This is a genomic window from Planococcus chinensis (assembly GCF_042681545.1).
Classification (GTDB): domain Bacteria; phylum Bacillota; class Bacilli; order Bacillales_A; family Planococcaceae; genus Planococcus; species Planococcus chinensis.
Genome location: NZ_JBHUFW010000005.1, coordinates 112280 through 342965 on the forward strand (window position 1 = coordinate 112280; position 230686 = coordinate 342965).

A 230686-nucleotide genomic window follows, 5' to 3' on the forward strand; every position below is an offset into this window, starting at 1 on the left:
ACTTTCGACAGCGAGCCGATATGGATGACCCGGTTCCCGCGGTCCAGCGCCTTCAACAGGCGCGGCGCATCTCCAAAGTTCAATTCTCCATATGCATCATCTTCCAAGATCAAGAACCCGTACTCTTCAGCAAGCTCGATCAGGCGCGCGCGGCGCTCTAAGGTCATTGTTGTGCCCGTCGGGTTCTGCGACGACGGAATCGTGTAGAGGATGCGCGGCAGCGTCAGCCCTTCCCGTTTCCGATTCGCCAGCATTTCCGCAAACCGGGTGGTATCCATGCCGTTTTCATCGACCGGTACGTTCATGAAATGCTCCGTATAATTCCCGAACACTTCGAGCGCTTCCATATAGGTCGGTGCTTCAAGTGCGACAACGGCTTTCGAATCCAGCAGGACGCGGGACACTAGATCAATGGCCTGGCATGCGCCGGATGTGACCAAAATCTCCTGTTCAGTCAAATCAACCCCGCGCTTCGCCATGCGTTCCTGGATCATCGCAGCAAGTTTCGGCATTCTTGGGCTGCCTTTATAATGGAGCGGCAGATCGCCTTCCTCATCAAGCAGGCGCACTACCGCAGATTTCACTTCTTCGACCGGCACCAGCGATGGCTCCGGGTAGCCGGAACTCAAGCGGATGCAGCCCTCCGGCAAATCCAGCAGCCAGGATCCGGGCGGCTCGTTCTTGAAGGCCAGGGCAATATCTTTGGAAAAAGGGATTTCTTCTTTCACAACAGTCGTGCTCCTTTCCGGGTTCAAGTTTCTCTTGTATATGTCCATTCTACAGATTCTGCCCCGGTTTGAACACGATGAACCCAGAAAGCCGGACGTCTGTGGCGTTATGAGCGTTCGCCTGGAGCTTATGAGCGTTCAGGGACGGGTGATGAGCGTTCGCGGCTTGCCGATGAGCGTTCAAGCAATGGTTATGAGCGTTCGGCTAGCTTGAGTTTGCTCTATAAAAAAGAACACGGTGGCTGCACCGTGTTCTAGGGGTTATTGCACAATACTATAATAGATCCGCGATGTTACCCGGTAAATCATCCAGTAAACCGCGGCAAACGCAACGACCACGCCGGTGAATGAAAGAAGCCAGGTGATGTCGTTCGTGACACCGAAGATCAATAGAAGCTTCCGCACAATCGGATAAGCGAAAATCACATGGATTGTTGCAATGACAATCGGCAGCAGGAACATCCAGACAATCTGGGAACGCGTCGACTCCTGGATCATTTCCTTATCAAGGCCGACTTTCTGCATGATCTGGAATTTCTCCCGGTCATCGAAGCCTTCGGACACTTGCTTGAAGTACGTGATCAGCACCGTGCCAATGGTGAACAAGAGCCCGAGAAAAATTCCGAGAAACAGGAAGCCGCCGTTGATGCTGAACCATTCTTCCCGCTGAAGGATGCGGGATTCGTAATTGGTGGCACTGACTCTGCCGATGCCGTATTTCTCGCGCATCGCTTCCCCGAATGCCCGCTTTTCTTCTTCGGAACCGGTCGTGTTCCAGCCGATCTTGACGTCGATCGTCGAGAAGGTGTTATCCGGAAACTGCTGCTCGAAAGCCCCTTTCAGCCGCTCAAGATGCGAAACGTCCGGCAGCACGAGCGCGATCGATTCGGTGAGTGCCATGTTTGCGCTGAACTCGTTGTCAATAGCGGTCAGCTTGTAGGTCTGTCCGCCGATTGCCAGCTCATCCTCAGAATAGGTTCCGGTTGAATGGTAGAACAGCGCTTCGTCGTCTGCCAATTCATACGAATTGCCGCTCATTTGGTTGAAGTCCTCAAGCGGCAGGACATCCATGAATACCGGAAGGTCCGAACCCGGGGAGCTTTGTTCAAACTTGAATTCTTCCCCTTCCAACCGGCCGAACATATTCAAGTAGCGATAGCTCTCGATCCCTTCGACTTGGAGCCCCGCCGCTTCCGTTTCCTCCCGCGCCTGCTCCTGCATTTCCTCGAAGCGTGCATTCATTGCCCCGATGTTTTCGGGATCGCCGAAGAGCGAGAGATTGTTCTCATACGGGTAACGGTTCTCCAACGTTTCTTCCGCGCCGATGAACATCGTTGCAGTCGTCGAAACCGCAATGATGACCATCGATGCCAAAATGCAGATGTTCGCCAGGCCGACCGCGTTCTGCTTCATGCGGTAAAGCATGCCGGAGATGGAAATGAACGCCCCCGGCTGGTAATAAATGCGCTTGTTTTTCTTCATGGCTTTCAAAATGAAGATCGAGCCCGAAACAAACAAAAGATAGGTGCCGATAATGACCAGCAGCACCGCAAAAAAGAAGCGGGAAAGCGCGCTGAGCGGATCCGGGATCGTCAGCGAAATGCCGTATCCCCAGGCAAGGAAGATAAGTGACAAGATAAATAGGATCACCGATCCCCGGGGCTCCTTCTCCCCTTCCTGCTTCCCTTTCAGCAGCTTGATCGGATTCGCGAAAGTGAACTGGCTGACGTTATAGAGATACGTGATGCCGAAGATGCCGAGGAAAAGGGCAGCGGTCACCCCGGCGCTCAAAAGCGACGTCGAATAGGCGATGTCAATCGGCAGCCGCAGCAAATAATTCAGCAGCATGAACACAAGCCGGCCGAAGATGACGCCTGCCACCAGTCCCGCCGCAATGCTCAACACGCTGGTGAACACCGTTTCAAAGAACAGGATTTTCGCCACGTGCTTTTTCTCGAGGCCCAGAATCCCATACAGGCCGATTTCCTTTTTTCTACGCTTGATGAGAAAGCTATTGGTGTAGAGGATGAAGATAAACGAAAAGATGCCGATGACCACAGCACCGATCAAAAACATCATCGGCAGCGAACTGGAGCGCTCCTGGACGAATTTATTGGTCAACAGGGACACCATCAGGAAAAACATTGTAATGATCGTGGTCGATGACAATAAATACGGAATGTACAATTGCCGGTTCGACTTGATGTTGCGCAGCGCGAGCGATGAGAAAAAGCGGTTATTCATCTCGCTCACCCCGGCTCGACAGCACTTTCAGCGACTGGGCGATGCGGTCCATGAATACATCCGCCGAGTCATGGCCCCGGTAGATTTCGTGGTAGACGGCACCGTCCCGGATGAAGAGGACGCGTTTCGAATAGCTCGCTGCCCGCGTGCTGTGGGTTACCATCAAAATCGTCTGGCCGGTTTCATTGATGCCCCGTAAGGTCTCCATCAAATTCTGCGACGCTTTTGAATCGAGCGCGCCGGTCGGCTCATCCGCCAGGATGATTTTCGGCTGCGTGATCAGCGCCCGCGCGACAGCGACACGCTGTTTCTGGCCGCCGGATACTTCATACGGGAATTTATTGATATGCGCTTCGATCCCGAGGTTCCGGACCACCGGTGTGAGGCGTGCTTCCATTTCGGCCACCGGCGTCTTCGACAGCACGAGCGGCAGCAGGATGTTGTCTTTGATCGTAAAGTTGTCGAGCAGGTTGAAGTCCTGGAAGACGAAGCCGAGCGTGTTTCTGCGGAACGCCGACACTTCCCGGTCCTTGATCCGCGACAACGGCTGACCATCGAGGAAGACCTCGCCGCCCGTCGCATCGTCGAGCGTGGAGATGATGTTCAACAGCGTCGTCTTGCCGGATCCCGACTCGCCCATGATCGACACGAACTCCCCTTCTTCCACAGAGAAATTGACGGCCGCCAAGGCTTCTGTCTGCTGATTCGAGAAACGTGCTGTATATACTTTTTTCAGATTCTTGATTTCCAATAAGGTCATTGCTAACCCCTCCTTGCAATTAATGATACGGGACGGGTGAAAGGGGTGCCTGTACCTATTCTTACAATGGGCAAAGGAATCTTACGATTTCGTAAGATAGGAAGTTTCGGGATACGGTGAAATAGGGGTTTGTAATAACCGATATTCCGCAAAACAGCTGCGCTTGCCTGCGGGCGAGCGCCAAGCCTCCTCAGCCGCGTTGCGGCTTGCGGGGTCTCGGCTTTCTCGCTTTCCCGCGGGCGTCTCCGCTGTTTTGCTTCATATCTCTGAAAGTACTGCTAACCAGGTGAAGTGTTCAGGCTTCAATGAATTAGACCAGCGCCGGCGCGTCCAGGGGCTAGGCGAAGCAATGAGACGGGTGTCCTTCCCGGCTCATTGTGGGAGCCATGCCCAAAGCGCCGAAGCGGCCTATAACTCTTCGCTTCATTAATGCACTGTATCCCCATACTGTCGATTAAATTTCAAATAGCGTCGATTAACTTCCGGGTACTGTCGATTAACTTCTGAGAAGTGTCGATTAAAACTCAGATAACGTCGATTAAAATAAAATATGGATTTTCTCCTCGCTCCCACTCAATCAAAAACCTCGATTTCATCCCGCGACATATTGATCAGTACGCGGGTCCCTTTGCCGGGTTCCGATTCGATGTCGAGCTTGTGCCCAAGACGCTCACAGATTTTCTTGCTAAGGAAAAGGCCAAGCCCGGTCGATTTTTCGTGGAGGCGGCCATTGAAACCGGAATAGCCTTTATTGAAGATTTTCGGCAGGTCTTCCGGCCGGATGCCGATGCCGGTGTCTTCGATGACGAGCACCCCTTCTTTTCCGGGGGCCGTATAAATGGAGATGGTGCCGCTCGCTGTGTACTTCAGGCTGTTCGACAAAATTTGCTCCAGGAGATTCTGCAGCCATTTGCCATCCGACAATACGCGCATGCCGGCCGGTTGATAGTCGAGCTTGATGCCTTTGTAGATGAAAAGGATGGAATACTTTTTGATCGCCCCTTTGATGATGGGATCGAGGTCGACTTCCGCCAGGTCCAGCTCCGCGCTGGAATCTTCAAGTTTTATGTAATTGAGCGCCATATGGGTATAATCTTCGAGCCGCAGCAATTCCTGGGAAATCTGCTTGGCCTCTTTCGACGGTGACCCTTGATTCAGCAAGCTGATGCCCGCAATCGGCGTTTTGATCTGATGGAGCCACAGCGTGAAGTAATCGAGCTGATCGGCTTGCCGCGCCGCATGCAGGTTTTCGAGTTCCCGGTTTTCCTGAAGCAGCGAAGCCAGTTTTTCCTCATAAAGCGCATCGATGGGGTCGGCACTTTTTGAAAGGTCCTCCAGTGTCCGCGCGTTCGCCGGCTGGAGGTTCTTGATGGCCTTGTACCTGCCCTGGTAGCGGGTGTATTGGACGATCAAATAGATAAGCAGCAGGAACGCGGCCAACTCCGCACCGTACAGAAATAACCCGAAAGGCTGCCGGTTGAACACGAAAATCATGCCGAACACCGCAAGGACCCCGAAAAAAACGAAAAGCTGGGAACGCGTAGCGAGCAAGAAGCTCTTCAGAATTTCGTTATTCATGCGCCGCCTCCTTGTTGAGGGCATACCCGACGCCTTTTTTCGTCACGATAAAGTCGGGCAGTTCCGCCTTCGCCAGTTTTTTCCGGAGCCGGGCAATGTTGACCGCCAACGTGTTGTCGTCGATGAACGATTCATCTTCCCATAATTTGACCATGATTTCCTCACGGGCCACGTACTCGCCTTTCTGCAGAAACAATTGCTCGAGAATCCGCAATTCCGTCCGCGTCAAATCGACTTCCCGGCCTTCATTCAGCAACTTCGACTCCCCGGGCTTCAAAACGGTCCGGTTAAAATGAAGGAAGTTTTCCGCTTCCTTGAAATCATATGTCCGTCTGAGCAATGCCTGCGTCTTGGCCACCGCTACCGTCAAATCGAACGGTTTGGAAATGAAATCATCCGCGCCCATCTGGATGGCCATGACAATATCCATGTTTTCATTGCGCGAGGAGATGAAAATGATGGGCACTTGTGACACCTTGCGGATTTTTTGGCACCAGTAATAACCGTTGAACGACGGCAGCGAAATATCCATCAGCACCAGCTGCGGCGCCTGTTCTTTAAAGTCTTCCATCACCCGGCTGAAATCCTCGACGAGCACTGCTTCGTGGTTCCATTTCCGCAGCTCTTCTGCAAGCACGCCGGCAATTGTAGCATCGTCTTCTACGATCATGATCTTAAACATTGTCTCATCCCATTCCTCTTTGTCTCCCAATTCTTCTTCCAGTTTATCGGAAATTCCGTCCGCCCACCAGTTTGCATGGACGCTGCTCCAACGGAAGTTTCAAAAAAAATCTAGAAAACCGTGAACCTTTTCCTTATCCCATCAGTATAGTAAGTAACAATAAAAACCAAAAGGGGTGTACATAATGGGCATGGGATGGATAGTATCATTAGCCGTAGCAGCTATAATGACGGCCATCATTCTTTCAATCGCTATTCCGATGGATCGCAGACACGTGGTGCGGGAAAAAGGGAGGATCGATTATAAAAAGACGGTTATTTATTTGAGATGGAATGTTTTTGACACCATGACGCTCAGCTTGGCCATTTACACAATCGTATGCGTGCAAGCCTTGAATTTTCTCGTTTCCAATGGCTTTACTGTCGAAAATGCCTACGTCCAGTTTTTCACAAATCAATCGCAGGTTTGGACACTCGTCACCATCCTCTATTTGGTCAGCCGGGTATCAATCACGTTGAAGACGATCAAGGAACGGTGGGGAGACGATATTGGAGGCGTGTGAAGAACGTTTGATGATGGCCTATCAGCAAGGAGATGCGGATGCGCTTGACGGTATTTACCGGCTGATGCAAAAGCCGCTGTACTCGTTCATTTACCGGTATACACGCGACGAGCAATTCAGTATCGATGTTGTGCAGGACACATTCATGAAATTGCAGGACCACAGGGACCGTTTTGATGCGGAAAAAGGGAGCTTGAAGAACTTCCTTTTCCAAATCGCATACCGGCTGATGATTACGAAATTGAACCGCCGAAAAAAACTCCAGAGCCTGTTGCCGTATTTGATGCCGCGGGCTAAAGAGGCCGTTTCGAGCGCAGACCGGCTGACCATACGCGAAGCTGTCGCAAAACTTCCTGATATTGAGCGGGCGGTGATTTTACTGTTTTATTACCACGATATGAGCCAGGAAGAAATGGCGAAGGTCCTCTCGATTCCAAAAGGAACAGTCAAGTCGCGTCTGCACAGGGCGACGAAATTATTAAAGAACGAATTGGAGGGATATTACGATGCATCAGAATCCGCTCGATAACGAACCGCATGTGCGTGCGCGCCTCGATGAATACCACATCGAAGTGCCCGACTTCCCGGCGAAAAGCACCAAATGGAATCGTTTCCTCCAGTTTCTCGGGTCGCCCGCGAAAGATCCGTTTGAGTCGCTTGCTTCGACCGAGCGCGGAATTTTGGCAATGAAAGTGGCGCCTGCTGCCGGTGGTGCAGGATTAATGCTCTTGCAAGTGCTTTTTTTCGTATAGGGCAACTCGACTGATAATTTTCATTTCTTTATAAACAGGAAGAACCGCGCCTTCTCTTCAGGCACGGTTCTTCCTTCAATCCATTTTTTTCACCGGAATCCAGACTTCGCTATAGACGTTCATTGGATCCGCGAAATCTCCGTTGAATGAAACTTCAGGTCCATCCACGAGTTCGTAATTTGATGAAGGCAGCCATTCGGAAAAAATGTTTGCCCACATCTCCTGGAGCGCTTGCGGGAAAGGGCCTTGGGTACTGAAAATTGCCCATGTACCTCCAGGCACTTCCAAAACATCGAACTCTTCAAAATCTTGATCAAGTGTCGTGATCGAGCCGATCAGGTGATCAAGCTCCCCCTTTTCTTCCAAGCGTCCGTCATCAAAATGGGAAGATGCATTGACAACTGTTTTGACGTCGGTGTTGCGCATTTTCTGCAGCCGCTCCCGCTGCTCCTCCGTAATCGATTGCGCCATTTTCATGATGTCCGGATTTTGCCCTTCGAACACGATGGGCACCCGCTTTTGGATACCCACCAACTTGAACGCATCTTTTTCTTCAATGCGGTATTCCATCTCCATTCCTCCTTGCAGAGTCAATTGGAAAGCGAGGCGCGGAAACACCTTGAACACAGAGCTGTCCTTCACATCCGAGGGGTTGATTCCGGACCATTCCCGGAATGCACGGCTGAAGCCGTCCGCCGAATCGTAGCCGTACTTTACGGCAATATCTACTACCCGCTCACTGCCTTGCTGCAGATCAACAACCGCTTTTGACAGCCGCCGGTTCCGGATGTACGCGCTTAAGCTCATCCCTGACAGGTAGGAAAATAGTTTCCGGAAATGATATTCGGAAACACCGGCGAGCAAAGCCACTTTTCCAAAATCGATGTCATCCTCAAGATGCTCTTCAATATACTTCAGCGCATCATTCATGTTATTCAGCATATTCATGTACCGGCCTCCCTTCTTTTTTATCTTACTCGCCATGCAATGTCGCCATCCGATTTTACCTATACGGGGAAAGTCGGCCATATAGCCTGATTATCCGCACTGGCCGCTTTATCCATTATTTTCATCCTACATTCCCTGATAACACCCCTGTCTTCCCCGGCTCTTTCCCATCAACATGAAAGTGGGTTAAAATAAAAGAATCGTGCAAAGATTTAGGGGAGGATAACGTGTTCAATTTCATCAAGCAGCTAGCCAAAACATTGTTTCCGGGCTATTTTGCTTTTGTCATGGCGACTGGCGCCTTATCAATCAGTGCCTTTCTGATTGGCCTGGAAATATTGGCCGATTTTCTGCTGTATCTTAATATCGCAGCTTATTCCGTACTGTGGCTGCTGACATTGGTCCGCATCATTCACCATCCCGGACGCGTCTTCAGCGACCTCACGAGCCATACGCTTGGCTCGGGTTTTTTCACTACAGTTGCCGGGACCTGTGTGCTCGGAAGCCAAATGATTATTGTAGCCGGCCACTATAGTGCCGCTTTTCTGCTTTGGGCATTCGCTATATTGCTATGGGTGCTGATCATGTATACCTTCTTCACCGCCGTAACGGTTCGCCGCAATACACCGACATTATCCGAAGGGATCAACGGCGCTTGGCTGATTGCTGCAGTCGCTACACAGTCCGTATCGATCCTCGGAACATTGCTGGCGCCTCAAATGGCACAGGGAAAAGATGTTGCCTTGTTTTTCACTCTTTGTATGTACTTTCTCGGCTGTATGCTGTATTTGAACATTATCACGCTGATTTTTTACCGTTTCACATTCCTGCAGCTTAAGTTTTCAGCATTTGCGCCGCCTTACTGGATCAACATGGGGGCTGTCGCCATCACAAGCCTTGCCGGCGCCACACTGATCAAGCATGCCGGCCAATGGGGGCTGCTCACAGAAATCACACCGTTTATCAAAGGCTTCACGTTGTTCTTTTGGGCGGCCGGCACGTGGTGGATTCCGCTGCTCTTCATTCTTTGGTTCTGGCGCCATGTTTATAACCGCTCTCCGCTTGAATACGGCCCCCAATGGTGGGCGATGGTCTTTCCGCTCGCCATGTACACCGCCAGTACCTGGGAACTTGCCGAAACGCTCGGCACCAGCTTCCTGAAAGCGATCCCTCATTTCATGATTTATATAGCGCTGGCCGCTTGGCTTGTAGTTTTTTGGGGCCTGCTGCGCCATCTGTATTTTCGCGCTGTCCATTTTTATCGGAGCAATAAAACCTGATGTCTCGCATTCCTATAAAATGGAATGCGTTTTTGGTGTCTGCATACTTCGGACAATAGATTTAGTAAAACCAGGGTGCATTTCAAAAATGCCGCGAGGTTTTATTTCCTGGCTCCGTTGAATTGAACTAAAAAAATCCCTTCAAGCAATCGCTTGAGGGGATTTCTGATTCACCTTACACCGTCAAATCCCGTTTCGGGTGCGGCTGCGTGATATCGACCGCATAGACTTTGATCCTATTGACCATCAAGTCGCGGATGCCGTAAATCGGCCGTTCGCGTTGCTGGATATCTTCGATGTAGGCGTTCAACCGCTCCTGCAGGAACACGCCGACCGGCGTCTGGCCATATCTTTCGCCCATCGAATCCGCCGAACTTTCGAACGACAGCTCGAAATACAGGTTCGATACCTCGAGGGCTTTCAATGTGTCCCCGTCCGTATGTAGACCGACCACTTTGTAATAATTCCCGTATTCATCCCTTACCAGATCATCATCCGTTATGTGCTGCATGCTCATGCATACCCGCTCCTTCCATTGCGCTTTAACTGCCTTCTCTCTTTCCTATACACCTAAACAGCCTGAAACAAACACGATCCTTGCTTTCAATAAAAATCCCAAGCAGCTTTCTCCGCCATCAGCCCCGTTCGGATACCGTGAAGCCGCTTGCAAATGCCTGCAGGATATTGATCAGTTGCGACGTGATTTCTTTCGGTGACTCCAGGTAGCCGTTTCGTGCCCAGTCGAGGACCAGCCCCGCAGTGCCATGCGCCATATACAATTTAAACTGTGGGGAGTTGATGTCGTGCGCACCCACTGCAGTGAACGTGAACTCTTCCTGGAGCATTTCGAAAATGGCCTGCGGCAATTCCTGATACAGCCCGGGAATCGTGTCTTCCAAAAGATAGAGATTGAAAAATGAACGGTTGTCGTAGATGAACGTGACCAGTTCGAACGAATCCGTGTTCATTGCTTTGGTGTCGATCCGCCTGCCCGGCGTATACAGCTCCATGCCGGTCCGCTTGATCTGCTGGAACATCTCCTTTTTCAATTCTTCCGTGATGTGCGGCTTGTCCAGGTAATGGAGATAGAACGTCGCCCGGTTGTACTGTGCCCGTTCGACAATGTCGGTGACCGAAACATGGCTGAACCCTTTCTCGTTGATCAGATCGGTGAACGCCTGTTTCAAATGGTGTTTGGTCCGTTCGTTTTGCGGAGAATTTTTCCGTTTATTAGCTTTCATCGCCTTTTGCCTCCATTGAATAAAATCGACACTTTCATGTAAAGTGTCGACTTATTCGACACCTCCAGCTTTTCTACTGATTGAGCCCGCTTTTTTTACGGATTACACTTAGAGTGTACATTAAATTCAGTCTTTTATTCCAAGGAAAAGGAGCGATTCAGAAATGATTGATTTCACAGGCAAAGTTGTATTGATTACAGGCGGCGGTTCAGGGCTTGGGCGCGCGGCAGCACTCGCAATTTCCAAGCAAGGCGCGAAACTGGTCCTGGTCGACATGAACAAGGACTCCCTCGAAGAAAGCAAGAAAGAGGTGCTCGCAGCAGCGCCAGACGCAGCGGTTGAAATCTTCGAAGCGAACGTTACGAATGAAGAAGAAGTGCAGAACTACGTCAAGTTTACACTCGATAAATTCGGCCAAATCGACGGCTTTTTCAACAACGCCGGCATCGAAGGCAAGCAGAACCTGACCGAAGATTACGGCTCCGATGAATTCCAGAAAGTTATCAGCGTCAACTTGAACGGCGTGTTCTTCGGCATGAAGCACGTCTTGAAAGTCATGAAAGAACAAGGTTCCGGTTCCATCGTCAACACAGCTTCCGTCGGCGGCATCCGCGGCGTCGGCAACCAGTCCGGCTATGCGGCGAGCAAGCACGGCGTCGTCGGCTTGACGCGCAACTCCGGCGTGGAATACGGCCAGTACGGCATCAGCATCAATGCCATCGCGCCAGGCGCCATCATGACGCCGATGGTCGAAGGTTCCTTGAAGCAGATGGCTGGCGACAACTGGGAAGCGGCCGGCAAGGAATTTGTCAGCGTCAACCCGATGAAACGTTTCGGCCAGCCGGAAGAAGTCGGAAACCTGGTCGCTTTCCTGTTGTCCGACAGCTCCCGCTTCATCAATGCTTCCGTCATCACCATTGACGGCGGCCAGTCGTACAAATACTAAAACCACTAAACGTGTTGAAGATTGCGCTTCCTCTTAGCTGCCGCTGAGAGGAAGCGTTTTTTTCCTGTCCATTTCAAAGCTTAGAACCGAAGAAAAACGGGAAAGTTCGCTATAATGTCCCTACATAAAGGAGTGACCGAACATGCACCTAGAACCCATCCCCGACCACCTGCAAGAAGGATTGAAAATCCTTTTTGTCGGATTCAACCCGAGCATCCGCTCGTCCGAGACCGGCTTCCATTACGCCAACCCGACGAACCGCTTCTGGAAGATCCTCCACGAGGCCGGGCTGACGCCGAGAAAGTTTGCGCCGCACGAAAACCGTGAACTGCTCGAGCTGGGCTACGGGCTCACGAACATCGTCGACCGGCCGACAAAGGAAGCAGCGGAGATCACCAAGGAAGAATACAAAGAAGGCGCCGCGCTGCTGCGTGAGAAGATCGAAGCATACCGGCCGAACGCCGTGTGCTTTGTCGGCAAAGGCGTCTATAAGGAATTCAGCCGCAAACGGAAGATCGATTGGGGCGTCCAGGATGAACCCGTCGTTCCCGGCATGGTCGAATTTGTTGCCCCGTCATCCAGCGGATTGGTGCGGATTAAAATGAATGATATCGTGGATGTGTATAGAGGATTGAGTAAATATCTGTAGCTTTCTATGAATTCCGGGAATCTGGCGCCACTTCCACTCAATGCCCTGCCCGTAAACAGTTTTCAAGCTTCGCTGGTTGACTTGAGATTCCGAAACCCCTATCATAAACTATTATTCCGACTATATTGATAGGAAAAGGGTGTTATTGATTTGACTACTACAACGAGCGTCCAACCTGTGGACGAGACAAAAGGGCCGATTGCGCGAGACGGCCTTGCATTGAATCCACCGCAAAAAGTACTGATCGGCGGCGGCGTCATCGCTGCCATCCTGCTGTTTGTTTACCTGCTGGCAACTCAGCACATCTCCCAACCCATGCTATTGGGCATCGGCTTGCTGTTGGGCTATACGCTATTCCATGCCCGCTTCGGCTTCACGTCTGCATTCCGCCGGATGGCGTCTGTCGGCAATGGCCAGGCAATGCGCTCGCATATGCTGATGCTGGCAATCGCGGTGACGCTGTTTGCACCGATTCTCGCATATGGCGCAACCTTCTTCGGTGGTCCGGTTGCCGGATACGTGTCTCCCGTTGGCGTTAGCCTGGTCGTCGGCGCCTTCATCTTCGGCATCGGCATGCAGCTCGGCGGCGGCTGTGCTTCCGGCACACTCTACGCTGTGGGCGGCGGGCGCACGGTCATGTTCGTGACGCTTGTATTCTTTATCGTCGGCGCCACAATCGGCGCTTATCACTTGCCGTTCTGGACAGAAGAAATGCCTGCATTCGAACCCGTTTCACTGGCGACGTCCACTGGTCTCGGCTACGGCGGTGCATGGCTCGTGTCCATTGCGCTATTTGGCTTTATCGCTTGGCTGACTCTAGTCATCGAGAAAAAGAAAAAAGCGCCAAAAATGGCGCCGCTTCCGACTGAAAAAGGATGGAAACGGATTTTCCGCGGATCGTGGCCCCTATTTGCCGCTGCGATTGTCTTGGCGGTCCTCAACGCCTTGACCCTCATGACGCGCGGTACGCCTTGGGGCATCACTTCCGCGTTCGCCTTATGGGGTTCCAAAATCGCCAGTGCATTCGGTGTTGACGTGGCAAGCTGGGGCTATTGGCAAGGCGCCAATGCCGCATCGCTGCAAGCGTCTATTTTCGCGGATTCCACCACGGTCCTGAACCTCGGCGTCATCATTGGGGCGTTTATCGCTTCAGCTGCCGGCGGATTGTTCAAATTCACCAAAGTCACTGCAGGTAATTTTGCGGCATCCGTCGTCGGCGGACTGCTGATGGGCTACGGTGCGCGCTTGGCATTCGGCTGCAACATCGGCGCGTACTTCGGCGGCATCGCTTCCTTCAGCCTCCATGGCTATATTTGGGGCATCCTTGCCCTGGCCGGAACGTTCGTCGCGTTATACATCCGGCCCCTGTTCGGGTTGTCGGTTCCCAAATCAACTGATTCCGTGTGCTGACGAAATTAACATCAGTCAAAAAACAAAAGGATTGAGCGCCGCAAACGGCACTCAATCCTTTTATTTATGGGTTCATGTCGAAATGAATTCAAAAGCAAGAAAGTGGTTTGAACACATTAGCTTTCGATCTTTCATAATCGGTGAAACGAATTCTACAAAATCCATCGTTCCATGAGCTGAACGCTCTTTTTCGCCGCATCGAGTCTGACCGTCCGTCCGATAGGCATCGTCAGCATCGGATGGGTATGGGCGCAATCAAAATCGGCAAGTATCGGGATATTCTGCTCCCCCAGAACTTCCAGCAGAATATCATACGGCTTTCTTCCGGTGCCTTCATCGTCGAACAGCTCATGTTTTCCTAACAGGATTCCCGCCACCCGATCAAATACGCCGTTCACTTTCAATAAGTTGAAGTTTTTCTCTACAACGGAAGCTGTTTTCATCGAATCCTCCAGCAATAGAATATCTCCGGTATTTATGGCCGGCATATAAGGGCTGCCCCAGAATCCTGCCATGGTGTTCAAGTTCCCGCCAATCAACCTGCCTGTGGCAACACCTTCCCTTGCACAATGCCAACGGTTCTGCCTCTTTTCCTTCTCCACCGTTTTCATTTCCCAATTCACCGGCTCATCAGTCCAATAGGCCGGTATCGGAACCATAAACGGAGCCTCTTGTTCTTCCATTAAGAAAGTGGAAAAGTACTCATATGTATAATCGACAAACGGTTCGAGTTCTCCGAATGAAGGAACCAACGCCGGCCCGTAAAAAGGCGGAATTCCAGTCTTCGCATAGATGCCGAGCAAGATTGCTGTTGCATCTGAATAGCCAATCATGATTTTCGGGTTTTCCAGAAAAGCTTTGTAATCGATATAAGGCAGGAGCGCATTTGAATTTGTCCCGCCGATGGTGGACATGATGCAGCTGATTTCCGGATTTCGGATAAGCTCATTCAACTCTTCTGCCCGCTCCTGGATCGTCCCGGAACGATAGAAATCCCTTTTGCCGGTCAAACTGCCTTCTATTACTTCAAACCCCTTTGCTTCCAAGAAGGTTTTTGCCCGGGCATAGCGGATGGGCGAAGTATGGGTCACAGGAGAAGAAGGGCTGTAAATTCCGATTTTATCCCCTTTTTTCAAGCGATGTAAAAGTGTCATCAATAAACCTCTCCTTGGACGGACCGATTTTCCGCTGCCGATTTTTTCAACATTTCTCGTCCTTCCTCTTCTATAAAAATGGCTTAATTCAATTTAAACAAGTATTCCTGCAATTAAAAAAACACTGAGCCTTAAGAATACCCCGAATTGACAGCGTCTGTAAATTGCATTCGCTTCCATGCTCCCCCTTCTTCCTTGTAATTCGTTGGAAAACAAAAGGATGCCCCAATAGCCTGGCTATTGGAACATCCTTTTTATTGGCACGATAAATTATTGGCTACAATTTACATGGTGCTGATATCGATGACAAAACGGTATTTCACATCTGAGGCCAGCACCCGTTCATAAGCTTCGTCAATCCGGTTAGCCGAAATCACTTCAATGCTTGGCGCAATATTATTTGCTGCACAGAAATCGAGCATCTCCTGGGTCTCGCGGATCCCGCCGATCAAAGAGCCTGCAAATGAACGGCGTCGGCCGATCAGGTTGATGGCTCTCAGCGACAACGGTTCTGCCGGTGCCCCTACGTTCACCAACGTACCATCAAGAGCCAGCAACCCTAAGTATGCGTCCAAATCGAGCTGGGCACTTACGGTATTGATGATCAGGTCGAAAGATTCCGTGAGTTTTTCGAATGTTTCCGGATCGCTTGTGGCGTAGTAGTCTTTCGCCCCAAATTGCAAGCCGTCTTCTTTCTTTTTCAGCGACTGGGACAGAACCGTCACTTCGGCGCCCATGGCGTGTGCAATTTTAACGGCCATATGGCCGAGTCCGCCAAGGCCAACAACCGCTACCTTCTTGCCAGGGCCTGCTCCCCAATGGTTCAATGGCGAAAAAGTCGTGATTCCGGCACAAAGAAGCGGTGCTGCGGCATCCAGTTCAATGTTATCCGGAATTCTCAAGACAAAGTCCTCAACAACGACAATGTGTGTCGAATAGCCGCCTTGGGTCGGCTCGCCGTATTTATCCACGCCGGCATAAGTAGGGACGTTGCCCTTCAAGCAGTATTGCTCTTCGCCTTGTTGGCAGTTCTCGCATTCGCCGCAGGAATCCACCATGCATCCGACCCCTACCCGGTCTCCGACTTTGTACTTCGTGACTCCGGCTCCTACTTCGGTGACGATACCGGCAATCTCATGGCCAGGAACCAATGGATAATTCACCGGCCCCCACTCGCCATGTGCCGTATGGATGTCCGAATGGCAGATGCCTGCAAACTTGATTTCAATCAGCACATCATGTTTATCAAGTTCGCGCCGTGTGATTTCGGTCTTTTGAAAAGTTTTGTCTGGGCCGTAAATAGCCCGTGCTTTAACAGTCGACATCAATAAACCTCCTAGGAAAAAAAGATTTGCTAAAACCCTGCATCCGTGAGGCTGCTGAAAGGGTTCAAGCTGAATTCCCTTCATTGCATCCGCCCTTTGCTTTTGGGTCTTGCAAACCCATCGTAATCCTTCTAGTTAACTCTAGGTCAAGTATTATGGTCAATCAAATGAGCCATATTCCCAAATTCCGGTTTTGACCCGGCACTCCGTTCATGGTATCCTGTCGATTCCTAGAGCTTGCTCGAAGTTTAGAAATGGATGAATAGGAGGAAATAAAAGATGGCCACTTATACAATCGGTGAAGTTGCGAAACAATTGAATCTTTCTGTCTACGCCTTGCGCTATTACGACAAAGAGGGCCTTATGCCATTTGTCGAACGGACTGCCAGCGGAATCCGTTCATTCAAAGAATCCGATATCAGCGCTTTGAAAATCATTGAATGCCTGAAAGCGACAGGAATGCCGATCAAGGAAATCAAGCATTTTATCGATTGGTGTTCCGACGGCGATGCCACGCTTCAAAAACGATACGATATGTTTATGGAGCGTAAGGCGCTTGTAGAGGCTCAGATGGAAGAATTGAAGAAAACCATGGCCGTGATTGACCATAAATGCCAATACTATCAGGCTGCCTTGGATGCAGGTACGGAAGATATCCATAAAGCCGATAAAATCGAGATTTCCTGACCGATACAAAAAGGGACTGACTCCGAAGCGATTTACTTGGCTTCGGAGCCGGTCCCTTTGCTTTTATTCCGCCACCGAACGAAGCAGCTTGATCAACGGCCCTTTTGTTTCAAAGCCGATTCCTGGGACATCCGGTAGGCCGACATAGCCGTCCACGACCGGAATGTCATCCGCAAATCCGCCAAACGGCTCGAAAATTCCCGGATACGATTCGTTTCCGCCAAGGCCCAGCCCTGCAGCGATATTCAAGGACATCTGATGGCCCCCGTGCGGAATGCACCTGCGGGAAGACCAGCCATTTTCCTTCAGCATCTCGAGGATCCGCAGATATTCCACAAGCCCGTAGCTTAATGCGCAGTCGAATTGGAGGTAATCCCGGTCCGGACGCATGCCCCCGTACCGGATAAGGTTGCGGGCATCCTGCATCGAAAAGAGGTTTTCCCCTGTTGCCATCGGATTTTTGTAATGCTTGGCCAGCTCCGCCTGGAGTTCAAAATCAAGCGGGTCTCCTGCTTCTTCGTACCAGAACAGATTATACGGCTCCAGCTTCTCTGCGTAGGCGACAGCTGTTTTCAGATCGAATCTTCCGTTGGCATCCACAGCGAGCGATTGCCCGGACGGCACCACTTCCAACACCGCTTCGATCCGTCTGATGTCTTCTTCCAACGAATTGCCGATTTTCATTTTCACCACTGAGTACCCCATGTTTAGGTATCCCGTCATTTCATCTTGCAGCATCTTGTCATCTTTGCCTGGCTGGTAGTAGCCGCCAGCCGCATAAACAAAGACTTTATCATCCGGCTTGCCATCTCCGTAGCGCTCTGCCAGCAGCTGATACAGAGGCTTCTCTTCGATTTTCGCGACAGCGTCCCATACCGCCATATCGAGGGTCCCTACCGCAACCGACCTTTCGCCGTGGCCGCCTGGTTTTTCGCCTTTCATCAGGATGTCCCAGATTTTATGGGGGTCCAGATTGGTGCCTTCGTCATTCAGGACATCATTCGTTTCCGCTTCCAACAAGCGGGGGATGAACCGTTCATGCAGGATGCCGCTCGGGGCATAACGCCCGTTGGAATTGAAACCATACCCTACGACCCGTCTGCCGTTCTTGAAAACATCCGTCACAATCGCCACAACCGAAACTGTCATTTTCGTAAAATCGATATACGCATTGCTGATGCTCGACTTGATCGGCACTACCTGTTCTTTGATATCTACTATTTTCATCTTGAAACCCCCACTTCCGAATTTAAAATCTAAGTAAAGAATACATTAAAGTATACGTAAAAGTCAAATAAATGCGTAAAAAATGAAGTTAATAATTAAAATCGCTTAATTACGTATACTTTATTTTCATAAAATAAAAAACGCTCCTGTTAAGAAGCGCTTCATCCCGTTTGATATTCCTTCATTTACTGTCGATGATTTTCAAGATCTCCTGGTTTCCGCGATGCCGATGCGAAAGCATCAGCATTTGCACCGCTTTGCTGTCCCTTGCCCTCATGGCCGCAACGATTGCCCGGTGCTCCAAAATGGAGCGCGTAGGAAGTTTCCGTTCATTAATCGTAAACAGCCGGGCACGATACAATTGATCGGAATGGCTGTCCATCACCGTTTTCAGCCGTTTGTTCTGGGAATAATCCACAATCAGATTATGGAATTGGTCGTCTATATCGGTGTAAGCCTTTAAATTATTCTCGTGCAAATGCTTTTCCTGCTGATCAATTAAAGCTTCCAGCGTTCTAAAGCGTTCTTCATCCATATTCTGCGTAGCCAGCTCCGCTGCCACTCCATCCAACGCTTCGGCAATTTGGCAGATTTGCTCGATATTTTCTTTGATGATCGGTTCCACGCTAAACCCTTTGCGCGGCATCAACTTGATCCAGCCATCCATTTCCAACCGGATCAAAGCCTCACGGATCGGCGTTCGGCTCATTTCCAGCATGTCCGCTATTTCTAGTTCCAAGAAAGCTTCGTCGGGCTGCAGCTGAAGGTTCCGGATCGCTTTGCGGATGATGAGATACGCCCGTTGCGGCAATCGGTCTTCGTTTACTTCCTCTTTGTAGGATAATAAGGTTTTCTTTAACCCGGGTTTATCGTTGCTTCGTTTATCGTTTTCCTTCATGCGGCTCACCAAATTTCAATTTATTTAAAGTGCCGATAATGAATAAATTATATCAGATATCCAATTGAATGAGAGAGATTTCACTGACACCTCCGGCATCCAAGTGAAAGAGGAAGAGCAGTGGCATTTCAGCATTGCTCTTCCTCTTTCTTACTTTGAAATTGTAGCGGATTCTGCTTCGAATAAAGCATCACTGACCTGCTTGAAAATCTCATAGGAACGAATTTCCTTTTCCAGGTCATAGATATTGGATAAAGCAATGATCTCATCCACCTGGTAGGCCTGCTGGAAGTTGATCACTTCGCGGCGAATCGTTTCTGGATCACCCATAATGGTATAGCCCAGGCGGTGGTGGAGGATTTCCAATTCAAATTGGGACAACGATTCCAGGAAATCCTGGGTTGGCGGGATCAACTGGCTTAAATTATTCGTATAAATATCGATATACACTTGCAAATGACTGGCGGCAATAAAAGCGGCTTCTTCCATTGAATCCGCTGCAATGACATTAATGGCCGCAATCACATAAGGCTCCCGCAAATAAGCAGACGGCCGGAAATTTTCCCGGTAAATGGCGAGCGCTTGCTCCATCGCCTCTGGTGAAAATTGCGCTCCGAACGCATAAGGCAATCCCAGATTCGCAGCAATTTGGGCTGAACCGGTTGAGGAGCCTAAAATCAGGACCGGCACATGGGTCCCGATGCCAGGGTAGGCGCGCACTTCTCCTTGTTCTTCTGCATCCCCCAAATAACGCAGAATATCGCGCACTTCCCGTTCAAAGAAAAACACGCCATTGTGATTGGAACGCCGAATCACATCCGCTGTCTTTTGATCCGTCCCCGGCGCCCGGCCCAACGCCAAATCCACCCGGTCCGGATACAAGGTTTCCAGGGTTCCAAATTGTTCCGCGACCACTACCGGAGAATGGTTCGGCAGCATGATCCCGCCGGACCCTACGCGAATGTTTTCTGTATGGGCCAATATATGCTGAACGATTGTTGCGGTGGCGGCACTGGCATAGGCATCGTGGTTGTGGTGTTCCGCAAACCAGATCCGTTTATAGCGCATCTTATCGACCGCTTTTGCCAACGACACCGCAGAATCAATTCCTTGCTTCATCGTTTCGCCTTGTCTTAACGGAGCAACGGATAACACGGATACATCAAATTTCTTCATCTATTTCACCTCTAAATTTTTTTTGCTTTAGCAATGTGCCGAGCGGCTTCTCTTTTTCCATTCGGGTAGTCGGTTCGTCACTTCTCATGCCCTTTCCTTTAAACTTCTTTAATTCCAAACTATTTGATTCACATTTCTGCAGACGATGTGATGTGCGGCTTGAACACGGAAAAAAGCAAAGCCCCTGCAAAGTTCTCCAGTAAAGCGTAGAATTCATCGATCTGGACTTTGCCTCCTTGCACCATCACCTCATACAAGCTCCAGCGGTCTTGGTACAAATAAGTGGAGCCCTCATACCCATTCCGGACATAGAACTTTCTTCTCGTTGCCCTTTGCGCATAATTGTCGGCAGTCTCATCCACGACTTCTATATTGAGGATGATGCGGTTGTCCGGGTACTTCTCTTTGATTTTGGCGAGCGCCCGGCCGCCGTACCCTTTTGACCGCGCATTGCCATCGATTGCGATATACAGCACATAAGTCAAATTTTTATGGGTGATCAAGTACGTAAAACCGATATATTCGTCCTCATCGTAGATCACGAGAAAGTCGACAAACGCCCGTTTTGCTTTCCACATCAACAGGTTCATGGGAATCCGTTCATTTTTAGGGAAGGAACCATAATACAACTCTTTCACTTTAGCGAATTCGCTTTGATTTTTTGTTAAAGGTTCCAGTTTTAAACTCATATCATTTACTCCTTTAATTGCTCTTTTTAAAGCTTAATAAATCCAAGCATGGATACTTTGTTAAAAAAGCTCTGGCAAAACAAAAGAGATCATGGAAGTGATGCATTCCGCGACCTCTTTGTCTTTGAATTAAAAATACGCAAGCATCGTAAACTGTTCATTGCCCTTCAGGTCATTCTTATTCTTCGATCAGGCGCTTCCGGCCATTCTTTTCTTTTTTTCCATACAACACGTAATATAGGAAAGCTGTGGCAATTACGGCCGCGCCAAGCCCCATATACATAGCCGGATAGCCGGTTATCGGGATCACCAGTCCTAAAAGAGAAGGGCCGAATCCATTGCCGATGTCGAAAAAAATGAAAAATGTCGCAGTCGCGAGGCCCATCCGGTGAGGCGCAGCAGCTGAAACTGCAATCGTCTGGCTGATAGAAGAAATATTCCCGAATCCGATTCCGATCAGTGCCGCTGCGATTAAAAGAGCGGCAGCGCTGTTTGCGCTGCCAAGGAGAACCATTCCAGCACCGAACACCATAAATGCCGGATACATGATGTAATTCGGTCCGATCCGGTCCATCAAGCGCCCCGTGAACGGCCGGGATACCAAAACAGACACCGTGTAGACGATGAAGAAAAAGCTGGCTGTGCTCACCAGATCCAGCTCAATCGCGTAGAGGTTGATATACGAAAGAACACTGGAAAAGCAAAACGTCATCAGCAGCACAATGAAACTGATGGGAAGTGCTTTCGGCTCGATAAAGTTGGAAAGCCTGAAGCCTTTGCCTTCCCTTTCCACTTCAGCCTGTTCCGTATTGGCCACATGGACGAAGAAGCCGATCACCGTACTCACTATTCCCAATAGCAGGCATAAGATGAAAATCATCTTGAAATCGGTGTGCTGGGCCATATACAGGCCAACGAACGGACCAAGGCCCGTCGCCATCGCGGTGCTGACAGCAAAATAGCCGATGCCTTCCCCTCTTTTAGCGGATGGCAGCGCAAGGACCACAAGGGTCCCGATCACTGTCGTCGCCACGCCAAGTGCAGCGCCATTTAAAAATCGGCTGAAAATGAAAAACGAAAGGCCGAAATCCGCCAGGTATAAAAGGATTGTCATCGTGAAGAAAACAAGTCCGATCATCATCAAGCGCTTGTATTGGATTTTGGCTATGATCCCTCCGGCCAGCAGCCGCCCTGCCAAGGCACCGATGATGAAAATGCCAGCTGTTAGGCCTGCCTGCCCGGTCGTTGCATCGAATTCTTCGAGCGCATAAAGCGCGATTGTCGCATTTAACAACAGGTAAACAAAGATCAAGAAAAAATTCACTAAAGAGAGAATGATGAAGTCCTTGGTCCATAGTGTCGGTTTTGATTGCTTCATCACTTTACTCCTTCTCTCTAGCATCTTGTTCGTTTATTTTCTTAGAATGTATACGATTCGCCGTCTGCCGGCACGAAAATCTGTGAAGACAAGCCTTTTTCAGCCGCAGACTTTCTCAATTCCTCTTTCGATAGCGCCCAGTGGTTGACTGCTTCCATATGGACGGAAATGATGATTGCTTCGGGTGCCGCTTGATGCACTTCAAAGATATCTTCTTTCCCCATGACGAGGGAACCGCCTTCGACGAATTGGTTGTCGCCACCGTTGACTACGATGACTTCAGGATTATGCGCATCGAGGGCTTCCTGTACCCCTTCGTACCAAACAGTATCACCCGCTACGTAGAGTGTTTTTTCGTCCTGGTGTTTAAGGACTACGCCGCACACCAAGCCGGCAAGTTTCAATATTTCCCCTCTGCCGTGTTCGCCTTTTGTCTTGCTCAATTGAATGCCTTCAAAGATTGTATCTTCCTGCAGAACCTCCACGTTTTGGAAGCCGGCATTTTGAACCTCTTTGGCATCTTCTTCGTTTTGGGTGAACAGTTTGATGTCTTTCGGCAATGCCTCTTTGGCGGCATCGTCCCAGTGATCCAAATGCAAATGCGTCACGATGACAGCGTCGACATCTTGGATGATTTCATTGATCGGGATTGGCAAGCCAACAAGCGGGTTGTTTTGGTCTTGCCTTGCTGAATTCGGGAACGGCGGATAAACCCCTTTCTCGCTCAAGAACGGATCTACTAGAAACTTTTTCCCTGCGTATTCGATGACCAATGTTGCGTTTCGGATTTGTTGTATGTTCATATTCTTAACTCCTTTAGTTTGAATTACGATAAGTGTATACTAAGAGCACTTTAGAAATACACAGCATAAATCAAGTCTTTTCCCCCTTTGACTTTATTATTGAAAGGATATGAAATAAATGTTGGATAATACGGATTTGCAGATATTAGATGAACTCTCCAGGAACAGCCGTATTTCGATGAAAGAGCTGGGACAGAAAATCCACCTAAGCGGGCCTGCCGCTTCGGCCCGAGTGGAGAAGTTGGAAAGCAGCGGAATTATCGAAGGCTATACCGTCAAAATCAACCAAGTAAAGTTGGGATACCATGTGCACGCCATCATCAGTATTTATACCAAAAGCACGCATCACCAGCCCTACCTGTCTTTTCTGAAAACCCAGGAGCCATACGTGCTCAACAATTACAAAATCAGCGGGGACAGCTGCTACCTGCTCGAATGCAAATTCCCATCCAACGAAGAACTGGATCAATTCCTGGTCAAGTTGAATGAGCATGTAAACTATCAACTTTCCATTGTGATCAATAAATAGCCTGGCTAATATCGGACTTGGTGTAATGAGTACTTTTCTATCGTATTCATTGCTCCAAGTTTTTTAATTACCGTTTTAGGCAATCGCATTTTAATAAGCGTCTGTAAAAGTATGCATTCATGGACAAAAAAAGAGCAGGAACTTAAACAAAGCTCCTACCCTTTTCAATATTTATGATATGTAAACTATGTACTGATTTCCTGCTAATATTCATGTTGATTTTTATGAAACGATGGGATGGAAGCCTTGCCACGCTATCGTTTCTTAAGCTCAAAAACCTTGTACCAGTATAACGTAATATCGATATTCGGATTTGCGTGCTGCTTCATCGTATCAGCACCGCCCAGCACAAACCCTTCATTCTCATAAAAACGGCCTGCAATCACATTGTCATTCTGTGCTTCAAGGGATAGGCCGATCAAAGACTTGTCCTGCGCCCATGTTTCTGCAACTTTCAGCAGCATGCGCCCAACCCCGCTTTTCCGAAAACTTTTGCGGACGGCGATATTTTCAATATAAGCAAAGCGGTTCCAGTCTTTCACCAAGCGAATCTGCCCAATGCATTCCTCTTCATGGAACGCCAAAAATACCGCTTTCTCCTCGCTGTCGATGTACTCTTTCCATTGAAGCTGGTCATCCGGAAATCGCGTTTCCGACTTGGTGTCATATAACTGTTCTTCGTATGACCAGGCACCGTCTAAAAAGCGAGGGAGAATTTTTCCGATCACCGGAAAAGGCTCGTTTGCTTTATTCACAACTCCTATAAGTTTTTCCTCCAAAGGTTTGATTGTAATCTCTTCTTTTTGTTCCATAGATCTCACCTTTCAATATAGATTAACAATGTCAGTTTTCATTAGAAAGAGAGGGAAGATGTGTTGGAATCATCCCCTCCCTTCCTTTCTGTTTATGCAGTTGCCAATTGCTTAATCCTTCTTTTTACCGGAAACAGCTACAGTATGAAAACCCCTTGAAGTCGGGCCTTTTATTAATCCGACTTCGGAAAATCCTTGGCCCTTCATAAGCGGCATCAATTGATCCTCTACCATGCGGTCTATGCCTTCCCACTTCTCCTCGTTCTTGCCATTACTAAGCGTAATGATGCATTCCCCGCCAGGTTTTAAGACCCGAAATATTTCAGTTACTGTGGCAGATAGTTCATCCCAAAAATAGATCGTGTGGATGCTGAATACTTTTTCGAATTGTTCGTCTTCACAAGGTAACCTATTCACATTTCCCTGGACTAACTTCGCTTTTCCTTCTTTTAACGCTTTTTTATTTCTAATAGCAGCTGATCGAATCACAGCCGGCGAAAGGTCCAACCCTACTATCTCTTTAACTATGTTTTTCTTCAGAATAAGTTTCATGGCGTAGCCAGCCCCACATCCGAGTTCCAATACACTGTCTCCTGGCTGAAGATTCAACCGTTCAATTGTCCATAGTGTTTCCGGTTTATGCTGCACGACCATCTTTTCGCCGATATAAGTCCCGATCAAGCCCTTTGGAGTTTTGTATTGGTTATCAATAAACTTTTTAATTTTATCCTTTAGCTCCACAATTCACCAACTTCATTTTTTAATAAGTTCTATATTTACCTAGTTCTCTTGGAGGCATCTAATTTCCTGCTTCACCGCTCTTGTCGTAAAGCATGTAAAACAAGCGGTCTGAAAAGTACAGTTCTTCAAACTAAAAAGACAATAAGTTCATGATAAGCAAAAATTTTTGCCCAAGAAGAATAAGTTATTTATTTTTTGTTTTTCAGTTCTAAAAATATGGGAGCTATATTCAATAAAATCGATGTAATCGTCAAAACCCATAACGCCACTGCCATGATAGGCACCACATCCAGTAAAGCAGACCAATCTTCTGCCCTTACCCAATCAGCCACCATGCTGTAATCTGCCACGACTGTTAAAGCTGTAAACGATAATCCCAGTGCCATTGCCAATTTATAGTCTTTGCCAGTAGCATACATATAAAGATTTAAACAAGTCGCTGCTATTGCAATAAGACCGAGTATGAACCACATGATTACGCTTCCATTATTTTTATTTGTTATGAATATCTAATAAAAATATCAAATAGTTCAGTCGCATCCTTTTTAAAAACTAATCTCATTTGGCAGAAAGTTTATATACTCTTTATTAACGACATAAGGTTACAAAAGTTTCCAAATTAAAGCTTGAATAAGAATAGCCGTTTTAATAAGCGAATTCCAAAAATTAAAAGGAAGAAAGAATACCAGCATTCTCTCTTCCTTTTATTCAATGATATTATATTCTTTGCGGTTACCGATAATCCCTCATATGTTAACTTAAAAATAAATATCTTAAAAATTGTATTTATTCCTTGAACCTTACGTAGGGTAATGTTTTATAGTAAAACTAACTTACTTTTGTAAAGGAGGAACGGTTATGCAAGATACCATTACTAAGGCATTGATCTATGAAGCGCAGATTCGTTTATATCTTATCGATAATACCCAGCTGCTTCAAAATATCTTTGCTTTAAACCAGGAACTTCCTAGATCTCATAAACTGCTATTAGGCAAAACGATATCAGCGATGAGCATACTCTCTGGTACGCTCAAAGGGAACCAGCGAATGAGCCTCCAAGTAACGTTGAGTAACCCTCGACATAAAATTTTTGCAGAAGCCGAAGCGAACGGTAATGTCCGAGGATACCTGAACGGAGAACTTTTAAGATCTTCTGAAATAGCAGAAAAGTCGATGCAAGACTTGATCGGACCATCTGGAATGATTCGTGTCATAAAGGGCTCTGAGATGAATCAATTCACCAGCATTACTGATATGCCAAATCAAAATGTCATTGATGATATTGCCAACTATTTTGTGCAGAGTGATCAGACGCCGACCTATCTTTATTCCGACATTCAGTTGGATAATGAAGCTTCCCTTCTTTCCAGCCATGCACTATATGCACAACTGCTTCCCGGTGCACCACCACACCTGCTTTCAGAAGTGAAAATGATTGTGAAAGCCAATCCAGATATTTTCAGCAAACTGAACGCTGAGGAGACAAGTGACAGCGAAGCAACATTAATCCAGTTGTTTGGAGATGCAAAAATCATCGGCCATAGCTCCAGTCAATTTTTCTGCGGATGCAGTAAAGAAATGTTCCATGGCATGCTTTATTCATTGAGTGAAGAGGAAATCAAACGGAGCATTGAACGAAATGAAGACATTGAAGCTTTTTGCCATATTTGCGGGAAAACCTACACGTTCGAGCAAAAGGAGATGCAGCAACTCCTCTAACTTAGAATTTCTCGTTTTTAGTTGGTGAATAGAAATGTTGTTAAATGGAGGCTAAGCGGAGGAAGGAACATTGGAAAGTCGGAGAAGTTGCAGAATTGGCGGGTTTAACGATTCGAACCTTACGCTATTACGATCAAATCCGTTTATTTTCACCTTCTCAGTATACGGAGTCAGGGCATCGGATTTACACGAAAGCAGATTTGGTACGTCTTCAGCCAATCTTGTCCTTAAAGCAGATGGGAATGTCGTTAGAAGAAATACAGCTTCTGTTATCTAATCCGGAGGAACAAACTGTTGCGGAGATTTTGCAAACCCAAATTTCTCGGGTCAAAAAAGAAATAGAGGTTCAGCAAAAACTAGTAGCCGAGTTGGAAAATGCGTTATCGGCTGCACACAGAAATCGGACCCTCTCGATTTCAGAACTTACTAAATTAATGGAGGCGCTAAAAATGAATAAGGAAAAATACTTTTCGAAGCAGCAATTGGCTACCATGGAAAGCAGATATGAAAATGCCGACAAACAACTTTTAAAGCAGGCAGAGCAAGAATTTAACGGTCTTATCAAGGAAATTCGATTGGAAAAAGAAAAAGGCGCTTCTCCTTCCGATGAAAAGGTACAAGATTTAGCGAAAAAATGGAATGACATTGTGAATGTCTTTTCCGAAGGCGATAAGGCTTTCCGCAAGCAAGCCGAACGTTTTCATGCTGATAACCCCGGAAACGAACTGCAATATGAAATAGATGGCGAGCTATACCAATTTATCAATCAAGCGTTGAATCCTAAGTGATTTTATAAGAAAGGAAGAGGAAAAGCTGATAAGTAGGCCTTCCCTCTTCCTTTCTTGTATTTGTTTTTAGATAACTGCCGATAAATTCATGATATGTAAACTAAATTATTTAATATAACGTTTCACTTTTAATTCTTCTCTTTAAAATTTTATCAATGTAAAAGAAATTAGTATTTCTTCTCCAGCAAACAAATTAATTGCTGTTTTACAGTACTCCACTCTGTATCGATGATGCTGTAAAACACATTATCATGTATAGTTCCATCTGCCTTTACCCGATGCTTACGAAATGTCCCTTCTTTTACTGCGCCTATTCTCTCTACCGCTTTTTGCGACCGGAAATTTTGTCCACTGACAGAAAATTGAACACGATTTACTTTCATCTCTTCAAAACAATATTGAAGCAAAAGGAATTTACATTCCGTGTTGACCTTAGTTCCCCAATATTCAGGAGCGATCCAAGTCCAACCAATTTCAACATTTTTATTTACATGATCAATATCGCCAATTCGAGTAGAACCGACGACCTTTCCAGTAATCTTATCTTTTATTAAGAATGGCAGATGCAGCCCCTTCTTTTTACTCGAAATAGCTGCACTTACAATTTCTTTAATATCTTCTAGAGATTCAACTTTTCGCCATGTATATTCCCAGACTTCTGGACTTTTTAAAGCCTCATATAAAGTTTCGGTATGTGAGATTTCAAGAGGAAAAAGGCAAACTGCATTCCCATCTAATATTACATCTGTCTTCATATGTCCATAGTTCCCTTCTGCTAAGTTTTTTTGTCTTCTCTTGCCTATTCAGTAAGGCGAAGAAAACAAAACCTTCTAATTATTCATAAGTAAGTGTATCATTTTACATTTTTTGAGGTAACAGATCTTTCTCAAACTAAAGATAGTTTTTCAAAGCGTTCGTAAAAGTACACCTTTCCGAACGCTTTAAAACAACCGAAAATGTACAAAAAGAACGTTCGTTAATGTGCCAAAACATTTTACGGACGTTCGTTAATTTACAGCCATGTTTACGAACGCTTTCCAACTGGAATTCAAGAAAATTCTTTACACTTGGTAGCAAGAAAAATCCGGCGACGAAGATCCACAGCTGAACAAGAACTATTAAAAATGGGAAAACCGCCTTCCTTTGAATAGGACGGCGGTTCAGATTTTATTCCTTCAGTTCTTTCATCAGTTCATGGATTTTCCGCACTGAGTTCACATTGCGGATGGTGACAAGCTTGTACAGCTTGGTGCCGACGATTTTTGCCATGCCGCTCCGGGTCACATTGTCCCGGTCCACCGACCACAGGATGGCGCCGGGCACATAATGCGCGCGGTCGATCTCCGGCTTCAGCGGCAGTTGCTCCAACACCGCTTCTTCATCCGCTTCTTCCCATAGGAACAGCACATCGCTTTTCAGCCGGTCGTCGTTCGTCCAGCCATCCGGCACCGCCTCGGCGATGCGCGTGTATTCATCCATTGAGTACACCAGCACTTTGATGCGCAGACCGAAATGGGCGAAAATGGCCTCTTCCAATACAGCCATGATTTCCTGCTTGGAGCGGCCCGCGTCCACAAAGACGATGTTCCCGGAATTGATGTACGTCTTGACCGATGTCATCCCTGCTTCTTCGAAAACCTGCTTGAGCTCTTTCATATTGACTTTGTTATTGCCTCCGACATTGATGCCTCTGAGCAGTGCAGCGTAAATCATGCGCCCATCCCCTTTTCAAAGATTATAGAAACCGCTGTTCAATTCTCCCGGAAACCGGTATCGCGCATGATTGCGCCGTACGCACGCCCTGGCAGCTCCCGCTTCAGCTCGCCCATCAGCCGCTCCAATTCAACTGAGAAGACCTCGTACTCCTCTTTTGCCAAGAGGAGCCGCAGCACACTCACTACCGAATACACGGTGCCTTTTGCAAGGCTGCCCCCAGCCAAGCGGAGGCTCGCTTCAACGCCGTCCAATTTTTCCGGATGCGGCAGGCGGAACCGGTACAGCACTTCTTCATGTGCGGATTTGTTGCGGTACGGGAACACGAGGCGCAGGATGGCATCGAGCTCTTCCGGCTTCAGCCGGGCCGGTTCGTATTCCTCGCTGAACTCTTCGGCGAAATCCTGTGCAATCCGCTCCCGCAACCCTTCGTCGATGACGGAATAAAAGTTCGTGATCTGCCCGAGCGACAGGAAATTCACCAGCACCCAAAGCGGCACGTTCCTGTGCTTGTCGTAAAATTCCCGGATTGCCGGATACCGGACTCGGTCCCGCTTTTTATGGCTCTTGATCAGGTTCGCAAGCGTCGAGATGATGCGGTCGCGCTCGTGGTGATGCGCCGGATCCAGGCTGTAATGGACCGCTTCCAAAAAGCTGTCGGCATCCCGAAACTTTTCGGAAAAGCGGTACGCCACTTTCGACTTGATGTTCTTCTCGAATTTCAGCAGCTCGTTGAGCAGCAGCATGCGCAGCTCACGGTCGAAACGGTACAGCGCATAGAGATGCCCGAACTCGGCCCCTTTCTGGTATTGCTCCAGCCCATACGGATTCAGCCGTTCGTCGTGTTCCAAAAAAGGCTCTTTGTAGCCGTCGACCAGGGCGTAGTAATTCTCGCGCGACAGTATACGCTTCGCCTCTGCCTTGTCCGGCACCAAGAGGCCGCGGTTTTGGAGTATGGTGATCTGTTCATCGTGCGAAGCGAAAGCTTTCATCCGGCTCATCCTCATCTTTTCATCATTTTAAATACAGCAATGCCTTGTCGAGCGGCTCGTGCCAGCCCGTCCCTTTGAAATACCCGAAATGGTCCTTCTCGACCGGAATCGACGGCATGTGGGTTTCGTTGATTTTCGTCATGTTCCCGCTATGTACGATCAGGTCATGCGGCGCGCCTTCGAAATGCCCGGCGAGCGAAAAGTATTTTTTGCTGTAATGCAGCCGGTCATTTGCATTGAGTTCGCTGATGAACGCGCTTTTGTTCGCCAGGTCATCCAAGCCCCTCAGCTTCTTTGAGACGATGAGCTGGCGCAGATCTTCGCTCTTGATCGGCAGCAGCTTCATGAGGCTCCCCAATAGGAAAAGGTTCCGGACCAGGTTTTGGTTGCTGACGAGGAGCGAGCCGCTGTTCGGGGTCCCAGCCATGATGAGCTGATCGATTTCGGCGCCATGCACCACTTCCGCCGAGCGGGCGACCAGCCCGCCCATGCTGTGGGCCACGATGAGCACTTCACTTTCCGGGTATTTCGTTCTGAGATTCTTGATATTCTCGGAGAGCCCCTTGCCGCTGTCGGCAATCGGCTGATTGATCGTCAGGTAATCAAATCCGAAAACATGGTAGCCTTCCCGCTCCAGATGGATCGCCAACTCATGGTACGCTTCCCGGATCCGTGAAGCGAGCCCGTGGACGATGATGGCGATTCGCTTCAGGCCGTCTCCCGGGATGTCCGGCACTTCCCCATCTTCGAGTTCCCGGAACCCCGCTCCGTCGAATTCAAGGAAGCTCGTGCCTTTGCTGCTAATGGTCTCTTCGGATTCCTGGAATTTATTTAGCACCAGGTAAAAGCGGTTTTGGATCGAACCCTCCGGCGCGTCCGCTGAAATTTCCAGACTTCCTGCCTTAAAACGCTTCGCCAATTTCTCCCTTTCCGCTTCGGTGCGGTTCAGCAGGTGCCGCACATTTCCTGCAGAAATTTTCGAAACATGCGTGCCGCCGACCGTTTCCGGCACTGGCAATTCCACCCGTGGCGACAGGAGCGTCCACAATTCCGCATCATCGACTTCCCCGTCGTCAAGCAGGTGCAGATACTCTTCCTGGATGGAATAGAAGAACTCGTCCTCTTGGCAGATTAGGTTCATGGCGAAGCCTTCCCTGCTTCCATGCGTATCTTTCAAGCCTTCCTTGATTTCCACACGGTAAACGGTCTTGCACGTTGCATGGAGCGGGTGATTGATCTTGCTGTCGGGCAGAGCCGTTTCCTCTATTGTCACATGGCCGCCCAGATAGCTCCGTTGCCCAAACGCTTCAAGCGCCGGTGCTGCCAATGTGTTGATCGTGATGGCATTGCCTTGTTCACTGATAAACCTTTCAGCCATTTTTACCGGCTCCTTTCATGGCAGGCTCTTTGCCTCCAGTCTTCTCGCCAACTCAGAGTTTCGACAATTCATCAAGCAATGCCGGACGGTTCGGATAGGCAAAACGGATTTCTTCCACCAGCCGCACTGCCGCTTCTCGGCCCAAGGCTTGTCCGAACTTCCTGATTTTCCCGCAAGCTGCTCTGTATTGCGGGCGCCCGCCCGCTTCCCGGATGGATTGATAAATATACGCTGTGAAAATCTCTTCCACTTCATGAGGATAAATCTCTATCAAATGAGGATATAACTTTTCGATTTCCCTCAGGTTCGAGCGGCAATGCTCGAGCAGTTTTTCGGTCATGCCTTCGGTAATGAGGATTGATTCATATAGGGCTTGCTGCCAATATCCGTTGGCCAGCTTCGAAAGGAGCCTTTCTACGGTATCTGGCCATGATTCCGCCGGCACCAGTTCTTTCAATCGATGGTAATATTCTTCGTTTCCTGCAGCAGCCAAATCGAAAGCAAGATCCCTCATGTGCAATTTATATCCCGCTTGCCGATAGGCATCAAAACGCATCATTTTCCAGTCCTGCACCAATCCCGGAAAAGCGGCATCCATTTCTTCATACGTTTTGCACAACCGCACCGCTCCATCGGTATCCCCGGCGTCCATTGCCCGCTGCACTTCCGCTTTGCGGATGCGGGGATATTGGCGGTGATTTTTGATGAACGCCTCAATTGCCTGCCCGTCCTGTTGGCGGCAGAGGATATCCAGCTGAAACATGCGCAGCCGTTCCGCTTCATAGTGATAGGTTTTATTTCTAACCGCATCGCTCACAGCGATGTTCTCGATAACATCAAAGATTTTTTGGCTGAGCGGGAAACGCTCAACCCATTGCACAGCCGAATCCATGAGCGACATGGGCGCGTCGCCCATATCTAGTTTGATGTGATTCAGGATATGGTCGGACAGGAGCTGCAGCATGCTGTCTATTGTGGGTTCATCAAATTCCACCGGCCAGACCTCCATCACTTCTCCAATCGCGTCCAGACTCGCTGAAATGACGCTTCCAATCGTACCGGACGAATCATCCGCCATCTTTTGAAGCTCGACGCATTCCTTTACTATGGTCAAATACAGCCGGATCATTTGCTCGCCTGTTCTTAACGGATCCATTTTCTCGGCATAATCATAGACTTCCCAAGCCCCTTCCACCGCTTGGTCCACCTCATCCCACTCAATAAACCTTCTGCGGATTCCCCGAGCTGCCGATTTGCGGATGATGCGCCTGGCAGCCGCTTCGTCCAAGCCAGCCGACCGTGAAAATTTATTTATCAAAAACGTCTTTGCGGCAGGCTCTTGCTCCGTCAGTTCCTCCAGGATTGCCATCAGCTCCGCTTTTTTCAAACTCTTTAATTGCTGAAGAATTTCCACTTCTGCAACTTCTGCCGGACCGTTTTCTTCAATATAATGGCTGATGGCCAAACAGACCGCCACTTCATGTTTGCAGAGTGAATCCGATTCGAATGGGCACGTGCACGATGTCGAAAGAATCATCCCCGCATCTTTGAGGTAGACCGAGACATGGTAGTCTTCCGTCCCCTCTACTTTTGCATACCAGTGATTCGGGAATTCTTGTTTCAACCCTTGAACAGAACCCTTAATGAAATAATCCACTCCGCGGTTATAGATTTTTGCCGGCACATTGCGCTCCAAATTATCCAGGTTCATATTCGCTCCCCCTCTATTGCCCTTATTATACCAATTAGAACGATGGAACCGGCAAAGAAATCAAGGAATGGACCGCTTCCAAAATGGACACACAATGGACACTTACGAGGTCCAGACCCGTTTTGCTATAGTTTTCAACAGGCTGCAAATGTACTTGAAACCAGTGTAGAGAAAGTCGAATAAACGAAAGCCGAAAGGAAGAAAAAAATGCATTTAGAAAAACGATTGCCCCAAAACGGGAAAGAGGGTCTGCTGTATGGCGGCCTCATCTCCACCATGACCGTGCTGTTCATGACTACCTACAGCGCCATCTATTTTGCCGGGACGTTCAACGGAGAGGTTTTATGGAGCATCGTCAAAATGGTGCCGATCATGTGGATCATTGTCATGATCATCGAACCTGTCATTTTCGGACGCTTGGCTGAAACCTTGACCGCGAAATTCACGAAGCCATCCGACAGCTTCAATGCCAAAATCCTCTTCCGAATCTTGTTTACTGTGCTCGGGATGTCTGCTGCAATGACGTTGATCGGCGACGTCGTCGGCAACGGCTTCCACTCGGAGCTCTTCAGCAACTGGGTGACGAGCTGGCCGCGCAACTTCGTGATTGTCCTGATTGCTGAGAGCCTAGCCATCCAGCCGATCGCCCGCTTTGCGATGGTGAAGCTGCACGAGGCACAGGATAAAAAAGCTGGAATTGCTGCCGAACTGGAAGTTGCATTAAAAGCAGAAACTCGCTAAACGGAAAGCGCCAGGACAATCCCATGTCCTGGCGCTTTTTCTTGTCTTCTTTTGGAAGGCAAGCAGTGGCGCCAATCTTCATTTCAATTTAATGAAATCGATCAGCTAGCCAATCGTGTTTTTGCCTACTAAAACTTACCGGGATACGGAGAAGTAGTGATTTTTCATTCTCGATATTCCGCAAAACAGCTGCGCTTGCCTGCGGGCGAGCGCCAAGCCTCCTCAGCCGCGTTGCGGCTTGCGGGGTCTCGGCTGTCTCGCTTTCCCGCGGGCGTCTCCGCTGTTTTGCTTCATATCTCAGACAGCACTACTAAAAAGGTAAGCTTATCCGTTTTTAAAGAATGATACCAGCGCCGGCGCGTCCACGGGCTAGGCGAAGCAATGAGACGAGCGGTCTTCTCGGCTCATGGCGAAAGCCATGCCCAAAGCGCCAAAGCGGCATATCAACCATCTTTCATTAATTCACCGTATACAGATACTATCCTTTACAACCCGTCACCTCATATTTTAGAAGCAGCTTCTATTGTAAAGTTGAAAAGAATTCGATATCATTCAAAGTTTTTTAACAATTATGATAGTTTAATTGTTAAACTGATTCTAATACATAATTCTCAAATAGACAGGAGGAACATCATTTATGGCAGAAAAGAAAATCGCCCCTTACGGAAGCTGGAAATCTCCCATAACCACGGATCTGATCGTGCAGGATACCGTCAGCCTTGAAGCGTTGTCATTTGCAGGCGAGGTGCTGTACTGGCTTGAGTCGCTGCCTTCCGAAGGCGGGCGCAGCCGGGTGATGAAGCAGGCGCCGCATGGGTCAGCAGAAGAAATGACGCCTGCCCCTTTCAATGTCCGCACACGGGTCCACGAATACGGCGGCGCGCCGTATATCGTCCACGGCGAAGAGCTTTTTTTCTCAAACTTCAAGGACAATCTGCTCTACAAGCGGGATGAAAGCGGCGACGTCCGGTCCCTCACATCCGATTCGAACCGCCGCTATGCGGATGCTGCAGTCGATGCATCAAGGGGGCGATTGTATTGGGTGCGGGAAGACCATACGGAATCGGCCATTTTTGCAGAAACCACCCTTGTCGCGATGGATTTGGACGGCAGCAACGAACGGGTCGTGGCTTCCGGCAGCGATTTCTATTCGAATCCCCGCATCAGCCCGGACGCCAAAAGAATCTCCTATCTCACATGGCAGCATCCGAACATGCCTTGGGATGCCACCGAACTGTGGGTCGCTGACTTGAACGAAGACGGTTCCCTCACCAACAACCAACAAGTGGCAGGTGGGCCAGGTGAATCCGTCATTCAGCCACGCTGGAGCCCGGACGGCTCGCTGTATTTCCTTTCCGACCGGACAAATTGGTGGAACCTCATGCGGTGGAACGGCAAAGAGCCGGAAGCCCTCTGCCCGATGGAAGCGGAATTTGGATCCCCCAGCTGGACATTCGGGCGTTCGGATTATGATTTTATTGATGCGAATACCATTGTCGCGGCTTTTACGAAAAACGGCATGCGGCATTTGGCTACGATCGATGTGCAAACCTGCGACGTGGTGCCCGTCGATATCCGTTTTACGTCATTCTCCTCCATCCATGCAAACGGTGAAGAGTTGGCCTTTATAGCTGCCTCGCCGACGGAGTTTTCACGCATTGTCAAAATGGATGCGAATTCGGCCAAGGACATCCGTCTGTCTTCCCGCCTGGAGCTTGACCCGAATTATTTATCGCAGCCAGAAGCCATTGAGTTCCCGACCGAAAACGGCAAGACAGCGCACGCCATCTATTATGCGCCGGCCAACCCGGATTTTGCGGCGCCAACGGGTGAAGTCCCTCCCCTTCTCGTCCATATCCACGGAGGGCCGACCAGTGCTGCATCTGCAGCGCTTTATTTGCCGATCCAGTACTGGACGAGCCGCGGTTTTGCGTTTGTCGACGTGAATTACGGCGGCTCTACCGGCTACGGCCGGGAATACCGGGAACGGCTGAAAGGCAATTGGGGCATTGTCGATGTGGAAGATGCGGCCAACGCTGTCCGGTTCCTGGTGGATCAAGGCGTTGCCGATCCGGAGCGTGTGGCCATCACCGGCGGAAGTGCCGGCGGCTATACCACGCTCGCTTCCCTCGTATTCACCGATGTCTATAACGCGGGAGCCAGCCATTTCGGCTTGAGCGAGCTCGAGATTTTCGCACAGGAAACCCATAAATTCGAATCGCGCTATCTGGAAGGCCTGATCGGTCCCTATCCGGAAGCGAAAGAAACGTATTTTAACCGGTCGCCAATCAATTTCACCGATCAATTATCATGTCCGGTGATTTTCTTCCAAGGGCTTGATGACAAAGTCGTGCCGCCGAACCAGGCTGAACTCATGGTCGATGCGCTGCGGGCAAAAGGGCTGCCGGTTGCATACCTCGCTTTTGAAGGCGAAGGCCATGGCTTCCGAAAAGCGGAGAACATCAAGCGTTCCATGGAAGCGGAGTTTTATTTCTACAGCAAAGTGTTCGGCTTCGAACCTGCCGATGCCATTGAACCGGTCGAAATCGAAAACCTGGGCTGAACTTGATTTCCCAAATGGAGATTAAATTTGCCCTGGCAGGGAAAACACTTAGTAATGATGGAAAGGATGATTGAAATGAAAAACAAAACCGTGGCCGGTCTGCTGGGGATTTTCCTCGGAGATTTCGGGATCCACAAATTCTATCTCGGCAGACCCGGAATGGGCATTCTGTATCTCTTGTTCTCCTGGACGGCAATTCCCGCCGTCATCGGCTTTATCGAAGGCGTCATCTACTTATTGTCGTCGGAATCCGAGTTCCAGGAAAAACATGGCAAACGCTACTAAACCGCCAATGGCAAAGCATGGACCCTGCAAAAGGTTCATGCTTTTTTCGTTGGGCAGATGATGGGCCTGATGGGAATCAAGGAATACTTAAATTGCCTCATCGGCTGGTCGGCAATGATAACGACGGGCTTGCTTGTGAAAGTCTCTGAACTATAAAAATAAAGTGATGAGGAATATAATGCAAGTAACCGGTCGACTCATCTTGAAAGGTCTTTCAGAGTTCACCGCCTGATAAAACTCCAGCCTAATCGCATCTTGATTTTAGGAGGCCCTAAAATGAAAATTAAAGGCGTGGCTTTGATTATGCTAGCAGCTGTAGGTTGGGGCATCGGCGGGATAATCGCTGATATTTTGTTAGACAAAGGCTGGAGCCCTATTGTGATTTCGCTTTACCGGGGAATGATCGGCTTTCTTATTTTTTTCGCCTGGCTCCTGCTTCGTTATAAGGCACATTGGTGTGTTACGGCCCGCACATACATTTGGCCGTTAATCGCCGGGATAGGGGTTGCCGGAAATTCCACTTTTTATTTCTGGAGCATTCAAGCTTCGAATGTGCCTGTCGCGGTTACGTTAATGTATACCGCTCCTATGTTCGTTTTGCTGATTTCTTTTCTATTGCGGATAGAGAGTGCCACCTGGTTTAAATGGAACTGCATAATTGGTGTGTTATCCGGGGTCATCCTGCTTACCGGCGTTTATAAACCGGACTCCATTATCGTCGGTTTTTCAGGGATTGCAGCTGGGCTCGCTTCCGCGCTATGCTATGCATTGTTCATTTTTTCCTTAAAAAAAGCGTCCGCAAACAGAAAGCCGCAGTTCACATTGACGGTCGCTTTTTTTTCATTGTCCTTGGTGCTGTTAGTGTTTACAGACTTTAAGGAAGGAGCTGCCGTGCTGGCTTCTGCTGATATCGGCTGGTTTTTTCTATTAGGCATCGTAGGGGCTGGATTTTCTTTTATCTTGTATATTGCCGGGATCCGATTGGTTAGTGCAGCAACGGCCTCAGTGGTTGCAATGGCGGAGCCGTTGATCGTGTCTTTGCTGGGTGTTCTGCTCCTCGGGGAGGCAATAGCCGCCATCCAGCTTCTGGGAATGGCCATCATCCTAACCGCGATTACAGCCCTGAGTCTACATCGCTCCTTTTGACGCCTCTTACCGGACTCTTTCCGCTAGGGGCTTTTTATCATGTTCCGGCGCCGGGCTTATTGGACGAATCCATTGTCCTGCCAGATCCCCTTCCCTCCTTGAAACTTTATTGATAGAATAGTCGTACTAATAAAGAAGGAAAAAATTAGCAGGAGGAACGCGCATGAAACTCAGAATCATACATACGAATGACGTTCACAGCCATTTCGACAATTTTGCCCGGGCCGTGACGGTGATCCGCGAATTGAAGGATGAAAACTCCATCGTTCTCGACGGCGGCGATTTCGCCGACTTTAAAAGCATTGAACTGCAAGGAACGCGCGGCATTGCCGCTATAGAGCTGCTGCAGTCGGCGGGCTATGGCGCCCTGACCATCGGCAACAACGAAATGTTCAACGGCATGGACACGCTCGAACTCATGGCGTCGAATAGCCCCTTCCCCTTCATCAGCAACAACTTGCTCAAAAAAGACGGGACGAAGATCCAAGGCGTGGTAAGAAGCGCGCTTCTCCAAAAGAACGGGCTGCGCATCCTGATCACCGGCTCGTCCCCCGACCTGGGCGTATTCAACGACGGACTCGGCATCCGGGTAATGGACTATCAGGCAATGATTGAAGAAGAAATCCAGAGCCGAAAGGGCCAGTATGATGTGTGCATCCTGCTCAGCCACGTCGGCACGTTCGCCGATGAACCGCTCACCGCTGCTATTCCAGAAATCGATGTTGTCATTTCCGCACACGACCACAAGCTTTATCCGGAAGCGAAAGTCCTCAACGGCGTCATCATGAACAGTGCCGGCAATTACGGCGAACATGTCGGCGTGGTCGAACTCGAAGTAGCGGATGGGAAAACGGAGCTCCTCCATTCAGCAACATTGCCGACCCGGGACGCCGAAATGGATTCGGAAATCATGGACATCCTCAAAGCCAATAAAGGCAAGGCCATCGCCAATCTCAGCGAACCGCTCTATACCTTGCCGCGTCCGCTTTGGCATGACGTCATCGAGGAAAATCCCCTTGCCAACCTGATTGCGGATGGCCTGCGGGACATGCTCGGCTGCGACATCGGCTTGATCAACAGCGGCATCGCCAGCGCCGGCCTGTTCGATTTTGTTTCCAATAAGAAATTGATTGAAGTCTGTCCTTCCCCGCTGAACCCGACATCGTTCGAAATCCAGGGGGCAGCCTTGCGGAAAGCCATCGAAAGTTCGCTCGATGCCCAAACTTGCCTCGCAGACGGGCGTGGCCCTGGCTTCCGCGGGAAATTTGCAGGCCGCCTGCATGTGTCTGGTGCCGCAGTCACCCATGACGGCCATAGTGTCCGTGAGATTTTGATCGGCAATGAACCGCTTCAGGAAGAGCGGTGGTATTCAGTCGCCAGTTCCGATTACCTGCAGCGCGGCTCGGGCTATCCTTCTCTTGCCGACAATCGGAATGACGCTTACCGGGCGGAAGAAATCAAAGATGTCATCCGGACATACGCGAACAAAGCTGAGTTTGTCGAACGTTCATATGAAATGCGCTGGAAGGCTGCATCCACTGCGCCCGTTCAGTTGTAAGGGATTCCTTCCGCAAGAAATAACGAAAACGCCTTCGGCCCTTGCGGCTGAAGGCGTCTGTTTTTTTACAGAATCAGTCCAATAATTCCACATAGCCGGCGGACCCGTTGATGCGGATCCTCTGTCCGTCCCGGATGGCCGCAGTGGCACGGTGGACGCCGACCACAGCCGGCAGGCCATATTCACGCGCAATCACGGCGCCGTGCGTCATCATGCCCCCCACTTCAGTCACCAAACCGGTCAGCGAAACAAACACGGGCGTCCAGCTCGGGTCCGTATAAGCGGTTACGAGAATATCGCCTGGCTCGATGCGGGCATCTTCTATCTTAAAAATGACCCTGGCCCGCCCTTCGACCGTGCCGGCCGAAACCGCGATGCCGGCAAGCGCGCCGGCTGGCAGCTTATCTGTGCGGTAGCTGCCGAAGATTTCCTCGCCTTCCGAGGTCATGAGCCGCGGCGGGGATAAATTTTCGTAATACCGGTACGCCGCTTTCCGCTCCTCGATGATCTCCCGCTCCACATGCCCCGTTTTGACCGCTTCCCGGAATTCCTCGAACGACAGATAATAGACATCCGCTGCCGCATCGATTGCGCCAATTTCTGCCAGCTTGGCCGCCTCTTTCATCAATGCTTCTTTATACAGCCCGTAGCGCTTGATGAATGCGAACTTCGGATATTCCCGGTACCCGAGAAAATTCTGCAGGAGGCTGATCATATGCTTCGTCTTTTTGATTTTTCGTCTTGCCCCCGGCAGCTCCTGAAGGCGCGCCAGCAATTCCTGCTCTTTTTGTTTGGCTTTCCCCTTCCCTTCTGCGACTTTTGCTGCGTGCGCACCCGGCCCGAAATTTTTGATGTTGGCCAGGATGATCGGAACGAGGATCGTCGGATCTTCATTCCAGCGCGTCTTGGTGATATCGATTTCTCCAGCACAGCGCATCCCGTATTTGTCCAGGTATTCCCGAAGGGCCGCACTGACCGCTTCTCCTCCGTGGAGGGGTTTTAGATCCTCGAAAAACGACGTTTTGCGGGGATGGTCAAAATAGGCCTGCACTTCCGGATATTCCCGCACCACGTCTGCCACATCCAATAATTCTAGCCCCATGTCGGATGTCACATTATTGGCAACCGATCGGCTCAGGACATCCGCCACGTTTTTTTCACCCAGCCATTTCTCCATTTGTTTATTGAGCCAGTTGACCGCATAGACGCCGACCACGATTACGCCGAGGCTTTCCGTGTTGTAGAGGTCTTTTTTCAATTGTTTTTGGTCTTCCTGGATGAAGCTGAACAGGTCGTCCCCTGAAACCGATTGAATGCGCCATGCCGCCTCACGGATGGAGGCTTCATTGAAATTCATGAGCTGGCCTGGCAGCCGGCGGTCGTTCTTCCGGTACAGCTTTACGATTTCCGCCGGAAAGTTCCATGGAAACGGTTCAGCCCCTAATTTGAACATCCGTTTCCCTTTCGGAAGCGGCGGTTTCCGTTTCATGAAGTTTTCCAGCGCATCTTTCATCAAAGGATCGTTGAGCCCTGAAGTCGACATGATAAGCGTACGGCTCGAAAGGGAGGCGAGCTCATGCGAAAGATCAATGAACAGCCGACCGCCGGCACGCGCCATCCCGTAATCGGTCAAAAAGCCGAAAAACGACATCCCGAGCGGATAGATCGGTTCGGTCATCATTTGCCGATGGCCCACAGACATATACAGCCGGTACTGGCCATCGCCCTTTTCGGGCAGCGGATACAGCGTAGTGATCGGCCGGCTCTGCACGATAAAAATCCGCCCGTCTGCTATGCACCATTCGATGTCCTGCGGCTGTCCGAAGTGGGTTTCAATCTCGCGTCCCATGCGTTCGAGCGCCAGAATCTCTTCATCGGAAACTGCCTGTTGCCCTTGCTGCGCCTCCGGGATCTCCCGCTGTTTCGTGCCGCCGCCGCTCTGTGGATAGACCGCAATCTTCTTCGTCGATATTGCCTTTTCAATGATCCGTCCGTTCCGGACTTTGTAATGGTCTGCAGAAACAATGCCGGAAACAAGGGCCTCCCCTAACCCGAAGCTCGCATCGATCGATACCACACTGCGGTTCGATGTCACCGGGTCGGCTGTGAACAGGATGCCCGCTGCATCCGGAAAGATCATTTGCTGGACGATGACCGCCAAATGGACTTTCCGGTGGTCAAAGCCGTTCTTGATGCGGTACACCACTGCCCGTTCCGTGAACAAAGAAGCCCAGCACTTGCGGATATGCCGCAGAAGCTGCTCTCTGCCGTGGATATTCAAAAAAGAATCCTGCTGGCCGGCAAATGAGGCGGTCGGCAAGTCCTCCGCTGTAGCGCTTGACCGGACCGCATAAGCTGCCGAAGTCCCAAGCCCTTCAAAGGCATCGGTGATTTCCTGTTTGATCTCTTCCGGTATCTTCGTCTCTTCGATGGCATTGCGCAATCGTTGGCTGATGGCCCGTGCCTTTCCCCAATCCCCCGGCTCGACCTCGGCCAATTGCTCCATCAACTCGGCCGTGACCGGATTGTTTTTGACCATGCGCTTGTATGCGTCCGTCGTCACGCAAAACCCCGGCGGCACCCGGATGCCCGGAATTTCGGCCAGCTTCGCCAGATTTCTCCCTTTTCCGCCTGCCCGCAACCCTTTCCGTGCTTCCACTTCTTGAAAATCCAATACGTATTTTCGCAAAATGTCCACTCCTTCACAGCTTGCCTGTAATGTGTTACCTATTAAGTTCGCCGCACGCCGAGGATTCCCTTTCACCTATTCGGACAATAAAAAACACATCCGCCAGTTGCCTGGCCGGATGTGTCCGTTTCTTGCTCTATAGAGATGGATTTTATTCGCCCGCTGCTTCCAATTCGTAGACCCGTGCCTCGAACGGCTGCAATTGCTTCGGATCAAGCCCTTCGTAATTGGCGAGCCGCACTTCGGCGCCTGCCGGCTCATTCCAATAGCATGGGAATTCTGTCAAGTTGGTGATGATCAAAAATGTCTTTCCTTCGTGTTGCCGCGTATAGGCATAAATCGATTCATGTCCGGCGTCATAAAGTTCATACGTGCCGTAAATCAGCACATCGTTATGCTTGCGCAGCCAGATCATGCTCTTATAGAACCACAGGATCGAGTGCGGGTCCTGCCGCTGCGCTTCGACGTTCAGATGCGTATAGTTCGGATTGACCCGCAGCCACGGCGCCGTTTGTGAAAAGCCAGCGTTCAAGGTGGCATCCCATTGCATCGGCGTCCGGGAATGATCGCGGCTCGTCGCATTGATCAGCGTCATCACCGCTTCGTGTTCCATTCCTTCCGAACGGTTCAAGTGGTACATATTCTTCGTTTTGACGTCGTTGAAATGGTCAAGCTCTTCGAACGGCGCATTCGTCATGCCGATTTCCTGGCCCTGGTAGATGAACGGCGTACCTTGCATGAAAAAGTACATGCAGGCGATCGCTGTCGCACTTTCCCGCCAGCGTTCGCGGTCATTGCCCCAAGTCGAAACAACGCGCGGCCGGTCGTGGTTTTCGACAAACAAGGCATTCCAGCCATGGCCTTCGACCCCTTTTTGCCATTTCGTCAGCACTTCCTTGAGCTTCGGCACATCGATGCCGGTGGTGGAGTCATTCGACCACAAGCCGAGGCTCTCGAATTGGAACACCATATTGAACTTGCCGTCCTCTTCGCCGATCCATTCTTCGATGTCGCCGACCTTGACGCCATTCGCTTCACCCACGGTCATGATGTCGCGCCCAGCGAACGTCTTATCGCGCAGCTCCGTCAGTAGCGGCTGGATTCCGTTGACGTTCATCATCTTGTCCCATGCAGGGGCGTACAGGTTCTGCTCCGGATCCTCGATATCCGTCAGGTCCTTTTTGATGTGGCTGATGGCATCGACGCGGAAACCGTCAATCCCTTTATCGAGCCACCAATTGACCATGTCGTATAAAGCCTTCCGTACTTCCGGGTTCTCCCAGTTCAAGTCCGGCTGCTTTTTGGAGAATAAATGCAAATAATATTGTTTCGTTTCCTGGTCATATTCCCATGCCGAACCGCCGAAGATGCTTTCCCAGTTGGTCGGCTCATCGCTCCAGATATACCAGTCGCGCTTTTCGCTGTCGCGCGATGTCCGCGATTCCATGAACCACGGATGCTCATCGCTCGTATGGTTGATGACAAGGTCGATGATCAGCTTCATGCCGCGCGCATGGACTTCCTCGAGCAGGCGATCAAAATCCGCCATCGTCCCGAATTCTTCCATGATCCCTTGGTAATCGCTGATATCATAGCCGTTGTCATCGTTCGGCGATTTGTACATCGGACAAAGCCATATAACATCGATGCCCAGATCTTTCAGGTAATCCAGCTTTTCTGTAACCCCATTGATGTCGCCAATACCGTCGTCGTTCGAATCTTTGAAGCTCCGTGGATACACTTGATATGCAACTGCTTCTTTCCACCAATTTCTTTTCATAATCGATCCCTCACAAGACCCCAGCCCACTCCCCGCCCAATCTATCTGCATGTACTACTGATGTCAGCCGAAGGTGTCTTTTGTCGATTTTGTATTGTATAGTTTTTCCATTAACAAGCAACAATTATTTTAAAAAATCAATTAGGATGACAGTGTAGCAGAATTCCACAGGAACACCAATACTTTGAACCGATATTTCGCTAAGAGTTCATATTTTTTGCGGGTGGACCACCTTTCGCCTTTTAGGTTTCTTACTATATAACCACTGCGTGGATAAAAAAACCTGAATCCAGAAGAAAATAAAACTTTTTTAAACCCAATGAGAACTGTCGTGAAACAGCTGAATTCACGATTTATTCGAAAGCAAAAAAACCCTTTCACATCTGGAAAGGGTTTAACGAATTCATTGGATTTCGATTTGTTCTAAACAATCGAGGCTTTCAGCCTTTTGCCTCTTCTTCCTGATCGGGTTCTTCGTTCGGCGGATAGACGATAGTGCCGTCTTTTTTCTTTTCTGCCGGTGCTCCCCAAATTGCCAGCTCATGATCCACCAATTCCACTGCGCCGCCCTTGCCGTCAATGATGTGTTTGACCTGATGGCCGTTCGCCACAAGCCAATTGCTGATTAGGAGCCGGTGACAGCGAGCAGGATGCCGTTCCGAGCAGCAGTACGCCACTTTCTGTTTGGCGGCCCTGTCCAGAAGCTCCTCGATGCCTTCCTTGAATTCTTCTGTCAGGGTGTAATCTGCGTAATTGTGGAACGACTGGTTGCGCCAGCCATCATTCAGTTCCGGCTCCACGTCCTTCGATTTCCGGCGCCTGCCGCCGAGTTTCGGAAAATGCTCATAGGTGATGCCTTCCGCTTCGAGCCATTTCGGAAAAATGTCTTTTGAGAATTGCGGCCACTTCCGGCTGCCCGGAAACGCGCGGACGTCTGCTAAAAGTTCGATGCCCGTTTCTTTCAGCATCGTTTCAAAAAACTCTTTGGAGTGGCTTGAATGGCCGATCGTATAAACTATCATGTACCGTCCCTCCTATGTGTTCTTATTTCACCTATTCCTGTAAGGCATGGGCATTAAACATCACGCCAACAACAAGCAAACACACACGAAAAATAATTTTTCGTGTGTGTTTTATTTTAAGAACCATTCACTTTTTGGTTTTCTTCTTTCATCTTGTTCACTTTTTCCTGCAATTGCTCCTTCATTTCCTTGCGGATGGTGTCTTTGCGCTCTTTTTCCTGGTCGAAATATTGAGCGATTGTCTCATGGCGTATATCAAGCAGTTCTTTATAGCGCTGTTCAGCATCTTCACCTTTGAATTTCTCCAGCTCTTTGAATTGGTAAAATAAGAAGTCCATTTCATTTTTAGCAGCCAACGATTTGCCGTAGATGTCATTATTGTAAGTCATCAATTCCAAGTTAATGTCATTGCTCTGCTCCATAATTTCAAGCGTTCGGTCATTGCTCCACGCCATCCATTCCAAGTACAGGCGGCTGTGTTCCTGCTTCAGGAAATCATTCAATTCGCTTTCGGAATAAACCGATTTATACTGCCCTTTTCCTGCTTTCGCCACGGCTTCAAGCTGCTTTTGCCCTTCATTGTCGACATCAAAGCCGATGATGTTCACTTCCGCCTGAATATCCGATTCACTTAGTGCAGCTGCAGCTGCCACCGGATCGCCGCCGCATGTTTCGATGCCGTCGCTTACTACATAAACCGCATTTTGCACATGCTCGCCTTTTTGCCCTTGCAAATCCTGCTGTGCCGCTTGGATAGCTCCTGCTAGCGGCGTCCAGCCTGCGGGTGAAAACTGTTCAAGCGACTTTCCGAATTGCTGTTCATCATAAGCACCCAATTCATAGACCACTTCGTTGCTCTCGCACGACATTTCTTTATCGGCGTCGGTACCGGTTCCTTTATGGCCGTAAACGCGAAGCATAACATTCGATCCTTCCGGCAGGTCCGAAGCGTATTGCTGGATCGCTTGTTTTGCAAGCTTCATCTTTTGTCCGCCGCTCACTTCCCCGCCCATGCTGCCGCTTGCATCGAGCAAGATTGCCACATTGACCGTTTCCTCTTCCGGCAGCACAATCCCGTCTTCCGGCGTCTCGGAAGCTATGGTGATGACCGGATCTATGGCTTTGAATTTCCGGGCTTCTTCTTCGATGTCAGCAGCGAGCAGCGAAACTGCAATCGAATAGGCTTGTTCGCCGGTCAATCCTTCCGGTGCTTTTTCAATTTCAGCCAAGATCTCCTCTTTCTGAGCTGCTGTCGTATGTCCTGGCACATATCTTCCTTTTTCTTTCACAATTTCCTCTACATTATGTATGGCAGCTTGCGGAATCTCCGATTTCTCCTTCGGTTCTTTTTCCGGTTCTGCCGCTGCTTCCGTTTGCGGTTGTTCCTGTTTCGGCTCCGTCTTTTCTGATAATGCAGATTCCTCTTCGCTGCAGCCGGCCAGCATCAACAGACTTAATGCACCGCCAAGCAGTTTCCATTTCATACTATTCAACCTCATCGCGCTCCCCTCCGATTATCCCTGTTCATTAACTAGTTTACGAAATGTAGAATAGAAAGTTTCATAAGCGGAAATATTAGAGTCTTTTTTCCTTCTTCCATTGAGATACCCAATTACCATTCACCTAATCAATCGAGCCTTGCTTAATTATAAGAAAAATTAAAATTTTACTTGTAATTCGATTATTCAGTAATGTATAGTCTATACAAGAATGAATAAAGGAGACGTTTACATGAATACGCTGTTCCTGCTCCCTAATATGGACGAAGAAATTATGGATACGTATGACGAAGACATCATCGTCACCACTAGAGAAGGACGAATTCTAAAAACCACGCAAATTACGGGTGAAAAATATGGTGTCGCTTCTGCCGACCTTCTTGGCAAATCCGTATTGGACCTTGAGGCAGAAGGCGTCTTTTCACCGGCCGTCACGCCGCTCGTTGTCGAGAAAAAGAAGAAAGTCGTCACGGTTCAGAATACCGCATCCGGCAAGAAAGTTCTGATTACTGGAATTCCCCTGTTCAACGATGCAGGAGAAGTGGAATTCGTCATCAGCTATTCCTATGAATTGTCGGAGCTCATGGTGATGAAAGAGTACTTGGAGAACCTTGAAACAGAGATGTCCAAAGTCAAAGAGGAGTTAGCCCACCTTCGCGAGCAACAGATCCATATGGAGGGCTGCATCACGGAAAGCAATTCTTCGCTCCGTGCCGTAAAGACAGCCGCAAAAGCAGCTCGCCTGGACGTGCCGATCGTAGTCCAGGGAGAACCCGGAACCGGCAAGACGTCGCTTGCCAAATTCATTCATGCCAAAAGCACCCGGAGTGAACAGGCTTTCATTGAAGTCAATTGCACGGCACTCCCGGAATCGGTTTTTGAAATCAGCTTTACCGGACTTGAGGGCGCACAGCCGAGCGGATATCTGGAATTAGCTGCAGGCGGTACGCTCGTGTTGAATGAAATCGACCGGCTGCCGCTCGCTTCCCAGGCCGCCTTGTTCAAAATCCTGCAGAAGCCGCACTCCGCCCGCATCATCGCCGTCAGCGAATCCACTTTAGAGGAATCGGTCGCAAACGGCACGTTCCGTGAAGACCTGTTTTACTACCTGCATCTCGTTTCCATCCAATTAAAGCCGCTGCGCGAGAGGCCCGAAGACCTAGACAGTGCCATCGCCAAGTTTTTGGATGAATTGAACAGCAAGTACGAAAGCCGGAAAACCCTTACCGACGATCTGTATTTTCACTTGCTGCGATTGACTTGGCCTGGAAATTTCCGCGAACTGCGGAATGTCTTGGAACGCAGTTTGATCGAGAGCGAGTCATCGGCCATCACCCTTGATGACCTGCCCGTGAAGTACCAGCCGGATGCCGGCGAGCGGATCGGCCTAGAACTGGACGGCCAGACGCTCCCCCATATCCTGGAGACAGTGGAAAAGAAAGTATTGCTGAATGCACAAAAGCGTTACCGGACCACAACCGAAATGGCGAATGTCCTCGGCATCAGCCAGCCATCCGTCGTCCGCAAGCTGAAGAAATACTCAAACTTACCTTTAGGAGATGATCTGGAATGACAACCATCCAACAGCAGCAAGACTGGCAGCACCTCGTCGGATCGATCGGCAATTTTCTGGCGCCGAGCATGGCAAAAGACCATCCTAATTTGCCGGTGATCAAAGCGGAAGGCTGTTATTATTTCGGCGTCGATGGCCGGAAGTATTTGGATTTCACGTCCGGCATTGCGGTTGAGAATGTCGGCCACCGCCATCCGAAAGTCGTCCAGGCGATCAAAGACAGCGCCGACCACCTCGTGCACGGCCCGTCCGGCGTCATCATTTACGAATCCATCCTGAAGCTGGCATACGAACTTCAAGGAATCATGCCGCCGAAACTCGATAACTTCTTTTTTGCCAATAGCGGAACTGAAGCGATCGAAGGGGCCATCAAACTGGCGAAGTACGCTACCCAACGTCCCTATACTGTATCGTTCACCGGCTGTTTCCATGGCCGCTCGATCGGCGCGCTCAGCGTCACCACATCAAAAAGCAAATACCGCAAGTTTCTGCAGCCCTCCTGGCTGACGTACCAATTGCCGTATGCGCACCCGGAAGATTTGCCGCATGGTGCAGCACCGGAAACATTCTTCCCCGAAAAACTGGAACGGGATTTTGAAAAGCTTTTCGCGCATCAAGTCACTCCGGAAGAAGTGGCTTGCGTCATCCTTGAGCCGGTACTCGGCGAAGGCGGCTACATCATTCCGCCGAAGGAATGGCTCGCGAAAATCCGTGAAATCTGCGACCGCCACGGCATCCTTTTAATATTTGATGAAGTGCAGACCGGTTTCGGCCGCACCGGCAATTGGTTTGCAGCCCAAACCTTTGGCGTCACGCCGGACATCATGGCGATTGCGAAAGGCATTGCTGCCGGCCTGCCGCTCAGCGCTACGGTTGCTTCCAAAGAATTGATGGCCCAGTGGCCGCTCGGCACACATGGCACGACTTTCGGCGGCAACCCGATCGCCTGCTCGGCCGCACTGGCATCCCTTGAAGTGCTGAAAGAAGAAAAGCTACTCGAGAATTCACGAAACATGGGCGCTTACGCCTTGCAGCAGCTAGAGCAATTAAAAATCAAACACAGCACCATTAAGAACATCCGCGGCGTCGGCTTGATGATCGGAATCGAATTGCAGGATCCGGATACTGGAAAGCCTGACGGTGCAGCAGTCATGGGCGTCTTGGATGAATGCCTCCAGCGCGGCGTCTTGTTCTACCTCTGCGGCAATTCCGGAGAAGTGATCCGCATGATTCCGCCGCTGACGATCTCGAAAGAACAGATTGACGAAGGCATCGAAGTCCTGGACCAAGCGTTGACAGTCTATACATACAAGGGGGAAAAATCATGACATTGCTACAAAGCGAAAAGAAAGCCATCTCTCCATCAGCCACCTGGAAATTCCTGATCCCGTCATTGATCGGCGCCTTGCTGTTCTTGATGCCGATTTCCTATAACGGCGAAGTGACGATCGGCGTCGGCATCCTGGCGTCGTTCCTAATGAAAACATTCGGTTCGGTCATCCCGGCATTCATCCTGTTCCTGCTCGGCTTTTCTGCCATTGCGAGCCTCACCGCAACTGCCCTGAAACCGGAATTCGTGAAAAAGTCGCCGTTCTTGCGTGCGACATTCATCAACGGGCCCTTCGGCCTTGCGGTACGGGTCCTCGCTTTCGCATTCGGCATCATGGCGTTTTATGAAATCGGCCCGGAAGCCATCGCTTCCCGCAATACAGGCGGCGTCGTTTTATACGACCTGGCTCCTGTATTGCTCACCTGGTTTTTGTTTGCCGGGATTCTATTGCCGCTCCTTGTGGAGTTCGGCTTGATGGAATTCGTCGGCGCGCTGGTCAATAAATTCATGCGTCCGGTATTCACATTGCCGGGCCGTTCATCGATCGATGCCATGGCTTCATGGATGGGCGCAGCGCCGGTCGGCGTATTGGTGACGATGAAGCAGTATGATAAAGGCTATTATACGGAACGGGAAGCTTCCGTCATTGCGACCACCTTCTCGATTGCTTCTGTCGCATTCTCTTTGGTCGTCGCAAACGTCGTCGGCATCGGCCATTTGTTCCTGCCGTTCTACTTGGCCGTATCGGTTGCCTGCCTGGTCGCAGCGATCATCATGCCGCGCATTCCGCCCCTGTCCCGCAAGAAGGACGAGTACTACGCGCCGGTCGGCAAAAGAGTCGACGACACGATTCCGGAAGGTGTGTCCTTGGTAAAATGGGGCTTTGACGAAGCACGCCGCAAAGCGAACAGCGCCGCAAGCCCGAAAAAGCTGACGCAGATCGGCATCGAAACCGTACTCGACATCTGGCTGGCATTGATTCCTTTGGTGATGGCACTCGGCACGATTGCGCTAGTGGTGGCGGAATACACGCCGCTCTTCAAAATCATTTCCTATCCGCTGATCCCGGTCCTGACATTGCTCGGATTGCCGGAAGCGGCAGAAGCTGCGCCGACTTTCCTTGTCGGATTCGCGGATATGTTCCTGCCGGCTGTCCTTGGCAGCGGCATCGAAAGCGAATTGACGCGCTTCGTCCTAGCGGGTGTATCGCTGACGCAGATCATCTACATGTCGGAAATCGGCCTGTTGATTCTGCGCTCGAACATCCCGGTGAAGTTCTGGGAACTTGCCGTGATCTTTGTTCTTCGTACCATCATTACATTGCCGATCCTGGTTGTGTTCGGCCATCTATTCGTATAACAGCAAAACCCCTACAGTGAACGCTATGTTCAATGCAGGGGTTTTTAATGTGTGCTTATTCGATTCACCCTTCAAAAAGAACCTTTTCCGTTTCCTTCAGCGATGCAAAAGACCGGAGCACACGATTGTGGTGGCCGATGATCTGTTCAGCGCTCAAGGAATCGGCATCCCATGTGCCATGGCCGTCTTCGACGAGCGTCAAGCGGTAGCCGAGGCTGAAGGCACGCCGGGTCGTCGTGTCTACGCAATACTCCGTCTGGTTGCCAGTGACAACGAGGTGTTCGATGCCTTTTTCCTGCAGTACCTCTTGCAGATCGGTTTCATGGAATGAATCCGGTGTCCATTTCTGGATGACCGCGTCGCCTGCTTCTGGGCGGATCGACGGATGGATTTGCCAGTCATGCGTCCCTTCTACAAGCGCTTGGTCATTGTGCTGGACGTAGATGACGGGCGCTCTGGATGCGCGCGCTCCTTGGATCAGGATTTGAAGGTTTCGGATCAGCTTCTCGCTGTTGAAAACCGGGTTCGCTTCGGCAAACATTTCGTTTTGTACATCGATGACCAATAAAGCCGTTTTAGACACGTTCAGCCCTCCTCTTTTCAGTGATATCCTCGGACACTTATTCGACTTAACCTCCGCTCTTCCCTTCCTGCCTTCAATAAAAAATAGGGAGTTGCCCATGAACAAGTAGCTGCTCACAGCTCCGACATCGCAGGTGTGGAAATATTGGAGCGGCTGTTTGGCAGGAAAGGAGAGGAAACACCGCGAATTGTATTATTGGAATAAAAATGGTAACCATATGCAAGATAGCTAGATGGAGTCTGTCCTTGCAAGGCTGTATTCTATACCAAATAAATAGTTGGGGAGTCGGTTGTCTTGAAGAAAATAGGTACACTGTCACTTATCGGTCTGACAGTGATGGCGGTCCTGTCGTTCGCAAACTTTTCAGGCACAAGCATCGCCGGGCTTGCTGTCATTATTGGCATCATTTTCTTTTTCGCCGTTAAAAAGCTGGAGAAGCAACCCGCCCGCGCAAGTGGATTGGATTTCCGGTCCATCGGACGGGACTTGAAGAAAAAGAGCATCTGGTTCTGGCTCATCTTGCCGGTGGTCATGAATGCTGTCAGCATCGGGCTTGCCCTCCTCTTTTTGCCGGAATACCTGGAATACGTCGTCGCCCGTACAGAGGCTTTCCTTTCCTGGAACCTGTTGTTCCTCATGATTCTCCAACTGGCTGTTTTTGCCTTGGGCGAAGAAATTGCCTGGCGCGCATTTTTCCAGAATCAAGTGAGCAAAATGCTGCCGCTTGTTCCGGCGCTTCTGTTGTCATCGCTGCTGTTTTCACTCGGCCACATCGCATTCGGTGCACCCATCGTGGTGGCGTACGACCTCTTCTTCGTTTTCGTCAACAGCTTCCTCTACGGCGTCGTTTTCTACAAAACCAACAACGCATGGACCAGCGCCATCGCCCATTTCTTAGCGAACCTTTCTTCCGTGTTTTTCTTTTTGTGGATTTATTGAAGGGAAATGATAAGAAGTACCGAGGCGTGCTTGAGTAGGGAAAAGTGAAAGATGTCAATCAAGATTCCAAAATTGAAGGCCAAGAAAGAAAAGCAGTGCTTTTCTCTCTTGGCCTTTTTCATATTCTATATCGGCTGATGGGAATGGAGGCGGCGACTCCAGCGGGACAGCGAAGTGCCGAAATCCACTCGGACGCAAGTCCGAGTTAGTTTGGCGCGAGCCCGCGGAACGCGTCCGCCGTAATGGACAGCAGCCTTTCTAACAATTCTATTGAAGTTCAGAAAATGATTAAGAGTTCACCAGTTCGTTGGCCGGCATCGGTTTTTTCCGGCGGAACCAGGCGAACACGATCGCCGCGATCAAAGCGAATCCTAAGTAGCCCATGACCGGATACACGGTTCCGACCAGCGTGACAAACCCAACAAAACTTGACCCGAAGGCAACAGCTCCGAAGATCCCGACAGACATTTTGAATTTCGGCGAATCGGGTTTGACGATGCGGGCAGAGAACGCGTACAGCATGCCGACTGCCGTGTTGTAGATCATGCCGAGCAAAATGACCGACATCAAGCCGCCAAGCATCGGGCTGATGTTATTGGCGAGCACCAGCATCGGCATCGGGACAGCCGCGAGTGCTTTCAGATCCGTCAGCATCGAGATGTTGATGAGCAAGATCAGCAAGCCGAGTCCGAGTCCGCCGATGATGCCGCCCCACCCAGCCACTTTCTCATCTTTCACCGTGCCGCCCATGACTGTCATCATGGCAGCTCCGGCAGCCAGGTTATACGATACGTACAAGAGGCCGCCCATCAGCCAGTTCGGCGCCGCCTGGTTGGCTGATGCTGCCGCGAAGTCAGCAGAAGCGAAATCGAAATTCACCAGGGAGTAGCCCGTGATGACAATCACCGCAAGCAGCAGGAACGGCGTGAAGGCACTGATCAGGGCGATGACTTTTTGAACGCTCATCAGCACGGTTGCGATTGTCAATACCGCCATCAACAGGTTGCCGACGGTTCCCGGGATGCCAAATTGCTGTTCAAAGATGGCACCCGATCCGGAAAACATGACCACGGTGACACCAAACAAGAAGAACGTGATGATGAAATCGATTGCCGTACCAAGAACACGTCCGCAAATGTGGTAAATAACATGCTGGTGCGACTTGGTCTGGAGCCGGCTGCCGAGCTGCATAAGATTCATGCCCAGAAAAGCGAACAATGCCGTGGCGATCACCGTGCCGAGAATCCCCAGCATCCCGAAACTAGTAAAAAACTGCAATACCTCTTGGCCCGATGCGAATCCGGCGCCAACGATGACGCCGATAAACGCGCCACCCATCTGAAAACTCTTTTTCATCTTCTTTCCCCCGTCCTTCTGGTTTTCTTCTATTTTTCTTAGGCTGTGCGGTTAGTTTTTAAATTGCCATTTCTCGACCGTGAAACGGTCCAATGCTTCCTGATTGATGCCGTAGCCGATGCCGTGTTCCGTCGGCACCGTGATGAATCCGTCTTCCACCGTCACTTCCGGGGTGATGACGTCCTCTTCCCAATAGCGCGAGGAACCGGCTGTGTCGCCTGGCATCACGAAGTTCGGCAGCGTCGTCAAAGCGACGTTGTGCGCGCGTCCGATGCCGGATTCGAGCATGCCGCCGCACCAGACGGGAATGTCCTGTGCCAGGCAGTAATCATGGATCTTTTTCGCTTCGGTCAATCCGCCGACGCGGCCGATTTTGATATTGATGATTTTCGTGCTGCCGAGTTCCACCGCTTTGCGGGCATCTTCCAGCGAGTGGATGCTTTCGTCGAGGCAGATCGGCGTTTTCAGTTCGGACTGGAGTTTCGCGTGGTCGATGATGTCATCAGAAGCGAGCGGCTGTTCAATCATCATCAGGCCGAATTCGTCCAATTGCTTCAGCACACCCAGATCTTCCAACCGGTAAGCCGAGTTGGCATCCGCCATCATCGGCATGTCCGGGAACTGCTTGCGCAGCTCGCGCATCACTTCTACATCAAAGCCGGGTTTGATTTTCACTTTGATGCGCTTATAGCCTTCCTCGATAAAGCCGCGCACCGTTTCGACCAGTGCATCCATGTTTTCATTGATGCCGATCGAGATGCCCACTTCGATCCTTTCGCTTTTGCCGCCAAGTGCTTCAGCAAGCGTCATTCCGTTGCGTTTGGCGTACAGATCCCAGATGGCACCTTCCACAGTGGATTTCGCCATATTGTTCTTCCGCAGATTGGCGAAGCGTTCGCTGACTTCGTCCGGATGGCCGATTTCCCCTTCCAACACAAGCGGCGCCAGAAAATCGCGGATCATATGCAAATTCGTTTCAACCGTTTCTTCGCTGTACCAAGGGGAATGGAACGCAACGGATTCTCCCCAGCCGGAATTGCCGAGCTCGTCTTTCACTTCCAGCAAAAGAAAGTCCTTTTCCTGGAAAGTGCCGAAACTGGTGGTAAACGGATGCTTCATCGTCATTTTCATTTTCCGTACGTTCACTTCTTTGATTTGCATAAGGTTCTCCTCTTTCTGTTTATGGTAAGGGAATCGTATCCCGTGGAACGAATTGATAATAATGGATGCCGCCTTCGGCTTTGCGTACACCGACAAGGGCAAAACCGTTTGCGAATAAACGCTGGAAAGCCTCGCGGATTTTCAGGCGCCAATCGAGTGCGAGCGCCGCATCCTCCCTTTTGATCGTCTGGAAATTCTCCGGCACCGGAACTTCGATGGCTTCCGCGTGAAGCGGCAGCCGGTCCAGCCCGCTGTCAATATACGGGTGCCCGGAGGCGGTTTTCCCGACGCCGAGCGGCTGTGTGAACTGCGCGTGCTCTGGCTGCCAGCGGTCTTCGACGCGGCTGCTCGATATCCACCATTCAATCTGCAGGCGGTCCGTCGGCAGGCCCCGGTTCAAGCCGTCGTCCATTTCGCCGTAGCAATTCTCGAGATACGTGCTGCAGATGCCGTACAATCGTGTTGTATTCAAATAGGCGTTGCGGCTCTCCAAGGGATCGAACGTCCAGGTGATCAAGTCGTAGCCGATGGCCTTGGCGAGCGAACGCTGCTCTTCTTTCAGCAGGTAGCCGATGCCTTTTGACTGATGGTCGGGGTGGATGCCCATCATGTGCGAGCAGAGGTACGATTTCCCGTCCTTGAATCCCGCAAAGCCGTAGCTGAAGCCAATCAGTTTGCCTTCGAAAAACGCTCCGACCAGAATGCCGCCGTTTTTCGACGCTGTAAATGTCTGATGCGTCGGGATCGGCGCCATGTCCCAAACTTCGCGTTCCAGGACTTGGATCAACCGCATGTCGTCATTGGTTTCCAGCCGCCGGATGGTGATTCCATTTCCCATCGTTTTCACTCTCCTTGCGCCAATCTTTCGAATGTCCCCTGCACCGTCCGGGCAAGGATTTCAATACCGGGAATGAGGCTCTCCCGGTCGAACGTCATGGCCGGATGATGGAGCCCTGGCGCAAGATTGCATCCGAGGCCGAGCATCGTCGCTTTGACCGACGGCCGCTCGAGCGTATAAAAGTGGAAATCCTCGCCGCCCGGTGTGACAATCGGCGGGACGAGGGCCTCTTCGCCCAAGGTGTCCGCAATCGCACGCGCCATGAGTTGCACGGCTGTTTCGTCCACTTCCGCAGCAGCGATTTCCGCTGCCGTCTCTGTGGTGATTTCGACGCCTGCCAGAGCCGCAACCGAAGTGATTGCGTGCTTTACACTTACAAACAATTCTTCCATCGCGCCGTTCGTCTGTGCCCGCAAATCCAGGCTGAACGTTGCCGTGCCCGGGATGATGTTGGCCGATTCGCCGCCTGCCTGGAACATCGTCATCTTCGCTGAATGCGGCACCATCGGATCGATGTGGATCGAACGGATCGCCTGCACGAGCTGCGCCATCACTTCAATGGCGTTTTGCCCTTGGTGGGGCCGGGCGCCATGTGCATCGGTCCCGTTGATCCGTCCACGGAGCATTTTTGCCGAACCGTGCATGATCGCAGGTGCTGCATAACCTGTTCCGATTTCCTGGATCGGCCGCAAGTGGACGCCGTATAAATAATCGACATCATCGACAATGCCCCTTTTCACAAACGACAAAGCCCCGGTCCCTTTTTCTTCTGCCGGCTGGAAAATCACTTTCAGCCGCCCCTGTTCCGGAACCCCCAGTTTTTTCAGCACGAGCAGGGTGCCGATGGCAAGAGCCATATGCGCATCGTGGCCACAGGAATGGTTCGCCTTGTACTCGCCGTCCACTTCCTGCCACAGTGCGTCGATATCTGTGCGGAGGCCGATGCACGGGCTGCCGCTTCCAACCGTTGCCACGAGGCCCGTCGAATCACCGAAGGTTTCCACCTCCACCCCTTCCGCTTCCAGAAACTCTTTCAGGTAGCGGGTCGTTTCAATTTCCTGCCAGCTGATTTCGGGATGGGCGTGCAAATGCTCGAATACCGCTTCCACGACCGGTTTTATTTCCTGTACCACTGCTTTCATTTTTTCCCCGCCCCTTCTATGAATAAATAATCGCTGTCGAGCGCCCGGTATTTTTCCTGCCGCTGCCCGAATGCCTCTTTTTCTTTGACCACCAAACCTGCTGCCAGCGCGTTCATAAATGAAAACAATGACGCTGTCGCATCAAGCGTTGACTTGTTGGGCGAGTAAATCGGAAAGAGCACATCGCTCGCTGCATGGATCGGAGCCAGCTGCGAATCGCTGATGCCGATGACAAAGCAGCCCTGCTCTTTTGCCAGTTCCGCAATCTTCACAGTTTCTTTCAGGTAGCGGTGGAACGAAATCACGATCAGCACCGACCCGCTGTCCATCTCGCTCAAGGTCTGGATGACGTCTTCGGTTTCCGGCCGGATCAATTGGACCTCGCTCCGGACCAGGCCAAGCGTATAGCTCAGCCAGTTCGCTGCGGCGAACGATGAACGCAAGCCGAGCACATGGACCTTTCGGGCTTGCGATAAACGTTCGACCGCCAAGTCGTAATCCGCTTCCTCGATCCCTTTCGCCGTCTCGGCAATGGCCGCACGGTCCTGTTCCATGACCTGGGCAAAAAAGTGCGGCTGCTGCTGCAGCTCCACTTTTGCCTGCTGGTAGGCCGACAAACTGCTTTCCGGCGACAGCAGCTGCTCCCGGATCGCTTTTTGCAGTTCGGTGTAGCCGGAAAACTCGAGACTGTAGCAAAAACGGATCACCGTCGTTTCGCTGACGCCGATCGCTTCGCCCATTTCCTGCGCCGAACTCAGCGCCACTTGCCTTGGGAAATCCAGAATATGCGTCGCCACTTTCTTCTGGCTTTTTGATAAATCATCGAATTGACTGTGGATTAATTGTTTCAAGTCCATTTTTTGCCCTCTTCTTGAAGTTGTGACGTCTTTTTATTAATTTTTGAAGTTCAAACTTCAAATTATTCTGTTAAATTTATCACACAATTCAGCTGTATGCAATATATCGTTCAAAATTTTAAAAAAATTTAATTCATGCTTTTGTATGCGAACTCGGTATAGACACATTTCCACTTGTAAGGGATGAATTCCCCTTGCCACTCCCGAGTTCCAACTAAACCTCGGTGAATTCCAACTAAACCTCGTTGAGTTCCCACCAAAACATGTTGAATTGCCACTAACCACTGTTGAATTGCCACTTGGCTTCTTTTCCTGCGGCAAGCGCCGGCAAAATATCTCAATCCGTCTACCCCTTTGTTTTTAAAAGGATATCTATGTTTGATAAGCCAAATAAAAGCGCCGTCTGGAATGGATCCAGGCGGCGCTTAAGTGTTTTAGATTGAGAAGAAATTGCGATCTCAATCAACTTTGAACCATTTCGTATTCTTTCTGTTTACATTCGTCAAACCAGCTTCTGGCCGCAATTCGGGCAGAACTTCGTGCCCTCGATTTTCTGGCCGCAGTTCGGGCAGAAGTTCGGGATCGCCTTCTCACTGCCTGCAGGCTGCGGGCTCGGGCTGCCGGTATTTTGCCCGCCGCCAGAATCTGCTTTCTGGTTCTCCATCATTTCCTTCGCGATGTTCATGCCCATCATCATGCCGGCCATGTCCGATGCGGTGCCGGAACCCTTGCCCGCTGCCATGGCGTCTGCGACCGAGATCTGCTGGTATTTCGAAACGTCGCCGACCATGCCGTGGGAAGCGGTTTTATTGATCATGTCCTGGATCTCTTTCGGATAGTTGAAGCTCATGACCTGGAATCCGGTGACTTTCATGCCGTCATCCATGAGCTCCATATTGAGGTCGTCTTGGATGCCTGCCCCGATTTCGCGGGCATTGGCCTGCAGGTTGAACATGTCCTTGCCTTCTTTTGTAATCCAGCGCATCAAGAGCTGGTCGAGGATGGCCGTGATGCGGATCTTCACGTCTTCCACCAGATAGCTGTCCCGGACGCCTGCGATTTTGTCGATCAGCCCCACATAATCGTTGACCTTAAATTGGAACGTGCCGTTCGCCCGGATCGGCATACCACCCGGCAGCTGCGGAGCGGGGATATTGATCGGATTCTGCGTGCCCCAGCGGACGGTGAATTCCTTCGTGTTCACAAAAAGCACTTCCACGCGCATGCCGCTATTGAAGCCGAAACGGAACCCTTTCAAAGTCGATAGGAACGGCACGATTTCAGATTCAATGTCGTACTCGCCTTCGTCTTCGAAAACGCCCTCGATTTTGCCGTTATTGAGGAAGATGGCGTCTTGTCCGGGCCGGATGATCAGCCGGCTTCCTTTTTTCACTTCGTTGTTATGCCATTTCCAGAAAATCATATCATCTCTGAATTCTTCCCATTCCACTACATCCGAAAATTGATTGCCGAAAAAGCCCATACTATTCATTCCTTCCTTTAATCACTTAACACTCTTTGCCCTAGTGGAAAAAAACCGAAGCGTCTCGAGCGGATAGGCACTGTATCGGTATACGGTGAAGTAGGAATTTTTTATTCCCGATATTCCGCAAAACAGCTGCGCTTGCCTGCGGGCGAGCGCCAAGCCTCCTCAGCCGCGTTGCGGCTTGCGGGGTCTCGGCTGTCTCGCTTTCCCGCGGGCGTCTCCGCTGTTTTGCTTCATATCTCAGAAAGCACTACTATAACGGATAAAGTTATCAGCTTTTAAAGAGCTAAACTAGCGCCGGCGCGCCTACGGGCTAGGCGAAGCAATGAGACGAGTGGTTTTCTCGGCTCATTGCGGGAGCCATGCCCAAAGCGCCGAAGCGGTATATCAACCATCTCTTCATTACTTCACCATATACCGAAACTAAAGAGAAAGCCCCAAAAGCCCTCTTGTCTCTACTACTAGAAACCGCGCCCGCCGCCGCTATAGGAACGGCCGCCTCCGGTCATGCCGCCGCCGCCGAAACCGCCGCCACCGCCGCCTTTGTTCTGCGGAATTTTGCTCCGCGTCACGGTCTTGTTGCGGAAGCGGTCTTCGCTGCTTCTTACCCGCGTATGGTCGCTGTCCATATAGGTGCGGGACGAAGTCGTGATGCGTCCGCCTGAATTATAGAGCATCGTGCCGACCACGATTCCGCCAAGCAGCAAAGCGACTGCTGCCTGGAACCAGGTTTTCAGGAAGATGCTTTCCGGGTTGACGCCCGGCCGGTACTCCATATAGCGGTTTGATGTCGCAACAGTTTCCCGGAAAGCAGCGCCGTAATCCCCGGCCTGCATATACGGCACGATGCGGTCGAGCACCATGTCGATTCGTCCGTCGTCCAGGCGTTCTTCCGCCGTTCCGAAACCGGACAGGAAGATTTGCCGGTTGCCCATATCGACCGTCAGCAGCACGGCATTTTCCTGGTCGTTCTCAACGGCCCAGATGTCGAAAAAGTCGCCCATGTATGTCTCGATCGGTTTCCCGTCCGTACTGTCTGTCGTCAAAAAAATAAAATCGGTGCCGTGCACCCGGCTTTGCTCCGCAGCGAAAGCTTCAAGTTCAGCCGCTTCCGGCTCGCTCAAGAGCCCCGCATTATCGTAGATGTGCTGGTCTGCAACCGCAAAGGCAGCACCGGTGCCGGCCAATAAAAACAGCAGCTGCGCCAGGATCAACACCGGCAGTTTCCGATTAAACCTCTTCACCATAGGACACCTCCCATGGCATAAGCGATGCCTTTCAACACGGCAAACGTAACCCCCGCAACGCCTGCGAACCAGGCGAAGACTTTCGCGCCGCTGATCGGCGGCTTACCGACCACCTTGCCGGTCTGGCCGTTCATCGCAAAGGTATGTTCCTTGTTCTCAAAATCGTAATAGACCATCCAGACCGGAAACAGCGTATAGTAGACGCGGCGTTTATTCGCCAGAATCTGTTTGTTCGTATAGCTGACGGTCGAATAGCCCGAGATCGTCGTGCCGATATAGGAATCGATGTACGGGACGATCTTCGATTCCACGCGTGAAAACAGCGCTTCGTCGTCGAAATCGTATTTTTCCGCCAGAAATCCGGAAAGGTAAGGCATCCGGAAATCTTTCAGCTCCCCGTAATCGTACGGTTCCAGCTTGTCCATGAGTTCATCGTCCATCTTCTCCGACGCATCCGCCGGCACTTTCAAATAACTCAGGTCAATTTCCCGGTAGACATCGTAAAAGTCGGTCTCTGTGTAAATGGTGTCGCCGCTCGTATAGGAGCGTACGCGCGTCCCGATCGCCGCCACTTCCGCGGTGCCGTCAATGTCGTAAAGCCAGAACGGCACATACATCCCGGTCATTTTCTTGATCCGGTTGCCGCTCATGAAGCCGGTCGGGGTGAGCCGCCCGTTTTTCGTCCATTTCCGGAATGCGGCCTCAGCTTCGTCCTTGCTGATGGTAAATGGAATTACTTTCGCAGGGGCAAGGTCGCCGGTCAGCCTGTCGGCCAGCACGACTGGCGCACCGCAGAAACTGCAATGCGTCGCAGTCGTCTCCGACTCGGTGACAATCACGGCGCCGCAGTTCTCGCAGTGGTATTCCTTCGCTTCCTCGGGATCGAGTTTCCGAAGGATGTTCTCCTCCGGAAACGTTTCGATCTCATCCTGCCTTCCGCAGTTCGGGCAGGACAGATGGCCTGACTCGGCATCGAACGCCATGTCCGACCCGCAGTTCGGGCATTTGTATTGAACGATCATTCCATCTTCCTCCCTTTCTGCAGGGTTTCTTCATCTCTGCCCGCGGCCATTATTCGCCTTTGTTCAGCTGGCTTTTCAGCGACTCAAGCTCATCGTCCACATTGATGCCCGATTTCAATGAATCCAGTTCAGCGTCCACATCTGCATCGCTGCTGTATTTTTTCGTCAGGTCGTTGATGTCTGTGCCGGAACTTTTGTTCAACTCCGACATTGCCATCGCTTCGTCCAGTTCCTGATTGATTTTCTCTTCCATCTTGTCAAAGGCCGAGATGCGTTCGCCGGAACTGTTGATTGATGAACCCATATCGTTCATGCGCTTCTGCGTTTTGGCGACTGACGCCTTGCCTTTCAATTCTGCACGGCGGGATTCAAGTTCCCCAATATCCGATTCAAGCTTGTCGTGCATCTGGCGCATTTGCGTGGTATTCGCTGCGGCGATTTCGACCGCCGTCTTCATCGTTTTCTCCTTCTCGGCGAGTTCCGCTTTGCGCTGTAAAAACTTGCGGGCGTCGTCTTCGTTATTCGCTTCGAGAGCCTTCACCGCATAGCGCTGCATATCGTCCATCTCCTGCTTCAGCTCATCCAGTTCCCGGCGCTCGCGCTTCTCGGCTGCCATGATCGCGGCCGTTTCCGCCTTCACTTTCCCAAGGTCGCTGTTCAAATCACGGAGATACTGATCAATCATTTTTTCCGGATCTTCCGCTTCATCCAGCATTGCGTTGATATTGCTTGCCATAATGTCTCTGAACCGTTTTAGGATTTCCATCATCATTCTCCTTTTTGTTTGCATTATTTTTTTGCGGCTGCCGGGCAGCCTCTTAAATTCGAAATACCCTTTCACCCGCGGCTTTAACCATGGCAATCGCAGCCGTCAAAGCCGGCCCTTCCCCAAATTATTACACTATCTTCCACTGGAAACGGACAGGAATTTTCCCTCCGCTGTCGAATTTTACAGAAAGCTAGAGGAAAGGGAGGCAAAGCGAGCCATGAAACTGAAGACAAAGATCAAGTCGAAGCTGTCGCGGACTTTTTCCGGCAATTTCCCGGAAGCTTATAAAAAGTTCACGATGAGCCACATGCATGACTACACCGGCATGCCGGAAACACGTTTGCACAAGCCACTGAGCGAATGCAAAGTTGCCCTCCTGTCGACCGCGGGCATCCATCTCGTAACGGATTCTCCATTCGACGTGGATAATCCTGCCGGGGACCCTACATTCCGCCTCATACCGGCGGATGCGCAGGAAGACCAATTGACGGTGACCCATCTTTTCATCGATACCAAGCATGCCAAATCGGATCCCACAATTGTCTTTCCGCTTCCCCAGCTGAAGGAATTGGCAGCCGACGGAATGATCGGATCCGTCTCCCCTATCCACATCGGACTGAACGGCGGCATCCTCGATACGGCGGAAGTGGAACGCGAGTGGATTCCGAAAGTGGTAGAACTGTTGCGCCGTGAGGAAATCGATGTCGCGCTCCTTGTGCCCGGCTGAGGATCCTGCCACAACGTACTCGGGCTGTATGCCCGGGCTTTAGAAGCATCCGGCATTACAACCGCCATGGTGACGCTGTTCCCGGAAGTGACCGATAAAGCAGGCGTCCCGCGGACGCTGCAGGTTCCTTTTAAAATGGGACGGCCATGCGGCGACCCATTCGATTTCGAGACGAGAAAGCAAGTGGTTGAAGCGCTTCTTGGACTCACCGCTCTTCCATCTGGCACACGGGAACTCTACAAAGACGTCCCCTTTCTGCATGGGCAATGAAAACAGAAGACAGCGTGCCGGGAGATTCCTAGCACGCTGTCTTCTTCATTTCCGATCTGCATTCACGCACCAAACAGAAAGCCCTAAAAGGCGATTCCAAAAGAGTTTTAAGCAAGTATACATAGGCATTTTTCCTGATACACGAACTATATATGGTATTTTATATCTAATTGTTCGCATTCAGGGTTGACGGCAAAGTTTCGGGTTGCTATAGTTGCGAAGTGTCAAAAACAAGCTTAATCATTCTCGTATATGCCTGGTAATATGGTCCGGGCGTTTCTACCAAGTCCCCAAAAACGGACTGGACTACGGGTTGGAGCAGCAGCTGCCGCAACATCCGATTTACCTTGGAAAAGTGCGGCAACTGGTTTCGACTTGGCGGGTCCGAAAGGTGGAGTATATTCTGCCGCATTCGGCCTTTTTTTATTGGTTAGGCAACGGGAAAAGCGACAACTAGGAGGAACACATCTTGAAAAATCTAAAAGCTTTTCATCTTTTATCCCTGCTTCTGGCTATCCTATTGAGCCTTGCAGGATGTAGTTCGGCTGCTGAAACTGAAGCGAAAGAACAACCGCAACGCCCGATTCTGATCCAAGGGCCGATGCCTATTGAAGCGGAGAAGTTTGCAGAACGCCTGGAAAATGTGGAAGTGGTAACTTCGGGCTCTACATATGAATTTTATATTGGAACAGTGGAAGGGTATCCGGTAATTGTTTCGAAGACGGGGAAAGGCATGGCCAACACTGCCGCGGCTACTGCAATGGCGATTGAGAAATACAATCCTGCCGCAATCATCAACCAAGGGACTTCAGGCGGCCACGATCCCGAGTTGGAGGTATTCGATATTGTGCTCGGCAAACGTTCCGTTAGCGTTGGGGCCTTGAAAACGGGCGATTTGAAAGAAGGCGCAGGAATTGAACCGACCCAATGGAAGCCTATGGACCTGATGGCGTCAGAAGGCAGCGCGGGAGAAGATCCGAATGCCGAAAACATCCGCTACTATGATGGGGATGAAGGGTTGCTGGCTGCAGCCCGCACTGTGAAAGACACGCACACAGAAGGCAAGGTCGTCGAAGGCACCATCGGTTCCGCTGATGTCTGGAACAACGAGGTGGACCGGATCAAGTGGTTCCACGAAAAATACGGCACCTCAGTCGAAGAGATGGAAACCGCTTCCGCTGCCCAAATCTCTGCAGCCTATGAAATCCCATTCCTAGGCATCCGGATCCTTTCGAATAACAAGACGAACAACGGAGCTTACAATCCGGACACGGCAGCGGCCAACCAGGATTATGTCTATGAAGTCGTAAAAGAATATATTTCGTCCCTTTCAGAGAACTGATCCAAGCCTCTTTCCGAACAGTGGAAGAGGTCAAGCGATAAGCCATAAAGCTCGCAATGCCCTTGCTCCAAAGTAGAGCAAGGGCATTATTGTATCGGTAGACCTCTTGCGCCATGGCGGCTTCAATGAGACGAGGGAAAACTAAAAGCCGCATAACAGATGCGGCTTTTACCGTTATGCTGTTCATTTTGCCCAGTGATGCAGGATGAAGTAAGCCATGATCAGCACAACTACAATGGCGGAAAGGATGAGCATCGGCACAAGCCCAAAGGTCGGTTCCATAATTACTCCTCCTCCTTTTATCTCCATCATATACCCATTGAACGAAAATGAAAATACTCTAATTTGATTATTCAGATAATATTTCATCACCCAAAGAACCCCTCCGATTCTCGTGATTCGGAGGGGTTCTTTGGCAGTATCTAAAGAAATTATTTCGACCCATCGGGCATCGTGTCATACATCGTATGGCCGCCGGGGATTTTCTTGAAATTATCGTCCTTGCGGAAATTGCCCATGACTTCCATCGTTTCGCTGATGCTGACGAATGCGTTCGGGTCGACCGCTTTGATGAGCGGGCGCACGTACGCGAGTTCATAGCGCGAAATGACGCTGTAGAGCACTTTGACTTTATTGCCCGAGTACGCGCCTTCGCCGTCTGTCACGGTGATGCCGCGGTAAAGGTTCTCGATCAATTGCTTTTTGACGGCATCGCCTTTGTTCGTGACCACCATCAAGCTCAGCTTGATGTGGCGGGTGTGGATCCGGTCAACGACCAGTCCGGTAATGTAGATCGATGCCATCGTGTACATCGCAAGCTCCCATGAAAAGATGAAGCTTGAAACGAAGACGACGAGGCTGTTGAGGCCGAACACCAAAAAGCCGAGCGGGATGTCGCGCTTCATCGTCAACAGCAGGCCGACAACGTCAAAGCCGCCCGTCGAACCGAAAAAGCGGATGATGAAGCCGACGCCGACACCGACAAGCACGCCGCCGAATACTGAAGACAATAAAGCATCCTCTGTCAGCTTCATGACCGGGATGTAAAGCATCGAAATTGACGTCACCGCTACCGAATAGATGCTGTTGAGGATGAACATCTTGCCAAGCTTCATCCAGCCGAGCACCAGGATCGGGATGTTCAGCACGATCAGCCAGATTCCGGCGTTGACCGGCACCATCAAACTGAAGATCATCGCGATCCCTGTAATACCCCCTGATAAGATTTCGTGCGGCAATAGCAGCATGTTGAATGCAAATCCAAGCAGCACCGATCCCGCGAAGATGATTAATGCGCTGTATAGTTTATCCATGTAAATTCTCCGTTCTTCCATATACTCTTGCCAGGAAAAATCCATCAAAAAAAGGCCGGCACGTTCCGCTCGGACCTTTCTGTCTCTGGCACAATAGAACAAATTATAGGGGATGCGGAGGACGGAAAGCAAGCTTTATTTACCGGTAAACCGCAAGACTTTCTGTGCACCGGCGGAATCATCGGCCCGTTTGGAACGCTTGAAGCCTTCCTGTTTTCCAGCCTTTATCATAACTACTAGCCGGCTTCGATAATCATGCATCTTCACGGACTGATACCAAGGTCCGGCCTTTCTTTTATGCACATAGATGAATAGACAGTTAACGGAACAGGTTCAATATCTGCGTTCAACATATCGACAAGAACCGGTCTCTTCCCCAAGAAAAAACGGCAGCGCTGATGGCTGCCGTCCCCCTCTTTATGAACCGGCGATGGATGCCGGATTTTATTCGTTCAACGCTGCCATGAATTCTGCTTCGTCGTTCACGCCCATCGCTTCGATGGCGGTCGATCCGGCCGGGCTCATGAGCAGCGGGTCTGCCCCGTTTTCCACAAGCAAGCGGGCCATTTCAAAATCTTCATATAGCACAGCCGTTTCCAGTGCAGTCGAATAATCATCGCTTGTATTGACTTCCGCTCCCGCTTCGATCAGCCGTTCAGCGATTGCCGCTTCCCCGCCCTGGACAGCGTACATGAGAGCATCCGCTCCATCCACATCTTTGGCATGGAGATCTGCCCCATCCGCCAGTGCGGTTTCAACTGCGTCCATCTCGCCGTTATAGGCGGCGCTCATCAACGGCGTTTCGCCTTCAACCGCTAAAAAGGATTCATCTGAAAAAGCATTTGGAAGGAGCTGCGAATAGACAAGCCCGCCGCCTGTAAACAGCGCGATGCTGCCGATGTAGACGCCGAAGAAGACAGCCGCTAAAATGCCGGCCCCTACGGCGATCTTGCCGGTATTCGGTTGGTAGAGATGGCTTTCCCCGCCGGCAAACGCTTCGACCGACTGGATGCGCTTCGGCAGGTGCGGATGCGTCGAGAGCACTTCGCTGAACCAGACGATGCCGTTCGATTCGGTTTCGATCTGTTCGCGGTAGGCGTCTTCGTTCACTTCCAAGTACATTTTCTTTCCGATGCCGAGCAGCGTCAGCGCGCGTTTGGCCGCTGCCGCGTTTCCGATGGTATATGCCGCGTGCCGGTCGCATGTATATTCGCACGAACGGCTATAAGCTTCCGCTAGGAATGGAATGAACCCTGCCGGAATGATGAGAAGATTTTTCCAGACGTGGCGGCGTTTGATATGCGCCAATTCGTGGGCGATGATAAAGTCCAACTCATCCTGCCCCTGCTCGCGCGCCAGTTCGAACACTTCCGAATAAAGGACGACCATGTCGCGACCCCAGAAGCGGGTCGCAAACGCATTCAATGCGCCTTCCGACTGGATGACGAAAACGTCGGGTACTTTCTTCAGCCCCATTTCCTTGGATAGTGCCTGGACGCGGCTGTAGACATCGCCGAATTGCCGCTCATGGATGCGGACCCCGTTGCCGCGGATTGAGCCCATCATCATGGCATTTACATAAAGCATCAGTGCAAAAACGATCAGCACAATGGCGATGCCGAAAATCGACACAGCCGCCAGGATGTAAACCAGGACACTGGCAATTGCGCTGAATACAAAATAAAGCGTTTCTCTTTCAGATTGAATCTTTGAAGCGTTCATCATATCTTCCTTCCTTGCTTTTCGCTTCAATTATAATAGCACGGAGAGATTATATTACATACATTATTTTCAAATTTTTTATTGTGTTTATCTTTTATTTTTCAAACCTTAAAAGACTTAATATTCTTTTATTTCTCTCCTTCCGGAATGATGTGTATAATCATAAATTGTAATCATTACGTTTTAAGAAAAGGAGTGTTTCACATGCATCATTCATTCAAAACAAGTCTGGCTCTTCTCTCGCTCACCGCTTTGCTCGCTGCCGGATGCCAGCCAACCGGTTCTGCCGATGCGGAACCGGATACTGCCGCAAGCACAAGCGCCGTTTCCGATTCCACCGAAACCGGCGAACAAGGGGCCGAATCGCATTCTCATGAAAATGAGTCTGATCACGACCATGACCACGACGCTCATTCAACTAGCGAAGAATCCCAGAAAATCTACGACGGCTTTTTTGAAGACAGCCAAGTCGAAGACCGGCCGCTGTCGGATTGGGCAGGAGATTGGCAATCCGTCTATCCGCTCCTGCAAAATGGCACACTTGATGAAGTGTTTGCGGATAAAGCCCTGCACTCGGACGACATGACAGCTGAAGAGTACAAAGCATACTATACCGAAGGCTATCGGACCGATGTGGAACGCGTCGTCATAGAAGGTGATCGTGTGACGTTCTTCAAAAAAGGCGAAGAACTTGCAGGCGACTATACATACGATGGCTATGAGATTCTGACATATGAAGCAGGCAACCGCGGCGTCCGGTTCGTTTTTGAATTGACCGGCGGAGCAGAAGGCCTTCCGCAATTCATCCAATTCAGTGACCACGGCATTTCCCCGACTGACGCTTCCCATTACCACCTGTACTGGGGCGACGACCGCGAAGCGCTGCTCGAGGAAGTTGTCAATTGGCCGACCTACTACCCTTCCGATATGGACGGCCACGATATTGCCCATGAGATGATGGCGCATTAAAGCACTCCCAATAAAAGAAGGCCGGGGATTTCCCCGGCCCTCCCTATTAGTAAAATCCGTACCTGATCAGCCGCCTCTTCGTGATGTATTGACCGGTTCGGTATAATCTTTTATCTTCACTAATTTAATATCGTCTTTGTTGAACAAGTTCCATTCGCCAAAAACATCTTCGAACTGGACGATCTGTTCCGACAGCGCCATTTCGGCGACTTCTTCCCGTGATCCGGCTTCCACCGTCCGTTCAACTGTGAGTCCTTTTTCTAAGGTATACTGGATGACATATTTCTTCATCATTTCACCTCCCTACCCTTTTACATTCTCGGCTTCCGCCAAGAATCCTTCCTCGATTTCAAAACCGGGATGGCATTTGTGCTATCTTAAGTGCCCGGCAGGCACGCCACTCCATAAAAAAACCTTCCGGCACCGGTTTGTTCACCGAATACCGGAAGGCTTCTCTTACGAGGTCATTCCGCTTCCTGGACACTGATCATTTTCACTTCTTCAAGTTTGAATTGGTAATAGGTTTCGTTTTCTCCAAGGAATTCTTTCAAGCCTTCCTTATCCAAAATAGTCGAAGCTTCTTTATGGCTTCCGGCTTCGACGATCTGGGCAGCTTCCACTCCTTGCCCTAAATGATACACGACGCGGTATTTCCTGGTCTCTGCGATGGGAGACGCCTCCTTTTTACTGGAATTCATACTATAAAAGCTCCACAAACATCGTTTATTCCACTACCCGTTCAAGCTTCTGCCGCTTCTTCGCAGATTACTCGCCAGGCTGAGTATCTCTCGACTTTTGTTCCTGCGGTTTTTTCGAATACTCTTTAGCATCTTCCATTTCGCCTTTGCCTTTGACTTCCTCGTATTCCGTTGCTTCGTTGTCGCCGTCAAAAACTTCTTTGGTCTTTTTTACGGCCTTGTCGATTCCGGATTCAGTCGAGCCTAACTGCTTTTCGGGCATCCGCCCGGCTGTGCCTTTTCGCGCCATTGCTGTTCCTCCTCTAAAACGTTTACCTACAGTTTACCCGCTGCGGCCAAACGTAATCCCTTTCCGGCATTTCGAAAGTTGCAAAAGCCGAATAAAAAAGGGAGTGTCCAAAAAGGGGCTGCTGTCCATTGCGGCGGACGCTTTCCGCGGGCTTGCGCCGAACTAACTCGGACTGGCGTCCGAGTTAGTTCGGCACTTCGCTGTCCCGCTGGAAAAACCGATGCTCCTGCATCGCTTCGCTGCTTCGTCGCAAACAAATTGGCCGAAGTGCCTTCGTCCAACCTGTTCGCCGCCTCCATTCCCATCAGCCGTTATAGAATGACGAAAAGGCCAGAGGAGAAAAGCATTGCTTTTTCTCCTCTAACCTTTTTGTTTCAGGCTTTTTAGATAGCCTCTTACCAGCCGTTTGCCGGCTGGGGTTAATTTGTTCCGACCAATTCCTCGGCCAGTTCATCAATCTCTTCATAGGCCGGTTCAAACAGCGGTTCTTCAGCGATCAACTCCAAAAAGTCATCGCCATCTTCTTTCTTGAACAGCTGCCGGAGCGTCCGCAATGCGCCACGCTTGTCGCCTTGCATCATTTGGCACCGGGCCAGTTCATAGAATGCCGGCAGGAAGTCGGGTTCTTGTTCCGTGAGCGTGCTTAAAATTCCGTTCGCTTTTCCGGCTTCGTGCTGCATCATCCATCTTCTGCCGCGGGCCAGTTCGACCCACTCATGGAATTGCAGCTCTTCCGGCATCTGCGCAGCGACGGCCTCTATCCCTTCCGGCCGGTGTTCCGGCAGAATGTGCAGGACCCGGATGTACACTTCGCCGTTGTATGGCTGAAGGCGGAGAACGTGGTCGAACTTTTCGAGTGCTTTGTCAATCTCGCCAAGTTCCAACAATGCATCGCCCCAAGCAATCAGGACGGCGGCATCGGCCGGCTGCTCTTTATGGAGGCCACGTGCCAGGTCAACAGCTTTCTCTTGAAGCTTCGGCGATCCCTTTTCCTCCGCCAGCTGGAGCACTGCCTGCAGGTGCAGAACAGCGGCTTCGTAATTGCCGGTCCGTTTGACGAACGGCGCTAATTCATCGACGGCTTCTTCTGCCATGCCGCGGCCCAGATAAACCGAAGCCAGGCGGATTACCGGCACCTCGCTTTCCGGGAGGCGTTTGGCTGCTTCTTCGTAAAGCGTGATGATTGTAGAAATCATCCGCAGCTGCCGGGATTTCTGGTACAGCTTGCCGAAAAAGCCTTTTTTCTGCCTCGCTTCTTCGGCCTCTTCCACATGCTCATCAAACCACAATGCCAGCGCATCGGCGCTGTGGGTTTCGGCAATCGCCAGCTCTTCCGCGCCCAGCCATTTTTTCAGGCGCTTGCTGATTTCATGCGTCTTGCCGGTTTCCGCCAAGGCACGGATGTATTCTCCGTAAAGCCTTTCGTCTTCTGGACGCTCCGCGATCAACTCTTCAAGAAGCAGCGCGGCGCGGTCAAACTGGCCTCTGCGGATGCAGAACTCGACATGCTGGTAGCGGGACGGAAACGCACCGTTGACGGCTTTCGCCTTTCCGAACAGCGCTTCCGCGTCATCGAGCCGCCCTTCTTTTTCTGCGCAAAGCGCCTTCGCGGCGAAGAGCCACTCTTCCGGCACCTGTCCTGCGACATCATCAAGTGTTTTCGCTATCGCCGTGACGGCTTCTTCTGTCGCTGCCAGGCTGAACAATTCCTTGAAATCGGCTTCGAGCGGATCGTGCCGCAGAACGTGTAGCGCCGCTGCAAATGCCGCTGCCCGGTTGCCAGTTTCCGTATAAGCCCGCATGAGCCCTTCGCGGGCCGCGGTATGCCCCGGGTCTAGTTCGACGCAGCGACTGAAGTGCTGCACCGCTCCTTTCGGTTCCCCGGCTTCTTCATCCATTAGCCCTAGGCGATAGAATGCCGGCGGGTGCTGCGATTTCTCCGCGGCCTCTTCGTAAAGCGAACGGGCAAACCGGTTGTTGCCGGCTGCTTCGTGCAGCTGCCCTTCCAGGCACAGCAGCGTCTCATCCCGGCTTTCCTCCCGCAGCGCTTTAAATGTCAAAAGCACACGGTTGAGAAACTGCGGGTCTTCCCCGAATTCCGCATAGGTCTCTGCCATAACCAGATAATCTGCGAGTTCACGGTTTTCGAGCCCTTTTTCCAGCAAGCTTGCCGCCTGCTCCCTTCCGGCATGGGCCGGCCATTCCTCCCACAGCATCGTTGCTGTGCGAATGAAATAAGCGGAATCCCCTTTTTCAGCATATTGGCCGATGAGCTCAACCGCTTCCCCGAAGCGTTCCTGCTTGACCAAGGAATGAGCGATATAGGTCACCGCAAACAGATCTTCCGGGTCGAGCTCGAGCGCCTTCCGGTAATCGGCTTCCGCTTCTTTGAACCGGTCCCGCTCTGTGGCGATATGCCCCCGGTAGACATGGAGAATGTCCGTCTGCGCCGCTCCTTCGATGCCCTGGTTGATGACCTCTTCGGCAAGCTCCCATTTCTCGGCTTCCATATGGATCTCCGCAATCCGCAAATAGGAGAACGGCAGCGCCGGGTCGAGTTCGACAGAGCGTTCAAAAGCCGCCATCGCTTCTTTTTTCTCACCGAGCGCGAGCAGGCAGCGGCCAATTTCGTAAATGAAATAGCCGTCCTCCGGCGCATCTTCGCTCAGCTTCCGGAATCGCGCCAACGCGCCTTCATAAGCACCGGTTTCATATTGGACCAAGCTGTGCGTAATTTGGATATAGTCGTCCGACGGGACCTGCTCAAGCGCGATGCCTGACCATTTGAAAGCCTGGTACAGCTTGCCGGTTTCCATATAACAGCGGGCCAAATGGCTGTAGGCGGCCGGCTGGTAATGATCCAGTTCAATGGAACGCTTCAGCAGCGGAATCGCCTGAGAATGGCGGTCCTGGCTCATGAGAATGACGGCACGCAAGAACAAGGCATACGGGCTTCGGCGTTCATCGACCGCTTCCAAACTCGCCAGCGCCTGAGGCAATTCGTTCTTCTGGTAATGCATATGCGCCGTCAACAGCGCAAGTTCCGCATCGTCCGCACCCAAATCCTCTCGCAGCCGTTCGAGCCAGACGCCGTGGAGCTCTTTGGCCCGCTCTGAAAACAGGGCGGAAATTCCGATCACCGCGGCGTAGCGCTCTTCCTGATGGGCTTTCAAGAACGCGATGAACGCTTCGCTTTCGCCTTCCTCTTCTTCATCAAGAAACTCATACAGTCCGCTAAAGAAGCGGTGCTCGCCTTCATCGAGCAGCTCCAGCAGGTGCTCCTGCTCTTCTTTCAGGAAGACCATGCTAAGCGAATCCGACATCTTATAGGCATTTTTCATTTCGCCGTACGGCATCAGGAATGGCGACTGGTCGTTTGGATCCTGAATGATCATCGCCTGGAGCCGGTCGTCATATCCCGCTACGACCTGCACATGCGCTGTGTTTTCGATCATCATGCTGAGCAGCACCGGCACGCCGGCATCAAGGATCGTTTTATAGACGTCCACCGACCCTTTGAAATAGCGGGCTTTCATTCCGCGCGATTCCATATAGGTCATCGTGGTCCGCAATTTGGTGCCCGTCACATCAAAGATATGCGAAGCGATGTCGTCCTGGCTCGCCTTTTCCCCGTATGCCTGAAGCATCATCGAAAGTGAAGCCGGCACGCAGTAATCCAGCTTCTGCACAGTCGGCGTCAGCTTCAATTGCTTTAATGCACCTTCACGCCGGATGGCGGTTTTTCCGTAGATCGTCCGCTCCAGCACGTCTTTATGCTCCGCAATCCATGCCTCCAGTTCGGCCCATTTCTCCAGCTTGTACAAGCTCTCCGCCGTCAAGAAGATGTAATGTTCCCGGTTGACATGGAACGGATTTTTCGCGTTGATCTCTTCGATCAGGCGGATCGTCTCCCCGTATTGGCCCAGGTGGAACAGCCGCTTCACCTGCTCCATAAGGAAAGCCCAGTTTTCCGGATCCTTCGCGCGCCCTTCCCGAAGCACTGCGAGGGATTCCGCTTGGCGGCCGTCCATTGCCAGGTAATCGGCGTACAGCTGGCGCGCGAACTCGTTCCGCACTTCGGTTTCTTCAGCCAGCGCAGTTTTCAGCAGCGCTTCCGCTTTGTCCCACTCCCCGCTGTGCAGGTAGTAATAAGCTTCCAAATCCGCCCACACGAACCCTTTGGCTTCCCGGATTTTCTCCAGCTGCTCTTTCGCTTCCGTCAGGCGGTTCAACTCGCAGAACACCCGCAGCAGGAGCTGATGGGCCGAAGCGCGTTCTTCCGGCGCGTATGTTTCTTCCGCGATCCCCTGGAGCCGGCCATTCATGCGCTCTTCCGCTTCCAGGCTCTTCCCGGTCTCCAGAAGACGCGTGCAATGCCAGGCAAACGGGCGCAGCGTCCCGAAGCGCTTGTAGGCGTGCGTCGACAATAAATTGCTGTATTTATAGAGGTCCGCCTGATCCGCAAGTCCGATCAGCCGGTAATAATCTTCTTCTGTTTCGAGTTCCCCAAGCCATTCGTGCAGCCGGCGGATCGAACGCGCATCCCATAACCCGCGGATCGCTTCGATCAATTGCCCGGCTGTCTTGATTTCATTTGCTTTCATAGCACTGCCAAACCCCATTTCTCTCTCATCCACCGCTTGTGCGGTTGATTTATTATATTCTGGAAGATTCTAGGGCGCAAGAGTCTTTCTGATTGGAAGCAGAAAAGCGTCTTCCATTAAAAGAATGCCCAGATAAAAAGCACATTCCCTTTTTTGGAATGTGCCAATCCAAATGCGTCCGGCGACATTAAAATCTACCGGCAACACTTAGTTCTCACGGTTGCAATAAGCGCCCACCACCGCCGCCATGGCTTTCGCACTGATCAGCAGGCTTCGCTCATCGATGTCGAATTTCGGGTGATGGTGCGGATGCCACTCGCCTTCGGGTTTTGCGCCAACGTAGAAAAAGCAGCCCGGTTTTTCCTGCAGGTAATAGGCAAAATCCTCGGACGGGGGCTGCGGCTCAACTTCGGCGACGGCAGTGACTTCAGGGAGTGCTGCCTGCACGAGCGCTTGCCGCACTCTTTCCGTCGCAGCCGGATCGTTATAGAGGACCGGATAGTCGTTTTCATATTCCAGCACGGTCTCCACGCCAAACGACGCTTCCAGCCCTTTGGCAAGATTTCGGACTTCCGCTTCGACGAGTTCGCGGGACGCCTGTGACATCGTCCGCACGTCGCCTTCAAGTTCGACGGCGTCCTTGATGACGTTGAACTGCCCCTTGCCGTCAAACGAGCCGATCGTGACCACTGCTGTATCAAACGGATCCACCCGCCGGCTGACGATGGTCTGGCAGTTCATGACAAACGAACTCGCTGCAACGATGGCATCGTTCGCCATGTGCGGCGACGAGCCGTGCCCGCCTTTCCCTTGGACGCGCAGCTTGAAGCGGCCCCGTCCGGTCTGGGTGTTGCCGCTCCTGTAAAAGATTTTCCCGGTTTCCATCGTCGACATGACATGGATTCCGAAGACCGCATCCACTCCGTCGAGTACACCTGCCCGGATCATGCCGATTGCGCCGCCCGGCGGCATTTCCTCGGCCGGTTGGTGGATCACTTTCACCGTTCCGGCCATACCCGCCTTCCCCTCAGCCAGCGTTTCTGCGAGAATCAGCATATACGCAGTGTGCCCGTCGTGGCCGCAGGCGTGCATGACGCCCGGGTTTTCGGAAGCGAACGGCAATCCCGTTTCCTCCTATATCGGCAGCGCATCAAAATCGGCACGGATGGCAATCGTCTTCCCCGGCTTTTCTCCGTTGATCGTCACGACGATTCCCCGGTGTCCGCCGACATTCGTTTCTACCTTGTCCACCGGCACGCTCTTATAGAAGTCTTCGATATAGGCGGCAGTGTTCTCTTCTTCAAACGACAGCTCCGGATGTGCATGGAGAAAGCGGCGTATTTCGATGATGCGCGCTTCTTTCGCATCCAGCCTGTCCATCACTTCTTGGGTCCACATTCCAATCACTCCTTTCCTTGACTCTACCCGTTCCGGCAAAGAACAATGCTTGTTTTTTATTTGCGCAGAAGGAATAATCTGGATGCACAGCGAATCCCTTTAGGGCTAGGAGAACAGAGAAAATGGGAGGAATGAAATGTGCCGGTAAACCCGAAAATCCAATTTTATCTAGACCAGATGAACACCGTTCCGATATCGTTTGAACGGCTTACCCCGGAAGCGATGCGCAACTCCGAGAACGCCGCCCTTATGGCCTTGCAGAAAGAGCCCGTCGAACGCGTCGAAGACCGCACCATTCCCTTGCACGGGCGCGAAATTCCGATTCGCATCTACACGCCGAAAGGCACTGCGCCATATCCAGTGCTCGTTTTCTACCACGGCGGCGGCTGGGTGCTCGGCAGCATCGAAAGCCATGACGCCATCTGCCGCGAACTGGCGAACCTCGCTTCGTGCATGGTGGTTTCCGTGGAATACCGCTTGGCGCCGGAACATAAATTCCCGGCCGCTGTCGAAGACGCCTATGAATCGCTTGAGTGGCTCGTTGCCCATGCAGACGAACTCGGAATCGATGCCGACCGGATCGCCGTCGGAGGCGACAGCGCAGGCGGCAACCTTGCGACCGTCTCCTGCCTGATTGCGAAAGAGCACAGCGGCCCTCGCGTCGTCCACCAGCTCCTGCTGTATCCGTCAGCCGGTCCTGCAGCCGACTACCCGTCCATGGAAGAGAATGCTGAAGGGTATCTTCTGACACGCGACATGATGGGCTGGTTCCAGCGCCATTATTTGAGCTCTCCAGAAGACCGGCACCATCCGTATCTTTCGCCGATCCTCTCCGATGAACTTGAAGGGTTGCCGCCGGCGACGATTTTGACCGCCCAATACGATCCCTTGCGCGACGTCGGGGCCGCTTATGCCGAAAAGCTGCGGGCGCATGGCGTCGAAGTCTATTACAAAAACTACAGCGATTTGATCCACGGCTTCGCGAACTTCTCGAGTTTTGTGCCGGAAGCGCGGGAGGCCGTCGCCGAAGGGGCTCGCGAGCTGAAAAAGGCATTTGAAAAATGAACCAATAGAAAAGCCGGACCTTCCTGGAGAGGAGGTCCGGCTTTCTTTGCTATTCCAATACTTCAATATTCACATCTTGCGCTTTGATTTTCACTTCGACCATCGGGCCGTCGAACAGCACACGGAGATCGAATCCGCCGTCTGCCAGATAGATTTCATTGTACAGCCAGGACGCACCGGCAAAGTCGTCCGGCAACTCGGCTTCTGTCACGCCTGTGAACGTCACCAGAATATCGGTGAAGTAATGGAATCCGCCGCTCATATCGAGCTTGATGGCGAGCGTTCCTTCCGACTTCTCGACTGAAAGCACTTCCGCATCATGGAGGCTCTGCTCCATCAACTGGACGGCGCCTGAAGGCAGCTCCCCTTTGATGGATTCGTAGTGGCGGCTGTAGTCGTCGCTCAGCGCTTCAAGCCGCGCTTCGTGCTCCAACTCCCACTTTTTCGCCAGCTCGCGCAATTCCTGCGGCGGGAAGCCGTGGCCGATCGTGCCGTCGTAGATGTACGGATGGAACGGTTCAGGAAGGAACTTCAGCAAATCTTCCCGCATGTCTTCGAGGTTGTTGCGGTTCGCCTCTTCGTAATCGATGCCTTCTTCTATATAGTAGGCAAGCTCTTCTTGCCATTCTTCCAACGTCTCATGGTAGGCCAGATAACCCGATACCTGCATTTCGTCATACCATTGTTTTGTAAAATATTTCATTGTGTTCCTCCTGCCGATTCTTCCGGCCAGTTTATTCTTGCTCTCCTATTTTACATGGTTCTGCCCGGTAGGGGTACAGAAAATATGCAAAACTTTTTCATGAAAAGCAAATTCTTAAAAAAGAAGCATCCCAGTAGACCGGCACAACCGGTCGCTAGGACGCCTCTTGGATCGTTTATTCCTCTTCTTTCACCGGATCTCCCAGGTAATTGTAATCCGCCGGGTCGATCGGGGTGAACCCGGACGGTGTATAGAACCGCAAGAGATCGCTGTTGACGACGCGGTCCGACAGCTTCAGTTCGTAATTGCCGAACTTCTGAAGCTCCTCGGCCGCTGGAATCTTGCTTTCTTCAAGCGGCAAGCCCGTTTCCGGATTGTAGAACGTGTCGCCGACCGCGTAAACTTCAGGGCTTACAAAATCGCCGTTCCGGAAAGTCACGGATTCTTCGTGTTCAGGCGACAGAAGATCCGTCCCGAACTGGATGTTGTTCTGCGTTTCTTCGCCAAGCAGATGCATGACGGTCGGCAGCAAGTCGATCTGGCCGCCGTACGTGTGGTTAACGCCGCCTTCCATGCCCGGCACTTTGATGAACAATGGCACCCGCTGCAGCTTGGCATTTTCAACCGGCGTGATTTCTTTTCCAAGCACCTGCGCCATCGCTTCGTTGTGGTTGTCGGAGATGCCGTAATGGTCGCCGTACATGACGATCATCGTGTTGTCCATAAGCCCCGACGCTTCGAGCTCTTCGAAGAACCCTTTAAGCGCTTCGTCCGCGTAGCGTGCCGTTTGGAAGTAGTTGTCAACGCTCGCATCCCCTGTCGTCCCTTTGCCGATCGTCGTCAGCTCAGGATCGATATGGTAAGGGAAATGGTGCGATACGGTGATGAACTTCGTGTAGAACGGCTCCGGCAAGGTTTTGAGAAGCTCCGCCGATTGTTTGAAGAACGGTTTGTCCATTACGCCGTATTCCGCCATGTCGGCTTCGGTCAGGCCGCTATACGATTCGATGTCGAAGAAATGGTCATAGCCGAATGATTTATAGATTTCCGAACGGTTCCAGAACGTTCCGTTATTGCCGTGGAAGACGGCGGACGTATAGCCCTCGTCTTTCAGCAACCCTGGAGCGGCCTGGTAGGTGTTCTGGCCTTTCGTGATGAACGCCGATCCTTTCGGCAAGCCGAACAGGGAGTTTTCGAGCATGAATTCCGCATCCGCCGTCTTGCCTTGTGCCGTCTGGTGGAAGAAATTATCGAAATACATCGTGTTCTGGTCCTTGGTCAATGAATTCAGGAACGGCGTCACTTCTTCTCCGTTCAATTTGTAATTCATCAAAAACGTCTGGATTGATTCCAGGTGCAAGTATACGACATTCATCCCTTCCGCTTTGCCGAAGTAAGCTTCGTTCGGCGAGGCGTAATTGGATTTCGTGTAGTTCAGGACTTCCGTCACTTCGTCGCTGTCTGCGAGCACGCGCTGGGAAGAGGACTTCACCGTCTCCGCCGTGTCATACAGCGCGTAATTGTACATGCCCAGGTATTTCACGATATAGCTCCGGTCAAAGCCGCGCGTCAAGAGTTCCGGGCGATCCGCTTCCGCGAGCGCCAAATTGAAGAACGAAATGGCCAGTGCAGCGGTGATGACGGGAATCGCCACTTTCTTCTTGAAGTTCCGCGAATCTTTCTGGATGCGTTTTGAGAACACCAGGAAGCCCAGGAACAGGACATCCACAAAAAACAGGATATCGGTCGGCTGGATCAGCGTCATGACGCTGCCGCCAAGGTCGCCGAAATTCTGCGTCTGGAAGAGTGTCGGGAGCGTGATGAAATCGCTGAAGAAGCGGTAGTACACGGCATTCGCGTACAATAGCACCGACATCAGCGAGTAGACGCCAAACAGGACAAGGTATTTCCGCGTGCCTTTAAAGAAAAGCGCGGCGCTCAGGAACAAGAGCGCAGAGCCGAGCGGGTTGATGAACAGCAAAAATTCCTGCAGCGCACCGCCGACTTCCAATTTGAATTGCGTTTTTTGCGTGACATAGGTTTTCATCCACAGCATGAACACGGCCAGCAGAAACAGCGGCGCGAATTTGCTGAGGGTCTCTTTAGTGGGTTTCGTGATTGTTTTCATATTACACCTTCTCATAGTTGGTCTTCAGATGGTTCTTCCGGAGGCGGGATTAAAAAAAGCCTGAAGCCCTTTAACCCCAAGCAAGTGCTTCTTTAAAAGAATGACATGTTCTATTTTACTAAATATCTATAGAAATTGATAGTTTAAAGATTATTCGAAATGCGGTTCAAATGTGATAATTCCGCGGTTTTATCAGCTTTTTCTTGATACTGCCTGGAAATCCGCTGGAATAAAATCTGTTCTATCCACCCTATTTAGGACGGAATGGAATAAAAAAGGTTTCAATTGAGGAATAAGAAAACTGCATATTATGTTGATGTTAAAATATAACGTCTACAAACCGCTTCGGCGCTTCGGGCATTGCTTCGCCCAGCCCGTTGACGCGCCGGCGCTGGCGTTGCTCTTTGAGAACTAAAAACGCCTTTTACCCAGAATAACGGTTATGAACTTCTTTAGTTCAATTGATGCCGTTTTGGAATCTTTCCCCTAATGCACACCATTTTTCGCTATACTGAAAACATCAGAAGAAATAACTTTGAGGAGGAATTTTTCATGGCCAAGACAAATGGCGAGCAGGCGACAAAAGAGTTGGACGCTGCAGCGCGCGAAGAGCTGATCAGCACTTTGAAAGAGCGTTTCGAGGAAAACATCCACCGCCACGAAAACTTCGTCTGGGCGGAAGTCCAAGCCAAGCTTGAAAAAGATCCAGAGAAACTGTGGTCGCTCCATGAAATGGAGCGGACCGGCGGAGAGCCGGATGTGGTCGATTACGACGCGGAAACGGGCGAATATGTCTTCTTCGATTGCGCAGCGGAAAGCCCGGCCGGCCGCAGAAGCGTCTGCTACGATCCGGAAGCTCTCGAGGCGCGGAAGAAAAACAAGCCGGAACACAGCGCCATCGGCATGGCGCGTGAAATGGGCATCGAGCTGTTGACGGAAGAGCAGTTCCGGTTCCTGCAGACACTCGGGCATTTTGACCAGAAAACATCAAGCTGGGTGCAGACGCCCGATGAAGTCCGCACCCGCGGCGGCGCTTTGTTCTGCGATTACCGCTATGGCCAGGTATTCCTCTACCATAACGGTGCCGACTCGTATTACGGAGCGCGGGGGTTCCGCGGTGCACTCCGGGTTTAATGAAAAAAGAGCTTCTAGAGGCCTGCCCTCCGGAAGCTTTTCTTCGTTTATTCGGACGTGCCGCTTTCTCTCCACTCATATTTAATGTCCGGCAAGTTCTCCTCGTTTTCATAGCCCCGGCCAATCTCGACGAAGCCGTTCTTTTCATAAAAGCGCTGGGCATTCCTATTCACTTCGAATGTATAAAGGAATAGGCTGCCGCCGGAATGGGCTTTCGAGAAATCGAGCAGCTGCTGGCCAATCCCTTTCCCCTGATGTTCAGGCGCAACATAAAGCTGGTTCAATTCTTCCGCATTGAACACCACCAGCCCCACAACCTCTTGGTCCTCAAACGCCAAATGGATCTGATACGCCTTCGGCAGCATCTCGTCCAAAAAGTGGACGTGGCTTTCAACGGAATGGATCTCCTTTTGCCCGATTGCTTCTTCCTTGCTCGCGCGCCACAGCCTGACTACTTTTTCCGCGTAGGCAGATTCATAAGGCCGAATCACCGTTTCCCCCATCGAACTCCCTCTTTTCTATTTATTGAATGAAGCTATAAAATCCTATTCGCTTTGGATTTTCAAAACTCCTTTTAAACACAATGGTTCTTATAGAAAAAAGACCAAGAAGTTATTCTTGATCTTTGACAATTATAATTATTATTTGTACTCATTCACAATCGTTCCGGTAAGAACTCTCATAACTTGCCCCTTGAATAAATCTGGTACGGACCCGCCAGTTGGATCTTTGTAATACAGCAGATCGGTTTCCTCGTAATGGGTAAAGCCCATTCCTACTAGTTCCGTGACCATTGTCTCCGGCAGTTCGCGACTGCCGGTCAGGCTCTCAAAATACGGCGTTGCGTAGATGGAGACGTCTACATCATCCAAACTGGATTCCAGGATGAACAAATCCGTATCACTCTTCAAAATCCATTGGCCTTTCGAAAGGATTCCTAACTGTATATGCTCAAGCGCCGAAATGCCATCCAAGTTCACTCCAAAAATAACATTGATCAGTTTGCGGCTTTCAGCACCGGTAAGGCTGTAATCGCGCTCTTTGATGTAGCGGTCCATCACGGCGTTTTTCGTCAGATCCATGATGCGGGCGTCCTGCTCGGTGGAATCCGGTGCCACGTTGAATGAAGCACGCAAGCTCTCCATGATAGGAGCCGGGTAGATAGACAGTTTTGACCCGTAATCATTTTTCGATACCACATCCAAGTCGATATCGAAAATCTCTTTTACAGCCCGGCGGATTTCATTGCCCTTCACCTTTTTGCCGAATGACGCAAGGTACAGATCCATCACTTGGAGTTTCGGCATTGTCTCGATCTTGCTGTCCAATTGTGTAGACTTCGAATCGACGCCTAGGCTCTCTCTTACTACCCGCATTATGTGCTTCGAATACTTGGTGTCCTGCTCCACATGCTGCACTTCGTAAGACTGCGGGCTGGCCGATGCTTGCGCAAAGGTGCTGCCGGCTCCGCCAGTCAGCGCGATGCTCGTCATGATGCTGACTAAAACCGCTTTTTTAGCTGTTGTCTTGAATTGAATTTTCATTTCTGTCCCTCTTTCTGCTTGTTGATTTTTGGTGCTCCGATGATTTTCCGCTGGCCCAACTGAACCTTTACGACTATTATTTCACATTGAGTAAATAGTATCATTAAAGAAGAAATAAAGAAATGTATAAATTCCATATACATACAACTCAAGGTCCGTATGTCACGATTTACTCAAAATTACTTCAGGCGAACTTATGGATGAAAGGAGTTTTCTTTTAATAGATGCACAGGAGAAGTCAGATGGATGGAGGTTACAGTTTTCGGATGAAGAAACGGGAGCATAAACAAAAAAGAGGCTTTCCCCTGGCCATGTGGAATGACCGAAGGAAAGCCTCTTGCTAGTACCGTTGAAAATTTATACTCCCATCCCTCAAATGAAAAACGGGATAAACAGACTGGCGAGCAGCAAAATCAATGCGCCGCCGAGGCGGGAAGAAATCTGCGCAAATGGCATCAATTCCATTCTTCTGGCTGCGGATAATACGGCTACGTCGCCGGTTCCGCCCATGTTCGCCATGCAAAGCCCGGCGGTGATGGCTGCTTCGATCGGATAGAAGCCCATGAATTTCCCGACCACGCCGGAACCGATGATGGCCCCGATCACGACAGCGAGCACAATTAGGACATACTCGATGCTCAACGCATTAAGGACTGCCGCCAAATCAGTATAGGCGACCCCGATGCCGACAAGAAGTGCGTTTGTCCAGTTGCGCGCCACAAATTCATACCACTGGCTCGCCCCTTCGACAATCACTTCCGGCATGACGTTGGCCACTTTCAGGAACGCGACCAGCACAATCATGATGGCGTAAGGATGCAAAGGAATAAAATCACCCAGGATATTGCCCAGGATATAGAACGACACGGCCGCCAGCACGCCAATGCCCATCTTCGCCAAATCGTACGCCGGCGACTCTTTTTTCTCGTAGTGGAAATTCCGGATCAACTGGCCGTTGCCTGTCAAACTCGGGTATTTATTGCCGATCATGTGCAGGACGCTCGCCAAAATGATGGCGAATACGTTTCCGAGCGCCAAAGCCGGCACCAGGATCGATAAATAATAGCCCGGGTCATTGCCGAGCATTTCAGAGTAAACCTGCGACATCGGCACAGCGCCTGCTCCCATGCCGCCGCCCATAATCGGCATTGCGATAACCAGAACCGCTTCCTGGACGCTGAATCCAAGGACCATGCCCACGAGTGCTGCAAGCAACACTGCGCCCAATACAGAAGCCAAAAGCGGCAGTGCATAGCGGACGCCGGCCTTCACCAGAATCTTCGACTCCATTCCCAAAATACTGCCGGTAATCAATGCGGCGATATAGAAGTTCAGGAAATCCCCGTCTTTCATGAATTCCGAAATGGCAGTGGTTGTGCTCTCAGGCATCAGTCCGCTGTAGACCATGTACGCGGAAGCGAAAATGGCGACAATCGCCCCGCCGCCCAAGAACGTGCGGACGATCGGTGTATGGTTGCCCAGCCAGCCGAACAGCTCCCCGAGCACCATCATGATCAGCAAGCCGCCAATCATGCCAGCAGGCAGGTTTTCCGTATACATCGCATAAATGGCAATGGCGGCAAAGATGCCGAACCATAGAACCGGCATGCTGAAAATCGTAAACCGCCCGCCCGTCTTCTTCATCGGCACTTCCGGCGGTGCCTGTTGAGTTGTTTCTTTCATATTGTCCACCTCTTCATCTTTTATTCAAAATGCGTAAGCGCTTTCAGTTCGTAGTTTTCATATTAGATAAACTTTCAGACAACTTATAGCTTTTAAAAGTATTGATAATATTGTAATTAAAAAAAGCAGCCGCATGGGCTGCTTTTCATATGTACGGATCGAGGCGGTGTGAACCTTTCGAATCCAGCCGGTATTGGTAGATTGGACGGCCGACGCCGTATATCAGGTTTTCTTCGAGATAGCCGATTTCGGTCAGGAATTTCAAATACTTCCTCACCGACACCCGGGAAATGCTGACGGCTGTTGCCAGCTCTTCTGTCGAGAATGTTCTTTCCCGGTTCAGCAAAATCACGTCGTTGATCGTTTGCAAGGTCGTTTTCGTGAGCCCTTTCGGCACTGCCTGGACGTTTGGCAGCTCCGCCACGGCTGCACTTTTTCTCCGGAGCAGCCGGTCCAATTCTTGCTGGCTAACCCGTTTGTCCTGATTGAATTTGTCGTAATTATTTCTGTACTGGAGCAGCGCTTCCTGGAAGCGGCTGAATTCAAACGGTTTGATCAAATAGTCCGCTGCCCCGAGGCGCAACGCCTGCTGGATTTGAGCGATTTCGGAAGCGGCTGTGATCAGGATGACATCTAGATCCTGCTTTCGTTCCCGGATCCATCCCAAAAACTCCATGCCGCCCTTTCCCGGCATGTGGATGTCGAGCAAGATCAAATCGACATCCGTTTCAGCCAGAAACGCCATCGCGCTTTCCGCATTCTCTGCAATGCCGCTGAGTGCAAAGCCTTCGACTTTTTCAAGGTATTGCCGGTTCAGCGCCGCCACCATCGGGTCGTCTTCCACAATCATCACTTTAATCATCGCTGTCACCTCCCGCTTCATAAGGAATTATGATTTCGAATGTCGAGCCTTTATTCGGCTCCGAACGCACTTCAACCGAGCCATCGAGCTTCTCCACAGCCTTTTTCACCAAGTAAAGGCCGTATCCTCTGTCATGCCCCACCTTGTTCGAAACCCCTTTTGTGAAAATGGCATCCTGCTGTTCTTCCGGGATGCCTGTTCCGTTATCCGTTATGGTCATCGTCAGCAAGTCATCAATATAGGAAAACGAAGCCTGGATGCGCCCGCTTTCCTTACCAGAGACATTGTCAATCGCGTTATCGATGATATTGCCGGCAATCGTAATCAGTTCATGGGTCACTTCCGGATTCCCGGGCTTCGGAATTTCGGTTTCACAGCCTACTGACAACTCGACATGCGCTTCCCTGGCGTAGCTGATTTTGCCGATCATAAATCCGGCAAATACCGCATCTTTGAGATGGTGGGCAATCGTCCCGACTTCGTGGGCCTGATGGTCGACGAGTTTCGCGATAAAGCCGGCCACTTGCTCATACTCCTCCAATTTTATCATGCCGAGCACGACATGGAGCTGGTTCATGAACTCATGGGACTGCGCGCGCAGCGTCTCTGCATACATCTCGACGCCGGTCAGCTGCTCGGCCAGCCGGTTCAGCTCTGTTTTGTCGCGGAAGGTGATCATTGCGCCGATGACACCATCGTTCACCAAAAGTGGAACCTGATTGGAAATGATCGATAAACCGTTGAGGTTCTGCTCTTCGTTTAGCACCGTCTTTTTCTTTTCCAGCACGCTGTCGAGTGTAGCGCCCGGCAGAATTTCACCGATTGGCATGCCGACCGGCTCCTTCCCCCTCAGGCCTGCTTTCTGCAAAAGCTGTCTGGCGGATTTATTGGCCAGCACGATGTTGCACTCCTTGTCGATTGCAATGATCCCCTCGTATGCCGAGTGGAGCATCTGGTTCCGCTCTTCGTGGATACGCGCAATCTCGTAAGGCTCCAAGCCGAACAAGCTGTTCTTGATGTAGCGCGCCAGCCAGAAAGCGCCGAGAATCCCGACCAGCAACCCAATCAGCGAGCCGATCAGGATCTTTTTCTGGTTCTCCTCGACGGCCGCTTCGACTTCCTTCAGGGAAATGCCCACCGCCACTGCGCCGATCTGGTTTTGATCCTGGTCGAAGACCGGCGTGAACGACCGCACGGACTCCCCGAGCGTCCCTTCAGACCTTGACGTATACGCTTCGCCTCGGAGCACCCGCTTCTCGTCTCCGCCAACAAACCCCTCTCCGATCAGTTCGGCATTCGGATGGGATTTCCGCATGCCTTCCATGTCCATCGCCACAACAAATAAAACATCTGTAGCCCTCTGGATCGCCATTGCGTAATCCTGGATCGCACCTTCATCGCCCCGGTCCTGCAAACCATTCCGGATCACTTGGGACTCGGCCGCTGTCAGGGATATATTGACCGCTTTATCTTCCAGCTGTCCTTCGATATTGCTGCTAGCTGTATCCGTAATGAGAAGATTCGTGATGATCAGGGACACGAGCACAACCAGACAAACAAAAAACACGATAATCGTACTCAATTTAAACCGTTTAGAAATTGTTGCCACCTCGTTCTGTATTGCAGGTTTGGATAAATGCTAAAAGCTTCTACCGGGAAAGTTTACTTGATAATTTGGCTGGTGTATAGAAGCGGATGGTCCATTCAATGGTAGAAGCTGCTCGAGATTTGCCTTTTATCCGCTAAGAATTTTGACAATAAAAAAACGTCCAGTGCGCACAGCACAAGACGTTCCAGCAGCGAATAGCTTTAAATAATCCAGCAGCAAACCGATTTAGACCAGGCCGGTTCAGGCTCTACAAATTCCGCTTCGAAGAAAGAAGTTCGTTTCTTCTGCACATCAGAACCGCTTCTTTAATCCCCTCAAAATCCGTAACGATCGGCTGCATCTTCAACAAGCCGTTTAAGCCGATGGATTTCTGGCTGCCCTTCTCCCGGTTGATTTGTCCGGTAGCCAGCACATAAAATTCCCATTGTTCGAGGTTCAAGGGATTCACCAGTGTCCGGTCCTGCTCTTTCAAAAGACAAAACACATATACATCTGCACTCCGTCCCATTTCCGTCGCGTATGTATTGGTGCTCGCTTCCCACGACATGGCCGGCCGGATACTGAATTGGATCGCCGAGTGTTTTGTTTGCGCCCATGACTGGACGTAGGCGGCAGACTTAACCTCGACTTTAATTCCGTCCGCCGTGACCAGATCATAAGCATCCCACTCTAAGCGCACGCCATCCACCGCGCCCAAAGCTTTTCCGACAATGAACTCCGCAACCGTTCCCCGCAGCGCATTGTTCAGCAAATCGGATTGATTCCACTGCCAGAACTCCAGAAGCTTGAATTCAGAGTCTCCTTTTGCGGAAATGAAAGGTTCTTCTCCGGTTTTTTTCAATTCTTAAGTCACCTTCTTAGCAAATAATAAAGATTAGTTTTATTACTTTAATTTAGTTAAACCATTTCAAAATGTTTAAATGCAGCTAAAATATCCGATTGTTTACTTTCGGGACAGGGATGCACTCTATTGTCCTTCGAAATTCTTCTCGGAGAAATTCTTGGGTTTAGTCCATGTACTTCTTTCATATGGGCAATCCAACAAGATTTCGCTGTGTAACCATTTTTCTTCTTGATATACGCTTGTATGTCTTTATAAGTCGCCATTTATTTTCCCTCCTGTTTTTAAGTGTCTTTTTAATTTTTTCATAATCCAAGTATTGGTCGAAAGGTAACAGAGGTAAATACCTATGGTTCTAAAACAGGTTATATTTCCTCGTTTAAACAAGCGTTTCCCATGGTCGAACAATCTTATCAATTTTCGGTTTAGACTTTAGGATCAACTCGCTGACTTGTTCCACTCTGCTGTTAATACCTTCTTTCTCAACTTGAAAACAAGAGCGGCTCGGCGGCGGATCCGTTAATGTAAACACATCTATTAATCCTTGCTTGTGAAAGTCTCTGGCAATAGAAACTGGAACAATGGCCCACATCCCGTCCTCTTCTAGAAAATCTCTCAGCATTTTTGCTGTATCTATTTGAAGGAAGGTGTTGGTCGTTGGTCCCCAATGCTTTTCATGCCAAATTTGATAATCCATTCCCCAATTAATAAATAGTTGCTGCTTTGGACTTAATACACTGTTATCAATTTCATCTGTAGTTGACTCAATTTTCTTCTTCTGAATCATAACCATCTGTTCTTCAAATAATTTCTGGACTTTGACGTTTTTCAAGATTCGGTCTTGCAAGGAAAATCCGATGTCAATACTGTTTTGATCAATCAGATAGTAAATCTCATTGGATTGATGTGTATGGATAGCCAATCTGACATCCGGTATTTGACGAAATACTGCTGAATAAATATCTTTGAGGACATAATTATGAACACTGTCTACTGCACCTATACTAATCGTCGCTTCCCCGCTCGTTGACTTTAGATTCTTCGTTTCTAGATACAGGGCTTCAAATCTCAGGGCAAGTTGATAAAACCGCTCCCCCTCATGGGTTAGCGTCACACTTTTTACCCCTTTCTCCCTGTTGAGCAAAACCACTTCATATTCTTTTTCAATAGAATGAAGTCTTTGGCTGATTGTCGATTGGGAAACATACAATTGTTCTGCCGCTTTAGATAAACTCCCTAAACGGATAATTGTAAGAAAAGATTCAATTTGACTGTAATTCATTTACCCACCTCTAATATCGATTTTACTTATATTTAATACTAATAAATTTAATTTTACACTATATAAAGGTGTCTTTATACTGACAGTAGTAAGTTATTTCTTAATTTTCTTACAAAGGGGGAAGCATTATGAAATGGTGGTTTAATTTGCCGTTGTACACGCAAATCGCAATCGGGGGATTAATTGGTATCGCTTTAGGTTTTTTATTGGGAGAAAACGCAAAATATCTTGAACCCGTAGGAACGTTGTTTATAAATCTCTTAAAAATGCTTATTATTCCATTGGTTGTCACGTCTGTTCTAGCAGGCATCCTAAAAATGAAAGACGCAAAGTCGGTAGGTAAAATTGGAGGCGGATTTTTACTTTATCTCATATTAACGAGCTTTATCGCCACATCTATCGGGGTACTTGTGGCTCTGGTTCTACAACCCGGAAAAGGGCTTCAATCTTTATTGGATCATGGAGAGACAGTCGAAGCAGCCGAGTTCAGCTTTGTTGATCATTTCTTGACTTGGATTCCAACAAATATTTTTCAGTCTCTTGCAAATATGGAGATGCTTCCGATCATCTTGTTCACAGTATTTATTGGTTTAGTAATGATTACACTCGGCGAACACAATGTGCCGACCGTTACGAAATTCGTAAATGAAAGTGCCAATATCATGCTTAAGCTGACGAGTTTTATCATTCAATTAGCGCCTTATGGTATTTTGGCTTTGCTGGCAAGCCTGGTAGGAACCTTCGGATCAGATATGCTATCAGCTGTCATTAAATTTGTCATTGCTGATTATATTGCATTGATCTTGGTGCTCTTAATCGTTTATCCAATCATTTTAAAGGTAACGACCGGCTTAAGTCCGATTCAATTCTACAAAAACATTTATCCATCGATGCTTTTTGCATTTACTACATCGACCAGTACAGCAACAATCCCGGTTTCTTTACAAGTTACCAAAAATAATCTAGGCATTAGCCAAAAAACATCCGGCTTCACTATTCCTTTCGGAGCAACAGCAAATATGGATGGTTTCGCAGTGGCAATCGGGGTCATTTCGGTTTTTGCGGCCAATCTATACAACATCCCAATCACTTTGAGCATGATCCTTCAGTTCGTTTTATTGGGCTTGGTCTTGTCCATTGGTGCAGCAGGTGTCCGCGGAGCAGGGATTGTCATGTCCATCGTCCTTCTTGAGGCATTAGGAATGCCTTTATTGATCATTCCAATCCTAGCAGCCATTTGGCCAGTAATTGATATGGGACATACTACGCTGAATATCGCAGGCGACTTAACTGGTACCACTGTAGTTGCTAAAAAGAATAACGATTTAAACGAAGCAGTCTTTAACTCTTCCAACAATCCAAAAGTGGATACCTCAAGCGAAGAAGTATTCTAATAAATTCATCGAAAGGTCGTGCTTCAAATGTCAGAACGCCATACAGATTTTTTCCCTGCAGACCTGCAAAACCAGCTTAACGGCCGGTTCTACTTTTTGAACCATGACGTTTACGGGATACAGCGACTTTTTTTTGAAAATGCAGGCGGCTCCTTGAGATTAAAATCTGCAGTAGAGGCTCAAACAAGATATTCTGCATTTCCGGATTGCCCGGAACGTAATCATGACGTCGCATTAGATATTCGGAATGTGATTGATAAAGGAACTGAAGACATCCGCTTGTTTTTAAATGCACAAAGCGGCTCCATCGCTACATCATTGACCGCTTCAAAGCTGATGTTTGAAATCATCACTACGGTGGCTGCATCAAAACCAGAAGGAAACCTTGTCACTACGGCGATTGAACATCCCTCTTCCTATGATGCCTGCCAGTTCGCTGCTGAACAATACCAGCACGAATTGCGTGTTGCCGCAGCTGATCCGGTGTCAGGAAGCATTCCGCTTTCAAATATTTTGGAACTAATCGATGAACAGACGGTTCTCGTGTCTGTTATTTTGACTTCTAATATCACTGGAGCTATGCATGATATTAAGGAATACGCTAAAAAAATCAAAGAAAAGAATCCGGACACCGTAATTGTCGTGGATGCGGTTCAAGGGGCTCCCCACGGTGTGATTGATGTTGAAGACTGGGAAATCGACGCCCTGAACATCGCACCTTATAAAATGTTCGGCAACCGCGGAATTGGTTATGCGTATCTTTCTGACCGCATCGCTTCTTTGCCGCACCATCGTTTGCTGGCGACCGCTTCAGACAATTGGCATGTCGGCAGTCCGACTCCTTCACATTTTGCAGGGTTTACTGAAATCATCAACTATATTTGCGACATAGGCAGCTATTATAATGCTTCAAAAGACCGCAGAACCTTAATCGTCGAAGGAATGGAGCACATTCATCAACAAGAACAAGCCATCCTCCACCGGTTTATAAACGGATCGGCAGAAGCAACCGGAATTAAAAATTTACCAGGTGTCACTATTCACTTTGAACAAGCCAATAACATAAACCAGGATTTGATTTTGGCATTAACATTCGACAATATGTCCTGCTCAGAAGCAGTAAAAAAATATGGCGAACACAATATTCTCGTCTACGCCCGAGAGTCAACAAGCCACTACTCCAAGCGGATTTTGGAAGCGATCGGCCTGGATGCCATCGTACGGGTATCACCGCTTCATTGCCACACAAAACAGGATGTGGATACTTTCCTGCAAGTTACTCAAACCATTTTGTCAGAAGCGAGTATAACCGTATAAAAAAGGCAGTTGCTTCAGAATCCTGGAATTCTGGAGCAGCTGCTTTCTTTAATTGGCATAATACTTATATGACAGGCTATTGCTATTCCAATTTAAATCAACACCCAATACATGCAAAACCTACTCACTTTTGCTCGTGACAGCATTTCTACTTACTGCCGCTCATCTTCTCAAGCTCCACAATCTTCTCGTAAAGCCCTTCCTCTTTCAGCCATTCCACAATCCGCTCTTTGGCAAATTCCTGTTCAAACTTGTGCCAGCCTTCCGTCAGGTCCAAGGCATCCAATTGGTTCCGGAACTGCTGAAACGGTTTTTTCCGTTGCAGCGACTCCAGCAGCTTTTTCCGCTGGCCCGTGTCCGGCAATTGTCTTGCATAAGCCTCTCTCGCCTCATAAGCTTCCGGCGAAGTGAACTCCGGAATTATGACCAGATCATCCGCCGCTTCGACTTCTTCGTCCATTTCAAATTCGTCGTCGTATTCGGTATCGTCTTCATCTTCATCGTAGAATTCATCTTCGAACGGATCTTTCGGTTCGAAAACGATTTCCCCTGTCTTCACATTCAACATGCCTTGGAATTCTTCCGTCTGTATCAAATACTGGTCAGCCAACTCATTGATCAGCTTCATGGTTTTCGCCTCCGATACGTGTGATGAATGCGGTTATGGTTTTATTTTAAGGCATATGTACAGATTTCGTAACCCTTCTATCTTGAAGCTTGAGCTATAGGATAAATCAATGGAACAGCGCATGGTTTTCCTTTCAAAAAGGGTATATAAATAAAAAACAACTGAGGAGGTTCTCCAACATGTCCCATCCGCCAAAAACCCGAATTGACACTGCTGCCAGGGTGATCCAAGCTCCGCCTAGCGCCATCTACCAGGCATTTATGGATCCGGAATCGTTGGTTTCCTGGCTCCCCCCGGAAGGGATGTCGGCCCGTATCGACGAGTTTGACGCTCGCGAAGGCGGAACTTATCAGCTCACCCTCACTTATGAAGCCGATCCCTCTTATGTCGGAAAGACTTCGGACAATACCGATGTTTCCCGCGGCAGGTTCCTTAAACTGGTTCCCGACACCAAAATCGTGACAGCCGGCGTGTTCGATTCCGAAGATCCGGCGTTTGCCGGCGAGATGACGCAGACATGGTACCTCGAAGAAGTCCCGGAAGGCACCAAGGTCACCATCGTTTCTGAAAACGTCCCTCCCGGAATCGGAAAAGAAGACCATGACGCCGGCATGAATTCATCGCTTGGGAATCTTGCGGACTTTCTTGAAAACAGGCAGTAAACAAAAAGAGCTTCCAGCAGGTGTAATTCACCGCTGGAAGCTCTTTGCCGTTTTGCATCATGTCTAAAGGGAGCACTACAAAACCGGGGAACTCTGTCAGTTTTTAAAGAAATATACCAGCTTTGGCGCGTCCAAGGGCTGGGCGAAGCAATGAGACGAGCGGTCTTCTCGGCTCATTGCGAAAGCCATGCCCAAAGCGCCGAAGCGGCATATAAACCTTCTCTTCATTAGTACAACATATACAGTTTACGCTTCGATCTGTTCTTCCATCACCTTGCGCCACGACACCACTTCGCGCTCCTCGATCCGTTTTGCGAGGCTTTCGTCCCAACTGCCGCTTTCGATATTCCAGACACGGGCATAAAAGATGTCCTGCTTCTTGTCGTACAGTTGGAACTCGATGCATGGGACGGCGCGGTTCTCCTGCTCGATGCAGCCGGCGATTCCGGTGGCGAGGATTTGGAAGCCATCCTCTTGCGGATAAACGAGCTCCTTGGCGAGCATCCCGTGCATGCGGTCTTTGTTCAAAGTGCCTTTTACCGCATAGCGGAACGACGGAAGTCCGTCGCCCGCTTCGTTGTCTGCCTCTTCCCCGGCCACACGGTATTCATCGTGCACTGCGCTGAAAGTGACCAGAGTGGAGTCCTCTTCCATCTCTTCGTCAAAGATGCCCCGCTCCAAATAATCCATGCCTTTCGCTGTCGGCTTGTAGCCCTTTTTCTCGAGCCCGATCAGGCCCGTGCGCTGCATCTTGTCGATCAAGTCGCGGATGAACAGCTCTTCTACAAACAGCATGTCAGCAAGATTGGCAGCTCGGCGGATGTCCGCTTCCTGAAACGCAAGCAGCAGCATCTTCATCAGGATGTCCATCTTGAGCCGCTTGACACGGGTAAACGACACGTCGTACAAGACGACCGGCAGTTGCCATGTCTGTTCCTTCAGAACCCTTACATCCGGATTCTCCAATAAACCCGCACGCAATCCGCTCTTCAGTTTCTCCATTCCCTCACCCCCTGCTTCCCGCCAATGCCTTCAAGCCGTTTTTCTGTTTCACAGTGTCCAGCACGTGCCGGTACATCCGTTTCGTCTCTTCTTTTTTCGCGCGCGCAGTGAACATCTCGGAGCTGCCGATCAGCACCAATAGTTCTTTGGCGCGCGACAGCGCCACGTTCAGCCGGCGGTAATCGTTCGCAAAGCCGATGTCGCCGTGGCTATTTCCGTTGTTTCGCACCATGCTGAGGAGGATGACCTCCATTTCGCTTCCCTGGAAGCGGTCGACGGTGCCGGTACGGATCGTCAGATGCGGCAGGCGCAGTTCCTGGTCGATCATGCGCTGCAGGCGCTTTACTTGTTCGCCGTAGAACGAGATGACGCCGACGCTTTTCAATCTGTCTGCCGGAATCCGTCCGGCCGCTTTCGCTTCTGCAGCAGCCTCGTTCATTTCCACGAGCAGCCCGCTGATCTCCTTGAGTTCCGCCGGATTGAACAAGCTCTTCCCGCCGCTCATCCGCTCTTCGAAATACGCCGGTTCGTTCGGCAAATCGAGCCACATCAAATGGTTGCTGCGTTTGACTGAACGGGATTCGAGCAAGTGGTCGCGCTCGCGGTCCGAATCCTGGAGCCCGCATTGCAATTGCACTTTTTCGCCTTTGTAGAACGGCGTGATCGTCTCCATGATGTCCGCATGCATCCGATACTGGATGGCGAGCATCGTCTTGTTCGCTTCCGGCAGGTTTTTGTAAAGCCGTTCGAACAACGATTCTTCCAATAGCTTCTCGAGCTCCCGCTTTTCCTCGAAGCCGCTGTTTTCCTTGATCATTTCCTCAAGCGTCTCTTCCAGTGTATCGTTTCCGAGAAGCGGCGGCAGCTGATGATGGTCGCCGACCAGGATGACTTTCTTGCCTTTGAGCATCGGCAAGAGGAGTTCCGGCGGCGTCGCTTTGGACACCTCGTCGATGATGACGACGTCGAACTCCGGATAATTGTCGATGAAATCCTTGCGCGCCGAAGCGACGCATGTTGTGCCGATGACGTTCGCATGCTTGATGTACAATTTGCGGATCTCGTCCAAGTCGTGGTCGTTTGCCCCGTCCAGCAGCTGGAGCCATTTTTTCTGGACCGACTGCAGGAGCGGCAAACTTTTCTGCTCCTGTTTGAGCGATTCCAATGTGAATGAAAGGCTGGCTAGCTGTTTTGCGGTTTCCTCGTATGCCGTTTCCGGGTCGGACGACAGGATTTCGGAAAGCGCATCGAGCTCTTTCTCCCGGAGCCTGATGGCATTTTGCAAGACGGCCATTTCTGCTGCGATTCCGGCTATCCTCGCTTCGTGCTTCGCGAACGCCTCACGCTCCGCTGCCGCCTGCGCCCCAAGCTCCGCTGCGCGCTTCTCTGCCGCTTCAAAAGCGACCTTGTCTTTTTGCAGCTCCGCTAGATTCGCTTTATGGCTGCGGATCGCCTCTTCCAGGTCGTTCGGCAAGCCAGGCGCGACATCCAGCTCGCTGACCCGAGCTTGGAGCGGATCCCGTTCCCCTTCCAAGCGTTGGAGTTCCGCGAGCCATTTGCGGTCGAGTTCGAGATAATGCTGCTGCTGTTTCAAAATGCCGTCGGCCACCGCTTTTCGCAAGCCTTGGAACGTGCGCTTGGAATCCTCGATGTATTCTTCCGCCGTCTTCAGCTTCGCACCGCGCTGCCACAGATTGTTCTGCCGCTTGTACAAGCCGCTGAGCCCTTTGGCAAGGACCGCCGCATCGTTGCGCTGCGCACTTTTCAATACCGCTCTCAGCCGCTCCAAGAAGAAGTCCACATCCGCAGAAGTGAACGCTCCGGGGTTGCGGAGTGCATCTTGCTTCAGCTCATCGATTGATATGGCGGTTGGTGCGAGCAGCTCCTCCACATATGCAATAGCAGATGCAATGCTTTCATTGTATTTCCGCAGCTTTTCCCATTCGGTCATCTTGTCTCGGATGAGGTCAAGCTTGTTGAGCGAATACGTGATTGCCGGCCCTTCCTCGATTTCCTGCTCTGCCATCACCTGCAGCAGGCCGTCCACTTTCTTGATGTTTTCAAGCCCTGCGACCAGTGCGTTCTTCTCTTCGATCACCGCAGTCACCCCGCGGCGTTTCTCTTGGGCCGCTGTGATGTCCCGCTCCTTGCCGGAAAGTTCTTCGGCAAGCGTCCGTTCTAGTTTCGCCTCTTCGAGCTGCCCGATCGCATCCGAAATGCGCCGGAATTCATCACGGAACCACTCCGCACTTTTGCTGTGGATGAGCTCGGCATCTTTTTGGATCGCTTTCCCGAGCTCCTGCAGCTTTTGTTCAATTCTTTCCCCTTCAAGAGCCGCTTCCGCTTTCACGGACTCGAATGCTGCTAGCTCGTGCTGATCTTTTTCAAGCAGCGCCTGGATATTCCGGCGCTTCTCTTGGGCTGCCTTTTTTTCTTCGACGGCTTCCGCCAATCGTTCAAAGACCGGCTGCAATTCCGCATACGCCCCTTCCGTCTTCGACAGTTCCCCTTCAAGCCCTGCAGCACGCGCTTTCCGCGCGTCGTACTGGCTAGAGACCTCCTTTAAGGTGTTGTCTTTCCAATACTGGCCGACGTTTTCCTCTATGAACTTTTTGCCTTCCTCTTCGATGCTCTCCGTCCGGCCGACGCGCAAAATGCGGATGTCCTTGTGGGCCAATAAACGCCCGAGCGCATTGTCGACCGCGAGATTCGACTGCGATGCGACAAGCGTCTTCAAGCCTTTTTTCGCGTTCTGTAGACAAATTTCCGCAATAACCGTCGTCTTCCCTGTTCCCGGAGGACCCTGGATGACGTACAGGTCTTCTGCTGCGACCGCACCTGTGACCGCCCGCTGCTGAAATTCGTTCAGCCGGTTGTGGAATGCCAGGTTCCCGAGCGGCTGGAGCGCCGCGACCGGCGGCTTTTCTTCAAATAGGAGACGGTCGAGCTTCGGATTCACCGCAAGCCCTTTTTCAAGATTCGTGAACCCTTGGCGCAGCCTCCGAATCTGGCTGAGCGCCGCGAAATTGCTGAACACCGCTTCTTTTTTCGGCAGCGCATGCCCTTTCTCCCGGAGCTGTTTGACGGCATAGCTCTGCAGTTCGATTTCCACCGTCCGGTTCGCCGCTTTGAGGACCGTGCCGACGTCACCGTCAATCCCGGTGAGCCGCACGCTCAAATTCCTGAGCGACTTCCATTCGGTGTCTTTTATTTGACAGCCGGTGAGCGTGATGCGGCTGAAATCATGGCTGAAGGCAAGTTTCGAGTAGCCGGTCTTGATGTCCGGAATATCCATGCCACGCTCCTGGATCTTCAAATAGCCTTCCCAACTCGAAATGCGCTTTTTCACATAATCCGATTTTTCTTTCGCCGGCGTCATCCGATTGATCAAATTAACAAATTCCACAGGGGCCGGTTCACGCGAATCCTTGAATATGATCCGTTCCTCGCGCTGCCAGTTTGTTCCGAGCGCACCGTAGGATTTCCGCAGCGTCACATTCGTCACGAGCAACCGGTGGTTCTGGAACACACAGTGGAGGACGACTGAGCCGTCCAGCTGTTTCGCTGCCAAGCGTTCCGCTTCCGCGCTGCCGAAAATGAGCGCAACCGAAAGCGAGCCATCCGCGCTCGCGGGATAGCGTTCTATGAACACCCGGAACGGTTCGGCCGCATTAAAAAAGGAGCGTTCGCTGATGCCGAACCCTCTCATTTTTTCTGAAGCGGTGTTTGTCATTCGTAAGGATGTTCTATATATATCTGTTTTTGCCATTGCCATTTTTATCACCTGTTCTGTAGAACTGAAGCATTTCCCCGGCCCATTTCCTGCCGGAAGAAGGATGGCCGTTCGTCAAGCCTATCTGATTTGTTTACATCTCATCATATCATCATTTTGTCCGATTGAGCCGGGCGAACCGCAAACTAATCCAAAAAACCCATTCGCAAATGCCAGGTTTTATTCTATATAATGCGTCCGATGTTTAGCACCACTTCAGCGCGGCAGTAAATAGGCAACTGACTAATTTCAAGGAGGCTGACCCCTTTGCCGAAATTGCCTGATACGACGTCGCGCGTCCAAGAACAGACTCCCGAACCCATCAACCGGAAGATCCAGCACGCCATCCAGGGCTGGTGCCCGCCGCTTTCGGTCATCCGCCGCATGAGCGTAAGGACTATGAAAGAAATTGACCAGGAAAAAGAGGCGCTGCAGGAATTGCTGTGAAGTTGACATCCTAGACTAGCCTATGTCAAAATCCTCTGCGGGTTTTGCTTTCTTCGTACAACTTTAGCTAAATTTGATGTCTATATTAGCTATGCCTTTGATCGTATCCAAATTATGTGCCCTGCCTTTAAAAGGAAGACCAGGACCAGGGCCGATACAAAGACCACAAAAATAATCCACGCAAACGACCAGTCCGTTACGCTTTTGAGGATGATCCCTGCAAAAGTGCCCAAGAACGAAAAGACAAAAACGAGTATACGGTCGACTTTAGCTGAGATGATCGGTTCGGTAAAAAAATTCTTAGACTTGATTTCACAGCGAGCCATCCAATACCTCCCATCTAATTCAGTTTTCCATTATATTCCTCAATACCACTAATCAGTAAAAAATAACAAAAAACCGAAGAAAACAGACTAAAGAAAAAACCTCCTGATTAAAGGAGGCTTTTCCGATCGCTTTCATGTTCTGGAAGAAGGTACATACGTTTTAAAATGCCAGGCACAAGCTTCAAAACAGCAGAAGATGCGCCTGCGGATCAGTGAATGAACAGAAACAGCTGCTTCTGCCCTTCTCCGCCCGAGCGCGAGTCGGCGTTCGGGCTGAAATCGATCCATTTCACGCGCTGAGCGCGCTGCTGGATCCGGACATGCAGTTCTTCCTCGATTTCCATTAGCTTCATCACGATTTCCAGGTACGGCAACCCGAAACGGGCCATCGCTGAGTTGACGGGGGAATCCGCCAAGACAAGGCTAAAGAATTCATCGACGGTCGTCGCCTTATCCGCCAAAGCATTTTCGGCCTCCGTGATGAATTCGTATAGTTTTCTTTTATCTTCCGGAAGCCGTTTTACTTCACTCTTCCGCAAAAAGTCCAACAATCCTTCGTTCATCGCTTTTCCCCCTTGTCCGCTGCTCTTATACTTCTATTTTACCAGCTTGCTTTTTTAATTCCAGGCAATTGTCCTTTATGGGCCAGTTCCCGGAACGCAATGCGCGACATTTTGAATTTGCGCATGAAGCCGCGCGGGCGGCCGGTCAATTGGCAGCGGTTCTTCAAGCGCGTCGGCGAGGAATTCCGCGGCAGTTTGTTCAGTGCTTCGTAGTCTCCTTTATCTTTCAGCTCCTGGCGCACTGCTGCGTAGCGGGCCACCAATTCCTGCTGCTTTAGGTCTTTTGCGACTTTGGATTTCTTGGCCATTATTGCTCCTCCTCCTAATGTGTAATCGTTACGTTTTATAAATACGTAAAAAATTTTTACTTCGTTTCGCGGTGCAGCGTAACCTTCTGGAGGCGCGGGCAGTATTTCTTCAATTCGATCCGCTCCGGGTTGTTGCGTTTGTTCTTTGTCGTCGTGTAATTGCGGTCGCCTGTTTCGGTGCAGGCGAGTGTGATATTAATGCGCATGTTCCATGTCGCCTCCTTCCGTTTCTGCGTAGAATGCCGGCAATGGATCAGGAAACTCCTGCCAGTCCATCCCGATTTCTTCTTCAGTCAAGGCGCATCGTTCCAGTTCCTCTATTATCTTTTGCTGATCCATGCCGATGCCGATCAGCACGAGTTCCGTCATCTTCACGCCATATTCCGTATCCCACATTCCCGCCCGCTCGATGCTGAGCGACGGCCCTGCCTGAGATAAGAGGGCAGCTGCGTCGTCGCGCGTGGCGATCCATAAAAAGCCTTTCGCGCGAACCACTTCCACTGGCCACTCCAGTATCCATTCCATCAGCCGCTCCGGGTGGAACGGCCTTTGGCTCCGAAAGACGAATGAGCCGATGCCGTATTCTTCCGTTTCGGGCACGTGTTCCTCGTTCAATTCCTTGATCCATCCCGCACTCTGGCTCGCACGCTCCAGATCGAAGCTGTTCGTGTTCAGCACTTCGTTTGGATCGATTTTTGAATACCGGGTGCCGATGATCCGGGCATCCGGATTCAAGCGCCGAAGCACCGCTTTCAGCTCTTCGGCCTTTTCTGCGCTGATCAGGTCGAGCTTGTTGACGACCAGGATGTCCGCAAACTCGATCTGGTCGATCAGCAAATCTGCGATTTCGCGTACATCATCCGCCGCGGCTGCTTCTTTCCGGTCAAGCAGCGTATCTCCGGAGGAAAAATCGGCCCAGAACCGGGCAGCATCCACCACGGTCACCATCGTATCCAAGCGGCAAAGGGCCGGCAAATCGATCGCCAATTCCGCATCGCCATACGAAAACGTCTGGGCGACCGGGACCGGTTCGCTGATGCCGGACGATTCGATGACGATGTAATCAATCGAGCCAAGCTTTGCAAGCTTCTCCACTTCCACGATCAGGTCCTCCCGCAGCGTGCAGCAGATGCAGCCGTTCTGCATCTCCACGAGTTTCTCTTCTGTCCGCGAAAAACCTCCCTGTTCCACTAGCGAAGCATCGATGTTCACTTCGCTCATGTCGTTCACGATGACCGCCACTTTCAGCCCGTCCCGGTTATGTAAGATATTGTTTAGTAGCGTCGTCTTGCCGGCGCCCAGATAGCCGCTCAGCACAGTTACCGGAATCCTGTTATCCATCCACCCAACTCCTTTCGGTTGAACATTAAAACCTTAAATAGTAATCATTACGTTTTATAGCATACGATTTTCTTCCGAAAACTGCAAGCACTTCTAAAAATTTTTTCGAGAACCTCCCCCTCTTTTATGGGCCTACAGCTTTTGGGCATGAAAAAAAGAAGCTTTTTGAAAAGCTCCTTCTCGTTTCCGTCAGCGGCATCAGCCTGCCCCATCGGCTCTTGCTATTTCTTCGCGCACTTGGTCCAAAAACGCATGAGCGGCGCTTGAGAACGCCTGGTGTTTTTTCCAGACGAAATTCAAACTTGCCTCCAGCTTCGGCTCCAGCGGCCGGAAGCAGAAATTGCTGGTTCCTGAAGTGTTGATCAGTTGATCGATGCACAGCGCATAGCCGATGTTCTCCTCCACGAACCACGTGGCGTTATAAAGCAGGTTGTAGGAGGCGGTGATGTTCAATTCCCCGGCATCCCGGCCGAACCAGCCGCTGATTTCATTGCCTACTGCAGTCTGGCGGGAAACCAGCAGCGGTTGACCAACCAGGTCGGCCGGCTTGATGGACGGCTTTTCGGCCAGGGGACTATCCTTTCGCATCAGCACACCCCAGACGTCTGCAGCGGGGAGTCTTAGGTAATCGTATTTCCGCTTGTCAGACGGTTCAATGACCACCCCGAAATCCAGGAGCCCCTTGTCCAATTTTTCGGCAATGTCATCTGCATTTCCGCTGTAGAGATGGAAGCGGATATCCGGATGGCGGACCGCTAATTTCCGGGAAGCTTTGGCGATCAGCTGCATGGCGTGCGTCTCGCCCGCTCCGATATGGATGTCACCGGCGATGGCCTCTTTCGGGCGCTTTAAATCGGCTTCGGCCTTATCCGCCAATTCGACAATTTCCTGCGCTTTTTTCAGCAGGAACAGCCCTTCTTCCGTCAACGAAATCTTCCGCTTGCCCCGGACAAACAGCGTGGTCCCCAATTCGGTTTCCAGCTCTTTCAATTGCCGAGATAGCGTCGGCTGCGTTAAATGGAGCCGTTTGGCCGCGGCGGAAATGGTTTCTTCATTTGCCACTGCGATGAAATAGCGCAGCACCCGGATGTCCATCAAATCCCTCCCCTTGTGTATGCCCAAAAGGCATGTTGACTTATTTAATATAGGCATTCGCTTTCTAAATCTTACCATTCTATAATAAAGCCGAAAAGACAAATCAATCAGCGAATAGCCATCCGACCGACCGGCCTCAGATGTCTGGCCGAAAACCATCTACCAGAAAGGCGGCGTTATGCCATGAACATGAATGAATTCATTGAGTTTTGCCGGCAAGGAAATCCGATATCCGGAGACGACACCGAATTGCATGGCCTGCTGGTCCAGTGCAGTTTCGATGCGCAAAAAGTGACTATGGAATTGAATACCTCCTTTCACACAAAAGAAGAAATCACAGCTCTTTTCAGCGAACTGACTGGCCAAGAGGTCGACCCGTCGTTCATGTGCTTCCCTCCTTTTTATACAGACTTCGGCAAAAACATCACCATCGGGAAGAACGTATTTCTCAATACGGGCTGCTCGTTCCAAGACCGCGGGGGCATCCGGATCGGCGACGGTGCCCAGGTCGGCATGAACGTTGCGATTGCTACACTCAACCACGGGCTTTCATTGAAAACCCGCGGCACAACTTACGCACAGCCCGTCGTAATCGGTGAGAATGCCTGGATCGGCTCTAACGCGACCATACTGCCCGGTGTGACCATCGGCGACAATTCAGTCGTTGCCGCAGGAGCCGTTGTCACAAAAGACATTCCCCCGGACAGTGTAGCTGCCGGAGTGCCCGCCAAAGTGATCAAAACCATCGATCAGAATGCCTGAACAAAAAAAACCGATTCTCCTGCAAGACAGGAGAATCGGGTTTTCCGTTTGTTGAATCAGCGTGTTTCTGCAGCGTCGCGCTGCACGATCTTGTCGCTCACCTGCTGGCCGCTCAGCGTCACCATCGGCATGCCGCCGCCCGGGTTCACCGTGCCGCCGACAAAATACAGGTTGTCGTACAGTTCGCTCTGCTTTTTGTGCTTAAAGCCGCCGTTTTTCCGTTTGTCGGACACGGTGCCGTAGATCGCACCGCGGTCGGATCCGTAGACGCGTTCGATGTCATGCGGCGTCCAGACGTCGCGCGTCACGATGTTCTCGCGCAGCCCTGTCAGGCCCATGCGCTCGAGCTTGTCGATGACGCGGTCTTCGAATTTCCGGTAATCGTCCGGCGTGAACGGATGGTCCTGGATATACGGGATGTGCGGCAGGATCTTCAAGTTCTCATGCCCAGGCGGCGCCTGGGTGGGATCGGTTTTATTCGTATTAACGAGGTAGATTGTCGGGTCGTCCGGCAGTTCGTGTTTCTCGAACACTTTCTCCATCTGTTCATGCAAGTTTTCTGAGAAGAAGAAATTGTGGTGGTTCAGGAACGGGTATTCCTTCTTCACGCCGAGGTGCAGCACAAGGCCAGAACTCGCCGGCTCGAACGTCTTCTCGAGCTTCCCGACATACTCCTTGTCGGCATAGACCATCTTTTTATAGAACGGGATCACTTCCATGTTCGACACGTAATAATCGGCCGTTCGGAATGAGCCGTCCTCCAGTTCGACGCCGGTGATGCCTTTGTCTTCGTCCGTGTACGCGCGGATCACGCACATGCCGGTGTGGATCTCGACGCCTTCTTCTTTTGCGAGCTTTGTCAGGCCTTCCGCCAGTTTGTTGATGCCGCCCGGCACGTACCAGCAGCCTTGCGCATGCTGCATATAAACCATCATATTGAGCACGGCCGGCGCGTTGTACGGCGATGAGCCCACGTATTTGATGAAATATGCGATCATGTCGCGCAGATGCGGATTGGAGATGCGCTTCTCGATCGCGCTGTACATCGTTGAGGTGAGGTCGAAGCCGGTCAGCGTCGCACGCACGCCGTGGATCGCCACTGCTTCCTTCGGCGTCTCGAAGCCTTCTGCCAAATAGCCGTCTTCCGTTGTCTGGTAGAGCTTTTTCGCATACTTCAAGAACGCGTAGTACTCTTTGATGTCTTTTTTCGACAGCGAAGGATTCGCGCGTTCCATCAAATGAAGGTCATGGTAAAGGTCCAGCACCGTGCCGTCCGGGAAAAACGAGCGCCATTCGCGTTCAAGGCGCTGCGTCGGGATATAATCGCTCATGCGCTTGCCGCTGCCCTGAAACAATTTCTCGAACACATGCGGCATCGTCAAAATGGACGGGCCAAGGTCGAAGCCGAAGCCGTCCTGCTCCAGGCGGTTCACTTTCCCGCCGATATGGTCGTTCTTTTCATATAACGAAACCGCGTACCCTTTTTGGGCGAGGGAAATCGCAGCCGACAAGCCGCCGAGGCCGCCGCCGATTACGAGCACGGATTTTTTAGGATTCTTCATAAACAAAACGCCTTCTTCCCCAATTTATTTTCATTTCATCCCTTTCGTGAACGGCCGCTCCATTTCCTGCTTCCATTCAAAGTCCGGCATGCCTATGTGCCGGAAATTCAGCTGAATAAAATCTGTTTAAGTTCTTAAATTCCCTTCTCGCTGCTTCTTAAAACTTTACTCGCATAGCATTTGTATAATAATTATATACTATTAGTAGAAGGAAAAGAATTAATAACACAGAACAAGAATGCCCGCCGCTTTCCCACAAAAAAAGCCGGGCGAAGTTCGCCCGGCTGCATCTTTTATTTCTTTGTCTTCTCTTTGATCTTGTTCGCCACTTCGTCTTTCATTTCCATGGCTTGATCTTTATAGGTTGCCGCTTTTTCCTTGTAGTCGTCCTTGTTTTCTTCCCAGTGCGTCAGCGTCTTGTCTTTCAATGCGTTTAGCTTGTCGAGAAATGCCATAAAGATCATCCTTCCGATTTTCCTGCCACCGAAACGGCGGGTCCAACTGGCTTAAGCATAACGTTCCCTTATCCCATTGTCCAAAAGCTGCTCTTGAAAATGAAGGGAATCCGAGGAATGCATGGAACTAATAAAGTATTGACTCCATGCTGCCATCCTTTGACTCCCACTTGCCACGGGCATACGTTGAAAATTGAGCGAAATGGAGGCGAAAACGATGAAGATCGGAATCATCGTACATTCCCAGACCGGGCACACCTTGCTTGTCGGTGAAAAACTTCAAGAGCAACTGCAGAGCGATGGCCATGAAGTGGCGCTCATCCGGTTTCAAAACACGGAAACACCAAAAGGGCCGCAAAAAATCGAAGACGTTCGATTGGATCAGGTTCCTGATGCCACGGGGTATGATGCCTTGATATTCGGCGCCTGGGTCGAGGCATTTAATCTCTGCCATGGCTTCACGCTTTACCTCCAGCAAATACCCGACTTCGCCACGGCCAACGTATCCTGTTTTCTCACGCAGCAATTCCGCTTTAAATGGATGGGCGGCAGCTTGGCCATGGCGAAAATGAAACGGCTGCTTCGAGCCAAAGGCGCCCAAGTCAACGCAACCGGCATCATCAATTGGTCCAATAAAAAGCGCGAACAGCAAATCGCCGAGCTGGTCGCCCGGTTCAGCAGCCAATACCAGCCTTGAACCTTGCTTGTCCGAAAGCACCACAATTGTGTAAGCCTTTTCAAAAGCTTATAATTCAATTAGTCTGACAATTATATTTTGAGGAGGAGTACTGTGAATAAAACGGCAGTTGAAACCTTATTCGTCAATCAGTTCGTAGATGGGATTTTGGACCCGAATAAAGTAATGCTGGGGCCGGTGAAAGACGGCGGCTACATTATTGCGAACACTGCCCCTGGCTGTTGGGGCCCGATGATTACGCCAAGCATCAAAGGCGGCCATGAAGTGACAAAGCCGGTTTATGTAGAAGGCGCTGAACCGGGAGACGCGATCGCCATCCGGATCCAATCCATCACGGTCACGTCGCAAGCGACCGCTTCCGGCAATGACCAAATGCTCGAAGACCGCTGCGACGGCGACGGGTTTGTCGCGGCGAAATGCCCGCAATGCGGCACCAAGAATCCTGAAACCGTCATCAAAGGCATCGGCCCCGAAGCTATCCGCTGCGCGAACTGCGGAGCAGACGCCACGCCGTTCATCTTCACAAACGGCTATACGATGTTCTTCGGCGAAAAAGGCGATGTCGGACTCACCTTGCCGCAGGAAGCCGCCGAGACCATTGCGGAAGCGGGACGCTTTTACATGAATACGCCCGAAGCTTCTGTCCAAAATCCGGTGGTGACATTCGCGCCGCATGATCTGGTCGGCACGATGGCCCGCATGCGTCCTTTCCTCGGGCAACTCGGAACGACGCCATCACGGCCGACGCCGGACTCCCATAATGCCGGAGATTTCGGGTCGTTCCTTGTCGGCGCTCCCCATGACTTCACGAGTACGCAGGAAGAATTGGAAACGCACCGAACAGATGGCCATTTGGACGTCAACCGGGTACGCGCCGGCGCTGTGCTGATCTGTCCGGTCAAGGTTCCGGGCGGCGGCATTTACCTTGGCGATATGCACGCCATGCAGGGCGACGGCGAAATCGCGGGTCATACATCGGACGTCTCCGGCATCGCCAATCTTCAAGTCCATGTCATTAAAGGGATGAATATCAAAGGGCCGATCTTGCTGCCGAATGTAGAGGACCTTCCGTACACGGCAAAGCCGTTCACCGCAGAAGAACGCCAATCCGCGCAGCAAATCGCCAACAACTGGAACGTCTCCAAGATCGAGGAATCGTATCCCGTGTCCTTTATCGGGTCCGGCCCGAACTTGAATGACGCTACGGAAAACGGGCTGACCCGCGCCGCTGAATTTTTCGGGGTCTCCGTCCCGGAAATCATGAACCGCTCGACCATTACCGGCGCAATCGAAATCGGCCGGCATCCGGGCGTCGTGACTGTGACCTTCCTTGCGCCGCAGCCTTACCTGGAGAAAACCGGCTTGCTGGATCTAGCGAAAACGCAATACGGATGAGACAAAACAACCGCCATTCCACAAACGGGATGGCGGTTGTTTCATTGTTTGCTTGGTTTTAAGTCAGTTCCCGATCCGCAGCGCCCGGTCCTTGTTCTGCAGAACCGCCAGAATGCTGAGGGCGGCGAGCAGGCTCGTCTTCGGGTTATCCGGCATCGGGTTGTTTTCGACCTCGAGGCGCATGTTTCCGAAAACCCCTTCCGCTTCGATCGTGTGGGTGTTCCGTTCAACGGCAGGGTCGACGATGATGCGCACCCGCGTCTCCTCGGTGCCGACTCCGGCGAGCGCCAATACCAGCGCCACATTGACGTTTTTCGGGTAGCGTTCGACGGCTTCAGATGCCGATCCTTCAAAAATCACCTCTTCGCTGTCCGCTTCGATGCCGAGTGACGCAGGGGATTTCCGTGTGGTGATCCGCACCTTCTCCAGCCCGCCGGCGGCTTTCGCCGACTGCAAAAGATCCAGCCCGCCGATCGCGCCGGACGGCAGGAAGATGTGCGAGCCGCCCTCTTCGGCGAGGCTTTTGATCTCATCCAGAAAAGCGGCATCTTTGAACACACCGATGCTGCTGACGACAAGATCGATGTTGTTCGCTGCCACATCTCCGAGATAAAGCCCGGCCGCTTCCACCGTCGAAGCTTCCACCACGATGTCGAGCGGCTTCTCCAAAAAGTCCTGGATGTCCGTGTAAAACTCGACACCGTAATGGGCTTTCAAGCGCTCGCCGACAATCACATTGCGGCCGAAAATCGCAGTCACCTTGCTATTTGCCAGATGTTTCTTATTCACCTGTTCCAATAAAAACGACGCGATATTGCCTGTCCCGATGATTCCGATGTTCATGGTTGGCCTCCTCTTCTATCTGATGTTCATGGACTATTAGCTTCTTCAACTAAATTGTAAGCTATCTCAAGGCAATAAAACAGGCAGGATTTTTTCCATTAAACGAGAAACACCTGCAATTCCGGGGGAGGGAATTGCAGGTGTTTTTGTTCCATCAGATGTTTCAGGATTTATTCAAAGATCAAAACGCCGGGCGGTAAGCCGTAAGCGGAATGTCTTCGTATGCTTCCGGATCCAGTTCTTCGACCGAACCGTCTGCGACGCCTTCAATTATAGCGGAAAGGCCGCGTTCGACCGATTTGACCAACTGGCCTTTTTCCTTCTGTCCGAGCGACTGTGTCTGGCCTCTTACTTCAAACAGCACCGTGCCGCTGCCGTTCAGGGCGTAGCTGCCAAGCGCCGTTCCAGGAAGGTCCAGTCCTTGCGAATAAAGCGAGATGTTCGTGAACTTCGAGTCACCGTACGACTGCAGTTCGTTATACGCCAGCAAGTTCAGCTGTCTTGAGAAATCGTAATTGTAGTTGTCCGCGTACTCCGCATAATCCGCGCCTTCAGGTGTGCTCGGATCCGGCACGAATTGGGCCGACAGGGACAATGTTACAGGATCTGCTGTGCCGTCCACATAGTAGAGGCCCTGGTGGTGCAAGTCGATAAAGACATCCACTTTGCCGAATTCGTCCTGCAGGGATTTATAGACGTCGCGCGAAACTTGGGCTTCCGGTGTGATGAACCAGCCCGGCTCATCGGACGCGCCAGGGAAATCTTCCGCTTGCGGCACGTAATCAAGGTCCGGGTTGAAGTCGCGGTTCACGTCAAATCCGGGATTCGCGCCGTAATCATAGCTCTGGCTGATGCCGCGGTCCAGGTAGTTCCAAGAAGGCGTCGCACCGGATAATTGCGGATAGCTTTCCACCACTTCGCTCCATGTCAGGCTGTTGCGGCGCTTGTCCGCTTCCGAAGCATCCGGGTTCATCATCGGCATGAAGACGACCGTCACTTGTTCGCGGAGTTCTTGGGCCTCTTTGGAATTGCCGGACAGCGTCTTCAATAAATTAAGGATCGCCACCGTGCCTGTCTTTTCATTGCCGTGGATTTCGCTTTGGACCAGAAGGACCTTATCGCCTGTACCGACGCGTGCGGTATAGATATCCAATCCTTCATGCGACTGCCCGGCCACTTCCAACTGGACAGTGCCTTTGCTGTTTGCCGCAATTTGCTTCAGGCTCTTTTGCAGCTCCTGATAGTCGATAAATCCGGAAATGCTATTGTCATGGTGATGCTCGGTTTTCGTTACCGGATCAGCTGCATAAACTGGCATCGCCAATGCTGTGCACAAACTCAAAACTCCAACTGTACTCGCCCATCTTCTCTTCAAAAAACATCCACTCCCTCAAATTGTTATTCGCATTTGCTTGCGTGTTTTAAAGACTTTTCGCTTCCTCCTTTTTCGAAATTTAACTTTACCCAAAAAGAGCATAGCAATAAAAGAAATAATAGTAAATATATTTAGAATATTCAGTTCTTATGTATTATTCGACTCTCTAAATACCTTGTTTTCTTGTATCTATTGGCGCAGGACTCCTTAACTACTTCGGGCCGCTAAATACTTTTCCGCAAATAAAACCACCTTTCCGGAGAAAGATGGTTTCTGTCTAAATGAGTGTTTTCTTATACGATAAATCAGTTCTTCCGGGCAAAAAGATGCTGAACCATATTGCGTAAGATAGTCATCGAATTAACTGTACATTCATAAAATCCTATTACCTTTACAAGAAAAAGCTAAGCAAAAAGCATCTTCGGAAACAATGACTTTCCCTTTATAAAATGAAAAACACTAAAGCAACCAAATGTGCGACTGCAATAATAAATGGACCCCATGTTTCAAACTTATCTTTGATCTTAATTCCTATAAACCCATCTAAAAATTGCACTATAATCATACCCAGAGAAGTAATAACTACCATTTCGGTTGAAATCATAAAGAAAGGAACTATTGAAATGCACCAGAAGGCAATACTGCGTGCAGTAACGTATAATGCTTTTTCATTAGCATCATCTTTGCTTCTTTTAACGGCTAACAAAGAGAAAAACAGACTTATTGAAGCACTAATTAAAGTTAGAGCAGCGCATAGATAATACATGAACTCCCTCCTTTACTTTTTGACATCAAATCCATTTTCCCAATGAATAAAACTCCAAGTCACGGATAATTCAAATTCATGTTTGTAATTCAAATTAATTGTAACTAATTTTTGTAAAAACACAATATATATTCTGATTATTCTAAATATTTTTGACGTATGTTTCTTCCTGTTCTTATTTCCACTCATTACAGTTGCCCCAATAAGAACTGCTTATATTTTCAGCAAGACGCCGGTTCCCCATTTAACGTCATGAAATATCCTCAACTGGTGGAATCAAGCAATGAAAATGACCCGGTGCAACAGGTTTGTTCCTCATCAGAAAACACAGCCTTGGAAAAGAGCTTGTCTTTTCCAAGGCTGGGTTTATTTATTAGGACGTAACTGAACGAACAGCAGGACTAGAAGAATTTTGCAGCAACCGTTGCTCCTGCATGCCCCTTTTGTTTGGATAACAAATCACTTCCCGAGATTCAGCACGCTTCCCAACAACACATTCGTACCGTTCTCAATGTCGGCCGCTTCTGCAAATTCTTTCGGGTTATGGCTCACGCCGTTCAAGCACGGGATGAAGATGAGGCCGGAATCCAGGACGGCCGCCAGTGAATTGGCGTCGTGATTAGCACCGCTCATCATCATGCAATAATCCACACCCGTTTCCCGGCAAACCTGTTCGACCGTGTCAATCAGTTTTTTCGACAGCTCGGACGGGCTTTTCTCGATATTCGGTTTGATCGTCACATGATGATTGGCATGGGCATACGCCGAAAACCGCTCCGTAATCCGGTGCATCATCTCCATATCCGTCCCTCTTACTTCAAGGGTGAAGTTAACCTCTCCAGGCACCACATTCGGCAGATTCGGATGCACATACAATTCACCGACGGTTCCGACATTCGGTTCACCGTGTTCTTTGACGATGCGGTCGAATTCCAAGAGGATTTTCGCTGTGCTGATCAACGCATCGTCCTGTTCGCCCATTCCCATTGTTCCGGAATGCGCCGCTTCGCCGTGTACCGTCACGTCCAGCCGCTTGATGCCTGCAATTGAATGAACGATTCCGATGTCCGTACCGCCTGCCTCCAGCTTTTTCCCTTGTTCGATGTGGAGTTCCAAAAAAGCTGCTGAATTGTTCTGCTCCCGCGGTCTCTTTCACTAGCTGAGGCGTGAATGGTGTGCTTTCCAGCCGCTTGATGAAATCGTCATCAAATTGGATGCTGCCGCAAAACGCACGGCTGCCGAATGTGCCGCCGAGCAGGTTCGCTTCTTCTCCGCGGAACGAAACCGCCGTCACCGGCTTTGCCAATTCGGCCTCTTTTTCGGCGAGCGTGAGCAATACTTCCAACCCTGCCACGACACCAGGCGTCCCGTCGTATTTCCCGCCGTTTTTAACAGTATCGAGATACGAACCGATCAAGATGCCTTTTCCGCTTTCCGACCCCACTGTCCCGAACACATTGCCGATGGCATCGCAATGCGTACGGATGGAATGTTTCTCGCACGTTTCGATAAACCAATCCAATGCCAATTTTTCTTGTTCGGTGTAGGCGAGGCGAGTGATCCCTTCGCTATCTGCTGTGATGCAGTTCACCTCGTCCAGCATGCCCATTAACCTTTCCCTATTTACTTTCACCTTTTCTTCACCTCCCATTTATTCATTCGGTTTTACAAAGCGGCCTGTCGTCTCTTCTTCTATACCCTCTTCATGGGAATAAACCAACTACTCCCGGCCAACCAGTCGAATAGGCGGGGCACGATGATTCCAAGGCCCAGCATGCCGGATTTCGCTTTGAAGAAGTCGTTGTCATCAATCGAATATGAAAAGTGTTTTAACCAGTAATGGGTAAACTTAAAAGGCATCCACTGAAGCGGATGCCCTTTCTCCCTGAGTTAGCGGACATTTCAAGTTCTTTGCTGAAATGAACACTTTCGCATATCCTATTTCCCAGCTCCGACCAATCCTTTTTCCGATGATTTCTCGATTGCCCGGGCATTCGCTTTTGTTGTGATCAATCCACCTACACCGATCAACGGCAGCTGGATGCTGGATGGATAATCGGCATCCTGATAAATTTCAACCGTTGAAGCAGTCGGGTTGAGTCCTGGTCCTTGAGGTGCCGGCTGCCCTTCCAATGCTTTTGCTCCACCGGCAATGCTGACCCGAATTCGGTGGCCTTTCTTAAAGACATAGGAAGTTGGCAAGATTTCTACCGTATATTCTTCCACATCGCCAGGCGTCAACGGCACCGGCGTTGTCTGCGACTCTGCTCTTGAAGCATTCAAATACCCCGCCACCACTTGCTTCGATGTTCCGTCTGGCGCAACATCTGTAACTTGTACCACAAAATCCGCATCTTCTGCATCCACTTCCGCCCAGAATGTAGCTGACATATTTCCAGTCACTTCTGTCGGAACCGCCAACGCGTCAGTTGTCCAGGTCACTGTTTCTTCTTCGTAAGGCTGCTGGTTAATCGGCAACCGTCCCGATGAACTCAGCAGCGACGGCAAGAATGGTCCGTCTTCCGGTGAGTAGCTGTAGCTGGCACTGGAACGTTTTTTGTTCGGTTCTTTATCTGTCAAAGAACCGTCATTGAGGCTGTCGATTGACTTGCTCTTTTTGTCGCTGAAGAACAAATCGACGTAGTTGGTGTCCGCAAGCGGCCAAGCAGTTTCGTAGCGCCATTGATTTGCTCCTTGTACATAAATCAATACCGAATCCCGCTTCTCGACACCGTTTTCCTCGCCTTTCAAATACCGGTCAAACCATAGGGCCTGATAGTCCTCAAATTCATAAGGCATGACCCCGGATAAATAAGCATGCGACCCTGGAGAAACAATCAGTTTGCTGGTGCCTCCAGCTGCGCTATACAATTCATAAGCTTCAATATTCCCGGGGCTGATGTAATCATTCCAGCCGCCTGAAATAAAGGCTGCTACTCCGCTTTCTGCAATTGCTTCCAATTCCTCTGTGGAAAGAGAGCGCTCCTGCCACCATTCATCATAATTGCGATGCTCTTTTGCCACTTCATATTCATAACCGCGTGCAACCCGGCCTGGCCCTGACTCCATGCCGCCCGGATTCCAAAGGGTATCATAGCAATTGGTGCAAGCTACTATCGGACTGATCGCTTTTAAGCTCGGCGGAAGTTCTTTTGCCGCCAGCCATTGGCTGATGCCCAGCAAGGAAAGGCCGGTTGTTCCGACGTTGCCGTTGCTCCATGCCTGGTCTGCTGCCCACTCAATAACGTCATAGCCATCTTCTCCAAAGGAATTATACAGTCCGGCTTCGCCTTCCGAGGTTCCGGATCCTCGCAAGCTCACGTGCAAAACAGCATACCCGCGCTCGGCCAAATCGATCAGCATGCCTTCAAACGAATTGCCGTATTCTCCATGCCCATATCCATTGAGCTGAACAATGGTCGGCAGCGGACCTTCCAATCCTTCAGGTAACAGCAAACGTCCTCTGATTAGAGTCCCGTCCCGGACTTCGATTTCGACATTCTCCTCCACTTTGACTGCATACCGTTCCTGGTTGAGCGTTTCTTTTTCAGTCACCCAATTGCGGTTTTCTGTACCAAATCCTTTAACCGAAGATTCGGCTTGCTGTTGAGCTTCCACGTCTAGAGCAGCAGAAGGTAGAATTCCTCCAAACATCAGCGACAGTCCAAGACCAGCACTTAACAAGATATTCATCAAGCGTTGCTTCGCCAATTATATCAGCCCTCTTCCTTAGTATAATATGAAGATCAGGTCCCTATTTAAGGTGTATGCTCCTTTCTATGTAAAGTATTCTAAATATTCTAACTACAATAGAAAGTGTAAGCGTTACCAATTTCCCTGTCAATTGAATACAAGAGAAATAAGGACTATGGAATATATAAACAAATAAATATTGAACATATATAACTATTCTTTTTACTCTTTGAATTTATTGAGTAAACTAGAAATTCCATCATGTAAACAAAATTAGAAAGTATCAATTCTGCAAAATGATAAATTCCTAGAATGCAAGCCAATTTCCATTTCCTGATTAATCGCTCCCCTTTTCGGGAAACCACATAAAGTAGAGGTTTTGAAAAGAAGCACTTAAATTAGAGGAGGAAGATCACATGGGCAAAACAGCAATCATTACAGGCGGCGGCAGCGGGCTCGGCCAATCCGCAGCGCTGCGCCTGGCAGACGAAGGCATCAACATCGCGGTTGTGGATGTCAGCGAAAAAGGCGGCAATGAAACCGTCGAGAAGCTGAAAGCGAAAGGCGTCGATGCCACCTTCATCAAAGCGGACGTCTCGAAAGCGGAAGAAGTGAAAAACTACGTGGACAAAACTCTCGAGCATTTCGGTTCGATCGATTACTTCTTCAACAATGCCGGCATCTCCGGCAGCGGCAAGAATTTCCTGGAGACCGATATCCAGGAAATCGACCAGATCGTCGGCATCAACCTGCTCGGCGCGCTTTACGGTTTGCGCTATGTGGCAGAAGTCATGGTGAAAAACGGCGGCGGCTCGATCGTCAACACCGCCTCAAGCGCCGGAGTCACCGGGCAGGCTACAGTTGTCACATATGGCGCAACAAAGCATGGCATCGTCGGCATGACGAAGAGTTTGGTTGCAGAATACGCGAAAGACGGCCTGCGCGTCAATGCGATTGAACCAGGACCGACGGAAACTCCGATGGTTAAAAAGTATTTCGAAGACAATCCGGAAATGAAAGAAAGTGCAGAAGCGGGTATTCCGCAGAAGCGCCTCGGCACGCCGGAGGAAGTCGCAGAACTCGTCGCATTCCTGCTCACGTCAAAAGCGCAGTACATCAACGGCGACACGATCCGCATCGATGGCGGATTCACGAATACGAAGTAAAAGGGAAACCTATAACACAATGAATAAAACAAAATGCCGCTCCAAGGAATCTAAGTTCCTTGGAGCGGCATTTATTGTCTTGTTTGATAAATCAGTTCGAATGGTTTCTTTACTTGAATTTCCCCGGCAAAGGAGCTTTTGGCGAAAGGAGCCTGTCCTCGACCAGCTCTTTCCAAAAAGCAGCTGGAATGGTCGCTTTCATTGTCTGCAAATCCTCTTTGATGCGGTCAGGCCGCGTGGATCCCGTCACCACTGCTTTCACAGCAGGATGCGCGGCCGAGAACTGGATTGCGGCATCTTTCAAGTGCACGCCGTGGTTCTGCGCCACATTTCGGAACCGTTCGACTCGCTGCTTGATCTCCGGTGTGATTTCCTTGTAGTCGAAATGGTCTCCGCCCAACAATGCACCTGAGTTGAATGCTGAGCCGATGACAAGCCCGCCCTCTTTCTCAAGCGCGAGCGGCATCATGCGCTCGAGTGCACGTTCATGCTGGAGCAATGTGTATTGCGTCGCCGACAAGCTCAGATCTGGATGCGCTTCTTCCAGCTCAAGTGCCACTTCGATCGGCGTCGTCGTGTTGACGCCAAGCCCCCACGCTTTGATGACCCCTTCGTCGCGGAGACGGTCCAGCACTTTGAACGCGCCCTTTCGCGCTTCGTCAAACTTCGCAATCCACTCGTCTCCCAAAAAGTCCGGAGACAGGTCATGGACAAATACTATATCCAGGCGGTCCGTTTTCAGGCGCTTCAGGCTGTCTTCAATCGATTGGAGCGTTCCATCTTCGGTATAATCCGTCCGGATCTTGTTCTTACGGCCGTATTCGAACAGCCCTTCTTTTTCCTCTTCTTCGTCCAAGATGATCCGTCCGACTTTCGAGCTCAGCAAAAAGTCATCGCGCTGATAGGAAGACAGAATTTCACCGAGCCGCATCTCCGCGAGTCCGGCCCCGTAAAACGGCGCTGTATCGAAATACCGGATGCCTTCATTCCAGGCTGTCTGAATCGTCTCCATCGCTTCCGCTTCCGGAACCTCCCTGAACATATTGCCAAGCGGCGCCGTTCCCAAGCCGAGTTTGTTCTTGACCGTCACTTCGTGTTTCATCGATGAACACCTCTTCCTTTTTTTAATAAAATGCACATCTCCTTATCTACCCGCTGCAATTCCGGATAAACGAAGGCAGCCTGAACACAATAAAAGCCGGACCTCCCTCCATGAATGGAGGAAATCCGGCTTTTATTCTGCAAACATATCGTAGCGATTCATCGATCTCTCTACCTTTATTATACGGCCAAATCAAAATAATTAACAGACTACTTTTTCCGGGATCCCTCCCCTATACTGTTAGGTACATCAACCCCACAGGAGGCGGAGCGATATGAACGAACCAAAAGATGTCTTAGACCAAGGCCCTTTCTTCCACGGAACAAAAGCCGAACTCAAGATCGGCGACTTGCTCGAAGCGCAGAACCAGTCCAATTACCAGGACAAGAAATCGAATTACATCTATTTCACGGCCACCTTGGAAGCGGCAAAATGGGGCGCGGAACTGGCGGCTGGGGATGCCAAGGAACGCATCTACTTGGTTGAACCGCAGGGCGAGTTCGAGAACGACCCGAACCTGACCGACAAACGGTTCCCTGGCAATCCGACGCGTTCCTACCGGTCGCAGTCGCCGCTGAAAATCGTTGCCGAACTAAGCGTCTGGGATCGCCATACCGATGAGGAGATCAATCATATGCTCGCTTCTTTGAAAGCCCTGCGCGAACAAGGAAAAGCGATCATCATCGATTGATCCGCAAGATTCGTTGGAAGCACCTGCTGAAATCCGATTTCAAGCAGGTGCTTTTTTCTATACAAATTGAAAATCGGCCACTGCAGAACAAGTATTGTCAATTAAATGGGAGGAATCCGGAACTTCCGGCTGTCCCAATCGTATAGCTACTATACGCATAAAATCATACATAAGAGTCCGGCGTCCAAATGAGGAGTGATGGCGATGACAGAACGCTTTGAACTAAGTTTCAAGAACAAAGAAGTGAAAATGTGGTTCATCATTATGACCCCTTTCTTCCTTCTGTCCAGCCTCTTCCTCTTTTTCGGGGACCCGGCAAACCGCTCGCTCCCTTTTCTCTTGCTCATCCTAGCCTGGATTATTTATTACAGTTGGCGTTACCGGCACCGGAAAGAGCAGAAGAACACTGAACGGAGATAAGCACCAAACGGCCCTTTGGAGGGCAAAAAGCACTAAACGAATGGAGGAAACCCTATGCCACGCTGCCAGAACTGCAACTATCAATGGACCTGGAAATCAACGGTCCGCAAATCCTTCACCCTCGGGGTAGGCATGGAATGCCCGAACTGCGGCACCCGGCAATACCTCACCAAAAATTCCCGCAAAAAAACAGGAATCCTCAACATCTTTCCAGCGCCGATTTTGATCCTCTCCGCCATGTTTTTCGACTTGGAAATCATAATGATGCTGCCCCTTGCCGTCGGGGTTTTCTCAGCATTCCTGGCGGTTTATCCGTATCTGGTTGAATTGAGCAATGAAAATGAACCGATGTGGTAGGAATTTAATGGAGCTTACGCCGCATTGTGCCCTTTCAGCAGCCGCCGATTCAATTGAAACGGCAGCTGCTTTTTTGTATTTCTTCCGCTTGCATACCAAAGCTCCCCCTCATTCTATTAGCCCTCTCCCTACCAAAAAGGCCGAAAGAAAGGTATATTTAAAAGTTAGCGTGAAAAAAAACCTCGCAATCCATCTAAGAAGGAGTACATAGAATGAGTGCAACAGACACAAATCGAAAACTTAACAAAACCAAAATCCTTAAGCGGGCGCTGCCCATCATCATCGGAGCGTTCATCACTGCCTACGGCCTCGAAGCTGTGCTGATTCCGAACAACGTATCGGACGGCGGCGTCACGGGCCTCAGCATCGTCGGCTCCCAATTGTTCGGCTTGCCGCTCGGCTTGCTGATTGCCGTCCTCAACATCCCGTTCGTCTACCTCGGCTATAAGCAGATCGGCCGAAGCTTCGCCATCTACTCCATCATCGGCATCGCGTCCCTCGCCTATGCGACGACGCTCATGCACCATGTTCCCGCCATCATCGAAGGCGACACGCTGCTCGTCACCGTGATCGGCGGGATCATCATCGGGTTCGGCATGGGACTTGCGCTCCGGAACGGCGGCGCGCTCGATGGCATCGACATGCTTGCTGTGCTGCTGTCGCGCAAAATGCCGTTCGGGACGAGCGACATGATCCTGTTCCTGAACGTCTTCGTCTTCATCATTGTATCGTTCGTCTTCGGCCTGCAAGGCGCGTTCCTGTCAGGTATCGCGTACTTCATCGCTTCCAAAGTGATCCACTTGGTCGAAGAAGGATTCAGCGGCTCCAAAACCTATAAAATCATTTCGAAAGAGCCGGAGCTCCTCGTCCAGACCATCTACGACCGGCTCGGCCGAAACGCCACCTATAATGTCGTCAAAGGCGCTTATACAAATGAAGAATACAAGGAAATCACCTGCATCATCAACCGGCTCGAAGACAGCAAAATGAAGGAAATCATCTACGAAATCGACAGCAACGCCTTCATCGCCGTCTACGACGTAGCGGAAGTCAGAGGCGGAAACTTCAAAAAGCGGGATATCCACTAAGCTTTTTGAACGCATTAAAAATAGCGCCGGATTCTCTGTAACATGAGAATCCGGCGCATTTTATTTTTCATATGAACTAAATCTAAAAACTCTTCCTCACAGCAACAAAAGCCCAAGGCCGATTACGACACCGCTGACAAACAGCACGATGAGGCAGAAGCCCATGATGTCTTTCGCTTTAAGCCCGGCGATGGCCAGTGCCGGCAATGCCCAGAACGGCTGGATCATATTCGTCCAGGCATCGCCCCACGCCACCGCCATCGCGACTTTCGCAGGATCGCTGCCGAGCATTTTCGCGGCTTCCAGCATGATCGGCGCCTGGACCGCCCACTGTCCGCCGCCTGAAGGCACGAAGAAGTTGACGAGCCCTGCACTCAGGAAGGCGAATAGCGGGAAGGTCTGCACGGTTGAGATGCTGACAAACGCTTCCGACATGACCGCTGCCAGGCCGGATGCTGTCATCATGCCCATGATTCCCGCGTAGAACGGGAACTGGACGATGATGCCGCCCGCCCCTTTGACCGCTTCTTGCACCGCGATCAAGTATTTCCGCGGCGTTCCGTGGAACAGGATTCCAAGGAACAGGAACATGAAGTTTACCAGGTCGAGCGTCAACGCAAACCCGTTCTGGACAAAATAATAAACGATGAATGCAATACCGAGCCCGCCGATGACCAGCGACAAGATCCAGCTGTTCTCCAAATGCTCCGCCGGCGTCCGCACCGCTTTAGCCGTCTCTTCTTCCACTTCCGGTTCGACAAGCACTTTCGGGTCGACGACGACCGTCTCTTCTTTTTTCGGCATCATCAAGCGGTTCAATAGCGGCAGAATGACAATCAACGCCGCCACGATAATCAGGTTATAGCTTGCAAAAATCGTCTGGCTCGTCGGAATGATGCCGATCTGGTCAGCGAACGGATGTCCTTCTGTCGCAATCGACAGCGGGATCGATCCCGAGAAGCCCGCGTGCCAAATCAGGAATCCAGAATACGCACTCGCAATCAGCAAACGGTAATCGACATGCGCGACGCGCTTCGCCAATTCCTTCGCAAACAGCGCGCCGATGACCAGGCCGAATCCCCAGTTGATCCAGCTCGCCGCAAGCGACACCAACGTGACCCAAATGATCGCGCTGCCCGGTGACTTCGCAAAGCTCGCGAGCTTGCCCAGCCCCTTTTTAAAAATCGGGCTGCTTGCCAGAACGAATCCAGTGACCAATACGAGCACCATCTGCATCGAGAAGGCTAAGAGCGCCCAGAACCCTTCACCCCAGAACGCTACCATTTCGACCGGCGAGGAATCGGTCAACCCGAGCCCCAACCCGAAAACCACCAGCGTCAAGATGATGACGAATAAAAACGGATCCGGCAAATAGCGCTCCATTAAATTATTCGAAAAACGTATAATTCCTTTCATCTTCCTACTCCCCTTTGTCTAAGTATTCACACCATTTCTAATGCTACCTTATTTTTGCAGGAGATTGTACTAAAATTGAAAAAATTTGAATATTATCGGGGAATTATTTATTTGGTTCCTATTCACATAATTAAGAAACGAAGAAGCAACTCTTATATGCTGCATCGGCGCTTTGGACAAAGCTCCCACAATAAGCCGAGAAGCCCACTCGTCTTATTGCTCCGCCCAGTCCTAAGGAGCGCCGGTGCTGTGAGATTTCTTCTGTTAAAGCAAGTCCATCGAAACCAGCTGAGTTGGTTAATTGATGAAAAGCTCTTGTGGATTCTAGATTCATTCTCCTCTTTTTTCGCTAGAGCTTATCCGCCAATTCATGTAGAATGAGTCAAAGCTTGCTCGCTACCTGAGAACAGATAGCCAATAGATTTTTATTCGACCGAATCGAAACAACTAAAGGAGCCTGAACAATTGTGAAGAAAACCCAACTGAAAAACCGAATCGACGCCGCCAACAAACAAAAGAAAGCGGACCTGGTCATTCGCAATGCCTCCATCGTCAACGTCTTTACGAAGAGCCTGACTTCGGGCGACGTGGCGATCAGCCACGGCATGATTGTAGGAATCGGCAAATATGAGGGTGTTCAGGAAATCGATGCCACGGGCAAATTCATCGCGCCCGGCTTGATCGATGCCCATGTCCACATCGAGTCGTCCATGGTGACACCGCAGCAGTTTTCGCAAGTCGTGCTGCCGCATGGCGTCACGACCGTCATCACCGATCCGCACGAAATCGCCAATGTCAGCGGAACGGACGGACTGGAATTCATGCTGACGGATTCCGAACCGGCCCTGCTCGACATCAAACTGATGCTGCCTTCCTGTGTGCCGGCCACGCCATTTGAGAATGCCGGAGCCGCGCTGTCGGCCGAAGACCTGGCGCCGTTCCTCTACCGCGACCGGGTGCTCGGACTCGCCGAAGTGATGGATTTCCCGGCCGTTCTGCGCGGAGATGATGCGATGCTCGATAAGCTCTTGCTGAACCAGCAGATTGACGGGCACGCAGCCGGGCTTACGGAAAACGACATCAATGTCTATGGCACCGCCGGCATCATGACCGATCATGAATGCGTATCAAAAGAAGAGATGGTTGCGCGACTGGAGCGTGGGCTCTACGTCATGCTGCGCGAGGGATCGGTTGCGAAAAATCTCCATGCCCTGCTCGAAGGAGTGACAGAACAAAATGCCCAGCGCTGCCTGTTCTGCACGGACGACAAGCACCTGGACGACCTGATTGAAGAAGGCAGCGTCGATTACAATGTCCGGACTGCTATCCGCCAGGGCATCCAGCCGATCACCGCCATTTCCATGGCCAGCTTCAATGCGGCGCAGTGCTTCGGGCTGCGCCAAAAAGGCGCCATCGCACCGGGATATGATGCGGATTTCCTGCTTCTCGATAACTTGGAGGAGCTGGAGATTGCGGAAGTTTACCGAGCGGGTGTGCTTGTGGCGCAGAACGGCCGTTATGTAGGACCGGTCCGAGAGAAGAGTGCGACGGAATCGGTTCAGGATACCGTGCACATTGCCGAGCTGGCCAAGGACAGTTTCCGTATACCGATGGGGCAAAGCACCGCCGCCCACATCATCGGCATCAATCCGAACAACCTCATCACGGATCACTTGATCGAAGAAGTGCCGGTCGCCGACGGCTCCTTCGTATTGGCTCCCTCCCAGGATTTATTGAAGATCGCGGTTGTTGAACGCCACCGCGCAACGGGCAACATCGGCCTTGGCATCGTCAAAGGGCTTGGCCTCCAAAACGGGGCCATCGCGACAACGGTCGCCCATGACTCCCACAACATCATCGCAGTCGGGACAAATGACCGTGACATCCAGTCAGCTGTCGAGGCTGTTCACGCCCTGCAAGGCGGATTGGTGGTTGTCCAGGACGGCGAAGTTCTCGCCAGCCTCCCGCTTGCCATAGCCGGATTGATGTCCGACGAACCGTTCGCTGCGGTTTACGCCCAGCTCAAAACACTCGATCAGAGCCTCTTGCAGATTGGCGCGCCGACGCATTTCAATGCCTTCCTGACCTTGTCGTTTTTGTCCCTGTCGGTCATTCCGCATCTGAAATTGACCGACTGCGGCCTGTTCGATGTGGCAACTTTCCAGCATATTCCCGTGGCAGTCCAACCGGAATAAAACATGACCCAAAAAGGCCGCATTGCCCTCGAGGCAAATGCGGCCTTTCTTATTGCTGATTTATCTTTCCATGAAGCTAGCGAACATGCTTCAAATTACGCGTTCACGGTTCCACTGTTTCGACCGGCGCATCATTCAACACATAGTGGTAAGTCAATGTAGAGTTCAGGGAATGCGTGACTGAACAATACGTATCCCGCGACAGTTTAATCGCCCGAACGACTTTATCTTCCGGAAGATCCCCTTTCAAGTGATAGGTGATGAAGATATCCGTAAACCGTCGCGGGTGTTCCGTCGCGCGTCTTCCTTCGATATCAATGAAAAATTCCTCCACGTCCAAGCGCATCTTACTGAGGATCATCACGATGTCCATCCCCGTACAGACGGCTGCCGCGTGCAAAAGAAGCTCGGTCGGACGCGGCCCGCTATTAGCTCCGCCGCTTTCCTCGTTGGCATCCAGAACGATCCGGTGCCCCGATTCGGTCGCTCCGTTAAATGCCATTCCGCCATCCCAGTCCAATCTTGCTTTCATCCAATCACCCTTTCCCTTTTCTCTTAGTATATCCATCCCTTTGGAGCGCTAATCTTTTCCAAACGAAATGGCACATTTTCTTAGCCGTATTCCAGTGGCAGTTGAGCCGGAATAAGGGGCCATCCATCAGTAGTTCCAAACGAAAGGCGCCGGCATCTCTTTACAAGAGTAGCCGGCGCTTTCATTTTTCGTTATTGATTTACCCGCTGCACGCAGATTCGGCCCACTTTAAATCGAAAGAATCTCCCATCACTTCTCGACCTCATCGGTAATCATCATGGGTTGGCTGAAACAAATCTTCCTCCGCATTGCGGACCAATGAAAAGTGCTCTACGTTATCATGCCCATGAAGCGCGCGATTATGATGCTTGATAATCTGTTCAGCACTTAACACACCATTGTCCGTTGTCGAATGGCCATCAGCGACCAAGGTTACATCCATGCCGGACATCGTAGCTCTTCTGACTGCACTGTCTATGCAGTATTCCGTTTTGCAGCCCATGATGACGATGTGGCCAATCTCCTGCGATTTCAAATGATCCAGCAGGGCGGTCCCGTGAAATGCATTCGTCGCAGACTTATCGAAAACCTTCACGCCTGCAGGCACATTGATTTCTTCATGGACTTGAAATCCTTTGCCTTGGCCCTCTGCCACATCGCGATCCCGCACAAATACCACTGGCACATTCGCATCTTTGGCGTTTCCGATGACTTTGTTAATGTTCTTAATGAGGACGTCTTTATTGAAAACCGCACTTTCCTCTTGAGTACCCTCTATCAATTCTTGTTGAGCATCAATGATTAATAAAGTCTGATTCAACTGGTTTTCTCCTCCCTGATTTGGAAAAAGTATCGGACTGTTTGATTGCGCCTACATTGTCTCCGCAGAAGATCTTCTGCTGAAAGCCATATTTTTTTCATTATAAGTGCCTCCGATACACTCCTAAATGTAAGATTATTCAGATTTTATCACATGGAATTTGAATCGTCATCGAGAATTTTCTTCTCTACTTGCTCTATAATCCTCTTCTTTACATCCTCACCATCCGAAACATGAATACAAACAACGATACAAGAATGATTCCCAGAAAGACGGGCAGAAAAATCCTCCCTAACCCTTCTGCCTCCCCTTGCGCGATTTGGATCATCGAATAAGTAATCATGCTGAAAAACAGCACTATTTCATTCTTCAGGACATTCAGCATCAGCCGGCCGTTTCTGTACTGCGCTTCCAGGTTGTCCTCCCGCAGATTGATGTAATTGTACACATGGGGATATTTCTCCAGTACCGTGAATAGGAGCCACAGCCCTCCCCCGACAAGCGGCAGGATGATCAGTTCCATCTTGCTTCCCCAGCGGTCCACTTCGCCGGCTCCATTGAAATGCCCGGGCACACGGTCCGGCAAGCCGCCGAATACCATCGCCAGGTAAATGATTGCCAGAAGATAAAAAGTGATGCCGATTGCATCGAAAATGGTTTCGAGCAGCGTTTTGGGAATTTTGATTTTAGGTTGCTTCATCATAAAGTTCCCCTTCCTCTTTCCTCTTTTACGAATAAACTTCCCAATAGTTTCAGTCATCACAGCATCAGACAGCCGGGTTTATTCCCCCTCTCTGAAACCTTCCCCTTCCCCAATCGTATTATCAGACAAGAGGTGATGGATCATGAAAAGCAAAAGAATTCTGCCGTACCTGCTGGCGTTCGTGTTGGTTGTCCTCGTCCCGACGCAGGTATACGCAATCGATTTTGAAATTTCTGAAGTCCGGATCGATGCACAATTGGATGCGGACGGCACAGCGGTTGTCACAGAACGGTTCACGTACGAGTTCGATGATGATTTCAACGGCATCACGCGCAGCTTGATCGCAAAAGATGGTACGACCATCGAGAACTTCACGGCTACGGAAAACGGCAAGCCGCTGCGGGTCGAGATGGAAGACGGCGTTTACCAGATTCACCGCAAAGGCGATGATGGCGACACAATCGAGATCGACCTGAATTACGAGATCAAGAATGCGGTCGAGAAATTTGAAGACGGGGCGCAGTTCTACTGGGCGTTCTTCGATGAAAGCAACGAAAGCGAATATGGCGACATGACGATTTCCGTCACGCCGCCATCGCCGGCGGAAAATGCCGAGGCGCTTGGCTATGAAGAGGCCTTTGGCACAGAACGCATCACGGATGATGGTGCTGTCCTGTTCGAGCTCGGTTCCGTGCCGGACGGTGAAAATGCCGATGTCCGTGCGATTTTCGAGCCTGAGCTATTCCCTGCTGTCACGGCAACTGAGGGTACGGTACGAGACGATCTTGCCAAGGACCGCGAAGAGCTGGAAAACGAAGCAGCCGCTTTCGCGCAGAATCAGCAAACAGCACGGAACATTGGAATCCCGGCCATTGTGATTGCGGGCGCATTGCTGCTGGGAGGAATCCTGTTCGCATGGATGCGCGCGTTCAAGCGCAAGCGCCAGATCCGCAATTACCCGTATGAATTTTTCGTCCCGAAAGAATCGATGAGCATTCCCGCGCTGCTCGCGTTCACCAACTCGGCGCTCCTGTCGCCGAATGCGATTTCGGCAGCGATTCTTGAGCTCATGCGAAAAGGCAATGTCCGACAGCTGTCGGAAGACCATTTCCAGCTGATCGACCGGAAGACCGACCACGATCATGAAGCCACGTTGATCGGCTTACTGTTCGACCGCATAGGCGACGGCAGTGAATTTACGCTCGGGCAAGTGGAAGAATTCACGAAAAACGATCTTAATCATCCCGCCTACAACGAAGCCATCGCCGAATGGAATAAAGGCATCAGCCATGAAGTGAAAGCGAAAGGCTTTTACGAGAAACATCCGGCCATGCGCTGGACTGCCGGCATTCTTGGCGGGTTCTTTATCGGGCTTGCCATATACACTGGCATCTACAAGCTCTTCCCGGCGATGTTCTTTTCCATCGTCTTTGCGGCGCTTGCGCTCGGCTTTGCCGTCGCCTACTCGCCGATCACATTTGACGGGCTCGAAATCCGCCACAACTGGCGGAAACTGAAAGCCGCCATGCAAGACTTGCCGGAAGCGCAGTGGAACCACTTGAGTCCGGATGATAAACAGCGCGCCTACGCCTACCTGCTCGGCAGCGACCTTAAAACCGCCGAACGGAAAGCACGAATCTTTACTTCCGCGAATACCGCAGCAGACGGATCAAGCTTCGTCATGAACCCGATCTTCATGACTGCCATATTCGTCTCAGCCGGTTCCACTACTACCGCGAGTGCAAGCGGCGGGGTGGCCGGTTCCGGTGCAGGAGTCGGCGGCGGTGGCGGAGGGTCTGGGGCGTTCTAAAGTCCAGTATTCCAAGTACAAATTCCAATAATGCAAAAAGCACCGCTCCGGCAATCGGAGCGGTGCTTTACCTTTTTCATAGAAGCTCTAAATAAATTCAAGCAAAAAACTTAACTTTTCACCAAGTCTTTAGCAGGTGTGTTGATTTCGAAAGATTTTCCGACAACAACTTCATGGCCTTCTTTCAAACGCTTTTTGTACTCAGCTGTCGCCGTGAACAACACGTCCGTTGAAGAGTTCAAAGCCGTTTCGAATGAATCCTGCAGCACGCCGATGATGAAGCCGACACCGACTATTTGCATCGCCACTTCATTAGGAATTCCGAACAAGCTGCTCGCCAGAGGGATCAACAGCAATGAGCCGCCTGCCACACCAGAAGCACCGCAGGCACTTACAGCCGCCAGCACACTCAGCATGAGCGCTGTCGGGATATCCACTTGGATGCCAAGCGTATTGACCGCAGCGAGCGTCAACACGGAAATCGTGATCGCGGCTCCAGCCATATTGACCGTCGCGCCAAGCGGAATAGAGACCGAATACGTGTCTTTGTCCAAGCCGAGTTTTTCGCACAACGTCATGTTGACCGGAATGTTTGCAGCCGAGCTGCGGGTGAAGAATGCCGTAATGCCGCTTTCACGCAAGCATTTGAATACCAGCGGATACGGATTGCGGCGGATGTTGATGAATACGATAAGCGGGTTGACGACAAGCGCCAAGAACACCATACAGCCGATCAACAGCGCCAACAATTTGCCGTAGGCGAGAAGCGATGAAAGCCCGTTTGTCGTAATCGACTCGATGACAAGACCCATGATGCCAAGCGGAGCGAATTTGATGATCCAGCCGACCATCTTCGCCACTGCATCCGAAACATTTGAGATGACCGTTTTCGTCGTATCCGCGGCGTTTCGCAGCGCCAGGCCAAGGACAAGCGCCCAAGCCAAGATGCCGATGTAATTGGCATTCACCAGCGCATTGACCGGATTGTCGACCACGTTCAACACCAAGGTCTTGATCACTTCAACCGCATTGCCCGGAGGCGTCAGGCCTTCAGCCCCTTGCGTAAGCGCGATGTTGACCGGGAAGATGAAGCTTGCAACGACTGCGACAACCGCTGCCAAAAACGTACCCAGTAAATAAAGAAAGACAATTGATTTCATATTCGTTTGCTGGCCCTTTTTGTGCTGGGCAATCGATGCCACGACCAGGAACAATACCAGGACAGGCGCAATCGCTTTAAGCGCTCCTACAAACAGCGTGCCGAAAATCGTCAACGATGCAGCCGTTTCCGGAATCGCAACCGCCAAGACCACCCCTAAGACCAAGCCGATCAAGATTTGTTTCACAAGACTGATCCGGTTCCACATGCTCAATAATTTCATACCCATTCCCCCTGTTATTTCTTCTAAGATGCAATTCGGCCGCCCCTCTGCCATCCCTCAGCAAGACCAGCAGCCATTTTCAATCTATCCCTATTCTATACAAAGAACTGAACGAATAAAACAAATTTTTTATAAAATCAAATTGTTAATCCAATTGAACCGCTGCCACGAATAAAAAGACCAGTCCGATTGACTGGTCCCTGCTTATATTCTCCTATAAGCGCCATGGGTACAAAAAGAGCGCCTGATTGCCCTTATCTGGCAGCTTTATATTAATTGGCATCCCGGAATCTGTATAACGACTCGTAGGAGCGGACCCGGGAATCGGTTTCAAAGGAAGCACGGCTCCAAAGGCTCTCGTCATCCGAAGTTTCTTCCGTCTCGACCAATTTCAATTCCCCCGCTTCGAGCGTCATGACCTCGGACTCGACCACCTTCAGTTCTTGCTGTTCGGAATTCAGCGCCCGGATGCGTACCTGCACCTCTTTTTGCTCGTCTAAATTGTTTTTGAGGAAAAATGAATTTTTGTAGTTCTCGTTGTTGCAGTTTGATGAGGAAGTCCGCATGCATTCTTTTTCGGAGCTCAGGAACAGCACCGTGATTTCCTCGTCGGCTTGCTGCTGTTCGGACATCGCCAGCGCTTTTTGGACTTTATGGATATAGGACGCCTTCTCCCCTAGCGGATAAACCCACATGGTGAAAAACAGGATGACGGCACACAGCACCCCCGTGACAGCCCATGCCATTTTAGGGTTATGGACCGATTTCGGAGCTCCTTTGAAAAGGATGCTGACGATGACGTTGACGATGCCAACAATCAGCAGAAACGCGCCACAGATAATGAGGGCAATGGTGCTTTCCAAGCCATTCTGGAAAAATGAAAGCTGATAGACGTTGGAATAATAGTAGTTTAAAACAACGCTGATGAAGAGCACCGCAATAAGAGCCACTAAGGCTATTTTCCAATTGGCTCTTTTGGTCTTGCCGGCTTTCGAATTCATGCCGGTCCAGAAAAGCCAAGCGAATGGAAGAAAAAAGAGGAAGATGACAAGTGAAACGATGCCCATGGAATCATGCCTTTCGCAAAAAGTGAGTGAGAAACAAAACCTCAAAAAGCCGCTTAATCGGATGAACGTTCATAAAGGAACGCCCTCGTAAATGGAGTGCTTTTTCTATCTTGTTATAATTATACGGAAGATGAACTGGAAAAGATTCAAAAATTAATTCCACAATGGAGAACGCGCTTTTCAACCATCATTTACATCATGTTGATTAGAAATTCCCAATAATCCGTATAGAAATGGATGATATACTGGACTACAGTGAATTTATTACATCAAAGAAAGGATGGTTGAACGATGATGCGATCCTTTCGTTTCAATGGCAGCCGGATTCTGAAAACCGGCATCGCCATCTTTTTGACAGCCGTCATTTGCGAATGGTTCGGCTGGCCGCCTGTCTTTGCGGTCATCACGGCCATCGTGACGATCGAGCCGACGGTCAGCGATTCGATCAAAAAAGGACTGGTCCGGTTCCCGGCATCAGCCATCGGTTCTGCGTTCGCGGTTCTCTTCATCACACTCTTCGGGAATTCCCCGATCACTTATACACTCGCTGCTGTCGCCACGATTCTCGTCTGCTACCGGCTCAACCTGCATGCCGGCCTGCTCGTCGCCACATTGACTTCCGTCGCGATGGTGGAAGTCATTCACGACCATGTGCTGGTTTCTTTCTTCATCCGCTTGGGGACGACAACGATTGGCTTGCTGGTGTCGACCGCGGTCAATATGCTCGTCTTCCCGCCAAACTACAGTACGGATATCCTGAAAAGCATCCACAGCATCAGCGCGCGTGCCGGAAGCCTGCTTGAACATACCTTCCGGACGATCCTTTTCGATGGGGATGCGAATCTTCAGGAAGACAAGAAAATTGTGAAGCAGCTGACGACGGAAATCCGAAAGACCGAGAAACTGGTCCATTACCAGCGCGATGAAGCGAGCTTTTACCCCTGGGTCCGCAACCGGGAAGCCGAGCTTCGGATGGCCGAGAGGCAATTGCTGTTTCTGGACAATTTCGAGTATCATTTGAACGCCCTGCTCCGTGTCCCGCTCCAGGACATCGAATGGACAGCTGCCGAACGGGACATCATTATGCATGCCGTCACGGCGCTTGCAGATGATCTGCAGCACGCCATCCATTACGACCACGAAAAGCACCAGGACAAATTAAAAAAGATCACCGATCTGTTTTGGGAAAACAGCAAACGGGTGCCGGCAAACGACGCCCTGCACCCCACCCTCTTCCCGCCGGAGTTCACGATCCTCTACGAGCTCATGACGATCTATGATTTGGTTGATAAGTTCTTTGATCCGAATAGCGTGAAGGCCGTGCAGGAAGCGGAAAAATCATAGGGGCATCTATAATTAAACAATTTAAAAACGGCCGTGCCTGAAACAGTTTAGTTTCGGACACGGCTGTTTACTATTCATGAATGTACAAGAAACCATTATGGCGATTTCCCATTGTCTAAAACATACAAGCCATCCCCAAAACCGACTACCTCCAATAAGGACGGCTCTTGTGTTACTCAATTGTTCTAAATAAAATAAACTTCTTCGCAACATGTCACGATTTTCCAAAGCATTTTACTGTTTTCATCTAAACGATACAGTATCTGTGGAAGTCTCTTGTCGGGTTTTGGCCAGAATAAAATTCGACAAAGCAAAGCCCGCTGCTACAGCAAGCGCCATTGTAATCAATGAACCGACCAAAGCGAGTTTAACCGCCATCAGGAAAAGAATCCCCACAATCAGCATGGTCATGATGGAAACGGAATTCCACAGCACCCGGTCTCTTACTTTATTCATTAAGCCACTTGAAGGTACTGTATCCGTTTCCGCTTCTGCTGCGGCCAAAATCCCTTTCAGACGCCGAAGATTGATCACAGGGCCTAAAAAGCTGTTTCCTAAAAGCGCCACTAACGACACATTGATCCAAGACGCCCCCCAGCCCCATTCGGAAAAGACGAGATATAAGGCAGGCACTAATATCAACAGTGTACTTAGCGGAAACAATGCATCAATCTTCACAGCAATTCCCGACCAGCGCTTGACGTCTTCCGTGTCTTTTGAATGCAGCATGGACAGCATCGATAATGCAAGAACCGCAATTGCCATAAACATGATCACTGCACCTAGTATATGGAGAAACAATACAACATTGTAAAGCATCGTTCTCTTCCTCTTCTCCAGTTAAGACATCGATACACTGGTTTCGTGTTTGGCTTCCGTTGTTGATGCCGGCAATAAAATTTACATCGTTCTTGTTTGCGATGCGCTCCCTCCTTTTTAATGTCTAATTCAATACCTAAAGCCCGTTGGTGCAGTTAAATTCGTAATTATTATACGCCTTTCAAAAGATAAAAACCATAATTTATCTAAATATTTAGAATTCTTTACAATGAAAAAATATAAGTGTTTTGCTTATCCCTTTCAAAAGGAGCTCAATACTTCCCCTAAAAAAATCTGTCTTTAGAAAAACCTTTCATTATTTTTTTTACTTAACTTTCATAATTGGGTTTCACTTTGACTCAGCAGGCAAGCACTCCTCCAAAATTTGAGATGGATTTTATTGCATAGTCAACATTGCTTAAATTTCCTTTGCCCGTTTAAACGATTTTCCTCTCGTTCATTTATTCAACTGCCAGATCGAAGCGTTCAAGCCCATGGCGAACATAACCCACGCAATATACGGGACCATAAGCGTGCCGGCTGTCCGGTCGTATTGGTAAAACTCATACGTTGTCCAGGTAATGGCCGCGAGCATCAACACCATCTCCGCAAGCGCTGTGCCGCGCAGTCCCCATTTGAAGAACAAGAATGACCACAGGAAGTTCAGGCCCAGTTGCAGATTATAGGGAACAAGCACTTTCGCTTCCTCGTTTTTCAATGCTGCTTTTTGGGCCGCCCGGTATTTTGCCACGCCCATCGAAGTGTAAAGGGCGGTCCATGCCACGGGAAAGATCCAAGGCGGCGGGGAAAATGAAGGCTTTTTCAGTTCGCCGTATTCTTCCTGGGTATTTCGGTTTGCAAACGCGCCGGCCAATGAGCCGCCGAGCGTCGGCACCAGGATGCTAAGCGCCAATTTCCCGGAGTTGATTTTGCCGTTCACTTTGAACAATTCCATGCTAATTTCCTCCTTCAGTTTCGTGTGTCGAAAGGGTTTTGAAACCACCCATTCAGGCAATCGGTCCTTTAGAAAAAGGATACCCTCTTTCCAATCTAGCAGAACATAAACCTCCTTCCTCTCAACACAAAAAACACAGAGCTCCGCGGTGGTTCTCCGCAAAGTTCTGTGTTTAGCATTCTCTGAAACTTATTCGCCAACGAATTAGATGGCCTTCAGCTTATAGACTTCCCGCTTGGAAAGCAGGTCCGCCGTGTTCGTGCGGTATTCCTGGTAATGGCTTGAGCCGACATGGCTCTCCAACGCGTCGTTGTCTTTCCATGTTTCGTGGAGGACGAACGTGCCGTCTTCGATGGATTGGTGGAGGTCATAATTCAGGCAACCCGCTTCTGCACGGGAACCTTCCTGCACCTTGATCAATTCCGCCAATAATTGCTCTTCCATGTTTTCCTTCGCTTTCAGGATTGCCGTAATGACGATAGGTTCCATCGCTCAGTTCACCTGCTTGCTTCGTTTATCCAGCGCTTTCACCAATTCTTCGGCTAGCGCTTCAGAAGAAAACGGATCGCGCCCGGTCACCAATTGCTCATTGCCCCATACCACTTTTTGGTCTGAAGAATAATTGGCGATTTCGTTCATTTTGCCTTCCAGGCTGAACGGCAGGATCTCCGGAAGCCCTTCCGGTTCAACCGCTTCCGGATAGCCGGTTACGTCCAAGCCGTCGATGATGCTCTTGCCGTCCGGACGCTTTGTCCAGATCAACGGCGCCGGTCCGTGGCAGACAGCCGAAACGATGTTTCCGTTGTCGTATACCGAATTGATGATGTTATGCAGCGTCCCGTTTTCAGCGAGGTCATACATTGCGCCGTGGCCGCCGACGATGAACACCGCGTCATACTCTTCTGCATTCACGTCTGATAGTTTTTTTGTGTCGTCTGCTAAGCCGGATTCATACATTTTTTTGTATTTGCCTTCCGGGTCGTAGTCTTCACTGATGCTGGCCTGGTCAAGCGTCGGCTTGCCGCCTTTTGGCGACGCCAAGTCTACTTGGTGTCCCGCTTTCTGCAAGATCTCCATCGGCGCAAACAGTTCTTCCGCCCACCAGCCGGTTTCGTAGTTGTTTTCCGTGTCCGTGTGTCCGCTTGATAAGACTGCTAATACTTTTGCCATGTTGAGTTTCCTCCTCTGATTTATAAATCGTCCTGACACTAGTTTTTCCCGAATGGTTTCGGGTTCAAACAAACTGACAAGAACGACAATTCCAGTTGTCATATGTTTCATGCTGCAAAAAAACAGGCATACAAGCTCTTTTAAAGAAGCTGGTATGCCTGTTTTATTTCATGTACCCTTAAACCGTCTCTCTCGGGAAAAAAGCTTTATCATTTTTAATGAACCGCCATACCGCCGCGGCCACAAAGATCACGATGCCCGCGATCAGCAGCCACTGGATGGCCGATGCCAATTCGGGGTTGACCCGTCCGCTTGTATACGAACCGTAGATCCCGAAGAATGCCCATGCCAATGGAAGCGGGAAAGCTGCGTTTTTGTACCGCGAGATATAAATGAGCACAAACGCGATGGCAACGCCGAGTATAATCAGCGTCCAGACCGAATAGGAAATGCCGAAGCCGTTCCAGTCCAGCTGCACCAACAGCAGCGCCGTGTTGACGACAGTCGCGATGGTTACCCACGCCGCGTAAAGCGTGAAGCTGAGCCCTGCCAAAGTCGCCGGCACTTGGAAGCGGTGCGTATAGATTTTTCCGATGATGACGAGCAATGAGAACAGGAGGCCGATGATTAAAATCGTGGAGATGAAGAGCCCTTCATAAGAGAACGCGACGATCCAGGCCATGTTGAATACCGAACTCAAAATAAACCACGGCGAGATCATCCCTGCGAGCTTGCTGACTCCCGCATCTTTCCGTTTGACGAACAAATAGACCAGCGTAATCAGCACCAGCGTATAAATGACGCCCCAAATCGAAAACGTAAACGGCGCCGGGGAAATGAGCGTCATGTATTCGTCGGAGATGTCCTTCTGGCTATTCCCCGCGAAAAAACCCGATGAGCCAAGGTAATTGACGCCGAGCGTCAAAAAATAAAAAACCAGATTCAATATGGTGAATAACGTTACTTTTTTCTGCGTGCTTCCATCCACAGTGAACCCATCCTTTCGGTATTTTTTATTGCCCAAAGCCTCTCTTCCAAGAGTTGCTTTAGCCGGCTAGCACTTTATAATGGTCCGTCCGAGGTGCTGGCCGTTCTTGATAGCCTCAATCGTTCCCGGCACTTCTTCAAGCGAAATCTCATCCACCAATGTCGTTCCGGCAATGTTCCAGTCCTTCGCCATCTTCTCCCAAATCGCCGGGCGCTTGTCGATCGGCACATTGACCGAATCGATGCCGAGCAAATTGACGCCGCGCAGGATGAACGGCAGCACTGTCGCCTTCAGCTCAATCCCGGCTGCCATTCCGCACGTGCTTATGCTGCCGCCATAGGACAGCTGAGGAATCAACACAGAAGTGACGTCCCCGCCAACCGTATCCAGGACGTAATCGAATTTTTCCTTGTTCAACGGCTTTTTCAGCTCGCCTAAATCATCCGGGAAAATGACGCTATGCGCACCGAGCGTTTTTGACACATCCACTTGATGGTCTTTGCGGACCAATGCCGTGATGTTCCGGTAGCCGATTTTATCTAACATCTGCACCGCGATGCTGCCAACGCCGCCTGTCGAACCGGTCACCAGGATTCTCGGATTCTGTTCCGGGTCCATGCCGTTCTTCTCCAAGGCCAAGATCGACAAGGCGGCCGTAAATCCGGCAGTCCCGAAGACCATCGCATCACGCAGGCTCAACCCTTCCGGCAACGCCACCACCCAATCCGCAGGCACCCTTGCGTATTCCGCGAAGCCGCCCGTATGGCTCATGCCCATTTCAAATCCGGTGACGATGACTTCCTGTCCTTTTTGGAAACGGGAATCTTCCGACTCGACCACTGTGCCGCTCAAATCGATTCCCGGAATCATCGGGTAATTCCGGATCACGCCGCCTTTTTTCTGCACCGCCAGCATGTCCTTGTAATTGATCGACGAATACGCCACTTTGATCGTGACGTTCCCTTCTGACAACTGTGCCTCGCCTACTTGTTCCACGCCGTAAACCACTTCTTCTCCCTGCTCTTTCACTACAATCGCTTTAAAAGAATCCATCCGTATATCCCTCCTCCCTTATCTCTTCCCGTAATGGCTTCGCAGCCAAACTGTTTTCCAGTAAAACCCTGCTGGTGAAAATAAAAAACACACCGCCAGCGTGCTGCAGCGGGTGTGCCGTTGGTTGAAAGATTATGATTGTATCGCACAGTTGTCACCCTGGCGATTCAGTTCGCTAAAGCAATCTTAATATGCTCCAGATGATGCTCTTCGTGCCAGCATAGTTTGGCGAGTTTCGTGGCGACACTAATCTCACCGTTCGTTTCGTGGGTGAAGACGCGCTTCAGTTGATCGTCCGTCACATTCTTTCCAATGGCGACGATCCGCTCATTCAAGCCTTCCAGAATGCGGACTGAGCTTTCCACTGGCAATTCGTTGTCCGGAAGTTCCGCCCATTTTTCCTGGTCGAAAGGCGGGACCGTCGGATTGTCATCCGTCAACGCCAGTCTCAGGCGCTGATACATCGTCAGCTGTGAATCGGCGATATGGTGCACGAGCTGTCGCACCGTCCAGCTGCCTTCCCGGTACCGCTTGCCGAGCTGTTCGTCTTCCAAACCATCGACCGCTTCTCTCAAGCGCGTCGTGTAAGTGCCGATTTTCTCGAGCCATTCTTGCACATGTTCAGTTGTTACGTGTTCAGGAACATCCAATTTTCCAATGGGGAATTTCACATCCATTTGTCCAACCTCTTTCCTTATCCGTATTTGTGAACCATCGCATTCACGCTCAATATAACAATGGGCTGATGTTTTGTAAACTGGAGCCTTGAGCGTTTACTTCAAAATCCCCTTCGCTTTCGCTTCCTTTAACCACATCGGAAACTCATTCAACAGCTGGTCGTACAATTTTTCATCCGATACCTGGCTGATGTCGTCAAGATGGAAGAAGTTCGCGTTGTCGACGACGCGGCCCTCCATCGTATCGAGCTTCCGCAGGACATCGAAGTTCGAGTCGCCAATCCCGACAAACTGCCAGAAGATCGGCTGGCTTGAGGACTCCACAATGAACTTCTTGATCCCTGGCTTGCAGCCGCCGTCGTTGATGAAGACAAGGAATACCGGCTCGCCGCTCGGGTCTTGTTTCGTATACTTGCGGATCACATCTTCCATCACTTTCGGTTCGTCGTTGCGGCCGAATTTGTGGACGCCTGAGTTCGAAAGGATGTTCTTTTCCACATAGCCCATGAACGTCGCCTCGGTCGCTGCCGGAAGCCGCGAGAACTCGTTGTCGTAGACCCAGACATCCAGCTCCCCGTCATCATCGAACTGGCTCGCGACTGCGAGCACCCGCTCCACCACATCCTGCACGACGCCTTCGTTGTATAGTTTCCGCATCGAACCTGAAATATCCAGCACCACGCCGACTCTGGCCGAAACCCCGGTCAACTTCTTCTTCTCCAATACGATCGTTGCCGCTTTTTTCTTTATGTTGATTCCGCTGATTTTCTTTTCTTGTTCCGGTTTCTTAAACAGTTTATCGAATAAACCCAAGACGTACGCCCCCTGTATGCTTCTTTTTCTAAAGTATAGCTTCTTAGCGGTCTGAATGACAGTGAATCCCTATATATGTAAATTATTAGGAATAAAACTATGGTTACGTTACAGGCATACTCCTTTTTCCGCTGTCCCAAAAAAGCTGCAGATCCACAGTCTTTTATTTTTCTATAAGACCGTTTCGGTTCATCATAGACTGGGTACTTAGGGGGCAACTACAAATTCAGGAGGAATGAGCCGTGAAAAAGAAATGGGTTCCGATATTGCTGGCAGCTGGGGTATTGGCCGCCTCTCCCCTCTCCTTTCAGCCTGTGAAAGCTACAAGCCATGAAACTGCAATGCAGGAAAATAAGCTCCCTGCCAACCTTGCGAATCTCATGACCGTCGCCCCGGAGCATCAGTATACGCTGCGCAAAGGGAGCACACGGATTGAAGTGAAACTGCTCCAATGGACATTGAACCAGTACGGCTTGAAAACGGCAGTGGATGGCGTGTTTGGAGCGGAGACCGACAAAAACGTCCGGCAATACCAGAAAGATAAAGGCTTGAAAGTCGATGGCATTGTCGGTATCAATACCTGGGCCGCCCTATATGCCGAACATAAAAAACCAACAGATCCAGAAGAAGAACTGCCGGCCGAGCTGAGAAATTTGATGGACATCGCACCGGAGCATCAATTTACACTGCGCGAAGGAAGCAATCGCATGGAAGTGCTGCTTCTCCAATGGACATTGAACCAGTACGGATTGAAAACTGCGGTTGACGGCATCTTTGGCCCCGAGACCAAAAGAAATGTTCGGCAGTACCAGGCCGACAAAGGCTTGAAAGTTGATGGGATTGTCGGCGTGAATACTTGGGTCGCAATTTATGCGGAATATCAGTAGTTCATTTCATTATTTATAGAAGAAACTTATTCAAGCTTGGTCAAGTTGATCTCATTATAAGGAATGCCCACCCGAAAAATCGGGTGGGCATTTTCAATTCCAAACAGCAGAATCCAAATAATTCCAATCAAAAATTTACCCACCCTAGTATTTACCTTCCAAATTATGTTATAGTCTTCTTTAGAAATAGCAATATAGATCTAGCTAGAGAGAAAACAGGGGGAAATATGAAATGAATGTTTTATTTATTATATTGTTGCTGCTTGCCTTACTCGCTTTTGCGGCGAGCATTGTGATGCTGCTCGTCAGTGCCTTATTCAAAAAAGGGTTAACGGTTAAGCAAGCGGGCCTTGCGGCGGGTGTTTCATTTGCAGTGATTATTGGTTCTACTATCGGCGTCGGATCGACAGCAGACGAAGTCCAAACTGCAGCCGACGTCGAAAGTGAACAGATGGAAGCGCAGAAAGAAAAAGCTGAAGAACAGCGCCTTGCTCAGGAAGAAGCTGAGAAACAGGCGGCGCTCGAAAAGGAAAAAGAAGAAGCCCGTCTGGCGCTAGAGAAAGAAGCTGCTGAAAAAGCGGCGGCTGAGAAGTTGGCGAACGAGAAGGCAGCCGCAGAAAAAGCGAAGGCTGAAGCGCTTGCGAAAGAGAAAGCGGCGCAGGAACTGGCTGAGAAAGAAAAAGCAGCAGCCCAACAAAAGAATGAACTGTTCGCCGGATACTCTCTTATTGAAGTGGATGGCGGCGATTTATCCGGAACCCGCAAAGCCAACATCGTCGTTGATATCGGGTTTGGGGACCGGGAATACTGGGCTTTTACAAATGAACACGGGCAGCTCGTGCGTGTCGTAGCTGAAGAAATCATTGTCCAGGACGACAACAGCGAACCCGTTACATCAGAGGGCAGGTATTACGCCGATGAAGCGAAGGTTCCGGGCGTCGAAAGCGACATTTTAGACGAAGGGCATGTCATCGCGGATTCGCTCGGCGGTGTGTCGAATGCCTATAACATCACGCCACAGGAAAGCACGCTGAACCGCCATGGCGACCAGGCTTATATGGAAGACGTCATCCGTGATGCAGGCGGAGCGACCGATTTTGAAGCAATCATCACCTATCCGGACACGGACACGCAGGTTCCTTCACATTACCAGTACACGTACACGGTGATGGGCAATGAAGTCGTTGATACATTCGACAATGTGAACCCGGATGAAGTGAACGCCTCACTCGGGTTAACCGGCAGTGAGCCCGCCAGTCTACCTGCAGAAAGTGCCCCTGCAGAAGCAGCCCCTGCCAACACAGGCGGCGATGTTTCGAGTGTGGACACGAACGGCAATGGCCAAGTGACGATCAAAGAAGCCAAAGATGCCGGTTTCCCTATGCCGATTACGAGCGATCATTGGTTGTATCAGTATATGGATGATCGAGATGGTGACGGTATGGTCGGCGAATAAACCCTGAAAGTACTCCGAAAAGAAATCCGCCCTCTCCTAAGAGAAGGCGGATTTTTTGTCTATGTAGAATGCTGTCTTTTTCAGCCGAGCGCTACATCCAGAATCATCATGACGGCGAAGCCGAGCATCAGGCTGTTGACAGCAAGTCCGTTATTTCCATTTTCACGGGAACCCGGGATGACTTCTTCAGCTACGACAAAAATCATCGCACCTGCAGCAAAACACAACGCGTATGGCAGCAGCGGCTGCATCAGTCCGACGGCAACCGCCCCGATCACCGCCGCAACCGGTTCCACCAATGCCGAAGCCTGCCCATAGAAAAAACTCTTTCTTCTGGATGCCCCTTCTCTTCGGATCGGCATGGAAACGGCGACACCTTCCGGGAAATTCTGAAGGCCGATTCCGAGTGCCAGCGCGACAGCTGCAGTAAGCGAAGCAGACTCATGGCCCGCTCCAACCGCGCCAAAAGCGACGCTCACAGCAAGCCCTCGGGAATATTGTGGAGCGTAATGGCCAATAGGAGCAATTTGCTTCGATTCGTATTTTTCCCTGCATTTTTGTCAGAAGGATGTTGATGAGGAACGTATCGGTTCAGAAGGGAAAGGAAAAGCCCCCCTCCTAGAAAACCGATCGAGGCGACACTCCAGGGCGGCAGAGAGCTTACATCTTCCGCCATATCGATTGCCGGTACCAGCAGTGACCAAAAGCTGGCCGCAATCATCACGCCGCCGGCGAACCCAAGCATGAAATCCATCAGCTTCACTTTTACTGTTTTGACTGCGAAAACGGAAGCCGCGCCTAAAGCGGTAACGCCCCATGTAAATAGGGAAGCAATCAGCGCTTGCCATACAGGTGAGAGACCCACAAACCAATCAGCCATAATTTCGCCCCCTATTCCCACTACGTTCCCTTACTAGCATGTATTTCCTTGTTTCTAAAAGAACTAAACAACCGCTCAGCCCCAGCGCTTGTAGGAAACCTTTGATTGAACAGTCCGGTGTTCACACATATATATTTTCTGTGGTGCATAGTTTTTGCCATTGAGGGAATAAAATATCAAACTTATTAAATTGTTCATTACGGAACAGCTGCTCATAAAAAATAAATGGGAAAAGCCAGCAAATCGGAGGAAGACTTATGATGATGAAAAAACAACTTACAGTCGGCGATGTAGAATTGAAATGGGATTTAGAGACAGGAGAAGTCTTATTTGACGGCGGGGACGTCGTGTTCTTCTGGGTTTCAGCCATGGAAACGTTCTTTGACTCCATCCGGGAAATCGCAGGAACCGAAGCCACAAACCTTGTGCTGGAAACGACCGGTTTCCGCCAAGGTATCGTCGTGGGCGAAGGATTTCTGCACATGAAAAACATCAACACCTCAAATGTGGTCGAATGGTTGGCCAATACATATGCACCCGCAGGCTGGGGCAAAGTGAAAATCGTTAAGATGGACGAAGAGACGAAACATTTCACGCTTCATATACAAGATGACTGGGAGTACAAAATGAACCAGCTAAAACAGAAAGGACAAGAAGGCATCTTCGTTCCTTCCCATTACGCCGGTGTATTGACCGGCCTTTTCGGCACAAACTTCTGGTACAAAACAATCCAAAGTCAAAATGAAGAGAATCCTTACAGCATCGTTGAGTATTATCCGTCCGATATTACCGTGCAGTCGAACATCCACGAGATGTCGAGAAAACAGGAAGCGGCGAAGATTCGGGAACTCGAGCGGATGGTTGATGAGAAGACGATGATGCTGCAGAACCTTGTTAAAGAGATTTCTTCCCCCATCATCCCGGTATTGGAAAATATCGTAGTCGTGCCGATGATCGGCAGTTACGATGAAGACCGTTCGGAAGATCTGATGTACAATACACTGAGCGAACTGCCGAGACATCAGGCGCAATACCTGCTGCTTGACCTGACCGGACTACACAAACACATTTCCGAACACACCGCCATGCTGATCGACAAACTGGGCGCCTCTGCCCGGCTTCTGGGCATCGAAACCATATTGGTTGGCGTGTCGCCGGAACTGGCGATGGTGATCACCCAATCCGATAATAATCTGAATAAATTCGAATGCCTGCAAAGCCTCCAGCACGGCATCTACTATGCGCTAGGAAAAAGCGGCCGGACCATTTCCTAAGCTGTCCTTCCATTCCAAAACAAGAAATGCCGCCCCAGCAAAAGCTGAAGCGGCATTTCTTGTTTGTGAATCTGTTCTGTGACATTAGGAATAGGAGCATCAAGAGTGTGGAAAACGGGACATCGAAACCCTTAAAAATACCATTCATATTTACAGTAACGGGGTTTTAACTTATGATAGGACGAATAGGTTAGTTGAAGGAGTGGCATTGTGAACAAATCAGTAACGAAAAAAATGGACGAAATGGTCGAAGTCTTTAACAGTCTTCCGAACTGCAAGATTGTAACAAATGCAGAAGGCAAGATTTTAATTGCCGGCCATAACCCGGTTCCTTGGAGTAATACCCTTGAAAAGGCCGACGCGGAATCGATGCATAAAATCGGGTCTATCGCGCCCCATAAAGCATCCCTTGGCCTCTATATTGATTTCCCGCATAATCTTTTGGATGTTGACCGGGTCGAGGAAATCATCAATCCGGAAGGCACCTTGATGTATTATGAGCCAGGTACAAAGGCGTCAAATGTGAAAAGCTGGTGGAGATTCCGGTCGGATGACAAGTTTGATAGCATCCATATGGTTCTGCGGAAGATTGAACTGGATATGTATGATTTTAAGAGAGAAGACTGGGTTCAATTGATGGAAGAGATTACGAGTGTTCATCAATAATGGAAAACATAGCTTCAAATATTGAAAAAAGGCCTGTCATCCGAAATCGGAAGACAGGTTTTTTTCATTTTTTATTAACAGGGTGAATTTTTCGTAGGGACTCAATTTTAAGCGTCCCTTGCTTGAAATGAGTCGATTAAGGATATAGTAGCTGTACAAGATCTTTTTCGTTCGGTAACACATGCTTTTTCTTATAAGAACTTTTCCTATGCCCGATTGGAGCCAGCCACTACATGACAATTGAAACCCAATCAATCAGCCCAAGTGATACTCATTAGGAGGTCCCTATGATGAACCCACAAGTGTTAATCGTCGGAGCCGGCCCCACTGGCCTGGCTCTTGCCTATAGCTTGGCGCGCCAAGGCGTGCCGTTTCGGATCATCGATAAAAACGCAGGAACCGGCACCGCGTCACGTGCGCTTGCTGTGCATGCCCGCATATTGGAGCAGTACGAGCAACTTGGCCTGGCGGAACGCAACATCAAGCGAGGGCATCCGATTTTGTCGCTTGATGTCAGTGACGGGAAAGAAGTGAAAGCCACGGTGAAATTCCATGATTTCGGCAAAGGGCAGAGTCCGTTTCCGTTTATCTTGAGTTTGCCGCAAGATGAGCACGAAGAAATTCTCGTAGACGAATTAAGGAAAATCGGCGTCGAAGTGGAATGGAACACCGCGCTGCTTTCTTTTGAAGACACGGGAGAAGGCGTGAACGCCGTACTGCAACAGCAAGGACAGCCCCTAGAAGGAGCGGAATTTGCCTATTTATGCGGATGTGACGGGGCCAGCAGCATGGTCCGGAAAGGGCTGGGACTCGAATTTCCAGGCGGCACGTACAAGCAATTATTTTTTGTCGCCGATATCGAAACCGCAAAACCGGCAGACAACATGCAAAAGATGGACATGTACATGGACGATGACGGCTTTATGCTTTTTATGTCTGTCCGAAACACCATGACCAAGCGCATCCTCGGCATTGTGCCCGAGGAGTTGAACGAACGCACCGATCTCGAATACCGTGACATCAGCGATTACATTGAAAATAAAATCCACACAACCGCGGCCAAGGTCAATTGGTTTTCGACGTACCGCGTCCATAACCGCGTAAGCGAGCAATTTGCCAAAGGGCGCGTCTTCATCTTAGGCGACGCCGGCCACCTGCACAGCCCTGCCGGCGGCCAAGGCATGAACACCGGCATTGGCGACGCCATCAATCTGGCGTGGAAGCTCGCGGCGGTGATTGGAGAGAAAGCGGCTCCTAGAATATTGAGCACGTACGAAAAAGAACGGATCGGCTTTGCGCGCCGGTTGATCGCGACGACCGACAAAGCGTTTCAAACGATCGTCAACCAAAAACTGCGCGGCACCTTATTGCGCCAGTATTTCGTGCCCTATGCCCTGCCGGCGCTATTCACATTTCCTTTCTCCCAGAAAAACGCGTTCAGGATCTTGTCTCAAATCCACATCAATTACCGCAACAGCCCTTTGAGCAAGGGCAAAGCCGGCAAAATCTACGGCGGCATGCGCTTGCCATGGATCGAAACCGCAAGCGGCGATAATTTCGAACCGCTGCGCTCCGTCGATTGGCAAATTCATATATACGGCAAAGCGAAGCCCGAACTGATCGACTTTGCCCGTTCGCAGTCGCTCCAGCTCCATGAGTTTGCATGGGAAGCCCAGATGAAAGACGCGGGCTTCAAGCAAGATGCGCTTTACCTGATCCGGCCAGATGGGCATGTGGGGCTTGCGAGTGAAAAACAATGGCTGCGTGTGTTGAAAGCATATTTGGAGGTTTACGGGATCGTGGCTTTTGGGGTGGAGTGAGGTAGAAATAGTAGAGGAGGCTGGAGGAATGAATCCGTGATGGGATCATGCCTCTAGCCTCTTTGCATTTAAAAGTAAAAAACTTACTTATACTTCCCAGGGAACGGCACAAATCCTATTATCCGGCTCGGATACGTACTCAGCAGTTTTTAGATTATCCCTGTGTCTAATACAACTTCCACACAATTTAAAAGTATGAAATAAAAAGAAAAAGCCACATCCGAATTGTTCATAAAGTTGATATGGTGTATATAGAATATAAATTATAGTGTATTGTCAAAATCTTTTAGAATAGTTTTTCACACAGGGCAGGATTTTTTAATTGTAGTACATTGTCAAAATCGATTAGAATTGTTTCTTTTCCCGTAACACGATTTCATTTAAATAATTGATTTAGTGTTATATAAAGTAATGGCATAACATTCTCTTCTCAGCGAATTAAATTAATTATAAATATGGATATCACCTCCTTTCCGTAGTAATATATAGCTAATTCGTTTTTAAAATTTTCAAATTTTTCACAAAAATATTGAAAGGAGTATTTATGAAACTTCAATACATTATATTATTTTTAGTAATTATTTCAGCTGTTTACGTTGGGCTCAATATATCTTATCAACCGGTAAATCTCTTTGAGTCAGATGAAGAGGAGGACTCATTTCAACAAGAAGTGCCCCAGCAAGCAGAAACAACTTCTCCAATTGACCCACATTATGTTATGGACTATTTAGATAGTATAGGATTTGTGGTTTCTCCTGTCTTTGATGGAGCTACTACTGATATTTATACAGCCAAATATACGATTCCTGATAGTTATGTCCAGGTTCAGGTTGATGTATACTTTGAAAGATCCAGTCAGCAGGTATTACTGATAGAATCAAATGTTGACGCCAGTTGGTATTCAACAGAAACTAACCAACAATATTTTGAAGAGTATGTTAACGAAACCGCGCTCAGTTTGTTTAGTAGTTTTGTTACTATACCTTATAAGGGTTCTAATCCAGATATGGCTAGAGAATGGGTCGAGTCCAATATCTTAACATCCTATTCTACAGCCCTCCCCGGAAAGACCAGCACAATTATCGGACCTGCCACCATTAATCTTTTCGGCAGTCCTTTGCTTAGAACATTAGAAATTGATTTTGGTTTCTGATATATATTAGACCTTTTTTACAGTAAACATTAAGAGCAAGAGCTTATAAATTATTTTAATGACATTTTAATTAGAGACAGGGGAATTACAATGGCTAAAATTCCGGTTAAGCTGGTGGTACAAACAGCAAAATTGCATGGTCCCAAAGCAATTAAATTCGCAAAAGATAATAAAGAAATTTTAGTTGGCGCAATTCCGGCAATGGCTGCAGGGGCAAAAAAAGTGAACGAAATTCTAAATAACAAAAAAGATGTGAATAATAGTGACCATTTAAGAAAAAAGCGTTTCGCAGAGTATAAGCAAGCAGATTTTAGTACTAAAAATAGGGCCTATCTACTTAAAAGTAAACACGAAATTGAAAACTTCTTATTACAAATCAGCACTGAAGAAGAACAGGAACTAGCTATAAAAAAACCTATTCACTTTAAAAGAATTAAGAATTGGAATTACTTACTCGTTCAAATTGAGGACCAAATGGCTGTATTGGACTATCAAGAATATTTGAAAATTTATAATGACTTAAATTATGAGAGCTTATATTTCGAAGGCTTTGATCGGCTCATTGAGAAATATAGAAGATTAATTAGTGAAGGTTCTCTTGAAGAGTTAGTTAATTTTATTCACATACAGACTAAGAGAGAGATAAAAGTTATTGAAACAGATTTTTCATGAAAAATTTAAGAGTATTCTCGAAATCGTATGGAATTATTTCTTATCTGTAACGCGCTTTCTTATGCATGTTTGTTGTATATTTTATAATCCAAGCAACTGCTTTTTTTTCGCGTCGAATTCTTCTGGTGTAATGATACCCGCGTCTAATAGCCCTTTAAATTTTACAATCTCATCGGCAGCAGAAGTATTTGCAACTGGCTGCGAAAAACCTTCTTGAACATTAGACGATTTTAAATTATCCAAAACAGCGTGGATTTCACTATTTATAGACGAAGCAGAAGCTTTGTCTAAGGCGATATTAAATTTTTCTTGTGGTGTGTCAATGGTTAAAACACCAAATACCATTCCTTTATTGAAGGTGATATCGTTTATTCTTTCGTGGTTAACCGCCTTGAACTTTTCGCCAGTCAAAGACTTTTGACCGAACAATATTCGTTTGTTAGTAATCGCATATGCGTAGTTGCTATCGTGTTTAGTTGTAGATTGATAATTGTGCAAGCCAATAAAAGTCATTAATACCTTTTCACCATGTATTAAATTATCTTGTAAGACTTTGAAGTGCTTAACACCCCACTTTTCGTTGAAACCTGAACCAAATTTATTCTCCTTACAATAGCTGTACATATTTTCGGCACGTGACATAGGGTCATCTCCAAGCTTGTCTTCCTTCTTTTGAAGAATTGCTTGTATTTCTTCAACAGTGATTTTATTCACATTAATGACCGCGGCGCCTCCTGCTTGCTTTAAACAGCCAGGGCATAACCAAGCATCCGATTTTTTTAACTTAAAACGATTTAATCCCACTTCTTCATTACATACGCCACAAATAACTTTCCGATCAAAAAAACCCACATTAACAACTCCTCTGAAATGATATAACCTTTATATTTGATAATACCATATTTATATTAGATTTCCTTTTATTGGTTTAATTTGTTGTACTTAAGTCTTTGCTTCCTAGGGAGCACCACAATTCATACTATTTGATAGATATATTAATAGGAAAAAACCACAACCGAAATGTTTATGCAGTCGGTGTGTTTATGAATAAATTATTAATTGTAGTGATTTGTTAAAATAGTTTAGAATTGTTTCTTTCCTAAGGACGCGATTTTTCATGCGTCTTCTCAGTATCTTTTCTACTCTTCTATACCTTTTTTTAAATCGTAGTGGGGATTCGTAGGAGGCAAGGAAAAACTGCATGCGGCAATTGATGGGGTAATGAAGGAAATGTCCGTGTCCCTAAAGAATGATTGCATTTCCAGCTATTCCTTGAGGCAGACAAAATTATAAATATTTAACTTCCAAGAGAAAATACGAAAGCCGTATCCGTTAACCATTGAGGTTTCTGGATACGGCTTATTCTTCATGCAATTGTAGTTAATAAATTTAATTGGTGCTGACAAAGTGAGGCGACACTTATTAATCACCTGCTGCAGTAATCTTGTAAATCTTACCGCCATCAGTGGCTGCAATAAGCGCGCCATCCTCCGTTACAAGAATATCACGGAAACGTTCGCCTTCATCCGTCAATAGGCGTTCTTCTCCAACGATGGTGTCGCCTTCAATAACGACACGTGCAATATAGCTCGACACTAAACCACCGATGAACAAGTTGTTCTCCCATTCAGGAATTGCGTCGTTATCATAGAATGAACTACCACTTGGCGCACTTGTCGGATCCCAATAATATCTTGGTTCAATAAAACCTTGCGCCTCGTGTTCTGAAATACCCTCATTGATTAATTCACCAGAGTACTCGAGACCATAAGAAACAATCGGCCATCCATAGTTATTACCTGGTTCAATAATATTCAGTTCATCCCCAGCTTGTGGACCGAATTCAACAATCCATAAGTCTCCTGTTTCAGGGTGGAAGTCTATACCTTGAATATTACGGTGACCGTAGCTGTAAATGCCATCCAGTGCGTCTTCATCTTCAACAAATGGATTTGTATCTACCGGTTCTCCGTCTTGTGTAATGTGAATCACTTTGCCTAAATAAGCATCCAAGTCCTGGGCACGTTCACGAATTGGATCATCTGAGCGCTCACCAGTTGTTAAGAACAGGTTGCCGTCATCATCAAAGATAATACGTCCCCCATAGTGCAAGGTACCCTCATATGCTGGTAATGCTTGGAAGATCACTTCAAAGTCTTCAAGTGAGGCTTCATCTTCTGATAAAACACCTTTACCGACAGCAGTGACAGTTCCCCCTTCAACATCTTGGGAAAACGTTAGAAATACCAATCTTGATTCGTCAAAATCAGGAGCAATCGTGACATCAAGCAAACCACCTTGATCTTCGCTATTTACTTCTGGTGTACCTGCGATTGGATCGGAAACAGAGCCATCTTCAAGGTTCACAATAAGAAGTTCTGCAGAATCCCTTTGCGTAACAAGCAAGCGGTTTGGTTCAAACTCTGCCATCCCCCAAGACACGCCAAGCCCCTCAACAACAACTTCCACATCAAGTTCTGTTTCAGTCTTTATTGCAGGTGCCCTTGTTTGTTCTGGAAATGCCGGTTCAAACTCCGTAACTTTTGGTTCGGTCTCTGCAGCTTCTCCCTCTGCACTTTCCTCAACGCCCTCTTCAGTACCTTCTGCTGTGTCAGGGCTCTCGTCAGCACTTTCTTCTGTTGCAGCATCCGAATCATCCGCTGGTTCTTCGTTTGCAGTGTCGTCATTGCCGCATGCTGCCAAAGCCAATACAGTGCTCAGCATTGTGAGGGACATTAATCTTGACCACGAAAATTTTGTCATTGTAGTTCCTCCCCTTTTCTATATACTCAACTGAATATCCACTAAATTCAGACCCCTGAAATCCACAGCTTCCCCTTGAACTGCATACTCATTTTTTGCATGGGATCCTCCTCCCTTTTGAACTTATTATTCCCTTAAGCCGGCTCTATAAAAACTAATTTACCTAGCCTAAACGAATCATATGCATTATATGTTTATCATTTTTATCATTATTTTTCCTTATTACAGGTTCACTCTTACTAAAGGCGCTGATTATTTAATAGGCGAGCCGTTCATCCGGCTTCGAGTATTGTAGACGCTGCGTGTTAAAAATGCATCTGGAGACTTTTGCGATTGTGGCTTTTGGAGCGGAGTGAAGCGACTATGCTTTTGCTTTCCCGAGAAGCGATTTATTCGCATGATCTGCCGGATGCAGAAAACAGGTGGACTAGAATCCCAAAAAGGATTTCCCTTCCTTAAGGAGAATACATTCTAAAAGGAGTTGCAGAAAATGAATGAAAAAAAAGGTGCAGAAATAAAACACTCTTCGAAAGCAGAAAACATCCTATTTCAGATCAATAGTAAAACTAAGCTAGGCGACTTACGGAAAATCGCCAAGGACGTTAAAAAGGATCACGAACTGGCCATGGAACTTTGGTCAACTGGAGAGTTTTTGCCCAGATTATTAGCCATCTTAATTATGGACAAAAAACTTCTTTCACAAGATGTACTAAACGAGCTCGATAAAGATATCCAGGCTCACCCTTTTAATGAGCGAAATAACTTAATGGATTGGTTAATGGCCAATCAATTGACTAAAGACAAGAAGACAATCGCTTTGATGGAGTCTTGGGAAAACAGTCCTTCCCCCCTTCAAAGACGGATTTTCTGGTATTATCAAGGACGTTTGAGATGGACTGGACAAACACCGCCTGATAATACCGAAGACTTGCTGTCTGCAATAGAAGCGAATCTTGCGCAGGAAGAACCGGAAGTTCAATGGGCCATGAATCTCACTGCAGGCTGGATAGGCGTCTATGATGAAAAGAATCGCACCCGTTGTATGAAAATCGGTGAGAAAACGGGTCTGTACAAAGATGAAATGGTATCAAAAGGATGTACCCCCAACTACTTGCCGGAGTTCATTACAATTGAAGTGAACAAACGGCAGTAAGATGGAAGATTATAATTTATACTACAAGACAAAAAAGAACCTTGAGAGCATCAAGGTTCTTTTACAATTTATATATTAAACATTTAATTTATATCGCTGCCTGACCATACATACCGTTCTCAGCTGTTACGTCGTTCAATTCTGCAATAACGACCCTGGGTTTGGAAGGATCAAATACTGTAGAAATATAACTGACTTTAAATGTATAAGTAGCTTTTCTCCGGAAGTTTCGATATTCAGGTGAATCTACTGTAGTTGTCCAATAAAAGGCATTACCATCTCTATCCATTAAAGCGACTATCCGATGTTCGTCATTTCTGAAGCAGGATAAAACCTCAAGATCCCTAGTATACATCTTTCCTTTTTCAAATCCGTTCACTTCTTTGATCGCAAGCACCATCGAAATCCACCTCATTCCATAGTGATATGCTTTTACTATAACAGAACCTGTGTTCGCATGCCAGTAAAAAGATCAAAAAAATATAATTTTTCGTTAATAAAGCGATAAAAGGATAAATGAAAATAGTATAAATACATTTTTTTCACGTAAAAACTGTAAAATCCTGCTTCCAGGGAGGCAATTTCTCCAGCGTTTAAACCACCCCTTGCAGAAGCAAATCGAAAAGCGCATACTTAATAGTCGAGAAAATTATTAGGAGTTCGTTAGATATGGAAAACACAGCAACAACACTCACCAAAATCACGCCACAATATGATCCGTGGGAAGCGTATATGGATATCCAGGAACACGGAAAACTGACTTTATCCAGCATCGAATTCACCACGACGTATTTATGCAATATGCGCTGTGAACATTGCGCCGTCGGCTATATGCTGGCACATAAAGATCCGGATGCATTGCCGATCGAGCTGCTCCTTGCGCGATTGGATGAAATCCCGCATTTGCGGACGATCAGTCTGACAGGCGGCGAGCCGATGTTTTCCAAAAAATCGGTCGCTAATTATGTGTTGCCGCTATTGAAATACGCCCATGCACGCGGCGTCCGCACCCAGATGAATTCGAATTTGACGATGCCGCTTGAGCGTTATATGGAAATTGCACCTTACTTGGATGTCCTGCACATTTCCCATAACTGGGGCACCATTGATGATTTTGTCGATGGCGGATTCGCCAATATGGAACGCAAACCTTCCAGGGAGCGGCGCGCCGAACAGTTCCAGCGCATGATCGACAACAGTCGTGCGCTGGCAGAAGCAGGCGTGATGGTATCGGCAGAAACGATGCTAAACAAACGGACATTGCCGCATTTGCAGAGCATCCACAAACAGATTGTGGAAGAAATGAAATGCGCGCGCCATGAAGTGCATCCGATGTATCCGAGTGATTTTGCCAGCCAATTGGAAGTGTTATCGCTCGATGAAACGAGAAAAGCGATTCATGACTTATTGGACGCGCGCGATGACAATGTCTGGATGTTGTTCGGCACCTTGCCGTTTTACCCGTGCAGCCAGAACGACGAAGACACCAAATTGCTGAACCGCATCCATGCCAGCAAAAACGTCACTGTCCGCAATGACCCGGATGGCCGCTCCCGGTTGAACGTCAATATTTTCACCGGCGAAGTCATCGTCACGGATTTTGGCGATACCCCGGCGATGGGCAATATCCAAACCGATTCGTTACCGGCGATGTTGGACCGCTGGTTGGAACGGCCGTTAGCGAAAACAATCGACTGCCACTGCCCGGCCGCAAAATGCCTGGGGCCGAATTTATTGGTGAAAGACGCCTATTACCCGGAAATCGATTTCACTGTCCAAAAATCAAAAATCACCGTTTAATGTGAAAAGCCCGATCCCGTAGAAGATTCCAACTGGATCGGGCTTTTTGCGGCTTTAACTTGAATGCCTGCCGTATACTGGCACAGCAGTTATCAGCTGTTTCTTACAGGAATGATTTTAGGTTACCTTTAAGAATACTCAATCAACCAGCAATCCCGGTATTCCCCTTCATGAAGTTCACGTCCCGGAAGCAATTTCACTTTCTTGAACCCACACTTCTCGTAACAATGGAGCGCCCGCGTATTTTGGGCTTGGGGATCCATCACGATCCGGTCAGCATGCTTCTGTTCGATTAAAAATTCGATCATGGAAGTAACCAACAATGTGCCAATTCCTTTGTTCCAATACGCGACCTCTCCGATAAACTGGTCGCTTCCATAAACCGTTTCATTGGAATAGCCATATTCCTTTTTCGTCTCTTCATCCAATAGGTAGAACTGGATGTAGCCAATTGCTTTCCCCTCATATTCCACAATGCACTTCTCTTCTTCATCTTCCGAAGCGTAAAATTTTTCATTTACTTTTTCCAGATCGAACGGATTATCCCTGCCTTCATAGAATTCCAGAACCCGAGAGTCTGAGAGCCATTTTGCCAACAGGACATTGTCTTCTTTTTCTAACTGGCGGACCTTCAACTTTTCATTTTGTAAGATCATCATTATTCTTCCCCCCCATTAATAAAAGCAGTTATCGAAGCACGTTTTATGTAATTGATCATCTACGTTTTACTATAAAGATTTACCTAAAATAAACCAAATAGGATTTTCCTCATTACCTCTCCCTGAACGCAAAAAAAACCAGCCCCTGCAAGGAGCTGGTTTTTGTCTTTTCTATTGATGCGGATGAAGGGACTCGAACCCCCACGGTGTCTCCACCACTAGACCCTGAACCTAGCGCGTCTGCCAATTCCGCCACATCCGCAAGATGCATCCCCTGCAAAAACAAGGACTATAAATAGTTTGCCTCGGCGAAAACAAAAAGTCAAATAGCAGTTTTGAACTCGCCTTTTCGCATTAGAGAAGGAACATTTTCGCAGCGATAGTACTGCCTTCGTAAAAACACAAGCGAATAAAAACTGATAAATTAATTATCTAATATTGACAATTCCTATCAATCTACTATACTTTAATGATATCCGATAGGAAAGGTAGGTTTTATTGCCTGTGATCGACCATATTTATTGAAGCCAAAGAAATCAACAAAGTCTATTACGATAAGAACAACCAGCCCAATACGGTGTTGAAAGATATTAATCTCTCCATCGAGAAAGGCGAATTCGTTTCGATTCTCGGCCCGTCCGGCTGCGGCAAGTCCACCCTATTGTCGATGATCGCCGGCTTAGTCCCTGCGAGTTCAGGCGACATCATCGTGGACGGCAAAAAAGTCGTGAAGCCGGGCAAAGACCGCGGAATGGTCTTCCAGCAAGCCGCGTTGTTTCCTTGGATGAACGTGACGGAGAACGTCATGTTCCCGCTGCGCAAGGAAATGTCCAAGAAAGAGGGCCAGGAGCGCGCCCATCATTTTTTGAAAATGGTCCAGCTCAGCAATTACCCTTCCCATTATCCCCATGAACTGTCGGGCGGTATGCAGCAGCGTGTGTCGATTGCCCGGTCGCTCGCCATGGACCCGGCTGTCCTGTTGATGGACGAACCGTTCGGCGCGTTAGATGAACAGACCCGAAGCCGCCTGCACGGGCAGCTCGAGGAAATCTGGATTGATACCAAAAAGACCATCGTCTTTGTCACCCACAGCATTTCGGAATCGATCAAGCTGTCCGACCGGATCCTGGTCATGGGCACACGTCCCGGCACCATCCTGACCGATATCACAGTGGACATCCCGCGCCCGCGCGAGCAGCACCGGCAGGAAATCGCGGCACTCGAAGAGCGCATCATGGGCCTTCTGAAAACAGAGATCGATAAAGTCATAGATGAGGAGCAAGCCTATGAAGCCGGCCGTTAAACGAATTATTTTCTTCGCCGCGCTCATCCTGTTCTGGGAACTCGGTTCCCGCTTTGAGCTGTGGCACGAAACCATACTCCCTTCCCCCGTCAGTGTCTACGATTCACTGGTTGCCGGGTTCGCCGATATGACACTGGTCTATGACCTGATCGCGAGTTTCCGCCGGTTGCTGATCGGCCTCGTTGCAGCCGTCATCATCGGGACTGGCGTCGGCATCCTGCTGGCACGCTCCAAGACAGCGGATGAAACCCTCGGCACGCTGGTGCTCGCCTTGCAGAGCGTGCCAAGCATCGTCTGGTTGCCGCTGGCCATGATGTGGTTCGGCCTTGGTGAAGGCTCCATCATTTTCGTCGTCATTCTCGGCGGAACATTCGTCATGATCCTGAACGTCCGCACCGGCATCAAGAACGTCGATCCCCTGTTCATCAAAGCAGCACGGACGATGGGCTCGAATGGCCTGGACCTGTTCGTCAAGGTCATCATTCCCGCCTCTGTCCCGTATTTCGTCACGGGTGCGCGCCTCGCGTGGGCATTCGCCTGGCGGGCATTGATGGCCGGCGAACTGCTCAGTTCCGGGCCGGGGCTCGGCTACACGCTGCGCTATGCATCCGATTTCGGCAATATGTCCCTCGTCATCGGCGTGATGATCATCATCGGAGTTGTCGGCGCAATCGTCGACCTGATGATTTTCCAGCGGATCGAAAAGAACGTCCTCAAGCGCTGGGGATTGGAAACGTAAGATTTAATTCCTTAGAATAAAAGCTTTCGCCACTTACATACCGCTTTCAGCAAGGCAATTCGTTTTCAGCAGCAAAACAATTCATTCCAAATAAATTCACCTATAGGAGGAAATCATCTTATGAAACGTATCTTTTCACTACTCGCTCCCCTCGCGTTGGCTGGCACGTTGGCAGCCTGCGGTTCACCTGGTGCCGGCGAAGATTCATCTTCCGTCACCATCGGCTACTTCCCGAACTTGGACCACGTTCCGGCCATGGTCGCTAAAGACCAGGAATTCTATGAGAAGAACCTGAAAGACGGCACAACAGTTGAATACGTCACGTTCGCGGATGGCGCGGATTTCATGACCGCATTGAAAACCGGTGACATCGATGCCGGCCTTGTCGGCCCTGGACCTGCCATGAACAACTACACGAACGGCGCAGACGTCACCATGATTGCCGGCGGCGCTTCAGGCGGCACCGTCGTCATGGCGAGAAACGGCAGCGGCATCGACTCCATCGAGGACTTTGCCGGCAAGACATTCATCACGCCGCGCGTCGGCTGCACACACGACGTCCAGTTTGAAACCTATATGAAAGAAAACGGCATCACTTCCAACCGCATCGGCGGCGAAATGCTTCACCAGACCGGCAACCCTGCCCAATACGAAGCGATGTTCGCTACCGGGAAAGTGGATGTCGCCGTAGCCCCGGAACCTTGGGCTTCGGTACTCAAGCAAAACACCGGCGCCAAAGTCATCATCGAACCGGATGAAATCTCCTTCGGCACAACATTGCCCGCTTCTGTTCTGGTCACTTCCAGCAAACTGATCGAAGAAAACCCGGAAATGGTCCAAGGCATTGTCGATGCGCATAAAGAAGCGACCGAGTTCATCGCCCAAAATCCGGACGAAGCAAAAGAAATCACCATCAATACAATCGATGACATTACCGGCCAGAAACTCGAAGCTTCTATCATTGATGGCGCATGGGACAACATGATCTTCGACACCGCCCTAGCCCCTGAAGAAATCCAGGCATTCGGCGATTCCTCGTTCGATTTGAAGTTCTTGAAAGAGCAGCCGGATTTCGCGTTGTTGACGGATACGCAGTTTTTGGAATAACGGTTTATGGGACAGCAGAAATCTTTTCTGCTGTTTTTTTGTGAACTTTTTCTGGTACTTATATTTTCTTCGATTTTTTAGCTGTCCCAAAGGGATGATTGAGTGTTGAAATTTACCAATTCATACACACACCAAAGCCATCCTCGAAATCGAATGATTTCATTAAGGATGGCTGTTGACTGAAAATTTTTTTGTATATAGTGCAACATTTACTACAGACGGGGCAATCGACGTCAGATTCCTATTTGTACTCAATTTTAGCTTTTGGGACTGGATCTCCTACCCAGTTAAATTTTATCTCAATTTTTTCTCCGGTCTGTTTATACTTGCCTGTCCGATTAAGTTTTCCGCTTAGAATAGCCGTATACATTTCATATTTCATTGCATTCTCCCAAGAAGTCGGAATATAGCTATCATAATAAGAAAAAATGCTACTACTATATTCCTTCCATAGAAGTATATCATCACCATACATATGATATTCATATGGATACTCCTTAGTTGGTTTTTTAATCTTAAATGGCTCAAAAGTTAAATTTAACCTCTCGTTAGCTGATTTCCAAAAGATAAAATATCTTACCTTTGGCGTTGTTATTTTAAAGATATTAACTTCTATTACCCTACGTTCTACTCCCAATCTAATCCCTCCTTTTTTCATGTAATAATGAAGATTGTCCACTCAAGTCGAACGCGACAAGAAAGTCATGAATATTTTAAAAAACGTATTTTATTTCAGTATTTTTCGGGGGAGCTGGTTGAACGTCTAGAGAAAATTGATGATCTTCTACTGCCCGATCCGGCTGAAGTCGATTCTTTTTGGAAGTTGCGTCGATTCGATACGCTGGTTCTCCAAGAAACGTCGGAAATTGCGAAACCGCGTTCATCATTGCTATTGACGAATATAAAGGTGACACCCGAGAAGGAAAGTATCAACTTATTATCGCCATTGGCGAAACGAGAGAGAAAGTCTTCCGTCTTATAATCGTCCGTCGAAGTTCAGGCCCGAGGGCCGGTGGCCTTGCCGTTTCAGTTCCATCGTGTGCTCCAGGTTCGACATCTCCTGGTACGTTTCCTTGATATGCGTCAGCAGGTTGTTGTGGGTCCCCGGCCGCCAGTAGAGGACCGGGTGGCATCCCTTCTGCAGCTGATTGAACATGCTGTACTTGTTGACGATGAAGATCCGGTACTTGCGCTCCATGCGGTTGACCTCGTTCACGATGAACCAGCTGGCTGCCCGAAGCGGGATCTCGTCGATCAGGGCGCCGGTGTCCTGGCGCACGATGTCGTATGTGTCGAAATCCTCATTGACCAGAATTCCGCATCTTGTCATGAAGAACATAGCTTATTCGCCTCCTTTTAGAGAGTCTTGCTTAAGCAGTAATCCTCCTGGAGCATAGATAGGTTCAGTTACTTGTCACATGCTCAGGAACTGGACTTAATTTCACGGTCACTTTCGAAAAGCCGGAACACCACCTCGAACTCCAATAACATATCGTTGAATCGTCAGCTGATCTTTTTTGCTACTAAATTTGTTTGTTTCAACGTATCAACCTCCAATGCTAAGACGGGCGTTGTTTCGCTCCTTCACCTCGTGGAATTTGTTATGCTAAATTCATGAACAACTGTTGGCTGATGGCTTTCCCGATTATCCCTTCGACCGATTTCAGTTTATAGACGCGTTTCGTTGCAAATTATAAATACAGCGAATTGCTTCTCCAGTAGAATTTCTCCTTCAAAACAACTTACAATATGACATTTAGTAATTTTAATTTATCACAATTTTCAGTTAATTATAATAGTTTTCATTAAGTTTGTAATGCAAGTGAATTACAGTTAGTGTCCAGTCCTATGAGTGACAAAATTTCCGACCAGTTTGTAAGTTCAATTAGCTTCTTAATAAACGATAAAAATATGATCTTTGATACTGCCCCTCGCTCTTGAAGAAATCCAGGCATTCGGCGATTCCTCTTTCGACTTGAAGTTCCTGAAAGAGCAACCGGATTTCGCGTTGTTGACGGATACACAGTTTTTGGAGTAATAAGTTATAGGACAGCAGAGATTCTTTCTGCTGTTTTTTTGTGCTTCCTAAAGAGTTGAATAAAAAAACGCTCCGAGAAATGGTGAGTTTCTCGAAGCGTTTAGTTATGCAATTTACACAGGGACACGATTTTATTAGACAGGGATGCGATTTTTCTTCCGGCGCTTCCGCTTGTTATAAAGCGTGAAAATCAGCACTGGAATCAACACAACAAACACAATTGCCAGCACCGGAACCAGGAAAATGGCGATTGGCACTGCCGTCGCTGTTACATCTTCTACGACGGCGACAGCGGGACTGAGAAGCGCGGTTTCGCTTACACCTTTAACACCCGTCACCGCAGCATGCGATGCTGCAGCAACTCCTCCGCCACCGATTATCGCGATGCTCCATTCGAGCAACGGATTCATATCTCCGATAAACGACGCTGTCAGCAAAATACCGGCAATTGCCGCGATCGGTGTTGCGATCACTTTCATAATCGAACCGACCGCCGGAATATAATTTACGGCTATTTCAAAAACGGTGGCCGCTCCGAAAGCAACCAGAGCCGGGGTGCTGCCTAGCCAGCTGAACCCTTCGGCCAACGTAATCCAGTCTACTCGTTCAAAAATACCGGTTATCAATAAAGGCGTAAAAATCCGGAATCCTACTGTCGCACTTAAAGCCAGGCCGATGCATACTGCAAGAATCATCTCCATAGAAGATTCACTCCTTTCCAAGGACTTTTCACCATTATATACCAGCAGGAATCAGGTGCTCAAAGAATCGTTAACTGTATCCTCTGTTCTACATACTGTAAAAGCAATATCAAATAAAAATCATTAGATATCGTCGGAGTGAGTGAGAATAAGATTTGGCCTACCTGGAGAGTCGCGATTCATTCATTACCCCTTCACGCCTTTTCTTAGCCACTTCGCCGTCAATGTGTCCGACTGGAGCATGCTTTCCGGTGTTCCTTCAAACAACACTTCGCCGCCTTTTTTCCCGCCGCCTGGACCCATTTCGATGACCCAGTCGCTCGCCGCGATAAAGTTCAGATTGTGCTCGATGAGGATGACCGAATTGCCTTTGTCGACAAGGCCTTGGAAGACGTCCAATAAATGCGCGTTGTCTTTGGTGTGCAACCCTAGTGAGGGTTCATCCAGTAAATAGATTTGCCCTTCTTTTTTCAGGTGGCTGGCAAGCTTGAGGCGCTGCACTTCACCGCCGCTCAGCGAGCTGGTTGTCTGCCCTAATGTCAGGTAGCCCAAGCCGACGTCTTTTAAGGTATCCACTTTTTTAACGATTTTCGGCATATTTAAATACTCATTGGTTTCATCAATCGACAATTCCAGAATTTCCACGATGTTTTTTCCTTTAAAGCGATGCGACAAGGCTTCATCCGAATACCTCGTGCCTCTGCAAGCTTCGCATGTGACAGTCACGGGATCCGCAAAAGCGACGTTTGGCGTAGTGACGCCTTTTCCTTCGCAGACCGGGCAGGCGCCCGATGAATTAAAGCTGAACAAGCCCACCGGCTGTCCCGTTTCTTTGGCCAGAATCGACCGGATGTCATCCATAATCCCCATATAAGTCGCAAGAGTCGACCGGCTGGAAGTTCCGATGCTGCCCTGGCCCACTGAAATGGTTTCCGGATAGTTGCCGGTAAATGCGTCGAACATCAACGAACTCTTGCCGGAACCTGAAACGCCGCATACCGATACGAGGACGTTTTTCGGAATGTCAACACTGACATTTTTCAAGTTATTGGTCGAAGCATTGTGAATCGAAAAACTGGCATCTGCCTGCCGCGGGGTTTTATTCACGCTTACCTTATGATCCAAATCGGTGATTGCTGAAGCTTTCTTTAGCCCTGCCTGTGCGCCTTGATACACCACTTCGCCGCCGCCCACACCTGCTCCCGGGCCCATTTCGATGATTTCATCTGCCGTTTTAATGACAGCTAAATTGTGTTCGATGACGACGACAGTATTGTAATTGTCGCGTAAGTTTTTCAGCATATGCGTCAGCATGTCGATTTCTTCCGGATGCAGCCCGGCACTCGGTTCATCGAAAATATACGTGATGTTGTTTAAGCTGCTGCCTAAATGGCGGGCAATTTTCACGCGCTGCGCTTCTCCGCCGGACAAGGTCCCTATTTTTCGCGCCAGACTCAAATACCCCAGCCCCAAGTCAACCAATTGTGTCACACTCGGCAACGCTTGCTGGGCGATGGATGTCCCGACAGGATCTTCTATTTTCGCCAGTTCACCTTGCAATTCGGTCAGTTCTAAATGGTCGTACTGGGCGATGTTCAAGCCATTGATTTTGCATTCCAGCACTTTCGGATTCAATCCCGAACCTTCGCAGGTTGGGCACGCTGTGCGCGTCGTCATCGCTAAGACATCTTCCTGGGAGATGATTTTCAGTTTCGTCAGGTCGCGGTTAATGTACAGTCGGATAAACCGAGGAAGAATGCCGTCCCATTCAATGTCCCGATTGCCTTCTTTGTAATAATAAGTGCCAAATGCCCGCTCGCCTTCCGGCGGCCCGTAGACCAAGAGATTGTATTTTTCTTCCGTGAAATCTTTGATGGGAAGATCAGGGTCGAACAATCCGCCGTTGATCATCCATCTGCCCTGCCAGCCGGACGGCGCCAGCGGCTTGAATCGCACGGCAGAGTCCCGGAGTGATTTCGTGTGGTCGATGATTTTATGAATATCCGGCGCCACAGTTTCCCCGAAGCCGTTGCATACCGGGCAGTTGCCGAAAGAACTGTCACTCGAAAATTCAGTGGCTGAACCTATCGGGGGGCTGCCGATCCGCGAGAACAACAGCCGAATCAACGGATCGATGTCCATATAAGTGCCGACGGTCGAGCGGGAATTGCTCCGCACCGGTTTCTGTTCCACGACGACGACCGGGCTCAGGTGCTGCATCAAATCGGCATGCGGCCGCTCGTACCTCGGCATCTGGTGCCGGATGTATAGCGGATAGTTCAACGTCATTTGCCGCCTGCTTTCGGTTGCCAAGGTATCAAATACGACTGAGCTTTTCCCGGAACCTGACAAGCCGGTAAACACATTGATTTTTTCTTTCGGGATATTCAAATCAATGTTCTTCAAATTATTTTCGCGAAGCCCCCGCAAAATGATTTCATCTCTTTTATCTGGCATTTCAACATTCTCCTTTTCCAATCAAACATATCGAGAGATTTCTTAGCATCGGCCAGTCTAAAGTGCCAACGCGGCATAATTGTGCTAATTCTTATCTCAATTTACATAATAAATGCATTCCCTGTTTTGGTCCGGCTCACACAAACATAATAAAAAGACGCTCCAAGAAATGTTGATTTCTTCGGAGCGGCGATGTATGTACTATAAATAAAAGCCTGTTGTGTAACCCGGTTAAATTTTTTCTAAGGAGACGGTTTTCCTTTACTTTATTTTTCATTTATTCAGTCGTCCCCATTTCCCCCCTGCATGGCGCTCAATTATTATTGTCTGTTACTCCCTATAAAAACGCAGCCAGGACTATTTCAATAATGATTTTGATCCATTCAATTAATATAGTCACCTTTCCAATAGTTGGATACGCAGCATCGATGATGGGATGGCATAAAAGTGAACGAGGAAGAACTAGCTTAGTCCCCCTCGTTCTTCTCAATTTTCCGGACAACCCGGTTGTCGGGTACGGGACATAAGAACCGTCAATTTTCGGATAGAGTCATTTGTCACTAACACCGTGGTCATTGAAGGTTTGCCTTCTTGATTTTTCGTACTCCCGGTATTTTACTCCTTTCCAGCAGTTCCTAAATCGTCCCTGTGTAAGAAATAATTATGGCTATTTGCAGTTTGCCATGAAAATGCAAAAGGAATCCGCTTCATTTTTGATTTTAGCGGGTTCCTCATGTAGCTTTATTGTATATTTTGAATTGTGTTCTTCATAGGGACGTGATTTTAACTGAAATTTTGTCTGACACAGGAAGGCGTTTAATCATTCAGTGGATTTCTCGCTCTTATCATCTCTGCATCATGTTCATAATAATCAGCAATATTTTTAAGTGTAGCTGCAAATCTATAAAATCCTGCATTTTCAACTTCTTCAGCTTTCCTTCTGAAGTTTTCAGATAACTTTTTTTCTGGCTTTCCGCTTGGATCAATAAAAAATGCTCCACGCGAATTGAAAACCTCAATTCTATAACCTTCTCTCATCTTTTCTGCATCTTTAGAATTTAGAGCTTTTGCTATAACTCGATTAATCCAAAGCCCATTCGTGTCAGGAGGACTATAAAATAATACTTTTCCAATATGTGATAAGGCAACATCGAAATGTCCTGAACGTTCACATTTTTCCTTGGCACTTAAAATCCATTCTTTGAACTGTTCAGGAAAGAAAAGTTTCTCTTCGTTTATGCCAGGAGGTGTCTTCCACTCATTTAGTAACCGATACGCATTGAGAGCTATAGCTTGATTGTTATCTGATAATTCGACATCTAACTTCTCTTCTTTCTTTGAACGGTATGCATAGCGAATTACCTCCACAAAAAAACTTGAATCAATTGCCATTTTTTGTTCTAAAGTCTTTGGAAAAATGTCGTCTCTCTTCTCTAACAGTGGTAGAAAGAACCACTCAATTTTAAATAAATCATCGGAGTTAGTATTCGAATCATTTTGTAATCCTCGTATTAATTCAATGTAATGAAACGAGTCATTAGAATTTATCGGCTCTCCATTTTCTATAATATATAATAGGGCTTGCACAACACGACGAGTATCTATTTGGTTAGTTTCACGATATATACTATATAAACATTCTAATGCAGCTTTCATTCTTTTATATTTAATGAGCTTTTCAATGACAATATTTAGTTCCTTTTCCGGAAGATAAGGCTGAACCTCAACTATATTCCAATATTCTTTCTCATTTTCGTTTAAAACTTCATGAACAAGATTCCATACTTTTTCAGTGAAAGGAAGAAGAGTTAAGAACTTGATAACATTCGATTTGTGCCATTTATTTATGCTAAGAGAATCAATCCACACGTCTCCATGCAGGTTATATTTACTGTTAACGAAAGCTCTTACAAAGCTAGATGTTTTATTATCGTCCTTATTTAACATTTGTGGAAGAATATTAGATTCAATATCAACACTCTCGATATATGCCAGTGCATTCCCCACAAAGTGTGGTGCTTCTACCTGCCTTACAAATTCTATTAACGAATTTAGCCCCCCTTGAGAAAGGATTTCTTCAACAGCTGATTTCCGGCGTCTCTCTAAATCTTTACGCTGGTCTTTCCAATTTCCATTCTCTTCGTAAAACTCGAAATCTCTAGAACTAAATAAGAGATTATAAAAAATTTTAGGATCCTTAGGCGCTAAATCTTGAGCGATTTTTTCAATCCTTTTTACCTGGCTTGCTTCCATACTCCATTCTGAATCAGAAAAACGACGATGAGTCTTAACGAGCTTGATTAATTCTTCCCAAACAATATATCGTTCTTGTTCTGGCTTTTTCATGATATCTGATGTTGATAGTTTTTTTAAAACACCCTCATAAGTTTTTGGTGGCAAATTGCCAAGGTACTTTACAATCTCAGATATTTTTTCAATATCGTCATTCGCAATATCCAACATCAATTCTGAATAATTTTGCACTTGAATAAAGTATTCATCTTGAGTGACTTCTTCTTTTTTTTCGGTCACCACTTTACGCCATCTTGGCTTATAAGATTCTGAAGAGATTTTTGTTTGATTTGGCAGCAAATTTATTAGAAGATTCCACCCTATTGTTTCTACTTCATTTACAAGTGTTTGAATTGCCACTCTTCTTTTTTCCACAGAAGCATTTGTTTGAGGAAGCCACGGCAGAAATATAGTGATAAGTGAATTTCCTGGTCTATTTGACCAACGTCCTCCAGGGTCACATAAAGCTAACTCGCCTAATATCACAGTTACTCTAACTAGATATTCTTCATTCCAAGCTAATAATTCAAGTGCCCAGAGCAATCCAGTAAGATAATTTTCCCCACCAATTACATCACCTTCCTCTAAAAAAAGATTGTCAAATGGTGAAGACTTTTCTAATAGTGCTTTTTCTACAGCAGCTAAAAATTGCAGTGGTGCAGCTTCTGCAAGTAAAGGAAGGACTTGATTTAAACTTCCCCATAACTGCCATTCCGCTTTATCAAGTAATTTATAAATGATACTTTTTACTATTTTATTTGGTTTATCAAAAGAACAGTTCACAAAAAAATCATTAGATATTGATAAAAGAACTAAGCTTGCAGCTATCCCTTTTCTTAAAGAAAGAGAATATTTATACTTTTTTCCATAAATACTTGCTGCGAACCTTTTTTCAGATGGTAATGAAAATCTAGGATCCAACTCTGATAATACACTTACTGCTAACTCTGCATACTTCTCTAAATCCTCATCGAAAATATGTGATCCAAGAATTTTCCACATTTCTTCTCTTTGTTCAATGTTCCAAATTCCATTATTTAATTTTAAGAGACTATCTTGGTGATAAAGTACTTTTCTAATTCGAGACATCCATAAAGAAAAATCTTCATGTATTAGGTTGGAAATGAACTCTATATCATTTTCGTTATTTTCATCCCAACTACCAAAAAGATTAGCAATAGCCAACTGTGATTCAAATTCGTAAGTGGAGCTTTCTATTTCGTTGACACCTAATGATATCTTCTCAAACTTTTTAGGCATATTTCTTTTTACTGGTTCAATGAATTCCAAATAAATATTTTCTGGCAGCGAATCAAGATTTACATGTCCCGCATTCTCACTCACATATGTTAAATGTTTTTCTATTAACGCTAAAAGTTCTTCCGAACGATTATAGGAGTATTGCCCAATTAATGAATGGAGTAGTGATAGAGTAACGCCCTTAATATCTAAATCATAAAGCAATAAGTGAAAAGACTTTAAAAATCTCCATAGTTCGTCTTTTGTTATTTCTACATTGTTATTAGCTCTTTTTAAATGCACCTTAAATATTTCAAGTTTTGTCCTTTGATTCTCATTTGTAAAATTAGCTAATTCAATTCTTTGAAAAAAATCCTCTTCATTTTTCGAATTCTGCGCTTGTCTTAACAATGCTCTCACATGGTCTGTATCTAAAGCACTAAGTGGTCCTGTAATTAAAGCTATGGCATCAGTCTTTTCATTAAAAACTTTAGGATTTTTAAAATCTTTCCAAGCTGCTTGTATCACCTCTCCAAAAATCTTATCTTTTTTAGTAATTTTGATGCTATGTTTAATTTGCCCTAATAATTTTGCAGTACGTTTTTCCCCTGGTTGCTGTGCAAATACAATAAGGTCATCTGTTTCGAACTCTTGATATTTTCCTTGTAGTTTTAATTCAACAATTGGCCACGTAGGCAAGCAAGGCGAAAATCCTCCTGTTAACATTAGAACAACAAATGAGGACTGGACACGATTTTCAAAGTTCACTCCTCCTCCACCAGTAGAATATGGGTTGCTAAGTTCTTTACTATTATTGCTCAATGAAGCACCTCAATTACTATTTTTTAGCAACTATTAATTTTCATTATTTAACTTTAGTTTGTCCTATTAAATCTTAAAGTCCATGTTTTATGTTGCTCTTTACCCTCCTTAATAGGATATAAGTGTTGATACATAGAAGCGGAGATATTAGAAAGATTATTTCTGATATTTATAAATTCGATTAAGTTTGAAAAGAAATAACTAGTAGCTAAATCAGAAATACTATATGATCTGAATTCTATCTCCTTTTCCCATTTTTTTATGAAGGCACCATCGTTTGAAACGATATGATTCACACTATTTACGCAATTAAATGAATCATTTAATGATTTTTCGAACAAGCTACCTTTTCTAGGTTTTGTCAATAAAAAAGAAGCAACATTTACCTCTTGTTCAATTTCACCAAAAATAAATAAACCATTGAAAATGGGTATCTTTGTTACTTGACCTATTGTATTCAATTTATCTATAGCTTCTGAAATTTTATAACTATTTGGGTTTGATTTTACTTCTATGACTCCATAAACACTTTCAGGGTGAACAATAACAAAATCATTTTCTTTGAAATAACCTGCTATAGAAGGATTATAAATAATAATATCTATTTGGGAAGATAACTTCTCATTACTTTTTATAAAGCCAGTACCTACTGCTATTGTAGTTGGTAAAAACCTCTTAAGAAAATTCATTAAAATAATTTCTTTATATCTTCCTTCTTCTCCCCAGTGTGCTGATCCGATTAGATTTCTAATTCGATCTTTTGTAGCATTGAATTCTCGCGCAATTGACTTTTGATAGTTTAGAGAATTGGGCTCCAACTATCTCACACCCCTTTTTAAAAATAAATTTATTAAACGTTCAATAAATGGCAGTGATTTAATGCAACAATAAGATTCAAAAAATATTATGTAAAATTCCCAATGTACTATCTATTGATTCGTCTCTATAAGAATGTATTTATACAATATTCAATTTTACTTTCTTGATTTACTAAAAACAAACAACCGTTATTTCTAACAATATCATCAATAACTTCTGTATTTGGATGATTATGAGTGTTATTTATGCCCGAGGAGGAGATAAAGTATCCACCTTTGCCGTAATCAAGTAATTCTTTCCTCCAATTTTTTTTTGATCCATGATGGGGAATAAAGAAAAATTTAATAGTACCTAGTTTATTAGAGTAGTAATCATTAAAATTCTTCCATCTTTTAGCAGGAAAATTTTTCAAACTCTTAGTAAATATCAAATTTATATCTCCAGTCAATAATGTACCATTTTTAATACTAGTAATTCTTGAGCTAAATTCAACGATATTAAAAATACTCTCTTTCATTAAAAATGTTGAATAATGATTTCTTTTGATTACTCTACTTGGTGAGTGATATAAACATAGACTACTGTTATTACTCAAATCCTCCTTAGAAGATTTATTAACAACTGACTTTAAGTATTCTTGAATCTCTCCTATACCTTTAAACTTCACTAAATTTTTCAATGACTCTTTATCTTCTTCACTAAGAACAACGTTGTTTTTCATTTCAATTTCATGTATTAGTTCATTCTTAATCTTTTGTTCAAATTGTTTTATTTCTTCATTATCGAGAGGCAAATTGTAAAAGTCCATTTCCCACTCCTTTTGTAAGCCCACTTTATTATTTTTTAATCTAAATAAATTTGTGTTTAAATTCGAATCTATTTCGAAAAAATCCGAGGAGAAATCTCCCAGTTCTATATCCAAATCACTATCAAATTCCTTATTTCCATCGAATTCTCTTACTTCTCGCTCTAAGCCGCTTTTACTCAATTCTCCACCCTGTACTAAAATAGTTCTTTCAATTTTTGTATTACTGTCTAATATTTCAAAAAGGAAATTTACAAAAAGGAGATCCATTTCAGAATAGTAAGGAATAAAAAGGTTTTTTACTGTAACATTCTCTAGTAACTTGGGTAACCCGTTAATATGATCACTATCAAAATGTGATATCACAAGGATATCTAGAATGTTATTCGTAAAAAAACCACTATTAATTAAATTATTTATTTCACGATTTAATTTTTGGTTACTCCCAGTAGCACCACAATCATATACAAGGTTCCAATTTTTATTATTTGTCTCAATTTTACCGCTGTAGAAAAATCCTTGTCCCACAGGGTGTATTTCAAATTCACTCTTCAAAATTTTTCTCACCTTCTAGCTCCTTGTATAGAGATAAAATCTCATTTTTTTTAGTTCGTAGCCCTATTAATAAATAAACTTTTTTCAATTGCTAGAATGGATGTTATCAGTATTTATATCCTTTAATTCATCCTTTAACTTGGATTGCTTCTCTACTCCCCTCGTATACTACCTTCATCTTCTCAAACCACGTTTTCATTTCATCATAGACACCATGTTCAATTAAAAGATCTGTAGTAATTAATTGGGCAAGTCTGCTATTTAGAATTCCTTTAACTGCCTGCTCTCTACTTTTCTTATCTTTAATTTTCTCGACCAGTTGTCCTTCTAAATGACTTGAAACATCAAATTCCTCCCATATATTAATATATGAAGAAAGATCGCAATTGAATTCAGTTTCAATCAATTGTATCGGTATGTAATTTTCCATTTCTCGTCTTTCAGTGTATATACCAAATCTTCTTCCATCATTATCGGTATTCATTTTATCTACCAGATCTTTATATTTTTTTATATCTCCATCATATAAATGAAACTCTTTTATATTTGATTCTTTAAAATGGTTAATATTTATCCAGTCAATTAACTTACTTCCACCTAATTCGTACAAACTAATATTGGGATGAGAAAGATCAATCATTTCTTTAAATTCCGGAATGCTATTATTAATATTTTTTAAGAAGTTAATATCATGTCTTCCTTCTAAACAAATGACCATTCTTGTAAATACAGTCGGTAAAATACCCAACGTAGAAACTATTTCTTGAATTTTTAATTGCTCATCTTGAACAATAAAAGGTTTTTTGTATTCATTTTTTGAAATCATAATTAGCGAATCTTTCTCTACCATTTGTGCAATTTCAGGAGTATGAGTAGTAATGAATACTTGGCTACTCTCCTGTTGTGATATTTCTTTTAATGTATCGATTATCATTCGCTGATAATCTGGGTGTTGAGCAGTTTCAGGCTCTTCAATTGCATAGATAATATTTGAATGTGAATGATCAATAGTATTTTTTTCTGCTTGTGCTCTAAAGTAACTTAAAAGTATTAACCTTCTCACTCCACTACCTCTTTTATTCAAAGGAATTTCATCATCTGTGTCTAAATTAAATTTAAATACGGAGTCCCATGCTTTCAAATCAGGCAATGTTTTTAATTGATTAGCTATCTCACCATTAAAATCTTTTAGTTTTTCTATTGTTTTATTTCCGATTTCCTCCACTTTACTTACCACTTTGTCTCTTATTATGTCTAATTCTGGTTGTAATGAACTTAAAACTTCTTTAGTAATAGCTTTCATAGGATCTTGAATTTCTTTATCTCCATCTGAATTCACTCTATCCGATTGGAATAAATTAAAGAGAGGAAGATTTTCTCGTATTTTTATCCAAGATTTCATATTATCTTCTTGTATATTATTCAAAGAAATTATTGTCGGAATAAATTCAGTATCTTCTTTCATGAGAGCATTAAATAAAGCCTTTCTTATATCGGCTTTTTTTGATTTATTAATTTCGTCATAGTTTGAAATAATGCTTTCATTTTCTTTTAAGATTCTTCTTAAATCGGCAATGGTATATAAGATAAATGGTTGTTCATATATTTTAGGATGGTAACAAATTATTTCTACTTTAGTATCTTTTGCTCCAATTGTTTTATTTCCAGCATTTATTACTTTTCTTATTTCAAGTAGACCATCTTCATTTAGTAAGTATTCCTCACCTAAAGTTGTAGGGTTCGTGGCATCTATTAAAAAGTTTTCATTTCTAGTCATTCTAAAAGAAGCTGATATTTCTATAACTTTTTCAGTAGCATTTTTATTACAATCAGCTGGTTCTAGTTTGATTTCATCATTAAAAAAACTATTCATAGCGTCAAGAATAGTGCTCTTACCAACATCATTTTTTCCAATAATTACATTTAAATTCTCATTGAAATTTACTTCAATGTTGTCATATCCTCTAAAGTTTTTCAGCTTTAATCTTGTAAGTTTCATTCATTTCACTCCACTGATTTTATTTAATGTCTCTTTTAACTCACTATTGACACAATAAACATAACAACCCTTCATCCCCCGAGTCATCAACGTCTTATACGTGTTCCTCACCAACTGATCAAGCGGATCAACCTCATACTTACCCTTAGGCTTAGCCGGTCGTGCACCTTTGTCCTTAAAGTTCTCTCGCTTCACTTCCAGCGAGTTCGTTTCAGGATTAAAGGTCAAGTCGTTACCGATGATAACTCCTACGTATTCCATCTCCAGCCCTTGAACGGTATGAATACAGCCGATCTGCTCGGAGCCTTCTGGGTGGATGGCCCAGTCGATGCGGTTTGGATCGTTCCATGGCATCGCAAAGCCGTGCTCTTCGATGATGACGTCTTTGGAAAGCTCCCCGTTTACCGGTTTTGTGTTCCAATCCCATGCGTAGCCTGCAAGCAGCCTGCCGCCTTTTTCCACTACTAATTTTTGATAGAGTTCATGCGGTGAATTGACGACTTGGAAGTCAAAATCGCTGTCCAACTGGATGTCCTGATGGCGGTCGTATAACAGGTTATCGAGCCATTCGAGGTAATTCCCTGAACCCGCGCAGCGGAATTGCGAGTCGAGTTCTACGACATGAACGGTGGAGTTCTGCTTTTCGGCTTCTTCTTGCAATAAAGCAAAGCGCCCGATGTCTTTATTGGAGATAACCTGCTCGTCGTCGATGAAGAAAACGCTGAGCCTGCTTGAGCGGATGATTTGGGTCGCCTGGTTCTCGCCTTCGATTTTACGTTTCATATGCCCTTGATTTTTCAGGCGATGGGCTTCGTCACAAACGAGCACATCAAAATAGTTATTCGGCGTTTCGACATAGGAGGCTGAACCTTTGAACAAGCTGCGGATTTCGACGAAGCCACTCCGGCCGATCAGTTTCTTCCGCAGAATTTCACGGAATGACTGGTTCGGCGTGATGTATTCGATCGTAGCTTCTTCGCCCAATAGGAAGTTCATCAAGTTCAAGCCGATGACGGACTTCCCTGTCCCCGGACCGCCTTTGATAAGGATGGTGTACTTTTGGTCGGTTTCTAAGTCCAGGCTATTGTATATAGAAAGAACCTTTTCATAAGCGACTTTCTGTTCGTCGAGCAGAATGAATTCTTCGTTGCCTTCGAACAACGAGTTGACGGCTTCAACCAATCGTTTTGACGGACGAATGCGTCCTTCTTCGATTCGTTTGGCGATTTCGGTTCCTTTTCCTTCAGACACGGCATCTTGGATTCGCTTTTTCAGCAATAGGTCATCAAACTGAAAATAGACCGGCGATTGTTCGACGTAATTGGCATACCGCTCATTGAGCAGCGGTTCGGTCGTCCGGTCACGGGCCGGAATGTAATTATGTAAGTACGCGCAAGAGCTTAAGTTGATTGACGTGTCCGTATAAAGGGCTTCGTTGAAGTTCTCGAGATAGCGTTTATAGGAAAGCGATTGATAAGACGGGTGAACGGTTTCCCGGACGCGGCCGCCCAGGAAAGTTTTCACAATGCCGTCACCTGCAGCGAGTTCCGACTTGTTCCATTGTTTCAGTTCGACGATGATGGCGTTTTGTTTGCCTGCGTGGTCTTCTCCGGTAATCAAGAAGTCGATGCGCTTTTCCGTTGAAGGCAATTTGTATTCCAATAGGACATGCGTGTCATCTTTCAGATCCGCACCGCGCAGTACTTTCGCCATCTGCGGCAAGGAGTTTGTCCAAGAACGGATTTCGCTCGCGGAAACAGATTGTCCCATCTTCTCTTTCACTCTTTCAAGAAGGACATCTTCAATGCGCTGCTCCATGACATGCTCTATAAATTGCGTTGTGGTTTCGTTGTAGATTATCATTAGTAATCCCTCAGTTCTAGTCTAGATGTAAATTCCTGTATCTTCTTACATATATATTAGCATCGTTTTCCTTTCTTGCATTTACTTTTCTTAATATTTTTACATCTTTATTAAGAAACCGTTTTACTTATTAATATTTTTCTTATGAGACAAAATAAAGACTTGATTTCCGTTGAAAAAAATTTGCTCCCACTATGAAATCCTGATGAATTACACTTCCTTTATTTCCCTCTTTTGCTTACACTTTACGTAATGGCAAGTACAATTGATGAACCGTTTTACGAATCGATTTTTGGAGGAGATCTTGTGTATGCATTCGAATCATCGTTTTGGTTAAAGCTGCTGTTGTTAATTGTCGTTGTTTCCTTATTATTGTTCTTGTTTAATACCCTTATCAGAAAATGGTTAGGCGTTGAAAAGACGAAAGCATTTTCCCATAATCCTGTAAATGGAATTCACAGTAAAATTGACTGGAGCATCCGAATCTTGTTTATTGTCTTGATGTTAGTAGGATTCTTTATCAACGCATCCAGGGTCACTCAGGAACCCTATTTGTTCTTAGAATCATGGTTTTTATTGTTTGTACTTATCTTTGTCACTGAAGCTGTACGTGCAGTTATGGAATGGAAGTATGCAGCGAATCGCAAAGCCTATTTGGCTACTATTTTACAATTGGCTTTTTCATCCCTTATGGTGATCGTGGTCATTGCAAGTGACTTTTTTGGAATCTTTTGATTAGCGGCTTGCGTTATTGCTGCAAATAAAATAAGCTAACGCACTGCTTGAGTGATAGCACATACTATGGAGGAAAACGATGAAAACTCACTACTATTTAGGCTGGTTCAACGACTTCTTTCCGGAGAATCTAAGCCGGCAGTTGCAGAAGGACATAACGGATCGAAAATTACTGGTGATGATCAGCTCGAATCCATTGAGAGATGACGCAGATGGGGCTGTTGAACGTTCGTGGCTGGAAGGAGCCGGTATTGCGTTTGATGAGTATCAGTTGATCGATTACCGCGTACAGAAGGAAGATGCCCAAACGTTGATTCAAAAGGCTTCCGTCATTTTCCTGTTGGGTGGCGATACCCTCAAGCAAAATGTGTTTTTAGCGGACTATGAATTGGCGGAGTGGATCAAAGACAGCGATGCCATTGTGATTGGCGCAAGCGCCGGCTCTATCAATATGTCTTCGAAGTGGTTATGCTCCAGAAAATTTGGGTATCCCGTGGAAACTAGCTCCCTTTACGACGGAATCGGTCTCGACAATTTTTCCGTCCTGTCCCATTTTGATCTTGAAAACAACATGGAGCTGGTTCAACGCGAGCTTTCTTCCTTATCGGAAGAAATGAAGGTTTATGCGTCGAACAAGGATTGTGCGGTGCGTACGCAGGGAGACCAAATCGACATTCTGGGAACGGTTTATTTGATTTCTCATGGAGAGATTCAGAAATTAGAGGAGACGTTCTAATTTTGGTGGATGGCCAGACGTTAGTTGCATGTCTGAACAGCGTCCCTGAAAATAAAAACAGAAAGCGACGGGGAATTTGCCGCTTTCTGTTTTTATTGTTTTTATTTCAGTTCAGGTAACCCTCTGCCTACAAGATTCGCAGACACCGGCTCTTTTCCTATCTCCCTCGCCCATACCGACAATTGGCCGATATGATGAATCTCATGCGCGATGACATGCCGCATCACTTCGCCCCACTCGTCAGTGTCGATGGTTCCATCTCGCCCCTTTGTCGTCAACACCCGATGTTCCATGCTTTCATCCCAGTTTGCCACAAAGCTTTCGACTTCTGGTCGGAACTTCTCATCGAGTTGGCACACCTTCTCAAGACTCCTGTAATTGTCGAAGCCTTCCTGGAAATCCTCTTTTCCTTCCAGCAGGCGGATCCAGCTCCATTCCACATCGGCTATATGAAAAAGCGTTTCTAGGATGCTGCCGAGTCCGCCCGTCCGTTTCTTCAAGAGCTCTTCTTCACTGATTTCTTCGCACCATCGGTACCATTCTTCGCGGACCATCCAGTTGTAGTGAAAAAACATTTTCATAATGGACCTCCTGTTTTGAGATTAGCCAACTTTTGTTTTATTCTTCTGGCTGCTCTTTCAATAATTCAATCAACCGGATGACTTCCTCATCTTCCCCTACATCCACCGGCACCAACTCGGTATTCTCGATAATTTCCGTATAGAACTCTTCCCCTGCTGGATACTCACCGTCCCATCGCAGCGGCACGTTGTAGACGTTGATTGTGCCGTCGCCGTTGCCGCTATAGGTGACGGAGCCGTCCACGAGACGCGAACCGGCCAGCTGGATGACCCTTTCCGGATAGGTTCCGCTCGTTTCATCATCCGGATTGAGCGGCGTCCCAGCCGGAATACGCTCCACGTACAAACCGTCGATGTCCTGATTCGGTCCGAGCTGCAGCCAGACTCTGGCGTATTCAATCTCCTCGCTGAAGTACTCTGACAAAGCATCCTCATTTTGCCGGCTGCCTGTATCTCCAGTGGCGCTATCCGGTTCAACCGCTTTGTTTTCTTCTGGAGAAATATCATTTCCGTTCGTCATATCCGCTTCCTCTCCTTCGTCTTTCGATGTGTTCTCTTTTGCTTCAGCCGTGTCTTTTTCTTCGGGTTCGTTCGTCGCAGCTGGTGTAGATTCTTCGTTTGTACTTCCGCAGCCCGCAAGCACTGATATAACTGCAACCATCCACAGTAATTTCATGACTGCTTTCATTCCTTTATCTTTCCTTTCCACTGTGTTATCAAAACAATCAAGCTCTGTACAATAAACTACCGGTAGTTCAACTATGATTTTTCACTAACTTAACGCAGCTTCTCTTTAAATATGGGATAGCCACAATTTCTCTGTAAGTGGGGATTTTTCCTGCTAAACGCAAATAAAAAAGATTGAGCGGAATGGACCCGTTCAATCTTTTGCTTCTATATAAAACAGCCCCTTCTTTGCGGAAAGGGCTGTTTCTTCAGACAGGTCCAATTTCAGGCGCTGAAGTTCAAACCGATTAGTTAACTAACTCTTCGCTCGATGTATTCACTAAATCCAATTCACGGTGCAGCACTTCACCAATGCGTTTCATGCCTTCTTTGATCTGTTCCGGATTGGAATTGGAGAAGTTCAGTCGCATCGTATTTTTTTGTGCGCCTCTAACATAAAAAGGTGCACCGGGTACAAATGCCACGTTATTTTCCATACACTTTAAAGCGATGTCACCTGCATTCATTGAGTCAGGAAGCTCTGCCCAAATGAATAATCCTCCTTCAGGCTTGTTGCAGGAAATAGTTTCAGGGAAATATTCATCGATACAGTCCAACATGGTTGTACATCTTTCCAGATAAACGGCTTTGATGGTTTCAATATGGCCATCGAGATCGTACAGTTCCATATACTTCGCTGTTATGCGCTGTGCAAGGCCGTCGGAATGCATGTCAGCAGATTCCTTAAAACCTGCGTACTTTTCGAGTATTTCTTCCTCTGCACAAATCCAGCCCAAACGCAGTCCAGGGGCGAATATTTTCGAAAAACTGCTGAGGTAAATGACCCGTCCTTCTGTATCGAAATGTTTAATGGGCGGAATAGGGGTTCCTGAAAAACGGATTGCTCCGTACGGATTATCTTCCAAAATCAAAACATCGAACTGATTGGCGAGTTCAATCATCCGTTTTCTTCTTTCGAGCTTGAGTGTTCTGCCCGTCGGATTCTGAAAATCAGGAATTGTATAAATGAATTTCGCCTGCGGATTCTGCTGAAGACATTTCTCGAGGGCGTCCATCTTCATGCCGTCTTCGTCCATTTCCACGTCCACTATGTTGGCATGGTAGGCGTTAAAGGCGTTGATTGCCGCAAGGTACGTCGGACTTTCGCAGATGACCGTATCTCCCTCGTCAAGAAATACTCTTCCTGTCAGGTCAATTGCCTGCTGGGAACCTGATGTAATCATCACTTGCTGCAAATTCGATCTTATCCCGACGGCTTCCATTCTCTCCATTACCGCTTGTCGAAGCGGGATATAGCCTGCCGTTGATGTGTATTGAAGAGACGCAGCCCCGTGATCCGTCAGCACTGCCTGGCTGGCCACTTTCAATTCTTCAATTGGAAACAGTTCCGAAGCAGGAAGCCCGCCAGCAAACGAAATCAATTCATGCCGTTCCGAAGAAGACAAGATTAAGCGCATTTCCGATGGCTCCAGTGCATTGGCTCTTCTTGCATATTTATGTTGCATATTCTATTCCTCCATCTAAGAACGCATCTTTTTAATATTGGTATGCTGTGATAGCTGCATAATTTATTATTCCTCCAATTGTACAGGCTTTCCAATCGAAATGAAAACACCAATGCAGCTTCTTTTTGTACCAAAATTTTCATTTTCAACAGAACATCGTCGATTACCGGTCGTTTATACCGCTTATCTTCCATAAAAAAATGCCGGAACAAACCGGTTGTTCCGGCTCGCTCAGGCATCTTGCCAATTTTATATTTTGTGCACTTGCTTTTTCGCATTCAACTCTTCCGTCAACTCTTCAAACCACTCTTTATCACCGGTCTGCAGCGCCAAGTCAATCAAATACTCCAGCTGAGCGGGATCTTTCGGTGCCATTTGAGACAGAATTTCAACTTTCTTCACGTCCATTGGAACCGTTTTTCCGATAATGGCCGTATTGTCGCTCTCGGCAACAGTAACATTTACCGCCCCTTGCACCATGTTCATCGAATCAATAAACCCAATAATTATTTCACCATTAATGAAAGTTCCTTTAACCCAATCAGTGGTTTTTAAAATTGTTTTTTCTTCATTCATATCTGAACACCTGCTTTTCAATTTATTTTTTAGTAATTTCAAATCCCTCGATAACCTGCAATAACCAATGCCTATTAAATGACACTCCCCATCAAAGTGGGTAAATGGAATATTACTCCCGTTTCAAGCAGAACTCAATAAATATGCTCTGACTTCGAGACAAGTGATGGCTGTTTCTAAACCCATTCCCTAAAATCGCATCTTAAATCTATGAATAAAAAAACACCGCTCAGGGGAACGTTAATTCCTCTAGAGCGGTGATGCATTCTGCGCTATTTTTCTTTAGATTCGTTCAAGAACATTTTTCTCCCTGAAATGCGATGCTAGTTTATTATGTAAAGCATGAAACGACGTTCATCCTTTTCCAGCAGGAAGTTGATGCTGAACAGTTCGACTGTTTCTCATAATGTCCCTTATGCTTTCAACTTAGGCTCAATAAATAGAGTTGAGGGATTAATTTTCGACTTCAAGAATAGCCTCGATTTCTTCTTGGACCTCTCTATTCACCATAAGAGAACGTTTTTTTCTCAATTCAAGATCCATTTCTTTATCGATGAAATTATTCGTATGTTTATCAAAACAATCGAAACAAATCGAGTAAAAGTCTTTATTCTCTTTCTTTAAAAAATGGAATTCCCACGTTTCAATTTCCAAATAACTTACTTTATCTTTCGTTTCTTTTCCACATAATTCGCAAGTTGTTTTCATTATAAAAAACCCTTTCATACATCTAGCTTTTATTTTTTCCTAGCTGGCGATCTTTAATTCTTTTTAAGCGCCCATGATATTTCAATATATTCGCTTGTGATTGTTTGGCCTCTTCGCTAGTCGGTTGCAAGTTGGCGATATCCCAGTATTTAACGACTACATCTAATACTTGGTCAAAGTATTGGAGTGGTCCATAATTCGTATCGATTGCAATGGTTTTCATTCTTTCGTTAAAGTCTGGCATAACGGCACCTGGCATAGAGAAATTAATAATTACCTTCTCAAAATAAACAATGAAATTCGGATCAAGTTCAAGATGTGCTTTCACCGTGTCGCGATAAAATGCATAATGAAGTGCTTCGTCTTTCGCTACGCGTCGAAGTAATGTTGCTAAATCTTTGTCGTAAAGACCCGCTACCTTAGCTACATTATTATAAAAAACGAGTGTAGCTAACTCTTGCAAAGAAGTATAAGCCATTGTTGCTAGAGGATTCGTGAAATCTGGAAACCAACCACTTTCAACGACTCGTTTTCTTAATTGATGCAATCTTACGGGATCTACGTTTCGTGTCACCAATAAATACGTTTCAAGCAAGTTAGAGTGCTGATCTTCTTCAGCCGTCCAAGTGCGTACGAAATCATTTATTACTTCCATTGAATTTTTAAACGTATAATCCAAATGCGAAGTATACCAAGGTAAATTTACTTCTGTAAGTAATGCTGTTTCTACTGCAATAATTACACCTTCTGGAAGAGTTACTTGACTCTCATCCCAAGGAACTCGTTTAAAGGACATGGCCTTGTCCCATGGAATAAATTCGTGATAGCTCCAGTCAATATTTGCAGAACGTTCCTTATGCAATTGATATAATTCTTTAATGCGCGGTTCTAAGCGTATATCCAACTCTGAATTTAACATGATCTTTTCCCCTTTAGGTGTTTTTCTAACTTTAAACCATTTGAATTTTTTTAACAATTATAAGGTTAGATCGTTTGTGTAACCGTCATGTAGGATAGATCGATTTTTCACAAATTCGATTTTTTAACTTTTATTATTAAATATAGACATTCCTCTAATTTCTCTACTTAAATAGTATATTTATAGAAAGAAATTACGAATGAGGCTGTTAATATTATGGATTATTAGCGTGTTAAGTTAACTACTTATATATTTAAGAAAGGTTAATCTTCAACAAACGGACCAGATGATGAAACAACAAAATGTCAATGAAGGAATGAGACGATGGAAGTGCCTATGAATTTAGACCAAGCAACTTTTCATGTAGAAAAAACGGAATCACTGAAACTAAAAGAAGTAATTTTTAAGATTAAACCTGGCATTAAAGAACAAAAAAGATTGTTTAGAACATCATTATATAAATTAACAATTATCGCAGAAGCAAATAATAAAGGGTATGAATTTGCTGGTTATGATCTCAACGATAAGTTGATTTCACAGCTAGAAAAAGACCCTTCAAGATTTTTAGTTGGAGCAGAGCCACCCTTTTTATGTGGAACCAACTGGCCGGCTAGTGGAATAGCTGAAGTTGTAGAAGCAAACAATGTACCTTTGGATTCCCTGATTGTAACAGATGGAAATAATGTCCTTGCTACAATCTATAATGATGAGATACCTATATTGAGCAACTGGCTTAAGAATTTAATTAATTAAAATAGGAGTAGTTTAAAGAAAACATTAAAAGTTCTTGATAACCGAGATATAAGATCCGGATATAAGATCCCATGGTTCAGTTGCTCCAACGAGTGTTTCGGCACGTAAAAAGCAGGCAGTGAAAACCGTTAGCCAGCATTCAGTACTAAAAAGAAGAATGGCAAAAACATCAATTGAGTACGTTTTAAGATTATCAGCCTTACTAAATATAAAAAACAGAAAGCGTCGGCTTCCTGTTTTTATTTGTTTTTATTCAATTCAGGTAGACCCCGTCCCACCAGATTAGCGGACACCGGCTCTCTCCCCACTTCCCTCGCCCATACCGATAATTGGCCAATATGATGAATTTCATGCGCGATGACATGCCGCATCACTTCGCCCCACTCGTCGGTATCGACGGTTCCATCGCGTCCGATCGTTGTCAGCACCCGATGTTCCATGCTGTCATCCCAGTTGGCCACAAAGTTTTCGACTTCCGGCCGGAACCGCGCATCAAGCTGACGCACTTTCTCCAGGCTCTTGTAATTGTCGAAGCCTTCCTGGAAATCTTCCTTTCCTTCCAGCAGGCGAATCCAGCTCCACTCCACGTCCGCGATGTGAAAAAGCGTTTCCAGGATGCTGCCGAGCCCGCCTGTCCGCTCCTTCAGCAGCTCTTCTTCACTGATCTCCTCGCACCATCGGTACCATTCTTCGCGAATTATCCAGTTGTAGTGAAAGAACATTTTCATACATACCCTCCCGTTTTGCGGCTAGCCAACTATTGTTTTATTCTTATGGCTGCTCTTTCAATAATTCAATCAATCGGACGACTTCCTCATCTTCCCCCACATCCACCGGCACCAACTCGGTATTCTCGATGATTTCCGTATAGAACGCTTCCCCTGCCGGATACTGACCGTCCCAGCGCAGTGGCACATTGTAGACATTGATAGTGCCATCGCCGTTGCCGCTATAGGTGACGGAACCATCGACCAAGCGCGAACCGGCCAGTTGGATTACCCTTTCAGGGTAGGTTCCGCTCGTTTCGTCATCGGGATTGAGCGGCGTGCCGGCCGGGATGCGCTTCACGTACAAGCCGTCGATGTCCTGGTTCGGCCCGAATTGCAACCAGACTCGGGCGTATTCGATCTCTTCGCTGGAGTATTGGGACAAGGCAACTTCCTCTTGTGGGTTGCCTGCATCTGACGGGGTGCTGTCCGGTTCCACCGCTTCGTTTTCTTCTGAAGGAATATCATTTTCGTTTGGCATATTCGCTTCCTCTCCTTCGTCTTTTGATGTGTTCTCGTTTGTGTCTTTTTCTGAGGAGTCGGTCGTCGCATCGGGCATTGATTCTTCGGTTGCATTCCCGCAGCCCGCGAGCAGCCCAATCAACACAGCCATCCAGAAAATCTTCATGACTGCTTTCATTCTCCCACCTTCCTTTCAGGTTATGTACTTGTCAGCCCATTCTGTGCATCAACCTACGGAGCAGATAAAATAAAAAAGCGAATTCATGAGAAGCCGTTTTCCATTACTCCTGTTTCTTTACGAAGAACATTCTTATGAGGGCGATCATCACCAATACCATCCCCACGAAGATGCAGAAAAGCAGCAAATAGGCCATCAAGTATGCGAAGCCTTCCCCATAGCCAAACACCTCGGCCAGGGTTGGAATTCCGCCCATGACGATAAACAGCGGCGGCAGAACGATCAACACGAAACCCGTCAGCAGCAGCTTCTTGGACTTTTTCAGCATGCCCCTTCTTTCCTTTCAGACTTTTATCAATTTCATTATGTGCTGTTCTTACCCTCTGTTGCGATTGAATAGCATTCTGAATAGCAGAACCAACACAATCAGCCCAACAATCGAAATAATCATGCCTGGAATTCCTACGCTCGTTAACATGGTCCATCTCCTCTTTCGAATTGTTGAAACAGCTAATCTTTACGCGATAATGGCAAATCAATTTTGGATTCATCTTAAGGAATTAGATTCCAAGATTGCCTGCATCCCTATAACAGCGATTCTTGCTTGTCGGCCAGCTTGATGTAAAAAGGAAAGAACACGATCAGCAGCAATCCAACAACGCCGCTCAAATACCCGAGCCCCATCAATATGCCTCCGTCTTTAAATGACACGTACTGCGTCGCTTGGCAGTTCGGACATGGCTTGCCGTCTTTGGACAGCCCGAGCTTCCAGATATCCTTCGCTTTCCATTTATATGTACAATTCGTGCATCGCGCCATGAAATCCCTCCGTTCAAGATACTTATTCTTACGCTTCTAATGGGAATATGTTTCATTATTATGGCAAATAAAAGCCGCCTATCCCTTTGAGATAAACGGCCACGCTTTATTTATTCCACATCGCGCTGCTCTTTTTTCCGTCCCCAGATCGTAGCGGCCGTTTTCAGCAGGAATACGGTAAGAAACACGAACGGCGTGACCCCGAGGAGAAATTGCCAATAGGCATGTCCAGCTGCGGATAGACGGTCGAACTGACCATGGCGCCGGTGAAGGCCAGCAGGAAACTCAGGATCGGGTCCCTTTTTTTTGGAGACCATCGGCCCTTTCAGCCAACTGGCGAATTTTTCTTTGGTGTCCATAATGTGCACCCTTTTGCTTTCAGTGAATCGGACAGCTGCCTAGACAGCTTTCACGACTTTCTTTTCTTTTTGGCACCGCTCGCACCGGTAGAGGTACAAGCCCGGCAAGTCGAATTCCCGTCCCACCTGTTCATAGCGGTGCCAGCCGATGCGGCAGAGCCAGCTTTTCTCTTTGTTGATTACGAGCAGCGAGACCGCCAAAAGGATGATTCCGCCGCCGATCAGGAAGTACGGGATATTGTAGAGGTTATACGCGTCATCGAGGTTGGCGAGGAGCAGGAGGATGCCGATCAAGACGGCGGTGGATGCGATGATTTTTATTTTGGAAAGCAAAGAATTCCCCTTTCTCCCATTTCTTCTGTTGGTGCACCTTTTCCCTAATAATTCCTTTTTAACCAGAATGCTATCGGAAATACACCCAGATAGGAGACAGCGAAGGTTTCAGGTTTGGTGCACCCCAGTCTTAAAAACCTTCGTAAAAAATTTCCAATCCGCTAAAAAGGCACAAGTGCATGGCGCATTTATTTCTCAAATCCTCTTTAAAACCCGGAATATCGGGTATAGACCTTCATACTCGAACACCATTTTTTAAACTTTGAGGAGGAATTCGATGCATTATCAATTGAACCTGCATTTGTCCCGCGATAAGAAGGATTATTACTGGCTGTTCCGGAGCGAAGAAGATACAATCACGGTTTTCAATGAAGTTGTCGAGACGTTCAAGCAGTACGAACCGCCCAATGCGGAAGCGTTTATCGAGGAGAAGCAGCGCGAGATCGACGAGACCGGAAAAAGCAATACGGTCCAGATCGAAGTGGTCAAAGTCGATAAGGAAGCGCTCATCCGCTCCGCGTCGTATAACGAGATGTGGTACGATGACGAGCATTTCGACGATATCTACAAGACGCTGACCGCCCGGCTCGGTGCGCCCGAAGAAGGCTCGATCGCATAAACAAAAATCCCCTCTGAACCCAATGTTCAGAGGGGATTTTTCAGTTCTGGCGGCTAGACGAGCAGCGCCAGGTAGACGGCCATCGCGTGATGGAATTTCCGGATGTCGATTCCGGTGTTTTCGGTGAAGCGGTCCAGCCGGTACTGGAGGCTGTTGCGGTGAAGGTGGAGCGCTTTTGCGGTTTCGGAAACGTTCAGGTTGTACTTCGTGAACACTTCGATCATCCTCAAGGTTTCTTCGTCGTCCGCGTAATTCTGCAGGACCATTTCCCGGATGTGCTGATAGCGGTCAGGGCTTCCCTCGCCTACCAGCAAGTAAGGGACGGCATCGCTGAAATACGCAACGGCCTTGTCGGATGAGGCGAAAGTCGAGCGCGCCGCGTCCAGCATGAACGCATGGTAGCGGCTCGCCCCAGCCGCACTTTCACGGAACGGGCCGACCAGGAACTTGATTTTCATGTACAAGTCACTCATCAGGATGTCGATGATTTCTTCGTAGCGGATGTTGTCGTTCCCGAGGTCCGCGTATTCGATCAGGATGCCTTCGTGGCCGTTTTCCCAAAGAATCGGCACGCTTCCCGGAAACAGTTCGTGAATCACGCCTTTGAAGGCTTCCGGGCTGCTCTGGTTTTCCTTGATGGAGAAATAGACGAAGCGGTAGGAACCGACCGCTTCTATGTCTGTTGCGTCAGTGCCCTCCGCATCGACAGCTTTTCGCCATTTCTGCTCTTCGGCCGTTAAGGCCGGAACGTCGGTGCGGTACGGGGTCATGAATGCCGCCAATAGCGCCAGGTCCTTCGGAGCCAAAAGGCGTTCTTCGATGCCGATGATTTCGTTGTCCCCGGTCACGAACCAGCTGAAGCCCGGGTCGAGCTCATGGACGCCTTCTTCGTAAACGATCAATGAAGGATAGATTTTTTTCAGGTTATCGATCATGCCACCACTCTTTTCTTCAGAAAGATTCACCGGTTATCAATGGCGGCTTAATGCGCCATCAGTCAACCGAAAAAGTATACGACGTCTCCGAGCGGAACTCCTCGTCCGCTTTCAACACGGCGGACGGGAAATGGGGATGGCGCACCGAATCCGGCGGCCGCTGCGTCTCGAGGCACAGCCCCAGGTGGTTCTTTGCTTCGGTTCCCCGGATCCGGTACGGGCCGCCTACATGGTTTCCAGTATAAAGCACCACGGCAGGTTCCGTCGTGTCAATCTGCAATTTCCGGCCGCTTTCGGCGTCCGTCATCTCGATGGCAGGTCGTGAGATTTTATTCAACAAGAAAGGGTGATCATAGCCGTGCCCGGCAAGTTTGGCCTGGGGATGGTCTGACGAAGCCGCTTCCCGGATCGTTCTGCCGCTGCGGAAATCGAATAGCGGATCCTCTTCTACTGGAACGAGCGCGCCGGTCGGCAGCAATTCCCTATCCAGTTCTATGTAATGGCCGCTGTCGATCTGCAGTTCGTGATCAAGGACCGTCCCTTCCAGATTCCCGCTCAAATTGAAGTAGGAATGGTTGGTGACGTTCAGCAGCGTCGTCTTGTCGGATTTCCCGGAATAGGAGATGACGAGCTCGTTGCGGTCGTTCTTCAGCGTGTAGCGGACGGTCATGGATAGGTTGCCCGGGAACCCTTCTTCCCCGTCCGGGCTGAAATAGGTGAACTCCACACCCGCTTCGGTTTCGTTTTGGAAAGCTTCCGAGTGCCAGACTGCGCCGTGGAAACCTCCAGGTCCGCCGTGGAGATGGTGGCCGTTGGCGTTTTGCGTGAGGCGGTAATCCGTCCCATCAATTGTAGCTGCTCCGTCCTTGATGCGGCCGGCAAAGCGGCCGACGACGGCGCCGAAAAAATGCGGATTGCTTTCGTATTCTTCGAGCGTCTCAAAGCCCAACACCACGTTCTCGAATTTGCCGCTGCGGTCGGGCGCGATAAGTTCCGTGATGATGCAGCCGTAATCGATGCAGCTCAGCTCGAACCCGAGGTCGTTCGTGAGGGTGTAACGGGTGACGGTCTTTCCGTTCGTGTGTCCAAATACCGTTTCGGTGACATTCATCTTTTTCATCCTTTCGTATCCCAGTTTTGCTCAAGCCACTTCAAAGACGTCCACCAGTAGCAGCGTGATCGCGCCGATCAATGTGGCGTCGTCCCCCAGTTTGGAGATTTCCACGGTCGTCCGGCTTGCCGAAGGGGTCAGCGCCGATGCCTTGATCGTTTCCCGGATAGCGGGCAAGATGAACTTTCCCGCTTTCGAGACGCCGCCGCCGAGGACGATTTTTTGCGGATTGACGATGTGGATGAGATTGGTCAGCCCGACGCCCATCGCCTTCCCTGCTTCAGTGAGGAGCGCGATGCAGGCTTCATTGCCGGCCACCGCCTGTTCGTAGACCCCTTGGGCCGTCAGCGGGCTTGCCGATGCGATGCCGCTCGCGTGCCGCGCGATGGCGGGGCCGGTGACAAAGGTCTGCAGGCAGCCCCGGTTGCCGCATTCGCAAGTTTCGCCGTGCAGGTCGATTGTCATATGGCCGATTTCGCCGGCGAGATCTGACGAACCGTGGTAGAGCTTGCCGTCGATGATGAGGCCCGCGCCGACGCCGGTGCCGATATTGACTGCAAGCATGCTCTCCAAGTCGCCGTGCTGGCCGAACCAGTACTCCCCGAGCGCCATGGCGCGCGCGTCGTTCTCCACTTTCACTTCCAGACCGAACGCCGCTTCCAGCTCTTCTTTGATCGGGATATTCTCGAGGCCGAGGTTCGGCGCATACAGCGACACGCCGGTCGCCACGTCCACGACGCCGTGCATCGCGACGCCGATGCCGATGATGTCTTTCCCTTTCACTTTCTCCACGCAGTCGGCGATGCAGCTTTTCAGCGCGCCGAGAAACTGGCCGTTGTCGGTCGGCAGCTCTAGCTTCGTTTCCGATCGCTCCAGCACCCGTCCGGCAAGATTGGCCGCGATGCACTCGATCGTTTCGGGTCCAGCATCCACGCCGATGATGCAGAACGCGTCGTTGTTGATGATGAGCATCGTCGGTTTCCGGCCACCCTGCGACTGCCCGAAATCGCTTTCCTCGACGATGCCCTGGTCGATCAATTCCTTGACGTTGCTGCTGACGGTCGGAGGCGTCAGGTTGGTTTCCCGCGCAATCTGTGCCCGCGAGATCGGTCCGTCTTTCCTGATTTTATTGAGGATCATCGATTTGTTCATCGATTTCATCCATTGGAACGTGCCTTGGCGCATGTGAATTCCTCCGTTTAAAATGGTTTTCCGTTTCTTTATTGAATAGTTTAACAAATTCCACTATACTGGTGTTAATTAAATTAATTTATAAAGTATTGGAGGGACGACATGACACAGCCAGACTTGCTTCAGACGTATCACGACATCTTCGGGAAGGACTCTAACCCGCGCACCTTTTTCGCCCCAGGCCGCATCAACTTGATCGGTGAGCACACCGATTACAACGGCGGCCATGTATTTCCGGCCGCGATTTCCATGGGCACCTACGCCCTCGCTGCACGGCGCAGCGACCGCCAGCTTCGATTTTATTCGCTGAATTTCCCGGATCAGGGCATCATCGAATGCGGGCTTGATGATTTGTCCTATCAAGCGGCCCACGGCTGGGCGAATTATCCGAAAGGCATGATCCAGACCTTTATCGACAACGGCTTCCCCGTCGCTTCCGGGATGGACATCCTGTTCTACGGCGATATCCCGAACGGCGCGGGCCTTTCCTCTTCCGCGTCCATCGAGATGGCGACCGGCGTGGTCCTTGAAGGGCTGTTCGAATTAACGATCGACCGCCTGCAGATGATCCAGCTCGGCCAGCAAGTGGAAAACCGCTACATCGGCGTCAACAGCGGCATCATGGACCAGTTCGCAATCGGCAAAGGGAAAAAGGATTTCGCCCTCCTGCTCGACTGCAACACGCTCGAGTTCAAATACGCGCCGGTCGAATTGAACGGCTATGACATCGTCATCATCAACTCCAACAAGCAGCGCACACTCGCCTCTTCCAAGTACAACGAACGGCGCGCCGAATGCGAAGCGGCGCTTTCGGATTTGCAAACGGAACTGTCAATCAGCAGCCTCGGCGACTTGACCGCAGATGAATTCGAAGCGGCCAAGCACCTGATCCGGGACGACACGAACCGCAAACGGGCAAAGCACGCAGTCTATGAAAACGAGCGGACGCTGCAGGCGCTCCGTGAACTCGAACGCGGCAACATCGAAGGGTTCGGGAAATTGATGAACGCCTCGCACGTTTCGCTCCGCGACGATTATGAAGTGACGGGTGCGGAACTTGATCTGATCGCTGAAACAGCGTGGCAGCAGCCCGGCGTCATCGGCGCCCGCATGACCGGGGCCGGCTTCGGCGGCTGCGCGATCGCCATCGTCGAGCGCACGCAGATCGAACAGTTCAAAGAAAAGCTAACGGCGGTTTACACGGACGCATTCGGCTATCCCCCAGCCTTTTACGAGACGAAAATCTCGGATGGCGCAAAAGAATTGATAGAGGAGTGGCAATTATGAGCGTATTGGTTTTAGGCGGAGCCGGCTATATCGGCTCACACGCAGTCCATCAATTGATCGATCAAGGAGCACAGGTCGTCGTGATCGACAACCTCGAGACCGGGCACCGGCAAGCGGTCCATCCGCAGGCGATCTTTTACGAAGGCGATATCCGGGATGCGAATTTTCTGGATGGGGTCTTCGGAAAAGAAGCGATTGACGAAGTGCTTCATTTTGCGGCCAATTCCCTGGTCGGCGAGTCGATGGAAAACCCATTGAAGTATTTCGACAACAACGTCTACGGCACACAGGTTTTATTAAAAGCGATGGTCAAGCACGGCTTGAAAAAGATCGTCTTCTCCTCCACCGCTGCCACTTACGGCGAGCCGGAAGCCGTGCCGATCACGGAGACGATGCCGGCGAACCCGACCAATGCTTACGGCGACACGAAACTGGCCATGGAAAAATTGATGAAATGGACCGGCGTCGCGCACGGCCTGAACTATGTCTCGCTGCGCTATTTCAACGTCGCGGGCGCGAAAGAAACGGCGGAAATCGGCGAAGACCACCGGCCGGAATCGCATCTGGTGCCGCTCATCCTGCAGACGGCGCTCGGGCAGCGCAGCGAAATCACGGTGTTCGGCGATGACTACGACACGCCGGACGGCACGTGCATCCGCGACTACGTTCATGTCGAAGACCTCGTCAACGCGCATCTCTTGGCGCTGGAATACCTGCGCTCGGGCGGCGAAAGCGATGTCTTCAACCTCGGAAGCAGCCACGGGTTTTCCGTCAACGAAATGATCTCGGCCGCGCGCGCGGTCACCGGCAAAGAGATCCCGGTGAAAATCGGGCCGCGCCGCGCAGGCGATCCGGGAATCCTGGTGGCCAGTACCGACAAAGCGAAACGGGTATTGGGCTGGAATCCGGCGAACACGTCCGTTGAAAAGATCATCGAAGACGCCTGGAGATGGCATTCGACGCATCCGGCAGGCTATGAAAAGGACGAACGGTTATGATCCATTCGACGCTTGCAGGGTTAATCGAAAAAGCGCTGGAGGCGGAGTTGATCGAAGCGGCGGACACGGACTACGCCCGCAACCAGGCCATGCACCTGCTGGGCTTGGAGTCGTTTCCGGAAGCGGTCGAGCCGGCCGAAAACAGCATTCCGAACCTCTTGGAGGGGTTGATCGCCTATGCGGTCGAAGAAGGTGTCATTGCGGACGTGTTTGACGACAAGGAAATGCTGTCGGCGAACATCATGAATTGCTTTGTCGCCCGCCCTTCGGCCATCAACGCTGCCTTCAATGAAAAATACGCCGACTCGCCGGTTGCCGCAACCGATTATTTCTATGAATTGAGCCGAAACAGCAATTACATCCAGATGAACCGGATCCAAAAGAACATTTCCTATAAAACGGATACGCCGTACGGCGAGATGGACATTACGATCAACTTGTCGAAACCCGAGAAGGATCCGGAGCAGATCAAACGCGAACGCGAAATGAAACAGGCGGCCGCTTACCCGAAATGCCTGTTATGCAAGGAAAATGAAGGCTATGCCGGGCGCACGGGCTACCCGGCGCGGGCCAATCACCGCGTCGTCCGGATCCCGCTTGGCGGGGAAAACTGGTTTTTCCAGTACTCGCCGTATGTCTATTACAACGAGCACAGCATCTTGCTGTCGGAAGAACACCGCGACATGAAGATCGACCGGCATGGCTTTGAACGTTTGCTTGCCTTCACGGAAAAGTTCCCCCATTACTTTATCGGCTCAAATGCCGACTTGCCGATTGTCGGCGGGTCCATCTTGAGCCATGACCATTACCAGGCCGGGCGCTATGAGTTCGCCATGACCAAGGCGGAAGACGCGTTTGGCTTCGGCTTGGCAAGCTATCCGGACATCGCTGCGTCCGTCGTGAAATGGCCGATGTCAGTGATCCGCTTGAAAGGGAAAGAAATCGACCGGCTTGTGGACGCGGCCGATGCGGTGCTGCAGGCGTGGCGGAAGTATTCGGACCCTTCAGCGGACGTTCTGGCCTTCACCGGGGAGACGCCGCACAACACCATCACCCCGATTGCGAGAATGCGCAATGGGCTGTTTGAAATCGACCTCGTGCTGCGGAACAACCGGACAACGGCGGAATATCCGTCCGGCATCTTCCATCCGCACGGGGACGTCCACCACATTAAAAAAGAGAACATCGGCTTGATTGAAGTGATGGGGCTCGCTGTTTTGCCTCCGCGCCTGAAAGCGGAACTGGCGGAAATCGAGGACTTCCTGCTCGGCCATGCTCATCACGTCGCCCCCGCCCACCTCGAATGGGCGGAAGAATTGAAAGCCGCATACGGCATGCTGGCGAGTCGGGAAGACGCGGAAGCGCTTCTGCGGACGGAACTCGGCAAGAAATTCGTGCGCGTTCTGGAAGATGCCGGCGTCTTCAAAGAGCGGAAAGCGTTTGAACGGTTTATCGACGCGCTCAATGAAAGCCCGACACGCGAAGCGGTCGAGTCCGGAATGGCAAATGTGCACGAAGACGCCCCGTAATTTTGTGCATTCTTGCCATTTCGAAAAAATCCACGGGACGGTATGCTTTTAGCAGATAAAGAAGTCTACATACAATGGAGGGATTCAGATGGCAGGGTTGAATTTAGTGAACATCAGAAAAGAATACGAAAAAGGCGTCGTATCCGTACAGGATTTCAACTTAGAGATCCGCGACAAGGAGTTCCTCGTACTCGTCGGCCCTTCCGGCTGCGGGAAGTCCACGACGCTCCGCATGATCGCCGGGCTTGAAGACATCACCGAGGGCGACCTCTACATCGGCGAAAAACGCGTCAACGACGTGTCGCCGAAAGACCGGGACATCGCGATGGTGTTCCAGAACTACGCCCTGTATCCGCACATGAGCGTCTACGACAACATGGCGTTCAGCCTGAAGCTCCGCAAAATGAAAAAGGATGAAATCAAGAGCCGCGTAAACAACGCTTCTGATATCCTTGGCCTGGGTGATTACCTGGACCGCAAACCGAAAGCCCTGTCCGGCGGGCAGCGTCAGCGTGTGGCTCTCGGGCGCGCCATCGTCCGCGATGCTGAAGTATTCCTGATGGATGAGCCTCTGTCCAACCTGGACGCTAAACTGCGTGTGCAGATGCGTGCGGAGATCCAGAAGCTCCACCGCCGCCTCCAGACGACTACCGTCTATGTCACGCACGACCAGACGGAAGCGATGACGATGGCGACACGCCTCGTGGTCATGAAAGACGGCTTTATCCAGCAGGTCGGCTCGCCGAAAGAAGTGTACGACCTGCCGGACAATATGTTCGTCGGCGGCTTTATCGGTTCGCCATCCATGAACTTCCTGCGCGGCAAAATCGTCGGCGATTCGTTCGTGATGGAAGGCGTAAAAGTGCTCGTGCCGGAAGGAAAGCTTTCGATTCTGCGCGACCAGGGATATGTCGGCAAGGACATCATCCTCGGCATCCGCCCGGAAGATATCCACGACGAGCCCCTATTCCTGCAGCATTCGCCGCAGACGAAGATTGTCGCGTATGTAGAAGTATCGGAATTGATGGGATCCGAAATCGTCCTCTACTCGAAGGTGAACGACCAGGACTTCATCGCCCGTGTCGACGCCCGCTTCAATGTTCAAGCCGGCCAGACGATCGACATGGCGTTCGATATGAACAAAGCGCATTTCTTCGATATTGATACGGAGTTGCGGATTAAATAATCAATTAGAAAAACCGGCCGGTAACTTCGGTCGGTTTTTTCATGTAGATAAAAAGTGATTACTTCCCCAAAAATATATGGATAGAATCCATACCGGATCCTCCGTTTCAGCCGGACGCGTTCCGCGGGCTCGCGCCGAACTAACTCGGTCCTTGCGTCCCGAGTGGATTTCGACACTTCACTGTCCCGCTGGAGTCGCCGGCTTTCACTTCGGATCCTTCATGTAGATGCTACCCGGATGTGTCGCTTTTCATCTTAACTAGATGGTGGGCTTCAATCGGATTATCGTTAACTTTCAAAAGAAAGAGAGATGGCGGTACGCCGCTTCGCTGATAGAGCTTCTAGGTTTATAGAAGTCCACAAGTCTTCTCCTCTCTAAAACCAGAACCCCTCACCGAGCGAGGCGCGTCTGTGGGCTAGGCGAAGCAAGAAGACAGGCGGTTTCCCTGGCTTCTTGCGGAAGCCATGCCCCAAGCGTCCGAGCGGTCATTCCCAGATACGAAGAATAGAAAAAGGCAGTCCCAAAAGCCGTTAACACCGGCTTTCAGGACTGCCTTTATACATGTCCTTTCGTTAACAGTTTACGCCTTCGCTAAAATCAAGACGCCTTTCGCTTCCAATTGCGTGCTGCCGCTCAATTGTTGGCCAGTCAGCACTTCCTTATACTCGCTGTCCCCGAGCTCGATCGCTGCTTCTTCGTTATTGTGGTTCAGCACGAACAGGTAGGTCTGCCCGTCTTTCACACGCTCGGTTGTTTCCACGCCTTCCGGTACGGCAAGCAGCGGCTCGACGCCGGCTTCTTCGCACACGGTCTGCAGGAAGTCGACCAGGAAGTCGGCATCCGGGCTTGATGCCACGTACCACGCTTTCCCTTTTCCGAACTGGTTGACGGTCAGGACCGGCATCCCTTTATAGAAGTCGGAGCCGTATTCGGCGACGGCTTCTGCGCCTTCTGTGTGGATCAGGTCAAACAAGAGATTGCAGGAATAGCTGCCGTTCATCTTGCCGCGGGTATCCTTCAAGACGATTTGATTCGTTTCGTCCGGATGAAGCGCATCGATTTCCTCTGCCCAAACGCCGAGGACGTTGCGCAGTTCGCCCGGGTATCCGCCAAGCGTCACGATATCGGTTTCATTGACGATGCCGCTGAAGAACGTCGTCAGGAAGGTGCCGCCGTTTTCGACGAAGCTTTCGACTTTTGCTGCGTAGCCTTCTTTCACCATGTACAGAACCGGTGCAATGACGACATCGTATTGGCTCAAGTCTTCTTCGACGCCGATCATGTCGACTTGGACGTTCAATTTATAAAGCGCGTCGTAGTATTTATGGACTTCGTTGACATAGTCGAGCGACACGGACGGGCCGCTTGAAAGTTCCACTGCCCAGCGGTTTTCCCAGTCAAAGACGATGGCGACTTTGGCGTTGACGCGTGCATCAAGCAGCGTATCACCTAGTTGGTTGAACTCTTTCCCGATTTGCGCGACTTCATTGAATACCCGCGTGTTTTCATGGCCGACGTGTTCAATAACCGCGCCGTGATACTTTTCACAAGCCCCGACAGAACGTCTTAATTGGAAATACAGAATGGTGTCTGCCCCGCGGCCGATTGCCTGGTAGCTCCATAAGCGCATGACGCCTGGACGCTTCAAGGAGTTGTACGGCTGCCAGTTTTGCTGGCTCGGCGTCTGCTCCATCAGCATGAACGGCTGCCCACTCTTGAGCCCGCGCATCAAGTCATGCGTCATCGCCGTATAGCTGTAAGGCGTATCGATTGCCGGGTAGTTGTCCCATGAGACGACGTCCATTTCTTTCGCCCATTTGAAATAATCGAGCATCGGGTACGTGCCCATCAGGTTGGTGGTGATTGGTGTTTTCGCCACGTGTTTCCGGATGGCGTTGTACTCCAGTTTATAGCAGTCCAATAGGCTGTCCGACTGGAAGCGGCGGTAATCGAGCGAAATGCCCTGGAAATCGGATTCGTTATTTTCGCGTTCTTCGCTCAGCATGTTCGGCGGTACGATTTCGTCCCATTCGTAGAACGTGTGGCCCCAGAATCCGGTGTTCCACGCTTTGTTCAGCTTTTCGATTGTGCCGTATTTGTCGCTCAGCCATTTTTGGAAAGCGGTTTGGCAATTGTCGCAATAGCAGTAGCCGCCGTACTCGTTGGAAACGTGCCAGATCAGGACGGCCGGATGGTCTTTGTAGCGCTCCGCCAGTTTCCCAGCGATCTTCTCGGAGTATTCGCGGTACGTCGGGCTGTTCGGGCATGAATTGTGGCGGCTGCCGAATTTCCGTTTCCGGCCGTAGAAGTCGACGCGGAGGACATCCGGATATTTTTTCGCCATCCATGCCGGATGCGCTGCCGTACTGGTCGCAAGGCATGTATAGATGCCGTTTTCATATAGGCGGTTGATCTTGTCATCGAGCCAGTCGAAATTATAGGTTTCTTCATTCGGCTGGTTCAAAGCCCAGGAAAAGACGTTCAATGTTGCTACGTCAATCCCTGCCAGTTTGAACATGCGTACGTCTTCGTCCCAGATTTCCTGCGAATCCCATTGTTCAGGGTTGTAGTCCCCGCCGTGCCAAATTTTCGGCAATTTTTCGTTAATCATTTGATTCCATCCCTTCTATCTCAAGCCCGGTCATCCGAGCTTTGGCTGGTCCAGCAATTGGATTTGGTCTGTCGTGGTGTTTTCAAGTTCCAACACGACGATTTCATTGTTTGCTTCTTTCAATAACGGCCCCGGTAAATACAAGCGTTGCTGCGGCCCGGCCGGGTTCCAGTAGCGGCCAAGGTTAAAGCCGTTGATGAAGACATTGCCTTTGGTGAAGCCCTGCGTGTCAACATACACATCAAGCCCTTCCGCCGCATCGAATGTGCCGCGGAAAAATTTCGGAAACCGTTCTTGATTGCTTTTCCCATAATTCTCTGGCAAGCGGTCCATTTCGATTTTGAACATTTCCCAGTGGAAGAAATACTGTTCGCCGAGCCACAGGTTTTTGAGCAAGCCTTTTTGGTCGGTCAAATGCTCGCCGTAATTGGCGCGCCCCATATTCTCCACCAGGATCTCCAGCGTGTTCAGTTGTTCCGGGAAATCCAGGACGAGCGCTTTGTCTTCGTCGTTGATGTACGTCGTTGCAACGTAGCGGCCGTTGATGTAGATGAAGCCGCGGTCGCGGATATTGCCCGAATTCATTTTCAGTTCGCCTTGGCGGTTGACGGTCGTGCGGTACAGCGTATAGCCGTATGCCTGATCGATGTCTTCCATCGGCAGCGGCACAATGCGCTCGACTTTTTCGCTGATGCTTCCGAGGACATCGAACAAGCTGACGCTTTCCCCTACGTTCACCGTTCCGTATTCCGTGGCCGTCGCTGTCTCTTCAAAATCCGCCGGCACTTCGGTGTATGCGCTCAGCACTTTCTTGACCGCCTTGTATTTCTCCGTAATCGCGCCGCCTTCCGTCAGCAAGCTGTCGTAATCGTAGCTCGTGATCGTCGGGTAGTAGATGTCGTAATGGTTCGCGCCGTTCATGAAGCCGAAGTTCGTGCCGCCGTGGAACATATAGAAATTGACCGAAATGTTCTTGTCCATGATTTCCTTGAAGACGGCCGCGACATCATCGCCGCTTCGGACCGTGTGTTCGCCTGACCAATAATCAAACCAGCCGATCCAGAACTCGGCCACCATCTTCGGCGAACCCGGCTTGAACGCTTCGAGCGCGTCGAACGATTCGTCCACCCGTGAACCGAAGTTCAATGTGGTGGTGATGTCCGGAAGCGAACCTTGCGCGATAAAGTCCGGGCCGTCTGAGGTGAACAGGAATGTATCGAGTCCGTGCTTTTGGTACTGGTCTTTGTAGAAATCCAAGTATGCCAAATCATTGCCATAGGCGCCGTATTCATTCTCGATCTGCATGGCAATGACCGGCCCGCCGTTTTGGTACAAATGCCGTTTGAATTTCGGCAACAGGACGGCGAAATAATCTTCCACATGCTTCAGGAAAGACGGGTCGCTGCTTCGCATGACCAGCCCTTTGTTTTTTAGGAGCCAGGACGGCAAGCCCCCCATTTCCCACTCCGCGCAAATATAAGGGGCCGGGCGCAGGATCACGTAAAGCCCCACTCCTTGGGCAAGCTCGATAAACCGTTCGATGTCCGCCATTCCGGAAAACTGGAATTCGCCTTTTTTCGGTTCATGGAAGTTCCACGGGATATAGGTCTCCACCGTATTCAGCCCTAACGCCTTCAGCTTCTGTAAGCGGTCTTCCCAATGCTCCGGCACTGTCCGGAAGTAATGGATGCCGCCCGATAAGATTTGGAAAGGCTTTTCTTCTATATAAAACGATCCGTTGTTAACAGTCAGCACGTTGACGCCTCCTATGTATGCCGGAATGCGGGTTTGCCGCTATGGATCTTTCGCAAACCCGGTTCCGGTTATACTCGCTTCACTTTGTAGACGGCTGAAGAGAAATCAGCCGGATGTTCATTCATGCGGTAGCGGTTAAGCTGCAAGCCGGCCCCCATCAATTCGTCCCCGTAAAATGTCGAATCGATCCCGTCGATCGTGTATTCGAATTCAGGGTTCAGCCCTTTAAAGAACACGCGGGAAAGCCCCGGATTCGGCTTCGACAGGACCTGGTAATAGCCGAGCAGCGCTTCGCTTTGGTCCTCTGACACCACCAGCCAGCTGGTGCGGTTGCCGTCTTCTGCAAACGGGCTTTCGATCCGGTAAAACTGCCCTTGCTGGATCAGCGACCGGTTTTCTTTGTAGAACCGGATCTGTTCTTTCACTTGTTCTTTTTCTGCATCTGTCATCATCGTCACATCCAGTTCATAGCCGAAAGCGCCGAAATATGCAACGTTTGCGCGTGTCTCCAGACTTGTCACGCGCCCCACTTGGTGGTTCGGCACGGCCGAGACATGGGCGCCCATCGAAGAAACGGGATACACGAGCGACGTGCCGTATTGGATTTTCAAGCGCTCCACCGCATCGGTATCGTCGCTCGTCCATCCTTGCGGCGCATAATGCAGCAAGCCCGGATCAAAGCGGCTGCCGCCTCCTGCGCAGGACTCGAACAAGACATGCGGAAATTCCGCCGTCAGCCGTTCATAAAGCGAATACACGCCCAGGATATAACGGTGCGCCACTTCCCGTTGCCGGTCTGCCGGAAGGCCGAGCGACCCGACTTCCGTCATATAGCGGTTCATGTCCCATTTCACGTAGGAAATCGGTGCTTCCTCCAAAACCTTGGCCATCAAGCCGTGAATAAAATCCACGACTTCCTGCCGCGAGAAATCCAGCACAAACTGGTTTCTGCCATGCGACATCCGGCGATTCGGCACATGGATCACCCAGTCCGGATGCGCGTTGTACAAGTCGCTCGCTTTTGAAACCATCTCCGGTTCAAACCACAACCCGAATTCCATCCCGAGGCCGGTGATGGCTTTTGCCAATTGTGTGATGCCGTTCGGCAATTTGCGCTTGTCTTCGAACCAGTCGCCGAGCGAACTCGTGTCCGCGTCGCGTTTGCCGAACCAGCCGTCATCCAGGACGAACAATTCCACTCCCAGCTCTTTCGAAGACTTGGCGAGTTCAAATATTTTCTGTTCATCAAAATCGAAATACGTCGCTTCCCAGTTGTTGATCAGCACCGGACGTTCCCGGTCGCGCCATTTCCCGCGCGCCAGCCGGGTCCGGTACAACCGGTGATAGGTCTGGCTCATGCCGTTCAAGCCCTCGTCCGAATACACCAGGACCGCTTCCGGCGTCTGGAACGACTCCCCGTTTTTCAGGAGCCAGTTAAAATCGAACGGATTGATGCCGAGCATCAAACGCGCCGTGTCGTAATGGTCCACTTCCACCTGCGCCAGGAAGTTGCCGCTGTAGACCAGGCTTGCGCCGTAGACTTCGCCTTGGTGTTCCGTCGTTTCCGGCCGCTTTAAGGCCAGAAACGGATTTTGCTGGGCACTGCTCGTCCCCCTCGTGCTCGCGATGCTCTGGAGCCCCGGCACCAGCCGGCGGTTTTTGATATGCCGCTCCCTGGCCCATGCCCCCGACAACTGCACCATCTCAAAATTGGCATCCGACAAATCGATGCTGGCGCTCATCACCCTCGTCAAATTGACCTCCGCCTCGCCGTAATTGGTGAAACGGGCCGAGCGGGCTATAGCATCCAGCTCTTCAAAAACTGTGTACGAAAGCCGGACTTCCACGTCGATTTCTTTGTCGTATAACGTAATTTCCAGCGTCGTCGCTTCCCCGTCGTTTTCCGCATACGTAGCCGGCAAGCCTTCCAGTTTCTCTTTGCCTCCGAAAATCCGGTGGTCCTGATAGACGAAATCGGTGATGCGGCTGCCTCCTTCTTGCAGCACTTGATAAGCGGGTTCGCGGAAATCCGTCGTTCCGTATGCCGGATATTCCTGTTTCACAATATCCAGCGAAAAGACCAGATCCCCTTCTGTCGTGCAGGCGGTATTTGGCGTGGCTTCCACATGGAACAAGCGCTCGAACGACTCCCGATGGCGCAATTTCTTCCCGTAGTAAAGCTGGCCCAACTGGCAATTTTCCATCACGCTGAAAATATAGCTCGTTTTCTCGGTTTGCAGGTGAAACTCCCGTGTGGAGCCATTGTATAAAATCGGCACAATTTCCCTCCTCGTTGTTGATCAGATCAAGTGGACTATTTAATCCTTTTATACGTTTTCAGCCTGGTGCTGAATATTTATAGAGTGAGAACAAATACGTGTATTACTACTACTTACCTGGATATGCAGCAAAACAGCGGAGACTCCCGCGGAATAGCGAAGTGCCGAAATCCCCTTGGGCGTTTAGCCCAAGTTAGTTCGGCGCAAGCCCGCAGGAAAGCGCAGCTGTTTTGCGAAATATCAATATTCATTTTTTCATCTAACCCTTAACCGAGCCCATCATGCCGGCCACAAAATGCTTCTGCATCAGGAAGAACACCAGCGCCGTCGGCAAGGTCGCGATGACGATCGCCGACATGATGACGCCGTAATCCGGCGAGTAGCTCGAGCCGAGGTTCGAAATCAGCAGCGGAATGGTCCGCTTTTCCGGCGATTGCAGGATGACGAGCGGCCAGAGGTAGTTGTTCCAGCTGTTCATGAACGAGATGATCGCGGCTGCGGCATATGTCGTTTTCATCGTCGGCATGTAGATTCGGAAAAAGACGCCGATTTCGCTCAGGCCGTCAATCCGCCCCGCTTCCACCAGATCTTTCGGGAACATTTTCGTGTTCTGGCGGAAGAAGAAGATGAAGAACGCCGTTGTCGCGGTCGGCAGAATGACTGCGCCGAGCGAGTCGATGCCGATCAGCGGCGCCGTGTCGCTGATGCTGCCGAACATGCGGTACAACGGAACCATGATTGCCGCAAATGGAATCATCATCGACAGCAGCAGGATGTTGAAGATGATGTCCTTGCCTTTGCTGCGGTGGATTTCGAATCCGTAGCCTGCAAGCGATGCCAGGAGCAGCGTCAAAATCGTGGTGATGACCGCAATGATCGCTGAGTTGGTCAAGGCCGGTACGATGTCCACGGTTTGGAACAGCGTGGTCATGTTTTCAACCAAATGGGTGCCCGGCAGCAAGCGCCCTTGCGTCACATCCACCGATTTATTGGTGATGCTGACGAGCATCCACAGGAACGGAAAAATGGAGACGATGGCCGCGAGGCTTAGGAACGTGTAGATAAAGATTCTTTTCACATTTTTCATTTCTTCTCACCCGCCACTCTGAATTGGATAATCGAAAGAATCACGACGAGGATCACGATGACGTACGATACGGTCGATGCGTAGCCGAAGTCAGGCGTGTACTCGAACGACAGGTTGTAGATGTATTGCGAGATGGAGATCGTCGCATTTCCCGGTCCGCCGTTGGTGATGTTGACGATTTCATCGAAGATCTGCAGCGTCCCGATCGTCGAAGTGATCGATGTGAACAAAATGATCGGTTTCAGCATCGGCACCGTGATCTGGAAGAACTGCTGGATGGAATTAGCCCCATCAATTTTGGCTGCTTCGTAGATCGACTTGTCGACGTTCTGCAAAGCGGCCAAGTAGAAAATCATGTTATAGCCGGTCCATCTCCACGTTATGGCAAGGATGATGACCACCTTGGCCCAGAACGGATCGGCCAGGAAGTTGATCGATTGGGAGATAAAGCCGAAATTGAGCAAAAACAGGTTGATGATGCCATCCACACCGAACAGGTATTTGAAGATGACCGAATAGGCGACCAGTGAAGTGACACAGGGCAAGAAAATCGCGATTCTGAAAAACCCTCTGAACTTCAAATTCGGGTCATTTAACAGGACCGAGAAAAATAACGCCAATACAATCATCAATGGCACTTGAATGAGCAGGTAAATTGATGTATTGGTTAGCGCTGCGATAAATGTCGGATCGCCGAACAATCGCTGCCAGTTTTCCAAGCCCACATACTCGAGATTGCTTCCCATCCCGGATTGGAACGATAAGAGAAACGCTTGGACCATGGGATAGAAGTTGAAAATGGTAATGGCGATGACTGAAACAATGACAAACAGCCAACCGGCTTTTTTCCTGAAATAAACACCGGTTTTCTCGCGTTTGCTTTCTTTATAACGCACCGGAAGATCGAGTTCGTCTTTTTTTGTTGCTTGCTGGGTCATGTTCCTCATTCCTCCTATAAAAAAACTTGGGCTGCGCCCGGCTGGCGAGTGATAAAGCACTTCTACCAGTCCAAAAGCGGCAACCCAAGGCTTCAGTTATTTCCATTCCAATTATTTGAGCTGCGCTTCTGCTTGTCCTTGGACATTTTCAAGTACTTTCGTAAGCTCTGTCCCGTTCAAATAATCCTGCATTCCAGTGACCAAAATGTCTTCGATGGCGTATGTGTGAAGGCCATAGTTGACGCCTGGAATTTCATCTGTCCATTTCGAGAAGTCGGTGATGATCTGCTGTCCGCCGAAGAATTCGTCTTCGACTGCATACGCGTCTCCTTCAGCTGCTGCTGAATAAGTTCCAAGAGCGCCGATGTCTTTTACAAGCGTCTGGTACAGATCTGCATTCGAGCCGAATGTGTTCAGCATGAAGTCAGCCGCTTCTTCCTTGCCGTCGATGTTCAAGACGTACCATGAGCTGCCGCCTAGGTTCGAAGCGTTCACTGCGCCTTCCATATCCAATCGCGGCATTGGCACGACTGCCCATTTCCCGGATTGTGATGCTTCTTGCTTGATGCTCGGTGTGATCCAGTTGCCGGTCGGTACGCTGGCAACATCGCCGCTGTTGAAGGCGCCGACAAATTGGCTCCAGTCGGAAACGATTTTCCCGATATCCGCATCCATCATCTTCTTGTATGTTTCAAATGCTTTTGCCAGTGATTCATTGTCTGCAAGGTTCGGGGTTGAACCATCTTCTTTCACATACCATGATCCGTTCGTCTGGATCATCATGCGGATCTGCCCCAAATCGTTCGGGTCCAATGTCAGCATGTTCTTGCCTGTCGCTTCTTTCACTTTCTTGCCGATTTCAATGTATTCATCCCACGTGATGTTCGTGACGTCTTCTACGGTATAGCCTGCTTGTTCCAGATAGTCCGTGCGGACATACAATCCGGCCACCCCTGAATCGAATGGCAATCCGTATTGCTCGCCTTCATAGCTGGTTGTTGCAATTTTGTATTCTGCAAAGTCTTCGGAATTGATGACATCTGTCAATGGATGGAACGCATCCGGATAAGCCTGCAGGAAGCTTTGTGCCCGGTAATCTTCGATCAGGACGATGTTCGGCATCCCTTTGGTCGTCCCTGAGCTAAGCCCTGTGTTGAGCTTCTGGATAATATCGTCTTGCGCGTTTTCAATGATTTTCACTTCATATTCGCCGTCGCCGCTATATGCTTCTTTCGCCTTTTCAAGCGCTGCGATATTGAATGCAGGATCCCAAGCCCAAGCTGTAATCGTGTCCGTGCCTGATGAACCTCCTGAACTTTCGCTTCCGCTCGCTTCTTCATCCCCCGAAGAACAAGCTGCCATCAAAAGCATGCCGATCGCCAGCACTAACATAAGATAAACTTTCTTCATCCGAAATCCCCCTTTTTTGTAAGCGCTTCATTTTGCACCTTTCATACAGTATAGCGACATAAAAAAAAAGATTGTTAGCACAATCTTTAGGTGTTCCTTTGAAAATATTTAGATATTTCAAACTTCTGCCTCTGTTATTCGGACTATTCTTGGATGCTTGGAATATTCTTGGGTATTGCTGCAGTTTCTGCCTTGTGAAGAGGCAATTCGACCTTCACTTTTGTGCCGCTGCCCTTTTCGCTGGTGATTTCGACACCGTATTCTTCCCCGTACAGCAACTGGATGCGTTCATGGACATTGCGGATGCCGATCCCGCTGAACAGGTGGCGCTTCTCCTTGATGTCTTCTTTCGTGTGATCGCCTTTGATTTCCATGCCGTCGCCGTTATCCACAATCTCACACACCAAATTGTCGCCTTTTTGCGATACTAGGATTTGGACAAAGCCTTCTTTTTTCTCGTTGAATGCATGGAAGAACGCATTTTCGATGAACGGCTGAAGGATGAGCTTCGGCAGCTGGCAGTCCAGGCAATCCGGGGAAACGAAGAAATTCGCTTTGATTCCTTCGCCGTACCGGGATTGGTTGATCAGCACATAGTTTTTCAAATCCGCGATTTCCTGCTCCACGGTGATGGTCTGGTCCACATTGCTGAGAGCATTTTGCAGCAATGAAATCAGCGCATGGATCATGTCGGTCGCTTTTTCCTTTTTGTCTTGCTGGATCATGAACTTCACGGAAGCCAAGGTGTTGTAGATGAAATGCGGGTTGATCTGATGCTGCAGCGCCATCAATTCCGCGCCGCGCTGCTTTTGCTGGGCCAAGACGACCAGGTCGACGTATTCCTGGAGTTCGCTGAGCATCGAATTGAAGGCGTTCGCGATCTTCTTCGCTTCGTAGCCGCCGGTTTCGGCGACCGGCTTGTTGAAGTCGTGCTTCGCCATCACCGAGATCTGCTTGACCAACCGGCTGATCGAGTTGGTCATCCGGCGGGAAATGATGAACACCACGACCACGGCAAGCAGGACGATGCCAAGGCTGATCAGGAGAATTTCCTTCGTGTTGACCAGGTTATCGAGGACCGCGCTTTTATCCACCAGGTTCACCAAATACATATTATAGGTCGGCAGGAATTGCGACATCAGCATATAATCCTTGCCTAATACATGCACATCCTTGAACTCCATGCCCTCGTCATCGACTTCTTTGGCCAATGCCATGACGTCTTTCACATCGTCGCCGATCCGGTGTTCCTTGTTGCTCGAGATGATCTTCCCTCTTTCATTGACCAATAGCACTTCGTTCTCGACGCTCGTATAGCCTTCGTAGAACTCCTTCAGCTGGACTTCCCGGATGGGGAAATAAAGGACGCCGTAGATTTCACCGGTCGACCATTCCATCAACGCTTTCGTCGCGACGATCATCGGTTCGTCGTTGAACGAATTGGACGGCAGAAATTGATAGACCAGGCGGTTGGGATTGTTGATGGCGTACTTGGTGATCGGATGATACCGCAGCACATCCCACGAAACCGGCCAATTCGAATAGTTCACGTTATACAGCCGTTCGTTGAATCCGAGCACGATCATGTTCGCGTCGTAGGATTCCACTGTCGGGTAGATGCGTTCGATCTGCCGGCTGATGTCGTGGTAGGCTTTCGACATTTGGATGGCGTTGCCGTTTTCCTGGGTCAGGACCCGTTTGATGGTGCCGTTGTTCTGCACTTCGTTCGCCGTGCTGACAATGGCAAAACTGTAATCTTCGAATTCCGATTCGATCTGCTCGAGCGCTTTCGTGTTCGAAATGCTGAAGGTCTCCATGAATAGATTGGAAGACATCCGGATCGAGCTGAACGTGATCAGCAATGAAACCGCAATGATGCTGATGACCATGATCAGGAACATTTTGATGAACAGGCTATTATTTCTTAAGATTTGAAAGGCCTTTTTCTTCATTTTCATGGTGCGCATGAAGCCCCTTTCGATAACTGCCTGGCGACATTCCGGTAATGCGTTTGAAGACTTTGCAGAAATAGCTGTGGTCCGAATAGCCGACCATGCCGCTGATATTCGAAATGGACACCTTGCTGTTTTCCAGCAGCTCCATCGATTTCTTGATCCGCACGCGGTTCAGGTATTCGCTGAACCCTTCTTTATGGTGCGTGTTGAAATAAGAAGACAGATAGGACGCGTTAAAATGGAAATGGCTGGCGATTTCCGACAGGCGCAGAGGCTCCGTGTAATACTGTTCGATATAAGCCAGGATCTTATCGAGGTTATTGGCCGGGTCGTTCGCCTTTTCGCCCACCAGCAGGATGGCCCGCACTTCTTCCAGGAAGCCATTGAACTGGTCCAGCGCATCGTTGATATCAGCAGCTTCATTGATGCCTGAGAAATAGCCGTACTTCTTCTGTTCCAGTTCCTCGGTGCTGTAGGCCATGGCATCCAATAGGACAATAACGTTAAAGACGATGTTGCCCAAGAACGACTTGAACTCGAAGCTGTCGTTATTGTAGCGCCCCGCCAGATACGCGATGTGGTCTTCGAGGTACGCAAACGCTGCATTGAACAACCGGTCTTTGAACATCTCAATAAACTGGTTCAAATCGAAACTGGCTTGTTTTTCATGTTCTTCCGGCAGCCCGTCATAGAAAAACAAAGTTCTGTCCGGCAGGTAAAACAAATACTTTTTCATCTTCGCCCGGCTGTCGTCGTAGACTTGCTTGATGGCCTCGATGGCGTCAAACGGCTCACACATCATCCACTTCGCCTCCGGCATTTCGGCTGCTTGGTGACCGATGGCCTGTTTGATAAACTCCAGCTGATGCGGGTTGAAATTGAGCAGGAGCACTGTGCCGGTTTCCGTTGATCCGACGGAAAAAACCGGCAGCTCTTCAAGAGTGGACCGGGCAAAGAACGCTTTCAATTGGTGCGGATCGGGGCTTTCCCCGCAACTCCCCACCAGGACAAAGCGGTTGTTTGGAAACTCGGCTGCTAAACTGTCCTTGTCGAGCGACACATCATACCCGGCAATCATGCTCCCCACTATTTCTTCCGTTGTGCGCAGCGGCTTCGCCTTCGAATCGCAATGCTGCAAATCCGGAATCCTGGCTACGAGCTGGTTCAGGCTCCGCAATAATTCGGGCCCGTTTAATTTGGGCTTCAGAATATAATCGGCGACTCCGTTCTGGAAGGTCGACCGCACATAGTCAAAATTCTCAAAACTGCTCAAGACAATGAATTCAATCGCCGGAAACGCTTTCTTTCCTTCCCTGACCAGATCGATGCCGTCCATGATCGGCATGACGATATCCGTGATGACGATATGCGGAGAAAATTCCGCAATCATCTGCAGCGCTTCTTTTCCATTTGAAGCTTCCCCGACAATATGGAACCCCTCTTTTTCCCATTCGATATAATTGATGATCCCTTGCCGGATCAGCATTTCATCGTCGACAATAAGAACCTTGCACATTTCCCGCATGAACTTTCCCCCTTTAACATGCAACCCACAAGAAAAATTCCGTTCTCTCTTTTTCGACTGGCCGCTTGTTGAATGAAACCCGTAAAGCGGACTCATTCAACCTGCCATTGTTCCAAAGGCTTTTCACTTTATTCTACAGACATATTACCATCTTTTTATTGGAGCATGTCGATTAATCCGAACAATTCGAATGTTAGTACAGATAGAAGCGCAGTTTCCTCTCCACTTTTATGAGGACAAAATTAGCTACTCAACCTTCTCTTCAAAATAAATAAAAATGGGATAAGGACTTCATGCAGAAGTGTTCATCGCCAAGAAGCAGCGCGGATTGCAAGTTTGAGATCCAAACAAAATCCCCTCCAGACAATTTTTCCTGTCCGAAGGGGATTTTATATTGTGTTATGCATGTCCATTTGAAATTACATGCTTCTTAATCGTCGAAACAAGTTCCAGCCCTTCGATAGCGCTATACCCCGAAGACGAATGGCGCTTCTCCTTTGAACGGCAGCCTTGCCGGTTCTGTCTCAGTCCTTGAACAGCTTCTCGACGGCTTTGTAATTCTCGTAGCATTCTTTCCGGTAGCGCCCTTCCACAAAACCTAAAAGCACATCTTTTCCGACTGAAAATCGGTGCGCCAACGCTTCCAAGGAAGTGCCCTTGCTGTAGTAAAGATAAAGCATCGTATAGACGTCGTCATCACGGAAATTAGACAATGGATCAATGGTAGACATCCGAGGTCTCCCCTTTCCCAATGACATCCCACTTCTCTTTCAATTTCTTATACAGTTTGTAGCCGGCAATGTAATCTTCGTATTCGTCCATCTGCCAATTGAATGTATCGTTTGGTGCTATAGCTTCCGTAGTTTGGTGGTTTTCCATGAGGCATCTCCCTTTTTTAGCATCTGCTTCTTTTGTGAGGAATCTCGGATTTCCTGGCCATCTTGTTCACCCAGCCAGAACCTCTTCTATATGATGAAGTCGTTCTGTAAATTAATGCTTTTGGAGTGATGTTGACGAGCTTTTTTTCTCTTGTTTATACACTTTATAGCCTTGGATGAACTCACTGTATGATTGCAGGCGCCGCTTGTTCACATGCACCATCTTCGCTGGATTCTTTGCCTCTGCTTGCATTCCTTCCAACTCTCCTTTCAATCATCTGCCTCTTACACCTCGTACTATCTGGTTGATTTTTATCGCATTATCGCCACCTTTTTCAATAAAAAATATCATTAACAACGGCCAAATATAATTAAAGACTATCTTATGGCCCAATAAATGTAAAGTAGTTTTCTTAATTTTCTCTTTATTGAGATTTCTCTCATTTGTAAATGGATTTTATTTACACCATGTTTACTATATGGAGGCACTTGAACAATGAATTATGTGGTCTTGATTTATAGCAACAAGTGCCTTAAACGGAGAAATCAAAAAATAGTTGGACTACCCTCTTTAAAGCTTAGGAAAAGGGGTATAGACCTTCAGGAAGCAAACAAAACGGTTTCATTCCCAAGGAGGAATACGATGTATTATCAACTGAATCTGCATTTGTCGCGCGAGAAAAAGGATTACTTCTGGCTGTTCAGGAGCGAAGAAAATACGATGGAAGTGTTCAATGAGGTGATCAGCACGTTCCGGCAGTACGAACCGAAAAACACGGCGCTGTTCATGGCAGAGATGCAGCACGAGATCGACGAGACCGGCAGTAGCGATACGGTCCAGATCGAAGTGGTGAAGGCGGACGAGCGTGCGCTCATCCGCTCCGCGGCGTACAAGGAGATGTGGTACGACGACAAGTATTTCAAGGAGATCTACCAGACCCTGACCGACCGCCTGGGTGTGCCGGAAGAAGAGTCGATTGCGTAGGTTCTTGGAACGACAAAACCCCGTTCAAGCAGTTTTAGCTGCTTGAACGGGGTTTTCAATGTTTTGCCGGTCAGTAGACTTCTACTTGGCCCATCATCCCGTTTTCTTCATGTTCAAGGATATGGCAGTGGTACATGAAGATCCCGGTTTCTGGAAACGTGACGAGCAGCTTGACCCGTTCGCCCGGCTCTACCTGGACGCTGTCTTTCAGTCCTTGTTCATGTGGGCCCGGTTCTTTGCCGTCCCGTGAAATGATCTTGAACTGTGTACCGTGAATATGGAACGGATGGGCCATACCGCCCATCATATCGGGCTGGTTATAGACTTCCCAAACCTCGGTAACGCCTTTTCGCTGGCGCAGATCGATTCTGTCCGGATCGAATTTCTGTCCATTGATGGTCACCATTTCCATCATGCCAAACAATTCGAGCCTTTTCGAAACCGGCAGAGCCTTTTCTTCTTCCGTCAGAAACGGCTGGCCAGCAGTCCCTTGCTTTAGATCCGGCTGCTTTTCTTCCTTGTCAAAAGCCAGTTTGAAAGGCAGGAGGGCCGTGCCTTCCGCGTCAGTAAGGGCCAACTCTTCCCCTGCTTCCGTCCCGGAAAAATCAACCAGGATTTCCGCGCGTTCCGAAGCCGCGAGTGTAAGTTCCTCTCTATCGACCGGTTCACGCAGCATTCCGCCGTCTGAGGCGATCTGGGTGAAGGACGCGCCATTGCTCAAACGGAATGTGTAGGTCCGCGCGTTGGAGCCATTGAGGATCCGGAAGCGCATCTGCGGCTGTGTCACGGTCAATTCGGGATCAAGCGTCCCGTTGACGAGCGACACATCTCCCGTTGTTCCATCATTGTTCATCAGGACATCATAATTCAATTGCCGGTTTTGATCGAACATCCGGTCCTGAAAAATGAGTGGAATATCGTCCACACCATAGCGCTGCGGAAGCCCTAATTCTTTCTGCTCCGTTCCGTCCACATAGAGCAAGCCGCTGAGCCCCTTGAAAACTTGTTCCGCTGTCTGGCCATGCGGATGCGGATGGTACCAAAGCGTGGCTGCTGGCTGGTCCACATTCAACGTGACGATTTGGCTTTCTCCGGGTGAGACGGGATTATGCGGACCACCGTCTGCCGCTCCATTGACTTCCAAGCCATGCCAGTGGAACGTCGTCGGTTCATCCAGCTCGTTCCGGACCTTCACCCGGACCGTCTCCCCTTCCTTCAACCGGATGGTCGGCCCGAGCAGATCTCCGTTGTAGCCATACGTTTCGGTAAGGGTGCCCTCATAAAACTCGGTCGTCCCTTCCTTGGCCACCACTTCGTAATCAAAATCCGCGTTCTGCCCTCTCTCCAGCACTTCCGGAATCGTCAATTCTCGGCTGCCTTCTGACGCTTGGAGCGGCCAAGCATTGCCCTGGTTCATGTGTCCCCCCATGCCGCCCATTCCGCGGGTGGGCGAATCGGGCCCTTTCGGCCCCTGCCCCGGCTCCATCATCTGATTTCCTGGCCCGGGTGTGCATCCAGCTAACAACAGCAACAAGCTGACACTTGCCAGTAAACTCCTTTTCATGTCTCTTTCTCCTTTTAACGCGTATTTGTGGCTACCGAGCATGCTTCCCGTTTGCTTGCTGCAAAGGATCAAGCGCTCCCTTGGCATTCTTATTGCCTCCAGTTTACCGGGAAGGTTTCGAGTTTCTGTGCAGAACCGCTTCCGGCAATGAAAAGAATTCTTCCGTGGCGCGCATTTTCAAGTTGGAGCTGAGCTGCCTGGATTTATTTTGAGATTGTCTGCCCAAGTCTAAGTAGGATTCGTTTCCAAACCTCTTATTGTTCTGTCTTTGGATTCGAAGTGCATGAATGCAGCAGTTCCCATTTTTTTGAAACGCTTTTGATTTTATTCCGTATATCTTATAAAGGGGGTTTTTGGGATGAATGCAATGGGAGATCTTTTCTTTTTGCTGCCGATTGTATCGATTCTGTTCTACTTGATCCTGGTCGGATTCGGAATTTTCATCGTGCTGGCGTTCTTGAAGCAAGGGAAAGAGCGGAACGCGCTGTTGAAGGAAATCGCCGAGGAGCTTCGGCGGAGGTAGATTCCAGAAAGGGGTGTAGCGGCTATGGGGTTGATCCGGTTTTTGTTCATGGAGAAGAAATGCTTGGCCCACTCGGTGTTCGGTAATCAGCAATATTACGATGCCGCGTCGAAACTCAGTACGGGCGGGGTGTCGTATGACATCGTGCGGAAGTCAAATGTCAGCATTCTGGACATGGCGTTCGGGGACACTGGACGGACCGTCATGCCATTTGTGCGGAACGCCGAAATCGACACGACGCAATATGATTTTTATGTAAAAAAGGAAGACCTTCATTTGGCGCAGCATGCGCTGCACCGGTAGGGAGTTTATTCGCATAGAGAGTTGAATTAATGAGGAGGAATGGACATGCATTTGGATTACAGGAAAAGGTTATCGGCAAGGCTGCTGCTGGGCGTTCTGCTGCTCGCCAGTCTCATGATGGCGGGCTGCTCGGGGCAAGGGACAGCGGAAACGGACGAGGCGGCCGACAAAAATGCGGAAGTGGTCACGGCGGTCATCGAGAAGGAGTTCAACGGACCGGACGAAATATACCGGGAGCTGTGGGAAACCGCGATGGCGATGCAGCAGGACGACATGAGCCAGGAAGAATATGATGCGATCACCGCCGGACCAGAACATCAGGCGCTCGAGGACTATACGGAAGAGGCCTATGCTTCCTACTTCACGGAGAACGGCTTTGATGATTTCGTCCGGTCCGGTGCTTTTTACTATTCCCTGTTCGAAGGGGACTATCAGTTGAGCACGTCTGATATCGACATCGTGCAGAACGACCAGGAGCCGACGCTCTACACGTTCACTTTTGACGTGATGCATGAAGACGAGCCGTTCACGTTCGAAGGCAAGGCGATGGTTCCGGAAGACGGGAAGATCGGGAAGATTGAGTTCTTGGATGAGGACGGGCTTGCCGGGGCCATCCAGGGGATTTGAGTTTAATAGAAGAGGAGCTTGACTTATGGATGCAATCGATCCGTTTGTAATGCAGCTGCTGATTGTTCCGGCCGTTGTAATCGGGGCAGGTGCCGTTGCCGCAGTGCTAGCGAAAAGAGTTTTCGTGGGGCCGCTAGTGGCCTTGCTGCTGAACATGGCGTACGAAGCGTGGTACATGCTTTCGTATTATCCGGATTTAGGCGTCAGTTTTACCTCGTGGAATATTTTCTTCCCATTGGCCGCACTCCCCCTCTCGTGGATCGCCGTGAATGTCCGGCGGCAAGTGGATAAGGTGAACGAGTTGGATCCGATGTAACGGAAACTGATAGGTTTTATTCACAGATGGCTCTGCCTTCCACAGTGGAAAGGCGGGGTTATTTTTTTCAACGTAAAAACCCCTGTCAGACAAGCAGTGTCCAACAAGGGTTTTTCTACTAATTTATTAAACTAACTCGGTCTTTTCATTTACACCCTGCTCTTTCGACGATTCAACAGGTACTGTGAAGTGATCCGGTTTTACAGCTGCTTTCACTTTCATTGCGACGAAGTATACAATTCCCGCAGCAATCAGTGATTGAACAGCCGGAAGTCCGAACGTATAAACATATTGTGTAAAGTATCCGACGAGCACACCGAATACCATGGCAATTGTCGCCATCCAGTTCCAGCCTTGGTTATCTACCCATTGCTGTTTACGGATAAAGAAGAAATCCGCCATCATGATGCCGGCGATTGCCGGATAAATCAATGCTGTCATGTACAGGAAGTCCATGAAGTATTCCAAGATGCCAGCAAGTGCAATGATAATAGCGATGATGGTCCCGATGAACGTCAGGATTGCACGGCCTTTATTGGAATTGACGTTGAAGATGTTGGCCATTGCTAGGCCCATGCTGTAGTTGTTGACGAGCTGGCTTGTCCAAGTGGCGAACCAGAGAATCAGGAAGCCCCATACAGGGAAGCCGAGGTTCATCATGACGTTTACGATATCAGCATCGCCGACGCCGACCGACATGATCGCTCCAACATAGAATAACGGAAAGCCGACCGCTACAATGCCAAGGGGAATCAGTACATTATCCTTCACTTTGGGTTTTGCGTAACGCGTATAGTCTGAAGCGATGACCCATTGGGAAACGTTGATCCCGATGACCAAGCTTAGTGCTGCCAAGAATGTCATCGATGGTTCAGGACGCCATGCCATGATCGTATCGATTCCTGTATTTTGCAGCGCATAGAAGATTCCGCCTGCAATTAAAAGCAGTCCAGCTGGAACGGCAAAATAATCCGTCCATTTCATTGAACCATAGCCGATGATTGATGGAATTGCAAACAGTAAACCAACGACAATTGTGACTAAGGCCCATGGCCCGAACTGGTTTTCATAATCGATGCCGAGCATTGCAGAAATGGCGTTCCCCGCAACTGCGGTCTGAAGCGCCCACCAGCCAAGGGAGACGATAAAAATGGTTATCCCAACAATGAACCTGGCCTGTGCAGCCCCGAAACTTGTCCGTGCAATTACCGAAGAAGAACGTCCTGTTTTAGCACCGATATAGCCGGCCACCGCATTACCGATCCATTGGACGACAAACAATGAGATCAGCAAAATCCAGAATATCTGGGACATGCCGAAGGCACCCGCGAGTGTCGCTCCAACCATCAGGACCGGAATCGTGAATTCCAGTCCACCAAAAATCATTGCCGGCGTCACCCAGTGCTGCCGCTTATCCATTGGAATCGCTGACAACGCCTCATCTTTCCCTACTGCATGTGACTTCGCTTTCCCTTCCATTTTCAATCCCCCTTTTGGTTTCTTTCATTTGTTCTATTGGCAATTAGCCGACCATGACAAAGACCAGTTCGCAAGCTTCCTCGCCGTCATTGACGGCGATGTGTTCTTCCCCTTTCGGGATGAAAGTTGCTTGGCCGGCAGAGACTCGGTATTGCTTCCCTTCAATCTCTGTGACCAATGAGCCTTTGACGATTACGGAGTATTCGTTTTCCTCATGTTTTGAAACACCAGTCAACGGGACGGTTTCACCTGGATAGATTGTGACATGCCCGACTTTCACCGCGGAATCCGCTTGCTGTTCTTTAAAAATGGTGTGCATCGAATATGACTCATTTCCTTCTTGCGCCAAATCCTTGATGTTCAAAATATCCATGGTTATTCCCCTCTCCTTGATAGACTGACCACTTCATATGTTTCAGGGTTTACTTCGACCCCAAAAAAGTCTTTTGCTTGCTGTACGGTGATATACTCGTTTTTCACATCTTTTGCGACTTGCTCTGCTGGCCGCTTCATTGGATTACCATATCCGCCGCCTGTCGCTGTCATCAAACGGACCACATCGTCCTTATCGAGTGGATAGCGCGGATAGATTCCAAATGGCCCATCTGTTTCACCATTCGACTTTTCGATAGTGAATTCATTCGGCGATCCTTCCGAACCGCCATTTAAGCCCCACGGGAAGTATTTATTGCGTCCGAATGTCGCCGATACGAACTGGTTGTCCGTCATCGCACGATAAGCGCGCGTCACGCCGGCACCGCCAATGAATTCACCGGCGCCCGCTCCGTCTGTGCGCAAGCTGTATTCATCGATCATGACTCCATACCGTGTTTCCGCCACTTCTACAGGAACGTTATACGTTTCGCCATCACCTATGCAGAATTGACCTCGTGCTCCGTCCTGTCCCTGGGCTGCTCCCCAGCCACCGGCAGAAGGTTCAACAATCAAGAACGGTTCTTCCGTCACATGGTGTTGTCCGGACAAAGTGACAGCGCAGACAGATAGAAGCTGGCCGGCAGACAAACGTTCCGGCAGAGATGGCGCAAGTGCCTGCCAAACCAAGTCCGCTCCGCCTTGCATACTTTCCCAGTAGATCGACACTGGTGCCGGCCGTTCAGCTGCCAGAATTGATTTCGGATCGGTTATGATTTCAAGCGGGCGGAAGACACCATCGTTCACATCTTGAGACGGATTGGTTGCGGCTAGGAAAATCGTCCGGACTGCTGACACCAATCCTGTATACGTACAGTTCACAGGTCCCGGAACCTGCGGATGGCTGCCTCGGAAATCACAGATAAATTTATCATCGGTGATTGTCACTTTTACTTTAATCGGGAATGGCCCGTTGCCGAAGCCGTCATCATCAACAAAGTCTTCCGCAAAGAATTCACCTTTCGGTAGTTTTGCTAATTCCTTGCGTGCCAATTGCTCGCCGTGGTCAAGGTGATGATCGATAGATGCCTGTACAACTTCTGCTCCGTTCTTATCGCATAATTCTTTAACGCGCTTTTCGCCGGTGCGAAGTGCGGCTACCTGCGCCCACAAATCGCCAATCGACAAATCCGGGAACCGGATGTTGACCTTGATGATGTCGAGAACAGCTTGGTTCAGCTTGCCCTCTTCAAATAATTTCACACAAGGGAATTGAAGACCTTCTTGATAGATTTCAGTCGCATCATTGCTGAATGAACCAGGGTCTTTTCCTCCGACATCCGTCCAGTGGGCCTTATTGGCCGAGAACGCTATGATCTTCCCTTCATGGAAAATTGGCATTACTAGACCGACATCGGATAAGTGCGACCCGCCGCCGACATACGAGTCGTTGATAATAATAATGTCGCCTTCTTTTAGACCTTCTTCCCCGAATTTGTTCAAGGTTTCTTTGACCATGAACGTCAGCATCCCGATAAATCCAGTGACGCCATTGCCCTGCGTTAGGAGCTGTCCTTTTCCATCCGTCAGACCGCTCGCATAGTCGAGCACTTCATAAATAATTGGGCTCATCGATGTCCGTGCAAGTGCATGGAACATCTCTTCTCCAATGGCAATCAAGGAATCCTTTACAATTTCAATAGTGAATGGATCGACTTTAACAGAATTGGCTATTGGATTTGTCACAGTCATCTTATTGCACCTCCGACTCGATAATCAGATTTCCGTAAGTATCTACAGACAAAGTTTGACCAGAATAGAAGACAGTCGTTGCTGTCGGTTCTTCAACGATTGCGGGGCCGTGAATCGACATGCCAGGCACGAGCAGATCGCGGTGATAAACTTTCGTCGCCGACCAGCCATCATTTTCATAAAAGACATTCCGAGTTTCTTTCAACGCGGAGCCGATGTCTGTGTTGCCTGCTTCGAGTTTGTGCAACTCTGGCTTTTGGACCTTTCCGAAAGCCGTCAAATGCAAGTTGACGATTTCCGTTTGTGCTTCTTCCAATTTGAAAGTGAAGCTCTGTTCGTGCATCTCATGGAACAAACGGATGGTCGATTCGACTGTTTCCTGAGTAATTTCACCGTTGGCAAGCGGTACTTTTACAGTATGTTCTTGACCGGCATAGCGCATATCAACAAATCGGTTGTAAACAATATCCTCTTCTTTAATGTGCTCTTCAGCGTATTGCTGGCTCGCTTGAGCTTCCAACTTGTTCCACTCGCTGTTTAATTCGTTCAGATCGATGTCTTGGAATCGGTTGATATATGTTTGGATATAATCATGGCGCAGGTCTGTCATCAGCATGCCCCAAGCGGAAAATACGGACGATGCGACTGGGACCACAACTTTCCCGACACCCAGCTCTTTCGCCAATGCCGGTGCATGCATGGAACCGCCGCCGCCGAAAGCGACCAAGGTAAAGTCGCGTGGGTCATAACCTTTACGTACTGAGATGAGCTTCAAGGCATTCAGCATATTAGCGTTTGCGATGCGAATGATGCCGAGCGCTGCTTCTTCTGCAGATAACCCGTAAACACTCCCGACTTTTTCTTCGATGGCTTTTTTCACAGAATCCAAATCGACTTGATAATCGAAGTTTTCCGGTGATAAACGTCCGGTCAGTAAATTAGCATCCGTCGTAGTCGGTTCAGTTCCTCCTTGGCCATAAGCTACGGGACCTGGAACTGCACCTGCTGATTGTGGACCGACTTTCAAAGATCCTCCTTCATCAATCCAGGCGATCGATCCGCCGCCGTTCCCAATTTCCACAATATCAACCACGGGAGATTTGATCGGATACCCAGCATTCAATGCATCTTTTTCGATATAGTAGTCCGTTGACACTTTCACTTCGCCGTCAGCAATCAAGGAACATTTTGCAGTGGTTCCGCCGATATCGAAGGCGATGACGTTCTTCTCACCGATGATTTCTCCAAGGTATGCAGCACCATAAATCCCTGCGACCGGACCGGATTCCACCATATTGATTGGAGTCTTCTTAGCTTGTTCGAATGTCGTCGTTCCTCCATTTGATTGCATGATGTAGTTGAAGCTTTCTGCTTCGTTCTCAACCAGTTTTGTATTAAGACGGTTGATGTATTTAGATGCAATCGGTTTTACATACGAATTCAGGACCGCTGTATTGGTGCGTTCGTATTCACGCCACTCTTTCGTCACTTCATGTGAAGCCGTGACAGCTACTTCTGGCCATAAACCCTGTATCAGTTCAATAGTTTGCTGCTCGTGTTCCGGATTTTTGTAAGCATGCAGGTAAGAAACCGCCAGTGCTTCCACCCCTTCTTTTTTGAAGTAGGCGATTAATTCTTTGACTTGCTCCTTATTTAACGGAGTGACAACTTCCCCTTTTTGATTCAGACGCTCTTCCACTTCTTGGCGCAAGTAGCGTTCCACAAATGGGGTCGGTTTCTTATAGCGGACATTGAAAAGGTCCGGCCGATTTCCGCGTGCAATTTCCAGCACATCCCGGAAACCTTTAGTAGTAATCAGTCCGGTTTTGACGCCTTTCCGTTCCGTTAATGCATTGATAATAACTGTTGTGCCGTGGATAAAAGTCTCGATTGCCTGTTGGTCGATGCCGCTCTTCTCTATTACATCGACGACTCCCTGTTCAAAATTAGGAGGGGTTGTATGGCTTTTGGCCACACCCACTTTGCCGTTAGCATCCACATAAACTAAGTCTGTAAATGTTCCCCCGATATCAGTAGCAACTCTCATCAACAATCAGCCTTCTTTCTTTTGAATTAAAATATCACCGGCGTCAATACACATAAGATTTGCGTTTCTTCATTCAATGGATTTTCCCAAGCGTGCGGAACTTCCGATGGATAATGAATGGAATCGCCTTCCCGGACAAAATATTCTTTGCCATCTACTTTGAACAAAGCTGCACCTTTCAATACATAATAGAATTCTTCTCCCGGGTGGCTGGATACTTGGTTTAACTCCTGTTTCGGAGCAAGTGTTACCAGCAGCGGCTCTAAAGTCCTTCCGCCAAATTCACCGTTCAGTCTTGTGTAGACGATAGGAGAACCTTCTAGCCGGAACGGCTTGCGCTCTGACGCTTGCAACATGTAATTATGATTTGAATCAGTATCAAAGAAATACGTGATCGGCACTGCAAATGCGTCAGCAATTTTTTTCAACGATGTAATTGCAAGAGAAGAGGTCCCCCTTTCAATCTGGGACAAGAAGCTTACGGATAAATCCGTTTTTTCGCTCAAGTCCTTCAACGTAAAGCCTTGTTCTACACGCAAATTCTTGATTTTTTGATAAATTCCATCCATTTTTTGTACCTTTCCTTTCTCCGAATACAGTGTGGCAGTAATAATTATAGTTTGACTAAACTTTTTACCATATTAGCATAATCATTTTTGAATTGATAGAATATTTTTGTTTTTTTATTAATTAAGTAAAAGTAATGCTATGTTATCGCTATTAATCCATTCTTTTATCACTTGTAAATGAATCTTTTTTCTTCTTGCTTTATAAAATATCTTTTCTGGATGACTTTATACAATTGAGTTATGGTATAAGTTCTTTTTAGTAAGACTGTAAAATTTCTTTGAGCATCCAGTAGCTATAAACTGTCTTATACAGTTCATAAAAAAATGAGGATTCTCCTTATTTTTTAATTATCAATATTTATTTATTGATTATCAATAAAAAAAGTGGTATATTCTCTTTAACAACAACCGAACGGGGTGTGGGCCATGAGCCGGAAAAAAGTTTCGACGCTGTTTTTAAAAGCGGTGTTAGTGTTTATGGGGCTGGTCGTGCTGGCGATATGCATTTTCGGGCTGCCGCTTATTGCGGCTCAGGATGCGGAGATGCATCCGGAAACGGCGTATCTGCAATATCCATTTTTGATTTCCGCTTATATTTTCTTTGTGCCCTTTTTCATTGCGCTGTACCAGACTTTTAAGTTGCTGACGTACATCGACCGCAACGAGGCGTTCTCCGAGCGGTCGATCAAGGCGCTGAACGTCATCAAGCTTTGCGCGCTCGCGATTATCGCCTTTATTGTGCTTGGCGAATTGGCGACGATCCTATTGATTGATGACGACATCACGCACATCATCACGCTCGGAGCGATTGGCGCGTTCGCGTCCAGCGTCATCGCAGTGTTCGCGGCGCTGCTCCAAAAGCTGCTGAAGAACGCCATCGAAATAAAAAAAGAAAACGACTTAACCGTCTGAGGTGAAACTATGGCAATTATCATCAACATCGACGTCATGCTGGCGAAACGGAAAATGAGCGTCACCGAGCTGACCGAACGGGTCGGCATCACGATGGCGAACCTGTCCATCCTGAAAAACGGCAAAGCCAAAGCCGTGCGGTTTTCGACGCTCGAGGCGATCTGCAAGGCCCTGGACTGCCAGCCGGGAGATATTCTGGAATACCGGGCGGATGAAGAAACGGATTGAAACGGAGGTTTTGCGGCATCTCCTTTCAATCTGTTTCTTTTTTTATTGACGGTTTGTTTTTATGTGCGATTTTTGGGGTTCTACGAGTGGTTTCGGGAATTCTATGAGCATTTTTCGAAGCTCTATGAGCGGTAACAGGCGGTCTATGATCACTCAGCGGACTTCTATAATCACTCAGCCGAATCCCCTTCTCCTTTATTCCAATATATGCCATACTGGACACAGAACCCGAAGGAGGAATTGGAATGGCTAATTTGAATGGCATGATGGCGTGGACTTTTTTGCAGGAAATCGAGGTGCCAGAATCGGTGAACGATCTGCTGATTAACGGAGAAGAGGCGCACATCGCTTATAAGACTTTGCGCGACACTGCGGTGGTCACCAATAAACGCATCATCATCTCCGACAAACAGGGGCTGACCGGCAAGAAAGTCGAGGTCTACACGATTCCGTTCAAGTCGATCATTATGTACTCGTCGGAAAATGGCGGCACGTTCGACATCAACACGGAATTGGAGCTTTGGACGAAAGCCGGCAGATTCAAACTGAACCTGAATAAAAAAGTCGATATCCGAAAACTCGACAAACTGATTGCAGAAGCGATTCTATAGAACGACCCGGCAAGCAAAAGCTGCCGGGTCGTTTTTTGATTTATTATGGTCGGTAGCCGTAACCGAAATTGAACATGAAATAAAAGAAGAATAAGATGAACACAGACGGGATGGTGCTTGCTAGAACAAGCGCTTTATACCTTTTCCCCTGGGCTCCCATCACCCATCTTATGTAGATAAAAATCAGAACACCGATGAATGGGAAAAACAAAAGGTCCGAAATCAGATAAACCCAAGCCGAGTTTTCATCCCAATACACGTCCGGCAACGGCGTTGTGTATTTTTCATTAATCCGGTTGACTCCATTCATAAACACCGCAGCAACAACTATAAAATAAACACCAAGCAACACCTTCACCCAAAGCGGCAGAAACCGGTTCGCCAATACGACGATCACCATCAGCCCAATCATGATCCATAACCATAAAAACATATCCACGATCTCCCCCTCTCCTCCACCCTACCTAAATTATGGAAATTTAACAAGCGACGGTTGGAAAACGGAGTTCTGCCAGAGGCGATGAGCGTTCGCCAACGCGTTATGAGCACAAAAAGAAAAAACCGCAGTCCCTAGACTGCGGTTCTATTCAAACTAATATCATCCATAGCCTTTATTCACCCCCGCTTAATGGCAGCGGGCCGGTGTTCCCTTTTCTGCCCTCGGATGGTAGCGGGCTGCAATCATGTCTGCGCCCTCGGTCGACACGACTTCCAGCACAGCGTTAATTTCATTAATCACCGTATGGAAATCTTTCGGGTCTTTGCAGACGATGTTGAACCGGCCGAGCATCTGGCCGTAGTTGCCGGTGGCTTCGACCTGGTCGCCTGCCCCTTTCAGTCCGGTGAATGAAACCACTTGGGGCATGTCGAGAATGTGTTCGAGCCCGTTGACTTCCCGGATTTCTCCCGCATTCAGCAATACTGCCAGGTTGCAGGCCGGGAACTTCGCATAGCCGTTGTCGAATTGTTCGATTGGATACGCGTCCAAGTTTCCGCCGGCCGCAAAATCGAGCATCATTTCGAGCAAATTGACGCCGGTCTGCTTCTCGATCAGCTGGTAATGCTTTTCACCGCTAAGGCGGAAGCCCACTTCATAAAGGAAGAACTCGCCTTCTTCGAACAGCGACTGGAAGAACAGGACGCCGTTCTGGATGCCCATGCCGCGGATCATCGTTCTGATTTTCTCATCCAGCTTTTCCAGGAAAAGCTCCCGGTGCTGCGACGGAAATACGGTCGCTGTCGGCAGCGGCGGATGTTCTTCCGAAACCTTATGTACATAGCGGTCGGCCACACCGGTCAAAATCACGTTGCCCTCCTTGACCGTATAATACATTTCGACACCGTGGGAATTGTCGACGAACCGTTCGATGATTGCGTTTCCGGATCTTGAGCGCTGGTTGGCCTTGGCGTATGCCTTCTTCAGCTCTTCCGGGCTATAACAGACAGAAATCCCTTGGCTCGCGTAGCTGTCGACCGGTTTGACGATGACCGGAAATCGGATTTTGGATTCCGTGCCTTCGCTCAGCAAATCCTCGATTCCATATTCCTCAATAACCGGAACGCCGTAGGTTCTGCAGTATGCCTTGAAGCGTTCTTTGTCCGAGCAGATTGCCAGCTGTTCTTTTGTGGCGTAATACGGAAGCCCCAGCTTTTCGCATAATACCTGCGCCTGCCACGTATTGAAGTCGTCGAATGCGTTGATCACGCCGCCAACCTCTTCCGCACGGGCGATTTCAGCGAGGCGCTCTATTTCGTCGGTGCTGATATCAAACGCTTTGTCCGCGTGGGCTTTTGCCGGGGAATCCGTGTCCCTATCCACGACAATCGTATAGAAACCCATCCGCTTTGCCGTTTCCACCACATCAATCATGTGGGTATAGCCGCCAAGAACCATCATCTTCTTCATACGCCACCGCCTCTTCCTTCTCGAATAAAGTATGGGAATATGTCTGTTCGGATTGCATACAACAAACTTAGCGGAGAAATGTGAAAATTAAGTGAAAATTAAAACATGTTTAAACTTTTTTAAAAAATCAGTTGTCACCACTTCCAACAAAAAAACCGCAGCCCGGAGGTTGCGGTTCCTTTGCAAAAGCGATGAACGTTCTAATTTCCGAGAGTAGTTGGCGGGCTTCCATTCAATTTAATCGACATTTTATCGGATTTAATCGACACTATTTGAGATTCAATCGACACTTTGCAGATTTTAATCGACATTCCATGGAATTTAATCGACACTCCGTCCACCTCTTCAATCTCACTCCCGCAAAGCACACAAAAAAACCGCAGTCCCGTGACTGCGGTTCGCATCATTTCTGTTTCCCTATGAATTCGTAATAGCCGTTCTTGAAAAACTCGTACCACTCATCGATCTCCTGTTGCGGCGCGGATTCGAGGACGGTCATCACTTCGCGGCCGAACTCGAGGAATGCCGAGCCGTTCGCGGTGATGAGCTTGCCTTCCCGCACCGCCTGCTGCTCGAGGTAATCGGCTGCGCCGGTATAATTCCCCCCTGCCGTCTCCTGCAGGTCGTCCAGCCGATTGCTTGTGTGCTTCCCGGAATTCAGCACGCCGTTGATGCCGAGGAACACCGTGGCATCGCAGATCGCAGCGATGACTTTACTGCCATCGAGCGCTTTTTGCACAAGCCGCATAACCGCTTCGCTCCCGGGCTTGCGCCACGAATTGCCGCCGATCAGCACAATTCCCGCAAAATCATCGCCCACTTCATCGACCGTGTAATCCGGGACCGTCCGGAAGCCGCCGATCGACCGCACCGGTTCATGGGTGAGCGATACCGTCTTCACTCGGTACTTATGCTCGCCCTGGTCCGGCGGTTCGTTCAGCGCCGACGCCAGCGACGCCGCTTCCCAGTCCGCATACTCATCCAGCAGCACAAACAACACTTCCTTCAGCTCCATCCCATCCCTCTCCTTTTCCGTTGGAATAAACCCTGTCTTGCCTGTTACTTAGCATTATACCATCTGGAAGTTGTCTGAAAAAGGCGGTTTCTGGTATTCCTTCTTATAGAGAACGGTTTAGAGATATGGAGCACAACCGCGGAGACGCCTGCGGAACAACTAACTGCCGAGACCCCACAGGGCGTCAGCCCGAGGAGGCTTGGCAGTTAGTCCGCGGCAAGCGAAGCGGTTGTGCGGAATATCTCGGTTCTGACACATCTGTTCATATCTCTGCCACCGAAAATTGATATTCAATTTATATTCGTCCGCTATGATGGGTTGGAAATCGTTTAAAGATAGAAAGAGGAGTGACATTCATGAACAAATTCTTAAACCCGATCACCGATTGGGTATCCACGAAACGAGGCATGTGGATCACGCTCATCATCTGGTTCGTAGGGATGATTGCGCTGAGCATGGGCCCGACACTGAACGACTATAAAGTTGCGAACTTCCAATCGCTGCCCGATGACGCCCAGTCGATCATCGCAGACGAAAAGTTGAAAGAAGCCTTCCCGAACGACCAAGGCACGCCGGGCATCCTCGTGTTCCATAACCCTGAAGGCGATGTACAATTAGAAGCCGTCCAGGAAATCCTGGCAGGCATTACGGATGCGGAGATTGAAGGCATCGACTCGATCATCGACATCAGCCAGCTGCCACCGCCCGCACTTGAAGGCTTTTATTCTGAAGACAATTCGACGATGATCATCCCGATGGCGCTCGAAGCGGGCCTTGGCAGCGCCGACTTCTCGGAGATCAACGACGAAGCAACGGAGATTGGCCAAGATATTGCGGCTGATTTCGGCGCCATGGAATTTTATGTTACGGGACCAGCCGGAATCGCCGGCGACACCGTGAAATTGTTTGAAGAAGCGGATTTCGTCTTATTGATCGCAACCGTTTTGATTATCCTCGTGCTGTTGATCGTCATCTACCGCTCGCCGCTGCTTGCGATCATTCCGCTGCTCGCGACGGGCATCGTCTACCAGGTCGTGAACCAGACGCTCGCGTTCATGGGCAAAGCCGGGCTTGAACTGACGAGCCAGACGACGTCGATCATGAGCATTCTCCTGTTCGCCGCCGTCATCGATTATTCGCTGTTCGTGTTCTCACGCTACCGTGAGGAACTGAACCATTACGAAAGCAAATACGAAGCGATGAAGTACGCGATGCGCGCGACCGGCGAACCGGTCTTCTTCGCAGGCGGCACGGTGCTTGCGGCGATGCTCGTGCTATTCTTCGCGGTTTTCCGCGATTACGCGAACTTCGCGCCGATCTTCGGCACCGCGGTGTTCGTCATCATGATTGCTTCGATCACGCTGATTCCGGCGCTGTTCACGCTGTTCGGCCGCAAGGCGTTCTGGCCGAAAGTGCCGAAATACGGCGATGCGAAGAGAATGAAGCATGGCATCTGGGGGCCGGTGGCGAAATTCGTCGTCAACAAGCCCTTGTTCTCCGGCGGGCTCGTTGCCGTACTGCTTCTGCTCTCGGCACTCAACATCATCAACTTGGAATTCGAATTCGATACGGTGAAGTCGTTCCCGGACGATATGCCGTCCCGCGTCGGCTATGAAATCGTCGAAGAGAAATTCGACAAAGGCGAAATCGCTCCGTCTACTTTGCTTGTGAAAAGCGACGAACCGATCACCGAAGAAGCGGCAGCCAAGCTTGCAGAAGAGCTAACCGCATACGATGAAATCGCTTCGGCCCGCCCTTCCGGCCAGACCGAAAACGGCGAAGCGGTGAAGTACAGCATCGCGCTGTCGCTCAATCCGTATTCGACCCAAGCGCTCGATTTTATTGAAGACTTGCGGAATGAAAGCGGCGACGTGCTCGAAGCTGCCGGCATTGACGGCGAAGCGCATTTCGGCGGCATCACGCCGAAGCTCGTCGATGAACGCGCCGTCAACAACAGCGACATCTACAAAATCGTCGCTCTCGAGACCTTATTGATCCTCGTGCTCTTGTTCGTGCTGACGCGTTCATGGAAAATGCCGTTCTATATGATGGCGACGATCCTATTCTCCTACCTGTCAGCTCTTGGGCTCGGCATCTTCCTGGTCGATGTGCTGTTCGGCTTTGAAGCAATCAGTACGCGCGTGCCGGTGTACGCGTTCATCTTCCTGGTCGCACTCGGTATCGACTACAACATCATCCTGGTGTCGCGCTTTATCGAAGAGCGCAAGACGCGCCGTGTCAAAGAAGCGCTCGAGATCGCGATCCGCAACACGGGCGGCGTAATCTCAAGCGCCGGCATCATTCTGGCCGCGACGTTTGCGGCGCTCACCACGATGCCGATCGCCGATTTGTTCGTCTTCGGCTTCATGGTAGCAATCGGAATCCTGATCGATACGTTCCTTGTGCGCGGCATGCTGCTGCCCGCTTTGATCCTGTTTTTTGAAAAAGACAAGTAAACCCTGCATACTAAAGATAACGGAGAGCCGCATTCAATGGCTCTCTTTTGATGGGGAGTGAAAGGTATGAAAATACTCGTTGTGGATGACGATCTTTATATCCAGCAATTGGTGGCGATCCATCTCGGCAAAGAAGGCTATACGGTGTTCAAGGCGAGCGACGCGGAGCACGCGCTGCTGCTGCTTGAAGACCAGCTTGTCGACCTTGCCATCGTCGACGTCATGATGCCGGGCATGGACGGCTTTGAGCTGACCCGCATCCTGACGCAGGACCTCGGCATCCCGGTGATCCTGTTGACCGCCAAAGGCCAGCTTGAGGACAAGGAACGGGGCTTCCTGTCCGGCACCGAGGATTACGTGGTCAAGCCGTTCGAGCCGAAAGAGCTCCTGTTCCGGGTCGCGGTGGTGCTGCGACGCTCGGAACGGTCGGTTTCGGAAAATCTGCAGGCAGGCAACCTGACGATCAACCGCCGGAACTTTGAAGTGGCAATCGGCAATGAAACCGTCATCCTGCCGCTGAAGGAGTTCGAGATCCTGTCGTTGCTGGTGTCGCGTGCAAACTTGGCGACACCGCGCGGTTTGGTGATGGAATACGTCTGGGGCGAAGAGCACGAAGGCAGTGAAATGACGCTGAACACGCACATCAATAGGATCCGCGACCGCCTGAAGCGCTACGGCGCGGATGTCGAGATCCATACGCTGCGCGGCATCGGCTATAAGCTCGAGGCGCCGAAATGAAGACCTTGTACCGGCAATTCACCGTCGCTACGCTGTTCCTCTTGGTCATCAGCATCCTGATCGGCTTTATTATCGCGAACGCCTTTTACCTGGCGGTCACAAAAGAAGAGACGATCGAGCAGAACGTCGCCATCGCCGAAGAGATCGTCGGCACGCTCGAAGTCGTGCCGTATTCCGCGGACGGCTTCGAGAGCTACCTGGAGGCGGTCGCGAAGCTCGGCTACCAGATTGCGCTTGTCGACAGCGCCGGCAACAAGACGTTCTTCGGCGAACCGTTCGACGACACGGCGTTCCCGGAAGAAGCGGAGCGCGTACTGACCGAAGGGGCCGTCTACACCGGACTCGACAATTTCACCGGCCGCATCTTCATGATCGGCCATTTTACAAATGAATTGCACAACACGGTCGGCGTGCCGTTCGAGCAGGGCGGCGAGCGCTATGGCCTCTTCATCCGGCCCGACACGAAGCTCGTAGCCACCGATATCCACTCGGTGCTGATTGGCTTTGTCGCCGCAATCGCACTCGTCATCATCATCGGCATGCTGTGGATGGCACGCCAATTGACGCGGCCGATCGTCCAGCTGACCGAAGCGACGAAGCACATCGCGCGCGAAAATTTCAGCTACCCGCTCGACATCCGGCGCAACGATGAAATCGGCCAGCTGTCGGAAAGCTTCAATCTGATGCAGAATCAGTTGAAACATAACGACCTCGCGCGCAAATCGTTCATCAGCAACGTCTCGCACGATTTCCAGTCGCCGCTCATGAACATCCAGGGCTATGCGGATCTATTGAAGGCGGATGACTTGCCGGACGCCGACCGCCTCGCCTATACGGCAATCATTGACCAGGAAGCGAAGCGGCTGTCGAGTTTGACGCGGCAATTGCTGCTGCTGACCTCGCTCGACCAAGGCGCGTATCCGATGAAAGCGGAGGAATTCGCACTCGATGAACAATTGAAAGGTGCAGTCCGGAAATACCGCTGGCGGCTCGAGGAGGAAGACATCAACCTGTCATACCACCTCGCCCCCACCCGGTTCCGCGGCGACGCCGAACTGCTTGAGAACGTCTGGGAAAATCTATTGACCAACGCCATCAAGTACAATAAACCCGGCGGCAGCATCGAGATCGGGTTGCACTCAGATGAAGAAAGTGTTCAGGTGTCGTTCAAGGATACCGGCGTCGGCATTTCGGAAGAAGCGCTCGGGCAGCTGTTTGACCGTTTCTACCGGGGCGACGCCGCCCGCAACACGGACGGCACTGGGCTCGGCTTGTCGATTGTGCATCAGGTTGTCACCTTGCATCATGGAAAGATTGACGTAAAAAGTAAACCGGGAGACGGGAGCGAATTCATCATTACGCTTCCGCTCACGGATAGAATACGAAATTAAGTTGGAGGTTTTATTCATGGAAAAAGTTTGGAGTTTGCGGTTGATCCGCTTTTCGGCAATCTTCGGATTGCTCGGCACGTACCTCGGTTCGCACATGGCGGGCCAGATGGATTACGCCCTGCGCCCGATCCACGCGCACATTTTGCTGGTCGGCTGGCTGTCGGTGTTCGCCTGGGGGATTTTCTACCGGATGTACACGATCAAGTACAAGAAACTGGTCGCGGTCCACGGCGTGCTCGCGATGGTAGGCGCCGTCGGCCTCACCGCCGGCATGTGGCTGTATAATTTGAACCCGTTCAATTGGAACGACACGCTTGTGATGGTCTTGTTCATCGTCGGCGGCACGCTCTTGCTGCTCGCGTTCCTGCTGTTTGCGGTGATTACGTTTTTGACAGAGAAAGAATAGAAAGTGGGAAGTCCTTCCGGGTGGTCCGGGAGGGCTTTTCTTTTAGATTTCGCGGTGTTGTTGGTGGCGGCGGGAATACGCTCAGCGAAGGTTAAAATACGCTCAGCTATGGTTAAAATACGCTCAGCGATCGGCGAAATACGCTCAGCAAAGGTTAAAATACGATTCTGAGCGGTTCTGCTCTCTTGGCGCAGGAAGGTTTTGCAGTTTCTTACATTGTTTAAGAACCGAATGGAAGAGGCCGCCGCATCCGCGGCGACCTCCTCAAACCTTAAGGGACGCTTTTCGCCGCAGCGAAAAGCACTAAGAACTGAGATTCGTATTCGTCGGCAGCTTTTGTCTTTTTCTATCGGCGGTATGCACGCTTCCTATCGATGTTTCTAGCGTTTCTATCGATGGGTAAAAACTGTATGGAAAAGGCCCCCGCATCTGCGGCGGCCTCCTTAACCCCTAAGGGACGCTTTTCGCCGCGGCGAAAAGCACTAAGTGCAACTTTATAAAAGTGTCTTTACATGAATTAATCAGCTTCTTACATGAACTCTTTTGGTTTCTACATGAACTCCTCGTATTTCTTCATGAACTCTTTTGGTTTCTACATGAACTCTTCTTCTCCACTAAAAAAACATAGGCATCCGCTGCTGCGGATGCCTCTTAATTCCCATCATTTATTAAACGCCGCAAGTACTGCAGCTTCAAGCGTTTTCTTGTCGGTACCTTCAACGATCAAGGCGATGACGTATGCGGGATTCCCGGTGTCATAACCGACGAAGACGCCGTTTTCCTTGCCGCTCGCTTTGACGGTCGAGAGGGTGCCGGCGATGCCCGCCTGTCCCAGTTTCGTTTTGGCGAGCGCGGTTTTCAGTGCCGCTTGCATGGATTCGGCCCCTTCTTTGGTTACGAGCCCTTTTTTCCAGACTTTCGGTTCTTGGCCGAACAGGAGCGCGGGCTCGTAGATAGTGCCTTCGTTCAGGAAGGCGGTGTAGGCTGATGCCAAATGAAGGATATTCGCCTGCACTTGCCCCGCGGAACCCGGCACGCCATCAACGGACAGCTGGGACGGGGTGAGCTCGATTGCGAACGGCAGCGGTTCGCCGAAGCCGAACGCTGCGAGATTTGCCTTGAAGGCATCGATCCCCTGCGCTTTGATCGCAGCGGCATAGGCGTTGTGCGGCGTCGCGTTCAAGGTTTTATTGATGGCATCCGCTTTGATGGTTTCCGCTTTCAATCCGGCTGCTGCAACGACCGGGTTGAGTGCGGCGCCCGGTGTGTAGGCTGCGGCGAAGCGGTTGAAGAACACGAGCCGCGGGTCAGATGCGAGCTTTTGGTAGCGGCTCGCCGTGATGTTCGGGATAAAATCGTTCGGGTTGTAGCCGGGCGAAGAGACGAGCGCGAACACTTCCCCGGTTTTCGGATCAACGGCTGCGGCAGCACCAGGCTTGCCGCTCATTGCGGTGTAGAGCCGCTTCTGCAGGCCGGCGTCGATGCTGAGATGGACGGCTTCGCCTTGTGCGGGCTCGCGTTCGGCTGCGGTGACGTTGCCGCCTCCGTTCGCTTTCTGGATAATGATGCGCCCGCCCGCGGTACCGCGGAGCCGTTCTTCATAGAGCTCCTCGAGTCCGCGGCGGCCGATGACGTCGTCCCGCTGATAGCCCGGGAGCGCCGCTAATTGCTCGGCGGTAATCGGCCCGATAAACCCGGTGATGTGCGACAGCGGCCCGCCAAACGGATAGCTGCGCATGGTCTTTTCCTCACGCACCGTGCCGGTCATCGCAAACAGTTTGTCGAGCACGACCTGGTCTTCCTTGATATGGGCGAGCGGCACGTAATGGTGCGGCTGCACCCAGCTCTGGTCCAGTTTCTCATTGATCGCTTCCGGCGTCATGCCAAGGAGGATCGCGAGGTCATTGGTTCGGGCCTTGCGGTCGAATTTTTCCGGAATGACGCCGACTTCGTAGCCCGCGGCATTGAATACGAGCGGCTTTTTCTGCCGGTCGATGATCTCGCCGCGCGGCGGCAGCGCCTTCGAACTCGAGACTTTGTCGCCTTCTTCAAGCCCCGGCACAATAAACGACGGATCCCATTCGACAAACCAGTCTTCGTTTTCGTAAAGCAGGCTCATCGTTTTGTTGAATTCAACCGGGCCGCCGCCGGTTTCCATGGCAATCGCCAAGTTGAAATCGGCTGGCTGGTCTTTATTCCAGTCGGTGTTTTCGGCCGGCGTATGTGCCACTTTCACGTTTTGGATGTTCAGCTCTTCTTGGAGCTGCCGCTGCCAGTCGATGAACACCGCTTCGCCGAACGCGCCTTTCGTTCCTTCGTTCAAATAATTGGCGTACATGTTCTGAAAGTCGCCTTTCGTCCAAAGCGCGATGTATTCAACGAGGCGCGCTTCGGCCGCCGTCTGGTCTTCCGATACTTGTACGGGCTGCGGCTTCGGTTCTTCCGTCGCTTCCGGCTGCGGCGGGTCGTCCTGGCACGCTGCCAGCAATAGGACAAATAGGAGCAGAATGAGGGCAATCGCATTTTTCTTCATGGCACGGCCTCCTTTTTACCATTTTAACCTTTTTCTGAATAGTTAGATAGTTGGTTTTAGGTTATTATAGAGATACAGCACGGATCTTTTTCCTGCCCCCTTGCCACGGATTTCAGCGAAAGGCGGTGCAGCGGATGTTCCATGAAATCAAGTTCTTCCACTTGTTCGGCTGGATGCTCGCCGCGTTGATCATGGCGGCGTTCATCCTGCTCCAGACCACTGGCAATCCCCTTCTCATCGATATCGCGATGCAGCTCGTGTTTTACGTCGTCGTCCCGGTTGCGTTTTTCGGCTATCACTTCAAAAAGCAGGGCATCCGTTTGAACCAGGTCGTGTTCCTCCGCGGTTCAGCGCGCTGGATCTTGCCGCTTCTCGGGCTGACTGTGGTGCTGATGGCCTTTTCGCTGAGCGTTTTTTGGCTCATGCTGCGGGCGCTTCATATCGTGACGCCGTCTGCAGTCGGCTTCTTTTTCCAGACTGCGCCGCTCCCGGAAGAAGTCTGGTACCTCGTCTCGCTTTCCCTCATCATCGGCATCATCGGCCCGATCGCCGAGGAATTCGTGTTCCGCGGATTGATCCTGACCCAGCTTGTAGCCCGCTTCGGCATGTGGAGCGGCGTCGGCCTGTCAAGCTTCCTGTTCGGCATCTTCCATATCGGATTTTTTGGTTCGTTCATGTTTGCGGTGCTGGCATCGTTCCTGTACTTAAAGACCCGAAATTTGCTCATCCCGATCCTTCTCCATATCTTCAACAATATGATTGTGGTCGCGCTGCTGTTCACCAATCCTGATTTTCCGGAATGGCTGACAGTGACAAGCGTCAACGACCTTTACACCAAAGGATGGCCGAACCTTATCGTCCTCATCGCCACGCTGACGCTGCTGCTTGCCATCATCCTGCGGCTCGCCAAGGACCTCGAAGAACCGCCGAACGACCTGTTCGATGTGTTCAAAGACAGCGACAATCAAAAGATCGACGAACGCCCGCACGAGCCGCCGGAAAGCCGGCCGGGGTCTCTTGAATAAAGGCGCAGTGAGTGGAATGAAGAAATGATAGGTGTGTAGGTGGATCATGGGACAGGTTGATCTTCTAATTTAAGAAACAAAATTTTTCATACCGCTTCGGCGCTTTGGCCGTGGACGCGTCGGCGCTGGGTGAGCTCAATGAAAATTGTTAACTCCACTTGTTATTAATGTAGATTCAATTGAATTCCTCTGGAGGTGCCGAACATGAATGTCCATCTGTTTCCCGCAACGAAACGCGGCCGGACAGGTACAGCGCTCGCCGCATTGGCGTTGCTCATTTTCATCGCCCTTTACCTTTTGGCTGAAGTGAACGATGTGATCCGCTCGGAAGGGTTGATCACAGTCTTCGGCCTGATCGGCATGGCGGCGGCAATCGTCGGTGCTGTCCTCGCGTTCCTTTCGGTGCGCAAAGAACACGAGCGCTCGCTGCTTGCATTTTTGGCGATCGCTTTGGGCCTGCTTGCCGCAGGCTTCATACTCGGCAACCTCCTCGGCGTTCCGGGAATTTAAACAGCGAATAAATTATAGCTCTTCCATAGAAAAATCCGGCAGTGCTGATTTGCACTGCCGGATTTTTGTGTTTATTCAACTCGCCACAGTCTTCGAGAACTGGCTGTTGTACAGGTCGGCGTAGAAGCCGTTTTTGTCGAGCAGTTCGGTGTGCGTGCCCTGTTCGATGACCCGGCCGTTGTCCATGACGAGGATGAGGTCCGCGCCGCGGATTGTCGACAGCCGGTGGGCGATGACGAAGCTTGTGCGTTCTTTCATGAGCCGCTCCATCGCCTTTTGGATCAGCACTTCGGTGCGCGTGTCGACGCTCGAGGTCGCTTCATCCAAAATCATGATCGGCGGATCGGACAGGATGGCGCGCGCAATCGTCAGGAGCTGTTTCTGCCCTTGCGAAATGTTCGACGCTTCTTCGTTCAGCACGGTGTCGTAGCCTTCCGGCAAGGTGCGGATGAAATGGTCGGCGTGCGCGGCGTCTGCAGCTGCGACGATTTCCTCTTCCGTCGCCCCCATTTTGCCGTAGGCGATGTTGTCGCGAATCGTACCATTGAAGAGCCACGTGTCCTGCAGCACCATGCCGAAGCTTTGGCGCAGTTCGTCGCGCGACAGGTCGCGCGTGTCGAGCCCGTCGATGCGGATGGTGCCGGCATTGAGTTCGTAGAAGCGCATCAATAGATTGATGAGCGTCGTCTTGCCCGCGCCGGTCTTACCGACGATGGCCACGGTCTGGCCAGGCTTGACGGAAATGTTCATGTCTTCGATCAGCAGCTTGTCGCCGTAGCCGAAGTCCACGTGCTCGAATGACACGGCGCCTCGTGCGCGCTCAAGATGGGCAACGCCTGTTTCTTTGATTTCCTCGCCTTCATCGAGCAGTTCGAAGACCCGCTCCGCAGCGGCGATCGTCGACTGGATGATGTTCGCGATGTTCGCCGTCTGCATGACAGGCTGGGTGAACTGGCGCGTATAAGTAATGAACGCCTGGATGTCGCCGATCGAGATGCGCCCTTGTGTCACCAGGATGCCGCCGACCACGCTGACGAGCACGTAGCTGAAGTTGCCGATGAATTGCATGAGCGGCATGATGATGCCGGACATGAACTGGGCGCGCTGGCCCGCTTCGTATAATTGTTCGTTGGTTTCATTGAAGCGCTGGATTGCTTTTTCTTCATGTCCGAACGCTTTGACGACCGGGTGCCCGGTGTACATCTCTTCGATATGGCCGTTCAGTTCGCCGAGCGTGCGCTGCTGGTCGGCGAACTGCTTCTGCGAGCGCTTGAGGATCGGCCGGATGACAAACACCGACAGGAGTAGGCTCGCAATCGCAATGACCGTGAGGAGCGGCGAGATGACGAGCATCATCGCGGTGATCCCGATGATCGTCACGAACGATGTGATGAAGAGCGTCAAACTTTGCTGCAGCGTTGTGCCGATCGTGTCGATGTCGTTCGTCACGCGGCTCAGCGTTTCGCCTTTCGCCGTTTGGTCGTAATATTTCAGCGGCAGCCGCTCGAGCTTTGCGCTGACGTTCTCACGCAGGTCGTACACTGTGTCCTGTGCAACGGTCGACATCAAATATTGCTGGAGGTACATGAACGCGCTGCTGAATAAATAAAGTCCCGCGAGCAGGAGCAGCAATTCGCCGATTGTGCCAAAGTCGATCGACGCACCCGGCTCTCCGCGGATTTCCCCATACGCGCCTTCGAACAATTCCGTGATCGCCATCCCCATGATCATCGGACCGACAATCGTGAACACGGTGCTGAGGATGGCCGCAAGGAAGACGATGGTGAGCCGCGTGCGGCGCGGCTTCAAATAAGCCAGGAGGCGTTTGAGTGTGCCCTTGAAGTTTTTCGGCTTTTCGCCGGTCATCATCATATTTGCGCCGGGCGGCCCGAAGCCGTGCCCGCCCCGCTGCGGCCGTTTCTTGATGTCGCTCATGCGATCTCCTCCTCGGACAGCTGGGATTCGGCAATTTCCCGGTAGACTTTATTATTCTTTAGAAGCTCTTCGTGCGTGCCCATGCCGGCGATCCGCCCTTTTTCCAGGACAATGATGCGGTCGGCGGTCTTCATCGTGCTGACCCGCTGGCCGACCAGTAAAACCGTTGCGCGCTCGGTTTCCGCTTCAAGCGCGGCCCGCAGGCGAGAGTCGGTCTTGAAATCGAGCGCAGAGAAGCTATCGTCAAAAATATAAATGTCGGGCTTCCGAATCAGCGCCCGTGCTATCGCGAGGCGCTGCTTCTGGCCGCCGGACAGGTTCGCGCCGCCTTGTTCGACGTAGGTCGCGTAGCCGTCGTCGAGGCGCTGGATGAATTCATCGGCCTGCGCGACCCGTGCAGCATGCTCGACATCCGCTTCGTTGGCACCGGGTTTGCCGAATCGGATATTTTCCGCGACCGTGCCGGAGAACAGCACGGATTTCTGCGGCACGATGCCGATTTTCGAACGGACTTCGTTTTGCGGCGCTTCCCGGATGTCGACGCCGTTGACGCGGATGGTGCCTTCGGATACTTCATAGAAACGCGGGATGAGGTTGATCAGCGTTGACTTGCCGGATCCTGTCCCGCCGATGATTGCGGTCGTCTCGCCGGCGTTCGCACGGAACGAAATGTCCGACAGCACCGGCTCTTCCGCTCCCGGATAACTGAACGACACCCCTTCGAACTCGAGCGTGCCGGGTTCGCGGTCGGCGGTTCCGGTGCCGAGATCCTCAAATGCCGGGCGCATTGCGAGCACTTCGTTGATGCGCTTTGCCGAAACGGCGGCGCGCGGCACCATGATGAACATCATCGACGCCATGACGAGCGCGAACATGATGAGCATGACGTACTGGATGAACGCCATCAAGTCGCCGATCTGCATCGCGCCGTTGTTGATGCGGATGCCCCCGAACCAGATGATCGCGACGACGGTCAGGTTCATGACAAGCATCATGACCGGCATGAGGAACGCCATGATTTTATTGACCCGGATCGAGACGTCCGTCAGCTCGCGGTTGGCGCGTTCGAGCCGCGCCTTTTCCGCTTCTTCGCGGGTGAATGCCCGGATGACGCGGATGCCCGTCAGGTTTTCCCGGAACACGAGGTTTAGCCGGTCGAGCCGCTTCTGCACTTCGGTGAACAATGGGATCCCTTTTTTCAGGATCAGCAGGATCGAAAAGAACAGCACCGGCATCGCGCCGATGATGACGAGCGACAGTTTCGCATCCTGCGAAATCGCCATGATAAGCCCGCCGACGAGCATGATTGGGGCGCTCGCGACCATGCGCAAGAGCACCAGCACGACTTGCTGGACTTGGGTGATGTCGTTCGTTGTCCGCGTGATGAGCGACGCGGTCCCGAACTGGTCGAATTCCTGCAGCGAAAACTGCTCGACGTGCGTGAAGACTTGCCGGCGCACGTCACGGCCCATGCCCATTGCGGCGCGGGACGAATAAAAGCTCGTGGCTATTGCGGCAATTGCGCCGACTGCAGACACCAATAGCATCCA

210 protein-coding genes, 1 tRNA gene, 3 pseudogenes and 1 riboswitch (2 of these 215 cut by a window edge) are annotated in these 230686 nt (G+C 49.3%); of the genes and pseudogenes, 75 read left to right on the forward strand and 139 right to left on the reverse strand.

All coding sequences use genetic code 11. The features are described from left to right. The 5 genes from ACFSDB_RS08200 to ACFSDB_RS08220 form a co-directional block, all read right to left on the reverse strand. Positions 1-728, reverse strand: the 5' portion of a protein-coding gene (locus ACFSDB_RS08200; protein WP_377339717.1) for an aminotransferase-like domain-containing protein. It extends 460 nt beyond the left edge of the window; 728 of the gene's 1188 nt are visible here — the first part of the coding sequence; it begins with the start codon at positions 726-728; its stop codon lies off the left edge, out of view. 261 nt (positions 729-989) lie between these two features. Beyond that, positions 990-2972 (reverse strand): FtsX-like permease family protein, encoded by a 1983-nt coding sequence (locus ACFSDB_RS08205; protein ID WP_204891821.1) that lies wholly within the window; start codon positions 2970-2972, stop codon positions 990-992. Continuing rightward, positions 2965-3732, reverse strand: a complete 768-nt coding sequence (locus ACFSDB_RS08210) for an ABC transporter ATP-binding protein (protein WP_204891822.1) — start codon at positions 3730-3732, stop codon at positions 2965-2967. Before ACFSDB_RS08210 ends, ACFSDB_RS08205 begins: the two co-directional genes overlap by 8 nt. 573 nt (positions 3733-4305) lie before the next feature. Continuing rightward, positions 4306-5310 (reverse strand): sensor histidine kinase, encoded by a 1005-nt coding sequence (locus tag ACFSDB_RS08215; RefSeq protein WP_204891823.1) that lies wholly within the window; start codon positions 5308-5310, stop codon positions 4306-4308. Continuing rightward, positions 5303-5992, reverse strand: coding sequence for a response regulator transcription factor (locus tag ACFSDB_RS08220; protein WP_204891824.1), 690 nt, complete (start codon positions 5990-5992; stop codon positions 5303-5305). Before ACFSDB_RS08220 ends, ACFSDB_RS08215 begins: the two co-directional genes overlap by 8 nt. A 184-nt stretch (positions 5993-6176) precedes the next feature. Here ACFSDB_RS08220 and ACFSDB_RS08225 point away from each other — a divergent pair, with 184 nt between their 5' ends. Genes ACFSDB_RS08225 through ACFSDB_RS08235 form a run of 3 tightly spaced genes read left to right on the forward strand, consistent with a single transcriptional unit; the run spans position 6177 to position 7306 of the window. Beyond that, positions 6177-6554 (forward strand): group-specific protein, encoded by a 378-nt coding sequence (locus ACFSDB_RS08225; RefSeq protein WP_204891825.1) that lies wholly within the window; start codon positions 6177-6179, stop codon positions 6552-6554. A gap of 10 nt (positions 6555-6564) precedes the next feature. Continuing rightward, the gene (locus ACFSDB_RS08230) at positions 6565-7083 is read left to right on the forward strand and encodes an RNA polymerase sigma factor (RefSeq protein ID WP_204892135.1); all 519 of its coding nucleotides are present in this window, start codon (positions 6565-6567) and stop codon (positions 7081-7083) included. Next, entirely contained in the window at positions 7061-7306 is a 246-nt protein-coding gene (locus ACFSDB_RS08235; RefSeq protein WP_204891826.1) for a hypothetical protein, read from the forward strand. Before ACFSDB_RS08230 ends, ACFSDB_RS08235 begins: the two co-directional genes overlap by 23 nt. A 75-nt stretch (positions 7307-7381) precedes the next feature. Here the strand turns inward: ACFSDB_RS08235 and ACFSDB_RS08240 are convergent, their stop codons facing one another. Further along, on the reverse strand, positions 7382-8254 hold the full coding sequence (locus ACFSDB_RS08240) for an AraC family transcriptional regulator (RefSeq protein WP_204891827.1): 873 nt from the start codon (positions 8252-8254) through the stop codon (positions 7382-7384). Positions 8255-8481: 227 nt separating this feature from the next. Between ACFSDB_RS08240 and ACFSDB_RS08245 the strand changes: the two genes are divergently transcribed. Beyond that, positions 8482-9534: a tellurite resistance/C4-dicarboxylate transporter family protein gene (locus ACFSDB_RS08245; protein WP_377339722.1), complete on the forward strand. Its 1053-nt coding sequence runs from the start codon at positions 8482-8484 to the stop codon at positions 9532-9534. A 175-nt stretch (positions 9535-9709) separates the two neighbouring features. Here ACFSDB_RS08245 and ACFSDB_RS08250 read toward each other — a convergent pair whose 3' ends face one another. Then, the gene (locus ACFSDB_RS08250) at positions 9710-10051 is read right to left on the reverse strand and encodes a hypothetical protein (RefSeq protein ID WP_204891828.1); all 342 of its coding nucleotides are present in this window, start codon (positions 10049-10051) and stop codon (positions 9710-9712) included. Between the two features lie 118 nt (positions 10052-10169). Then, the gene (locus ACFSDB_RS08255) at positions 10170-10775 is read right to left on the reverse strand and encodes a TetR/AcrR family transcriptional regulator (RefSeq protein ID WP_204891829.1); all 606 of its coding nucleotides are present in this window, start codon (positions 10773-10775) and stop codon (positions 10170-10172) included. Between the two features lie 163 nt (positions 10776-10938). Here ACFSDB_RS08255 and ACFSDB_RS08260 point away from each other — a divergent pair, with 163 nt between their 5' ends. From ACFSDB_RS08260 to ACFSDB_RS08270, 3 genes are all read left to right on the forward strand, one after another. Further along, positions 10939-11721 (forward strand): glucose 1-dehydrogenase, encoded by a 783-nt coding sequence (locus ACFSDB_RS08260; protein ID WP_204891830.1) that lies wholly within the window; start codon positions 10939-10941, stop codon positions 11719-11721. 142 nt (positions 11722-11863) lie between these two features. Further along, positions 11864-12370 (forward strand): G/U mismatch-specific DNA glycosylase, encoded by a 507-nt coding sequence (mug, locus tag ACFSDB_RS08265; RefSeq protein WP_204891831.1) that lies wholly within the window; start codon positions 11864-11866, stop codon positions 12368-12370. Between the two features lie 150 nt (positions 12371-12520). Next, positions 12521-13780 carry a YeeE/YedE family protein gene (locus ACFSDB_RS08270; RefSeq protein WP_204891832.1) on the forward strand — a complete coding sequence of 420 codons (1260 nt, stop codon included), beginning with the start codon at positions 12521-12523 and terminating at the stop codon, positions 13778-13780. Between the two features lie 152 nt (positions 13781-13932). Here ACFSDB_RS08270 and ACFSDB_RS08275 read toward each other — a convergent pair whose 3' ends face one another. Then, positions 13933-14934: a S66 family peptidase gene (locus tag ACFSDB_RS08275; protein ID WP_204891833.1), complete on the reverse strand. Its 1002-nt coding sequence runs from the start codon at positions 14932-14934 to the stop codon at positions 13933-13935. A 284-nt stretch (positions 14935-15218) separates the two neighbouring features. Beyond that, a complete protein-coding gene (locus tag ACFSDB_RS08280) occupies positions 15219-16259 on the reverse strand; it encodes an NAD(P)-dependent alcohol dehydrogenase (RefSeq protein WP_204891834.1) in 1041 nt (346 codons plus the stop codon). Positions 16260-16538: 279 nt separating this feature from the next. Between ACFSDB_RS08280 and ACFSDB_RS08285 the strand changes: the two genes are divergently transcribed. Beyond that, positions 16539-16946: a MerR family transcriptional regulator gene (locus tag ACFSDB_RS08285; protein WP_204891835.1), complete on the forward strand. Its 408-nt coding sequence runs from the start codon at positions 16539-16541 to the stop codon at positions 16944-16946. A gap of 63 nt (positions 16947-17009) precedes the next feature. Here the strand turns inward: ACFSDB_RS08285 and ACFSDB_RS08290 are convergent, their stop codons facing one another. From ACFSDB_RS08290 to ACFSDB_RS08315, 6 genes are all read right to left on the reverse strand, one after another. Then, positions 17010-18173, reverse strand: coding sequence for a mandelate racemase/muconate lactonizing enzyme family protein (locus tag ACFSDB_RS08290; RefSeq protein ID WP_204891836.1), 1164 nt, complete (start codon positions 18171-18173; stop codon positions 17010-17012). 181 nt (positions 18174-18354) lie between these two features. Then, on the reverse strand, positions 18355-19071 hold the full coding sequence (locus tag ACFSDB_RS08295; RefSeq protein WP_204891837.1) for a GntR family transcriptional regulator: 717 nt from the start codon (positions 19069-19071) through the stop codon (positions 18355-18357). 150 nt (positions 19072-19221) lie between these two features. After that, the gene (locus tag ACFSDB_RS08300; RefSeq protein WP_204891838.1) at positions 19222-20247 is read right to left on the reverse strand and encodes an LLM class flavin-dependent oxidoreductase; all 1026 of its coding nucleotides are present in this window, start codon (positions 20245-20247) and stop codon (positions 19222-19224) included. A gap of 128 nt (positions 20248-20375) precedes the next feature. Further along, positions 20376-20936, reverse strand: coding sequence for a GNAT family N-acetyltransferase (locus ACFSDB_RS08305; RefSeq protein ID WP_204891839.1), 561 nt, complete (start codon positions 20934-20936; stop codon positions 20376-20378). A gap of 178 nt (positions 20937-21114) precedes the next feature. Then, on the reverse strand, positions 21115-22314 hold the full coding sequence (locus ACFSDB_RS08310) for an MFS transporter (RefSeq protein ID WP_204891840.1): 1200 nt from the start codon (positions 22312-22314) through the stop codon (positions 21115-21117). A gap of 41 nt (positions 22315-22355) precedes the next feature. Beyond that, positions 22356-23117, reverse strand: a complete 762-nt coding sequence (locus ACFSDB_RS08315; protein ID WP_204891841.1) for an MBL fold metallo-hydrolase — start codon at positions 23115-23117, stop codon at positions 22356-22358. Between the two features lie 118 nt (positions 23118-23235). Here ACFSDB_RS08315 and ACFSDB_RS08320 point away from each other — a divergent pair, with 118 nt between their 5' ends. Then, positions 23236-23646, forward strand: coding sequence for an Lrp/AsnC family transcriptional regulator (locus ACFSDB_RS08320; protein WP_204891842.1), 411 nt, complete (start codon positions 23236-23238; stop codon positions 23644-23646). A gap of 254 nt (positions 23647-23900) precedes the next feature. On the opposite strand, the gene ACFSDB_RS08325 is transcribed toward ACFSDB_RS08320, so the two are convergent. From ACFSDB_RS08325 to ACFSDB_RS08335, 3 genes are all read right to left on the reverse strand, one after another. Further along, positions 23901-24458, reverse strand: a complete 558-nt coding sequence (locus tag ACFSDB_RS08325; RefSeq protein WP_204891843.1) for a GNAT family N-acetyltransferase — start codon at positions 24456-24458, stop codon at positions 23901-23903. 111 nt (positions 24459-24569) lie between these two features. Further along, on the reverse strand, positions 24570-25199 hold the full coding sequence (locus tag ACFSDB_RS08330; RefSeq protein WP_204891844.1) for a class I SAM-dependent methyltransferase: 630 nt from the start codon (positions 25197-25199) through the stop codon (positions 24570-24572). Between the two features lie 188 nt (positions 25200-25387). Further along, positions 25388-25672: a hypothetical protein gene (locus tag ACFSDB_RS08335; protein ID WP_204891845.1), complete on the reverse strand. Its 285-nt coding sequence runs from the start codon at positions 25670-25672 to the stop codon at positions 25388-25390. A gap of 385 nt (positions 25673-26057) precedes the next feature. On the opposite strand from ACFSDB_RS08335, the gene ACFSDB_RS08340 reads away from it, so the two are divergent. Beyond that, positions 26058-26918, forward strand: coding sequence for an Hsp33 family molecular chaperone HslO (locus ACFSDB_RS08340; protein WP_204891846.1), 861 nt, complete (start codon positions 26058-26060; stop codon positions 26916-26918). Between the two features lie 44 nt (positions 26919-26962). Beyond that, positions 26963-27706: a MerR family transcriptional regulator gene (locus ACFSDB_RS08345; RefSeq protein WP_204891847.1), complete on the forward strand. Its 744-nt coding sequence runs from the start codon at positions 26963-26965 to the stop codon at positions 27704-27706. A 167-nt stretch (positions 27707-27873) separates the two neighbouring features. Here ACFSDB_RS08345 and ACFSDB_RS08350 read toward each other — a convergent pair whose 3' ends face one another. From ACFSDB_RS08350 to ACFSDB_RS08370, 5 genes are all read right to left on the reverse strand, one after another. Further along, complete coding sequence (locus ACFSDB_RS08350; RefSeq protein WP_204891848.1) at positions 27874-28461, reverse strand: GNAT family N-acetyltransferase; 588 nt, start codon at positions 28459-28461, stop codon at positions 27874-27876. A 412-nt stretch (positions 28462-28873) separates the two neighbouring features. Then, a complete protein-coding gene (locus ACFSDB_RS08355) occupies positions 28874-29419 on the reverse strand; it encodes a DUF1697 domain-containing protein (RefSeq protein ID WP_204891849.1) in 546 nt (181 codons plus the stop codon). 38 nt (positions 29420-29457) lie between these two features. After that, positions 29458-30411 (reverse strand): Abi family protein, encoded by a 954-nt coding sequence (locus tag ACFSDB_RS08360; RefSeq protein ID WP_204891850.1) that lies wholly within the window; start codon positions 30409-30411, stop codon positions 29458-29460. A gap of 22 nt (positions 30412-30433) precedes the next feature. Then, a complete protein-coding gene (locus ACFSDB_RS08365) occupies positions 30434-31789 on the reverse strand; it encodes an esterase/lipase family protein (protein WP_204891851.1) in 1356 nt (451 codons plus the stop codon). 52 nt (positions 31790-31841) lie between these two features. Further along, complete coding sequence (locus tag ACFSDB_RS08370) at positions 31842-33500, reverse strand: SWIM zinc finger family protein (protein ID WP_204891852.1); 1659 nt, start codon at positions 33498-33500, stop codon at positions 31842-31844. Positions 33501-33707: 207 nt separating this feature from the next. Between ACFSDB_RS08370 and ACFSDB_RS08375 the strand changes: the two genes are divergently transcribed. The 5 genes from ACFSDB_RS08375 (at position 33708) to ACFSDB_RS08395 (ending at position 39793) form a co-directional block, all read left to right on the forward strand. Beyond that, positions 33708-34241, forward strand: coding sequence for a DUF2798 domain-containing protein (locus tag ACFSDB_RS08375; RefSeq protein WP_204891853.1), 534 nt, complete (start codon positions 33708-33710; stop codon positions 34239-34241). A gap of 637 nt (positions 34242-34878) precedes the next feature. Further along, a complete protein-coding gene (locus ACFSDB_RS08380) occupies positions 34879-36804 on the forward strand; it encodes a S9 family peptidase (protein ID WP_204891854.1) in 1926 nt (641 codons plus the stop codon). 66 nt (positions 36805-36870) lie between these two features. After that, positions 36871-37089: a TM2 domain-containing protein gene (locus tag ACFSDB_RS08385; protein WP_377339749.1), complete on the forward strand. Its 219-nt coding sequence runs from the start codon at positions 36871-36873 to the stop codon at positions 37087-37089. 276 nt (positions 37090-37365) lie between these two features. Beyond that, positions 37366-38235, forward strand: coding sequence for a DMT family transporter (locus ACFSDB_RS08390; protein WP_204891855.1), 870 nt, complete (start codon positions 37366-37368; stop codon positions 38233-38235). A 163-nt stretch (positions 38236-38398) separates the two neighbouring features. Beyond that, on the forward strand, positions 38399-39793 hold the full coding sequence (locus ACFSDB_RS08395; RefSeq protein WP_204891856.1) for a bifunctional metallophosphatase/5'-nucleotidase: 1395 nt from the start codon (positions 38399-38401) through the stop codon (positions 39791-39793). 73 nt (positions 39794-39866) lie between these two features. Here the strand turns inward: ACFSDB_RS08395 and rph are convergent, their stop codons facing one another. The 4 genes from rph to ACFSDB_RS08415 form a co-directional block, all read right to left on the reverse strand. Then, entirely contained in the window at positions 39867-42482 is a 2616-nt protein-coding gene (gene rph, locus ACFSDB_RS08400; protein ID WP_204891857.1) for a rifamycin-inactivating phosphotransferase, read from the reverse strand. A gap of 151 nt (positions 42483-42633) precedes the next feature. Then, positions 42634-44262, reverse strand: coding sequence for a glycoside hydrolase family 13 protein (locus tag ACFSDB_RS08405; protein WP_204891858.1), 1629 nt, complete (start codon positions 44260-44262; stop codon positions 42634-42636). Between the two features lie 440 nt (positions 44263-44702). Beyond that, positions 44703-45284: a DUF488 domain-containing protein gene (locus tag ACFSDB_RS08410; RefSeq protein WP_204891859.1), complete on the reverse strand. Its 582-nt coding sequence runs from the start codon at positions 45282-45284 to the stop codon at positions 44703-44705. 116 nt (positions 45285-45400) lie between these two features. Next, on the reverse strand, positions 45401-46768 hold the full coding sequence (locus ACFSDB_RS08415; protein ID WP_204891860.1) for a vWA domain-containing protein: 1368 nt from the start codon (positions 46766-46768) through the stop codon (positions 45401-45403). A 247-nt stretch (positions 46769-47015) separates the two neighbouring features. Here ACFSDB_RS08415 and ACFSDB_RS08420 point away from each other — a divergent pair, with 247 nt between their 5' ends. Genes ACFSDB_RS08420 through ACFSDB_RS08430 form a run of 3 tightly spaced genes read left to right on the forward strand, consistent with a single transcriptional unit; the run spans position 47016 to position 51045 of the window. Beyond that, entirely contained in the window at positions 47016-48356 is a 1341-nt protein-coding gene (locus ACFSDB_RS08420; protein WP_204891861.1) for a sigma 54-interacting transcriptional regulator, read from the forward strand. After that, complete coding sequence (locus tag ACFSDB_RS08425) at positions 48353-49684, forward strand: aspartate aminotransferase family protein (protein WP_204891862.1); 1332 nt, start codon at positions 48353-48355, stop codon at positions 49682-49684. The genes ACFSDB_RS08420 and ACFSDB_RS08425 overlap by 4 nt, the downstream gene beginning before the upstream one ends. Beyond that, positions 49681-51045, forward strand: a complete 1365-nt coding sequence (locus ACFSDB_RS08430; protein ID WP_204891863.1) for a YjiH family protein — start codon at positions 49681-49683, stop codon at positions 51043-51045. The genes ACFSDB_RS08425 and ACFSDB_RS08430 overlap by 4 nt, the downstream gene beginning before the upstream one ends. A 64-nt stretch (positions 51046-51109) precedes the next feature. Here ACFSDB_RS08430 and ACFSDB_RS08435 read toward each other — a convergent pair whose 3' ends face one another. Continuing rightward, positions 51110-51628, reverse strand: a complete 519-nt coding sequence (locus tag ACFSDB_RS08435) for a cysteine hydrolase family protein (RefSeq protein WP_377339758.1) — start codon at positions 51626-51628, stop codon at positions 51110-51112. A gap of 294 nt (positions 51629-51922) precedes the next feature. Here ACFSDB_RS08435 and ACFSDB_RS08440 point away from each other — a divergent pair, with 294 nt between their 5' ends. After that, on the forward strand, positions 51923-52567 hold the full coding sequence (locus ACFSDB_RS08440) for a CPBP family intramembrane glutamic endopeptidase (RefSeq protein ID WP_204891865.1): 645 nt from the start codon (positions 51923-51925) through the stop codon (positions 52565-52567). Positions 52568-52855: 288 nt separating this feature from the next. Here ACFSDB_RS08440 and ACFSDB_RS08445 read toward each other — a convergent pair whose 3' ends face one another. The 9 genes from ACFSDB_RS08445 to ACFSDB_RS08485 form a co-directional block, all read right to left on the reverse strand. Then, complete coding sequence (locus ACFSDB_RS08445; protein WP_204891866.1) at positions 52856-53923, reverse strand: YkvI family membrane protein; 1068 nt, start codon at positions 53921-53923, stop codon at positions 52856-52858. 51 nt (positions 53924-53974) lie between these two features. Next, positions 53975-55084: an o-succinylbenzoate synthase gene (gene menC, locus ACFSDB_RS08450; protein ID WP_204891867.1), complete on the reverse strand. Its 1110-nt coding sequence runs from the start codon at positions 55082-55084 to the stop codon at positions 53975-53977. 19 nt (positions 55085-55103) lie between these two features. Next, positions 55104-55922, reverse strand: coding sequence for a GNAT family N-acetyltransferase (locus ACFSDB_RS08455; protein WP_204891868.1), 819 nt, complete (start codon positions 55920-55922; stop codon positions 55104-55106). A 5-nt stretch (positions 55923-55927) separates the two neighbouring features. Next, entirely contained in the window at positions 55928-57064 is a 1137-nt protein-coding gene (locus ACFSDB_RS08460; protein WP_204891869.1) for a M20 peptidase aminoacylase family protein, read from the reverse strand. Beyond that, positions 57061-57921, reverse strand: coding sequence for a MurR/RpiR family transcriptional regulator (locus ACFSDB_RS08465; protein ID WP_204891870.1), 861 nt, complete (start codon positions 57919-57921; stop codon positions 57061-57063). Before ACFSDB_RS08465 ends, ACFSDB_RS08460 begins: the two co-directional genes overlap by 4 nt. Before the next feature lie 502 nt (positions 57922-58423). Continuing rightward, complete coding sequence (locus tag ACFSDB_RS08470; protein ID WP_204891871.1) at positions 58424-59404, reverse strand: SPFH domain-containing protein; 981 nt, start codon at positions 59402-59404, stop codon at positions 58424-58426. Between the two features lie 464 nt (positions 59405-59868). Continuing rightward, positions 59869-60654: a TPM domain-containing protein gene (locus ACFSDB_RS08475; protein ID WP_204891872.1), complete on the reverse strand. Its 786-nt coding sequence runs from the start codon at positions 60652-60654 to the stop codon at positions 59869-59871. Next, positions 60648-61676 (reverse strand): TFIIB-type zinc ribbon-containing protein, encoded by a 1029-nt coding sequence (locus tag ACFSDB_RS08480; protein ID WP_204891873.1) that lies wholly within the window; start codon positions 61674-61676, stop codon positions 60648-60650. Before ACFSDB_RS08480 ends, ACFSDB_RS08475 begins: the two co-directional genes overlap by 7 nt. Before the next feature lie 49 nt (positions 61677-61725). Further along, positions 61726-62442, reverse strand: a complete 717-nt coding sequence (locus ACFSDB_RS08485; RefSeq protein WP_204891874.1) for a PspA/IM30 family protein — start codon at positions 62440-62442, stop codon at positions 61726-61728. Positions 62443-62662: 220 nt separating this feature from the next. On the opposite strand from ACFSDB_RS08485, the gene ACFSDB_RS08490 reads away from it, so the two are divergent. The 3 genes from ACFSDB_RS08490 (at position 62663) to ACFSDB_RS08500 (ending at position 64784) form a co-directional block, all read left to right on the forward strand. Beyond that, on the forward strand, positions 62663-63172 hold the full coding sequence (locus ACFSDB_RS08490) for a glycine/sarcosine/betaine reductase selenoprotein B family protein (RefSeq protein WP_204891875.1): 510 nt from the start codon (positions 62663-62665) through the stop codon (positions 63170-63172). Between the two features lie 66 nt (positions 63173-63238). Next, on the forward strand, positions 63239-63442 hold the full coding sequence (locus tag ACFSDB_RS08495; protein ID WP_204891876.1) for a hypothetical protein: 204 nt from the start codon (positions 63239-63241) through the stop codon (positions 63440-63442). 226 nt (positions 63443-63668) lie between these two features. Then, positions 63669-63771, forward strand: a riboswitch (purine riboswitch). Positions 63772-63908: 137 nt separating this feature from the next. Further along, positions 63909-64784 (forward strand): 5'-methylthioadenosine/S-adenosylhomocysteine nucleosidase, encoded by an 876-nt coding sequence (locus ACFSDB_RS08500; protein WP_377339938.1) that lies wholly within the window; start codon positions 63909-63911, stop codon positions 64782-64784. Between the two features lie 431 nt (positions 64785-65215). Here the strand turns inward: ACFSDB_RS08500 and ACFSDB_RS08505 are convergent, their stop codons facing one another. Continuing rightward, a complete protein-coding gene (locus ACFSDB_RS08505) occupies positions 65216-66097 on the reverse strand; it encodes a YitT family protein (protein ID WP_204891878.1) in 882 nt (293 codons plus the stop codon). Positions 66098-66541: 444 nt separating this feature from the next. Next, positions 66542-67822 (reverse strand): M48 family metallopeptidase, encoded by a 1281-nt coding sequence (locus ACFSDB_RS08510; protein ID WP_377339768.1) that lies wholly within the window; start codon positions 67820-67822, stop codon positions 66542-66544. 201 nt (positions 67823-68023) lie between these two features. Between ACFSDB_RS08510 and ACFSDB_RS08515 the strand changes: the two genes are divergently transcribed. Further along, positions 68024-68788 carry a metal-binding protein ZinT gene (locus ACFSDB_RS08515; RefSeq protein WP_204891879.1) on the forward strand — a complete coding sequence of 255 codons (765 nt, stop codon included), beginning with the start codon at positions 68024-68026 and terminating at the stop codon, positions 68786-68788. Positions 68789-68854: 66 nt separating this feature from the next. On the opposite strand, the gene ACFSDB_RS08520 is transcribed toward ACFSDB_RS08515, so the two are convergent. From ACFSDB_RS08520 to ACFSDB_RS08540, 5 genes and pseudogenes are all read right to left on the reverse strand, one after another. After that, the gene (locus ACFSDB_RS08520; protein ID WP_204891880.1) at positions 68855-69079 is read right to left on the reverse strand and encodes a hypothetical protein; all 225 of its coding nucleotides are present in this window, start codon (positions 69077-69079) and stop codon (positions 68855-68857) included. Positions 69080-69252: 173 nt separating this feature from the next. Then, positions 69253-69486 (reverse strand): hypothetical protein, encoded by a 234-nt coding sequence (locus tag ACFSDB_RS08525; RefSeq protein ID WP_204891881.1) that lies wholly within the window; start codon positions 69484-69486, stop codon positions 69253-69255. A 67-nt stretch (positions 69487-69553) separates the two neighbouring features. Further along, the gene (locus ACFSDB_RS08530; RefSeq protein WP_204891882.1) at positions 69554-69775 is read right to left on the reverse strand and encodes a hypothetical protein; all 222 of its coding nucleotides are present in this window, start codon (positions 69773-69775) and stop codon (positions 69554-69556) included. A gap of 419 nt (positions 69776-70194) precedes the next feature. Then, positions 70195-74379 (reverse strand): tetratricopeptide repeat protein, encoded by a 4185-nt coding sequence (locus tag ACFSDB_RS08535; protein ID WP_204891883.1) that lies wholly within the window; start codon positions 74377-74379, stop codon positions 70195-70197. Positions 74380-74586: 207 nt separating this feature from the next. Further along, positions 74587-75777: pseudogene (locus ACFSDB_RS08540) on the reverse strand (M20 family metallopeptidase). Between the two features lie 138 nt (positions 75778-75915). Here ACFSDB_RS08540 and ACFSDB_RS08545 point away from each other — a divergent pair. Then, on the forward strand, positions 75916-76842 hold the full coding sequence (locus ACFSDB_RS08545) for an alpha/beta hydrolase (protein WP_204891884.1): 927 nt from the start codon (positions 75916-75918) through the stop codon (positions 76840-76842). 49 nt (positions 76843-76891) lie between these two features. On the opposite strand, the gene ACFSDB_RS08550 is transcribed toward ACFSDB_RS08545, so the two are convergent. Together ACFSDB_RS08550 and ltaS are read right to left on the reverse strand one after the other, a co-directional pair. Next, the gene (locus tag ACFSDB_RS08550) at positions 76892-77545 is read right to left on the reverse strand and encodes a DUF4085 family protein (RefSeq protein ID WP_204891885.1); all 654 of its coding nucleotides are present in this window, start codon (positions 77543-77545) and stop codon (positions 76892-76894) included. A gap of 175 nt (positions 77546-77720) precedes the next feature. Beyond that, positions 77721-79673 carry a lipoteichoic acid synthase gene (gene ltaS, locus ACFSDB_RS08555; RefSeq protein ID WP_204891886.1) on the reverse strand — a complete coding sequence of 651 codons (1953 nt, stop codon included), beginning with the start codon at positions 79671-79673 and terminating at the stop codon, positions 77721-77723. A 552-nt stretch (positions 79674-80225) separates the two neighbouring features. On the opposite strand from ltaS, the gene ACFSDB_RS08560 reads away from it, so the two are divergent. Then, a complete protein-coding gene (locus ACFSDB_RS08560) occupies positions 80226-80807 on the forward strand; it encodes a DUF4256 domain-containing protein (RefSeq protein WP_204891887.1) in 582 nt (193 codons plus the stop codon). Between the two features lie 47 nt (positions 80808-80854). On the opposite strand, the gene ACFSDB_RS08565 is transcribed toward ACFSDB_RS08560, so the two are convergent. The 8 genes from ACFSDB_RS08565 to ACFSDB_RS08600 all read right to left on the reverse strand — a co-directional run bounded on the left by ACFSDB_RS08565 (position 80855) and on the right by ACFSDB_RS08600 (position 88628). Next, positions 80855-81310, reverse strand: coding sequence for a GNAT family N-acetyltransferase (locus ACFSDB_RS08565; protein WP_204891888.1), 456 nt, complete (start codon positions 81308-81310; stop codon positions 80855-80857). Positions 81311-81448: 138 nt separating this feature from the next. Beyond that, positions 81449-82351 (reverse strand): hypothetical protein, encoded by a 903-nt coding sequence (locus ACFSDB_RS08570; protein ID WP_204891889.1) that lies wholly within the window; start codon positions 82349-82351, stop codon positions 81449-81451. A gap of 372 nt (positions 82352-82723) precedes the next feature. Further along, the gene (locus ACFSDB_RS08575; RefSeq protein ID WP_204891890.1) at positions 82724-84034 is read right to left on the reverse strand and encodes a 2-hydroxycarboxylate transporter family protein; all 1311 of its coding nucleotides are present in this window, start codon (positions 84032-84034) and stop codon (positions 82724-82726) included. Between the two features lie 145 nt (positions 84035-84179). Further along, positions 84180-84896 carry a response regulator gene (locus ACFSDB_RS08580; RefSeq protein ID WP_204891891.1) on the reverse strand — a complete coding sequence of 239 codons (717 nt, stop codon included), beginning with the start codon at positions 84894-84896 and terminating at the stop codon, positions 84180-84182. Then, a complete protein-coding gene (gene dcuS, locus ACFSDB_RS08585; protein ID WP_377339777.1) occupies positions 84889-86478 on the reverse strand; it encodes a DcuS/MalK family sensor histidine kinase in 1590 nt (529 codons plus the stop codon). Before dcuS ends, ACFSDB_RS08580 begins: the two co-directional genes overlap by 8 nt. Positions 86479-86752: 274 nt before the next feature. Beyond that, positions 86753-87346, reverse strand: coding sequence for a hypothetical protein (locus tag ACFSDB_RS08590; RefSeq protein WP_204891892.1), 594 nt, complete (start codon positions 87344-87346; stop codon positions 86753-86755). A 56-nt stretch (positions 87347-87402) separates the two neighbouring features. Continuing rightward, positions 87403-87612, reverse strand: coding sequence for a hypothetical protein (locus ACFSDB_RS08595; protein ID WP_204891893.1), 210 nt, complete (start codon positions 87610-87612; stop codon positions 87403-87405). Between the two features lie 113 nt (positions 87613-87725). Next, positions 87726-88628 carry a LysR family transcriptional regulator gene (locus tag ACFSDB_RS08600; protein ID WP_204891894.1) on the reverse strand — a complete coding sequence of 301 codons (903 nt, stop codon included), beginning with the start codon at positions 88626-88628 and terminating at the stop codon, positions 87726-87728. Positions 88629-88756: 128 nt separating this feature from the next. On the opposite strand from ACFSDB_RS08600, the gene ACFSDB_RS08605 reads away from it, so the two are divergent. Next, a complete protein-coding gene (locus ACFSDB_RS08605; RefSeq protein ID WP_204891895.1) occupies positions 88757-90022 on the forward strand; it encodes a dicarboxylate/amino acid:cation symporter in 1266 nt (421 codons plus the stop codon). Positions 90023-90049: 27 nt separating this feature from the next. After that, positions 90050-91339 carry an aminotransferase class V-fold PLP-dependent enzyme gene (locus ACFSDB_RS08610; protein WP_204891896.1) on the forward strand — a complete coding sequence of 430 codons (1290 nt, stop codon included), beginning with the start codon at positions 90050-90052 and terminating at the stop codon, positions 91337-91339. A 148-nt stretch (positions 91340-91487) separates the two neighbouring features. Here ACFSDB_RS08610 and ACFSDB_RS08615 read toward each other — a convergent pair whose 3' ends face one another. Next, the gene (locus tag ACFSDB_RS08615; protein ID WP_204891897.1) at positions 91488-91967 is read right to left on the reverse strand and encodes a UPF0158 family protein; all 480 of its coding nucleotides are present in this window, start codon (positions 91965-91967) and stop codon (positions 91488-91490) included. Positions 91968-92146: 179 nt separating this feature from the next. Between ACFSDB_RS08615 and ACFSDB_RS08620 the strand changes: the two genes are divergently transcribed. Next, positions 92147-92629 carry an SRPBCC family protein gene (locus ACFSDB_RS08620; protein ID WP_204891898.1) on the forward strand — a complete coding sequence of 161 codons (483 nt, stop codon included), beginning with the start codon at positions 92147-92149 and terminating at the stop codon, positions 92627-92629. A gap of 246 nt (positions 92630-92875) precedes the next feature. Here the strand turns inward: ACFSDB_RS08620 and ACFSDB_RS08625 are convergent, their stop codons facing one another. Then, the gene (locus ACFSDB_RS08625) at positions 92876-93631 is read right to left on the reverse strand and encodes a hypothetical protein (protein ID WP_204891899.1); all 756 of its coding nucleotides are present in this window, start codon (positions 93629-93631) and stop codon (positions 92876-92878) included. A gap of 4 nt (positions 93632-93635) precedes the next feature. Continuing rightward, a complete protein-coding gene (locus tag ACFSDB_RS08630) occupies positions 93636-97364 on the reverse strand; it encodes an AAA domain-containing protein (protein WP_377339784.1) in 3729 nt (1242 codons plus the stop codon). Positions 97365-97670: 306 nt separating this feature from the next. On the opposite strand from ACFSDB_RS08630, the gene ACFSDB_RS08635 reads away from it, so the two are divergent. Then, complete coding sequence (locus tag ACFSDB_RS08635) at positions 97671-97850, forward strand: hypothetical protein (RefSeq protein WP_204891901.1); 180 nt, start codon at positions 97671-97673, stop codon at positions 97848-97850. Between the two features lie 535 nt (positions 97851-98385). On the opposite strand, the gene ACFSDB_RS08640 is transcribed toward ACFSDB_RS08635, so the two are convergent. The 5 genes from ACFSDB_RS08640 to ACFSDB_RS08660 all read right to left on the reverse strand — a co-directional run bounded on the left by ACFSDB_RS08640 (position 98386) and on the right by ACFSDB_RS08660 (position 101483). Next, the gene (locus ACFSDB_RS08640; protein WP_204891902.1) at positions 98386-98739 is read right to left on the reverse strand and encodes a hypothetical protein; all 354 of its coding nucleotides are present in this window, start codon (positions 98737-98739) and stop codon (positions 98386-98388) included. A 38-nt stretch (positions 98740-98777) separates the two neighbouring features. After that, positions 98778-99047, reverse strand: coding sequence for a 30S ribosomal protein S14 (rpsN, locus tag ACFSDB_RS08645; RefSeq protein ID WP_204891903.1), 270 nt, complete (start codon positions 99045-99047; stop codon positions 98778-98780). Between the two features lie 56 nt (positions 99048-99103). Then, positions 99104-99253, reverse strand: coding sequence for a 50S ribosomal protein L33 (gene rpmG, locus ACFSDB_RS08650; RefSeq protein ID WP_204891904.1), 150 nt, complete (start codon positions 99251-99253; stop codon positions 99104-99106). Further along, positions 99243-100388: a GTP-binding protein gene (locus tag ACFSDB_RS08655; protein ID WP_204891905.1), complete on the reverse strand. Its 1146-nt coding sequence runs from the start codon at positions 100386-100388 to the stop codon at positions 99243-99245. Before ACFSDB_RS08655 ends, rpmG begins: the two co-directional genes overlap by 11 nt. A 198-nt stretch (positions 100389-100586) precedes the next feature. Continuing rightward, complete coding sequence (locus ACFSDB_RS08660) at positions 100587-101483, reverse strand: LysR family transcriptional regulator (protein ID WP_204891906.1); 897 nt, start codon at positions 101481-101483, stop codon at positions 100587-100589. A 183-nt stretch (positions 101484-101666) separates the two neighbouring features. On the opposite strand from ACFSDB_RS08660, the gene ACFSDB_RS08665 reads away from it, so the two are divergent. Then, positions 101667-102245 (forward strand): sugar O-acetyltransferase, encoded by a 579-nt coding sequence (locus ACFSDB_RS08665; protein ID WP_204891907.1) that lies wholly within the window; start codon positions 101667-101669, stop codon positions 102243-102245. 56 nt (positions 102246-102301) lie between these two features. Here ACFSDB_RS08665 and ACFSDB_RS08670 read toward each other — a convergent pair whose 3' ends face one another. Together ACFSDB_RS08670 and ACFSDB_RS08675 are read right to left on the reverse strand one after the other, a co-directional pair. After that, a complete protein-coding gene (locus ACFSDB_RS08670; RefSeq protein WP_204891908.1) occupies positions 102302-103807 on the reverse strand; it encodes a phytoene desaturase family protein in 1506 nt (501 codons plus the stop codon). A gap of 293 nt (positions 103808-104100) precedes the next feature. Continuing rightward, the gene (locus ACFSDB_RS08675; protein WP_204891909.1) at positions 104101-104262 is read right to left on the reverse strand and encodes a hypothetical protein; all 162 of its coding nucleotides are present in this window, start codon (positions 104260-104262) and stop codon (positions 104101-104103) included. A gap of 217 nt (positions 104263-104479) precedes the next feature. On the opposite strand from ACFSDB_RS08675, the gene ACFSDB_RS08680 reads away from it, so the two are divergent. Together ACFSDB_RS08680 and ACFSDB_RS08685 are read left to right on the forward strand one after the other, a co-directional pair. Then, positions 104480-104959, forward strand: coding sequence for a flavodoxin family protein (locus tag ACFSDB_RS08680; RefSeq protein WP_204891910.1), 480 nt, complete (start codon positions 104480-104482; stop codon positions 104957-104959). Positions 104960-105052: 93 nt separating this feature from the next. Beyond that, positions 105053-106354, forward strand: a complete 1302-nt coding sequence (locus ACFSDB_RS08685; RefSeq protein ID WP_204891911.1) for an acetamidase/formamidase family protein — start codon at positions 105053-105055, stop codon at positions 106352-106354. Positions 106355-106417: 63 nt separating this feature from the next. On the opposite strand, the gene nadX is transcribed toward ACFSDB_RS08685, so the two are convergent. The 6 genes and pseudogenes from nadX to ACFSDB_RS08715 form a co-directional block, all read right to left on the reverse strand. Further along, on the reverse strand, positions 106418-107197 hold the full coding sequence (gene nadX, locus ACFSDB_RS08690; protein WP_204891912.1) for an aspartate dehydrogenase: 780 nt from the start codon (positions 107195-107197) through the stop codon (positions 106418-106420). Positions 107198-107378: 181 nt separating this feature from the next. Continuing rightward, the gene (locus ACFSDB_RS08695; protein WP_204892140.1) at positions 107379-108515 is read right to left on the reverse strand and encodes a M14 family zinc carboxypeptidase; all 1137 of its coding nucleotides are present in this window, start codon (positions 108513-108515) and stop codon (positions 107379-107381) included. Between the two features lie 499 nt (positions 108516-109014). Beyond that, a complete protein-coding gene (locus ACFSDB_RS08700; RefSeq protein WP_204891913.1) occupies positions 109015-109338 on the reverse strand; it encodes a hypothetical protein in 324 nt (107 codons plus the stop codon). Between the two features lie 459 nt (positions 109339-109797). Further along, on the reverse strand, positions 109798-110454 hold the full coding sequence (locus tag ACFSDB_RS08705; RefSeq protein ID WP_377339794.1) for a hydantoinase/carbamoylase family amidase: 657 nt from the start codon (positions 110452-110454) through the stop codon (positions 109798-109800). Positions 110455-110620: 166 nt separating this feature from the next. Next, a pseudogene (locus ACFSDB_RS08710) lies at positions 110621-110989 on the reverse strand (Zn-dependent hydrolase); the annotation flags it as partial. A gap of 287 nt (positions 110990-111276) precedes the next feature. Continuing rightward, positions 111277-113049 (reverse strand): CocE/NonD family hydrolase, encoded by a 1773-nt coding sequence (locus ACFSDB_RS08715; protein ID WP_204891915.1) that lies wholly within the window; start codon positions 113047-113049, stop codon positions 111277-111279. A gap of 398 nt (positions 113050-113447) precedes the next feature. Here ACFSDB_RS08715 and ACFSDB_RS08720 point away from each other — a divergent pair, with 398 nt between their 5' ends. After that, entirely contained in the window at positions 113448-114197 is a 750-nt protein-coding gene (locus ACFSDB_RS08720; protein WP_204891916.1) for an SDR family NAD(P)-dependent oxidoreductase, read from the forward strand. Between the two features lie 109 nt (positions 114198-114306). On the opposite strand, the gene ACFSDB_RS08725 is transcribed toward ACFSDB_RS08720, so the two are convergent. Next, a complete protein-coding gene (locus ACFSDB_RS08725; protein ID WP_204891917.1) occupies positions 114307-115299 on the reverse strand; it encodes an aldo/keto reductase in 993 nt (330 codons plus the stop codon). Between the two features lie 274 nt (positions 115300-115573). On the opposite strand from ACFSDB_RS08725, the gene arr reads away from it, so the two are divergent. The 4 genes from arr to ACFSDB_RS08745 all read left to right on the forward strand — a co-directional run bounded on the left by arr (position 115574) and on the right by ACFSDB_RS08745 (position 117855). Continuing rightward, entirely contained in the window at positions 115574-115990 is a 417-nt protein-coding gene (gene arr / locus ACFSDB_RS08730) for an NAD(+)--rifampin ADP-ribosyltransferase (RefSeq protein WP_204891918.1), read from the forward strand. Between the two features lie 204 nt (positions 115991-116194). After that, on the forward strand, positions 116195-116410 hold the full coding sequence (locus ACFSDB_RS08735) for a hypothetical protein (RefSeq protein WP_204891919.1): 216 nt from the start codon (positions 116195-116197) through the stop codon (positions 116408-116410). A 54-nt stretch (positions 116411-116464) separates the two neighbouring features. Next, on the forward strand, positions 116465-116767 hold the full coding sequence (locus tag ACFSDB_RS08740; protein ID WP_204891920.1) for a TIGR04104 family putative zinc finger protein: 303 nt from the start codon (positions 116465-116467) through the stop codon (positions 116765-116767). A gap of 212 nt (positions 116768-116979) precedes the next feature. Beyond that, the gene (locus ACFSDB_RS08745) at positions 116980-117855 is read left to right on the forward strand and encodes a YitT family protein (RefSeq protein WP_204891921.1); all 876 of its coding nucleotides are present in this window, start codon (positions 116980-116982) and stop codon (positions 117853-117855) included. 96 nt (positions 117856-117951) lie between these two features. Here the strand turns inward: ACFSDB_RS08745 and ACFSDB_RS08750 are convergent, their stop codons facing one another. Beyond that, complete coding sequence (locus tag ACFSDB_RS08750; RefSeq protein WP_204891922.1) at positions 117952-119271, reverse strand: short-chain fatty acid transporter; 1320 nt, start codon at positions 119269-119271, stop codon at positions 117952-117954. 467 nt (positions 119272-119738) lie between these two features. On the opposite strand from ACFSDB_RS08750, the gene ade reads away from it, so the two are divergent. After that, the gene (gene ade / locus ACFSDB_RS08755; protein ID WP_204891923.1) at positions 119739-121466 is read left to right on the forward strand and encodes an adenine deaminase; all 1728 of its coding nucleotides are present in this window, start codon (positions 119739-119741) and stop codon (positions 121464-121466) included. Between the two features lie 103 nt (positions 121467-121569). On the opposite strand, the gene ACFSDB_RS08760 is transcribed toward ade, so the two are convergent. The 3 genes from ACFSDB_RS08760 to ACFSDB_RS08770 form a co-directional block, all read right to left on the reverse strand. Then, entirely contained in the window at positions 121570-121998 is a 429-nt protein-coding gene (locus ACFSDB_RS08760) for an OsmC family protein (RefSeq protein WP_204891924.1), read from the reverse strand. A 262-nt stretch (positions 121999-122260) separates the two neighbouring features. Then, positions 122261-122818, reverse strand: a complete 558-nt coding sequence (locus ACFSDB_RS08765; protein ID WP_204891925.1) for a cysteine hydrolase family protein — start codon at positions 122816-122818, stop codon at positions 122261-122263. Positions 122819-123029: 211 nt separating this feature from the next. Then, positions 123030-123518 carry a DUF1648 domain-containing protein gene (locus tag ACFSDB_RS08770; protein WP_204892141.1) on the reverse strand — a complete coding sequence of 163 codons (489 nt, stop codon included), beginning with the start codon at positions 123516-123518 and terminating at the stop codon, positions 123030-123032. A 145-nt stretch (positions 123519-123663) separates the two neighbouring features. Here ACFSDB_RS08770 and ACFSDB_RS08775 point away from each other — a divergent pair, with 145 nt between their 5' ends. Further along, entirely contained in the window at positions 123664-125331 is a 1668-nt protein-coding gene (locus ACFSDB_RS08775) for a DUF2207 domain-containing protein (protein ID WP_204891926.1), read from the forward strand. Positions 125332-125441: 110 nt separating this feature from the next. Here ACFSDB_RS08775 and sstT read toward each other — a convergent pair whose 3' ends face one another. Beyond that, on the reverse strand, positions 125442-126713 hold the full coding sequence (sstT, locus tag ACFSDB_RS08780) for a serine/threonine transporter SstT (RefSeq protein WP_204891927.1): 1272 nt from the start codon (positions 126711-126713) through the stop codon (positions 125442-125444). Positions 126714-126985: 272 nt separating this feature from the next. Next, entirely contained in the window at positions 126986-127780 is a 795-nt protein-coding gene (locus ACFSDB_RS08785; protein ID WP_204891928.1) for an LTA synthase family protein, read from the reverse strand. Between the two features lie 294 nt (positions 127781-128074). On the opposite strand from ACFSDB_RS08785, the gene ACFSDB_RS08790 reads away from it, so the two are divergent. Further along, a complete protein-coding gene (locus tag ACFSDB_RS08790) occupies positions 128075-129124 on the forward strand; it encodes an aromatic acid exporter family protein (protein ID WP_204892142.1) in 1050 nt (349 codons plus the stop codon). Positions 129125-129367: 243 nt separating this feature from the next. Here the strand turns inward: ACFSDB_RS08790 and ACFSDB_RS08795 are convergent, their stop codons facing one another. The 8 genes from ACFSDB_RS08795 to ACFSDB_RS08830 form a co-directional block, all read right to left on the reverse strand. Further along, complete coding sequence (locus ACFSDB_RS08795; RefSeq protein ID WP_204891929.1) at positions 129368-129943, reverse strand: DUF2269 family protein; 576 nt, start codon at positions 129941-129943, stop codon at positions 129368-129370. 457 nt (positions 129944-130400) lie between these two features. Then, the gene (locus ACFSDB_RS08800) at positions 130401-130898 is read right to left on the reverse strand and encodes a TspO/MBR family protein (RefSeq protein WP_204891930.1); all 498 of its coding nucleotides are present in this window, start codon (positions 130896-130898) and stop codon (positions 130401-130403) included. 204 nt (positions 130899-131102) lie between these two features. Beyond that, a complete protein-coding gene (locus ACFSDB_RS08805; protein WP_204891931.1) occupies positions 131103-131387 on the reverse strand; it encodes a putative quinol monooxygenase in 285 nt (94 codons plus the stop codon). 3 nt (positions 131388-131390) lie between these two features. Further along, positions 131391-132068 (reverse strand): type 1 glutamine amidotransferase domain-containing protein, encoded by a 678-nt coding sequence (locus ACFSDB_RS08810; protein ID WP_204891932.1) that lies wholly within the window; start codon positions 132066-132068, stop codon positions 131391-131393. A 178-nt stretch (positions 132069-132246) separates the two neighbouring features. Then, complete coding sequence (locus ACFSDB_RS08815) at positions 132247-133056, reverse strand: tryptophan-rich sensory protein (RefSeq protein WP_204891933.1); 810 nt, start codon at positions 133054-133056, stop codon at positions 132247-132249. Positions 133057-133122: 66 nt separating this feature from the next. After that, the gene (locus ACFSDB_RS08820; protein WP_204891934.1) at positions 133123-134109 is read right to left on the reverse strand and encodes a YhdH/YhfP family quinone oxidoreductase; all 987 of its coding nucleotides are present in this window, start codon (positions 134107-134109) and stop codon (positions 133123-133125) included. A 167-nt stretch (positions 134110-134276) separates the two neighbouring features. Further along, entirely contained in the window at positions 134277-134786 is a 510-nt protein-coding gene (locus ACFSDB_RS08825) for a YfiT family bacillithiol transferase (protein ID WP_204891935.1), read from the reverse strand. A gap of 96 nt (positions 134787-134882) precedes the next feature. Continuing rightward, positions 134883-135551: a vWA domain-containing protein gene (locus ACFSDB_RS08830; RefSeq protein ID WP_204892143.1), complete on the reverse strand. Its 669-nt coding sequence runs from the start codon at positions 135549-135551 to the stop codon at positions 134883-134885. A 290-nt stretch (positions 135552-135841) separates the two neighbouring features. On the opposite strand from ACFSDB_RS08830, the gene ACFSDB_RS08835 reads away from it, so the two are divergent. Further along, positions 135842-136486 carry a peptidoglycan-binding domain-containing protein gene (locus ACFSDB_RS08835; protein WP_204891936.1) on the forward strand — a complete coding sequence of 215 codons (645 nt, stop codon included), beginning with the start codon at positions 135842-135844 and terminating at the stop codon, positions 136484-136486. 232 nt (positions 136487-136718) lie between these two features. After that, on the forward strand, positions 136719-137942 hold the full coding sequence (locus ACFSDB_RS08840; protein ID WP_204891937.1) for a DNA/RNA non-specific endonuclease: 1224 nt from the start codon (positions 136719-136721) through the stop codon (positions 137940-137942). 80 nt (positions 137943-138022) lie between these two features. On the opposite strand, the pseudogene ACFSDB_RS08845 reads toward ACFSDB_RS08840, so the two are convergent. After that, positions 138023-138822: pseudogene (locus tag ACFSDB_RS08845) on the reverse strand (ZIP family metal transporter). Between the two features lie 260 nt (positions 138823-139082). On the opposite strand from ACFSDB_RS08845, the gene ACFSDB_RS08850 reads away from it, so the two are divergent. The 5 genes from ACFSDB_RS08850 to ACFSDB_RS08870 all read left to right on the forward strand — a co-directional run bounded on the left by ACFSDB_RS08850 (position 139083) and on the right by ACFSDB_RS08870 (position 144407). Continuing rightward, positions 139083-140096 carry an STAS domain-containing protein gene (locus tag ACFSDB_RS08850; RefSeq protein ID WP_377339807.1) on the forward strand — a complete coding sequence of 338 codons (1014 nt, stop codon included), beginning with the start codon at positions 139083-139085 and terminating at the stop codon, positions 140094-140096. A 210-nt stretch (positions 140097-140306) separates the two neighbouring features. Then, positions 140307-140762: a hypothetical protein gene (locus ACFSDB_RS08855; protein ID WP_204891939.1), complete on the forward strand. Its 456-nt coding sequence runs from the start codon at positions 140307-140309 to the stop codon at positions 140760-140762. Between the two features lie 287 nt (positions 140763-141049). Further along, positions 141050-142582: an FAD-dependent monooxygenase gene (locus ACFSDB_RS08860; RefSeq protein WP_377339811.1), complete on the forward strand. Its 1533-nt coding sequence runs from the start codon at positions 141050-141052 to the stop codon at positions 142580-142582. A gap of 544 nt (positions 142583-143126) precedes the next feature. After that, positions 143127-143735 carry a hypothetical protein gene (locus ACFSDB_RS08865; protein ID WP_204891940.1) on the forward strand — a complete coding sequence of 203 codons (609 nt, stop codon included), beginning with the start codon at positions 143127-143129 and terminating at the stop codon, positions 143733-143735. Between the two features lie 90 nt (positions 143736-143825). Beyond that, positions 143826-144407 carry a hypothetical protein gene (locus ACFSDB_RS08870; protein WP_204891941.1) on the forward strand — a complete coding sequence of 194 codons (582 nt, stop codon included), beginning with the start codon at positions 143826-143828 and terminating at the stop codon, positions 144405-144407. A gap of 81 nt (positions 144408-144488) precedes the next feature. Here ACFSDB_RS08870 and ACFSDB_RS08875 read toward each other — a convergent pair whose 3' ends face one another. Then, complete coding sequence (locus ACFSDB_RS08875; protein ID WP_204891942.1) at positions 144489-145259, reverse strand: PH domain-containing protein; 771 nt, start codon at positions 145257-145259, stop codon at positions 144489-144491. A 570-nt stretch (positions 145260-145829) separates the two neighbouring features. Then, complete coding sequence (locus tag ACFSDB_RS08880) at positions 145830-147170, reverse strand: PQQ-dependent sugar dehydrogenase (RefSeq protein WP_204891943.1); 1341 nt, start codon at positions 147168-147170, stop codon at positions 145830-145832. A 490-nt stretch (positions 147171-147660) separates the two neighbouring features. Between ACFSDB_RS08880 and ACFSDB_RS08885 the strand changes: the two genes are divergently transcribed. Next, positions 147661-148323, forward strand: a complete 663-nt coding sequence (locus tag ACFSDB_RS08885) for a DNA alkylation repair protein (RefSeq protein WP_204891944.1) — start codon at positions 147661-147663, stop codon at positions 148321-148323. A gap of 88 nt (positions 148324-148411) precedes the next feature. Here the strand turns inward: ACFSDB_RS08885 and ACFSDB_RS08890 are convergent, their stop codons facing one another. Next, positions 148412-148723 (reverse strand): hypothetical protein, encoded by a 312-nt coding sequence (locus ACFSDB_RS08890; RefSeq protein ID WP_204891945.1) that lies wholly within the window; start codon positions 148721-148723, stop codon positions 148412-148414. A gap of 269 nt (positions 148724-148992) precedes the next feature. Here ACFSDB_RS08890 and yfkAB point away from each other — a divergent pair, with 269 nt between their 5' ends. Further along, positions 148993-150123 (forward strand): radical SAM/CxCxxxxC motif protein YfkAB, encoded by a 1131-nt coding sequence (gene yfkAB / locus ACFSDB_RS08895; protein ID WP_204891946.1) that lies wholly within the window; start codon positions 148993-148995, stop codon positions 150121-150123. Positions 150124-150251: 128 nt separating this feature from the next. On the opposite strand, the gene ACFSDB_RS08900 is transcribed toward yfkAB, so the two are convergent. Further along, complete coding sequence (locus tag ACFSDB_RS08900; RefSeq protein ID WP_204892145.1) at positions 150252-150779, reverse strand: GNAT family N-acetyltransferase; 528 nt, start codon at positions 150777-150779, stop codon at positions 150252-150254. Between the two features lie 181 nt (positions 150780-150960). After that, positions 150961-151044 (reverse strand) — tRNA-Leu (locus ACFSDB_RS08905). Positions 151045-151296: 252 nt separating this feature from the next. On the opposite strand from ACFSDB_RS08905, the gene ACFSDB_RS08910 reads away from it, so the two are divergent. The 3 genes from ACFSDB_RS08910 to ACFSDB_RS08920 all read left to right on the forward strand — a co-directional run bounded on the left by ACFSDB_RS08910 (position 151297) and on the right by ACFSDB_RS08920 (position 153931). Continuing rightward, positions 151297-152085, forward strand: coding sequence for an ABC transporter ATP-binding protein (locus tag ACFSDB_RS08910; RefSeq protein ID WP_204892146.1), 789 nt, complete (start codon positions 151297-151299; stop codon positions 152083-152085). Further along, positions 152069-152824: an ABC transporter permease gene (locus ACFSDB_RS08915; protein WP_204891947.1), complete on the forward strand. Its 756-nt coding sequence runs from the start codon at positions 152069-152071 to the stop codon at positions 152822-152824. The genes ACFSDB_RS08910 and ACFSDB_RS08915 overlap by 17 nt, the downstream gene beginning before the upstream one ends. A 120-nt stretch (positions 152825-152944) precedes the next feature. Beyond that, positions 152945-153931, forward strand: a complete 987-nt coding sequence (locus ACFSDB_RS08920) for an ABC transporter substrate-binding protein (RefSeq protein ID WP_204891948.1) — start codon at positions 152945-152947, stop codon at positions 153929-153931. Positions 153932-154172: 241 nt separating this feature from the next. On the opposite strand, the gene ACFSDB_RS08925 is transcribed toward ACFSDB_RS08920, so the two are convergent. The 9 genes from ACFSDB_RS08925 to ACFSDB_RS08965 all read right to left on the reverse strand — a co-directional run bounded on the left by ACFSDB_RS08925 (position 154173) and on the right by ACFSDB_RS08965 (position 169521). Next, complete coding sequence (locus tag ACFSDB_RS08925; RefSeq protein ID WP_204891949.1) at positions 154173-154568, reverse strand: hypothetical protein; 396 nt, start codon at positions 154566-154568, stop codon at positions 154173-154175. Positions 154569-154907: 339 nt separating this feature from the next. Beyond that, entirely contained in the window at positions 154908-155261 is a 354-nt protein-coding gene (locus ACFSDB_RS08930; RefSeq protein ID WP_204891950.1) for a hypothetical protein, read from the reverse strand. 842 nt (positions 155262-156103) lie between these two features. Further along, entirely contained in the window at positions 156104-156670 is a 567-nt protein-coding gene (locus ACFSDB_RS08935) for a DUF4126 domain-containing protein (protein WP_204891951.1), read from the reverse strand. Positions 156671-156856: 186 nt separating this feature from the next. Next, positions 156857-159127: an excinuclease ABC subunit UvrA gene (locus ACFSDB_RS08940; protein ID WP_204891952.1), complete on the reverse strand. Its 2271-nt coding sequence runs from the start codon at positions 159125-159127 to the stop codon at positions 156857-156859. Positions 159128-159943: 816 nt separating this feature from the next. Beyond that, a complete protein-coding gene (locus ACFSDB_RS08945) occupies positions 159944-163480 on the reverse strand; it encodes a hypothetical protein (protein ID WP_204891953.1) in 3537 nt (1178 codons plus the stop codon). Positions 163481-163533: 53 nt separating this feature from the next. Beyond that, complete coding sequence (locus ACFSDB_RS08950; RefSeq protein WP_204891954.1) at positions 163534-164298, reverse strand: DUF6602 domain-containing protein; 765 nt, start codon at positions 164296-164298, stop codon at positions 163534-163536. 125 nt (positions 164299-164423) lie between these two features. Next, positions 164424-165671 (reverse strand): MBL fold metallo-hydrolase, encoded by a 1248-nt coding sequence (locus ACFSDB_RS08955; RefSeq protein ID WP_204891955.1) that lies wholly within the window; start codon positions 165669-165671, stop codon positions 164424-164426. A gap of 115 nt (positions 165672-165786) precedes the next feature. Further along, the gene (locus ACFSDB_RS08960) at positions 165787-167658 is read right to left on the reverse strand and encodes an ATP-binding protein (protein ID WP_204891956.1); all 1872 of its coding nucleotides are present in this window, start codon (positions 167656-167658) and stop codon (positions 165787-165789) included. Continuing rightward, a complete protein-coding gene (locus tag ACFSDB_RS08965) occupies positions 167659-169521 on the reverse strand; it encodes a DNA/RNA helicase domain-containing protein (RefSeq protein ID WP_204891957.1) in 1863 nt (620 codons plus the stop codon). A gap of 306 nt (positions 169522-169827) precedes the next feature. Here ACFSDB_RS08965 and ACFSDB_RS08970 point away from each other — a divergent pair, with 306 nt between their 5' ends. Beyond that, a complete protein-coding gene (locus ACFSDB_RS08970; protein WP_377339822.1) occupies positions 169828-170256 on the forward strand; it encodes a DUF4181 domain-containing protein in 429 nt (142 codons plus the stop codon). 79 nt (positions 170257-170335) lie between these two features. Then, on the forward strand, positions 170336-170992 hold the full coding sequence (locus ACFSDB_RS08975; protein ID WP_204891959.1) for a Type 1 glutamine amidotransferase-like domain-containing protein: 657 nt from the start codon (positions 170336-170338) through the stop codon (positions 170990-170992). A gap of 101 nt (positions 170993-171093) precedes the next feature. Here ACFSDB_RS08975 and ACFSDB_RS08980 read toward each other — a convergent pair whose 3' ends face one another. The 6 genes from ACFSDB_RS08980 to ACFSDB_RS09005 form a co-directional block, all read right to left on the reverse strand. Continuing rightward, on the reverse strand, positions 171094-171573 hold the full coding sequence (locus ACFSDB_RS08980; protein WP_204891960.1) for a DinB family protein: 480 nt from the start codon (positions 171571-171573) through the stop codon (positions 171094-171096). A gap of 37 nt (positions 171574-171610) precedes the next feature. Continuing rightward, complete coding sequence (locus tag ACFSDB_RS08985; protein WP_204891961.1) at positions 171611-172261, reverse strand: hypothetical protein; 651 nt, start codon at positions 172259-172261, stop codon at positions 171611-171613. Positions 172262-172547: 286 nt separating this feature from the next. Then, positions 172548-173765 carry an aminotransferase-like domain-containing protein gene (locus ACFSDB_RS08990; RefSeq protein WP_204891962.1) on the reverse strand — a complete coding sequence of 406 codons (1218 nt, stop codon included), beginning with the start codon at positions 173763-173765 and terminating at the stop codon, positions 172548-172550. 249 nt (positions 173766-174014) lie between these two features. Further along, positions 174015-174341 carry an IDEAL domain-containing protein gene (locus tag ACFSDB_RS08995; protein WP_204891963.1) on the reverse strand — a complete coding sequence of 109 codons (327 nt, stop codon included), beginning with the start codon at positions 174339-174341 and terminating at the stop codon, positions 174015-174017. A gap of 453 nt (positions 174342-174794) precedes the next feature. Further along, entirely contained in the window at positions 174795-175049 is a 255-nt protein-coding gene (locus ACFSDB_RS09000; protein ID WP_204891964.1) for a hypothetical protein, read from the reverse strand. A gap of 22 nt (positions 175050-175071) precedes the next feature. Next, on the reverse strand, positions 175072-175968 hold the full coding sequence (locus ACFSDB_RS09005) for an acyl-ACP desaturase (RefSeq protein ID WP_204891965.1): 897 nt from the start codon (positions 175966-175968) through the stop codon (positions 175072-175074). 324 nt (positions 175969-176292) lie between these two features. Between ACFSDB_RS09005 and ACFSDB_RS09010 the strand changes: the two genes are divergently transcribed. Further along, the gene (locus ACFSDB_RS09010) at positions 176293-176721 is read left to right on the forward strand and encodes a hypothetical protein (protein WP_204891966.1); all 429 of its coding nucleotides are present in this window, start codon (positions 176293-176295) and stop codon (positions 176719-176721) included. Positions 176722-176960: 239 nt separating this feature from the next. Here ACFSDB_RS09010 and ACFSDB_RS09015 read toward each other — a convergent pair whose 3' ends face one another. From ACFSDB_RS09015 to ACFSDB_RS09040, 6 genes are all read right to left on the reverse strand, one after another. Continuing rightward, positions 176961-177449, reverse strand: coding sequence for a DinB family protein (locus ACFSDB_RS09015; RefSeq protein ID WP_204891967.1), 489 nt, complete (start codon positions 177447-177449; stop codon positions 176961-176963). 43 nt (positions 177450-177492) lie between these two features. Then, positions 177493-178128, reverse strand: coding sequence for a hypothetical protein (locus ACFSDB_RS09020; RefSeq protein WP_204891968.1), 636 nt, complete (start codon positions 178126-178128; stop codon positions 177493-177495). 103 nt (positions 178129-178231) lie between these two features. Continuing rightward, complete coding sequence (locus tag ACFSDB_RS09025) at positions 178232-178456, reverse strand: hypothetical protein (RefSeq protein WP_204891969.1); 225 nt, start codon at positions 178454-178456, stop codon at positions 178232-178234. A 257-nt stretch (positions 178457-178713) separates the two neighbouring features. Next, complete coding sequence (locus tag ACFSDB_RS09030; RefSeq protein WP_204891970.1) at positions 178714-178947, reverse strand: hypothetical protein; 234 nt, start codon at positions 178945-178947, stop codon at positions 178714-178716. 110 nt (positions 178948-179057) lie between these two features. Then, on the reverse strand, positions 179058-179306 hold the full coding sequence (locus tag ACFSDB_RS09035; protein WP_204891971.1) for a hypothetical protein: 249 nt from the start codon (positions 179304-179306) through the stop codon (positions 179058-179060). A 39-nt stretch (positions 179307-179345) separates the two neighbouring features. After that, positions 179346-179639 carry a hypothetical protein gene (locus ACFSDB_RS09040; RefSeq protein WP_204891972.1) on the reverse strand — a complete coding sequence of 98 codons (294 nt, stop codon included), beginning with the start codon at positions 179637-179639 and terminating at the stop codon, positions 179346-179348. A 277-nt stretch (positions 179640-179916) separates the two neighbouring features. Here ACFSDB_RS09040 and ACFSDB_RS09045 point away from each other — a divergent pair, with 277 nt between their 5' ends. Further along, complete coding sequence (locus ACFSDB_RS09045; RefSeq protein WP_204891973.1) at positions 179917-180258, forward strand: hypothetical protein; 342 nt, start codon at positions 179917-179919, stop codon at positions 180256-180258. Positions 180259-180311: 53 nt separating this feature from the next. On the opposite strand, the gene ACFSDB_RS09050 is transcribed toward ACFSDB_RS09045, so the two are convergent. The 3 genes from ACFSDB_RS09050 to ACFSDB_RS09060 are packed head-to-tail and all read right to left on the reverse strand — an operon-like array spanning position 180312 to position 183489. Next, positions 180312-181193 (reverse strand): PucR family transcriptional regulator, encoded by an 882-nt coding sequence (locus tag ACFSDB_RS09050; RefSeq protein WP_204891974.1) that lies wholly within the window; start codon positions 181191-181193, stop codon positions 180312-180314. Positions 181194-181251: 58 nt separating this feature from the next. Beyond that, positions 181252-182313 carry an aldose epimerase family protein gene (locus ACFSDB_RS09055; protein ID WP_377339831.1) on the reverse strand — a complete coding sequence of 354 codons (1062 nt, stop codon included), beginning with the start codon at positions 182311-182313 and terminating at the stop codon, positions 181252-181254. Positions 182314-182334: 21 nt separating this feature from the next. After that, positions 182335-183489 carry an ROK family transcriptional regulator gene (locus ACFSDB_RS09060; RefSeq protein WP_204891975.1) on the reverse strand — a complete coding sequence of 385 codons (1155 nt, stop codon included), beginning with the start codon at positions 183487-183489 and terminating at the stop codon, positions 182335-182337. A gap of 108 nt (positions 183490-183597) precedes the next feature. Between ACFSDB_RS09060 and ACFSDB_RS09065 the strand changes: the two genes are divergently transcribed. From ACFSDB_RS09065 to ACFSDB_RS09080, 4 genes are all read left to right on the forward strand, one after another. Then, positions 183598-184782, forward strand: coding sequence for a galactokinase (locus ACFSDB_RS09065; RefSeq protein ID WP_204891976.1), 1185 nt, complete (start codon positions 183598-183600; stop codon positions 184780-184782). Then, complete coding sequence (gene galE / locus ACFSDB_RS09070) at positions 184779-185780, forward strand: UDP-glucose 4-epimerase GalE (RefSeq protein WP_204891977.1); 1002 nt, start codon at positions 184779-184781, stop codon at positions 185778-185780. The genes ACFSDB_RS09065 and galE overlap by 4 nt, the downstream gene beginning before the upstream one ends. After that, positions 185777-187309 (forward strand): UDP-glucose--hexose-1-phosphate uridylyltransferase, encoded by a 1533-nt coding sequence (galT, locus tag ACFSDB_RS09075; protein WP_204891978.1) that lies wholly within the window; start codon positions 185777-185779, stop codon positions 187307-187309. Before galE ends, galT begins: the two co-directional genes overlap by 4 nt. 88 nt (positions 187310-187397) lie before the next feature. Continuing rightward, positions 187398-188495, forward strand: a complete 1098-nt coding sequence (locus ACFSDB_RS09080) for an ABC transporter ATP-binding protein (RefSeq protein ID WP_204891979.1) — start codon at positions 187398-187400, stop codon at positions 188493-188495. A gap of 580 nt (positions 188496-189075) precedes the next feature. Here ACFSDB_RS09080 and ACFSDB_RS09085 read toward each other — a convergent pair. The 11 genes from ACFSDB_RS09085 to ACFSDB_RS09135 form a co-directional block, all read right to left on the reverse strand. Further along, positions 189076-191106 carry a beta-galactosidase gene (locus ACFSDB_RS09085; RefSeq protein WP_204891980.1) on the reverse strand — a complete coding sequence of 677 codons (2031 nt, stop codon included), beginning with the start codon at positions 191104-191106 and terminating at the stop codon, positions 189076-189078. Between the two features lie 30 nt (positions 191107-191136). After that, the gene (locus tag ACFSDB_RS09090; protein WP_204891981.1) at positions 191137-192861 is read right to left on the reverse strand and encodes a glycoside hydrolase family 35 protein; all 1725 of its coding nucleotides are present in this window, start codon (positions 192859-192861) and stop codon (positions 191137-191139) included. 68 nt (positions 192862-192929) lie between these two features. Next, positions 192930-195140, reverse strand: coding sequence for an alpha-galactosidase (locus tag ACFSDB_RS09095; RefSeq protein ID WP_204891982.1), 2211 nt, complete (start codon positions 195138-195140; stop codon positions 192930-192932). Between the two features lie 259 nt (positions 195141-195399). Next, on the reverse strand, positions 195400-196227 hold the full coding sequence (locus tag ACFSDB_RS09100; protein ID WP_204891983.1) for a carbohydrate ABC transporter permease: 828 nt from the start codon (positions 196225-196227) through the stop codon (positions 195400-195402). Continuing rightward, a complete protein-coding gene (locus tag ACFSDB_RS09105) occupies positions 196224-197165 on the reverse strand; it encodes a carbohydrate ABC transporter permease (protein WP_204891984.1) in 942 nt (313 codons plus the stop codon). The genes ACFSDB_RS09100 and ACFSDB_RS09105 overlap by 4 nt, the downstream gene beginning before the upstream one ends. A 111-nt stretch (positions 197166-197276) precedes the next feature. Then, positions 197277-198575, reverse strand: coding sequence for an ABC transporter substrate-binding protein (locus tag ACFSDB_RS09110; RefSeq protein ID WP_204891985.1), 1299 nt, complete (start codon positions 198573-198575; stop codon positions 197277-197279). A gap of 143 nt (positions 198576-198718) precedes the next feature. Next, positions 198719-200533: a sensor histidine kinase gene (locus ACFSDB_RS09115; protein ID WP_204891986.1), complete on the reverse strand. Its 1815-nt coding sequence runs from the start codon at positions 200531-200533 to the stop codon at positions 198719-198721. Beyond that, positions 200493-202055, reverse strand: a complete 1563-nt coding sequence (locus ACFSDB_RS09120; protein ID WP_204891987.1) for a response regulator transcription factor — start codon at positions 202053-202055, stop codon at positions 200493-200495. Before ACFSDB_RS09120 ends, ACFSDB_RS09115 begins: the two co-directional genes overlap by 41 nt. Before the next feature lie 524 nt (positions 202056-202579). Further along, the gene (locus tag ACFSDB_RS09125) at positions 202580-202786 is read right to left on the reverse strand and encodes a hypothetical protein (protein ID WP_204891988.1); all 207 of its coding nucleotides are present in this window, start codon (positions 202784-202786) and stop codon (positions 202580-202582) included. Beyond that, positions 202773-202934 carry a hypothetical protein gene (locus ACFSDB_RS09130; RefSeq protein WP_204891989.1) on the reverse strand — a complete coding sequence of 54 codons (162 nt, stop codon included), beginning with the start codon at positions 202932-202934 and terminating at the stop codon, positions 202773-202775. The genes ACFSDB_RS09125 and ACFSDB_RS09130 overlap by 14 nt, the downstream gene beginning before the upstream one ends. 111 nt (positions 202935-203045) lie before the next feature. Further along, positions 203046-203186: a hypothetical protein gene (locus ACFSDB_RS09135; RefSeq protein WP_377339838.1), complete on the reverse strand. Its 141-nt coding sequence runs from the start codon at positions 203184-203186 to the stop codon at positions 203046-203048. A gap of 390 nt (positions 203187-203576) precedes the next feature. Here ACFSDB_RS09135 and ACFSDB_RS09140 point away from each other — a divergent pair, with 390 nt between their 5' ends. After that, on the forward strand, positions 203577-203918 hold the full coding sequence (locus ACFSDB_RS09140) for a hypothetical protein (RefSeq protein WP_204891990.1): 342 nt from the start codon (positions 203577-203579) through the stop codon (positions 203916-203918). A 70-nt stretch (positions 203919-203988) separates the two neighbouring features. On the opposite strand, the gene ACFSDB_RS09145 is transcribed toward ACFSDB_RS09140, so the two are convergent. Further along, positions 203989-205482 carry a multicopper oxidase family protein gene (locus ACFSDB_RS09145; RefSeq protein ID WP_204891991.1) on the reverse strand — a complete coding sequence of 498 codons (1494 nt, stop codon included), beginning with the start codon at positions 205480-205482 and terminating at the stop codon, positions 203989-203991. Positions 205483-205840: 358 nt separating this feature from the next. Here ACFSDB_RS09145 and ACFSDB_RS09150 point away from each other — a divergent pair, with 358 nt between their 5' ends. Genes ACFSDB_RS09150 through ACFSDB_RS09165 form a run of 4 tightly spaced genes read left to right on the forward strand, consistent with a single transcriptional unit; the run spans position 205841 to position 207251 of the window. After that, positions 205841-206005: a hypothetical protein gene (locus ACFSDB_RS09150; RefSeq protein ID WP_204891992.1), complete on the forward strand. Its 165-nt coding sequence runs from the start codon at positions 205841-205843 to the stop codon at positions 206003-206005. Between the two features lie 24 nt (positions 206006-206029). After that, positions 206030-206308, forward strand: a complete 279-nt coding sequence (locus tag ACFSDB_RS09155; protein WP_204891993.1) for a hypothetical protein — start codon at positions 206030-206032, stop codon at positions 206306-206308. 45 nt (positions 206309-206353) lie between these two features. Beyond that, complete coding sequence (locus tag ACFSDB_RS09160) at positions 206354-206935, forward strand: hypothetical protein (protein WP_204891994.1); 582 nt, start codon at positions 206354-206356, stop codon at positions 206933-206935. A 25-nt stretch (positions 206936-206960) separates the two neighbouring features. Further along, positions 206961-207251, forward strand: a complete 291-nt coding sequence (locus ACFSDB_RS09165) for a hypothetical protein (protein WP_204891995.1) — start codon at positions 206961-206963, stop codon at positions 207249-207251. A 126-nt stretch (positions 207252-207377) separates the two neighbouring features. Here ACFSDB_RS09165 and ACFSDB_RS09170 read toward each other — a convergent pair whose 3' ends face one another. Genes ACFSDB_RS09170 through ACFSDB_RS09190 form a run of 5 tightly spaced genes read right to left on the reverse strand, consistent with a single transcriptional unit; the run spans position 207378 to position 213470 of the window. Then, complete coding sequence (locus tag ACFSDB_RS09170; protein WP_204891996.1) at positions 207378-208730, reverse strand: purine-cytosine permease family protein; 1353 nt, start codon at positions 208728-208730, stop codon at positions 207378-207380. Positions 208731-208773: 43 nt separating this feature from the next. After that, complete coding sequence (locus tag ACFSDB_RS09175; protein WP_204891997.1) at positions 208774-209103, reverse strand: cupin domain-containing protein; 330 nt, start codon at positions 209101-209103, stop codon at positions 208774-208776. Between the two features lie 2 nt (positions 209104-209105). Continuing rightward, complete coding sequence (locus ACFSDB_RS09180; RefSeq protein WP_204891998.1) at positions 209106-210854, reverse strand: hydantoinase B/oxoprolinase family protein; 1749 nt, start codon at positions 210852-210854, stop codon at positions 209106-209108. A gap of 1 nt (position 210855) precedes the next feature. Continuing rightward, on the reverse strand, positions 210856-212901 hold the full coding sequence (locus ACFSDB_RS09185) for a hydantoinase/oxoprolinase family protein (RefSeq protein WP_204891999.1): 2046 nt from the start codon (positions 212899-212901) through the stop codon (positions 210856-210858). 26 nt (positions 212902-212927) lie between these two features. Then, entirely contained in the window at positions 212928-213470 is a 543-nt protein-coding gene (locus tag ACFSDB_RS09190; protein WP_204892000.1) for a helix-turn-helix domain-containing protein, read from the reverse strand. A 426-nt stretch (positions 213471-213896) separates the two neighbouring features. On the opposite strand from ACFSDB_RS09190, the gene ACFSDB_RS09195 reads away from it, so the two are divergent. The 3 genes from ACFSDB_RS09195 (at position 213897) to ACFSDB_RS09205 (ending at position 215221) form a co-directional block, all read left to right on the forward strand. Continuing rightward, positions 213897-214382, forward strand: coding sequence for a DUF2975 domain-containing protein (locus ACFSDB_RS09195; RefSeq protein ID WP_204892001.1), 486 nt, complete (start codon positions 213897-213899; stop codon positions 214380-214382). Between the two features lie 9 nt (positions 214383-214391). Further along, the gene (locus tag ACFSDB_RS09200; RefSeq protein WP_204892002.1) at positions 214392-214610 is read left to right on the forward strand and encodes a helix-turn-helix domain-containing protein; all 219 of its coding nucleotides are present in this window, start codon (positions 214392-214394) and stop codon (positions 214608-214610) included. 245 nt (positions 214611-214855) lie between these two features. Next, on the forward strand, positions 214856-215221 hold the full coding sequence (locus ACFSDB_RS09205) for a PH domain-containing protein (protein WP_204892003.1): 366 nt from the start codon (positions 214856-214858) through the stop codon (positions 215219-215221). Between the two features lie 43 nt (positions 215222-215264). On the opposite strand, the gene ACFSDB_RS09210 is transcribed toward ACFSDB_RS09205, so the two are convergent. The 3 genes from ACFSDB_RS09210 to ACFSDB_RS09220 form a co-directional block, all read right to left on the reverse strand. Then, positions 215265-215654, reverse strand: a complete 390-nt coding sequence (locus tag ACFSDB_RS09210) for a hypothetical protein (protein WP_204892004.1) — start codon at positions 215652-215654, stop codon at positions 215265-215267. Between the two features lie 192 nt (positions 215655-215846). Then, positions 215847-217127 carry an ATP-grasp domain-containing protein gene (locus ACFSDB_RS09215; protein ID WP_204892005.1) on the reverse strand — a complete coding sequence of 427 codons (1281 nt, stop codon included), beginning with the start codon at positions 217125-217127 and terminating at the stop codon, positions 215847-215849. A gap of 403 nt (positions 217128-217530) precedes the next feature. After that, positions 217531-218142 carry a type 1 glutamine amidotransferase family protein gene (locus ACFSDB_RS09220; RefSeq protein ID WP_204892006.1) on the reverse strand — a complete coding sequence of 204 codons (612 nt, stop codon included), beginning with the start codon at positions 218140-218142 and terminating at the stop codon, positions 217531-217533. A gap of 356 nt (positions 218143-218498) precedes the next feature. On the opposite strand from ACFSDB_RS09220, the gene ACFSDB_RS09225 reads away from it, so the two are divergent. The 4 genes from ACFSDB_RS09225 (at position 218499) to ACFSDB_RS09240 (ending at position 223133) form a co-directional block, all read left to right on the forward strand. Further along, a complete protein-coding gene (locus tag ACFSDB_RS09225; protein WP_204892007.1) occupies positions 218499-220598 on the forward strand; it encodes an MMPL family transporter in 2100 nt (699 codons plus the stop codon). 66 nt (positions 220599-220664) lie between these two features. Continuing rightward, positions 220665-221336 carry a response regulator transcription factor gene (locus ACFSDB_RS09230; protein ID WP_204892008.1) on the forward strand — a complete coding sequence of 224 codons (672 nt, stop codon included), beginning with the start codon at positions 220665-220667 and terminating at the stop codon, positions 221334-221336. Further along, the gene (locus tag ACFSDB_RS09235; protein ID WP_204892009.1) at positions 221333-222727 is read left to right on the forward strand and encodes a sensor histidine kinase; all 1395 of its coding nucleotides are present in this window, start codon (positions 221333-221335) and stop codon (positions 222725-222727) included. The genes ACFSDB_RS09230 and ACFSDB_RS09235 overlap by 4 nt, the downstream gene beginning before the upstream one ends. A 16-nt stretch (positions 222728-222743) precedes the next feature. Further along, complete coding sequence (locus ACFSDB_RS09240) at positions 222744-223133, forward strand: hypothetical protein (RefSeq protein ID WP_204892010.1); 390 nt, start codon at positions 222744-222746, stop codon at positions 223131-223133. Between the two features lie 661 nt (positions 223134-223794). Here the strand turns inward: ACFSDB_RS09240 and ACFSDB_RS09245 are convergent. After that, positions 223795-225666 carry a penicillin-binding transpeptidase domain-containing protein gene (locus ACFSDB_RS09245; RefSeq protein ID WP_204892011.1) on the reverse strand — a complete coding sequence of 624 codons (1872 nt, stop codon included), beginning with the start codon at positions 225664-225666 and terminating at the stop codon, positions 223795-223797. Positions 225667-225800: 134 nt separating this feature from the next. On the opposite strand from ACFSDB_RS09245, the gene ACFSDB_RS09250 reads away from it, so the two are divergent. Together ACFSDB_RS09250 and ACFSDB_RS09255 are read left to right on the forward strand one after the other, a co-directional pair. Beyond that, on the forward strand, positions 225801-226691 hold the full coding sequence (locus ACFSDB_RS09250; RefSeq protein WP_204892012.1) for a CPBP family intramembrane glutamic endopeptidase: 891 nt from the start codon (positions 225801-225803) through the stop codon (positions 226689-226691). Between the two features lie 204 nt (positions 226692-226895). Then, positions 226896-227201, forward strand: a complete 306-nt coding sequence (locus ACFSDB_RS09255; RefSeq protein WP_204892013.1) for a hypothetical protein — start codon at positions 226896-226898, stop codon at positions 227199-227201. Between the two features lie 75 nt (positions 227202-227276). Here ACFSDB_RS09255 and ACFSDB_RS09260 read toward each other — a convergent pair whose 3' ends face one another. Together ACFSDB_RS09260 and ACFSDB_RS09265 are read right to left on the reverse strand one after the other, a co-directional pair. Then, positions 227277-229136, reverse strand: coding sequence for an ABC transporter ATP-binding protein (locus tag ACFSDB_RS09260; protein ID WP_204892014.1), 1860 nt, complete (start codon positions 229134-229136; stop codon positions 227277-227279). Beyond that, on the reverse strand, positions 229133-230686 hold the 3' portion of the coding sequence (locus ACFSDB_RS09265; protein WP_204892015.1) for an ABC transporter ATP-binding protein. It continues 171 nt past the right edge of the window; only the last 1554 of its 1725 coding nucleotides appear in the window; its start codon lies beyond the right edge, outside the window; its stop codon occupies positions 229133-229135. Before ACFSDB_RS09265 ends, ACFSDB_RS09260 begins: the two co-directional genes overlap by 4 nt.

Bases quoted from the DNA above. Each gene is read 5' to 3' on its own strand.
- ACFSDB_RS08205 (WP_204891821.1), bottom strand. From the start codon at position 2,972: ATGAATAACCGCTTTTTCTCATCGCTCGCGCTGCGCAACATCAAGTCG.
- ACFSDB_RS08210 (WP_204891822.1), bottom strand. From the start codon at position 3,732: ATGACCTTATTGGAAATCAAGAATCTGAAAAAAGTATATACAGCACGT.
- ACFSDB_RS08215 (WP_204891823.1), bottom strand. From the start codon at position 5,310: ATGAATAACGAAATTCTGAAGAGCTTCTTGCTCGCTACGCGTTCCCAG.
- ACFSDB_RS08220 (WP_204891824.1), bottom strand. From the start codon at position 5,992: ATGTTTAAGATCATGATCGTAGAAGACGATGCTACAATTGCCGGCGTG.
- ACFSDB_RS08225 (WP_204891825.1), top strand. From the start codon at position 6,177: ATGGGCATGGGATGGATAGTATCATTAGCCGTAGCAGCTATAATGACG.
- ACFSDB_RS08230 (WP_204892135.1), top strand. From the start codon at position 6,565: ATGATGGCCTATCAGCAAGGAGATGCGGATGCGCTTGACGGTATTTAC.
- ACFSDB_RS08235 (WP_204891826.1), top strand. From the start codon at position 7,061: ATGCATCAGAATCCGCTCGATAACGAACCGCATGTGCGTGCGCGCCTC.
- ACFSDB_RS08240 (WP_204891827.1), bottom strand. From the start codon at position 8,254: ATGAATATGCTGAATAACATGAATGATGCGCTGAAGTATATTGAAGAG.
- ACFSDB_RS08250 (WP_204891828.1), bottom strand. From the start codon at position 10,051: ATGAGCATGCAGCACATAACGGATGATGATCTGGTAAGGGATGAATAC.
- ACFSDB_RS08255 (WP_204891829.1), bottom strand. From the start codon at position 10,775: ATGAAAGCTAATAAACGGAAAAATTCTCCGCAAAACGAACGGACCAAA.
- ACFSDB_RS08260 (WP_204891830.1), top strand. From the start codon at position 10,939: ATGATTGATTTCACAGGCAAAGTTGTATTGATTACAGGCGGCGGTTCA.
- mug (WP_204891831.1), top strand. From the start codon at position 11,864: ATGCACCTAGAACCCATCCCCGACCACCTGCAAGAAGGATTGAAAATC.
- ACFSDB_RS08275 (WP_204891833.1), bottom strand. From the start codon at position 14,934: ATGACACTTTTACATCGCTTGAAAAAAGGGGATAAAATCGGAATTTAC.
- ACFSDB_RS08280 (WP_204891834.1), bottom strand. From the start codon at position 16,259: ATGTCGACTGTTAAAGCACGGGCTATTTACGGCCCAGACAAAACTTTT.
- ACFSDB_RS08285 (WP_204891835.1), top strand. From the start codon at position 16,539: ATGGCCACTTATACAATCGGTGAAGTTGCGAAACAATTGAATCTTTCT.
- ACFSDB_RS08290 (WP_204891836.1), bottom strand. From the start codon at position 18,173: ATGAAAATAGTAGATATCAAAGAACAGGTAGTGCCGATCAAGTCGAGC.
- ACFSDB_RS08295 (WP_204891837.1), bottom strand. From the start codon at position 19,071: ATGAAGGAAAACGATAAACGAAGCAACGATAAACCCGGGTTAAAGAAA.
- ACFSDB_RS08300 (WP_204891838.1), bottom strand. From the start codon at position 20,247: ATGAAGAAATTTGATGTATCCGTGTTATCCGTTGCTCCGTTAAGACAA.
- ACFSDB_RS08305 (WP_204891839.1), bottom strand. From the start codon at position 20,936: ATGAGTTTAAAACTGGAACCTTTAACAAAAAATCAAAGCGAATTCGCT.
- ACFSDB_RS08310 (WP_204891840.1), bottom strand. From the start codon at position 22,314: ATGAAGCAATCAAAACCGACACTATGGACCAAGGACTTCATCATTCTC.
- ACFSDB_RS08315 (WP_204891841.1), bottom strand. From the start codon at position 23,117: ATGAACATACAACAAATCCGAAACGCAACATTGGTCATCGAATACGCA.
- ACFSDB_RS08320 (WP_204891842.1), top strand. From the start codon at position 23,236: ATGTTGGATAATACGGATTTGCAGATATTAGATGAACTCTCCAGGAAC.
- ACFSDB_RS08325 (WP_204891843.1), bottom strand. From the start codon at position 24,458: ATGGAACAAAAAGAAGAGATTACAATCAAACCTTTGGAGGAAAAACTT.
- ACFSDB_RS08335 (WP_204891845.1), bottom strand. From the start codon at position 25,672: ATGTGGTTCATACTCGGTCTTATTGCAATAGCAGCGACTTGTTTAAAT.
- ACFSDB_RS08340 (WP_204891846.1), top strand. From the start codon at position 26,058: ATGCAAGATACCATTACTAAGGCATTGATCTATGAAGCGCAGATTCGT.
- ACFSDB_RS08345 (WP_204891847.1), top strand. From the start codon at position 26,963: ATGGAGGCTAAGCGGAGGAAGGAACATTGGAAAGTCGGAGAAGTTGCA.
- ACFSDB_RS08350 (WP_204891848.1), bottom strand. From the start codon at position 28,461: ATGAAGACAGATGTAATATTAGATGGGAATGCAGTTTGCCTTTTTCCT.
- ACFSDB_RS08355 (WP_204891849.1), bottom strand. From the start codon at position 29,419: ATGATTTACGCTGCACTGCTCAGAGGCATCAATGTCGGAGGCAATAAC.
- ACFSDB_RS08360 (WP_204891850.1), bottom strand. From the start codon at position 30,411: ATGAAAGCTTTCGCTTCGCACGATGAACAGATCACCATACTCCAAAAC.
- ACFSDB_RS08365 (WP_204891851.1), bottom strand. From the start codon at position 31,789: ATGGCTGAAAGGTTTATCAGTGAACAAGGCAATGCCATCACGATCAAC.
- ACFSDB_RS08370 (WP_204891852.1), bottom strand. From the start codon at position 33,500: ATGAACCTGGATAATTTGGAGCGCAATGTGCCGGCAAAAATCTATAAC.
- ACFSDB_RS08375 (WP_204891853.1), top strand. From the start codon at position 33,708: ATGCATTTAGAAAAACGATTGCCCCAAAACGGGAAAGAGGGTCTGCTG.
- ACFSDB_RS08380 (WP_204891854.1), top strand. From the start codon at position 34,879: ATGGCAGAAAAGAAAATCGCCCCTTACGGAAGCTGGAAATCTCCCATA.
- ACFSDB_RS08385 (WP_377339749.1), top strand. From the start codon at position 36,871: ATGATTGAAATGAAAAACAAAACCGTGGCCGGTCTGCTGGGGATTTTC.
- ACFSDB_RS08390 (WP_204891855.1), top strand. From the start codon at position 37,366: ATGAAAATTAAAGGCGTGGCTTTGATTATGCTAGCAGCTGTAGGTTGG.
- ACFSDB_RS08395 (WP_204891856.1), top strand. From the start codon at position 38,399: ATGAAACTCAGAATCATACATACGAATGACGTTCACAGCCATTTCGAC.
- ACFSDB_RS08405 (WP_204891858.1), bottom strand. From the start codon at position 44,262: ATGAAAAGAAATTGGTGGAAAGAAGCAGTTGCATATCAAGTGTATCCA.
- ACFSDB_RS08410 (WP_204891859.1), bottom strand. From the start codon at position 45,284: ATGATAGTTTATACGATCGGCCATTCAAGCCACTCCAAAGAGTTTTTT.
- ACFSDB_RS08415 (WP_204891860.1), bottom strand. From the start codon at position 46,768: ATGAAATGGAAACTGCTTGGCGGTGCATTAAGTCTGTTGATGCTGGCC.
- ACFSDB_RS08420 (WP_204891861.1), top strand. From the start codon at position 47,016: ATGAATACGCTGTTCCTGCTCCCTAATATGGACGAAGAAATTATGGAT.
- ACFSDB_RS08425 (WP_204891862.1), top strand. From the start codon at position 48,353: ATGACAACCATCCAACAGCAGCAAGACTGGCAGCACCTCGTCGGATCG.
- ACFSDB_RS08430 (WP_204891863.1), top strand. From the start codon at position 49,681: ATGACATTGCTACAAAGCGAAAAGAAAGCCATCTCTCCATCAGCCACC.
- ACFSDB_RS08445 (WP_204891866.1), bottom strand. From the start codon at position 53,923: ATGAAAAAGAGTTTTCAGATGGGTGGCGCGTTTATCGGCGTCATCGTT.
- menC (WP_204891867.1), bottom strand. From the start codon at position 55,084: ATGCAAATCAAAGAAGTGAACGTACGGAAAATGAAAATGACGATGAAG.
- ACFSDB_RS08455 (WP_204891868.1), bottom strand. From the start codon at position 55,922: ATGGGAAATGGAATCACCATCCGGCGGCTGGAAACCAATGACGACATG.
- ACFSDB_RS08460 (WP_204891869.1), bottom strand. From the start codon at position 57,064: ATGAAAGCAGTGGTACAGGAAATAAAACCGGTCGTGGAAGCGGTATTC.
- ACFSDB_RS08465 (WP_204891870.1), bottom strand. From the start codon at position 57,921: ATGGACTTGAAACAATTAATCCACAGTCAATTCGATGATTTATCAAAA.
- ACFSDB_RS08470 (WP_204891871.1), bottom strand. From the start codon at position 59,404: ATGGGCTTTTTCGGCAATCAATTTTCGGATGTAGTGGAATGGGAAGAA.
- ACFSDB_RS08475 (WP_204891872.1), bottom strand. From the start codon at position 60,654: ATGGTGAAGAGGTTTAATCGGAAACTGCCGGTGTTGATCCTGGCGCAG.
- ACFSDB_RS08480 (WP_204891873.1), bottom strand. From the start codon at position 61,676: ATGATCGTTCAATACAAATGCCCGAACTGCGGGTCGGACATGGCGTTC.
- ACFSDB_RS08485 (WP_204891874.1), bottom strand. From the start codon at position 62,442: ATGGAAATCCTAAAACGGTTCAGAGACATTATGGCAAGCAATATCAAC.
- ACFSDB_RS08490 (WP_204891875.1), top strand. From the start codon at position 62,663: ATGAAACTGAAGACAAAGATCAAGTCGAAGCTGTCGCGGACTTTTTCC.
- ACFSDB_RS08495 (WP_204891876.1), top strand. From the start codon at position 63,239: ATGGTGACGCTGTTCCCGGAAGTGACCGATAAAGCAGGCGTCCCGCGG.
- ACFSDB_RS08505 (WP_204891878.1), bottom strand. From the start codon at position 66,097: ATGGATAAACTATACAGCGCATTAATCATCTTCGCGGGATCGGTGCTG.
- ACFSDB_RS08510 (WP_377339768.1), bottom strand. From the start codon at position 67,822: ATGATGAACGCTTCAAAGATTCAATCTGAAAGAGAAACGCTTTATTTT.
- ACFSDB_RS08515 (WP_204891879.1), top strand. From the start codon at position 68,024: ATGCATCATTCATTCAAAACAAGTCTGGCTCTTCTCTCGCTCACCGCT.
- ACFSDB_RS08520 (WP_204891880.1), bottom strand. From the start codon at position 69,079: ATGAAGAAATATGTCATCCAGTATACCTTAGAAAAAGGACTCACAGTT.
- ACFSDB_RS08525 (WP_204891881.1), bottom strand. From the start codon at position 69,486: ATGAATTCCAGTAAAAAGGAGGCGTCTCCCATCGCAGAGACCAGGAAA.
- ACFSDB_RS08530 (WP_204891882.1), bottom strand. From the start codon at position 69,775: ATGGCGCGAAAAGGCACAGCCGGGCGGATGCCCGAAAAGCAGTTAGGC.
- ACFSDB_RS08535 (WP_204891883.1), bottom strand. From the start codon at position 74,379: ATGAAAGCAAATGAAATCAAGACAGCCGGGCAATTGATCGAAGCGATC.
- ACFSDB_RS08550 (WP_204891885.1), bottom strand. From the start codon at position 77,545: ATGAAATATTTTACAAAACAATGGTATGACGAAATGCAGGTATCGGGT.
- ltaS (WP_204891886.1), bottom strand. From the start codon at position 79,673: ATGAAAACAATCACGAAACCCACTAAAGAGACCCTCAGCAAATTCGCG.
- ACFSDB_RS08560 (WP_204891887.1), top strand. From the start codon at position 80,226: ATGGCCAAGACAAATGGCGAGCAGGCGACAAAAGAGTTGGACGCTGCA.
- ACFSDB_RS08565 (WP_204891888.1), bottom strand. From the start codon at position 81,310: ATGGGGGAAACGGTGATTCGGCCTTATGAATCTGCCTACGCGGAAAAA.
- ACFSDB_RS08570 (WP_204891889.1), bottom strand. From the start codon at position 82,351: ATGAAAATTCAATTCAAGACAACAGCTAAAAAAGCGGTTTTAGTCAGC.
- ACFSDB_RS08575 (WP_204891890.1), bottom strand. From the start codon at position 84,034: ATGAAAGAAACAACTCAACAGGCACCGCCGGAAGTGCCGATGAAGAAG.
- ACFSDB_RS08580 (WP_204891891.1), bottom strand. From the start codon at position 84,896: ATGATTAAAGTGATGATTGTGGAAGACGACCCGATGGTGGCGGCGCTG.
- ACFSDB_RS08595 (WP_204891893.1), bottom strand. From the start codon at position 87,612: ATGGCGACTTATAAAGACATACAAGCGTATATCAAGAAGAAAAATGGT.
- ACFSDB_RS08600 (WP_204891894.1), bottom strand. From the start codon at position 88,628: ATGAATTACAGTCAAATTGAATCTTTTCTTACAATTATCCGTTTAGGG.
- ACFSDB_RS08605 (WP_204891895.1), top strand. From the start codon at position 88,757: ATGAAATGGTGGTTTAATTTGCCGTTGTACACGCAAATCGCAATCGGG.
- ACFSDB_RS08610 (WP_204891896.1), top strand. From the start codon at position 90,050: ATGTCAGAACGCCATACAGATTTTTTCCCTGCAGACCTGCAAAACCAG.
- ACFSDB_RS08615 (WP_204891897.1), bottom strand. From the start codon at position 91,967: ATGAAGCTGATCAATGAGTTGGCTGACCAGTATTTGATACAGACGGAA.
- ACFSDB_RS08620 (WP_204891898.1), top strand. From the start codon at position 92,147: ATGTCCCATCCGCCAAAAACCCGAATTGACACTGCTGCCAGGGTGATC.
- ACFSDB_RS08625 (WP_204891899.1), bottom strand. From the start codon at position 93,631: ATGGAGAAACTGAAGAGCGGATTGCGTGCGGGTTTATTGGAGAATCCG.
- ACFSDB_RS08630 (WP_377339784.1), bottom strand. From the start codon at position 97,364: ATGACAAACACCGCTTCAGAAAAAATGAGAGGGTTCGGCATCAGCGAA.
- ACFSDB_RS08640 (WP_204891902.1), bottom strand. From the start codon at position 98,739: ATGAACGAAGGATTGTTGGACTTTTTGCGGAAGAGTGAAGTAAAACGG.
- rpsN (WP_204891903.1), bottom strand. From the start codon at position 99,047: ATGGCCAAGAAATCCAAAGTCGCAAAAGACCTAAAGCAGCAGGAATTG.
- rpmG (WP_204891904.1), bottom strand. From the start codon at position 99,253: ATGCGCATTAATATCACACTCGCCTGCACCGAAACAGGCGACCGCAAT.
- ACFSDB_RS08655 (WP_204891905.1), bottom strand. From the start codon at position 100,388: ATGGATAACAGGATTCCGGTAACTGTGCTGAGCGGCTATCTGGGCGCC.
- ACFSDB_RS08660 (WP_204891906.1), bottom strand. From the start codon at position 101,483: ATGGACATCCGGGTGCTGCGCTATTTCATCGCAGTGGCAAATGAAGAA.
- ACFSDB_RS08665 (WP_204891907.1), top strand. From the start codon at position 101,667: ATGAACATGAATGAATTCATTGAGTTTTGCCGGCAAGGAAATCCGATA.
- ACFSDB_RS08670 (WP_204891908.1), bottom strand. From the start codon at position 103,807: ATGAAGAATCCTAAAAAATCCGTGCTCGTAATCGGCGGCGGCCTCGGC.
- ACFSDB_RS08675 (WP_204891909.1), bottom strand. From the start codon at position 104,262: ATGGCATTTCTCGACAAGCTAAACGCATTGAAAGACAAGACGCTGACG.
- ACFSDB_RS08680 (WP_204891910.1), top strand. From the start codon at position 104,480: ATGAAGATCGGAATCATCGTACATTCCCAGACCGGGCACACCTTGCTT.
- nadX (WP_204891912.1), bottom strand. From the start codon at position 107,197: ATGAACATCGGAATCATCGGGACAGGCAATATCGCGTCGTTTTTATTG.
- ACFSDB_RS08695 (WP_204892140.1), bottom strand. From the start codon at position 108,515: ATGCCAGTTTATGCAGCTGATCCGGTAACGAAAACCGAGCATCACCAT.
- ACFSDB_RS08700 (WP_204891913.1), bottom strand. From the start codon at position 109,338: ATGTATTATCTATGCGCTGCTCTAACTTTAATTAGTGCTTCAATAAGT.
- ACFSDB_RS08720 (WP_204891916.1), top strand. From the start codon at position 113,448: ATGGGCAAAACAGCAATCATTACAGGCGGCGGCAGCGGGCTCGGCCAA.
- ACFSDB_RS08725 (WP_204891917.1), bottom strand. From the start codon at position 115,299: ATGAAACACGAAGTGACGGTCAAGAACAAACTCGGCTTGGGAACGGCG.
- arr (WP_204891918.1), top strand. From the start codon at position 115,574: ATGAACGAACCAAAAGATGTCTTAGACCAAGGCCCTTTCTTCCACGGA.
- ACFSDB_RS08735 (WP_204891919.1), top strand. From the start codon at position 116,195: ATGACAGAACGCTTTGAACTAAGTTTCAAGAACAAAGAAGTGAAAATG.
- ACFSDB_RS08740 (WP_204891920.1), top strand. From the start codon at position 116,465: ATGCCACGCTGCCAGAACTGCAACTATCAATGGACCTGGAAATCAACG.
- ACFSDB_RS08745 (WP_204891921.1), top strand. From the start codon at position 116,980: ATGAGTGCAACAGACACAAATCGAAAACTTAACAAAACCAAAATCCTT.
- ACFSDB_RS08750 (WP_204891922.1), bottom strand. From the start codon at position 119,271: ATGAAAGGAATTATACGTTTTTCGAATAATTTAATGGAGCGCTATTTG.
- ACFSDB_RS08760 (WP_204891924.1), bottom strand. From the start codon at position 121,998: ATGAAAGCAAGATTGGACTGGGATGGCGGAATGGCATTTAACGGAGCG.
- ACFSDB_RS08770 (WP_204892141.1), bottom strand. From the start codon at position 123,518: ATGAAGCAACCTAAAATCAAAATTCCCAAAACGCTGCTCGAAACCATT.
- ACFSDB_RS08775 (WP_204891926.1), top strand. From the start codon at position 123,664: ATGAAAAGCAAAAGAATTCTGCCGTACCTGCTGGCGTTCGTGTTGGTT.
- sstT (WP_204891927.1), bottom strand. From the start codon at position 126,713: ATGAAATTATTGAGCATGTGGAACCGGATCAGTCTTGTGAAACAAATC.
- ACFSDB_RS08785 (WP_204891928.1), bottom strand. From the start codon at position 127,780: ATGGGCATCGTTTCACTTGTCATCTTCCTCTTTTTTCTTCCATTCGCT.
- ACFSDB_RS08790 (WP_204892142.1), top strand. From the start codon at position 128,075: ATGCGATCCTTTCGTTTCAATGGCAGCCGGATTCTGAAAACCGGCATC.
- ACFSDB_RS08795 (WP_204891929.1), bottom strand. From the start codon at position 129,943: ATGCTTTACAATGTTGTATTGTTTCTCCATATACTAGGTGCAGTGATC.
- ACFSDB_RS08800 (WP_204891930.1), bottom strand. From the start codon at position 130,898: ATGGAATTGTTCAAAGTGAACGGCAAAATCAACTCCGGGAAATTGGCG.
- ACFSDB_RS08805 (WP_204891931.1), bottom strand. From the start codon at position 131,387: ATGGAACCTATCGTCATTACGGCAATCCTGAAAGCGAAGGAAAACATG.
- ACFSDB_RS08810 (WP_204891932.1), bottom strand. From the start codon at position 132,068: ATGGCAAAAGTATTAGCAGTCTTATCAAGCGGACACACGGACACGGAA.
- ACFSDB_RS08820 (WP_204891934.1), bottom strand. From the start codon at position 134,109: ATGGATTCTTTTAAAGCGATTGTAGTGAAAGAGCAGGGAGAAGAAGTG.
- ACFSDB_RS08825 (WP_204891935.1), bottom strand. From the start codon at position 134,786: ATGGATGTGAAATTCCCCATTGGAAAATTGGATGTTCCTGAACACGTA.
- ACFSDB_RS08840 (WP_204891937.1), top strand. From the start codon at position 136,719: ATGAATGTTTTATTTATTATATTGTTGCTGCTTGCCTTACTCGCTTTT.
- ACFSDB_RS08850 (WP_377339807.1), top strand. From the start codon at position 139,083: ATGATGAAAAAACAACTTACAGTCGGCGATGTAGAATTGAAATGGGAT.
- ACFSDB_RS08860 (WP_377339811.1), top strand. From the start codon at position 141,050: ATGATGAACCCACAAGTGTTAATCGTCGGAGCCGGCCCCACTGGCCTG.
- ACFSDB_RS08865 (WP_204891940.1), top strand. From the start codon at position 143,127: ATGAAACTTCAATACATTATATTATTTTTAGTAATTATTTCAGCTGTT.
- ACFSDB_RS08870 (WP_204891941.1), top strand. From the start codon at position 143,826: ATGGCTAAAATTCCGGTTAAGCTGGTGGTACAAACAGCAAAATTGCAT.
- ACFSDB_RS08880 (WP_204891943.1), bottom strand. From the start codon at position 147,170: ATGACAAAATTTTCGTGGTCAAGATTAATGTCCCTCACAATGCTGAGC.
- ACFSDB_RS08885 (WP_204891944.1), top strand. From the start codon at position 147,661: ATGAATGAAAAAAAAGGTGCAGAAATAAAACACTCTTCGAAAGCAGAA.
- ACFSDB_RS08890 (WP_204891945.1), bottom strand. From the start codon at position 148,723: ATGGTGCTTGCGATCAAAGAAGTGAACGGATTTGAAAAAGGAAAGATG.
- yfkAB (WP_204891946.1), top strand. From the start codon at position 148,993: ATGGAAAACACAGCAACAACACTCACCAAAATCACGCCACAATATGAT.
- ACFSDB_RS08900 (WP_204892145.1), bottom strand. From the start codon at position 150,779: ATGATCTTACAAAATGAAAAGTTGAAGGTCCGCCAGTTAGAAAAAGAA.
- ACFSDB_RS08915 (WP_204891947.1), top strand. From the start codon at position 152,069: ATGAAGCCGGCCGTTAAACGAATTATTTTCTTCGCCGCGCTCATCCTG.
- ACFSDB_RS08920 (WP_204891948.1), top strand. From the start codon at position 152,945: ATGAAACGTATCTTTTCACTACTCGCTCCCCTCGCGTTGGCTGGCACG.
- ACFSDB_RS08930 (WP_204891950.1), bottom strand. From the start codon at position 155,261: ATGACAAGATGCGGAATTCTGGTCAATGAGGATTTCGACACATACGAC.
- ACFSDB_RS08935 (WP_204891951.1), bottom strand. From the start codon at position 156,670: ATGGAGATGATTCTTGCAGTATGCATCGGCCTGGCTTTAAGTGCGACA.
- ACFSDB_RS08940 (WP_204891952.1), bottom strand. From the start codon at position 159,127: ATGCCAGATAAAAGAGATGAAATCATTTTGCGGGGGCTTCGCGAAAAT.
- ACFSDB_RS08960 (WP_204891956.1), bottom strand. From the start codon at position 167,658: ATGAAACTTACAAGATTAAAGCTGAAAAACTTTAGAGGATATGACAAC.
- ACFSDB_RS08965 (WP_204891957.1), bottom strand. From the start codon at position 169,521: ATGATAATCTACAACGAAACCACAACGCAATTTATAGAGCATGTCATG.
- ACFSDB_RS08975 (WP_204891959.1), top strand. From the start codon at position 170,336: ATGAAAACTCACTACTATTTAGGCTGGTTCAACGACTTCTTTCCGGAG.
- ACFSDB_RS08980 (WP_204891960.1), bottom strand. From the start codon at position 171,573: ATGAAAATGTTTTTTCACTACAACTGGATGGTCCGCGAAGAATGGTAC.
- ACFSDB_RS08985 (WP_204891961.1), bottom strand. From the start codon at position 172,261: ATGAAAGCAGTCATGAAATTACTGTGGATGGTTGCAGTTATATCAGTG.
- ACFSDB_RS08990 (WP_204891962.1), bottom strand. From the start codon at position 173,765: ATGCAACATAAATATGCAAGAAGAGCCAATGCACTGGAGCCATCGGAA.
- ACFSDB_RS08995 (WP_204891963.1), bottom strand. From the start codon at position 174,341: ATGAATGAAGAAAAAACAATTTTAAAAACCACTGATTGGGTTAAAGGA.
- ACFSDB_RS09000 (WP_204891964.1), bottom strand. From the start codon at position 175,049: ATGAAAACAACTTGCGAATTATGTGGAAAAGAAACGAAAGATAAAGTA.
- ACFSDB_RS09005 (WP_204891965.1), bottom strand. From the start codon at position 175,968: ATGTTAAATTCAGAGTTGGATATACGCTTAGAACCGCGCATTAAAGAA.
- ACFSDB_RS09010 (WP_204891966.1), top strand. From the start codon at position 176,293: ATGGAAGTGCCTATGAATTTAGACCAAGCAACTTTTCATGTAGAAAAA.
- ACFSDB_RS09015 (WP_204891967.1), bottom strand. From the start codon at position 177,449: ATGAAAATGTTCTTTCACTACAACTGGATAATTCGCGAAGAATGGTAC.
- ACFSDB_RS09020 (WP_204891968.1), bottom strand. From the start codon at position 178,128: ATGAAAGCAGTCATGAAGATTTTCTGGATGGCTGTGTTGATTGGGCTG.
- ACFSDB_RS09025 (WP_204891969.1), bottom strand. From the start codon at position 178,456: ATGCTGAAAAAGTCCAAGAAGCTGCTGCTGACGGGTTTCGTGTTGATC.
- ACFSDB_RS09030 (WP_204891970.1), bottom strand. From the start codon at position 178,947: ATGGCGCGATGCACGAATTGTACATATAAATGGAAAGCGAAGGATATC.
- ACFSDB_RS09035 (WP_204891971.1), bottom strand. From the start codon at position 179,306: ATGGACACCAAAGAAAAATTCGCCAGTTGGCTGAAAGGGCCGATGGTC.
- ACFSDB_RS09045 (WP_204891973.1), top strand. From the start codon at position 179,917: ATGCATTATCAATTGAACCTGCATTTGTCCCGCGATAAGAAGGATTAT.
- ACFSDB_RS09050 (WP_204891974.1), bottom strand. From the start codon at position 181,193: ATGATCGATAACCTGAAAAAAATCTATCCTTCATTGATCGTTTACGAA.
- ACFSDB_RS09055 (WP_377339831.1), bottom strand. From the start codon at position 182,313: ATGAAAAAGATGAATGTCACCGAAACGGTATTTGGACACACGAACGGA.
- ACFSDB_RS09060 (WP_204891975.1), bottom strand. From the start codon at position 183,489: ATGCGCCAAGGCACGTTCCAATGGATGAAATCGATGAACAAATCGATG.
- ACFSDB_RS09065 (WP_204891976.1), top strand. From the start codon at position 183,598: ATGACACAGCCAGACTTGCTTCAGACGTATCACGACATCTTCGGGAAG.
- galE (WP_204891977.1), top strand. From the start codon at position 184,779: ATGAGCGTATTGGTTTTAGGCGGAGCCGGCTATATCGGCTCACACGCA.
- galT (WP_204891978.1), top strand. From the start codon at position 185,777: ATGATCCATTCGACGCTTGCAGGGTTAATCGAAAAAGCGCTGGAGGCG.
- ACFSDB_RS09080 (WP_204891979.1), top strand. From the start codon at position 187,398: ATGGCAGGGTTGAATTTAGTGAACATCAGAAAAGAATACGAAAAAGGC.
- ACFSDB_RS09085 (WP_204891980.1), bottom strand. From the start codon at position 191,106: ATGATTAACGAAAAATTGCCGAAAATTTGGCACGGCGGGGACTACAAC.
- ACFSDB_RS09100 (WP_204891983.1), bottom strand. From the start codon at position 196,227: ATGAAAAATGTGAAAAGAATCTTTATCTACACGTTCCTAAGCCTCGCG.
- ACFSDB_RS09105 (WP_204891984.1), bottom strand. From the start codon at position 197,165: ATGACCCAGCAAGCAACAAAAAAAGACGAACTCGATCTTCCGGTGCGT.
- ACFSDB_RS09110 (WP_204891985.1), bottom strand. From the start codon at position 198,575: ATGAAGAAAGTTTATCTTATGTTAGTGCTGGCGATCGGCATGCTTTTG.
- ACFSDB_RS09115 (WP_204891986.1), bottom strand. From the start codon at position 200,533: ATGAAAATGAAGAAAAAGGCCTTTCAAATCTTAAGAAATAATAGCCTG.
- ACFSDB_RS09120 (WP_204891987.1), bottom strand. From the start codon at position 202,055: ATGCGGGAAATGTGCAAGGTTCTTATTGTCGACGATGAAATGCTGATC.
- ACFSDB_RS09125 (WP_204891988.1), bottom strand. From the start codon at position 202,786: ATGTCTACCATTGATCCATTGTCTAATTTCCGTGATGACGACGTCTAT.
- ACFSDB_RS09130 (WP_204891989.1), bottom strand. From the start codon at position 202,934: ATGGAAAACCACCAAACTACGGAAGCTATAGCACCAAACGATACATTC.
- ACFSDB_RS09135 (WP_377339838.1), bottom strand. From the start codon at position 203,186: ATGCAAGCAGAGGCAAAGAATCCAGCGAAGATGGTGCATGTGAACAAG.
- ACFSDB_RS09140 (WP_204891990.1), top strand. From the start codon at position 203,577: ATGTATTATCAACTGAATCTGCATTTGTCGCGCGAGAAAAAGGATTAC.
- ACFSDB_RS09145 (WP_204891991.1), bottom strand. From the start codon at position 205,482: ATGAAAAGGAGTTTACTGGCAAGTGTCAGCTTGTTGCTGTTGTTAGCT.
- ACFSDB_RS09150 (WP_204891992.1), top strand. From the start codon at position 205,841: ATGAATGCAATGGGAGATCTTTTCTTTTTGCTGCCGATTGTATCGATT.
- ACFSDB_RS09155 (WP_204891993.1), top strand. From the start codon at position 206,030: ATGGGGTTGATCCGGTTTTTGTTCATGGAGAAGAAATGCTTGGCCCAC.
- ACFSDB_RS09160 (WP_204891994.1), top strand. From the start codon at position 206,354: ATGCATTTGGATTACAGGAAAAGGTTATCGGCAAGGCTGCTGCTGGGC.
- ACFSDB_RS09165 (WP_204891995.1), top strand. From the start codon at position 206,961: ATGGATGCAATCGATCCGTTTGTAATGCAGCTGCTGATTGTTCCGGCC.
- ACFSDB_RS09170 (WP_204891996.1), bottom strand. From the start codon at position 208,730: ATGGAAGGGAAAGCGAAGTCACATGCAGTAGGGAAAGATGAGGCGTTG.
- ACFSDB_RS09175 (WP_204891997.1), bottom strand. From the start codon at position 209,103: ATGGATATTTTGAACATCAAGGATTTGGCGCAAGAAGGAAATGAGTCA.
- ACFSDB_RS09180 (WP_204891998.1), bottom strand. From the start codon at position 210,854: ATGACTGTGACAAATCCAATAGCCAATTCTGTTAAAGTCGATCCATTC.
- ACFSDB_RS09185 (WP_204891999.1), bottom strand. From the start codon at position 212,901: ATGAGAGTTGCTACTGATATCGGGGGAACATTTACAGACTTAGTTTAT.
- ACFSDB_RS09190 (WP_204892000.1), bottom strand. From the start codon at position 213,470: ATGGATGGAATTTATCAAAAAATCAAGAATTTGCGTGTAGAACAAGGC.
- ACFSDB_RS09195 (WP_204892001.1), top strand. From the start codon at position 213,897: ATGAGCCGGAAAAAAGTTTCGACGCTGTTTTTAAAAGCGGTGTTAGTG.
- ACFSDB_RS09200 (WP_204892002.1), top strand. From the start codon at position 214,392: ATGGCAATTATCATCAACATCGACGTCATGCTGGCGAAACGGAAAATG.
- ACFSDB_RS09205 (WP_204892003.1), top strand. From the start codon at position 214,856: ATGGCTAATTTGAATGGCATGATGGCGTGGACTTTTTTGCAGGAAATC.
- ACFSDB_RS09210 (WP_204892004.1), bottom strand. From the start codon at position 215,654: ATGTTTTTATGGTTATGGATCATGATTGGGCTGATGGTGATCGTCGTA.
- ACFSDB_RS09215 (WP_204892005.1), bottom strand. From the start codon at position 217,127: ATGAAGAAGATGATGGTTCTTGGCGGCTATACCCACATGATTGATGTG.
- ACFSDB_RS09220 (WP_204892006.1), bottom strand. From the start codon at position 218,142: ATGGAGCTGAAGGAAGTGTTGTTTGTGCTGCTGGATGAGTATGCGGAC.
- ACFSDB_RS09225 (WP_204892007.1), top strand. From the start codon at position 218,499: ATGAACAAATTCTTAAACCCGATCACCGATTGGGTATCCACGAAACGA.
- ACFSDB_RS09230 (WP_204892008.1), top strand. From the start codon at position 220,665: ATGAAAATACTCGTTGTGGATGACGATCTTTATATCCAGCAATTGGTG.
- ACFSDB_RS09235 (WP_204892009.1), top strand. From the start codon at position 221,333: ATGAAGACCTTGTACCGGCAATTCACCGTCGCTACGCTGTTCCTCTTG.
- ACFSDB_RS09240 (WP_204892010.1), top strand. From the start codon at position 222,744: ATGGAAAAAGTTTGGAGTTTGCGGTTGATCCGCTTTTCGGCAATCTTC.
- ACFSDB_RS09245 (WP_204892011.1), bottom strand. From the start codon at position 225,666: ATGAAGAAAAATGCGATTGCCCTCATTCTGCTCCTATTTGTCCTATTG.
- ACFSDB_RS09250 (WP_204892012.1), top strand. From the start codon at position 225,801: ATGTTCCATGAAATCAAGTTCTTCCACTTGTTCGGCTGGATGCTCGCC.
- ACFSDB_RS09255 (WP_204892013.1), top strand. From the start codon at position 226,896: ATGAATGTCCATCTGTTTCCCGCAACGAAACGCGGCCGGACAGGTACA.
- ACFSDB_RS09260 (WP_204892014.1), bottom strand. From the start codon at position 229,136: ATGAGCGACATCAAGAAACGGCCGCAGCGGGGCGGGCACGGCTTCGGG.